The organism is Streptomyces sp. NPDC005925, assembly GCF_040638805.1.
Taxonomy (GTDB): Bacteria; Actinomycetota; Actinomycetes; order Streptomycetales; family Streptomycetaceae; genus Streptomyces.
The window spans coordinates 466,849-644,139 of the sequence record NZ_JBEXVL010000001.1; the positions used below are offsets into that span (position 1 = coordinate 466,849).

At 70.6% G+C, this 177,291-nt stretch carries 162 protein-coding genes and 10 pseudogenes; 95 read left to right on the top strand and 77 right to left on the bottom strand.

What is annotated here, in order from left to right:
- From ABZ354_RS01965 to ABZ354_RS01980, 4 genes and pseudogenes are all read left to right on the top strand, one after another.
- Window positions 1-324, top strand: a pseudogene (locus ABZ354_RS01965) (hypothetical protein); the annotation flags it as partial.
- Window positions 321-512, top strand: a complete 192-nt coding sequence (locus ABZ354_RS01970; protein ID WP_355979956.1) for a hypothetical protein — start codon at window positions 321-323, stop codon at window positions 510-512. The pseudogene ABZ354_RS01965 and the gene ABZ354_RS01970, both read left to right, overlap by 4 nt.
- 85 nt (window positions 513-597) lie before the next feature.
- Window positions 598-834: a hypothetical protein gene (locus ABZ354_RS01975; RefSeq protein WP_358651897.1), complete on the top strand. Its 237-nt coding sequence runs from the start codon at window positions 598-600 to the stop codon at window positions 832-834.
- A complete protein-coding gene (locus ABZ354_RS01980; protein WP_358651899.1) occupies window positions 831-1,457 on the top strand; it encodes a hypothetical protein in 627 nt (208 codons plus the stop codon). The genes ABZ354_RS01975 and ABZ354_RS01980 overlap by 4 nt, the downstream gene beginning before the upstream one ends.
- Here ABZ354_RS01980 and ABZ354_RS01985 read toward each other — a convergent pair.
- The 3 genes from ABZ354_RS01985 to ABZ354_RS01995 form a co-directional block, all read right to left on the bottom strand.
- Window positions 1,367-2,155, bottom strand: coding sequence for a hypothetical protein (locus tag ABZ354_RS01985; protein ID WP_358651901.1), 789 nt, complete (start codon window positions 2,153-2,155; stop codon window positions 1,367-1,369). The two genes, ABZ354_RS01980 and ABZ354_RS01985, sit on opposite strands and share 91 nt — an antisense overlap.
- 364 nt (window positions 2,156-2,519) lie before the next feature.
- Entirely contained in the window at window positions 2,520-3,086 is a 567-nt protein-coding gene (locus ABZ354_RS01990) for a transposase (RefSeq protein WP_358652231.1), read from the bottom strand.
- A complete protein-coding gene (locus ABZ354_RS01995; protein ID WP_358652233.1) occupies window positions 3,002-3,574 on the bottom strand; it encodes a winged helix-turn-helix domain-containing protein in 573 nt (190 codons plus the stop codon). Before ABZ354_RS01995 ends, ABZ354_RS01990 begins: the two co-directional genes overlap by 85 nt.
- A gap of 102 nt (window positions 3,575-3,676) precedes the next feature.
- Here ABZ354_RS01995 and ABZ354_RS02000 point away from each other — a divergent pair.
- A pseudogene (locus tag ABZ354_RS02000) lies at window positions 3,677-3,918 on the top strand (transposase family protein); the annotation flags it as partial.
- 234 nt (window positions 3,919-4,152) lie between these two features.
- Here the strand turns inward: ABZ354_RS02000 and ABZ354_RS02005 are convergent.
- The 18 genes and pseudogenes from ABZ354_RS02005 to ABZ354_RS02090 all read right to left on the bottom strand — a co-directional run bounded on the left by ABZ354_RS02005 (window position 4,153) and on the right by ABZ354_RS02090 (window position 16,958).
- Window positions 4,153-5,175: a SpaA isopeptide-forming pilin-related protein gene (locus ABZ354_RS02005; protein WP_358651903.1), complete on the bottom strand. Its 1,023-nt coding sequence runs from the start codon at window positions 5,173-5,175 to the stop codon at window positions 4,153-4,155.
- Window positions 5,115-6,002, bottom strand: coding sequence for a DUF317 domain-containing protein (locus tag ABZ354_RS02010; protein ID WP_358651905.1), 888 nt, complete (start codon window positions 6,000-6,002; stop codon window positions 5,115-5,117). The genes ABZ354_RS02005 and ABZ354_RS02010 overlap by 61 nt, the downstream gene beginning before the upstream one ends.
- A gap of 52 nt (window positions 6,003-6,054) precedes the next feature.
- Window positions 6,055-6,543: a hypothetical protein gene (locus tag ABZ354_RS02015; RefSeq protein ID WP_358651907.1), complete on the bottom strand. Its 489-nt coding sequence runs from the start codon at window positions 6,541-6,543 to the stop codon at window positions 6,055-6,057.
- 29 nt (window positions 6,544-6,572) lie between these two features.
- Window positions 6,573-7,442, bottom strand: coding sequence for a DUF317 domain-containing protein (locus ABZ354_RS02020; RefSeq protein WP_358651909.1), 870 nt, complete (start codon window positions 7,440-7,442; stop codon window positions 6,573-6,575).
- On the bottom strand, window positions 7,439-8,668 hold the full coding sequence (locus tag ABZ354_RS02025; protein WP_358651911.1) for an ATP-grasp domain-containing protein: 1,230 nt from the start codon (window positions 8,666-8,668) through the stop codon (window positions 7,439-7,441). The genes ABZ354_RS02020 and ABZ354_RS02025 overlap by 4 nt, the downstream gene beginning before the upstream one ends.
- 50 nt (window positions 8,669-8,718) lie before the next feature.
- Window positions 8,719-9,021 carry a hypothetical protein gene (locus tag ABZ354_RS02030; protein ID WP_358651913.1) on the bottom strand — a complete coding sequence of 101 codons (303 nt, stop codon included), beginning with the start codon at window positions 9,019-9,021 and terminating at the stop codon, window positions 8,719-8,721.
- Window positions 9,022-9,052: 31 nt separating this feature from the next.
- Window positions 9,053-10,288, bottom strand: coding sequence for an MFS transporter (locus ABZ354_RS02035; protein ID WP_358651915.1), 1,236 nt, complete (start codon window positions 10,286-10,288; stop codon window positions 9,053-9,055).
- Window positions 10,285-10,764 carry a regulator gene (locus ABZ354_RS02040; protein ID WP_358651917.1) on the bottom strand — a complete coding sequence of 160 codons (480 nt, stop codon included), beginning with the start codon at window positions 10,762-10,764 and terminating at the stop codon, window positions 10,285-10,287. The genes ABZ354_RS02035 and ABZ354_RS02040 overlap by 4 nt, the downstream gene beginning before the upstream one ends.
- Entirely contained in the window at window positions 10,761-11,603 is an 843-nt protein-coding gene (locus ABZ354_RS02045; RefSeq protein ID WP_358651919.1) for a winged helix-turn-helix transcriptional regulator, read from the bottom strand. The genes ABZ354_RS02040 and ABZ354_RS02045 overlap by 4 nt, the downstream gene beginning before the upstream one ends.
- A gap of 43 nt (window positions 11,604-11,646) precedes the next feature.
- Window positions 11,647-12,060 (bottom strand): hypothetical protein, encoded by a 414-nt coding sequence (locus ABZ354_RS02050; RefSeq protein WP_358651921.1) that lies wholly within the window; start codon window positions 12,058-12,060, stop codon window positions 11,647-11,649.
- A 10-nt stretch (window positions 12,061-12,070) separates the two neighbouring features.
- Window positions 12,071-12,514 (bottom strand): hypothetical protein, encoded by a 444-nt coding sequence (locus ABZ354_RS02055; RefSeq protein WP_358651923.1) that lies wholly within the window; start codon window positions 12,512-12,514, stop codon window positions 12,071-12,073.
- The gene (locus ABZ354_RS02060; RefSeq protein WP_358651925.1) at window positions 12,511-12,993 is read right to left on the bottom strand and encodes a hypothetical protein; all 483 of its coding nucleotides are present in this window, start codon (window positions 12,991-12,993) and stop codon (window positions 12,511-12,513) included. The genes ABZ354_RS02055 and ABZ354_RS02060 overlap by 4 nt, the downstream gene beginning before the upstream one ends.
- A gap of 95 nt (window positions 12,994-13,088) precedes the next feature.
- A pseudogene (locus ABZ354_RS02065) lies at window positions 13,089-13,409 on the bottom strand (SH3 domain-containing protein).
- A gap of 181 nt (window positions 13,410-13,590) precedes the next feature.
- A complete protein-coding gene (locus ABZ354_RS02070) occupies window positions 13,591-14,334 on the bottom strand; it encodes a hypothetical protein (RefSeq protein ID WP_358651927.1) in 744 nt (247 codons plus the stop codon).
- Window positions 14,335-14,656: 322 nt separating this feature from the next.
- Complete coding sequence (locus tag ABZ354_RS02075) at window positions 14,657-14,908, bottom strand: hypothetical protein (RefSeq protein ID WP_358651929.1); 252 nt, start codon at window positions 14,906-14,908, stop codon at window positions 14,657-14,659.
- A 19-nt stretch (window positions 14,909-14,927) separates the two neighbouring features.
- Window positions 14,928-15,413, bottom strand: coding sequence for a hypothetical protein (locus ABZ354_RS02080; RefSeq protein WP_020271124.1), 486 nt, complete (start codon window positions 15,411-15,413; stop codon window positions 14,928-14,930).
- Entirely contained in the window at window positions 15,410-15,952 is a 543-nt protein-coding gene (locus ABZ354_RS02085) for a DUF4913 domain-containing protein (RefSeq protein WP_358652235.1), read from the bottom strand. The genes ABZ354_RS02080 and ABZ354_RS02085 overlap by 4 nt, the downstream gene beginning before the upstream one ends.
- 250 nt (window positions 15,953-16,202) lie before the next feature.
- A complete protein-coding gene (locus tag ABZ354_RS02090) occupies window positions 16,203-16,958 on the bottom strand; it encodes a site-specific DNA-methyltransferase (RefSeq protein ID WP_358651931.1) in 756 nt (251 codons plus the stop codon).
- A 513-nt stretch (window positions 16,959-17,471) separates the two neighbouring features.
- On the opposite strand from ABZ354_RS02090, the gene ABZ354_RS02095 reads away from it, so the two are divergent.
- The 8 genes from ABZ354_RS02095 (at window position 17,472) to ABZ354_RS02130 (ending at window position 25,432) form a co-directional block, all read left to right on the top strand.
- The gene (locus ABZ354_RS02095; protein ID WP_358651933.1) at window positions 17,472-18,602 is read left to right on the top strand and encodes an NlpC/P60 family protein; all 1,131 of its coding nucleotides are present in this window, start codon (window positions 17,472-17,474) and stop codon (window positions 18,600-18,602) included.
- A gap of 172 nt (window positions 18,603-18,774) precedes the next feature.
- The gene (locus ABZ354_RS02100; protein WP_358651935.1) at window positions 18,775-19,140 is read left to right on the top strand and encodes a hypothetical protein; all 366 of its coding nucleotides are present in this window, start codon (window positions 18,775-18,777) and stop codon (window positions 19,138-19,140) included.
- 217 nt (window positions 19,141-19,357) lie between these two features.
- Complete coding sequence (locus ABZ354_RS02105; protein ID WP_011031268.1) at window positions 19,358-19,672, top strand: DUF6112 family protein; 315 nt, start codon at window positions 19,358-19,360, stop codon at window positions 19,670-19,672.
- Window positions 19,672-20,364: a hypothetical protein gene (locus ABZ354_RS02110; RefSeq protein WP_358651937.1), complete on the top strand. Its 693-nt coding sequence runs from the start codon at window positions 19,672-19,674 to the stop codon at window positions 20,362-20,364. Before ABZ354_RS02105 ends, ABZ354_RS02110 begins: the two co-directional genes overlap by 1 nt.
- A 36-nt stretch (window positions 20,365-20,400) precedes the next feature.
- The gene (locus tag ABZ354_RS02115) at window positions 20,401-21,774 is read left to right on the top strand and encodes an ATP-binding protein (RefSeq protein WP_358651939.1); all 1,374 of its coding nucleotides are present in this window, start codon (window positions 20,401-20,403) and stop codon (window positions 21,772-21,774) included.
- A gap of 80 nt (window positions 21,775-21,854) precedes the next feature.
- Entirely contained in the window at window positions 21,855-23,327 is a 1,473-nt protein-coding gene (locus tag ABZ354_RS02120; RefSeq protein WP_358651940.1) for an SCO6880 family protein, read from the top strand.
- 100 nt (window positions 23,328-23,427) lie between these two features.
- The gene (locus ABZ354_RS02125; RefSeq protein WP_356918419.1) at window positions 23,428-23,889 is read left to right on the top strand and encodes a DUF6238 family protein; all 462 of its coding nucleotides are present in this window, start codon (window positions 23,428-23,430) and stop codon (window positions 23,887-23,889) included.
- 28 nt (window positions 23,890-23,917) lie between these two features.
- Window positions 23,918-25,432 (top strand): ATP-binding protein, encoded by a 1,515-nt coding sequence (locus ABZ354_RS02130; protein ID WP_358651943.1) that lies wholly within the window; start codon window positions 23,918-23,920, stop codon window positions 25,430-25,432.
- 434 nt (window positions 25,433-25,866) lie between these two features.
- Here the strand turns inward: ABZ354_RS02130 and ABZ354_RS02135 are convergent, their stop codons facing one another.
- Window positions 25,867-26,088 carry a hypothetical protein gene (locus ABZ354_RS02135; protein ID WP_358651945.1) on the bottom strand — a complete coding sequence of 74 codons (222 nt, stop codon included), beginning with the start codon at window positions 26,086-26,088 and terminating at the stop codon, window positions 25,867-25,869.
- Between the two features lie 118 nt (window positions 26,089-26,206).
- Between ABZ354_RS02135 and ABZ354_RS02140 the strand changes: the two genes are divergently transcribed.
- The 25 genes and pseudogenes from ABZ354_RS02140 to ABZ354_RS02260 all read left to right on the top strand — a co-directional run bounded on the left by ABZ354_RS02140 (window position 26,207) and on the right by ABZ354_RS02260 (window position 46,940).
- Window positions 26,207-27,130: a hypothetical protein gene (locus ABZ354_RS02140; protein WP_358651947.1), complete on the top strand. Its 924-nt coding sequence runs from the start codon at window positions 26,207-26,209 to the stop codon at window positions 27,128-27,130.
- A 214-nt stretch (window positions 27,131-27,344) separates the two neighbouring features.
- Window positions 27,345-28,412, top strand: coding sequence for a hypothetical protein (locus tag ABZ354_RS02145; protein ID WP_358651949.1), 1,068 nt, complete (start codon window positions 27,345-27,347; stop codon window positions 28,410-28,412).
- A gap of 163 nt (window positions 28,413-28,575) precedes the next feature.
- A complete protein-coding gene (locus ABZ354_RS02150; RefSeq protein ID WP_358651951.1) occupies window positions 28,576-29,070 on the top strand; it encodes a hypothetical protein in 495 nt (164 codons plus the stop codon).
- A 48-nt stretch (window positions 29,071-29,118) separates the two neighbouring features.
- Window positions 29,119-29,862 carry a glycosyltransferase gene (locus ABZ354_RS02155; protein ID WP_358652237.1) on the top strand — a complete coding sequence of 248 codons (744 nt, stop codon included), beginning with the start codon at window positions 29,119-29,121 and terminating at the stop codon, window positions 29,860-29,862.
- A gap of 304 nt (window positions 29,863-30,166) precedes the next feature.
- A complete protein-coding gene (locus ABZ354_RS02160; RefSeq protein ID WP_358651953.1) occupies window positions 30,167-30,625 on the top strand; it encodes a hypothetical protein in 459 nt (152 codons plus the stop codon).
- Window positions 30,622-31,812 carry a hypothetical protein gene (locus tag ABZ354_RS02165; RefSeq protein ID WP_358651955.1) on the top strand — a complete coding sequence of 397 codons (1,191 nt, stop codon included), beginning with the start codon at window positions 30,622-30,624 and terminating at the stop codon, window positions 31,810-31,812. Before ABZ354_RS02160 ends, ABZ354_RS02165 begins: the two co-directional genes overlap by 4 nt.
- Before the next feature lie 18 nt (window positions 31,813-31,830).
- Window positions 31,831-32,244, top strand: coding sequence for a hypothetical protein (locus ABZ354_RS02170; RefSeq protein WP_358651957.1), 414 nt, complete (start codon window positions 31,831-31,833; stop codon window positions 32,242-32,244).
- 6 nt (window positions 32,245-32,250) lie between these two features.
- A complete protein-coding gene (locus tag ABZ354_RS02175) occupies window positions 32,251-33,060 on the top strand; it encodes a hypothetical protein (protein WP_358651959.1) in 810 nt (269 codons plus the stop codon).
- A gap of 85 nt (window positions 33,061-33,145) precedes the next feature.
- Entirely contained in the window at window positions 33,146-33,643 is a 498-nt protein-coding gene (locus ABZ354_RS02180) for a hypothetical protein (protein WP_358651961.1), read from the top strand.
- A gap of 98 nt (window positions 33,644-33,741) precedes the next feature.
- The gene (locus ABZ354_RS02185) at window positions 33,742-34,167 is read left to right on the top strand and encodes a hypothetical protein (RefSeq protein WP_358651963.1); all 426 of its coding nucleotides are present in this window, start codon (window positions 33,742-33,744) and stop codon (window positions 34,165-34,167) included.
- Window positions 34,164-34,997 carry a relaxase/mobilization nuclease gene (locus ABZ354_RS02190; RefSeq protein ID WP_358651965.1) on the top strand — a complete coding sequence of 278 codons (834 nt, stop codon included), beginning with the start codon at window positions 34,164-34,166 and terminating at the stop codon, window positions 34,995-34,997. Before ABZ354_RS02185 ends, ABZ354_RS02190 begins: the two co-directional genes overlap by 4 nt.
- A 13-nt stretch (window positions 34,998-35,010) precedes the next feature.
- Entirely contained in the window at window positions 35,011-35,706 is a 696-nt protein-coding gene (locus tag ABZ354_RS02195) for a hypothetical protein (protein WP_358651967.1), read from the top strand.
- Between the two features lie 23 nt (window positions 35,707-35,729).
- On the top strand, window positions 35,730-36,488 hold the full coding sequence (locus ABZ354_RS02200) for a hypothetical protein (RefSeq protein WP_358651969.1): 759 nt from the start codon (window positions 35,730-35,732) through the stop codon (window positions 36,486-36,488).
- Complete coding sequence (locus tag ABZ354_RS02205) at window positions 36,485-37,135, top strand: hypothetical protein (RefSeq protein WP_358651970.1); 651 nt, start codon at window positions 36,485-36,487, stop codon at window positions 37,133-37,135. Before ABZ354_RS02200 ends, ABZ354_RS02205 begins: the two co-directional genes overlap by 4 nt.
- A gap of 14 nt (window positions 37,136-37,149) precedes the next feature.
- Window positions 37,150-37,557 (top strand): hypothetical protein, encoded by a 408-nt coding sequence (locus tag ABZ354_RS02210; RefSeq protein ID WP_358651972.1) that lies wholly within the window; start codon window positions 37,150-37,152, stop codon window positions 37,555-37,557.
- A 272-nt stretch (window positions 37,558-37,829) separates the two neighbouring features.
- Window positions 37,830-38,213 carry a hypothetical protein gene (locus ABZ354_RS02215; protein WP_358651974.1) on the top strand — a complete coding sequence of 128 codons (384 nt, stop codon included), beginning with the start codon at window positions 37,830-37,832 and terminating at the stop codon, window positions 38,211-38,213.
- A complete protein-coding gene (locus ABZ354_RS02220; protein WP_358651976.1) occupies window positions 38,210-39,013 on the top strand; it encodes a DUF317 domain-containing protein in 804 nt (267 codons plus the stop codon). Before ABZ354_RS02215 ends, ABZ354_RS02220 begins: the two co-directional genes overlap by 4 nt.
- A 28-nt stretch (window positions 39,014-39,041) precedes the next feature.
- Window positions 39,042-39,398 (top strand): hypothetical protein, encoded by a 357-nt coding sequence (locus tag ABZ354_RS02225; RefSeq protein WP_358651978.1) that lies wholly within the window; start codon window positions 39,042-39,044, stop codon window positions 39,396-39,398.
- Entirely contained in the window at window positions 39,389-40,207 is an 819-nt protein-coding gene (locus ABZ354_RS02230; RefSeq protein ID WP_358651979.1) for a DUF317 domain-containing protein, read from the top strand. The genes ABZ354_RS02225 and ABZ354_RS02230 overlap by 10 nt, the downstream gene beginning before the upstream one ends.
- Before the next feature lie 52 nt (window positions 40,208-40,259).
- Window positions 40,260-40,793, top strand: coding sequence for a hypothetical protein (locus ABZ354_RS02235; protein WP_358651981.1), 534 nt, complete (start codon window positions 40,260-40,262; stop codon window positions 40,791-40,793).
- Window positions 40,790-41,146 (top strand): annotated as a pseudogene (locus tag ABZ354_RS02240) (DUF317 domain-containing protein); the annotation flags it as partial. The gene ABZ354_RS02235 and the pseudogene ABZ354_RS02240, both read left to right, overlap by 4 nt.
- Window positions 41,147-41,256: 110 nt before the next feature.
- A complete protein-coding gene (locus ABZ354_RS02245) occupies window positions 41,257-43,047 on the top strand; it encodes a TraM recognition domain-containing protein (protein ID WP_358651983.1) in 1,791 nt (596 codons plus the stop codon).
- Window positions 43,044-44,315, top strand: coding sequence for a DNA cytosine methyltransferase (locus tag ABZ354_RS02250; RefSeq protein WP_358651985.1), 1,272 nt, complete (start codon window positions 43,044-43,046; stop codon window positions 44,313-44,315). The genes ABZ354_RS02245 and ABZ354_RS02250 overlap by 4 nt, the downstream gene beginning before the upstream one ends.
- A complete protein-coding gene (locus ABZ354_RS02255) occupies window positions 44,315-45,433 on the top strand; it encodes a DnaB-like helicase N-terminal domain-containing protein (RefSeq protein ID WP_358651987.1) in 1,119 nt (372 codons plus the stop codon). The genes ABZ354_RS02250 and ABZ354_RS02255 overlap by 1 nt, the downstream gene beginning before the upstream one ends.
- A gap of 616 nt (window positions 45,434-46,049) precedes the next feature.
- The gene (locus ABZ354_RS02260; RefSeq protein ID WP_358651989.1) at window positions 46,050-46,940 is read left to right on the top strand and encodes a hypothetical protein; all 891 of its coding nucleotides are present in this window, start codon (window positions 46,050-46,052) and stop codon (window positions 46,938-46,940) included.
- A 675-nt stretch (window positions 46,941-47,615) separates the two neighbouring features.
- Here ABZ354_RS02260 and ABZ354_RS02265 read toward each other — a convergent pair.
- Window positions 47,616-47,929 (bottom strand): annotated as a pseudogene (locus ABZ354_RS02265) (transposase); the annotation flags it as partial.
- Here ABZ354_RS02265 and ABZ354_RS02270 point away from each other — a divergent pair.
- The 3 genes and pseudogenes from ABZ354_RS02270 to ABZ354_RS02280 all read left to right on the top strand — a co-directional run bounded on the left by ABZ354_RS02270 (window position 47,853) and on the right by ABZ354_RS02280 (window position 49,080).
- Window positions 47,853-48,302 (top strand): hypothetical protein, encoded by a 450-nt coding sequence (locus tag ABZ354_RS02270; RefSeq protein ID WP_358652253.1) that lies wholly within the window; start codon window positions 47,853-47,855, stop codon window positions 48,300-48,302. The pseudogene ABZ354_RS02265 and the gene ABZ354_RS02270 overlap by 77 nt on opposite strands.
- Before the next feature lie 179 nt (window positions 48,303-48,481).
- A pseudogene (locus ABZ354_RS02275) lies at window positions 48,482-48,616 on the top strand (DUF317 domain-containing protein); the annotation flags it as partial.
- Complete coding sequence (locus ABZ354_RS02280; protein WP_358651991.1) at window positions 48,553-49,080, top strand: DUF317 domain-containing protein; 528 nt, start codon at window positions 48,553-48,555, stop codon at window positions 49,078-49,080. The pseudogene ABZ354_RS02275 and the gene ABZ354_RS02280, both read left to right, overlap by 64 nt.
- A gap of 155 nt (window positions 49,081-49,235) precedes the next feature.
- On the opposite strand, the gene ABZ354_RS02285 is transcribed toward ABZ354_RS02280, so the two are convergent.
- From ABZ354_RS02285 to ABZ354_RS02300, 4 genes are read right to left on the bottom strand one after another with little or no spacing between them, the layout of a single operon-like run.
- Entirely contained in the window at window positions 49,236-50,069 is an 834-nt protein-coding gene (locus tag ABZ354_RS02285) for a phosphoadenosine phosphosulfate reductase family protein (RefSeq protein ID WP_266073740.1), read from the bottom strand.
- Complete coding sequence (locus tag ABZ354_RS02290; protein ID WP_358651993.1) at window positions 50,066-53,644, bottom strand: ATP-binding protein; 3,579 nt, start codon at window positions 53,642-53,644, stop codon at window positions 50,066-50,068. Before ABZ354_RS02290 ends, ABZ354_RS02285 begins: the two co-directional genes overlap by 4 nt.
- Window positions 53,641-54,753, bottom strand: a complete 1,113-nt coding sequence (locus tag ABZ354_RS02295) for a DUF4007 family protein (RefSeq protein ID WP_358651995.1) — start codon at window positions 54,751-54,753, stop codon at window positions 53,641-53,643. The genes ABZ354_RS02290 and ABZ354_RS02295 overlap by 4 nt, the downstream gene beginning before the upstream one ends.
- 59 nt (window positions 54,754-54,812) lie before the next feature.
- Window positions 54,813-56,054, bottom strand: coding sequence for a cysteine desulfurase family protein (locus ABZ354_RS02300; protein ID WP_358651997.1), 1,242 nt, complete (start codon window positions 56,052-56,054; stop codon window positions 54,813-54,815).
- A gap of 415 nt (window positions 56,055-56,469) precedes the next feature.
- Between ABZ354_RS02300 and ABZ354_RS02305 the strand changes: the two genes are divergently transcribed.
- The 5 genes from ABZ354_RS02305 to ABZ354_RS02325 all read left to right on the top strand — a co-directional run bounded on the left by ABZ354_RS02305 (window position 56,470) and on the right by ABZ354_RS02325 (window position 62,584).
- On the top strand, window positions 56,470-58,074 hold the full coding sequence (locus ABZ354_RS02305) for a DEAD/DEAH box helicase family protein (RefSeq protein WP_358651999.1): 1,605 nt from the start codon (window positions 56,470-56,472) through the stop codon (window positions 58,072-58,074).
- Window positions 58,071-59,963, top strand: coding sequence for an ATP-binding protein (locus tag ABZ354_RS02310; protein ID WP_358652001.1), 1,893 nt, complete (start codon window positions 58,071-58,073; stop codon window positions 59,961-59,963). The genes ABZ354_RS02305 and ABZ354_RS02310 overlap by 4 nt, the downstream gene beginning before the upstream one ends.
- Window positions 59,960-60,856, top strand: a complete 897-nt coding sequence (locus tag ABZ354_RS02315; RefSeq protein WP_358652003.1) for a phospholipase D family protein — start codon at window positions 59,960-59,962, stop codon at window positions 60,854-60,856. The genes ABZ354_RS02310 and ABZ354_RS02315 overlap by 4 nt, the downstream gene beginning before the upstream one ends.
- 74 nt (window positions 60,857-60,930) lie before the next feature.
- Window positions 60,931-61,578, top strand: a complete 648-nt coding sequence (locus ABZ354_RS02320) for a hypothetical protein (RefSeq protein WP_358652005.1) — start codon at window positions 60,931-60,933, stop codon at window positions 61,576-61,578.
- Window positions 61,579-61,783: 205 nt separating this feature from the next.
- On the top strand, window positions 61,784-62,584 hold the full coding sequence (locus ABZ354_RS02325) for a phosphoadenosine phosphosulfate reductase (protein WP_358652239.1): 801 nt from the start codon (window positions 61,784-61,786) through the stop codon (window positions 62,582-62,584).
- A gap of 112 nt (window positions 62,585-62,696) precedes the next feature.
- Here ABZ354_RS02325 and ABZ354_RS02330 read toward each other — a convergent pair whose 3' ends face one another.
- The 3 genes from ABZ354_RS02330 to ABZ354_RS02340 form a co-directional block, all read right to left on the bottom strand.
- Window positions 62,697-63,548, bottom strand: coding sequence for a hypothetical protein (locus ABZ354_RS02330; protein WP_358652007.1), 852 nt, complete (start codon window positions 63,546-63,548; stop codon window positions 62,697-62,699).
- Between the two features lie 59 nt (window positions 63,549-63,607).
- The gene (locus ABZ354_RS02335; RefSeq protein ID WP_358652009.1) at window positions 63,608-65,083 is read right to left on the bottom strand and encodes a DNA phosphorothioation-associated putative methyltransferase; all 1,476 of its coding nucleotides are present in this window, start codon (window positions 65,081-65,083) and stop codon (window positions 63,608-63,610) included.
- Between the two features lie 336 nt (window positions 65,084-65,419).
- Entirely contained in the window at window positions 65,420-66,307 is an 888-nt protein-coding gene (locus tag ABZ354_RS02340) for a DUF5655 domain-containing protein (RefSeq protein ID WP_358652011.1), read from the bottom strand.
- Between the two features lie 670 nt (window positions 66,308-66,977).
- Here ABZ354_RS02340 and ABZ354_RS02345 point away from each other — a divergent pair.
- From ABZ354_RS02345 to ABZ354_RS02365, 5 genes are all read left to right on the top strand, one after another.
- A complete protein-coding gene (locus ABZ354_RS02345; protein WP_358652013.1) occupies window positions 66,978-71,750 on the top strand; it encodes a hypothetical protein in 4,773 nt (1,590 codons plus the stop codon).
- A 631-nt stretch (window positions 71,751-72,381) separates the two neighbouring features.
- Window positions 72,382-74,094 carry a recombinase family protein gene (locus ABZ354_RS02350; protein ID WP_358652015.1) on the top strand — a complete coding sequence of 571 codons (1,713 nt, stop codon included), beginning with the start codon at window positions 72,382-72,384 and terminating at the stop codon, window positions 74,092-74,094.
- 472 nt (window positions 74,095-74,566) lie between these two features.
- The gene (locus ABZ354_RS02355; RefSeq protein ID WP_358652017.1) at window positions 74,567-76,060 is read left to right on the top strand and encodes an AAA family ATPase; all 1,494 of its coding nucleotides are present in this window, start codon (window positions 74,567-74,569) and stop codon (window positions 76,058-76,060) included.
- Window positions 76,060-76,935 carry a hypothetical protein gene (locus tag ABZ354_RS02360; RefSeq protein WP_358652019.1) on the top strand — a complete coding sequence of 292 codons (876 nt, stop codon included), beginning with the start codon at window positions 76,060-76,062 and terminating at the stop codon, window positions 76,933-76,935. The genes ABZ354_RS02355 and ABZ354_RS02360 overlap by 1 nt, the downstream gene beginning before the upstream one ends.
- A gap of 140 nt (window positions 76,936-77,075) precedes the next feature.
- The gene (locus ABZ354_RS02365; RefSeq protein ID WP_358652021.1) at window positions 77,076-77,840 is read left to right on the top strand and encodes a transposase family protein; all 765 of its coding nucleotides are present in this window, start codon (window positions 77,076-77,078) and stop codon (window positions 77,838-77,840) included.
- 261 nt (window positions 77,841-78,101) lie between these two features.
- Here ABZ354_RS02365 and ABZ354_RS02370 read toward each other — a convergent pair whose 3' ends face one another.
- The gene (locus ABZ354_RS02370; RefSeq protein WP_358652023.1) at window positions 78,102-78,356 is read right to left on the bottom strand and encodes a hypothetical protein; all 255 of its coding nucleotides are present in this window, start codon (window positions 78,354-78,356) and stop codon (window positions 78,102-78,104) included.
- Window positions 78,357-78,569: 213 nt separating this feature from the next.
- On the opposite strand from ABZ354_RS02370, the gene ABZ354_RS02375 reads away from it, so the two are divergent.
- Window positions 78,570-78,791 carry a hypothetical protein gene (locus tag ABZ354_RS02375; RefSeq protein ID WP_358652025.1) on the top strand — a complete coding sequence of 74 codons (222 nt, stop codon included), beginning with the start codon at window positions 78,570-78,572 and terminating at the stop codon, window positions 78,789-78,791.
- Between the two features lie 74 nt (window positions 78,792-78,865).
- On the opposite strand, the gene ABZ354_RS02380 is transcribed toward ABZ354_RS02375, so the two are convergent.
- Window positions 78,866-79,543, bottom strand: a complete 678-nt coding sequence (locus ABZ354_RS02380) for a hypothetical protein (RefSeq protein ID WP_358652027.1) — start codon at window positions 79,541-79,543, stop codon at window positions 78,866-78,868.
- 622 nt (window positions 79,544-80,165) lie between these two features.
- Here ABZ354_RS02380 and ABZ354_RS02385 point away from each other — a divergent pair.
- On the top strand, window positions 80,166-80,357 hold the full coding sequence (locus ABZ354_RS02385) for a hypothetical protein (protein WP_358652029.1): 192 nt from the start codon (window positions 80,166-80,168) through the stop codon (window positions 80,355-80,357).
- Between the two features lie 50 nt (window positions 80,358-80,407).
- On the opposite strand, the gene ABZ354_RS02390 is transcribed toward ABZ354_RS02385, so the two are convergent.
- Window positions 80,408-83,338 (bottom strand): putative dsRNA-binding protein, encoded by a 2,931-nt coding sequence (locus tag ABZ354_RS02390; protein ID WP_358652030.1) that lies wholly within the window; start codon window positions 83,336-83,338, stop codon window positions 80,408-80,410.
- An 836-nt stretch (window positions 83,339-84,174) separates the two neighbouring features.
- Here ABZ354_RS02390 and ABZ354_RS02395 point away from each other — a divergent pair.
- The 3 genes from ABZ354_RS02395 (at window position 84,175) to ABZ354_RS02405 (ending at window position 86,482) form a co-directional block, all read left to right on the top strand.
- Entirely contained in the window at window positions 84,175-84,483 is a 309-nt protein-coding gene (locus tag ABZ354_RS02395) for a hypothetical protein (RefSeq protein ID WP_358652031.1), read from the top strand.
- A gap of 52 nt (window positions 84,484-84,535) precedes the next feature.
- Complete coding sequence (locus tag ABZ354_RS02400; protein WP_358652032.1) at window positions 84,536-85,795, top strand: nucleotide sugar dehydrogenase; 1,260 nt, start codon at window positions 84,536-84,538, stop codon at window positions 85,793-85,795.
- 153 nt (window positions 85,796-85,948) lie between these two features.
- On the top strand, window positions 85,949-86,482 hold the full coding sequence (locus tag ABZ354_RS02405; RefSeq protein ID WP_358652033.1) for an EF-hand domain-containing protein: 534 nt from the start codon (window positions 85,949-85,951) through the stop codon (window positions 86,480-86,482).
- 134 nt (window positions 86,483-86,616) lie between these two features.
- Here the strand turns inward: ABZ354_RS02405 and ABZ354_RS02410 are convergent, their stop codons facing one another.
- From ABZ354_RS02410 to ABZ354_RS02430, 5 genes are read right to left on the bottom strand one after another with little or no spacing between them, the layout of a single operon-like run.
- Window positions 86,617-87,078: a hypothetical protein gene (locus ABZ354_RS02410; protein ID WP_358652034.1), complete on the bottom strand. Its 462-nt coding sequence runs from the start codon at window positions 87,076-87,078 to the stop codon at window positions 86,617-86,619.
- The gene (locus tag ABZ354_RS02415; RefSeq protein ID WP_358652036.1) at window positions 87,075-88,013 is read right to left on the bottom strand and encodes a Gfo/Idh/MocA family oxidoreductase; all 939 of its coding nucleotides are present in this window, start codon (window positions 88,011-88,013) and stop codon (window positions 87,075-87,077) included. The genes ABZ354_RS02410 and ABZ354_RS02415 overlap by 4 nt, the downstream gene beginning before the upstream one ends.
- Entirely contained in the window at window positions 88,010-89,212 is a 1,203-nt protein-coding gene (locus ABZ354_RS02420) for an Ldh family oxidoreductase (protein ID WP_358652038.1), read from the bottom strand. Before ABZ354_RS02420 ends, ABZ354_RS02415 begins: the two co-directional genes overlap by 4 nt.
- Window positions 89,209-89,604 carry a hypothetical protein gene (locus tag ABZ354_RS02425; RefSeq protein WP_358652040.1) on the bottom strand — a complete coding sequence of 132 codons (396 nt, stop codon included), beginning with the start codon at window positions 89,602-89,604 and terminating at the stop codon, window positions 89,209-89,211. The genes ABZ354_RS02420 and ABZ354_RS02425 overlap by 4 nt, the downstream gene beginning before the upstream one ends.
- Before the next feature lies 1 nt (window position 89,605).
- On the bottom strand, window positions 89,606-90,691 hold the full coding sequence (locus tag ABZ354_RS02430; protein ID WP_358652042.1) for a Gfo/Idh/MocA family oxidoreductase: 1,086 nt from the start codon (window positions 90,689-90,691) through the stop codon (window positions 89,606-89,608).
- 397 nt (window positions 90,692-91,088) lie between these two features.
- On the opposite strand from ABZ354_RS02430, the gene ABZ354_RS02435 reads away from it, so the two are divergent.
- The 8 genes from ABZ354_RS02435 (at window position 91,089) to ABZ354_RS02470 (ending at window position 101,614) form a co-directional block, all read left to right on the top strand.
- On the top strand, window positions 91,089-92,192 hold the full coding sequence (locus ABZ354_RS02435; RefSeq protein ID WP_358652044.1) for a DegT/DnrJ/EryC1/StrS family aminotransferase: 1,104 nt from the start codon (window positions 91,089-91,091) through the stop codon (window positions 92,190-92,192).
- Window positions 92,189-93,331, top strand: coding sequence for a DegT/DnrJ/EryC1/StrS family aminotransferase (locus ABZ354_RS02440; RefSeq protein WP_358652046.1), 1,143 nt, complete (start codon window positions 92,189-92,191; stop codon window positions 93,329-93,331). Before ABZ354_RS02435 ends, ABZ354_RS02440 begins: the two co-directional genes overlap by 4 nt.
- A 106-nt stretch (window positions 93,332-93,437) precedes the next feature.
- Window positions 93,438-94,412: a UbiA family prenyltransferase gene (locus tag ABZ354_RS02445; RefSeq protein ID WP_358652048.1), complete on the top strand. Its 975-nt coding sequence runs from the start codon at window positions 93,438-93,440 to the stop codon at window positions 94,410-94,412.
- Window positions 94,409-95,779: an FAD-dependent oxidoreductase gene (locus ABZ354_RS02450; RefSeq protein WP_358652050.1), complete on the top strand. Its 1,371-nt coding sequence runs from the start codon at window positions 94,409-94,411 to the stop codon at window positions 95,777-95,779. Before ABZ354_RS02445 ends, ABZ354_RS02450 begins: the two co-directional genes overlap by 4 nt.
- Window positions 95,766-97,343, top strand: coding sequence for an AMP-binding protein (locus ABZ354_RS02455; protein ID WP_358652052.1), 1,578 nt, complete (start codon window positions 95,766-95,768; stop codon window positions 97,341-97,343). The genes ABZ354_RS02450 and ABZ354_RS02455 overlap by 14 nt, the downstream gene beginning before the upstream one ends.
- Before the next feature lie 31 nt (window positions 97,344-97,374).
- Window positions 97,375-98,202 carry a class I SAM-dependent methyltransferase gene (locus ABZ354_RS02460; protein ID WP_358652054.1) on the top strand — a complete coding sequence of 276 codons (828 nt, stop codon included), beginning with the start codon at window positions 97,375-97,377 and terminating at the stop codon, window positions 98,200-98,202.
- Window positions 98,199-99,968, top strand: coding sequence for a CoA transferase (locus tag ABZ354_RS02465; protein ID WP_358652056.1), 1,770 nt, complete (start codon window positions 98,199-98,201; stop codon window positions 99,966-99,968). The genes ABZ354_RS02460 and ABZ354_RS02465 overlap by 4 nt, the downstream gene beginning before the upstream one ends.
- Window positions 99,965-101,614, top strand: a complete 1,650-nt coding sequence (locus ABZ354_RS02470; RefSeq protein ID WP_358652058.1) for a class I adenylate-forming enzyme family protein — start codon at window positions 99,965-99,967, stop codon at window positions 101,612-101,614. The genes ABZ354_RS02465 and ABZ354_RS02470 overlap by 4 nt, the downstream gene beginning before the upstream one ends.
- Window positions 101,615-101,739: 125 nt before the next feature.
- On the opposite strand, the gene ABZ354_RS02475 is transcribed toward ABZ354_RS02470, so the two are convergent.
- From ABZ354_RS02475 to ABZ354_RS02485, 3 genes are all read right to left on the bottom strand, one after another.
- Complete coding sequence (locus tag ABZ354_RS02475) at window positions 101,740-102,189, bottom strand: DUF6299 family protein (protein WP_358652060.1); 450 nt, start codon at window positions 102,187-102,189, stop codon at window positions 101,740-101,742.
- 122 nt (window positions 102,190-102,311) lie between these two features.
- Window positions 102,312-102,710, bottom strand: a complete 399-nt coding sequence (locus ABZ354_RS02480; RefSeq protein ID WP_358652062.1) for a RidA family protein — start codon at window positions 102,708-102,710, stop codon at window positions 102,312-102,314.
- On the bottom strand, window positions 102,707-103,942 hold the full coding sequence (locus ABZ354_RS02485) for an acyl-CoA dehydrogenase family protein (protein WP_358652064.1): 1,236 nt from the start codon (window positions 103,940-103,942) through the stop codon (window positions 102,707-102,709). Before ABZ354_RS02485 ends, ABZ354_RS02480 begins: the two co-directional genes overlap by 4 nt.
- 138 nt (window positions 103,943-104,080) lie before the next feature.
- Here ABZ354_RS02485 and ABZ354_RS02490 point away from each other — a divergent pair, with 138 nt between their 5' ends.
- A complete protein-coding gene (locus ABZ354_RS02490) occupies window positions 104,081-105,748 on the top strand; it encodes an AMP-binding protein (protein WP_358652066.1) in 1,668 nt (555 codons plus the stop codon).
- A 15-nt stretch (window positions 105,749-105,763) separates the two neighbouring features.
- The gene (locus ABZ354_RS02495) at window positions 105,764-106,588 is read left to right on the top strand and encodes a PaaX family transcriptional regulator C-terminal domain-containing protein (protein WP_358652068.1); all 825 of its coding nucleotides are present in this window, start codon (window positions 105,764-105,766) and stop codon (window positions 106,586-106,588) included.
- Window positions 106,589-106,611: 23 nt separating this feature from the next.
- On the opposite strand, the gene ABZ354_RS02500 is transcribed toward ABZ354_RS02495, so the two are convergent.
- Window positions 106,612-108,957 carry a bifunctional salicylyl-CoA 5-hydroxylase/oxidoreductase gene (locus ABZ354_RS02500; protein ID WP_358652070.1) on the bottom strand — a complete coding sequence of 782 codons (2,346 nt, stop codon included), beginning with the start codon at window positions 108,955-108,957 and terminating at the stop codon, window positions 106,612-106,614.
- Window positions 108,958-108,959: 2 nt separating this feature from the next.
- Window positions 108,960-109,787, bottom strand: coding sequence for an enoyl-CoA hydratase family protein (locus tag ABZ354_RS02505; RefSeq protein ID WP_358652072.1), 828 nt, complete (start codon window positions 109,785-109,787; stop codon window positions 108,960-108,962).
- Window positions 109,788-110,241: 454 nt separating this feature from the next.
- Between ABZ354_RS02505 and ABZ354_RS02510 the strand changes: the two genes are divergently transcribed.
- A complete protein-coding gene (locus ABZ354_RS02510; RefSeq protein ID WP_358652074.1) occupies window positions 110,242-110,694 on the top strand; it encodes an ATP-binding protein in 453 nt (150 codons plus the stop codon).
- A gap of 190 nt (window positions 110,695-110,884) precedes the next feature.
- Here ABZ354_RS02510 and argF read toward each other — a convergent pair whose 3' ends face one another.
- On the bottom strand, window positions 110,885-111,922 hold the full coding sequence (gene argF, locus ABZ354_RS02515; protein ID WP_358652076.1) for an ornithine carbamoyltransferase: 1,038 nt from the start codon (window positions 111,920-111,922) through the stop codon (window positions 110,885-110,887).
- A 124-nt stretch (window positions 111,923-112,046) separates the two neighbouring features.
- Window positions 112,047-113,288: an arginine deiminase gene (locus ABZ354_RS02520; RefSeq protein ID WP_358652078.1), complete on the bottom strand. Its 1,242-nt coding sequence runs from the start codon at window positions 113,286-113,288 to the stop codon at window positions 112,047-112,049.
- A gap of 195 nt (window positions 113,289-113,483) precedes the next feature.
- Between ABZ354_RS02520 and ABZ354_RS02525 the strand changes: the two genes are divergently transcribed.
- Window positions 113,484-114,575, top strand: coding sequence for an SPFH domain-containing protein (locus tag ABZ354_RS02525; RefSeq protein WP_358652080.1), 1,092 nt, complete (start codon window positions 113,484-113,486; stop codon window positions 114,573-114,575).
- The gene (locus ABZ354_RS02530) at window positions 114,572-115,468 is read left to right on the top strand and encodes a hypothetical protein (protein WP_358652082.1); all 897 of its coding nucleotides are present in this window, start codon (window positions 114,572-114,574) and stop codon (window positions 115,466-115,468) included. The genes ABZ354_RS02525 and ABZ354_RS02530 overlap by 4 nt, the downstream gene beginning before the upstream one ends.
- A 31-nt stretch (window positions 115,469-115,499) precedes the next feature.
- Here ABZ354_RS02530 and ABZ354_RS02535 read toward each other — a convergent pair whose 3' ends face one another.
- From ABZ354_RS02535 to ABZ354_RS02560, 6 genes are all read right to left on the bottom strand, one after another.
- Complete coding sequence (locus ABZ354_RS02535) at window positions 115,500-118,043, bottom strand: polynucleotide kinase-phosphatase (RefSeq protein ID WP_358652084.1); 2,544 nt, start codon at window positions 118,041-118,043, stop codon at window positions 115,500-115,502.
- Entirely contained in the window at window positions 118,040-119,536 is a 1,497-nt protein-coding gene (locus ABZ354_RS02540) for a 3' terminal RNA ribose 2'-O-methyltransferase Hen1 (protein WP_358652086.1), read from the bottom strand. The genes ABZ354_RS02535 and ABZ354_RS02540 overlap by 4 nt, the downstream gene beginning before the upstream one ends.
- A 268-nt stretch (window positions 119,537-119,804) precedes the next feature.
- Complete coding sequence (locus ABZ354_RS02545) at window positions 119,805-122,165, bottom strand: glycoside hydrolase family 3 N-terminal domain-containing protein (protein WP_358652088.1); 2,361 nt, start codon at window positions 122,163-122,165, stop codon at window positions 119,805-119,807.
- The gene (locus ABZ354_RS02550; RefSeq protein ID WP_358652090.1) at window positions 122,162-122,980 is read right to left on the bottom strand and encodes a carbohydrate ABC transporter permease; all 819 of its coding nucleotides are present in this window, start codon (window positions 122,978-122,980) and stop codon (window positions 122,162-122,164) included. The genes ABZ354_RS02545 and ABZ354_RS02550 overlap by 4 nt, the downstream gene beginning before the upstream one ends.
- Complete coding sequence (locus tag ABZ354_RS02555; protein WP_358652092.1) at window positions 122,977-123,933, bottom strand: sugar ABC transporter permease; 957 nt, start codon at window positions 123,931-123,933, stop codon at window positions 122,977-122,979. The genes ABZ354_RS02550 and ABZ354_RS02555 overlap by 4 nt, the downstream gene beginning before the upstream one ends.
- A gap of 7 nt (window positions 123,934-123,940) precedes the next feature.
- On the bottom strand, window positions 123,941-125,245 hold the full coding sequence (locus ABZ354_RS02560) for an extracellular solute-binding protein (RefSeq protein WP_358652094.1): 1,305 nt from the start codon (window positions 125,243-125,245) through the stop codon (window positions 123,941-123,943).
- Between the two features lie 156 nt (window positions 125,246-125,401).
- Between ABZ354_RS02560 and ABZ354_RS02565 the strand changes: the two genes are divergently transcribed.
- A complete protein-coding gene (locus ABZ354_RS02565) occupies window positions 125,402-125,806 on the top strand; it encodes a LacI family DNA-binding transcriptional regulator (protein ID WP_358652241.1) in 405 nt (134 codons plus the stop codon).
- Between the two features lie 53 nt (window positions 125,807-125,859).
- On the opposite strand, the gene ABZ354_RS02570 is transcribed toward ABZ354_RS02565, so the two are convergent.
- The gene (locus ABZ354_RS02570; protein ID WP_358652096.1) at window positions 125,860-126,780 is read right to left on the bottom strand and encodes an LLM class F420-dependent oxidoreductase; all 921 of its coding nucleotides are present in this window, start codon (window positions 126,778-126,780) and stop codon (window positions 125,860-125,862) included.
- 275 nt (window positions 126,781-127,055) lie between these two features.
- Window positions 127,056-127,592, bottom strand: coding sequence for a DUF6099 family protein (locus tag ABZ354_RS02575; protein WP_358652243.1), 537 nt, complete (start codon window positions 127,590-127,592; stop codon window positions 127,056-127,058).
- 364 nt (window positions 127,593-127,956) lie between these two features.
- Between ABZ354_RS02575 and ABZ354_RS02580 the strand changes: the two genes are divergently transcribed.
- Entirely contained in the window at window positions 127,957-128,643 is a 687-nt protein-coding gene (locus ABZ354_RS02580) for an RNA polymerase sigma factor (RefSeq protein WP_358652245.1), read from the top strand.
- The gene (locus ABZ354_RS02585) at window positions 128,640-129,641 is read left to right on the top strand and encodes a CU044_5270 family protein (protein WP_358652098.1); all 1,002 of its coding nucleotides are present in this window, start codon (window positions 128,640-128,642) and stop codon (window positions 129,639-129,641) included. Before ABZ354_RS02580 ends, ABZ354_RS02585 begins: the two co-directional genes overlap by 4 nt.
- 67 nt (window positions 129,642-129,708) lie before the next feature.
- On the opposite strand, the gene ABZ354_RS02590 is transcribed toward ABZ354_RS02585, so the two are convergent.
- The gene (locus ABZ354_RS02590) at window positions 129,709-130,044 is read right to left on the bottom strand and encodes a nucleotide pyrophosphohydrolase (RefSeq protein WP_358652100.1); all 336 of its coding nucleotides are present in this window, start codon (window positions 130,042-130,044) and stop codon (window positions 129,709-129,711) included.
- Between the two features lie 232 nt (window positions 130,045-130,276).
- The gene (locus ABZ354_RS02595; RefSeq protein WP_358652102.1) at window positions 130,277-130,666 is read right to left on the bottom strand and encodes a cell division protein SepF; all 390 of its coding nucleotides are present in this window, start codon (window positions 130,664-130,666) and stop codon (window positions 130,277-130,279) included.
- A gap of 355 nt (window positions 130,667-131,021) precedes the next feature.
- Between ABZ354_RS02595 and ABZ354_RS02600 the strand changes: the two genes are divergently transcribed.
- Window positions 131,022-134,162 carry an FAD-binding and (Fe-S)-binding domain-containing protein gene (locus ABZ354_RS02600; RefSeq protein ID WP_358652104.1) on the top strand — a complete coding sequence of 1,047 codons (3,141 nt, stop codon included), beginning with the start codon at window positions 131,022-131,024 and terminating at the stop codon, window positions 134,160-134,162.
- Between the two features lie 70 nt (window positions 134,163-134,232).
- Here the strand turns inward: ABZ354_RS02600 and ABZ354_RS02605 are convergent, their stop codons facing one another.
- The 4 genes from ABZ354_RS02605 to ABZ354_RS02620 all read right to left on the bottom strand — a co-directional run bounded on the left by ABZ354_RS02605 (window position 134,233) and on the right by ABZ354_RS02620 (window position 137,081).
- Window positions 134,233-134,622, bottom strand: a complete 390-nt coding sequence (locus ABZ354_RS02605; RefSeq protein WP_358652106.1) for a nuclear transport factor 2 family protein — start codon at window positions 134,620-134,622, stop codon at window positions 134,233-134,235.
- Between the two features lie 133 nt (window positions 134,623-134,755).
- On the bottom strand, window positions 134,756-135,841 hold the full coding sequence (locus tag ABZ354_RS02610; protein WP_358652108.1) for a glycoside hydrolase family 43 protein: 1,086 nt from the start codon (window positions 135,839-135,841) through the stop codon (window positions 134,756-134,758).
- Between the two features lie 197 nt (window positions 135,842-136,038).
- Entirely contained in the window at window positions 136,039-136,242 is a 204-nt protein-coding gene (locus ABZ354_RS02615) for a DUF397 domain-containing protein (protein ID WP_358652110.1), read from the bottom strand.
- Window positions 136,239-137,081: a helix-turn-helix transcriptional regulator gene (locus ABZ354_RS02620; RefSeq protein WP_358652112.1), complete on the bottom strand. Its 843-nt coding sequence runs from the start codon at window positions 137,079-137,081 to the stop codon at window positions 136,239-136,241. Before ABZ354_RS02620 ends, ABZ354_RS02615 begins: the two co-directional genes overlap by 4 nt.
- Window positions 137,082-137,262: 181 nt before the next feature.
- On the opposite strand from ABZ354_RS02620, the gene ABZ354_RS02625 reads away from it, so the two are divergent.
- From ABZ354_RS02625 to ABZ354_RS02635, 3 genes are all read left to right on the top strand, one after another.
- On the top strand, window positions 137,263-137,781 hold the full coding sequence (locus tag ABZ354_RS02625; protein ID WP_358652114.1) for an ATP-binding protein: 519 nt from the start codon (window positions 137,263-137,265) through the stop codon (window positions 137,779-137,781).
- Between the two features lie 131 nt (window positions 137,782-137,912).
- Complete coding sequence (locus ABZ354_RS02630) at window positions 137,913-138,272, top strand: hypothetical protein (protein ID WP_358652116.1); 360 nt, start codon at window positions 137,913-137,915, stop codon at window positions 138,270-138,272.
- Between the two features lie 315 nt (window positions 138,273-138,587).
- Window positions 138,588-139,196, top strand: a complete 609-nt coding sequence (locus tag ABZ354_RS02635; protein ID WP_358652118.1) for a DUF642 domain-containing protein — start codon at window positions 138,588-138,590, stop codon at window positions 139,194-139,196.
- Here the strand turns inward: ABZ354_RS02635 and ABZ354_RS02640 are convergent.
- The 6 genes from ABZ354_RS02640 to ABZ354_RS02665 form a co-directional block, all read right to left on the bottom strand.
- Window positions 139,165-140,373, bottom strand: a complete 1,209-nt coding sequence (locus ABZ354_RS02640; RefSeq protein WP_358652247.1) for an MFS transporter — start codon at window positions 140,371-140,373, stop codon at window positions 139,165-139,167. The genes ABZ354_RS02635 and ABZ354_RS02640 overlap by 32 nt on opposite strands.
- Complete coding sequence (locus tag ABZ354_RS02645; RefSeq protein WP_358652120.1) at window positions 140,358-140,849, bottom strand: cupin domain-containing protein; 492 nt, start codon at window positions 140,847-140,849, stop codon at window positions 140,358-140,360. Before ABZ354_RS02645 ends, ABZ354_RS02640 begins: the two co-directional genes overlap by 16 nt.
- Window positions 140,846-141,838, bottom strand: coding sequence for a cysteine synthase family protein (locus tag ABZ354_RS02650; protein ID WP_358652249.1), 993 nt, complete (start codon window positions 141,836-141,838; stop codon window positions 140,846-140,848). The genes ABZ354_RS02645 and ABZ354_RS02650 overlap by 4 nt, the downstream gene beginning before the upstream one ends.
- A 145-nt stretch (window positions 141,839-141,983) precedes the next feature.
- Window positions 141,984-142,583, bottom strand: a complete 600-nt coding sequence (gene epsC / locus ABZ354_RS02655) for a serine O-acetyltransferase EpsC (RefSeq protein ID WP_358652122.1) — start codon at window positions 142,581-142,583, stop codon at window positions 141,984-141,986.
- Window positions 142,580-143,536: a DMT family transporter gene (locus ABZ354_RS02660; protein ID WP_358652124.1), complete on the bottom strand. Its 957-nt coding sequence runs from the start codon at window positions 143,534-143,536 to the stop codon at window positions 142,580-142,582. The genes epsC and ABZ354_RS02660 overlap by 4 nt, the downstream gene beginning before the upstream one ends.
- Window positions 143,537-143,587: 51 nt before the next feature.
- The gene (locus ABZ354_RS02665) at window positions 143,588-147,775 is read right to left on the bottom strand and encodes an amino acid adenylation domain-containing protein (RefSeq protein ID WP_358652126.1); all 4,188 of its coding nucleotides are present in this window, start codon (window positions 147,773-147,775) and stop codon (window positions 143,588-143,590) included.
- Between the two features lie 474 nt (window positions 147,776-148,249).
- Between ABZ354_RS02665 and ABZ354_RS02670 the strand changes: the two genes are divergently transcribed.
- Window positions 148,250-149,116: a helix-turn-helix transcriptional regulator gene (locus ABZ354_RS02670; protein WP_358652128.1), complete on the top strand. Its 867-nt coding sequence runs from the start codon at window positions 148,250-148,252 to the stop codon at window positions 149,114-149,116.
- Between the two features lie 420 nt (window positions 149,117-149,536).
- On the opposite strand, the gene ABZ354_RS02675 is transcribed toward ABZ354_RS02670, so the two are convergent.
- Complete coding sequence (locus ABZ354_RS02675; RefSeq protein WP_358652130.1) at window positions 149,537-150,553, bottom strand: zinc-dependent alcohol dehydrogenase family protein; 1,017 nt, start codon at window positions 150,551-150,553, stop codon at window positions 149,537-149,539.
- A gap of 251 nt (window positions 150,554-150,804) precedes the next feature.
- Here ABZ354_RS02675 and ABZ354_RS02680 point away from each other — a divergent pair.
- Both ABZ354_RS02680 and ABZ354_RS02685 read left to right on the top strand, forming a co-directional pair.
- Window positions 150,805-150,911: pseudogene (locus ABZ354_RS02680) on the top strand (transcriptional regulator); the annotation flags it as partial.
- A 409-nt stretch (window positions 150,912-151,320) separates the two neighbouring features.
- Entirely contained in the window at window positions 151,321-151,506 is a 186-nt protein-coding gene (locus tag ABZ354_RS02685; protein ID WP_358652132.1) for a DUF2071 domain-containing protein, read from the top strand.
- Window positions 151,507-151,554: 48 nt separating this feature from the next.
- Here ABZ354_RS02685 and ABZ354_RS02690 read toward each other — a convergent pair whose 3' ends face one another.
- From ABZ354_RS02690 to ssuE, 5 genes are all read right to left on the bottom strand, one after another.
- Entirely contained in the window at window positions 151,555-152,109 is a 555-nt protein-coding gene (locus ABZ354_RS02690; RefSeq protein ID WP_358652134.1) for a hypothetical protein, read from the bottom strand.
- A gap of 394 nt (window positions 152,110-152,503) precedes the next feature.
- Window positions 152,504-153,043 carry a DUF1360 domain-containing protein gene (locus ABZ354_RS02695; RefSeq protein WP_358652136.1) on the bottom strand — a complete coding sequence of 180 codons (540 nt, stop codon included), beginning with the start codon at window positions 153,041-153,043 and terminating at the stop codon, window positions 152,504-152,506.
- Window positions 153,027-153,965 carry a Rieske 2Fe-2S domain-containing protein gene (locus ABZ354_RS02700; protein ID WP_358652251.1) on the bottom strand — a complete coding sequence of 313 codons (939 nt, stop codon included), beginning with the start codon at window positions 153,963-153,965 and terminating at the stop codon, window positions 153,027-153,029. The genes ABZ354_RS02695 and ABZ354_RS02700 overlap by 17 nt, the downstream gene beginning before the upstream one ends.
- A gap of 224 nt (window positions 153,966-154,189) precedes the next feature.
- Window positions 154,190-154,708 (bottom strand): hypothetical protein, encoded by a 519-nt coding sequence (locus ABZ354_RS02705; RefSeq protein ID WP_358652138.1) that lies wholly within the window; start codon window positions 154,706-154,708, stop codon window positions 154,190-154,192.
- Between the two features lie 163 nt (window positions 154,709-154,871).
- Window positions 154,872-155,438 (bottom strand): NADPH-dependent FMN reductase, encoded by a 567-nt coding sequence (gene ssuE, locus ABZ354_RS02710; RefSeq protein WP_358652140.1) that lies wholly within the window; start codon window positions 155,436-155,438, stop codon window positions 154,872-154,874.
- A 729-nt stretch (window positions 155,439-156,167) separates the two neighbouring features.
- Here ssuE and ABZ354_RS02715 point away from each other — a divergent pair.
- From ABZ354_RS02715 to ABZ354_RS02780, 14 genes and pseudogenes are all read left to right on the top strand, one after another.
- Window positions 156,168-156,592: pseudogene (locus ABZ354_RS02715) on the top strand (hypothetical protein); the annotation flags it as partial.
- Between the two features lie 291 nt (window positions 156,593-156,883).
- Window positions 156,884-157,465 (top strand): winged helix-turn-helix domain-containing protein, encoded by a 582-nt coding sequence (locus ABZ354_RS02720; RefSeq protein WP_358652142.1) that lies wholly within the window; start codon window positions 156,884-156,886, stop codon window positions 157,463-157,465.
- A gap of 13 nt (window positions 157,466-157,478) precedes the next feature.
- A complete protein-coding gene (locus tag ABZ354_RS02725; protein ID WP_358652144.1) occupies window positions 157,479-158,714 on the top strand; it encodes an acyl-CoA dehydrogenase family protein in 1,236 nt (411 codons plus the stop codon).
- Between the two features lie 153 nt (window positions 158,715-158,867).
- Window positions 158,868-159,029: a putative leader peptide gene (locus tag ABZ354_RS02730; protein WP_358652146.1), complete on the top strand. Its 162-nt coding sequence runs from the start codon at window positions 158,868-158,870 to the stop codon at window positions 159,027-159,029.
- A 275-nt stretch (window positions 159,030-159,304) separates the two neighbouring features.
- Window positions 159,305-160,348, top strand: a complete 1,044-nt coding sequence (locus tag ABZ354_RS02735; protein WP_358652148.1) for an ABC transporter substrate-binding protein — start codon at window positions 159,305-159,307, stop codon at window positions 160,346-160,348.
- Between the two features lie 4 nt (window positions 160,349-160,352).
- Window positions 160,353-161,201: an ABC transporter ATP-binding protein gene (locus ABZ354_RS02740; RefSeq protein WP_358652150.1), complete on the top strand. Its 849-nt coding sequence runs from the start codon at window positions 160,353-160,355 to the stop codon at window positions 161,199-161,201.
- On the top strand, window positions 161,198-162,154 hold the full coding sequence (locus ABZ354_RS02745) for an ABC transporter permease (protein WP_358652152.1): 957 nt from the start codon (window positions 161,198-161,200) through the stop codon (window positions 162,152-162,154). Before ABZ354_RS02740 ends, ABZ354_RS02745 begins: the two co-directional genes overlap by 4 nt.
- Window positions 162,155-162,236: 82 nt before the next feature.
- A complete protein-coding gene (locus tag ABZ354_RS02750) occupies window positions 162,237-163,592 on the top strand; it encodes an LLM class flavin-dependent oxidoreductase (protein ID WP_358652154.1) in 1,356 nt (451 codons plus the stop codon).
- A complete protein-coding gene (locus tag ABZ354_RS02755) occupies window positions 163,589-163,846 on the top strand; it encodes a hypothetical protein (RefSeq protein WP_358652156.1) in 258 nt (85 codons plus the stop codon). The genes ABZ354_RS02750 and ABZ354_RS02755 overlap by 4 nt, the downstream gene beginning before the upstream one ends.
- 53 nt (window positions 163,847-163,899) lie before the next feature.
- Entirely contained in the window at window positions 163,900-164,799 is a 900-nt protein-coding gene (locus tag ABZ354_RS02760) for a TauD/TfdA family dioxygenase (protein ID WP_358652158.1), read from the top strand.
- A gap of 91 nt (window positions 164,800-164,890) precedes the next feature.
- Complete coding sequence (locus tag ABZ354_RS02765) at window positions 164,891-165,349, top strand: Rrf2 family transcriptional regulator (protein WP_358652160.1); 459 nt, start codon at window positions 164,891-164,893, stop codon at window positions 165,347-165,349.
- A 138-nt stretch (window positions 165,350-165,487) separates the two neighbouring features.
- Window positions 165,488-165,589: a putative leader peptide gene (locus ABZ354_RS02770; protein ID WP_358652162.1), complete on the top strand. Its 102-nt coding sequence runs from the start codon at window positions 165,488-165,490 to the stop codon at window positions 165,587-165,589.
- Between the two features lie 273 nt (window positions 165,590-165,862).
- Window positions 165,863-166,504 (top strand): annotated as a pseudogene (locus ABZ354_RS02775) (ABC transporter substrate-binding protein); the annotation flags it as partial.
- A 20-nt stretch (window positions 166,505-166,524) separates the two neighbouring features.
- Window positions 166,525-166,986 (top strand): annotated as a pseudogene (locus ABZ354_RS02780) (ATP-binding cassette domain-containing protein); the annotation flags it as partial.
- A 15-nt stretch (window positions 166,987-167,001) separates the two neighbouring features.
- On the opposite strand, the gene ABZ354_RS02785 reads toward ABZ354_RS02780, so the two are convergent.
- Complete coding sequence (locus tag ABZ354_RS02785; RefSeq protein WP_358652164.1) at window positions 167,002-168,351, bottom strand: class I SAM-dependent RNA methyltransferase; 1,350 nt, start codon at window positions 168,349-168,351, stop codon at window positions 167,002-167,004.
- 68 nt (window positions 168,352-168,419) lie between these two features.
- Window positions 168,420-170,468, bottom strand: coding sequence for an APC family permease (locus ABZ354_RS02790; protein ID WP_358652167.1), 2,049 nt, complete (start codon window positions 170,466-170,468; stop codon window positions 168,420-168,422).
- Between the two features lie 398 nt (window positions 170,469-170,866).
- Here ABZ354_RS02790 and ABZ354_RS02795 point away from each other — a divergent pair, with 398 nt between their 5' ends.
- Window positions 170,867-171,538, top strand: coding sequence for a TrkA family potassium uptake protein (locus ABZ354_RS02795; RefSeq protein WP_358652169.1), 672 nt, complete (start codon window positions 170,867-170,869; stop codon window positions 171,536-171,538).
- On the top strand, window positions 171,538-172,215 hold the full coding sequence (locus tag ABZ354_RS02800; RefSeq protein WP_358652171.1) for a TrkA family potassium uptake protein: 678 nt from the start codon (window positions 171,538-171,540) through the stop codon (window positions 172,213-172,215). The genes ABZ354_RS02795 and ABZ354_RS02800 overlap by 1 nt, the downstream gene beginning before the upstream one ends.
- A 115-nt stretch (window positions 172,216-172,330) precedes the next feature.
- Here the strand turns inward: ABZ354_RS02800 and ABZ354_RS02805 are convergent, their stop codons facing one another.
- The 4 genes from ABZ354_RS02805 to ABZ354_RS02820 form a co-directional block, all read right to left on the bottom strand.
- Entirely contained in the window at window positions 172,331-173,080 is a 750-nt protein-coding gene (locus ABZ354_RS02805; RefSeq protein ID WP_358652173.1) for a DUF3159 domain-containing protein, read from the bottom strand.
- A 3-nt stretch (window positions 173,081-173,083) separates the two neighbouring features.
- Window positions 173,084-173,482, bottom strand: a complete 399-nt coding sequence (locus tag ABZ354_RS02810; protein ID WP_358652175.1) for an OB-fold nucleic acid binding domain-containing protein — start codon at window positions 173,480-173,482, stop codon at window positions 173,084-173,086.
- A 90-nt stretch (window positions 173,483-173,572) separates the two neighbouring features.
- Entirely contained in the window at window positions 173,573-174,262 is a 690-nt protein-coding gene (locus ABZ354_RS02815) for a response regulator (RefSeq protein WP_358652177.1), read from the bottom strand.
- Complete coding sequence (locus ABZ354_RS02820) at window positions 174,259-176,811, bottom strand: ATP-binding protein (protein ID WP_358652179.1); 2,553 nt, start codon at window positions 176,809-176,811, stop codon at window positions 174,259-174,261. Before ABZ354_RS02820 ends, ABZ354_RS02815 begins: the two co-directional genes overlap by 4 nt.
- Between the last annotated feature and the right edge of the window lie 480 nt (window positions 176,812-177,291).

A 177,291-nucleotide genomic window follows, 5' to 3' on the forward strand; every position in this document is an offset into this window, starting at 1 on the left:
CGAGGACACAAGGTCCCACTCCGTCGGAAGCCGGCCAGGAAGTCCCGGACGAAGAACAAGGACAACCGTGCCCGGTCCCGCTCTCCGCAGACGGAGCGCCCGGCACGCGAGCTGGGCGAGTCCGAGCGCCAGCTTGTCCGCGAGGTGCGCCCCCATGTTCCCGCCCTGCTCGAACGGGACGGCAACGGCGCGATCACCCGGGTGCAGCTGCGCGAAATCATCCGCCGCCAGGGCCTGACGGGTGTCGGTAACGACCGACTCGGCCTCGTCCTCCAGGAACTGCGGAACGAGGACATCACGACGACGAGGAGCACCGCCCGATGAAGACCTGCCGCAAGTTCAACACCGTCCGCGCGGAGTACGAGCGAGAGATCGGATTCATGCTCGCTCACTCCGAGCGGCACGCGGGCAGGCCGGCGGCGAAGTCCAGCGCGAAGCAAGCTGCCTCCGCGAAACAGCGGATGGCCCGCGCGCTCAACAGCCACGTCGGGCGCTGCCCCGAGTGCGGCTGAACCGGCAAAACCCCAGCTCAAAGCCCGTACCCGCAAACGTGGCCCGGCTCCGTGCCGGGCCACCGTCCCGCTTAGGAGGTACGCCGTGATTCCGCGTCCCCCTCGTTCTTCCGAGCCCACCGTCACCGAGGCCGATGCCTGGGCGGACGTCCTGGTCCGCCAGCAACTCCTACACGCCGTCGTCCTCACGCCGACCGGGCAGTGGCTCGTCCAGGACCGCCCCGACGGACCGGTCGGCGTCCTTGCCGGCCCAGCCGATGTCCTCGCGCTGGCCGCAACCATCCAGCAGCGCAGCCGCTCCACGAGGCCCGAATCCCGATGACGAACGCACGCAAGAACGGCACCACCCCGGAACCTGATCCCGACTCCAACTCGGTCTCGGGGCGAGCAAGTTGGGGCGGAAGCGTAGCTTCCGCCGAACCCGCCCCCTCGGGGGCGGGAGAGGACCTGCACCGGGGTGCGCAGGTCCTTGAGGCTTCGACCGGGGGCGGATCGAAGCCAGGGCAGGAGGAGAAGCAGACTGAACCGCGTGTACGCCGACAGCGCGCTCCTCGCGCCCGCCAGCGTCCGCGCCAGTCGCCCGAGAAGAAGCGCCTCCACCAGCCCAACGCACGTTTCAATGATGATGAGTTCGCCGTCATCAAGTCCGCCGCCGCCCAGTGCAATCTGTCCGTCGCCGGGTTCCTCGCCCGCTCCGCGCTCGCCGCCGCCCGCGACCTCAACCGCACCAGCGCCGAGATCGCCGACGAACGCGAAGTCATCACAGCCCTGTTCGACAGCCGACGTCGGCTCGGCTGGGCCGGCAGCAATCTCAACCAGGCAGTCAAGGCGCTCAACTCCGGTGCAGACGTTCCTCAGCTCGAAGCGGCCGTCGCCGCCGTACGGCGTGCCGCCGACACCGCCCACGAAGCCGCCACACGGCTGATCGAGCACCACGGCTCATGATCCCCAGTGGTGTGTGAGAAATTTCGCACCCCGTCCGTGCCCGTTAGGCTACTCGAAAGAAGCCCTTTGAGTTTCTGTTCGTGTGCGATATCTCCAAGACGAATCAGGATCGGGATCCTCGCGGTTTTGTCCCGCATGTGAGCAAACGCTAAATCGTGAGCCAGTTTTGAAGCCGAAACGCTCTTTCCGATTCCGTAACTGCCCAGAATGGCGATGGGTTGCGAGTCGTCACCATCCAGCCACTCGCGGACCAGGTCTTCGAGCGGTTGACCGGTCTTCGTTGATACCGGAATATAGTAATTGGCGATCCCGTCTTTCCGGTTCCGCCAATTTGAGATCAATGAGCGCAAGTATGGGGTGAAGTCCATCGCGCTCACCAAAAGCTGGGTGTAGGTGATGACCTTAGCGTCATTGGCGCCCAGGGTTTGCTCGATCTCGCTGGCGATCTCCCCCTGTGTGATGACCAGTAGATGGTCAAGTAGGAGATGGTCGCGGTTCTCCGAGTAGATTTTCAGAGCGTTTTGAGCATCAGTGGCATCGAAGCTGTCTGTTGCAGCATGGATCAAGGTCCGGGTGGTGAAGGTGAGACTCCGGGCCGTAAGGATCGTGAGGAGTTCATTGCCGGTATGCGACTCTTCGTAAGTGACCTCGCCCTGCGTTCGAAGGATTTCGTCGAGGAAGTTCTCCGAGCTTTGCATGGCGTGCTTGAACCCCTATCTCTGACAATCTTCCGAGCTGCAACAACTTCTGGCGCATACGGCCAGTGGCCACCATCGGCGTCTGGCTTGTGACAGATTCTGGCATCTGAACGCCCGCCGCGTGGGTGCTTCTCCGGGTTCTGCTGCTGGCAGGGGTGGTGGGCTGTTGGGGAGAGCGGGCCTGTTCAGAGTGGCCACCGGATGGGTGACGAGGCCGGCAGCCGCAACGCACGAGGCTCCCGTGCCGTTGAGAGTTGAGAGAGGTGTTCGACGTCTCAACTCATCAGCACGGGAGCCTCGGTAGTCCCGTATCCTGCCGCACTCGACCTGCCTCACGCTCTGGTCGAGTGGGTAACCATGCCCGTCAGGGTAAAGCTGGGTCGTCGAGGGCCAGGCCGGTTCCGGCTATGAAGCCGTCGAGGGTGTCCGGCCGGTACTGAAGCCGCTTGAGCCGGTTGCGTACCAGTGCTCCGAGCCGGTCCAGGGCGACTACGGCGAGGTTGGCCAGGCTGCGCTTGACGTGCGCCCATACCCACTCGACCGGGTTGAGGTCGGGCGAGTACGCGGGCAGCAGGAACACCGTGAGCCACTCACGCTCGGTGATCAGCTCACGTATGGCGTGGGAGACGTGGGTGTTCAGCCGGTCCCATACCAGCACGATCGGCGCCTTGACGAGCTGGTGGACACCGTCGATCAGCGCGATGAAGTCCCGCTCGCCCATACTGCGGCGCATGCCTTTGCCCGCTCGGTGGGTGCGCAGACGGTGGCACAACCGGGTGCGGGAGCCTGGCCGCATCGCGATCAGCCCCGCCACCGACAGGCGCCCCGAGCGGCGTCCGCTCACGATCACGACCGGGGTGCAGCCGCGCCGGCCCCAGGTGCGTCCTCTGGGCGGCTTTCGGGTGAACCCTGCTTCGTCCTCGAAGCAGATGTAGCCCCCGCAGGCCGCCCGGGCTCTTTTACCTCCACCCAGGTCGCCTCCTTCCAGACGGCGACGGCCTGCTCGTCGCGTTCGGCGACCCGCCGCGCGGGGACCTGCGGGCTGAAGCCGAGCCGGTGCATCAGCCGAGTGGCACCGGAGACGCTGTAGGAGACGTGGAACTTCCTTCCGATCAGCAGGGCCACCCGAGCGGCGGTCCACACCTGGTCCTCCACCCATCCATGCGCGGCCGGCCCCTGCTCGAGATACCCGGCGAGCTTCTCCAGACAGCGCGGCGACAGACGGCATCGCGACCCGCCCGGGCCACGCGAGGCCAGAGCCTCACGACCCCCGTCCCGCCACAACTGGTGCCACTGATACGCCGATTTCAGGCTCACCCGCAGGTGTCTTGCGACCTCCGACGGCTTGATCGCCTGCTCGAACAGCTCGGCTGCCTGCATCCGTACCGTCTCCCGGCGCCGTCGCCCGGCAGCGGTCAGCCCGCCCCCATCCGCATATCTCACACACCACGGAATACAGCTACCACCACAGGCTCTTCAGGGACTTCGCAACAATTCACCCTGACGAGCCGAAGTCAGTAACTCCCGCCGCACCGGCGTGCTCTCGTTGCCTGGTCTACCTCCGGCGGCACGATACGCTCGCGCAGACCGCTGCAGACTTCGGCATATCTGTCGGCACCGCACACTCCTACGTCACCACCATCGTCCGGCACCTGGCGAACAAGGCGCCAGGACTGCTGAAGGCACTGCGCGAGACAGACCCCGACTACGTCCTTGTGAACGGCACCCTCGCCGAGTGCGACCGGCTCGGCGACGGACGGGCCCCGGTCCGAGGATGCCCACCTCAGCCTTGAAGAAGCAGCGGCCCGGCGGCCAGAGGTCCAAATGGAGCGGCGTCATACAGGCACCGAGCGGATCTCACAGAGAGCTACAGCCCATAGATCATCCGTCACACCTTATTGCGTCGATCCTTCACGGAAGCGCGGCCACGACAGAGCCCCGCATTCCAGGCTGTGGAATCCGGGGGCTCGGAGTCGTGGAGAGGTGTGGAGCGCGGGTCAGCTCTCGGTGGAGTCGTCGGTGGGACTGTCCATGCGGCTGCGGCGTGCCAGGAGGAGACCGCCTCCGCCCGCTGCGATTAGCACGGCCGCGCCGCCGATCAGCCACGGTGCGGCGTCGGCTCCGGTGTGGGCGAGGGAGCCCGTCGGCGCCTTCGGCGTGGAGTCCCCGACCGGGGTCGCGGCCACGGGCGAGGAGTCGGCATCCGGTGTGTCGCTGCCCGAGGCGGAGGGCGTGGCCCCTCCGGTACCGCTGCTCGGCTTGCCCGGACTGGACGGGGAGTCGGTGGGCTTGTGCGTCGGCTTGTCTGAGGGGTCGGGCTTCGGGTCGGTGGCTGTCTTGGCGTTGGTGACGGTCACGGTCACCGGGGCGCCGGGGCCCGCAGTGAACGTCTTCGTCGGCTTGTAGAGGTCGTAGCCGGCGGGGGCGTTGATTTCCTTGACCCAGAACTGAGTCCTGCGGCTCGACACGGGCAGTTCTCCGGAGGCCGTGCCCTTGGCGCCCGTGGTCAGGGTGAGCAGCGTCGAGGTGCCGGTGCCGATGTTCACGGTCGCGCCGGGCAGGAGCTTGCCGGTCCTGTCGTCTTTGGCCTGCAGGAGGACCTTGGCAGCCTTGAACGGGTCGGTGATCGTCAGCCGGGTGGCGGTGCCGGGGGTGACGATGACGTCCTGGTCGGCGACGACCTCGTGTAGCGGGCTGCCGGAGGCCGTCTGCTTGAGCCGATAGACGCCCGGCGCGAGGTCGGGGAAGGTCAGCTTTCCTTGGGCATCGGTCTTCCCGCGTCCGTTTTCCTGGCCGGTGGAGTCGAGCAGTAGGAACACGGCGCCGGGCAGGGGATCTCCGGCCGCATCCTTCGCAGTCATCTCGACGCTGCCCGCGTCCGGGGCCGGTGTCTCGGCAGAGGCGGCCGAGGCCGAGGGGGTCGGTTCGGAGGGCTCGGCGCTCGCGGCCGGCGCCCAGGTCAGGGTGCCGGCCGCCATGACGGCGACAGCAGCAGCGGATCGGACCAAACGTGCATGCACGAGGAAGAGGACTCCTTGGGACAGGGGACGGGGAAGGTCATCGGCTGCGGCCAGAGACCGGGGCGGGAGGTGTCGGGGGGGACGAGTGTGCTGCCGTGCTGTTGCTTGCCTGTCGGGGTGGCGACGTAGAGGGCGCGGCGGGTCTGGACGGGGGCGTCTTGGACGGTGCGCTGCAGCGGTTCGGTGGAGATGAGCGAGGCGGTGAAGGCCGCAACGAGCGTGGCGGGCGTACCGAACGAGAGGCGCGCCGTCCAGTGCGGCTCGCTGGGGTACCCACCCCAAGCCCGCCAGGCCAGCTCGCTGGAACCGCCGATGGCGTAGCGGTGGCGTACACCGCCGAGTCCCTCCGGGGTGAGGAAGGTCTGGGTGCCGTCGGTCTCGACGGCGTGGCTCCAGCCGCAGGTGAGTAGCGGCGCGTACGCCTCGTACGGTGCCGTCTCGTCCTGGAACAGCCGGTCCTGGTCGCTGTGCCTGTCTTCGAGATAGAGGTCGAGCAGCTCGCTGTGGACGTCGTGCAGCATTTCGGCGGGGGTGGTGGCGTCGAAGGTGATCCGCCAGGCCGGCGAGGTGAACGGGGCCCGGTGTGCGTTGATGGTCCACGTGCCCTTGCCGGGCTTGTCGGGCTGGGGGTCGAAGGTGGTCTGCAGGCGTAGGCACGGGCTGAACGCGGCGGCCGTGCCTGCTTCGGTCTGGGCGAACGGCCAGCCCTCCTCGAAGGGGAAGGCCCACGCGGCGCGAGGGTCAACGGCGCCGGGGCCAGCGAGGTGACGAGGCAGGACCTGCACGCTCTGGGCCGGGTCGAGGTTCTCAAGGGGGTGGGTGAGCACGGGCAGGGCTCCTGCGGAGAAAGTACGGACTGCCGGGTTGGAAGGGCGCGGCTCAGCGAGTGCGAGCACCGCCGCGCGCGGTCGGCGGGGCGGGAGCCGTGTGCGTGCTCCTGCTGGCGGCGAGGTTCGGCGCGGACGCCGCCCATGCCCCCGGGAACCAGACAGCGGTGTATTGCTCGATGGCGTCGCGAAGCCCGGTGAACTCAGCTCCCTCCCACGGTGGTTGACCGGCGCGGTGGTACTTGTTGAAGGTGCCGTAAGTGGAATTGTTCAGGGGCCTGTTGCTTGCCACGTCGCGGCGGTGGAAGGTGCCGTGGTCCAGGAAGCTGAGGCTGACCGCATCGATCTCGCCGCGGTCCGGGTGGACGACCGCAAGGCGTAGACCGCCGTAAGTGTCCGCGTAGATGGTGCGGGTGAAGTCGATTCGGAACCGAAGGTGCGTGCCTGGAGTCGGCACGGCGAGGTAGGTGTTACCCACGACGGTGCTGTCGTGAAAGGGGAGGCGGAGTTCGGCGAAGAACTCAGGGGCTTGCAGGGACAAGGAGGATCTCCGGTCGGGTCAGGAGCGTGCTACCGGCGGCCTGGCAGGGCCGGTCGGCTGGTGGTGCTCCAGCGCGGGACGCTGGCCACGGGCAGCGCAGCCGGACGGCGGGAGGAGACGGCCCGCTGCACGTCGAGCGGAGTGGGAGCCGGCGGGCCCGGCGGGAGGATCGGGGTGAGCTGGGCCATCCCCTTGATGTAGCTGGAGGTCACCTCGCGCCACCGGGGCAGGGGAGCCGGATCGGCGACGCACTCGGTGACGGCGGTGAGCAGGGCGACCGGGGTGTCGGTGCTGGCCGTGGCGTACCAGACGGGCCGGTCGATGGACTTGCCCGCCCACAGCTGCCAGCGCGCGTCGCGCGTGGTCAGTTCGGTTTCCGGATCGAGGTCGCCGGTGGTGAACTCCATGCCAGCGAGCCCGTCCGGGGCCTGGACCGCGAAGACGCCCCAGCGCGGACGGTCGATCTCCCAGCCCTGCTTCAGAAGCGGCACGACCGCGAGGAAGGGATCGTGCTCGTCGATGCCGGAGATCGGCCGGGCAAGGTAAGCATCCGGCCCCTGCTCGTACGCCGTGGCCAGGATGGTGGTGAACGCCTGGACAAACTCGGTGGGAACGCGGTCGTTGAAGCAGACGCCCCACGCCGGCGGTCCGAAGGAGTCCTTGTAGGCGTTGATGCGCCAGAGCCCGTCGTCCTCGCCTTCGGGCAGGTAGCCCAGGCGCACGCGCCGGTCGGGGGCTGTCACGTACACGTTGGAGTCCTCGTCGTACCGCAGGTCCCAGCCGAGGTCGAGCAACGGGGCGAGGGCGGGGTCGCCGGTTCCGGTGGTGGAGGCGAGGTGGCGCGGGGAGACGTAGACGTCGCCGTCGATCTCGTGGTGCGAATCGGGCTGTGGGTTCATCGGTCTGCCCTCGTGGTAACGGTGATCTCGTCGGCGGCGGTGTCGAGGCGTTCGGTGACCTCGGCGGTGGTGCGGCCGGTGACGATGTAGAACCCGACCCGGGCGGTGAACAGGTCGCCGTCGGGCGGCAGGACGAGCTGGTCGCCGATCTCGCGGATCCACTGCACCTGGCGCAGCCAGGGGGTGTGGACGGCGAAGGGCTGGTTGATGTGCCGGGCGGTCAGGATGCCGGAGGTATCCGGGTAGAGCATGCGGATGCCCGCGGCTCCGCTGCGGGTCGGAGCGAGGTCCGGCGCTCGGCCGCAGGCGAGGTCGGCGGCGGCCCGGGGCAGGTCGATGCCGGTGGCCAGACGGACAAGGTGGCCGATCATGTCGCCGCCGATCCTGGCATTGACCTCGATCAACCGCGGCCGACCGTCCACCAGGCGCAGCTCGACGTGCTGCACACCGTCGGTGATCCCCAGGGCCTTGACCGCAGCAGCGGCGGCCGGGGCGACCTGGGCCAGGAGCGGGTCGGCGGCATCGACGGTGTGCCCGGCCTCGTCGAAGTACGGCGCGGGGCCCAGGTGCTTGCGGGTCACGGCGACCGCCGTGGTCGCTCCGCGGTGGGTGACGCATTCGACCGAGAATTCCGGCCCGTCGAGGTATTCCTCGACCAGGACGCCGGTGTCGTCGCGACTGCGGCTCGCACCGGCCGAGGCGAACGCGAACGCGGCGGGCAGTTCTTCGGGCCGGTCGACGCGGATCACGCCGATGCTGCCCGCGAAGGCCGCGGGCTTGATGACCGCCGGCAGGCCGAGGATCATCGTCGCCAGGCCGGCCTCCAGTAGAGTCCGCGCCCTCATCGAGGCGGCCGAGGGAACGCCATGGCGGGCGAACAGGGTGCGGGCGGTTGCCTTGTTGCGGCAGGCCCGCATCACCTCGACGGACGTCGAGGACAGACCGAGCGCGCGGGCGAGACGGGCGGTGGGGACGAGGTGCCACTCGTCCCAGGTGACCACGCCGGCAAGGTCATTGTGCTCGGCCAGCGCCCGGCCGCCGGCGAGCAGCGCTGCGGGGTCGCTCAGATCGACCACGGTGTGGTCGACGATGAACGGCTTCTCCCACGACGGCTCGGTGCCGGTGAGCAGGACGACGTCGTACGCGGCAGCCACCTGCTCCAGGCAGTAACCGCGGTAGGTCTCGTCGCCGGGAGAAACGACGAGCACGAGAGGACGAGCGGACAAGAAGGGTTCTCCGAATCGGTGGAGGCGGGACGAGGGAAGAGAGGGGTGTCTCAGGCGGCACGGCGGCGGCGCAGCTCGAACGCCGCAGCCCAGTGAGGGTGTTCGCCGATCAGGCGGCGGGCGTAGAGGGCGGTGTAGTTGTTGTTAAGCCCGGCGACCCCATGAGGGAGCTGGCGGCGCAGGTCCTCGAACAGGTCCTTCAAGCTGACCCGGGTTGCGCCGGCGGCCAGTCGGCGAGCGACCATGCGTTCCAGGGCCCGGTAGACGTGCGGGTTGTGGGCGTCGAAGGCGTGGAACTGCTCGGTGATGGAGCGACCAGTCGCACGGTGCGATCCAAGGGCGGCAATGGACATGAAGTTCTCCACAGGCGGGGGCGCAGCAGGGTCAGGTGCGCAGGGCGGGATCGGTTCGCAGGCGGGCGAAGGCGCAGAACAGACCGAGGGCCTGCAGCGCGGCACAGACGGTGATGACATGGCCCAGCGCATCGGGCGGAGTGAGCGCGGTGAGCACGCCGGCGACGGGGAAGGGCAGCAGGAGGATGAGGATGGTCGCCGACAGGGTGCTGCCGAACTTCTCCGGAGGGATCAGGCGGGAGCGCAGCGTGCGCAGGACGACCGTCATGCCGCCTTCGCCCGCCATGAGGACGGCGACCAGGACCAGGTAGGACCGGTAGTCGGGAGCCTGGGCAGCGGAGAGACAGCCGAGCGAGGCGAGGGCGGCGCAGGCGGCGCCGACCGGCCACAGGCCGAGGCGGTCGAGCGCGAACCGGCAGAGCGTGACGCTGAGGAGCGTCGCTGCGGCAGCGGCGGACCAGACGAGGCCGACTGCGGTGGTGGACTGCCCGAAGTGCTTGACGACGATCACGGGACCGGCCGCTTGAAGAAGGCCGGTGGCCAGGTTGGACAGGGTCAGCCCGGTCACGAGCCAGCCGAGCGCGGGAAGCGAGCGGATGGTGCGCCACCCGGTGAGCAGTCCGGCCCCGGACCTCCCCTTCGGCGCACGGGCCGGTGCCACGGGCGAGTGCGGAGTGCGCAGGGCAAGCAGCGCGGCAAACAACGAGAGCACGGTGATCACCGCGAGCATCAACGGCGGACCGGCAAGCAGGAGCACCCCGGCGAGCGCCGGACCGGCCAGGGTCGCCGTCTGGTCGATGCCGAGCAGGACGGCCTGGACACGGTGGGCCCGCCGTCCTGCTCGGCGGCTGGCGGCAGCGCCCGCGGTCTCGGCCGCGATATAGCTGAACTCGGTGAGCACGCCGGTCGTCGCCGCCAGCACCATCACGGTCGCGCTCGCCACGGTGCCGGACGGGTGGAGGTGGAGCAGGACCGCGCCGGCGGCGAGGGCCAGCGCCCGGCCCAGGGAGGCCAGGTGGAAGACCACCGCAGCACCGCGCCGGTCGACAACCGATCCGGCCCACCCGAACGCAGCCAGTCTCGGGATCCACTCCAGGGCGAAGGCTGCGCCCGTCAGCGCGGCGGAGCGCGTCGTGGCCAGGACGAGCAGTGGGATGCCGTAGGTGGACATCGCGAACGCGAACGCGTCCGTCGTGCGCGGCAGGTAGATGCTGCGTATCAGCCCGCCGGTGTGGCGTGCGTGCCGGGGTGTGACCGCTTCGCTCACGCGACCGGCTCAGGTTCGGACACCCTGGCCACCTGGAGGTTGTCAGCCAGCCACTGGATCAGGAGCGTGCGGAGACGGGCCAGGCCCGCCTCCGCTCCGTCGGCGCGCTCGGTGATGAGCGATGGTGCCAACAGGACAAGGACGTGCCGAATGCGGCTGCTGAACTCGCAGACGGGGGCCGGGACGGCGTGACGCCGGGCCCAGCGGGCCATCGCGTCGTACAGGCTGGCCAACTCCATCCCAGCCTCGGTCAGTTCCAGACCGGTGCCGGGCGCGATCCGGATGAGACCGTGGGCGCGGGCCGTGTCGGATGCGCTGCGCAGTTGGTGCGTGGAGAGGTCGGGCAGGGTGCCGGCCAGCCGTCGCGGCGGTATGGCGCCGTTGTCGTCGATCTCGGTGACCAGGCGGACCAAGGGCCGCGAGGCGAGCAGTTCGACAGCGCGCTGCGCTTCGGCAGAGGTAAAGGGGGTGCTCATCGGCGCGGGCCTCCCGCCGGGACGGCTGCCTTCGGGCGGGCGATCGCAGCGTGCGAGAAGAGATCCCCGTTGTGCCAGGCCGGAGGGGAATGGGGTGTCCGAGCGGGTGGGAGCGCCGAGGGGGCCGGCCGAGACTGGCTGCTGATCCACGGCCTCGGCGCGGGTTTCGCCTGCGGGTGCCCCCAGACCGGGTGCCGGGCTGCCTGGTCGAGGGGCTGCCCGGCGGCCCACGCGGACAGGGTGCTGAGCACGGGGCCCAGGCCATCGCCGGCCGCGGACAGCCTGTAGGGCCGGCCCATGCCGTCGGTGTCAACCAGGCCGTCGAAGACGAGCTGCCGCAGAGGCGGATAGATATTGGTCCAGTCGCTGCTGGGCATCACGATTCGGGCCAGAGCCCGGCCGCTGACTTCCTCACGGGACTTCAGCACCCACAGGATGGCGGCGGCATGGCGCCGGGTTAGCAGGGTGAGGCTGTCCTCGATCTGCTCGATCGCGGCCAGCGGGCGGTCCGCCTTCTCCAGGTGTTCCTCGGCCCAGGTAACAATCATCGGTAGGACCGGCAGCAGGGCAACGCCACGTTCGGTGTGGCCGTAGGTCACGTGCCGTGCGGTGTGTTCGGTGCGTTCGACGAGTCCGGCGTCGCACAGCGCCTTGAGTTTGGGGTGGAGCTGGCCGTTCTGCAGCCAGGACACCTTGGCCGCCAGCTCGCTGTAGCGCAGCGGCGGGCCGGAGAGGGCCAAGAGGATCCTCACGCTCCAGCGCGGGGTGATCATGGCGAGAGCCTCGGTGACCCGGGCGATGTCGGCGTCGGTGTCAGGGGGCAGAGCGGTGATGGCCAAGGGAGGAACTCCTGGGTGAATGAAAGGGGGGATCGCCTGCTCGTCAGCGGCTGCGCGCCGGACTCGGCGCCGCAAGAGGCGGAGCCGGAGCAGGCTGCGAGGGAGCTGGCGGGACAGGCGTCGGGGCCGGGACTCGGGCCAGGCTCTGCAGGACGGCGGCGACCGATTTGGCCTGGACCTCGCGGACGGCGACGGCTTCGGCGAGCCGGCGGGTCCCGTCGAGGAGGTGGGAGACCTCGTGCGGGCCGATCTGCCGTTCGGGGTGGATGAGCCGGGCGAGGTGGTCGCGATGGAAGTCGATGCTGCGCTCGGCGAGGGCAAGGTCGTCGTGCATGCCGAGCAGGGCGCAGAGCATGCCGGGCGGCTGGTCCTGGGCGTGAGCTTCGAGGTCGGCAAGCGGTGCGCCGTACAGGACCTCGATCCGTCCAGCTATGTCGGTGGACGTGGGGTGGGGCAATCGAGGGCTTTCACGGTCGGCGGGCCCGGGCCGCCCCGGCACGCTGGGGTGCCGGGGCGGCAGACGGGGGCAGGGTTGCGGTGGCCCTGAGCTGAGCCGTTCGTACAGGCCGGGCCTGCTGTGCGGGCGGGGGCAGGGTGCGCAGCAGCTCGCCGAGGGCGGCGCGGTAGGCGTCGCGGGCCTCCAGTGCCGCGTCCAGCCACTGCGCGTCGAAGCGGAGCTTGTCCGCCGACAGTTCGCCCAGGTTGCGGTCCGGATCCATGTCGGCGTGGACGCGGTCGCGGACGCGGGCGACCTGCTCCTCGGTGAGCGCCAGGAAGGACCGCAGTTCCAGGGCCCGGGCGAGCGCGGGCGAGGCATCGTGGTCGGCAGCCGCCTCGTACAGCTCGAGGACCGGCTTACCGAAGACCTTCTGCAGGTCGGCGTCCATGGTGGTGGCCTTGTCCCGGCTCATCGGGCGGCCCTTGCCGACCGCCACGCCGTCGCCGGTGCGGTTGAACCCGCGGGCCGGTTGGGGGCGCTGGTCTGCACCGCAGGCCCGGTGCGGGGCCGAAGGCGGGCGAGGCGCTCTGCGGCGAGGTCCTTCTTCCCTGGGGCGTTCGGGTCGAGGAGCCATCGCACCACCATGGCCCGGCCGTCGCGGGCAGTGACGGCCGCGTTCACCCTGTGGGCGAGGCCCATCGTCGGGTCGTCGACCTCGCTGGGCTGGGTCTGCAGTGCGGCGAGGAGGTCGTCCTCCGCGCGCTCCAGCACGGACTGAGCCTCGACGAGAAGGTTGTGCCACTTGACGACGTCGGTGGCGTCGGGATTCGCGGTCGGCGCGGCGGCGACCGCGGCCTTCAACTGGTCCATGCCCATGCCGAAGCGCGCTTCGATCCGTTCGGTGAGCACGCCCACGGCATCCGCAGAATCCTCGGACATGCCGTCGGACAATGGGGACCTCCTGTTCTGGATAGGCCGATGCGTAGGGAATATGAGGGGTCCCGTGCTCGGCGATGAGCCGCTTACCGGGACGTGTTGAAGTGCGTTTAGTCCAGGCACATGCGGACGTCGCGGTAGACGTACGTACCAGAGACCCAGCCCTTGACGCCGGTCGTCTTGTCCGTGATGTAGACCCAGTTGCCGCTCTTCTTGTGAACGGTGAACTTGTGGCTCTTGTAGAGCACGCCGAGCGCCGTGGACTTCGAGCTGGCCTTGGACCGGATGGTCACGGCCTTGGCGTGCACCGTTTACGGGAGCGGCGGCAGATTGTGGCAGCTGGCGGCGGGGGCGGCGGTTGCTGCGGTGGGTACGGTCGCGGCGCTGGCGGTGGTGGCGGACAGCACCGGCAGCGCGAGTGCGCCGAGCATCGCCGCGGATATGGCAATTCGGGTGGAGCGCATGCGGAAGAAGCCTCCGTGAAGGCGTGGGGAATGTGTGGAAGGGCGCCGCGGGGATTGTCCCGGCGGCTGTATAAGAGTCCGGAGAATCGCCGGTTTGGCTAACCGGCGATCGTCGGCTATGTTGCGCCGCCCGCGTCGGGCTGAGCGCTTAGCGCGAACGGCCTGGCGGGCGCGGGGCAGGGGCCTTCGCCACACCGGCCGGGCGGCTGGCAGCGGCTGCAGGGCGGACCGGCGGGAGAGGGCCGGCCTCCCCGGTGAACCGGTCGTCGCACCACTGCAGGGCCTCGTCGACCGTATCGAAGCCGCCCTCGCGCAGGGTGTGCGTCCAGGTGTCGGTGTCGACCTCTTCGACCACAACGCGGAACGGCGAGGGGGCGCGTTCGTCCAGGACGCGCAGGGCCACGACGACGACCATGTCGTCCGGGTCGTCGCTGGTGTAGGAGTAGCCCATGGCGCAGTGGTCGCCGTCGCCGGCGAGGCGTCGCTCCAGTGCTCGCGTGGCCTCGTCAGCCGGCGGCGGGCCCAGCTCGGGGTCGAGGCCGATGGCATCGTGCGGGCAGCCGCGGTGGATGAGCCAGGACTGCGCCATCGCGGGCAGCGGCAGCGGGGCCTTCTCGAAGCTGAACGTTCGCTTCTCGTGGTCCCGTTGCAGATGCACGGCGAGCACCTGGGGCATGCCGGGGTGTCCCCAGGTCGCGGTGCGGTCGAACAGGACGTAGTAGCTGTGCGGACCGTCGTGATGTTCGGCGAGGGGGACGAGCATGTCCTCGTGGACGCCGACCTTGCGGTAGAAGTCGAGGTACCTCTCCTCGTCGGCGTCGAGGTCGTCCAGATCGAAGTCGACTTGGAGGATGGACTTCCGGACCGGCGCCGGTTCGGTGGGAGACAACAAGGGGCCTTTCGGTGGAGTTCAGCGCCGCTGCGCCGGAGTGGACGGCGATGTGCCGGGGCAAGCTGGGACCTTCGGCGTCTGTGTCGTGAGGGCCCGGCGGGCGGCGAAAAGCGCGGCTCCTCCGGCGTCGGTGAGCGCGACCGGCTGGCCGGCGTGTACGGGGTGGCCAGTGTCCTGGGCGACCAGGCCGGCGTCCTCCAGCCGCCGTAGCTTGGTGTGGGGGATGCGGGTGCCGGAGGCGGCTGTGACGGACATCCGGCCGGTCAGCAGGTGTTCGTAGAGCTTGGCGCCGCCGGCGATGGCGAGCAGCGCCGCCTGGTCGTCAGTCGAGAGCTGCTGCGCGTCGGGCGCGACGGACGCTGCTGCGGCTTCGGCGCAGGTGGAAGATGACGCCAGTCTGGGTCTTGGCCAGCTTCCGGTGCCGGTCCACCAGTTGGGCGTGCTGCTCGTCGAGGACGCCGCGGTCGCGGTAGGCCCACAGGGTGTCGATGTCGTGCCCGGTGGCGGCTTCGAGGCGATGGTCGAGCGGGGAGGCCGCACGCCGGGAGGGTGCCGGCGCGGGTTCAGGGGGCATAGGGGACGCGTCCGTGCGTTCAGCGGGTGGGATGGTGCGCGGGGTTCGGTGCAGGACGGGGCAGACCCGGTGGCGCAGTGGGCGGCGGACCGGGCCGGGGCACGGGCGCGCGGGCGGCCAGTTGCGGGGAACGGGAGCGTGCCGCGTGGGTGCGGGCGCTCAGCGGCCGGCGAGTCATGCCCAGACGGCGGCCGACCTCGTCGTAGACGTCGTTGCCCGCGCGCGGCCGGATCGCGACGACGTGGATCTCCTTGTGGTGGGCGGACTCCGCGGGCGCCGGCCGGACGGCGTAGACGACGCGCCAGTCCTTGCGGGAGTCCACGAACAGCTTTCGACAGCCCTCCAGGTCACCGTCGAGGCGCAGCCCGAAGCGCTGCGCGTTCACGACTTCCTGCAGGTAGGCAAGGGTGAGGTCACGTATGTCGCTGGGGGCCTGAAGGAGATCGGTCAGCGCGCGCGGATCGAAGCTCAGTCCGAAGGCGGGCTGTCCCTGTCCCGCGGTCATGACGCCGGCTCGTCCTGGTCAGCGTCTTCCGCCGTGGCCTCCGTCTCCGTCCGTACGGACGGCGGCGGACCGGGCAGGAGACGGTGTGCGGGCCGGTCGGGAGAGCTCATGCAGGCCGACAGCGGGCCGCCCGGTGCGCGGATCGCCGCGACGGCGTGGGTGAGGAAGTCTCGGTGCCACACGAACAGGCCGGAGAGCCCGGCTTCGGGGTCCTTGTGCTGCTGGTAGGCGAGCCACAAGGCATGGAGCCAGGCCACGACGTCGTCGTGCTCCTGCCACTGCAGGCACCAGGGCGCCGCGGTGGTGACCTCGGCCCCGTAGACCGGGAGGAAGAAGTCGTCGACCCAGTCGGACAGGGCGTCGAGTTCGTCCTCGCGTTCCTCTCCGTCCAGTTCCAGGATCGGGCGGGGCTCCGGTGGAGCAGCGGCCGGCGGGCCGTCGAGTCCCGGCATGCCGAACGCGGCGAACGGTGATCCACTCGGCGACGGGGCGGACGCTAGGTGGTCGAGCTGCTGTGCCTGTTGCGCCGACTGCTCCATGAGCCGCCGCACGCTCGCCTCGATTCCCTCCAGCTGCGGATCCGGAATACGAATCGGCTCCATCTCTCCATCGTCGGCAGGTTTTGCGGATTCGGGCATTGAGAAGTTCGGCCTCCTACGAGACGCGGAATGAGGGAAGTGCGGGGGCGCACTCGCGCGGGCCGTCGGCGGATTGCACGTTCCTCCGGCGGTATTCCGCCGACGGCTACGCCTGGGAGCTGGTCGCCTTGGCGACGGGCAAGGACGCGGCTCAGGCTGTGAGAACCAGGGCGTCCTGCGTGAGGGTTGCGCGGATCGTCTCGGTGAGCCGGTCGGCCGCGATCGACGCGTAGTGCTCGGTCTTCTCCACGCCTATGAAGTCCCGGCCTTCCAGCAGGGCGGCCACGCCCGTGGAGCCGGAGCCGGCGCAGAAGTCGAGGACCGTGCCGCCCTCGGGGCTGATCTTGACCAGCTCGCGCATCACCTCGACCGGCTTCTGCGTGATGTGCTGGCGCTTCGCGCCAGAGGGCTGCGAAGCCGAGTACATGCCAGGCAGATAGACGGGGTTGCGGGAGCCGTCGATCGGCCCCTTGCTGGCCCAGACGATGAACTCGCAGTTCTGGGTGAACCGGCCCTTCTGGGGCCTGGCCTGCGGCTTGTGCCAGGCCAGGACACCGCGCCACAGCCATCCGGCCGCCTGGATCGCATCCGTCGTCGTCGGGAGCTGGCGCCAGTCGGTGAACAACATGGCCGTCCCGCCGGTCTTGGTGAGGCGGTGAGCCGCGGTCATGATCTGCGTCAGCCAGAACGAGTAGGACCTCTGGTCCATGTTCTCGCCGGTGAAGTCGGCGAGGTCGTTCTTGGCGTCGGCGGAGGTGTACTTCTGCTTCGCGGAGCGCGTGGTGCGCTCCTTCGCGGTCCGCCCTCCGCTGTTGTACGGCGGGTCGGTGATGACGGAGTCGACGCAGCCGTCCGGAAGGCCGGAGAGAACGGCCAGAGCGTCGCCCTGGTGAAGGGAAAAAGGCAAAGGGGAACCCCGATTCGGGTGCGGAAAGGCGGAGGGAAATAGTCGCCTCGCGCAGGAGTCCTCGCGGGCCGGAAGTGGGCATGCAGAAGCCCAGGGCCGCAGACCGAGGAGGGCGAGGGGAATCCAAAAACTGTAGAGGCGAAACCGCCGACGACCAAGAAGTGCCCTGTCGAGGTATCGGTTTCCGGCACCTCACGCCGACTTTTTGGTCAACCGCCGATCCGCGCCTACTGTTTTTGAACCGCCCGGCGCACACCGCCGCTGGCCACTCCCCTGCCACACCTCACGGAGGTACCCCTTGCCCCGGCACACCTAGCTCACGGCCCGGCCACGCGGAGCGAGCGGCAACTCGCCCCGCACCGGCCCGTCCCGATCGCCCACCCCGGCTGCCGCGCCCTTCCGAGACGCCTCGCGCACGCGGTACGCCGGACACCGCACCCCCAAGGACACGCTCATGATGTCTCGCTACCCACCCATGCCCGGAACCGCTGACCGGCGAGCGGTCCGCTCGGATTGAAGGGGCTCGCCGCCGGCATCGGCGTCGTCTTCCTGTCCCCGATCCTGATCGCCGGCACCGGCATGATGCTGGCCTCCTCGGCCGACGCCGTGCAGAGCAGCGGCTCCTTCAGCAGCTGCCTGAGCGATATCGACAGCGACAAGGTCGCCGAACAGGTCACCAAGATCCTCGACGGCGCCTCCGGCAAGGACGTGCACGTCGAGGGCCTGGACCTGCCCGCCGAGCAGGTCCCCAACGCCCAGACGATCGTGGCCGCCGGCCTCTCCCTCGACGTCCCCAAGAAGGGACAGATCATCGCGCTCGCCACGGCGATGCAGGAGAGCCGACTGCGCAACCTCGCCTACGGCGACCGCGACTCCCTCGGCCTCTTCCAGCAGCGCCCTTCCCAAGGCTGGGGCAGCGCCCAGCAGATCCGCGACCCCACCTACGCGAGCGAGCAGTTCTACAAGCACTTGCTCAAAGTGAGCGGGTGGCAGCAGATGACCGTCACCCAGGCCGCCCAAGCCGTACAGAAATCCGGCCTGCCAGACGCGTACGCGCAGTGGGAAGAGCTCGCCACCGCGCTGCAGGCCGCCATCGCCAAGACCTTCCCCGGCGGCGGTGACGCGGACGGCAAGGACACAGACCAGGACAAGAAGCCGTCGACCAGTACGACCGGCTGCGCGCCGGGCCAGGACGGTTCCGGCTTCGGCCGCATCCCCGAGGGGAGCGTCCCGAAGGGCTACTCGATCCCCAAGGACGCTCATCCGAGGGCCCGTAAGGCCATCACGTGGGCGATGCAGCAGCTCGGCACCCTCTACCAGTGGGGCGGCTCCTGCACGAACTCGCACGGCCCCGACCCTATGGGTCGCTGCGACTGCTCCAGCCTGATGCAGCAGGCGTACGCGCATGCCGGCGTCACGCTCACCCGCACCACGTACACGCAGGTCAACGAGGGCAAGGCGGTCTCGCCCTCCCAACTTGAGCCCGGGGACCTGATCTTCAGCCGGGGTACCGCCGCACGGCCCGAGCATGTCGGCATGTACATGGGCGAGGGCCTCGTGATCGAGGCGCCGCGCACCACCAAGCCGGTCCGGATCACCCCGATCAAGGACTGGACGATCCTCGCCGCCCGCCGCGTCATCTGATCCCGGTCAGCCCGCAGGCCCGCGAGCCGCCGTCACCAGGACCTCACCGGCGGTCTGCCCGATAGCTGGGCTCGGTGGCCGACTCCCCATCACTCTCGACCGCTTCGCCGACGGCCGCCCAGCAGCGAGCCGACGGCCCACTCCCTATCCCCCAACACCCCGGAGCATCCACGTGACAATCCACTCCCGCGTCCGGCGCGCCCTCGCGGCCAGCTCGATCGGCATCGCAGTGGCGGCCGGCGGCCTAGCCAGCGCCTCCACAGCCCAGGCGTACGACACCGGCCACACGACGATCTCGTGCAAGGCTGTCAAGGTCCGCAAGGACCCTTCGAAGAATTCCACCGTCGTGGGCATCGCCTACCGGCACGACAACGTCACCTATAACCAGTTCGCGTACAAGCACGCAGAGAAGACCTGGTACACCCGCGGCACGGTGACCCGGAAGTCCGACGGCAAGAAGATCCGCGGATACATGATCTACGACTGCGCCAACCCGTACGAGTCGAACCCGGCGCCGAAGCCGTCGATCCCGAAGTAGAACGCCCCGGCAGCCCTCCCTGGCTCCGAGCCGAAAAGGCGGCTTCGAAGCCGCGCCCCGGCCCGAGGAGTGGCCTCTCCCTGCCTCTGCCCGAGGTAGGTCCGGGCGGGGCGCCGCCACGGCCACTTCCGCGCTCCGAGCGCACCTCCCCCTCCGCTTTCCCCCTTTCCCGCCGGCTCTCGCCTGGCCCGCGTATGCAAGGAGCCCTGCCACACCTATGTCCGTCCCTCTCGCAGACCGCGTCATCCAGCTCGCCTACGACCCAGGAATCTCACCCAAAGGCGGCGGACTGCCCGGGCTGAGTGTGCTGAAGAACGTCGTCAACAGCATCAACATGTTCGGGATCATCGCCGTCGTCGGCGCCCTCGCCGTCTCGCTCGGCGTATGGGCCTGGGGTCACCACACCGGTGGTCACCAGGCCGAAGCCAACGGTAAGAAGGGCGCGGTCGTGGCCGCCGGCGCTGCCCTCGGGTTGGGCGCCGCGAACGGAATCGTGGCCTTCTTCTCCGGCCTGGGGTCGCAGGTCCACTGATGCGGAAACGATCCCCCTCCTTTTCGCTGTCCTCGTACGGCTCGGGCTGGTCGGCCAACCGGCGCATAGCGATCGTCACCTGCGTAGTCGCAGTCCTGCTCGCCACCGCCGGGGTCGTCGCCCTGCTGACCGGCGGCGGGAACGGCCACCAGGCCCCGGGCACCGCCGCGCCCGCCCCAGCTGACAGCCCGTCCTCCACCGAGGCCGCCCCGAAGCCTTCCTCCGGATCCGGATCAGTGCCCAAGCCCCCGCAGATCGCCGAACCGGTCGCCTACGCCAAGGCTGCGGCCCGAATGCTGTGGTCCTACGACACCCGCGACACCAGCCGCGACCAGCAACTCGCCGGCATGCGCGCCTGGATGACCACGGAGACCAAATACGCCGACTGGGCCTCGGTCTCCGGCCAGGTTCCCGACCCAGTGCTGTGGTCGCGGATGGCCGACCAGGACCAGCACGCCACCGCAAGCGTCACCGAGGGCCACTACCCGTCCGTCTTCAAGGCGGCCCTGGCCGACGACCCGTCCGCGATCACCGAGGCGTACATCTACGTCGTCACCGTCAACGGCAAGCAGACGCTCAGCTGGAAGAAGGGCGGCGGAGGGGCCGAGGAACGGGCCGTGACCCTCGCCGTCCAATGCCGCCCGAACCACGACTGCACCCTGGCCGCAATCGCACCGAGCGTCACGCAGTGACCCGCCCCTGAGACAAGAAAGGAGGAGTAACTCCTCGTGGGTTTCTGTGATTTCCCCTTGGCGGACAAGCTGTGCGCCGTCGGCGACGCGGTCGATTTCGCCTCAGATCCCGGCAAGGCCATCGGCGACTGGATGGCGAAGTCCGCCGGTGAACTGGCAGCCGCCGCAGCCGATCTGGCCGCCGAAGCCGTCAACACCACCACGAAGGTCGACCTCAACGCGACGTGGTTCGTCGACAACTACGAGATGCTGCTGCCACTGGGCCTGGTCCTGCTGGTCGCCACATTCTGCGCACAGCTAGTCCGGGCCGCCATCCGACGCGACGGACAAGCACTGACACAAGCGTTCACCGGCACCATGAGCGGCGTCCTGTTCGCCTTCTGCGCCATCGCCTTCACCACCGTCGCCGTCGAAGTCGTCGACGCCGTCAGCGACGGCCTGTTCAAGACCGCGCACCTAGACATCGAGTCGGCCGTGCGCCGCATCGTGAAGGTCAACCAGATCCCGGGCCTGTCCGGGCTGGGCTGGCTCGTTGCGGTCGTCGCCGGCCTAGGCGCAGCCATCGGCGCCTTCCTCTACTGGTGCGTGATGATGGTCCGCAAGGTCGGCATCCTCGTCATGGTCACCTTGGCCGTTTTCGCCTCCGCCGGCGGCGGCTGGGAGGTCGCCCGGCGCTGGCGCAAGGGCTGGATCGAAGCCACCGCCACCCTCGTGGTCTCCAAGCTACTGATGACTGTGATCTTCGTGCTCGGTATCGCCGCCATGGGCAAGACCGAGGCCAAGGACGGCATCGCCGCCCTCGCCGACGTCATGTCCGGCATCGTGATCATGATCCTGGTGCTGCTGTGTCCGTACGCGGTCTTCAAGTTCGTGCACTGGGCGGCCGACGGGACCGACGGGGAGTCCATCCACCGTGCTGGCGGCGCCGGTGCGCAGATCGCGAAGGCGCACGCCGAGAAGGCCGCCCGCAAGGCCGCCGCTGCTGCGGCCACCGCCGGAACCGGTGGCGCTGCCGCCGGCGCGGGTGCCGCACCGCAGGGCCCCGCCGGTGGCGGCGGGTTCCCCGGCGACATCGCCGCCAACCCGACCGGCGGAGGCGGCGAGGGCAAGGAGGGGTCACAGAGCGGCGGAAGGGGTGCCTCGCCCGGCGGCGACGCGGTCAAGTCCGGCTTGGAGAAGGCCGTCCAGCCCGCGCCGACGAGCGTGTCCGACGACACCAGCGGCCAGGTGGGCGGCAGCCCGGGGCCTGGCGGATCCGGTGCGAGTACCGCGTCTGGGCAGAGCGGCGGATGGCAGTCCACTCCACCGACCACAACCCCGCCGCCGCAGGGCGCACCGCCGTCCTCCGGCACGCAGAACACCCCGTCCAGCGGGGCGAGCGGACCCCCGCCGCCTCCGACCGGCCTCTGATTCCCTGACCGACTCCCGGGGGCGGGATGTGCACGCGCCCTCCCGCCCCCGGGTTCCACCCGCGCCCCAGGACCCGCCCCTTGACTGATCTTTCCGTCGCCCCGGTCACGGTGAAGTTCCCGCACCGGAGCCGCCGCGGCATCCTCCTCGGCCTCTCCCTGCCTCAACTCGTACTCGTCTCCTGCATGCTGGCCCTGCTGCTGATGACGGTGATCTCCACCGGGCTTCTCGGCGCCGTCGCCCTGGCACCACTGTGGGCGGCATCCGGGGCACTCGTCGCGATCCGTCGGCACGGCCGCTCCCTGATCGACTGGGCGCCGATCGTCACCCGGTATGCGCACCGTCGCCGCACCGGCCAGACCCTCTGGCTCGCTCGGCCCGTCACCCGGCCCCGGCAGGACGGCGTCCTCCATCTGCCCGGTACCGCCGCATCCCTCAAGGTGGTCACCCCCGGCGACTCCGCCAACGGCGCCGCAGCCGTCCACGACCCGCACCAGCAAACCCTGACCGCCATCGCCCGCGTCACCAGCCGCGCCTTCGCCCTCCTCGACCCCGCCACCCAGAACCACAACGTGAGCAGCTGGGGACGCGCCCTCGCAGGCATCGCCCGCACTGGGCACATCGCCACCGTGCAGGTGCTGGAACGCACCGTCCCCGACTCGGGCGACACCCTCACCCGCCACTGGACCCACAACGGGCAGCCCCAGACCCCCATCGCCGGACAGATCTACTCCGAGCTGGTCTCCTCTGCTGGCCCTGCCGCCGCCCCGCACGAGACCTACCTCGCCATCTCCCTCGACCTCAAGGCCGCCCGGCGCCTGATCAACCAGGCCGGCGGAGGGCTGCCCGGGGCGTTCACCGTCATGGAGCAGACCACCGCGTCCATCGCGCAGGCCGCCCGCAACGCAGGTCTCCAGGTCACCGGCTGGCTGAGCGCACGGGAAATCGCCGCCGTCATTCGCACCGCCTACGACCCGAAGGCCCTCGCCGCGCTCCAGCAGTGGTCCGAGACCGGCCGCGCCGAGGCCGACCCAGCAGCCGCCGGGCCCGTCGTCCAGTTCGAGGAGTACGACCGCCTCGCTACCGACAGCGCACGGCACGCGACGTACTGGGTGGAGAACTGGCCGAGGACCGAGATGGGGGCTGGGTTCCTGCACGGGCTGATGTTCACGGCCGGCGTGCGCCGCAGCCTCTCCCTTATATACGTGCCGCAGGGGCTCGAGTCCGCACTGCGGGACGTCCAGCGCAAGAAGGCCGCGATCATCGCCGACGCCAACGAGCGCGCACGCCGCGGACAGGTCGATTCCGAAGAGGACTCCGTCGAGTACGCCGACGTCAAAACCCGCGAACGCCAGCTCATCGCCGGGCACGCGGATGTAGCACTGACCGGCCTGGTCACCGTCACCGCCGAGACCGACGCCCTCCTGGACGCCGCCTGCGCACAGATTGAGACCCACGCCGTCACCTCTGGCGTCGACCTCCGACGGCTCATCTACCAGCAGCCCGACGCCTTCGCCCTCTCCGCGCTCCCGCTCGCCCGCACCGCCTTGTGAACCAACCTCGCCAGTCCGCGCCCTGGCCCACTGCACTCCGGATCACCCGCGACGGGACGCCCGTCGCCACCCTGCCTACCGGCAGGAAGGACCACCACCTTTGACCTCTCCTACGCGCCCCGACGACGCGCACCCCTACCTCCGCGCCGCGAGCGCCGGCATCCGCCACCACGCACGGACCCTAGCGCCGTCGGACGCGGACCCACCCAGGCCCGTGGACCGGCTGCACCTTGACGTGCTGCACGCCCACCTCACCGCTCTGCTCCAGCTTCTGGACCGGCTCGCCGACAACACTCGGCCCCCTCACCCGGCCGCCGGACGTCACCTGGCCACCGCCCACACCAGGCTCTGGCAGGCCACCACCGAAGTCCACGCCGCCTTCCACCTGCTACCTGGCACAACCGAGGCCAACGCCGGGACGAGCTCCTGTCATCCAGAGCGGCTTCCCGAGGGTCCGCCCCTGCTGACCATCTGCCAACGCCACCTCGCCGCCGGACACGTAGTCCGCCGCAAAACCACCCCCACCGACCTCCGCCCGCGCACCACGGCCTGCGTGCGATGAGCACCACCCGCAGAATCGAGGGCCTCCGATGAGCCACCGGCCCGCCCGTCGCGCCCGTCGCGCCTCCGCCAGCCCGCTGTTCACCCCCCACGGCACCGACCGCGCCAGCCGCAAGGCCGCCCGCCGCCAGCTCGCCGAGGCCACCGCCAAAGCCCGCGCCGAAGCCAGCGCCCACCAGAGCGAAAGCACGCCCGCCGAGCACCAGATGCCCGCCCCGCTCTACCCACCGAACGGACGTCCCGGGCCCGCCTCCTCTCGCGGAAACCGGCTGAAGCTGCCCGCCCACCGCATGACCACAGCGGTCGCGGCCTGCGCCTATCCCTTCCTCGCCGAAGGCGGACTCGGCGCCGAGGGCATCTACATCGGCCGCGACGTCCACGCCGAAGCATCATTCGTCTTCGACCCGTTCGCTCTGTACGGCAAAGTCGAGGGATTCACCAACCCCAACCTGTTGCTCGCCGGCGTGATCGGCCAGGGCAAGAGCGCCCTCGCCAAGTCCTTCGCGCTGCGATCGGTCGCCTTCGGATACCGCGTCTACGTACCGTGCGACCCGAAGGGCGAGTGGACTCCGGTGGCAGAAGCCCTCGGCGGCCGGTCCGTCGCCCTCGGGCCCGGACTGCCGGGTCGCCTGAACCCCTTGGACGCGGCCCCGCGCCCGGAGAGCGTGTCCGAGGCCGACTGGATCGGCGAGATCCGCAAACGACGCCTGCTCCTGCTCGGCTCCCTTGCCCGCACCGTCCTGGGTCGGGACCTGATGCCCATGGAGCACACCGCCCTGGACGTCGCCCTCGACGCCGTCGTCACCCGCGCCGCCGACACGCACCGCACCCCGCTCCTCGGCGACGTCGCCGCCACCCTCAACAACCCAAGCGCGCTCGACGAGGCCGCCGGGATGATGTCGGGCCAACTCGGCGACACAGCGCGAGACCTGGCCCACGCCATGCGGCGCCTGGTCCACGGCGACCTGGCCGGCATGTTCGACGCCCCCTCCACCGTCGCCTTCGATCCGAACGCGCCGATGCTCACCATCGACCTGTCCCGCCTCGGCGGCTCCGGGGACGACACCGCCCTCGTTCTGGCAATGACCTGCGCGAGCGCCTGGATGGAATCCGCCCTCTCCGATCCCAACGGCGGCCGGCGCTGGATCGTGTACGACGAGGCATGGCGCCTGATGCGGCACGTCGGCCTGCTACAGCGGATGCAGGCCCAGTGGAAGCTCAGCCGCGGCCTCGGCATCGCCAACCTCATGGTGATCCACCGGCTGTCCGACCTGCTCACCGCCGGCGACGCCGGATCACAAGGCCGGGCCCTAGCCGAGGGACTCCTCGCCGACTGCAGCACCCGGATCATCTACCGCCAGGAGACCGACCAGCTCCACGCCGCGGCCTCCCTGCTCGGCCTGACCTCCGTCGAGATGGACGCCATCGCGCACCTCAACCGAGGGCGTGGCCTGTGGAAAGTCGCAGGTCGGAGCTTCATTGTTCAGCACCTCCTGCACAGCCACGAACTGGCCCTCTTCGACACCGACGCCCGCATGCACTGAAGACCAAGAGACTCGTGAAGCCCGAATTCCAACGCGCCTTGATACCGAGCGACGAGGTGCTCCAGCTAATCGGCGCGCTCAAAGCGATGAAGGACGAACTCAACGCTGCCCAGCAGTGAGAGCTGCTGGACGAGAACGGACACGTACCGGCCACGCCTTCCTACACCGCGCTGCTCCAGCACGCCACCGATGCACAGGACCTCTCCCGCGATGTCCTCCGGCCCAGTGCTGACTTCGCCCGGAGCCCACACAACCCGCGCCGGCAGCACCGTTCTGAAGCATTTCGGCACGGCGGCGACCACGTCGAGCCACGCACCCCCGCACTTCACCGAGCGCCTCAGCGCGCGCCTTCCTGCGGCGCACCTCGGAATCTCTTCGTGACGCGGCCAAGGAACTCGACGACCACCGCGGCTTTCAGCGCTTCCTCGCGACGCTCACCCGTCAGGAATGCCCGCCGGCGCCTCCGCCACCCAGGCCGGGCGGTCGCCACCGCTGACCGCGCCTGCCCGGAAGCCTGATCCACCCACATCCCAAGGAATGCTCTGAACCGCCCCGCTCATTTCAGCGACGCCGACCGGGCCGAATACCAGCAGTGCCAGGCCGAGCACGACGACCTCATGGCGCAAGTCGCCGATCGTGAAGCCCAGCTGGAACACGACCTGATCGCCGCCGACGACGAGTACGAACTCGACTCCAGTCCGGTTCCGAAGCCAGAAGTCGACCTCGCTCGCCGAACGCCTCTGTCACACCGACCGGCGTCTCGCAGGAGAATCCGTGGCCGCTGACGAGGCGAACGCTACGGACGCCCGCGCGGCTCCGACCGCGCCACTTCCCGACCACCGCGACGTGAACATGTCGTGGTGGCAGGAGCTGTGGCATCGCCACGCGCACATCACCACGCCGCTGCGAGCGCGCGGACTGCCATGCGACATCGAGTTCGGCCTCAGCGCCCACATCGTGCGCGTCTCGCTCCCCGACGACAGTTACCTGATCATCAGTCCACCGCAGGAACCGTCCTCCGACCACCCGCCCGGAGACCCCGAGGGCTGGATCGCGACCCGCGAGCTCCCCGACGACCAGACGCTGTTCGAGGTCCTCTACGACTCCGCCCCCTCCGACAACCCCGGCGCTCGCCGGCGGCCCGAAGCCCGCCACGGCGGCAGCGCCCAACCCCTGATTGAGGCGATCGACCTCCGCCTCGCCCAGCTCGGACTGCTACCGCACCCCGCTCTGCCCCACGAAAGCCCCCACGTGCACCCGGCCCAACCGACGCCCACGCCCCCGTCCCGGGACATCCTCGGCAAACCAGACCGCGACCCCGCCTACGTCTACGGCGACGCGCTGCGCGACCTGACCGACCGGCTCAACGCAGCCGAGTCGCACGCGGATGCCGCTGCCCTTTTGCATCAGATCCTGGAACCCACCGACGGCCTGCTGGCACAGCTCGGCGAGTTCTTCGAAGCAGCCGGCGAGAAAGCCAAGGAAGCCGAGGAGGACGACGGCTTCGACCTGTCCTACGACCTCGCCGACGCCGCTGCCGAGATCCGCAGCCTCGGAGAGGTCCTACACGTGGCCGAGGACCGGATGCGGGCCCTCACCCCGCTCGCGCCCGCACCGCGGCTGCCCTCCACCCCGGCTCGTGCACCGTCCCTTCCGCCGCGAGCCCTCCCGTCAGCTCCGCCGCGGCACATGCGCTGACGCCGCACCGCCGCCTCCCTCCCCTTCCCGCCGCCTACGGGGACAGCGGTCGCGCACTTCGCGTCCACGGCGTGGTCCAGCAGCTCACGGCCAAGTGCATCGGTGTGAACCTCCGCCACTCGGCCCGCCGCCAGCGCGGCCCTTCCGCCGACATCGCCGAAGACAGCACCCACGACCAGTCGTGCTCGCTGATCCCCATCCGCCCAGCAGACCCTTGGAGCCCCCTATCCGCACCGCTCGCCGTACCCTGCCGCTGTTCGTCGGCGCCGCCTGCCTCGCCCTGGCCCTCACCGGCTGCGCCGGCGAAGACGGCCCCGCCCATGCCCGGCAGACGCCCCACGCCAGCACCGCCCCGAAGCCGGTGCCCGCTCTCAGCGCCGCCCAGGCCCGCGACGTCATCACCCGCTATTCGGAACTCAACAACGAGGCCAACACCGACCGCGACCGGCGCCTGCTCGACACGGTCGAGGACGGCCCGCTGTACGCGATGTCCGTCTCGGACTACACCGAGACCGAAGGGCTCCCCGCGGCAGACCGCAAGCCGTACAAGCCGTGGTCCTACGACTCCGCGGACGCCAAGCTGTACATCCCGCGCCTGGGAGCCGGACAGAACCGCTGGTTCGCCGCCGCGCTCTCGGACCAGAAGGGCAAGGCCCCCTCGCGGTTGGCCGTGTTCGCCGAGCGCCCCCAGCACAAGCGCTGGGAGATGGTCTCCGTCGTCGACCTCGACAGCCCGGACCTGCCGGACATCGCCCTCGACCACGACGGATACGCAACGGCCGTCACCGCCGATGGCAACAAGCGCCTCGCTGCTGACGCCAAGCTGCTGCGCACCGCGATCCTCGACAACTTCGCCACCGGAGGCACGAACACGGGGACGAAGGTCTTCGCACCGACCAAGGCGAGCAAGCGGCAGATCGAAGTCCACGACAAGACCGGCACCCGCTTCAAAGCACAGGGCACCACCGTCTTCACCGGCGCCGCCAACCGCTACACGGACGCCTACGCCCTCAAGACCACCGACGGCGGCGCGCTGATCCTCTTCTCCCACACGCACACCCAGACCGACGCCGTGGCGCACTCCGGCCTGCAGATCAATCCCGGCAAGGACGACCGGGCCTGGCTCCACGACGTGCCCCGCACCTCCATCCGCTACACGTTCGTGTGCAACGACGCCGCCACCGTCCCCGCGAGGGCCGAGCCCTCCCGCCTGATCGGCTACACCTGCGCGCGTACCGACGCCTCCGGCCCTCCGGTCCCGTCCTGGTCCGACCGCGCGTAGACGCACCCGCGCGCCACCGTGACGGCCGCCGAACCTCCCCCGCACCCCGCTCGCTCCGGAGAATCCCCTGTCCACACGCTCCTTCATCGCCCGCCCCACCCGCGGTACGGGATACACGGGCATCCACGTCCAGCTCGACGGCGTACCCAGCCACCACCTCCCCTTGCTCCTGGCCGCCTACCAGTACAAGTTCGGACGCAACGTCGAGGCCATGTCCCGGCACCTCATCGACGACGTCGCCGTCGGCTGGGACGAACTCGGCACCGATCTCCTCGACGACGCCCCGCCCGCACTCGTGACCGCGCTGACCGGCGGCGAGCACTGGCCCAGCCGAACCCTCGACCACCTGATCACCCCGGACGGCTCACCCCCGGTACGCATGTCGGTCACCGACACGACCGCCGACGAGCAGGACATGCAGTGGGGGTACGTCCTGCACAAGGAGGGCGTCGAGGTGATCAGCCTCCTGCACGAGGACATCGGCCCAATCGTGAGCTGGTCCACCGACCCGCGCACCGCCTTCAACGACCACCCGGTGGCCTGGTCCTGCCTCGACTCCCCGCCAGCCATGCGGGCATCGCGCGGCAGGCAGCCCCAGAGCGCTCCTGCCGCAACCCCGGCGAAGGCCGGCGCCCCGCGCCCCGCCGCCCGACGCTAGTTCCCTCTCGTCTTCCCGGAGCCCTCTCTGCCCCCGTACACCACGCCCCTGATCACCGTCGTCATCGCAAGCCGCCTGCGCGAAGACCGGCTGGACTACCTGACCGCAATGCACGCCAGCCTCACCCGGCAGTCCGTGCCGTGGGACGCCGTGATCGCGCTCGACGGTGCTTCGCCCGACCGTCTGCCGGCCCCGCTCGCGCAGGACCCGCGCGTTCGCACGCTGGCGCTGCCCCGTCCGGTCGGCGCCGCCTGCGCCAGGAACCTGGCCCTCGCTCACGTACGCACCCCGTACACCAACTGGGCCGACGACGATGACCTGTTCCCCGACGATGCGATGGCCGTACGGCTGAACGCCCTGGAGTCGACGAGAGTCGGCTGGTGCGCCGGCTGGAGCGAGGACCAGCACCCCGACGGCTCGACCACCCTGTGGCGCTGCCCAACGCCGCCCGGCCGGCATGAGGCCGGTGACGTGCGGACGTACTGGAAGTCGCCTGCGGACACCATCCCCATCGGGCCGACCACGATCCTCGCCCGCACCGACCTCGTGCGCGCCGCTCCGATGGGCGGCCTCGTCCAGGGCGAGGACTACTGCGCGGCCCTCGGCGTCACCGCTCTCGCCCCCGGGATCCTGCTGCCAGTACCCGTGTACAGGTACCGCAAGTGGGACGGGCAGATGACGGCCCAGGTCGGATACGACCGGCTGGAGGCGGCTGCCCGGGAGCACGCCTGGGCGTACGGCCGCAGCCTGCGCGCCGTCCTGCGCGGTGGCGAAAACCTGGTCCGTGGCTGAGGCGCAGATCGTCCTGTCGCACAGCCGGGAGTCCGGGATCGTCGCGATCGCCTCAAGCGAGCAGTATCAGTGGGCGCACACCGCCCTTCCGTGCCGGAGCAGGAGCGCCGAGCACGCGCGTGGCCGGCCATCGAGACGTGGCTCGCCGACGGCGAAACGTTCTTTCGTCAGGCCCGCATCAGCGCACCCCATCGTCGCCCGGCCCTGCCCGTCACCGCGCCAGCCCGCCCCCTCACCACGGCCCGGCCCGCGCACCGCGGCCCCTGCCCCTTCCGCCCCGCGCCCCGAGGAGAGCCCCGCCCCCTTGCGACCCGGCACCCACTTCTCCTTCGGCGACCACGAGGAACACGGCTTCGTGGCCTCCTTCACCGCCGCCCTGCCCGCGCACCTCGCCCACTGGTACCTGGAGCGCGAGCAGTTCGAGCCCGTTCCCGGAGAACCCGGCCTGTACCGGCTCAGCGAGCCCGAGCGCGACGGAGTCCGCCGCACTCGCCAAGCCGTCCACGACCTGCGCCGCCACGGCTACACCGTGCAGGCCGACATCCGCCTCGAGCCGTCCCTCTCGGCCAGCCCGCCGCGCCCCGTCCGGCCTTACGGACTGCAGGAGCGCCGCAGCCGCCTCGCCCAGGCCGCAGCCGGCCGGACGACGCAGCGCTCCGCACCGCCCACCACCTCCCCGCCAGAGGCCCGGCCGATCCCGCCGAAGCCCACGTACGCTCCGACCGTCCATTTGACGGCCGCGACCCGCGGGCGGTCCCGATGACACCCGCGAGCAGCCCGGCCCCCGACGGCCCCTTGCCGACAGCTCCCGAACTGGCCAACGGGGCACGCGACTTCCGCTTGCGGATGGTGGTCATCGACAGCGAGACCGAGGCCACGCTCGACATGACACGCGACCGCTACGGCCGTACCGTCCACGTGGGCGCCGCCGCAGCCGCACGAGCCCACCGCGACAAGGCGGCGGTGGAGGCGTACGCCACCCACCTCGCCCCGCACGCCGAGGCTCTCCTCGATGCCGCCCGCCTCGTGCTCGCCGAGCTGCCACCCGCCCGGCACCTGGCCGGGTGGCGAGCCGTCCTGGACGGCCTGGCTGCCTCCGCCGCCGAGATCCGCCGGGCCCTCGACCGGCCGGCCGCCCCTGGCTCCCAGGCCGAACGCACTCAGCACGCGGCCTTGTGGCCGCACCTCACCGCCTGGGCGGACCACAGCTCTATCGCCAGCAACCTCGCCGACCAGCGCGACGGCCAGCACCACAAGGCTCCGCTGGCCGACGAGGAGCAGCAGATGTGGACCGAGAGGGCCCAGGCCGCGCAGCGGCGCGGCGAGCTGGAGCTGACCGAGTCGTGGTATGCCGCCGACGGGCAGCCGATCACCCTCGCTTACCTGGTCGAGGACAACGACTCGACGGTGGTCGCGCTGCGCGGCGATCCGGGGGTACCGGGCTGGCAGGTGATCGGGCACTACGACCACGAGTACGAGGCGGGCAAGGCCCTGCCCGCTCCGGTCCCGCCCGGCATCCTGCGCGCAGACGTCTCCCGCTTCAACCGCCCGGCACCGGCCCCGGAGGTGTCCCTGCAGGAACTCATCCGCGACGTCGTCGAAGGCCACACCGCCGGTGACGCATCGAACGCTCTCCTCGGAGCTGTCCAGCGCGGCTACGCCGCCGGTCCGATGGTCCGCCTGCAGGAACTCCTGGAGACGAGCAGCCAGTTCGCCAGCGCCCTGGAGACCGTGCAGGGCCGCCAGATCGCCACCCGCCTCTCAGCGTTGGGCCGACAGATCGAGTTCCTCACCCGTGAAGTCGAAGAGGTGGCCGAAGACCTCGGCGCGACCGTCGCCGTCCTGCCCCCGCACCGCACCGCCGTACTACGCGCCCGCCCGCGCCCGGCCGTGGACACCACCCCGCCCACGCCGCCACCCCGCGCCAGCACGACCGCCCGCCACCGCTAGACCCCGAGAAAGCACCTGTTGTCCCCGACCGCACCCCCGGCCCCGGCACCGCGCATCACCTACGGCGCGGTGCTGGGCAGCCCGTACGTCGCCCGCCTCCTCGGCGGCACCCTCACCGGCCGACTCCCCAACGGCATGGCGCCCGTCGCCATCCTCCTGTGGGCCACCACGAGCGGCAGCAGCATTGCGTTCGGCGGACTAGTCAGCGCCCTGTACGGGCTGTCCTCCTCGGTGGTGCAGCCCGTCAAGGGACGCCTCATGGACCGCCACGGCCAGACGGCGGTGCATCTTCCAGCCGCCGTGCTCAACTCGGCTCTCCTGGTGACCCTCCCGCTGACGGGACCGTACGGCGGACCGGGCCTCGCCACGGCCCTCGTCGTCGTCGCCGGCCTGACCACCCCGTCCCTGGAGGCCGGGCTGCGGGCCCTGTGACCCAGCGTGCTGCCCGACGCCCGCCTTCGGCACGCCGCGCTCGCCCTCGGCACCGGCACGCAGGGCCTCCTGTACATCGTCGACCCCCTGCTCGTCGCCGCCCTCGCCTCCGCGTACAACCCGAGCGTCGCGCTCACCGTCACCGCCGTCCTCGGCCTGGCTGGCACCACCGTGGTCGTCCTCGCTCCGCCATCGCGGCGCTGGCGATCGACGCCGTCAGTCGGCACCCTGCACGGTGACGTTGGACGGCTGACCAGCCCCGGCCTGCTGCTCCTGTTCGTCTCGCTGACCGGCATCGGGTTCGCGATCGGGGCCATGAATGTGTGGTCGATCGCCATAGCCGAGCACCACGAACAGGACATGCTCCCGGGCATCATCCCCGCCGCGTTCTCCACCGGCAGCTTCCTGGGCGGCCTCGTCTACGGGCGCCGCACCTGGAGTCGGACCACCGCCGACCGGTTGATCATCGCCAGCGCCGCGTTCCTCGCCGGATGGCTCCCGCTCGCAACCCAGCCCGCGCCGTTCGCGGCCACCGCGGCGGTCGCCGTGCCTGGTGCGTTCCTGACCGTCGTGGTCGCCTGCGCCTACGTGACCACCGATGCCCTCGCCCCTGCGGGCCGGACCAGCGAGGCGTACGCATGGCTGATCCTCTCGATCGGCGTCGGACAGTCCGCCGGTACCGCCCTGGCCGGACGCCTCGCCGAGCAGACGCTGGCCAGCGCGGCGCTCCCCACCGCCGGCGCGGCCTTCGCCCTCGCCGTCCTTCTCGCCGCGCGCCGACAGCTCCACCCCGCCGGGCACCGGCCGCGCGGCTGACACCGCCGCCCACTCCGAGGCTGGCACCAGACGTCCTGATCAGGGCGCACCCCCACCTTCCAACCCCTTTTGAGGAGATCGAATTATGGCCGTGCGTACGCACTGGACCGTGGAGCACGCCTGCTCCCACAGCGTGGATCATGACCTGTCCAATCGCCCTGCCGACAAGCGGGCGGGCTTTGCCCGTTGGCTCGCGTCGAAGGACTGCACCGACTGCTGGAAGGCGGCGCGCGACGCCGACTCCGAGTCCAAGGAGGAGTGGCTCGCGACCAAGCGTGCCGAGGAGCAGGAGGCAGCCATCGCGTGGGCCAAGCAGTTCGACATGCCGCAGCTGGAGGGTCCGGAGAAGGCCCTGGACTGGGGCGAGCGCTCCCGCCACCAGCTGATGACGGCCGCTCACACCGCGCTTGTCATCGAGGGCGCGTGGGACGAGGCGGACTGGGCGGAGCTGGAAGAGAAGGCCCGCTCCATCACCCGTGCCGGATGGTGGATCGACCAGCGCGACGCCGAAGGCACTGACCTTCTCGAACTCCTCGACGCGGCCAGTGAGGCGGACCGCGGGACGGAGAACCCGTTCCGCTGACGGCGGGGCAACATAGCCGGGGAACGCCGGTTAGTCAAACCGGCGTTCCTCCGGACTATTGATGCTCCCACCCGCCAGCAATCGCGCGGAAGGAACTCATGTCCCAACCCCCGCCCACCTCAGCGTTCGCACCCACGCCCGACCCGCTCACCCCCGACCGGGACATCACCCACGCCCACTTCCAGGCCGGTGACACCGTCGTCGTCCTGAAGGGAGTGGTCGACGGAGAGCTGTGGGGCGACGCGATGTGCGTCGTGGCCCCTTCCTGGCACACCCCGACCGACGAGGACGGGTGGCGGTTGCGGGATGCGACCGGTGGCGCCCAGTCCTACGTCACCGCCCACCCCCGCTACCTCGTGCACCTCTCACGCCGCTGCCCTGACTGCCTGATCTACCTGCGGGCCATGGAGGACACCCTCCTCGCACGGTTCGCCGACCGCGACGATCTGATCGACTGCGGCTGGTACACCACCACCGCCCTGGGCCAACTCGTGCACATCGCCGACATCCGGAGCGGCCGTTGATCCCCCGCCTGCACGAGCGGACCCACCGGCCCCACCACCCGCTCGAAGAGGCGCTGGGGCGGCCGGTCTCACCGAACGAGGGCCTGACGGAACACACGATCGCCGCCCACTGGCCCGGCCTGGATTACTTCACCCTGGACGACGAGCAGAAGACCTGGACGTCCGTCCAGTGGGCCGAGCACCTCGAAGACCCCTATCTGGAGCACCCGTTCGCCGCCAGCCCCGACGACGACCGGCGGGCGATCCTCCACCTCGACATCCGCCTTCACCCCGACGACCGGGAACTGACCGGACCGGAGTGGGCCGAGGTCGCTCAACGGCTCGCACGAGCCGTCGGCATCGAGATCCCCGGCAAGGAACATGGCTGCCGGTGGATCGCCGTCCAAGCCCAGCCAGGGCGCCTCGACCTGATCCATCTCGACGGCACGTGGCACGCTCCTCCCGCAGACAAACTGCGGCGCCTGGCACAGGAGGCGCGTCGCATCGAACAGGACCTCCACCTGATCCCTGTCCGATCCGACCCCCCTTCGCGGCCTGCCGTCCGCGCGGCGCTCACGGCGTCGGCCCAGCTCGCGACCATCCTCACGCAGCTCGCCGACGAACAGGCCGGCCCTCTGGCAGCGGTACGCGGACTCGTCGAGCACGCCTCGCACCGGATCGCCCGCCAGCCGGGAGCAGCCGGCACCGATACGGCACACCGCCTGGAGCTGATCGCCCGCCGCCTCCACGCCATCCAGCAGGACCTGGACACCACCGCAACCCGCCTGGTCCAGCCCCGTGCCGTCCCGGCCCCGGACGCCGTCCGGCACAACGCCCACCGATCACCGTAGGAGAAGCGTCTCCTTGCCCCGCACCGAACGCTTCCTGGACATCCGCCGCGACCCGCACTCCGACGAACTCTTTGCCCGCGGCGGCGACTCCGAGGCACATAGCATCCTCCAGCGCGCGGGCTTCGTCGCCGTCGTCCGCGTCCATGAGACGTACCACCGCGCCCCGACCGGCCTAGCGGAGGACGACGAGTCCCGTCTGGCCACCGACGCCGTGGCCCGCCTGCGGGCAGCCGGATACCACGTCGACTGCGACGCGGACTTCGACACCGAGTCGCGTCCGGCCAGCTACCTGCCGCTGGGATCCTCCGTTGCCCACGTCACCGAGCGCCTTCGCGAGGCCGCCACTACGGACGAGGCGGCCGATGCGCTGACTGAGCTGACCGCCGCCCACGACGGCGTCCTCGCCGCGCTGGAGGAAGTCCTCACCGCCACCGCCGACTTCCACGACGGGCCCGGCCAGGCGGCCGACCCCTACATCGCGCGGCGGCTGCGCTACCTCGCCGACGAGCACCTTCGCGTCATCCGTACCGACCTCTCCGAGACCCGCAACCAGCTCGCCGACCGGCATGCCCCGCACCCCGGCCGCAGCAGCTGCACCGGGGAAGTCCCGTCAACCGAGCAAGAGCGCTCTGCCGTGTGCGCCTGCCCGCCACCGCCGCGCACCCTCCCTGTCCCGCCGCCCCCGATGGCCGCCGGACTGCGCCGCTGACTCCCACCTCGCCCAAGGACACCATGCACGACCACGACACCTCCGAGCGTCTCGCCTCGTACGCCGACGTTCTCGCCGGCGAACTCCCCGACAGTTGGACCAGCTCCCACCTGCCGGCCGACGCCAAGGACGACCTCGCCGAACTCGCCGACCGCATCTGGGACCTGGACCTGGTCGCCGCCTCTCTCGCCGAGCACCCCCTGCAGCAGGCCGCCGTCCTGAGCCGACAGGACGGTGCGCAGCTCGTCCTTCTGGACCGGCACGACGAGCGCGACGGCTTCCTCATCGCCGCCGTCGCCCCGCACGCCCTGCCCGACGAGGCGTTCCGCGGCGTTCCCGAGCCCAACGGCATCGCCCTGGCCGATGACCCGTTCCTGAGCGCCGAGCAGGTCACCGGCGACCTGCTCGCCCGATACGACAGCGCCCTCACCCAGGTCCGCCACAACGCCCTGGACGGCGGCATCCAGCCCTCCCAGCCGGACCGGGTCGTCCTGACTTGGCAGCCGGACGGCAGCGTCGCCGCCGCCCCCGCCGACGACCGCGCCACCGCTGTCCTCATGGCCCACGGCTTCGTCCAGGACCCGCAGAGTGGCATCTACCGCCTGAGTGGTGACGACACCCGGGCCCAGGCCCGCGCCCTGCGCAAGATCGGCCCGCGCCTCGACGCGCTCGGCATCGGCACCGCTCTGCAGCATCCCCCAGGCCGGACCGCGCCCACCGCCGCCGCTTCCGTGCCGCCCGTCCCTGCCGGTCCTCGTACGCCGACCACCCGGTCTCGGTGAAGCAGACGGAGTCCGACTTCTGGGTGCTGGAGCACGTCACCATCACCAAGGACCCCCGAACCGACCTGGTCGTGGCCATCGGCGGTACCGGAAAGGCCGCGGACATCCTCCAGCGAACCGGCGGCTTCCTCTCCGCTCCCGGACCGCGCGGGGACTATCACCGGCTTCCACACGGCCTGCCCGTGGAGCAGCAGCGTCGGAAGGCGACCGCAGCCTCGAACGCCCTGCTCGCCGCCGGTCACAGCGTCCACCTCGACCCCACGCTGAACATGCTGGTCGCACCGGACGGTGAACGTGAGGCCGCCCTGCGCTCCCTGGCCAGCCTCGCTGAACGAGCCGCAGCCGCCACAACCAGCAGCGAGGTGGCCGAGGTCCTGACCGAGATCGCTGCCCCCGTCCACGGGCTGCTGCCCCTCGCCAGAGAGGTCGTCGTCCGCGCCTGGATCGCCGCCAGCGACTTCCAAGGGGCCGCGCCCGCCGGGGAAGCCGATCCCATCGCACGGCTCGGAAGCACCGCCACCTCCATGAGCGAGGCCGCGCGCGCCATCCTCCACGCCCGCAACCACGCCGCGCGCCCTGCGCAGCGGCCGGCCACTACCTCACCACCTCCGAGCCGCGCCCAGCCCGCGGTATCCCGCCGCCGCTGACTCCGGAGAACCACATGGCCAACCTGGCCGACGAATACGGCACGGACGTCGAGATCTACATCAAGACCCTGACGACCACCATCCACGCCGACACCCCAACGGGTGCCCCCGCCCAGCTCCACGACCTGCTGGAACACCTCGGCCTGGAACGCCACGCATACCCCACGGGCGCGCCGCTCTACATCTGGCACACCGTGCCCGAACACCTCGACGCCGGCGAGCAGAAGCGGCTGGCAACCCGCGCCATCTTCGTCCTGCTCCTGGCCGGGTACGAGGTCAACTGCACGCCCGACGTCTTCGACGAATCCGCCTACCGACAGGCCGTGCAGGACCTGCGCACCCGAGCGGGCCGCCCTGCCGTGCGGCAACAGGCACCGATCGGCTCCCCCTCGCCTGCAACCCCGGCCCGCCGCACCCCGTAAGGCGCCTGGGCGGTCCCGACACCGCGCCGGGACCGCCCGCCTCACCACACGAGACCCGGAGAAACCCGTAACAACCCGCACACCCCCACCGATCAGCAACCGGCTCAAGCCCCGACTCGCCACGGCCCTCTTCCGCCGCTATCTGCGCTCCTGTATTCCGACCGGCCCCGACCGCACCTCCCCGCTGGCCGGCGCCCGCCCTGAGGTCGCCCTCGCAGAGACACAGCGCGTCGTGCACCACCACCACTGACCGTCCACCGACCCGGAGGAGCATGTCCCACCCCGCCCCCTACCCGGTGAGACTGGCCGACGAGATCACCCGCCAGCTCGGCCAGCTCGCCGACCACCTATCTCAGCTTCCCCCGCCCCAGGCCGCTCAGGTCATCGCCCGCGTGCTCAACCCGGACACCGGAGTCCTCAGCGGCATCACCCACCTCGTCGCCACCGGCAGCGTGTTCGCCAAGGACCAGGCAGAGCGAGGCGCGCTCCCCGCGGAGGTGTGGCTCGCCCTGGGCCGTGCCTCGAACGAACTCGGCGACATCACCCGCGACCTGGACGAACACAAAGACGCTCTTCAGCGCGTCGGCGCCCCGCCCGCCACTACGGCGGCGAAGCCCCCAGCACCCGCACCGCTCGTCGTCCGGCGCCGCCGGTGAAGAAGAAGCAGTGGCAGGGCTGGGGACCCGACGAGCAGGCCGAGCAGCACTACCTCGTCCAGCCCCGCGCCCTGGCCGGCGGCGGCGACGTCCGGCACGTCTCGGAGTTCCTGCGCGCCTCCGGCTGGAGGGACAAGTCCAAGACGGGCGGCCCCCTGCGCATGGAGAGCCCGGACCGCACCGTCCGCATCGCCTACGACCCCTACGTCCTCCCCGGCGGATGGACCATCCACGGCCACACAGACGGAGCGAACGGCGAGTGGTCTGCCCACCTGGGCCGGCAAACGCCGGTGGAGATCGTCGCCGGCCTGACCGACGCCCTCACCCGCCCCCGCTCCGCCCACGCCCCCAACGTCTGGGCCCCTCTGCAGGAGCAGAACTGGCACACGCGCTTCGAGGGCCAGGACTACATGGCGACGAGCGCCGACGGCACCGCGTGGATGCAGTACCGGCAAAGCCCCGACGGGGCGGTGATGTGGTGGACCGGAGCGCAGGACAAGCAGGGCAACGGCTGGACGGCCAACTTCACGCCGAACACCCCGATGCACCTGGTGCAAGCCTTCTCCACCGAACTCGCCAGCCCGGACCCCGTGATGCGCCCGCGCGGACGCGTGCCGCACAGCGCGCAGATCCGTACCTGGTCGATGTCCGTGAAGCCCTCCCAGCTCAGTGCGTGGCAGCAGGCCCGCATCACGGCCGCCCGCGCCGCCACCTGGGCCCGCAACAGCGCCCGTAGCACCAGGCCGCGCACCAGCGCCCGTCCCTACACCCCGACCGGCGGCGCACGCACCCGCCGCTGACCGCAATAGCCCCGCCCCGAGGAACCCGATGCCCGCACTCACCCCGGACACCATCCGCACCCTGACCGAAACGCTCGCGGACCTCACCGACTACCTGCGCGAGAACCCCGACCCCGCAGAAGCCCTCGCCCTCGTCGAGCCCCTCCTCGACGAGTACACGGGCCTGCCCGTCCAGTTCGCCGACACGCTGCGCGCCCTCGCCCGCGCCGTTCAGGAGAACCCTGACGCGCCGCGCACGGCGCAGGGCGACCTGCTGATCACCGAGCTGCGCACGGCCGCGTGGGAACTGGCCGACCAGCACACCCTCCACTACGTGCTGGACGATCTCCGTGACCTGTACGGCAGTTCGCCGACGAGCGAGCAGGGGTGCTGCTGGTGCCGCTGAGCGAACGGCAGCTCGCCGCCTTCGCCGACAAGCACGCCGTGCAGATCCCGTACGACACCAGCCCCCGCCACCTCGCCGGCCCCGGAGACGCCCGCCACGTCACCCACGGCCTGGCCGCCGCCGGATGGAACGCCGTCTCCGACCCCCTGAGCGCCGAGATCATCCTGGCAAGCCCTGACCTTCGCCACCGGCTCCAGTTCGACCCGCAGTCCCGCACCTCGGCGTGGTGGCGGCTACGGGCGGAACCCGTCGGAACCGAGCCCGGCTGGTACGCCGAGTTCGGCGAACTCGTGCCCGCCGAGGTCCTCGCCGCCTTCACCGACGCCCTCACCGCCCCGCCGCCAAAGCAGCCGGACCCGTGGCAGCAGGTGACCTCAGCAGGATGGCACCACGAGCCAGACGGCGCGCGCTCGCCGGACTCCATGTGCCACATCGAACTGCGGCCGTTGAGCGAATTCCACGACCGGTCGTCCTGGCACATCGAGATCCGCGAGCCCGGCCAAGGGGAGTTTCCCGGCCCGCACATCTGGCACGCCTACCTCGACGAGCACACCCCCGCTCACCTGGTCAGCGCGTTCCTCACCGCGCTGACCGACCGCAACCCGCTCCAGCGCGGCATGTTCGAACGCACCGGCCACTACAGCGCCGTACAGGAGCCCAGCACGCTGCGCCCGCAGCAGGTGGTCGACGCCCACGCCACGCGCATCAAGCATCTACGCGCCCAGGCACGCTCAGGCCGCCGCCAGCAGACGAAACCCGCGACGATCCCGGCGCACGCCAATACCGCGCAGCCGGCCGCTCGCCGCTGACCTGACAGGACCCCTCACCATCTCCCGAGACCACCACACACACCGCGACTTCTTGCGCCACCTCGACCACTACGTGCGGGACAGCCAGAAGATCCTCGACGCCTGGGACGCCTACTCCGACGAGCACACCGGCCTCGACGGCTGGCCCTACGACGACCACGCCTACGGCATGCGCAAGAGCCAGCGCGATGCCGACACCGCCGAGGCGTTCGAGCCGCTCCGCTACGGCGCCCGGCACCTGCTGGCGACCGCCGAGACACAGCTGGCCCAGCTGCCGGAGAACACGGTGCAGAGCCGCTGGGTATACCAGCTGGGCGTCCTGCACACGGCCCTCGACCGTCTCGACGAACTGCACGAGCAATGGCTGCTCACTCGCGATGCCCTGCCCGCCACCGCCAAGCCCGGCACCGCCGAATTCGACGACGCCCTCGCCGAACATCACGCCGAATCCTGGAGCTACCTCGACGACTGGGCCACCCACGGCAAAGCGCTCCGGGAGATCAACACCGCAGCCCGCAAGGCCCCCTCATCCCTGCTTCCCATGCCGGCCCTCTCACCCGTGCGACGAACCGCGGCACGGAAGTGACTAGGGCCCCGACTCCCGAGACCGTCGAGGTCGACTTCATCACCCCGCGCCACCTCGCCGGCGGCGGTGACCCCGCCTGGATCACCGTTCCCCTCCACCGTGCCTGCGGATGGAGCCACGGCAACGACCCCTGATGCCACGCGTCCTGCTCTCCAGCCCCGGCCAGAAGGCCCTCTGCACGTGGAGCCCGACCCCGACGACCAGTGGTGGACCCTGCACCACGCGCCGAGTCGGACCGGCCCGTCTGGTACGCCAGCCTCGGCGCCCGCACACCCATCGAAGTGATCGCCGCCTTCACCGACCCGGCCACAGCCGCTGACGCGCCTTGCGACCCGTACGGAGCGCTCCGGCAGGGCGGCTGGTCACCGTACGGCGACAACGGCCTCGATCCCCTCACGGCCAGCGCCGCCCAGGCACGACCGCAGCCGCTACCCCTCCCTCCCCGCCCGGAAGCACATAGCTCTTGCCCCCTTCCTCCTCCAGCAGCAACACCGACGGATACGACCTCGTCCTGCGCCTCCTCCTCGGCGTGCTCGCCGTCGTCGTTCCCCTGTCCCACCTGGCCTGGCTGTCCGGCAACATCACCGGCTACCTCACCGGCACCAGCTGGGCCCCCTACCAGCCGACCAACGCCCTGCTCCACCCCGAGCAGTTCTGGCCCGACGCAGGAGAAACGTCCCTGCTGATCGGTGCCCGCATCGTCCCCGTTCTCCTGCTCCTCGCTCTCGGGGCGGGGGCTGGCGTCCTGTGGGCCCGGCACAAGAACCGAAGCGGTGGCCGGAAGAAGATCACCGACATGGCCAAGGCCCGGGACATCGAGCCGCTGATGGCCAAGGCGATCAGCGACAAAGCCCGCTCCCTGCGCCCCAGCCTGAAGGACAGCAAGCACATCGACGCGAAGGACACTGGCATTCTTCTCGGCAACCTGCAGGGCAGCCGCCACGAGGTACGGATGGGGTTCGAGGACGTCGCCGTCGCGATCATGGCGCCCCGGTCCGGCAAGACCACCTCGCTCGCCATCCCGTCCATGCTCGGCGCACCCGGCCCGGTCCTGCTGACGTCGAACAAGGCCGCCGGCGACGCCTTCACCACCGCCTACGAGGCAAGGGCCCGGGCGGGCACGGTGTGGACCATGGATCCACAGCAGATCGCGCATGCCGCCCGCGAGATGTGGTGGAACCCTCTCGCCAGCGCGACCACCTTGGACGGGGCGAACCGTCTGGCCGGACACTTCCTCGCGGCCTCGGTGGACGCCTCCCAGCAGGGCGACTTCTGGTCGAAGGCCGGCAGCAACATCTTGTCCCAGCTGCTCTTGGCCGCGGCGCTCGACGAGCGGCCCATCACCGACATCATGCAGTGGCTCGCCTTCCCCGCCGACCGCACTCCGCTGGACATCCTGCGCGACCACGACTTCGCCGCCGTCGCCGCTCAGCTCAAGGGCACCGTCGAAGGCCCCCCGGAAACGAGGGACGGCATCTACGAGACCGCCCGGCAGTACGCCTCCGCGCTCCTGAACGCGGAAATCGCCGCGTGGGTGACGCCGCAGAAGGACGTCCCGGAATTCCGGCCGGAGCAGTTCGTCACGTCCACCGACACGCTGTTCCTGCTCAGCAAGGACGGTGGCGGCGGAGCCTCGGCGCTGATCGCCGCGTGCGCGGACTCGGTGATGCGGGCCGCGACCGCGCAGGCCGAACGTGCCGGCGGGCGCCTGGATCCGCCCATGCTGGCGATCCTCGACGAGGCCGCCAACGTGTGCAAGATCAGCGACTTGCCGGACCTGTACTCCCATCTCGGCAGCCGCGGGATCATCCCGATCACGATCCTGCAGTCCTACCGCCAGGGCCAGAAGGTCTGGGGAGACGCGGGCATGGACGCCATGTGGTCCGCCTCGACGGTCAAGGTGATCGGCAGCGGTATTGACGACCCGGACTTCGCGGACAAGCTCAGCCGCCTGATCGGTGACCACGACGTGGAGACCACGTCCACCTCGCACTCAGAGTCCGGAAAGAGCACGTCGGTGTCGATGCGGCAGGAGCGGATCTTGCCCGCCGACGCGATCCGCGCCCTGCCCAAGGGAACCGCGCTCTGCTTCGCCACCGGCATGCGCGCCGCCATGCTCGACCTTCGGCCGTGGTACCGGGAGCCCGGCGCGGAGGAGCTGTCCGCGGCGTCCGCCCGCGCGTCGCAGGCAATCACCGCCCGCGCCGTGGCGAAGCACGCGCCGACACAGTCCGACTTCGGGCTGGCCACGTGATCCTCGACCTCTTCGCGGGGCCGGGCGGCTGGAGCAGGGCACTGCACGTCCTCGGCGTGCGCGACATCGGGCTGGAATGGGACGAGTGGGCGTGCAAGACCCGGGCTGCGGCTGGGCAGTTGACGATCCGCACCGACGTGGCAATGTATCCGACCTGGCCCTTCATCGGCCGCACCCGCGGAATGATCGCTTCCCCTCCGTGCCAGGCGTGGAGCATGGCCGGCAAACGCCTCGGCCTGCTCGACCAGCCGCTGGTGCACGCGGCGGTCGAGGACCTGGCCGCCGGACGCGACACCCGCGAACGCCTCCTCGCCGCGTGTCGCGACGAGCGCTCCCTGCTCGCCGCCGAGCCGATGCGCTATCTGCACGCCCTGAACACGGTCGGCGAGCCCGACTGGGTCACCATGGAGGAAGTGCCGCACGTCCTGCCCTTGTGGAAGCAGTACGCGGCCGTCCTGCGCGAGTGGGGGTTCTCCGTCTGGTACGGGATCCTCAACGCGGCCGACTTCGGCGTCCCGCAGACCAGGAAGCGGGCGATCCTCCTGGCCTCCCGCGTCCGTACGGCGCAGCCTCCTACCCCCACGCACTCCCAACTCGCCAAACCGGCATCGCTGTTCGGTCCGGGCCGCGCCCGCTGGGTCAGCATGGCCGAAGCCCTGGGATGGGGCGCGACCGACCGGCCCGTCCCCACCGTCTGCGCAGGCGGCGGGCCCGGCGGCGGCCCCGAACCATTCCCTTCTGGCTCCCGCAAGACGCTGTCCGACGCCCGGGAGCGCGGCACCTGGATGCCCCGGCCGGACGGGGTGGTCCTCAAGTCCCGCCGCGAAGGCGCGGGATGGGCGGCCCGGCACGGCACCTGCGACAGCCGTGCCGCCGACGCCCCGGCGCCCACGTTCACCGCCGAGGCCCACCGCTGGTCCTGGTCCCTACGCAGCAACAACCAGACCAACGCCACCGTCCGTCCGCTGTCCGAGCCGGCCGGCACGCTGTTCTTCGGGCACCGCGCGAACGAGTGCACCTGGGTCGCCGAACCCGCCTCACCGTCGGCCGAAGAAGCCGATGCGCCCACCGTTCCCGAGCCGATCCGGATTACCGCCCGCGAGGCCGGCCTCCTGCAGACCTTCCCCGCCGACTACCCCTGGGCTGGCAACAAGGGCCAGCAGTTCTCCCAGATCGGCAACGCCGTTCCCCCGCTGCTCGCCGGCCACCTCCTCGCCCCGCACCTCAGCGTCACCCTCGACCCCGACGACTTCACCCTCGCCGCCTGATGCCTCACGCCCCCGAACCCGACGAAGACGACCTCGACGCCATCCCACCGCCCCAGCCGGTGTTCCACGTCGAGCAGGCCCTCCTGGGGGCCCTCCTCCTCGACCCGCACCGCCTGGACGACGTGAGCGGCATCGCCGCAGATTCGTTCTCCACCGCCGCGCACGCTGCCTTGTACGCCGCGATCAGCACCGTGCCGCGGCCCGACCCCGCCGAGCACGCGAAGAACACCAAGTGGCTCGACTGCGTGCTCGCCGCGGGCCGGGAGCAGGCGCGCGAGCTGACCGCCTCCTACCTGCACGCCCTCGTCCAGGTCTGCCCCTGGCCCAGCCACGCCCCCGCCTACGCCCGGATGGTCGAGGCGGAGCACGCCCGCCGCCGCCTGCAGACGGCCGCCGAACGCCTCATCCACACCGTCCACGACGTTTCCCTCCCGCACCCCGTCCAGACGGTGCTCGCGGAGGCCGATGCACTCGCCGCGGTCGTGGACGACATCGCCAACCGCTTCCCGCCACGCGCAGGCGTGCTGCCCCGCACCACGGCACCGCCGCCGCCCGCCGCGCCCGACCCCGCAGAGGCCGTCGAGGAGGAGCAGATGCTGCTCGCCACCGCAACGGCCTACCCCTCCGACATCGAAGCCGTCCGGTGGCTGCTCCCCGACGACCTCACCCTGCCGCTGCACGCCGGCCTGTGGCAGTGCCTGACCGGCCTTGCCCGCCGCCGCGAGCCCGTCGACCCCGTCACCGTCCTGTGGGAAGCCCAGCAGCGCGGCCTGCTGGACGACGGCAGTGAACCAGGCGAGGTCCTCCGCATGCTGGCCGAACCGGCCGGATCCGTCGAGCACTGGGGCGAGCGCACCCTGCAGCGCTCCCTCCTGGCCACGGCCGAGCACACCGGCCGACGCATCGAGGCATACGCCGGCGACCCGGCGAACACCCCCTTCCAACTCGTCGTCGGCGCCCGCCGCGCCCTCGCCGACATCGCCGCCGCCCGCACCCGCTGGCAGCACGCCACCGAAGCCACCCCGCCACAGCAGCGGCGGCTGTCGCCCACCACCCGCGCCGGCCCGCCGACCACCACGGCCGCACACGCCGGCCGGTCCACACCGGCAACCCGATAGCCCCCGCGTACGCCGGTGGCCGGACCCCAAGGCCCGGCCACCGGCACAAGAGACGAGACCACCACGTGACTCCCGCCATCGACGCCCATGTCCGCCTCGACACCCACCCGAGCGCCGTGAGGCCGTACTAACCGGCAGCCAGGCCCACGTCGCTCTCATGGCTCTGGAGGCTGCCGACTGGAGCGCCGCCGCCACCAACGTCCTGGTCCTGGCCCGCATCGATCACGAGGAGTCTCAATGGGCGAGTCAAGGAGAGACCGATGCTTCCCATGGAGGAGCTTCCTCGCGGTCGTTCCGGAGTAGGTCCGTAGCTCCATGACGCAATAGCACAGCCGCTGATTGCCCTCGAGACCCCAGGAAGACCGGGATGCCGATCGTCAGCGCGCCGCCCCTTCTGCTGGGATCACCACCCCGGTGGCGGGCGTGCAGCGGCCGGCGCACCACACAGTGGTCTGCGACGTTGCACCATTCCGCCCAATGCCATGGTGAAACCAGGCTAGCCGGGCTGCCGGAATCTGCCGCTCCCAAGCCGTCAAGCTGCGCTTTGGCCTCCCATGGCGCAAGCTGTATATGTGCAGGCGAGGGCTACAAGACGATCTGCAGAGCAACAGCGGCAGTGACCAACACGTCTCCTCATTCAGTGGAAACCGTGATGTCTAATTCTCTCGAGCCCGTCTCGGACGAATCATCCGACCGAGTAGTATTGGGACGACTTAATATTCGTTCGCACCCTCAGAAATATCTGCACACCATCGAAGAGAAAATAGAGACACACAGACATCGAACGATATTCGATGGACTGATCAAATTGCTTGAGCAGTGGCGCCTAGACTGCCCCTACTCAGCGGAAGATACTGACGCACAAGAGGCACTGAAAGACGCCAAACACGCCCGGGATTCATACAATATTCACACATACAGGCTCGACACGGGAGAGATGTTTGCTCTCGATCACCAAGGTCGATGGATTGCACTTTTCGTGTCGAGTTCGACGTCTCCCATGGCGACAGCGAGTTCAGTTTCGCGAGCTATGCAGCAAGCTGCGGAAGAAGGGCTTGGCGCCAGAGAGACAACAATTGACGTCACCCTGGTCCCTCCCCCAGGCTTGACCGCTCAACGCCTGGAAGAGCTAACGGTCGTCGTCCACCTAGCAATGACGTTTCGACTACCGAATTCTTGGCTTCGAAAGCGCAAAGGGCAAGGAGATCTACGTCCCCTGATTGAGAAGTTGGCACAATTTCATGGCGAGGAGGGTGAATTCGCGGTTAGCGGCGCGCAAGTGAACCTTCCGCATGAAGTAATCGAAACTCTAGATGAAGGTGCAAGCGGCGGACACATTGGCATAACGGCAACCGCATCGACAGGCGAATCATACGACTCAAGAGCGCATGTGGCCCAGTTCCAAAGCAGGCTCCTCGCGCTCTACGGGGACCTAACACCCGTAGTCTTGATTTTGGCCGTCGCATGGCTGATTGAGGAGTGGGTTTCGCGGGGCGGTTCGGCATGAACCAGGAAAAGTCACCACCAAAAGCTAGCCCCAAGCCCTATAACCTCTCTACACCAACTTGGGAATTTCTAAGGCGCGTACGCCCCGGCCCTTGGAGCTTCTTCATATCGCTCGCTGGAGCGGCCGGAGGGGCTTGGCTGGGGCACAGCGAACCCACCCAGATGGACTCTGCGACTAGAGTCGCCGCTTCGCTGATAGCAATCATCATCGGGGCCGTAATTGCTGCCCTAGCGATGATTACACGGGCATGCGACAGCACGTTCCTAAAAACAGCCAAGGCTGCAGACAAAGCGAACCCCAGTCACCCAATCCTGCCCATAGCTCGACACTTGTCGCCCTTTTTCACCGTAACATTTCTAGGAATTCTCTCAGGGGCCTCACTACTCGCATTGTCGGCCATACCCTCATGCGCACCAGAGGAAACCCGCATGGCTTTTTGCGCTACGGCCGGCTTCTTTACCGTTTGGACACTTACGGGGCTTCCGCGAGCTATGGGCACCCTCATTCACTTTACATATCTTGTGGAAGAGAGTATTCCGCCACCCGCCCCAACGCCCAATCCCCCTAGACGAGATCGGTAAGTAAGGGGTGGGCCGCCGATATAACGAGCCGCTAACCGAGCTGTGTCACTCCGCGACCTGGGATCCGACATCTCACACACTGGATGCCCCAAGCCTATTGACGCTCTGGCGGTGCCAACGTAAACGCCCGGTTATCGCGCAAGAGTGCCCACAGAACGCTAGCCCGGCGCCGAGCGAGTGCGATGACGGCTTGCACGTGCGTACAGCCCTCACCACGTTTCTTCAGGTAAAAGTCTCTGTTTGGGCCTTGGTAACGATACTGGTCTGTGCGGATAGGTAGAACACCCTGCCCAGGCGTCGACTGTAGCGCTTAGGGCGATGCAGGTTGCCAGTGCGCCGGCCTGAGTCCCTTGGCACCGGCACCAACCCTGCCGCGGAGGCTAAGTGGCCAGCGTCCGGGGCCGCCGACGCCGCCAAGCACCTGATCGGCGAAGGCATCACCGTCGAGATCACCCCTCGGCTCCAGGAGGCCATCGACGAGGAATGGACCTGGGCGAACTACCCGATGCCCTGGTGCACCCGTAGCGAAATTCGCGAGGTCTCCAACCAGGTGCAGAAGATCCACGACGACATCCGCCACGGCCAGCTCCTCATCCACGCCCACGACGGCCACACCACCATCGCGGTCGGCACATACCTCCACCCAGTCGGCAAGTCCGTCTACCTGCACGGCGAGGACCACCTGCGCCAGGTCGCCGACACCTTCGACTCACCCGCCCAGGCCCTGCTCACCTTCGAGAAGGCCCACGCAGCCGAGATGCGCCCCGGTCCGGCACCCTGACCGACACCAAACGCGCCGCCATCGAAGCCCGCTCCGTCTTCGACGTCACCACAGCCGAGCCTGAACCCTCCCGCCCGGAGCCGGAGACCGTCCCCGTCTACCTGGCCGATGCCGGCGACCACGACGCCCTCCTCGACACGCACGGCGAGTTCGAGAAGTGGCGGACCTGGTCGGATGACATGCACGCCATCCACGAGTCGCAGACCCTGCGTATCGAGCGCGTCCACGAAACCCCCGCCCACGAGACCGCATGGACCGTAGCCGCCTACGAGAAACCCGTTTCCGACCGCATGTGGGTCCTCACCGCGACCGGCGCCACCCCCGCCCCGGTGCTGCAGGATCTGCTGATCCACCTCGCCGAGGGCGACGGCTGGGACACGGTCATCGGCGCCCCGGTGGACGAGAGAATGGTCGCCTCGGCCACCCAGCGCTCTTCGACGCCGGATGGAAGCACACCGTGGGCGGGCGATGGATCCGCTGGACGTCCCCCGACGGGGACGCGGGCGTCCAGTTCGACGCCTTCGCCGCACAACATGCGAGTCAGAACCTGGCCACCTGGACCATCTGGGCCGGCCCTGGTCCGGACCGGGCCACCTGGGCCATCACCGCGTCCCCGTACACTCCGAGTTCACTGCTGGCGGGTCTCTCTGAGTCCCTCGCCCAGGAGACCGGCACGCGCCAGGCCCAGCTGGGCCGCGAGCACAGGACCCGCCTCGCCGCCAGTGCGCCAGCGGCTCCGGCGGTCACGGCCGGCCGACCCGCCAGCCGTTCGCGTTGATAAGCATCGGGCTGCCCGCTGGCAGCTCCAGCTGCATGCGTCGAGACACAGTCTGGGCGCGATCACAACCGCTAGTGGGACAAGCCTGATTGGAACTCGGAAACGCCACAGCAGCCCCAGCTCGGGTTGCTGGGGCCGCTGCGTATGGTTGCGCGTCAGAGGTGGCAGACGGAGCAGCCAGCCTCGTCGTCGTCTGAGTCGAGTGCGTCGGAAAGAACCTCTAGCAAGGGGCGGTTGGGCTTGATGCGCTTAGCTGCGCGCTCAAGGGCCGCCTCATGCTTGGCCTCGATCTCGTCCTTTCGCTCTATCAGCTCCGGCAGCGACTCGCCCTGTGACCAGGTGTAGTTGCGGCCCTTCATGGCGGTGTGCCGGTAGCGGACCTTCTCTTCGTACTGGACAGCGCGGTCGAAGAGGTCGGGGTGGCGTTCCTTGAGGCCAACCCATTCGTGCTTGCGCTGGAAGAAGCAGAAGTAGCAGCCGGAGCGTGTACGCCACTCGTAGTAGTCGGGGAGGCCGATGCCAGCCTCGTCCAGGATGCGCATGACGCCGTCCTTGTCGATGCCGTCTTCACGGAAGGGAAAGACGGCATCGATGTTCGGCTTGGTGCTGACGTAGCCGATGCGGTTCTCGTCGGCCCGGATGGCGACGTAGGAGATGACCTTGTCGTCGCCGACCCAGTCTTCCAGGGGCTTGATCTTGAGGTTCTTGGTGCACCAGCGCATCTGCGGACTGGGCAGCGTGCCCTGGTAGACCTCCATCCAGTGGTCGAAGTCCCGGTCAGCGTTGAGCCGCACAATGGACTTGCCGAGGGCGGCCTCCAGGCGGTTGAGGTACTCGTAGGTCTCGGGCAGTTCGGCGCCCGTGTCGCAGAAGAAGTACTCCATCTCCGGGACTCGGTTGCGCATGTAGACGGCGAGCGCCGAGGAGTCCTTTCCGCCGGAGATACCGAGCACGTGCCGGACCTTCTGGGTGTCGGCTCCGTCGGTCATCCCTGTGCCTTCCTTTCACTCGCTGCTGCCGCGGCATCGGTCACACGCTGGGCGAGGGCCGCGAGCAGGATCCTCGCTCCGTCCGGCCCGAGTGCCTTTTCGGCCTGCTTCAGGACGTCGGCGGCAAGGCTGTTGGCCTCACCGCGGGCCTGTTCCGGCACGTAGATCAGGGTGCGTTGCTCCACGCCGGCGCTGTCTGTCAAGGTCAACAACTGGGCGTCGAGTTTCTCTTCCCGGCCACGGACCTCGTTCCCGGCGTGATGCAGGTGCCCGACGCGGTCGAGAGCGGAGGCCATCGACCGGGCCTTCTGCGGGAAGACCTTTGCCTCGTGGTCGTCCCAGTCGCCGAGGGCGGAGTTGGTCAGCCGGACGACGATGGGTTCCAGCCAGTCGTCATCCTCAAGGTCCTCGCTGAGAACGAAGTCGACGAAGCCGCGCAGTTCCGGGGTCAGCACCGCATCAGCGAAGCCGCGCAGCCGGGCCGCGAGCTGTGCCCGCAGCTCCGGCAGTTCGGGCGGCAGGCGGAACTCTTTGGCGAGAACGCGCACGACCTGGGCACGCAGTTTGCTGTCAATGGCAACGAGTTCGTCCGCCGCCGCGGTGAGCCGCTCGACGTAGGTGTTCGCCGCTTCCGCATTGGCGCGCGTGCGGGCCGGGATCTCCGGCAGCCCGAGGGCCTTCGGCAGCGCGTGGAAGATCAAGTCGTCGGGGTCCAGGGACCGGGCGATCGTGGTCCGCACCGTGCGGGCGTCGGCAGAGATGTTCTTGGTGGTGCGGGCGTACTTGTGCAGGTCGGCCACGCGCATGATCAAGGCGCTGGCCACGGAAAGGAGGTCAGGGTTACGCAGGGCCCTGGAGCGCGGTGCCTCCACGCCGAGCGAGACCATCAACTTCTTGATGATGCTGCCACGCTGGCCGTCTCCGGCCGGCGTGTACTTCGCTGAGAAGCGTCCCGGACCCTTGACGAGGCGCTCAACGACGTCGATGGTCAGCCGGGGAAGGTAGGTGCCTTCCTCGAACAGGGCGACATCGTGGCGACGGATGATCAGGGCCGGGATCAGGAAGACCGGCACCACGCCGGCCTTGAGCCCGAACGGCGGGCTCATAAGGACCCGGATGACCTCTTCCATGCTGACCCGCTCGGTGGCCCCTGTCAGTACCTCGTTGAGGGCGTTCCAGGCGGGCTGGGCGTGCTCATGGCCCTCGCCAGGCGGGGAGAAACCGTACGGGAGCAGGCTCTCCTGCTGGCTCTCCGCCTGTACCACCCCGTTCTCGCGGTGCAGGCCGAGGTAGGCCAGGACACCGTGGTAGATAGCCCGTTCGGCCTTGTACCCGGTGAGGCCGAGGCTCTCCTCGCCTGAGGCGGAGAGCATGGCCGTCAGCAGTATGCCGCGGGCCTGGGCGGCCTGGCTGGTCAGGACGTGCCGGCCGAGCATCTCGTTGCGGATGTGCGGGGTGTGCGGGTACACCGATTTGCAGGCGAGGGAGACCAAGCCGCTCAGGCTGCGGGCCGTCAGGCCGGAAGCGGCGGGTTCTTCGCCCGGCGCGATCCCGGTGTGCCACAGGCTCCAGGACGCGTCAGAGGACGGCGGATAGAAGGCGTCCTGCAGCAGCTCCAGCAGCTCGGCCTCGGCCTGCACGAGCCGCTCCATGACTTCCCGCCGGGCGACGTGGTCGATGTCCTGCTGGACGCTGAGTTCCTTCAGCGCAACGAGGTAGGTGGCCGTGGCCAGCACCACGTCGGGGGCGGGGGTGGTGCCCACGAGTACCGGCAGAGGCGAGTGGACGTTGGGCCGGTCTGCGTCAGTGCCGAAGTGGAAGACGACGAGGCCGTCGGCGGGCTCCCTCAACTCATCCGGGGCGGCGACGGTCTTGGTCTCCGGGCCGCTGACCGCGGTATAGAACACGCGCATCATGCCGGTGACCTGGCTGTGGCGGCTGGCCACGAATGCCTGCGGGACGAGACTGCCGAGCCGGTTGATGACCGCAGCGTCATTCAAGTGGCTGATGATTTCCTTGAGCCGGCCGTCGATGTCGACGTCCGTGCCCTGCCAGACCCGGTATTCCCCGCTGAACTCACGGTGGACCACAAAGCCCCGGCGCACGAGGTCGGCGAGCCGCTCTTCGAGTGCCGCGAAGGCGTCGGAGTCGGCGACGTCGGTGGGGTCGTGGAGGGCGAAGTGGATCATCGGCGCGGTGGCGCTGAGGGCCCCGTCGGAGTCGATCAGATTGAGGACGCCGATGGTCTTCAGTACGTCCTGGTCGGCATCGGGGAGGCCATTGGCGTCCCGGATGCGTGAGTCGACCTCGATCCACTTGCTCGCGTTGGCGGAGGCGAGCAGGGTGGTGCGCCCGGAGTTGAGGAAGTAGTCGTACAGCTGCGGCAGCCGCACCGTGCTGGCATGCTCCGCCTTCGCATTGCTGTGCTGGGCCAGCGAGTGGCGGACGGTGTTGGGCTCCCCGCTGTTGAGGAAGCCCGACAGGCTGCGGTCGTGCTGGCCGATCTGGGCGGCAAGGATCGGCGCGGCCAGGGCCGTGATGGGGTGCAGCGGGTAGAGGTCGGCGAAGTGGTCGGGGCCGAGTTCGGCGAGGACGCCGAGACCGTGTTGGGTCCAGATGTCCGCGGATGCCTCGGCGCAGGCGTTGATCAGGGCCTGCCCGGCAGAGTTGACGGCCGAGCGGTCGAGGCGGCGGCGCAGCAGGTGCAGGGAGTCGCCATGGTGGGGGACGAAGGTGATGTCTTCGAAGCGCCCCTGGATCTTGGCCCATTCGCGGGTCTTGAGTTCGCTGGACCGTGAGGCGTAGTCCATGAACGACAGGTGCTGCAAGGTCATCAGGTAGACGGGCAGCCCGTTGGGGCCGGCCGCCTTCTCGGCGAGTTCCTGCAGCAGGAACAGATCATGCTGGGCGTCGGCGAACTCGTTGTGGCCGGCCAGATGTTCCAGCGTCTTGCCGAACTCGTCGATGACGAGGAGCAGAGGCTGCCGCCCGTCCGCCGTCAGAGCCGTGACGGCGCCGAGAATCTCCTTGGCTCCGGCCCGGTCCGGGTCGGCGCACGCCTCCAGGGCGGCGGCGATGGCCTTCGGGACGCGCTTGCCCCAGCGTCGCGCCGCCGCCGTGTGCAGGGCGCGGGAGAGGGTTGCGACGACGGATTCGCGGCGCGCGGTGGCCACGCCGCCGAGGAACCCCTCGGGGGCGATGGCATCGCGGGCTGCGGCAAGGCGCTGAGCCAGGGCTGGGCTGGCCTCTTCGAGGATGCGCTCGGCCTCGCCGCGCCGCTTTGCATCGCGCCCGAGCAGAGCGTCGATGATGTTGGACAGGGTGGACTTGCCGGAGCCGTAGGGGCCGGTGAACGACCAGGCGCGGGTGCGGCGTTGATCGGCCAGAGCACTCGCGATGCGTTCCAGGACGTCGACGGCCCGAGCGCCGACGTAGGGGTCGTGCAGCGCGTCCTCGACGTCTCGCTCAAGGTTGGTCGAGCGCATCTGGGAGCCGACGAGTTCGATGCCGGCGGGGAACTGCAGGGCGGAACTCGACGGGCTACCCGGGGTCCGCGTGGGGGTTGCGGTGGTCACGCGGTCTCCTCAGCAAAGAGTGTCTCGGTGGTGTCGGCCGCGTCTGTGGCGTCCGTGGCCTTCGCGGCGAGTTCCTTCTGCTCGGCCTCGGCGAGCTTGGGGAACTTGGCGGCCCACTCCTGGCGGGTGGGGAAGCCGGGGCGGCGGGTGACGAAGTCGTACTGCTCGTCGAGCACTTCCCAGGCCAGACCGAAGGGGTCGGCCGTGAAGGCGAGGCTGCGCTGTCCCACGGCCTCGGTCAGGTCGAGCTGCGGGTGGTCCGCGGCAACCTTCTGCAGCGCCATGACGATCTCGTTCTCCCGGACGCGGAAGGCGCGCCCCGGGGAGCCCGGCTCGTTGGCGAGCCGGGCCACAGAGATCGAGTTGGCCTGGCGGGAGAACTTGGCGGCGTAGTCGAGGCAGGCATAGGCCAGGACCCGGGCGGGCAGCGAGGTGCGGTGCCCGCTGGTGAACTGCCACTCGGCATTTCCGCGTGTCCCGACAAAGGTGAGCAGGTCAAGGTCACGGAAGGGGCATGCGAGCAGGTCCTCGTAACTGCCCGGCGAGCCCGCCTTCTCCGGGGCGCTGCGCGCATACATCTTGGTGAGGCACTCGATGTCCTTGACGATCGACGCCTCCTCCGGGCTCTTGTCGTAGGAGAAGTTCACATGCCGGGTGACCACCTGCGTCATGTCCGCGACCGTGAACCGGGAGAACGGCGCGAGATGGAAGGCCGTGTACCAGGCCGGCGCCCAGCTCTTGGCCCCGGGACGGGACGAGACCAGCCACCAGTGCAGCAGCCACAGGCTGCCGTTCTCCTCCAGATACGGATCCGCACCGTCCTCATCGAGGAGCCAGCGGGCCTCCCAGGTGGGATAGGAGAACTTGGCTTGTGTGCCCTTCGTGGGCGAGTGCTCACGGGTGAGCTTGAACGCCCGCGACCAATAGCGCATGGAGTAGACCATGTTCTTGCCCACACCGAACCGCACCGGCGCGTCGACCGCAAGGAACGCACCCTGATCGCGTTTGACCTGCATGTACGCCTTGTGCAGCCAGCCGAAGCGGGGCGCGAACGTTTCGTGTCGCGCGAAGGAAAAAAGGGCGGCTTCCCCAAGCCGGCTGTCTGACATCCGGGACCTCTCTGTGTCCAATGCGATTGCTCTAACGAGATTGGTAAACGGGGTAACGGTCAGCGGGCACCGTCGGCTTCGGCCAGCGCGGCCCGAACCTGCGTCACGGCGCGTTTGACGGCCTGCGCGGCGTGCTCGATCTCGGCATCCGTGGTGGCGTAACCCAGCGAGAAGCGGATCGTGCTGTCGGCATCCGCCCGGGACAGCCCCATCGCCAGGAGCACGTGGCTCGGTGTCGGAGCGCCGGACGCGCACGCGCTGCCCTCCGAGGCGGCGACGTCGGGCATGGCGGCCAGGACCGCGTCCGCAGGCACCCCAGGAAAAGTAATGCTCGTCACACCGGGCAGGCGCTGATCGCGCCGGCCGTTGATACGACAGTCGGGCAGGTTGCCGACGACCAGGCGTTCGAGGCGGTCACGCAGGGCTGCGACCCGCTCGGCCTCCTCGCCGAGGCCGCGCGCCGCAGCCTCGGCCGCTGCTCCCATGCCGATGATCCCTGCCACGTTCAGCGTGCCCGCGCGCCAGCCCCGCTCCTGTCCGCCGCCCACGAGGAGCGGCCGGTGCGGAAGTGGGGACCCACGCCGCACATACAAGGCACCGACTCCCTGCGGCCCGCCGAACTTGTGGGCCGACAGCGACAAAAGGTCGACGTCGAGTTCAGCGACGTCCATGGGGAGGCGACCGATGAGCTGCGTGGCGTCCGTGTGGACGAGTGCACCGGCTTCACGGGCCGCCTTGGCCACGACGCGGAGATCGGTGAGGACACCGGTCTCGTTGTTCGCCGCCATCAGGGAGACCACTCCCCCACGACGCACGGCGAAGACCTGATCGAGGGCGTCGAGCTCCACGAGGCCGTCGCCACCGACCGGCAGGAGCACAAGATCCTCGGGACTCCCGGCGGTGACCGCGCGGGCCGTCTCCAGCACAGCCGGATGCTCAACAGAGCTTGTGACCAGGGGACTTCCGGCGGTGAACGCGGCCCGCAGGGCCAGATTGTTCGCTTCGGTCGCCCCGGAGGTAAAGATGATCTCGCCGGGCGAGCAGCCGAGGAGGTCGGCTAGCTGCCGGCGGGCGGCGTCGACCCGATGAGCCGCCTGCCGTCCGGGGTGGTGCGTGCTTGAGGCGTTGCCGACCGATTGCATGGCCTCGACGACAGCCGCGAGGGCCTCAGGCCGGATCGGAGCGGTGGCGTTGTAGTCAAAATAGGACGTATCCAGCCCATTCGGCTCGCTCATCTTCTGCCACCCCGCCTCGCTCGTGTCGCACACCAATGTACTGCTGGTGGAAACCTCGTCCCGCATCCGGGGTTCCACCAGTAGCCCGCCGTGATCCTAGCCGCGAGCCTAGATCCACTCTTTGAATCACTCGAACGCGTGGTGTCGCAAGCCATTTACCGAATGAATGTTCTATATTGCGCACCTCACGCGCAAGACGCATGCTGCAAAATCCGTTTCGGTGGCCGGGAAGTCGGGCAGCTGCGTGGCCAATTACCGCCCCTGGCTGGGCTTTTAGTCTGATGGTGCTCCTGATGTCAGTGGTCCCGTTTAGGGTGGTCCGCACGCTGCAACGCCGCAGTATCTGCACGTTGAAGCGCTGCTTGGTGTGCGTCGAGCTGGGGGAGGAACTTCACGATGATGGTCGGTCCTGTGCGAGCGGCTCACGGCTTGCCGTCAGCCGCATCGGTCAGGTGAGGCTGTGACGACGTGGTCACCGGGAATGCCCTTCGAGGCAGTCCTGGCAAACGCCCCCATGGATTACATCCGCCGGCACCTCGGCAAGGAGCTGTGCGGCCTCCTGGACCTCGTCGAAGGAGGCACGGCGGGTGATGAGCGGTTGCGAGCCGTCGCTGCGATCGCGATCGACGCCGAGCTCCTGGTCGCGGACGAGGACGAGCGTGCCGTACTGCTCGGCCTCGTTCCCGGGCCCAAGCAGGCGGAACTGGCGCAACGGCTCGGGTCGCTGGGTGACGGGCAGCCGCTTGAGTACCTGCAGACGCTGAAGTGGACGCCTGACGAGCGCAGGGAGCTTCTGGAGTTCTTCGGCTTCACGGTCGAGCGCGCACAGCCTCAACTGCCCTCCTTCAAGCGGGAGACAGCACCCGACTACGCTCTGTTCCCCCATCAGCTCCGCGCGGCGCGCCGGGTCAAGGAGCTGCTGTACGACGGCCCTCGCCGGGCCGTGCTCCATCTGCCGACGGGCGTGGGCAAGACGCGGACCGGCATGAGCATGATCTGCGACCACCTGCGACAGCACGGGCCCGCCCTGGTGGTGTGGCTGGCTCACGGGCAGGAACTGCTGGAGCAGGCCGCGGGCGAGTTCGAGCGCGCCTGGAGCAAGGTCGGCGACCGCCCCCTGCCGGTCCTGCGCGTGTGGGGCAGCGCTTCCCCGGACCTCGCGGACGTGACCGACGGACTGGTCGTCCTCGGGCTGGAGAAGGCCGTCGCAACCGCCAAATCCGACCCACAGTTCCTGCGTACCCTGGCCGCCCGCAGCACTCTGACCGTGTTCGACGAGGCACATCAGATCATCGCCCCCACGTTTCAGGGCGTAGTGGACGACCTGACGGTACGTCACGACTCCAGCCTTCTGGGCCTCACCGCGACCCCGGGCCGCACGTGGGCGGACATCGCCAAGGACGAAGAACTCGCCGACTTCTTCTCCCGCCAGAAGGTCATGCTGGAGATCGAGGGCTACACGAACCCCGTGACAGCCCTCATCGACCAGGGCTACCTGGCCAAACCGATCATGCGCACGGTGGCCGCGGAAGCCGGCATGCATCTGTCGGCCCGGGATCAGCAGAACCTGGCGCGAGCGTTCGAGATCCCGGACAGCATCATCGCCGAGCTCGCGAAGGACGAACAGTGGAACCTCAAAGTTGTCCAGACAATCATGGAGCTGCTTGAAAAGCAGCACCGCCGCATCCTCGTGTTCGCGGCATCGGTGCAGCACTGCCGACTCATCGCCTCCGTGCTGTCCGCGGCCGGCCTCGACGCGGTATTCGTGACCGGCGAGTCCTCTCCGCGGCACCGAAGCGACGCCATCCGTCGCTTCAAGAGCGCGGCGCGGCGCCCCATGATCCTGTGCAACTTCGGCGTCCTGACCACGGGCTTCGACGCGCCCGCGGCCAGCGCCGCCGTCATCGCCCGGCCAACCAAGTCCCTGGTGCTCTACAGCCAAATGGTCGGCCGGGTCATCCGCGGCCCCAAGGCCGGCGGAACCGAAACCTGCGAGATCGTCACCGTCGTCGACCCGGAACTCCCCGGGTTCGGCGACGTCGCCGAAGCATTCACCAACTGGGAAGACGTATGGGAGACAGCGTGACCGGCGAAGGAAACAACTACCGGATCGTCAGCCCTTCGCTGACCGTCAAGGCCATGCGCGACAGCGGCTACAAGAACACCGCCTACGCGCTCGCCGAGCTGATCGACAACAGCATCGACGCCGAAGCCACGCTGGTACAGGTCTTCGCCTGCGAGAGCCCCATCGAGGGCGCCACCCAGACCAGGTACCGGGTGGACAAAATCGCCGTCCTCGACAACGGCAAGGGCATGGACAGCGAACTCCTGCGCCGCGCCCTGAAATACGGAGACGGTCTCGGCGACGACCGCAACCGAATCGGCCGCTTCGGCATGGGCCTGCCCAACTCCAGCATGTCCCAGTGCACCAAGGTCGAGGTCTGGTCGTGGAAGAACAGCCCTGCGAACGCTCTGTACACCTACCTCGACCTGGACGAGATCACCAACGGGCAGGATGAGGTTCCCGACCCCGTCCCTCGCCGTGTGCCGGAATACTGGGACGACCTCAGCGAGGTACCCCTGGGCACCAGCGGCACCCTCGTTGTCTGGACGAACCTGGACCGCGTCAAGTGGCACAGTGCCGGCGCCACCCTGCGCAACACCGCCGAGCTGATCGGCCGTGTGTACCGGCACTACCTGAACGACGGCTCCGTGGACATCAAGATGGCTCCCGTTCGCGACGGGAAGGTCATCGAGAAGGTCAACGAAGGGGACAACGGCGCGTACTACGCCGAACCCAATGACCCTCTGTACCTCATGGCGAAAACCGGAACGCCCGCGCCGTTCAGCAGCAGCCCCATGTTCGAGCCCTTCCACATGGGCAACGAGGCGGAGCCCGGGGTCTACCGCTATCCCATCACGGTCGACGGCACACAGCACACCGTAACGGTGCGCGCATCCATCGCCCGGCCTGAAGCCCGCCGTTCCGATGTCTCCGGCCATCCGTGGCCCGACACGGCCAACCCGAACCGGGACGCTGGTGCTCAGAAGTGGGGACAGCACGCCCGTCGGAACATCGGCGTCTCCCTGGTCCGCAAGGGCCGCGAACTCGACCTCGATACCTCGTGGGCGATCGGCTACGACCCCGTGGAGCGGTGGTGGGGCGTCGAGGTGGACTTCCCGCCCGAGCTCGACGAGGTGTTCGGCGTCACCAACAACAAGCAGACCGCCGTCGTGTTCTCGTCACTCGCCGACTTCGACTGGTCGGCTGAACAGGACCCCGACGAGACACCCAAGCAGTTCAAGGACCGCCTGCGGGAACTTGGCGACCCCCGGCTGCCGCTGATCGACCTCGCCCAGTACCTCAAGGGTCTCCTGGGCAAAATGCGCAAGAAGCTGAAGCAGCAGACGCTGGGCGGCCGGAAGGGCAAGAAGCGGTACGACCAGGACGTCACCTCCAAGGCCACGGACGCCGTCAAGCGCCGGCAGGAGGACGGGTACACCGGTACGACCGACCTCCTCGCCGAGGAGGCGACGGAAGCCGACAAGCGCCAGGAGCAGCTGACCGCGCTGACCGAGCGACACCACGTCGACGAGGACACCGCCCAGACCCTGGTCGACGAGGCCATGGAGAACGACTGGCGCGTCCGCTGGATCTCCAGCCCCCAGGACTCATCCGCCTTCTTCAACATCGACCTGCTCGCCGGCATGCTCCAGGTGTCCTTCAACACGGAACACCCCCTGCACAGCAAGCTCATGGCCGTTCTTGAGGACGTGCCCGAGGACGCCAACGACGCAGAGCTCCGCCAGCGGCTCGCCCGTGCGACCGAGACCTTCAAGCTGCTCATCTTCTCCTGGGCACGGATGGAGGACGAGATCCCCAACAAGAAGGCGCGCCGGGTCATCGCCGATGCCCGAAGCGACTGGGGCCGGTACGCCCGTGACTTCATCGAGGACGGGAGCGAAGAGGAGTGACGCAGCCGGACCATGTCTGGCAGCAGATCGCGGACATGATGGAGGACGCCGCCGAGGAGGTGGTCATCATCGCCCCCTTCATCAAGAAGGCGATCTTCGAGGAGACCATCGCCGCGGTGCCCTCCTCCGTCCAGAAGATCACGTGTGTGACGCGCTGGACCCCGGCGGAGGTCGCCGCCGGGGTCTCCGACCCGGAGATCATCGAAGCTGCCCAGAGTGACGAACGCATTTCCATTGCCTTGTGTCCGTCCCTCCACGCCAAGCTCTACCGTGCCGACGGCCGCTGTCTGGTCGGCTCCGCCAACCTGACCGGCAAAGCCACTGGACGCGCACCGAACGCCAACGTGGAACTTTTGTTGGAGGTGCCGATCGACCACCCCGAAGTACAGCGCGTCCTCGGCCAGATCAACGCTCGCTCGACCATAGCCACACCCCACACGGCAGCCCTCGTACGGGAGCAGGCTGAACTCTTGAGAAGCGAGCGCGTCACTCCGCCGTCCGAGGACGAAGCAGCGCCGTACTGGTTCCCGGAGACAAGGAGACCGGAGAACGTCTACGCCCTCTACAGCGGGCGGCAGCGGTTCACCTCGCTGGTCGAGGCCGGCATCGTGCGGGACCTGGCCATGCTCGACGTTCCAGCCGGCCTCTCGGAAAACGCCTTCAACGCTGAGGTCGAGGCCCGCCTGCATGCGATCCCGGAACTCGGTCAGCTGACCGCAGAACAGCGTCTCAGCAACGTCGAGCTGCAGCGGGCCATCGCCGAGCGGACAGGAGACACAGAGGAGCAGGCGCGCAGAACAACCGAGACGCTCGCGGTCTGGCTCCAGCACTTCGGCCGGTACTACACCGAAGTGGGATCGTGGGAGCTGCGACCGGGGGTAGAGCACGCCTAAGATCACAGCCACGGCGTGGCCTGCCAGCACACTGCCGACGAACACGAGCACAGGGTGATGGGGAAGGCCGTCTCATGGCAGAGGTACGCGTCCCGTTCTTCCTCGGGCACGCCGAGATTGCCTTCCTCTTCCACGTGGAGCGACAGACATCCCAACGATGGCGGACAGCGGGCACGCTCGACGAGCCCGATCTGATCGCATCGGGCAACCCCTACTGGCTGCTGAGCACAGCCATGCGACTCGACGGCGAAGGCGACCGCAAAGCCGACCGAGAACGGCTAGCGACCTACAAGGCTGGTATCCATCTCGGCTACGACCCAGAGGACAGGGAGAACCTCCCGGTCGTCGTCGGTATCCAGGAGGCAGCACGCGTGCTCGGCCAGAACGCGCAGACCATCTCTCGGTGGCGGAACCGGCACAAGATCGCCGAGGCCGACCTGCTCGTCTCCGGCTCGCCGCTCTGGCTCCTTGAAACGATCCTGGACGACGCGCGACAGCGGCAACGAACCATCGTGGCCTCCGAAGTCGCCGCGCTCCGTGCAGGACAGCGCGCTCCTCAGAAGCCCCGTGGCCGAAGGCCGAGCACCCCCGAGGCAAGCCCGCCTCGACAGCCACCACCTGCCGCACAGACGTTCACCAGCGCTGACCACGGCGCCGCGGCGGAGTTTCTGGCGTCCGTCCTGGCCCAGGGATATTCCGTCACCATCAAGCCCCGGCCGTAGCTCATCACCACATCCGGCCCGTGCCGACCCACGCCCCCTTGACCTCTATGTTCACCAACAGCAGTGAGAGGAACACTTGCTTTGATCAAATCCCATACATACTGTCTCTCATATGTCGATCTTGCAGCACACCCCCGGAGACCATCACGTCGATCCCACATACCTCCTCCCCCAAGCCGCATCCAGCGAGCCCAACCGCCCTCCCATGAAGGTCATTTCCTACGGAGGCGGAGTTCAGAGCACGGCCCTGCTCGTGCTGGCCGCTCGCGGAGAGATCGACTTCCGCACCTTCCTGTTCGCCAACGTCGGGGACGACAGCGAGCATCCAGCAACCCTCGCGTACGTCCGTGAGATCGCCATCCCGTACGCCATGCGTGCGGGACTGGACATCCACGAGCTCAAGCGCTGGCGACGCGACGGGGCCAGCGAAACGCTCATGCAGCGGCTGAACCGGCCGGACACCCGGTCGATCCCCATTCCGGTCCGCATGGCCAACGGCGCTCCTGGCCGCCGCAACTGCACTGCCGACTTCAAGATCAAGGTGGTCGGGCGGTGGCTTCGGGAGCATGGCGCCACCGCGGAGGACCCGGCGGCGGTCGGTATCGGCATATCGGTCGACGAAATCCATCGCGCCAACCGTCGGCGGAGGGAAGCTCACGAGGTCATCGAGTACCCCCTCCTCGACCTCGGGCTGCGCCGGGACGACTGCGAGCGCATCATCACCGAGGCCGGCCTGCCGGTACCGCCCAAGAGCTCCTGCTTCTTCTGCCCCTTCCGCACCGTCGGCGCCTGGCGCCACCAGCGTCGGCACGAGCCGGAGTTGTTCGCTCAGTCGGTCCGGCTGGAGGAGACAATCAACCGACGGCGAGCCGCACTCGGGCGGGATGCCGTGTATCTCACGAGGTACGGGATCCCGCTCACACAAGCCATCCCCGACGAGAGCCCAGGGGAAGGCGACGCCGATGAGGATGAAGGTGCATGCGACTCCGGCTGGTGCATGACCTGATACGTGGCGAGCAGGCCACGACGGGTCGGCCCGGAGCCATGGCTTAGGGCCCACCCGTCGTTTGCCCCTGGGCTGCCGACGTGATCGGCGCGGGGCACTGCACGTGGCGGAATCAGAGCTCGGGCGGCTCGCCCGGCTGAAGGTGGAGAACGGCGAGGTACTCGCCGTAGGGCATCTCTTCGTCCACCCAGCGGCTGCCGCCCGAGGCGTCGGGAATCCACATGCCGTCGAGAAGGTACTTGTCGTCGAAGACGGCAACGCGGTCCTCCTGCACCGCCGCCGCCATAAGCATCTGGATTCCCAGCAGCAGCACCGTGGAGGCTTCCTTGACCGCGCAGACCTCGCCGTGCCCGGTGGGAAAGACATTCCCGTCCGCGTCGCTGTCCGGCTCGGGGATGGCGGCACGGCCCTGGACGGCCATCTGGTGCAGGGCAATCGCCTGGGTCACTGCTGCCGCCACCGGCGTGCCTGCGCCTGGCACCCCGTCCGGGGCATGCGTCCGCAGATGGTCGGCGACCGGGCGTGCGTGCACCGGCCATGCGTCGGAGTGGTGGTGCAGCCGCTGTTCCGCGGCCTCGACGGCCAGTCCAGGCTCCATGGTGTCCGGGTGCAGCAGCCGGACGAATCCTTCAAGTGCTGCGCGCAGGTAGCCGAGACGGACCTGGTGCTGCTGCCACTCCTCCATCATCTCGGTCCAGACGGCGTCGAAGTCGAGGCCGGCCGAGCACATGCCGCCGTCGTCGTACGACATGTCGAACGTCACCGTGCGCAGGCCCTGCGCGAGGCGCAGCCACTTGTAGGCCGTGTCCCAGCTGTTCTGCGCCCCGGGAAGGGCAGTGACGGCGGAGGCATGCTCCACCCAGTCGGTGAGTTCACGGACGTGGTCCTCGGGCTCGGACAGCGCGAGGGTGGACAGCGTGCGGTATGAGGGCAGGCAGGGGCCCTCCATCCGGCTTGTGGTCATGGGTGGAGCGTGGCACACGGCACTGACACTCGCCCCGGTGCCGAGAACCGGTGCGATGCTCAGGTACTGGTTTTGCGGCGTACGAGCCGGTGGCCTCGCAACTCCCGCTCGCAGCGTACAAGTTCGCGCTCCCAGCCCTCTTCCGTGCCGATCAGGTGCGGACTCTCGTAAAGGCCGGCGCGAACCTCGGCCTCCGTGAGCCTCCGGTACTTGGGTGCGTCGGGATCGTCCTCAGCAAGGAACTCGTGCTTACGGTGCAGCAGGGGACGGTTGGTGGAGTCCGCGTACGAGGTGAACGAGGACTTGAGTGTCTTCAGGTCGACCGCGTACGACGCCGCGAGCCGCGGATGGGGGTCCGTGTCGAACTCGGGGTAGTCGAGCCAGCTGACGCCGCGGCCCTGATGGCGGAGCTTGACGACGGACCACTCGCCAGGGCGGCCGGCAGCGATGCTCGCGCACTGCTCGTACAGACGCAGCACGGCCGGGATCCTGTGAAGTGCCCGACGATGCACGTACAGGGCGGTCGCGGTGAACTTGCCGGCGATCGATCCGTTCATCGCGCGACGGACGTATGCGTCATCGCGCAGCTTGAACAGCAGGCGATCGGCTCGCTGGCACGCCTCGGTGTACGAGGGAAAGAACGCGCGGATGTCCAGTTGGACGGGCAGGGGCAGACTGCTCACGGGGCCTCGGCCATGGAACAGCTCCAGAGCAAGGAACAGCAGCGTATCGAGGGCTCCTCGTTCGGCACTTCTTTCTACCTTCACAGGGTCGGCTTCCTGCTCGGCAAGGCGCCTCAGTTCAGCAGGGCGAAGGTGGCCGAGGAGGCTGATGATGGGCTGCGGCATCTCCTCAAGCTGGGGCATCCGGCCCCGCTGTTCGAGGTGAGCAACGACCGAGGTAATCGCCGAGGCGGTGTCCTCGGACGCCAGCCAGCCCCCGTCAGGGGCGACCTGGCGGGCGAGGTAGCTCAGGCGGGCCGCATCGTCCTTGAAGGCATAGACAATGCCCGGCGCCGCCGACACACAGCGGACGCCAGTAGCCTCTTCAACGTAGTCGCGAAGCTCTCCGGCGGCGTAGAGGTGCTGGAAGGTACGGCGCTGAGTGAGGATGCCGTCGCCGTACTCCGCACCTTTGATCTGGTTGCGCTCCCACCTCAACCGTGCGGATACAACGAGCACGGATTTGGTGAGTTCCCAGGCGTGGAGGAGCGTGTCTCGTCGTTCGACGGGATTCTCGATGACGTTCAGGACATAGGTGAGGAGGACCACCTCGGCAGCCTCACGCCGCCCATCGGGGAAATGCACCGGGTCCCAGCCCACGGCATCAAGACCGAGGTTCTGCAATGCCCGTACATCCCCACCGCGTCCACACCCGTAGTCCAGTACTCCTGTGTCTGGTTTCAACTGGAGGTCGCCAACTGCACGACGGGCCGGTAGCGAGAGGCCGACACGGCCGATGGCGGTCCGATGCCTCTGGCTGCCCCAAAGTTGCTGCGTCATCGGCGTCCCCTGATTCCACGGACGGGCCAGCATGCGACAGCACCAAACCTTACGTGAGACCCGCTCTGGAGGACCGGCTCACGGTGAGCTGTACCACCCAGCTGCCCACGGACGACACAGCGTCAAAGATCCGCTTGGTGGTAGCAGGGATTGCTCGCTGTTCGAATCACCCTCAAGGGAGCATGTCAGGAACATGCCAGCCCCCGGCTAGACGCGCAGAGCGATACATAGCGCACGATCCCCGGTTAGCGGGGATCGTCCGGACTATGGGTGCTCCACCGCCATTCCCTGTCCGCCGCGTCGAAGGGCACCATCAAGATGAACCCACAACTACAGATGCGTGTGGCATGCCTCCGACAGAAGAGGTCTCTACGCCGCGGCGTAGCCGAGGCGGAACAGGTCCTGGGCGCGATCCAGGTCCCGCTCCGTACGCAACTGCAGCTCCAGGTCACCCGTGCCGTGGTGACCGACCTCCGTCACGTCCCGGGTGAAGCCGGGCACCAGGTCGACCGACTTCGGGTCGGCCTTGAGGTAGACGAGGAGCTTGGTCTGCTGCGGCGGGCAGACGCAGGCGAAGTTCCGCAGCCGCTGGTATGCCGCGTACTGCTTGCGCTGGACCCGGGTGACGCCGTCCCCCAGGCCGAGCAGCGCCTCGTCGACCGCCTCCGCCAGCTCCGGCAGGGCCCCGCCCCTATTCCGGGCAGGCGACGTTCCGGCCGCACGCCGGCGCAGCCGCCTGGTGGACGTGTGCCCCGTGACGGAGGCCACGGTCTCAAGGCCGATCAGGTCGCTGCCGAAGTACCGGTAGCGGACCAGGTCGATCGAGCGCCGGTGCTCGCGTACGGCGTGCGCGTCGTAGCGGGTGAAGTCGCCGGCGACACAGATCAGCCTGGGTGCGCTCCATAGGATCTGGGACGCGGCCGGTGCCCCGAGCCGGTCGCGGACCAGGCTCCGGAAGGCGTTCTTGTGGGCCATCAGCCACGCCATGTAGTAGAGGCCCTGGTTGATCACGCCGGCGTCAGTGCCCCGCTTGTACTCCACGATCACCGGTGCGTTGTTCTCATCGAGGCCCAGCGAGTCGATCCGTCCACCGTCGACACAGTCAATCGCGTACTCGCTCGCCAGGAACCTGACGCCCAGCATCGTCTCCATGTGCGCCTCGATGAGGTCCTGCACATCCGCCTCAGCCTCAGCAAGACGCGGCATGACCTCGGTCACGCCGCTGTTCGTCGTGTGGAACAACTTCAGGCTCGACACCTTCCCCTCCTCGGCTCGAAGATCGAGAACGTCAGGGAGGGCAAGATTGTTTCCGTGAGGTCCTGCGGCGAGTGAAGGTGGTGCGACAAGCTACGTCCGGGCCACATGGGTGTCCCAAGGACCCCGATCCCACATACGTCCCGCAGGTACCCGGGCCGAGCGGTCGGAAGCCTGCGTTTACGCAGGTCAGTCGCCGTAGCTCAGCGGATGGAGCGGGGTCGCCAGTACCATAGGGCCGACAATTGCGCCCCGCCGCCACCTCCCACCGATACCACGCCCCTCCACCTACCGCAGTTACCGCCTATTCCAGCGGTTGACGTAGATCACACTCTTGCAGCGGAACGTGCTCCTTCGCTGCCCTATGGGCGCACGCCGGCGAAGGGGTCGAATCGCCGGATTACGCGAAGGGTTGGGTACTCCCGAAGCCTGAAGCCCTCAAGACGAACGAAAACTCAGCGACCGTGTCCTACCTCGGCACGTCGGCGAACAAGTAGCCGGCCTCTACCAGGGGCGAGATCCCGCTCGGATTGACGCCGTCTGCCGAAGTCTTCGGTCCGGAGACAGGTCAAAGCGCCAGCCTCGGCTTGTTCTGAACAACAGCTCCGGTACGTCTGCCCGGAGGAGAGAATCGATGGCCGGGGCAGGAGCGACAACGGGTGGGGCAAGAGTCATGGCACGGTGGACGGCCAACGAGAAGGAAGCCGCCGAGTGGGCGGAGCGGCTGTTCAAGAAGACGTGCGCGCCTGGGCCGAACGTGCCCGAGCCAACGACGCCGGAAGCGGTCCATGCAGCCATCAAGCGCTTGGCTGAGCTGCCCACCGAAACAGGTGTGATGCAGGACTTGGCGATCGGGGCCCGACGCGCGGCGAAAGGGGTATCCACGGATCGTCTGCAGGGGCTGTCGGAGGTCGTGCAGAATGCGGAGGACCTCGGAGCGACCGAGGTACGGATCCAGGTACGTGAGGCGACCCTGCTGGTGGCCCACAATGGCAAACCGGTCGTGTTGACAGACGTCATTCCGCTGTCGATGCCGTGGCTGACGAGCAAAGCCGAGGACGCGGAGGCCATCGGGCGTTTCGGCATCGGTCTCATGACTCTTTTCCACCTCTCGTCGACAATCGAGGTGCACAGCGGCCACTACCGTCTACGGATCGGCGAATCTGGTCTGAGCCTGGCTCCAGCGTGTCTTCTTCCCCCTGAGCTGGGCGGCGACGAATGGACGGTCTTCCGTGTCCCGCTCACCGAGGAGCCGCTCACCGCATCCGACGTGGACGACTGGCTGGCCTCCTGGGGAAACGAGGCACTGCTCTTCCTGCGTCATGTCGCCGCGGTGATCCACCTCGATACCCACGGCCGGACTGTGCGGCGTCTTGCGCTGCGACGAGAGGCCGCCAAGCAGTTCACCGCCGAAGTCGCGGGGCAATGCGTATCGGTCGAGGTGGAGGATGTGCGCGATCCCGTCGGCGTGCGCTGGCGGGTCTGCCATGCTGTCGTGGTGTCACCGCCGGGCCTCGAACCTGCGGCGAAGGCTTTCGGAGACACCACTCCCCTGGCCGTGGCCCTTCCGTTGGAACCTGTGGCCACCGCCGCGCCCGTCAGCGAAGCCCGATCTGGGCACGTCCACGTCCGGCTCCCCGTGACCCCTCTCGCTCTACCCGTCCGTGTACACGCCGCGTTCGATCCCACCCCGAGCCGGCAAGGGCTCCAAGCGACCGCCTGGAACAAGGCGCTCGTACCACGCTTGGCAGATCTGTGGACGGCAGCGGTAACCGAACAGTTCCGGCTCGTCCCAGCGTCGTCCTGGCAGATGGTCCCTCTCCCACAGAAGACAAGCCGGCAAGAGCAAGCCGAGGTCGTCGACGCGCTGGAAGCGGCACTGCTGGAGCGGGCCCGTCTGCAGGTCTCTGCGCGTCTACGGGTCGACGTTTCCTGTCAGGAACCCCAGGCGCTTGAGGACCTAGCCCTTGAAGCCGCTGAACTCACCAGTCTTCTGACCGAAGCTGAGATCGAGCGGCTCACCGAGCACCCGGCCCTCCCTTACGCCGCGCGGGACTCGGCAGGCCGCTACCGCCAAGTCCTCAAGGACTGGGCGGACCACGGTGCAGTCAAGCCGGTGTCCGTCGACGTGTGGGACGCCCTGGAGCTCCTGGGGGACGAGGGCCGCTCCCTGGAAAGCACCATCGAGCTGGCCGCCGTGGGGGTGGCATCCGGGTGGGCAGACCACCGGCTGTCCTCCTTCGCCTGGCTGGCGGACGAGAGTGGCGCCCGGCACCGGCCCCCGGAATCCAGTGAACTGCGGATCTTCGCCGACCGCCCCGGCAACCTCGCGGAGAGCCTCGGCTTCGCCCACGTCCTGCATTCGGCCTTCCTTGCCGACTCCCCTTCCCCCACCCGCGTACGAGAGTGGTTGGCCAAACGCGATGCTGTGCTGACGGACGGGGACGAACTCACCGCCCTGCGGCGTCTGGCGAGTTACGGCAAGGCCCGTAAGGACGCACCAGCCTTGCAGCTCACCGACGAGCAACTGCGCAACCTCCAGGACGCCTTCGCCCGGCTCGACGCTCCCGACCGCTCCCGGCTCGGCGGCGACGTGGGTATGGCCGTCGCGTTCCAAGCCTTCAGATATGACTCCGACGGCGGCCGACGCAACGTGTGGGAGTCTCCGGCGAAGTCGTACCTGCCAGCAGGCATCGACCGCGTCGACCGCACTGAGAGCTTCGCCTACGCCGCGGGGAACACCCCGAGCCTCACCTGGCTGCGCCGGCGCTACAGCGACGTTCTGCGCGGGACCGGCGCCGGTTTGAGCCCCCTCAGCTTTCTCCGGCTGCTGGGAGCCGATTCGGCACCCCGAATCCAGCTGCACCGCCACCGTGAGAAACGGCTCAACCGCCGGGAAGTGCCCGTTCACGCGCCGGGTTCACCGAAGAGCCGCATCGCGAAGATGAATGCGCTCGGCGCTGAGTACACCCTGAACGATCGGGAAACGCCCGATCTGGACGCCGTTGCACACGCGATCGCCGACGAGGCGGACGGAACGGTGCGACGTCAGCGGGCCATCGCCCTCATCCATGTGCTCGGCAGGACCTGGGCCAAGCGGTACGCGGAACATGAGTCGGTCACGGCCGCCTACGCCTACCGCTCCTGGTATTCCGTGGATACTACTCCCGGGTTCTGGCTCTGGCGCCTGAAGGAGATCCCGTGGCTCGACAGTGAGAGCGGGAACCCTATGGCGCCTTCGGTCCTGCGCCGACGGACCGAGGCGACTGCCGTGGTGTATGGCGCGGAGGCGGACGGGCTCCTGCACCCGGAGATCCAGTCCGCTGTCGGCCGTCGCGTAGACGTGCTGAAGGCCCTCGGCGTCGGCGGTGAACCCACCACCGCCGACATCGTGGGTCGGCTGCGCCGACTGCGAGACACAGAACGGGAAGGCGGAGGTCGCGACGCATCTGGTGCCCTGCTGCTCTACCGCGCCTTGGCCGCCAAGACGGTTCCCTCCCGTGCCCCTGCAGGCAACCTGTCCCGCGACGACCTCCGACGTGCCTTCACTCAAGGGGACGGACTCGTCCTCACCGACGCGGGATGGAAGACTCCGAACGCGTGCCTGCGCGGCACACCGCTGTTCGGCCGACTCCGTCCCTTCGCTCCCCACTTCACCGGCGGGGAGGCACTGTGGCAAATGCTAGGCGTGCCGGAGCCCGGCGCAGACGATGCCATCGCCGTCATCCGGGAACTCGTGCCATCCAGTCCCGAGGCTAAGCGGATGGAACCGGACGCGGAGACGCAGACGGTCCTGCTTCAGAGCCTGCAGTTCCTCGAGAGCCTGGCATCCAGCAATCCGGAAGCGCTGAAGGGCAGGCCGCTTCGGCGGCTGCCGCTATGGACGAGCCGCGGCTGGACGAGCCGTCGTCCTGTGTACGCCGTGGCGGACGAGGCGGTCGCCGCCTTGCTGGGCGCCGCCCTTGCCGAAAGCGGGAGCGACGCCGCAGTGTGGCGCCCCGGGGCGGAGATGGAGCACTTCCGCGGGCTCATCGACCGGCTCGGCGTCACCGTCGTCGGCCCCGACGACACCGCCCCGCACGTTACTGGGCGCCCCCTCCCTGACCCACACGCCACGGCCCGCCTCGCGGCAGCTGTGGCCCACCTCCGTGAGGATCTCCAACGCAACGATCCCGGCACGGCGCGCGAACTCACCTGCACCTGGGAAGAGCTGGCCAGTCTCCTCGTCTGTGTCGAACCCGGCCTGACGTGCACGGTCACCCTGCCCGGACCGGCCCCTCTGGTCCACTTCCCCATCGAAACAGCAATCGACACGGGACAGGGCGTCATGTATGTCCGATCTACCTCGGCGCTCGCACGCTTCTCCCATGCCGGCCGGACTCTCGCAGGCCGCTTCCGCGCCCGACGACGTGAAGTGGCCTACGCATGGGTGGCAGCCTGGGAACGCGCCGAGGCCGGCCTGTCCGCGATCGACATCACCCGGGCGGAGGACCGCATCAGCGCCCTCAACGAAGCAGCCGACGCGGAAGAGCAACAACGGCTGGCCGCCTTCCACGGTGAGATCCACGAACGCCACAAAAAAGCGCGCGCCAGAACGCCCGGCGACGCCGGGCCCGGAAAACGCCCCGCAGACGCCCAAGTCCCCCGGCCTGTGCACGCCCCGGGGCAGTTCAAAGAACGGCACCTCGTCGACCCCACCGAGCTACGCCCGGTGTTCACGGACTCCTCTATCGTCCCTCAGAACGACCGGTCGCGATCCGATGCCTCAGGCTCTAGAACCTCCAGCAGCTCAGGCCGTCCCTCGCTCTCCCGCCCAAGCTCAAGTTCAGCAGTTCCTCAGCAGCGGAGCGGAGTGAAGATGTTCACCCCGCAAGAGCAGGAAGGCGCCGCCCTCGCCCTGGTACGGGCGGCTCTGGCACGGGACTCCGAGGAATTGCGGGACCTGCGGGCCCAGCGCGGCGTCGGGGCGGACTCGGTGGACGAGTTGAATCGCTTCTACGAAGTGAAGTCATTCCTGGGGGCGGAGGAGGATTCCGTCTCCTTGACCCCGCACGAGTTCGAACGGGCCGCCACCGAGAGCAACTTCTTTCTCGTCGTAGTGTCCGGGCTGCAGCGGGGGCAGGCATACCGACAACAGTGCGGATCATTCTGGACCCGCTGCGGAAGCTGTCGGTCCGCACCAGTGAATCCGTCATGCTCACCGGTGTCCGGGGATGCGGGAGCCTTCAGATTCCTTTCGAACAGGCGGAATGACGGCAACGCCGGCCCAGAGAGAGGCGAGGCCGGCGCCTGGCATGCGGCCGAGGGATCGCATCATCGGCTTGTCTACCTACGTCGACGGCAACCACGTGGTGGCCAACGCCCCCTACGACGGCAGAGGTTGAGGCAAACCCGTTCTGGTGGTCTCCCCGCCCTTCGTGTGACTTTTTTCGGTCAATTCGTGTGATCTTCTTCGGCGTGTCGAGTTGGCCCGGGAGTGTCCTGGAGAGCTTGCGTGAGACGACACATTCGAGATTCCGGGATTATCTGCGACTTGGGCGCGGAATTGTCTTCAGGGGAGTTCTTGCGCGCCGTTGAGACCGTGACAATGTGCCGCGTGGAATTTCTACTATCTGCTCACAATCAGAGTAGGGCCTGGCCCCCGTATTCACCGGAGCGACCGTGAATCACCTCTCGCGTCTTCTAGCCGACACGTCGGACGGCATCCTTGACGACACAACCGAGGCTGAGCCTCCATCGACGGCAACCGTCAGCGTCGCCCCGGAAAGGCCCTGCCCCGCCGGAGGTCCGCGAGTGTTCGTGGAATACGTCGTTGTCGACGGCGAGGACGCTCAGGCGCTGACCCAACGGCAAGATGCCGCGATCCGCGAGGTACTGAAGTGGTTCTACGCCTGCCACAGCGCCCCAGCGGAAGGCGGACAGGCCGAAACGGCCAGCCGTACGCCTTCCCGCGCGGAGAGGGACACCACATGACCGTCACCCCACCTGCCCCCCGGTCGTCCTGGGCACCTCCGGTACCCGGCCGCCCCTGGGCCACCGACGTCCCGGACGCTGCGGCGCCTCCAGTGACTGTCCCGGTGGCCTGGCTCGGTCGAACCTCCACGGAGGACGCCCAGGACCCCACGTTGTCGCTGCCCCGACAGCTGCGCAACGCCAGAGCCGCTCTGCCAGCCGGCTGGCTGATCGTCGCCCACTTCTACGACGTCGAGTCCGGCCGCAAGGAACTGCACGAGCGAGGCAACTCCCTGGCCCACCAGGACTTCAAGATCCCCATCCCACGCGACGGCAGCCTCACCGATCTCCTCGAGGAGGCCCAGCGCCCTGACCGTCGCTTCGCTGCCGTCATCTGCGAGTCGATCGAGCGCGTCGCACGGCGCACATACTTCGGCACAAAGATCGAGTACGAGCTGGAGCAGGCCGGAGTCGCCCTGTGCGCGGCTGATGAGCCGATCGTCACCGGCTCAAAGGCGAAACGGGCTACGCCCACGCTCACCCGCCGCGTGAAGCAGGCTGTCTCAGAGTGGTACGTGCTCCAGATGCTGGAGCTGTCCTGGGACGGATTCATCGAACACGTCTCCCAGGGCTGGAACGTCGGCAAGCCTCCCTACGGATACCTGGCAGAGAAGGTGCCCCACCCCGTCCCGGCTCGCCGATCCGAGGGCCGTACCAAACACCGGCTCGTCCCCGACCCACCCCGAGCTTCGACAGTCACGCACATCTTCCAGCTTCGTGGGCTGGACAAGCTCGGCTACGACGCGATCGCCGACCGCCTAAACCTGGACCTCGTCACCTACCCGCCTCCGGAGCCGACCCGCCCCAATGCAGCCCTGGGCCGCTGGAGCGGATCCGCTGTACGAGAGATTCTGCGCAACCCCAAATACACGGGCTATCAGGTTTGGAACCGCCGGGCGACGAAGAAGGGCGGCCGTAACAACGACCCCAGGGACTGGGTTTGGTCGTTGCGACCCACTCACGAACCTCTTGTCACCAAGGAGCTGTTCGACACGGTCTCCATGGTGGGCCGCAGCCGCCAGGGATCACGCACCACGAGCGGAGCCAGCGCTCACCCGGCCACCAAACGCTCCTACGTCCTACGGTCGTACGTAACCTGCGACATCTGTGACCGCCGTATGTTCGGCAAGACCCGCCATGAGATCTCGTACTACGCGTGCCAGCCAGACCCGAATGAACATCGTGACACGCCGTGGTTTCTCGACCACCCCAAGAGTATCTGGATCCGCGAAGAGATCTTGATCGTGTCAATTTCAGGCTTCTTCTCTAAGGCTATTTTCGGCCCTGAACTACGCCACCGCAGAGTCACGCTTGAGGCCACTCGGTCCCCCAACAACATTGGGAACCGCGTCGCCATGGAGCGAGCGGTACCGGAGTGTGCCATCACAGACACCAACCAGCGCCAGGCCGCCCGTCTCACTCGCTCACTAGCCGACGACTCCGGCCACAGTGACGAGGAAGGGGATATCAATCCGGACGAGGAGAGGCAGTTCCGTCACGCGATCCGTCGGGAGCATGCCGCGCTCTGCCGACAGTGCAAACAGCTCACCGAGGAGCTGGCTCATCCGCGCGTGCAGAAGTTAGTGGCACGTCCCGCAGAAGACACTCTGCCGGATCCGTTGTCGCCCCTCGACGTCGACCTTGCGCTGGTTCCAGAGGATGTCCAACGGCGGCTCTACAACGCATTCGGGTTAGAGGTCCGCTACAGCCGGCCGCGCAATGAACTGACCCTTCGGGTGATAGTGAGCGCTTTCCAACCTCACGCTGATGCGTGGTGAAGGACGACTACGTTCTGTCTTGCCGATCTTGGGCTGTGGGAGAATGTCATCCATGACTTGCATCCGAAGGGGCCGTGCCTCGTAGAACACCAGCTTCGCTTCGGCCGCGGGAACTCGGCTGGGGTAGAGCGTGGGTGCGGTATCAAGATGTCCCAGGTCTGGGACCATCCACGCGGGTGCGGGTGCGGGTGCGGGTGCGGCGACGACGTTCCGCGCCTGCCCGACGGTGGTGCGCCAGGTCGCAAAGGGTCAGGGCGGCCTGAACCACTACCAGGTCCGCAGCTGGATCGCCGGGCACAAGCACGTCACTCTGGCTATGTTCGCCCTGCCGTTCCTGGCCGTGGCCGCTGACGACGCGAGGGTGACCAGACCCTCCCGCGATGCGCCGAGTATCGAGGCGATTCGGTGATTGCTCCGGGCGAGGAGAAGTATCGGGCGGACGTGGTGCGACCGGTCCGGGTAGCGTGCGTGGGTGCTCTTCACGCAGATACCGCCGCGCCGTGTGCCTCCGAGGGAGGCACCGGGTGCGTTCCTTGTTCAGGACATGTGGGACGACTTCGGGTTCAAGACCAGTTTCACACTGTGGTGTTTCAACGGCTCACGGCAGATCGAGATCGGTATCTGCAAGGTTGCCTGCTACGGGATGGAACCGGGCAGGGTCGACCTCCCGCAGACGTTCGAGCGTCTCTCCGACCGGTACTTCTCGCTGGGGGTCGACGAAAGCTACTACACCCAGTTGCGTGACGAGTTCGACTCCAGCACGCGCGAGTCCATCCTCAGGACGTTGAAGGACGCCGCGTTCGATCCCCACCTCTTCGAGGTCGCTTCCGAAGAGGCGGCGATGACAACTTCGCTCTTGCGAGGCACGGAACCCGAGACGGTGACCGGCCAGTTCCACCGCATCGCGACCGGAGGGCCGACACGCTCCAAATTCGACATCGACTACCGGCAGCGCGTCTCGGAGCCCGATCGGTCGTGGATCCGCCTGGGCCTTGAAGTCGACCCCGATGCCATGCCGCCGACCAACGTGCACGCACTGATCGGCAGCAACGGTGTCGGCAAGACCCACGTCTTGGACACGCTCGCCCGCACAGTGCTTGGCGCGCGTCTTCAGCCGATTGATGGAAGTCGGCTCACCGACCGTGCGGGGAACTATGCCCATCCGTTCGCGAACCTGGTTTCTGTCGGGTTCAGCGCCTTCGACGCCCTTGAGCCGCTCGCCCCGACCCGGCATGTCGGCTACCAGTACGTCGGCCTGAAGAAACGCGGGGAAAGCAGCCTGAAAGGGCCATCCGAGCTCGGGCAGGAGTTCGCCGACAGCGCGAGCGCCTGCGTGTCCCAAGGCCCCGTACGCGAACAGCGCTGGCGTGAGGCCCTGGAGCGTTTGGAGGAGACCGACCCAATCTTCCAGGACCAGCGAATCGCTCTCCTCGCAGCCCCCGACGGCGAACGGCCCGACGCGAAGAGCGTCTTCGCCCCGTTGAGCTCGGGGCACAAGATTGTCCTTCTCACCCTGGCCAGACTGGTCGAGCACTGCACCGAGCGGACCCTGGTCCTGGTCGACGAGCCCGAGGCACACCTGCATCCGCCACTGCTGTCGACTTTCATCCGGGTGCTGTCCACACTGCTCCTGGACACCAACGGGGTCGCGCTCATCGCTACGCACTCGCCGGTGGTCCTCCAGGAGACACCGCGCCGCGCGGTGTGGGCGCTGCGCCGGGCGGGAAGCGACGTGGCGGTGGATCACCCCGAGATCGAGACGTTCGGGGAGAACGTGGGGGTCATCACCCGGGAGATTTTTGGTCTGGAAGTCACCCGCACCGGATTCCACGCCATGATCGAGCAGTTCGCGAGGGAGGGGTACACCTACGAGGACATTCTGGACGCCTTCGACGACGCGCTGGGGGCAGAGGGCCGTGGGCTGGCCCGTGTGGCCGCTCGCCGCCACCGGGACGGGACGCGCTGATGCTGCACATCGACCGCCCGGTGCAGGAATCCGCCCGTGAAGTCTTCCAGCTCTGCACCAGCACCAAGGTCGGCAAAGTGCAGGGAAAGATTCTGTCGGGATACGAGGAGTCCATAGTCAAGGCGGCAGAGACCTTCGACGCGGCGTGCACCGCGTCTGCGCTGCACTCACTGGACCGCGGGGCGTTCGGCCCGAACCCGCCCGATAAGAATCACACCAAGGCGCTGATAAGGCTTTACGACCGGCGGCTGCGGGACAAGGAATACCCCGGGCGCCCGCTCTACGACCGGATCAGGAACGCTCCGGGCAAGTGCCCGTTGTGCGGGATCGGCCGCATCAAGCAGGTGGACCATCACCTGCCGAAAGCCCACTACCCCTTCCTGGCGGTAGCGCCCGACAATCTCATCCCTGTCTGCGCCGACTGCAATACCGTCAAGCTCGATCGCTTCCCGGCCACAGGGGGAGAGCAGAGCCTCCACCCCTATTACGACGACATCGAAGACCAGCTCTGGCTGCGCGCCGAACTCCTCGTCCAACCTGTCCCGGGGCCGCTCGATTGGCGGGTCCGCTACTTCGTGGACCCGCACCCCGCCTGGGGTGAGGACCTCGCCGACCGCGTGCGGTTCCACTTCGATGCCTTCGAGCTCGACACGCTCTTCGCGAAGCAGTGCGCCGACGAACTCGTCACTGTCGGCGCGGCTCTGGAGGAGGTGTTCCTTGCTGGTGGGGCGGGGGACGTCCGGGCCGAGCTCGCAAGCTTGATGCGCTTTCGCAGCAAGCCCCGGCAGAACAACTGGATGGCGGCCCTGTACCGCGCGCTCGCCGACAGCCCCTGGTACTGCGAGGGCGGGTTCCGGGACATCGCTGCGGGGTGAAGACCGGTGCGGCACGGGCGCTCCGCGATGAACGAGCCTGTTCCACTGCCGGACTGGCTTACTCGTTGGGCTGACAGCGCCAAGAAGCCCCTGGTAGATGGGTTTTCGACCAAGAGAACCAGATCCACCAAAGGCTTCGCGTGCTTATCTACCGCTCCGGCATCGACCTGTCCAGCTTCACCTTGCGCTTCCTGGCCGGCCAACTGCGCTCGCAGCATCGACGGCAGGGCACGCGGTGGCGGCGCCTGCCGCCGGGCCACCAGGCACTGCTGGTCCTGGCCCACCTGCGCAAGGGCGATACCTACGCCCAGCTCGCCGCAGGGTTCGGCATCGGCACCGCCACGGCCTACCGCTACATACGCGAGGCGATCGAAGTCCTGTCCGTCCTCGCCCCGACGCTCCAGCAGGCCATGGACGAGGCCCGACGCAAGGCGTTCCTGATCCTGGACGGCACGCTCCTGCCGATCGACCGGATCGCTGCCGACCGCCCGTACTACTCCGGGAAACACAAACGCCATGGAGTGAACGTGCAGCTCATCGCCGATCCGCACGGCAAACTGCTGTGGGCCTCGCCTGCGTTGCCCGGTGCCACCCACGACCTGACCGCCGCCCGCACCCACGGGATCGTGGAGGCCCTGAGCACCACCGGGCTGACGACCTGGGCCGACCGCGCATACCAGGCGGCGGGGCGACACATCCGGGTGCCGATCCGCGGCCGGAAACTCAAGCGGTGGCAGCGCCACCACAACACAACCCACGCCAAGATCCGCTGCGTCGGCGAACAAGCCGTCGCCACGCTGAAGGGCTGGCGAGTCCTCCGCAAGATCCGATGCAGCACCAACCGGATCACCGACCTTGTCCGAGCCGTCCTCACCCTTCATCTGGCCAGGTCAACGCCAAGATGAAATGCGCTCAGTCCCAGGGCTTTTTGGTTGACGAGCTGACCGACCAGTCGCCGGGCTTTCGTACCTCAAGCCTGCTGCCGGGTGGTCCAGTACGGAACCGCGTCCATGACCTCCATGAACCGGTGGCGGGAACAAGCTCCAGAGCCTGCCACACGACCACGTCGGTACCCGTGGGCTGAGAAAGCCATACCGGCCTCGTGCCCGGTCGCCTCCAGCTTCTTCACCACCTGCGCTCCGATTTGGTACTGCCGACTCGTACCCTCATACGACGTCGGCGAGAAGGTCTGGAACCCGCCCATGCCCTTGCTCTTCCAGTGGCGCACGGGCGGCCAGAACCGGCCGATCTCCGAAACCACGATCCGCCGGGCCCTCAACGCGACCCTCGACTTCGCTGGCCTGACCGACAACGCCGGCCAGCCGCTCGACTACCAGCCGCATGACTTCCGAAGGATCTTCATCACTGACGCCATCATGAATGGTCTGCCTCCACACATCGCGCAAATCATCGCAGGTCACGATGACATTCGACCACCATGCGCTACAAGGCGATCTACCCGACGGAGGCCATCGAAGCCCACCGCACGTTCATCGCCCGCCGCCGAGCGACCCGCCCGGGTGAGGAATATCGCACCCCGACCGACGAAGAATGGAACGAGTTCCTGGGTCACTTCGAGCTCCGGAATCTCTCCCTCGGCACCTGCGGAAGGGCCTTTGGAACCGCATGCATCCATGAACACGCCTGCATCCGCTGCCATGCTCCGGCCTGATCCAGGCGAGCGGAACCGCCTGGTCAAGCTCCGGGACAACCTCATCGGCCGCATCGCCAAGGCCGAACGTGAAGGCTGGCTCGGCGACGTCAAGGGCCTCACGACCAACCTCGACAGCGCCAAGGACAAACTGGCGCAAATGGACGCTCAGGCGGCCAGAACTCAACAAGCTATCTCCATCTAGGAATGCCATCGTTCGAGAAATCATTGCGCGAGGTACTTGATTTCCGTTCAGGACTATTCGAGACGGAGCTATATTCAGTCATCGTCCCCCGGCACCTCAAGCCACCGAGCATAACGACCCCAGTCATGTCGAATCATCGCGACCGAGTTTCGCTGCTTACTTGATGGGATCTCATCCTCCATACGCGCCCAAGAAACAAGGAGGTTCTTCATCAGTCGCGAAGATCTCTCATCTCCATTCTCCATGACATGGAGAATGGAGGACCCCATGGGGTGCTCTGTGTTCACGATCACCTGAAGCGTCCCGGCCATCAAATCGATCGAGAACATGCTAGGACCCGCCAATGGTTGGGCTATGAATCTGACGAACAGCTCCTCATACTGGGACGCGTCGTGACCTTCTTCGTCGCCGGCGGCATTCTCCGCCTTTTGTGCTTCAACGGTTTCGGCGTCGAAGCTCGAGGTGAGCGGGTAAAGGTCCGTCTCGAGCAGGGAGCCAAAGTCATCCCGGCTGCTAACGCTGCTGGTAGGACCACTGAGGAAGCTGACGGACGGCGCCGCTCCCTGCTCCTCATAGTGCGCGGCGAGCCACAGTTCGCGGATTGCTGCGATCTCTTGGTTCGTAACTTCGACGTTGGCGAAGTGCAGGAGGGCGGCGGTCATCACCTCCACTTTGGACCAGGCTGGAAAGCTCTTCCCGTGGAGGATATTGGCCACCGCCTGATGGGAAATGATGTCCTTTGCGGAGTCCATCCTGTCGACCGTCGAACTGATCCTGCGAGTGCTCGGGCATCCGGCATTTCGGTAGTGCACATGCACGGCGGCCAGAAATGTGCGATGAGGGCCCTCGGGAAGTTGCTCCTCCGAGGGCATCACAATTCGCCTAACCCTTCCACCCGTCATTCCATCAGCCCCTAGTCAGATTAGGCGCCCATGATTCTCTCCGTCACGGCCTGAGCTACCCCGCCAGCGATGGCGGAGAGGACCGTGATCGCCACTACCGCGGCCACTTTCCTGAGCGGCCTCTCAGGCTCAGGGCGAGGTTCTTTGTCATGGGCTTCTTCAGTGCTCATGAATCAAGTCTTCCGGCGCCTCTGGGTCGTGTTACGACAGTGGACGCTACTTGACAGAAGTTTACACACCGTCATCATCCGCCGCGGTCGGCTTAGTTCAGAGAACGCCAGGTCAACGCCACCTCGGCCCAGATCGACCAGCGCCATCCGGCATTCGCCGGCGTTCCGACCGCCGTCCACGCCGGGCACTGATCGTCGCCCTTGAACCATTCCCCGTCGGCAACGCCAACCTGCCCCACCTCGACCTGCCCACCGCCGACATCCCGACAACAGTCGTCGCAGCCCACGAAGTCGAACGCCTGGTGCTCCTCACCGACACCACACCCAGCTCTCTGCTCCTGGACCGGGCGGCCGACCCCGAGCGCTCCACCTGGGCGCTCAACGAATGCCTGAACGGACACGAGAACTCCCTCAACCCGATCCTCGTCCAGGGATGGGTGTCCTACCCCTGGGCCAGCGGCCGACTGGAACCGGGGCCACGGACCGTCCTCTGAGCGGTGGCGACGGGGCAGTTGGGGCCGGTGGCCCGGCTCGCGGAGCGGGCTCACGAGTACGGCTGCACGTCCTGTGCTCCTATTGGCCCGTCGGCGACTTCCCTGGTGAGCCTCCGCCCATCAAGCGGCACGGAGACGTAGGCATCCATGCCCGCTGTGGCCAGGGGATGGAGGGGAGCCGTCTCAAGATCGCCATGCAAGCGCAGCAGTACATGGTCGTCACCGACCAGGCAGTCGGTGAACGGAAGGGTGCGGGACAGCAGGCGGGCGAAATCGTCGCAGGCCGCCCGGACGTCCACCTTGTCGAGGCCGAGCCAGACGTGCAGCGTGCCGTCCTGAACCGTCAGCTCGACGTCGATTCGGGTGCCGGCCGCCTCGGCGGCTTCGCCGCACCACGTCAGGGTCTCGTCCAGCGCGCCGAGGTGGACGGGAAGCGGACGGAAGACGTCCTGACGCATGTCATCGCGGACCGCGACGCCGGTGGCCGGGGCCTGGTCGCGCCACCAGTCCTGCACGATGTCTCGGACCGAGGCGGCCTGCGGCCCGTTGCTCATCGCTCGCCGTACGGCGTCCGTCGCGTTTCGCCGGACCACGCTCGCGGCGTCGGGTCCGGGGGCTGCGGCCATGCGGCGCAGGAGCGAGCCGGGCCCGATTCGCGTGTCGTCGAGGACCTTCCGGTAAAGCTCGCACAGCGCGTCCGGTACGGCCGAGCCGTCCGGCCCAAGCAGGAGGCGGACGCGTTCTGCCCAGGCAAGAAACGCCTCGGTATCGCCGGTGGTGAGGAGATCGGTGCCGAGGTCGCCGCGGGCGAGCATCCGGGCGCGCTGCCGTTCCGTCGGCCGGCCCAGGCCATCGAGCTGGGCCCGCAGGAGGAAGACGAGCAGGTCCCGTTCCGGGGCGGGAAGATCGTCGGCGGCACCGTTGACGGGAGCGGCGAGGATGTCGAGGACGGCCTCGGCGGTCGCCTTCTTCGCCTCCGGCTTTCCGGGGGTTCCGGGCAGACGCTCGGTCCACTGGTGGACCCGGCCCTGAGCGTCCTGGAGCCTGATCTTGGCGGTGAAGCTCTTCAGGTGGTCTGGCCCCGAGACGTCGTAGGTGTACTCGTGGTCGATGCCGTATGTGGTGGCCATGGCGGCAAGGATGGTCACCGGGTCGTGCTGGTGTTCCAGGCCGGTGAGCCAGTCGTCGAGGATGGCGGGCCGACGCCTAAGCAGCCGAGGCCCGTGGATGCGCCAGGCCGCGGCGACGACCGCCTGGGTGGCGTCCGACACCGCTGTGCGGCTCTGTCCGCTCTCACCGCGGCTCGTTAGCAGCCCTTCCGCGAGCTGGAGGGTCGCACCGAGCCGGGCTGTGTCGTCGTCAGAAGTGGTGAGGATGCGTGCCTCGTCCTCGTCGGGGGTGAGGCTGTGTGCGAGGGCCTGGCGGACGCGGATGTGGGCGGCGAGGTGGTTCACCACGTGCGAGCCGTGGTGGGCGAGGAGGTGGTTGTCGCGCTGGCGGGCGGCGGTAACCGCCGACTGGTTCTCGTGGACCCAGGAGGCATGGGTGAGGGCCTGGGCAAGGAGCCCGTCCGCGCGATGGCCGAGTTCGAACATGGCCGCCAGGTCGCTCACGGCGTCTCTGTGCCGGTTGCCCGGCTGCGCGTACGGCAGCGGCGACGCTGCTGGCAGGGTCGCGGGTGCCGCCTTCCGCTCGGCGCCCGCCGCCCTGGCCACCTGCGGGTATGCGTCGAGCAGTGCTCGTGCCGCCGCTGCCCGCGCCGCCTTCTTGGACTGACCGGTGCCTTCCGCCGTGCGGCCGGTTCCGGTGCGGACGGTGGCGCGGAAGACCTTGCGGTGGTCCGGGCCCTCCTCGTTGTAGTCGTAGGTCAGTCCTTCCTTGTGGAAGGCCGTTTGCGCCAGGGTGACGGGATCGGCTCCCGTCTCCACGGACGGGCGGTCGAGGTCGGCCCACACGGAGGAGACCAACCTCCGGGCGATCTCGTGCTCACCACAGAGGCTGAGCACGCCGAGGATCTGCCGGGCCACTCCTTCGAAGACGGATCTGGCGGGTTGCTGCGCCTCCCCCGCGCCCATGCGCACCAGGCCCTGCTTGGTCGCCCAGGCGCCGAGCGCGAGGTCGGCGGCGGCGCGTCGACGGGCGTGTTCGCTCGACTGCTCGCCCGCCTTCCGAGGGGTCGCCCGTCTCACGTAAGCGTCGAGCAGGATCACGTCGAGCGCGGTGCCGCCGAGCCGGTCGAGCAGGCCGAGCACGTGCGGTGAGACCTGGTCGGCGTAGTGGCTCTCGTAGAGGTGACTGCGGTGTTCGGCGGCCAGGCCGAGCCAGGCGGTGACCTCGGCGTCGGCGTCCCATCCGCGCACGGCCTTCCCCACGGCCTCGCAGACCTCTTGCCCGTAAGTGTCCACCAGCGACACGGGCGGCTCGCACAGCGCCGGGTACGTGACGTCGTGGACGTCGAGTCGCCGTTCGGCGCGGGAGTAAGGCCGGACCAGCTCGGGCGACGGACGCTGCCCGGCCGCGGGCGGGGCTGACCGCGCGGGCCGGGCCGGGCGGGTGACTTCGGGCGGTGTGGTCCGGCCCCGGCGGGTGGACGTCGGGCGCTGGTGGGCAGGACGCGAGACGGTGCGCCGAGGGGCCTCTTGCACCCTCCGCCCGCCGGTCGGCGGTGTGCCGGACCTGCCGTCCAGGAGGTTCTGGAGTTCGTTGGTGAGCCAGGAGGGCAGGCCCGTTGGGGGGTGGCCGCCGTCGAAGAAGTCGCCGGCCAGGTCGATGCAGTACGCGTACCGCTCCCACTCATGGTGGCGCGCATGCTCCTGACCGAGCGTGCGCAGCACCGACCGCATCCGCGCGTACGGCACCGTCTGGTCGGCCAGTTGGTACGACGTCCGGTTCCGCGCGGCGTCGATGGCGAGCGCGATGCGGTGCACGGGTGTCGGCGGCGCGGTCTCGCGCAGTGACACGATGCCGACCCAGCGGTTCATGGCCCTCCCCCTGCCGGGCGACGCGGCCCTGCCCGGCCACAGCACGCACTCCCAGACGGCGTCGGTACAGTGCCCCGGGCTTGCGTACGGGCGGCGGCCTGCCCCCGGTCCTGCTGTCCTTCCTCCCGCCGCGTCTCCCGGGGCTCCCGGTGATCACGGCGGCACTGGCTGGCCAGCGTATGCCGCCGGGCGCGGGTTCGGGGAGGGTTCACTCGACACGGATCGTTCCGTGTGACTCGCAACATGAGGTGGCGGGCCGCGCGGACCGCCAGGGGCAGGAGAGCGGCCCGTGGGCGCGCGGGAGAACCGAAGGAGAGCTCCGGCTGTGGTGATTACGGCTGATCGGCATCTCGTGGCGCCTGCACAAGCTGCATAGAGCCGAAAGAGTGGCCGCGGACCGTGGGAGTCCCCTGGGACTTTTCTGGGACTTCCGGCTGCATCAACGGGCACGGGCGTGAAACAACCGAAAGACCATTTCTGCAGGTCAGCGACCCGTGGTGGGCAATCGCTGCAGGTCACAGCGCTGGCTGGTCTCTTCCGCGACATCTGACAGCCCCGAGAAGCCGACTTCGGTCAAGCCCTCTCCCGGTCCGCAACTGCGCGGACCGGGAGAGGGCTTGGCTGTTTCTGTACACCGTGTCGTGCCCGTGCGTCTGTTCTCGACCGAAAATGCATTTTCTTCTTGAACGAGATTCGCCACACGTGGACATCCTCGAAAAGTCAACCTTATGGGAGGGCTTCACTGGTTCGGGCGCATGCGCATCAGTCGGCGCTTAACCCTGCCTCGCGTTGAAAAGAATGCTCCCAACAAGAAACGAATGTCAGAGGAGTCACTTGTGGGTCGTACCCGGAAAATCATGTTCGCCGCGGCCGGTGCGCTGCTCGTGGGGACCGCGGTCTCCGGCACGGCCTCCGCGGCGGCATCCGGCGACGTCGTGGTGTTCCGGACCGAGTTGTCGCCGCTGAGCGTCTACGAGGACCCGCACGGCTGTCACAAACTCCCGGCGGACGCGCACGTGCTGACGAATCGCACCGACCGTCCGGTCACGGTGTACGGCGACCCGTTCTGCCTCACGCCCGGCTTCGTCGTGCAGCCGGGCCACGGGGCGCACGTCGCGCCGGGCAGCGGCAGTTTCTCGGCCTGAACCACCCGCTGCCGCACCTCGGCCACCTCAACCCCCAGGAGAACCGCCGCACATGACCATCGACCTCGTCGTCATGGGACTGGGCCACGTCGGACTGCCCCTCGCCCGGGCCGCGCTCTCGGCAGGCCTGTCCACCGCCGGATACGACGTGTCGGCCCCGGTGGTGGACGGTCTCGCCCAGGGGCTTTCCCACGTCGGCGGTGTCTCCCACGCGCAGGTCGCGGACATGCTGGACGCCGGTTTCCACGCCACGGCCGACCCCGCGGTCCTGGACGGTGCGCAGACCGTCGTGATCTGCGTGCCGACCGGGCTCACCCCCGAGGGACTGCCCGACCTGTCGGCGGTGGAGAACGCCGCGAGCGTCGTCGCCCGGCGGCTGCGCTCCGGGATGCTCGTCGTCCTGGAGTCCACCAGCTACCCCGGCACCACCGAGGACGTCGTCAAGCCGCTGCTGGAGCGCGGCAGCGGCCTGCGCGCGGGTGAGGACTTCCACCTCGCGTACTCGCCGCAGCGCATCGACCCCGGCAACCGGACCCGTGACGTCGGCAACACCCCGAAAGTCGTCAGCGGCTGCACCGCGCTGTGCGCGAAGTACGCCACCGCGTTCTACGGACGGTTCGTGGATCACCTCGTCGTCGCCCGCGGCACCCGCGAGGCCGAGATGGCCAAGCTCCTGGAGAACACCTACCGCTACGTCAACATCGCGCTGGTCGACGAGATCGCGCTGTTCTGCCACCAGACCGGCATCGACGTGTGGGACGTACTGCACTGCGCGGCCACGAAGCCGTTCGGCTACGCCCCGTTCAGCCCGGGCCCGGGCGTCGGCGGGCACTGCATCCCCGTCGACCCCCGCTATCTGGCCGCGCGGGCGGAGTCGCAGGGTTTCTCCTTCCGCATGCTGGCGGCCGCCCACCAGGTCCTCACCGGCATGCCCCGGCATGTCGTCGACCGGACCCTGTCCCTGCTCGGCGACACCCGCGGCCGGGTCGAGGGCGCGCGCGCACTCCTGCTGGGCGTGACCTACAAGGCCGACGTGGCCGACCTGCGGGAGACACCGGCCCGCCCGGTGGCCGCGGGACTGCTCGCCGCCGGCGTCGAGGTGTCCTACCACGACCCCTACGCGGACCACTTCACCGTGGACGACAGGCCTCTGCCACGCGTCACGGAACTGCGGGACGGCCTGGAGCAGGCCGATGTGGCGATCCTGCTGCAGGACCACGCCTGCTACGAGAGACACGCGCTGGGCAGAGCCCGATGCGCCGTGCTGGACACCCGCGGCAAGGTCGTGGGCAGCAGCGTCACGCTGCTCTGACGCCCTGTCACCACCTGGTCCCGACCACACCGACTCACACCTTCCACGCCGGCCCCCGCCGGCCCCAGACCCCGCGCGGCATGCCCGCACGCGCGGTTTCGCGGCCCTGTCCGAGCGCCGCAATCCATCATCCCCCAAATGAAGGAGAAGCACATGAGCACCGCTGTTGCCAACGACCGTCTGGTCAAGCGTTTCGACAAGTGGGACACCGACGGCAACGGTGTCCTCGAGGCCGACGACTTCCTCGGTGAGGCCCTGCGGATCGCCGAGAATCTCGGCAAGGACACCGCCTCGCCGGAGGTCCAGGAGCTCGTGAGCGCGTTCCGCGGGCTCTACGAGAACCTGGCCGAGAAAGCGGGAGTCTCGGCGGGCGGCGGCATCGGCCGGGAGCAGTTCCTCGCCGCCACGGGGGACATGCTGTTCCAGGAGGGCGAGGCGAGCTTCAACCGTGCCCTCGGCCCCGTCGTGAAGGCCCTGGTCAGCCTGTGCGACGACAATCACGACGGGGAGATCGACGACCGTGAGTTCCGGGCCTGGCTGACCGGAGTCGGCGTACCGGCCTCCGAGGCCGGCGACATGTTCCGGAAGGTCGACGTGGACGGCAGCGGCCGCCTGTCCGAGGAGGAACTGCTGCGCGTGGTGCGCGAGTTCCACTTCGGCCGGCTGGACGTCGAGCTTCTCGGCTGATCCTCCCGGCTGCCCCGGGACACGCGCGCGTGACACCCGGGGCAGCCGGAGGGCCTGGGTCCGCAAGACTGCCGTCTTGCGGACCCAGGCCCTTTCCGTTGTCTCGGCCCCGGGCCGTCGGCTCACCGAAGGCGTCAGCCGTACGGCGGCGGGCCCGCCTCCGCTTCCTCGTCCCTGCTCTCCGGGGCCCGGCTGCCCTGGACGAAGGTGACGCGGGCCTCCGGCCTCAGCCGCAGGTCACCGCCGCTGACCGGGCGGGGGGTGTGGATCAGGATGTTGTAGTGGTTCGGAAGGTGGCAGGCGTCGAAGCCGAGCACCGTCCCGACCCGCATGTCCCCGATGCTCACCAGGTCACCGCGGTCGATCACGCCGCCGCACTCCAGTTCCGCGAAGCCGAGAAAGCCCACCCGGTCGATGCGGGCGCCGGGACGCGGGTCCCACTGGTCGGTGCTGACCAGTTCGTGCACCTCGCGGCGGCGTACGCACCGGGCCGCGTGTTCCTCCAGCCGCATGCCGCGGTCCGTACGGTGGTGGGTCAGTACCTTGACCAGGGCACCGCGCACCGTGCGCTTCGGGCCGTCCTCCGCCGGGTTCACCGGTTCGCCACCTCTCCCGCCGGCTGCGCGCAGCCGTACGCCGCCTCCACCAGTTCCGCGGCTGCCAGGCCACCGTGCGCGCCCGGTCCGGCGGGGACGCAGCGGCCGACGACGGCGGCGAACTCCCTGAGGACCGCCTCGTACTCGTGCCACAGCGACGCCTTGAAGCCGAAGTGCCCGGCCAGCATGTCGGCGCGCAGGACTTTCCCGTCGGCCAGTTCCACCTCGACGTCCTTGCGCTCCCCCGGGTACGACCAGTCGAGGTCCACGGTCGCCGTGGCGCCCGTGAGGCTGTGCAGGCGGATCGCCGCCCGGCGGTCGAGGCCCGTGTCGTCGATGTGCGTCGCGCAGTCGGTGACGGTGACGTCGCCGAGCAGCAGCCGTACCAGATCGAGGGCGTTCGGGCCGTTGTCGGCGACGCAGCCGCCGCCGCAGCGGGCGGGGTCGAGGTACCAGTCCTCGCCGCCGAGGTGCTCCTCGATGCGCTCCAGGTAGCGCACGCGGACCGTGCGGATCTCCCGGCCCGCCGTCCGGAGCGCCAGCGCGCGGACCGCCATGTTGTAGCGCCGGTGGAACGCGGTCATCAGCGGGACGTCGTGGCGCCGCGCCTCATCCACCAGCAGGCGTCCCTCGGCGGCGGTGAGGGCGAGGGGTTTTTCCACGCAGACGGCGACGCCGGCGGCCAGTGCGTCCCGGCAGACCGGCAGGTGCGCGTGGTTGGGTACGGCCACGACGACGGCGTCCGGCCGCGCCCGCTCCAGCAGCGCCCGGTGGTCTCGGAAGCGGGCCGCCCGGCCCTCGTACCGCTGGAGTGCCGGGAGGCGGGTGTCGCAGACGGCGGACAGTTCCCAGCGGGGCAGGCGTTCGACGGCGGCCAGGTAGTACGGGGAGATCGCGCCGAGGCCGATGACGCCGAGGCGCAGCGGCTGGTTCATCGCCGGCCTCCGGCGTTGGGCGCCGTGCCGTTGCCGGTGCCGGGCCCGGTGCCGGGGGTGCCGAGGAGGCCCAGGTCGGCCAGTTCCCGGTACAGGTGCTCGGGCAGCGGGATGCCGTGGCGGCGGCGCCGGGCGGCACGTTCGGCCTCCCACCAGCCCGGGTAGCGCACCGGTTCGCCGCCGGGCACCGGTGGGCAGTCGGTGAGCGCGCCGAACAGGGACCGGGTGGTGGCGGCGACGTCGGCGTCCGGGCGCAGCACCTCCGGGGCGATGGCGAGGAGGAAGAAGCCGATGTCGTCGTCCCGTCCGTGCGGCCGCCCGTCCCCTTCCAGGGCGGCGGGGGCGGGGCCGACGGCGGACCCGGACACCACCGCGGCCAGCAGTTCCACCGCGATGCCGAGTCCGTAGCCCTTGTGGACGCCGTTCTCGGACGTTCCGCCGAGCCAGCGCAGGAAGGCCTCGCCGCGGTCGAAGGCGTTCGGGTCGGTCACCGGTTCGCCGGCCGCGTCCTCCAGCCAGCCCTCGGGGACCGGCGTACCGCGGCGGGCGGCGACGCGTACCCGGCCGGTCGGTGCGACGGTGGTGCTCATGTCGAGCAGGAAGGGGTGGCCGTCGAGGGCGGGTGCGGCGACGCTCAGCGGGTTGGTGCCCAGCATGGTGACCGCGCCGCCCGGGGGTCGTGCGATGCGCTGGCCGCCGCAGTTGCTCGCCACGACGCCGATCATCCCGGTGTGCGCGGCGCGCGCGGCGTGGAAGCCGGCGCACCCCAGGTGAGTGGCGCCGCGTACGGACACCAGGCCGATGCCGTGCCGGCGGGCGCGTGCGACGGCGTCGTCCATGGCCTCCGCCGCGGCCCACAGGCCCAGGGCGCGCCGGGCGTCGACGGTCGCGCAGGCGCCCAGGTCGGTGAGGGTGCGCGGTTCGGCCCGGGGGTCGCAGCGGCCCGACTCCAGCAGCGGCAGGTAGAGCCGGGTCAGGTTGAAGACGCCGTGCGAGTCGAGGCCGGTGAGGTCGCCGTGGCAGAGGGCGTCGGCCGCGAGCCGGGCCCGGGCGGCCGGGATGCCGTGGCCGGTGAAGAGACCGGTCACCGCGGCGTGCAGTTCGGCGTGGCCGACCAGGACGGTGGGGTGACCGGGGGTGGCGTCGGGTGTGGTGCGGTGGTTGGCGGTGGTGTGGTCGGGGGCGGTGGGTGCCGTCATCCGGTGGTTCCTTGCGTAAGGGTGGGGCGGTCTTCGGCGAAGCGGGTGACGAGTCGGTGGACGAGGTCCGCGAGTTCCTCGAGGCCGGTCAGGCCGACGGATTCCCCGGTCGCGTGGGCGGGGGCGGCGGCGGGGCCGCCGGTGACGGGGCGGGGCCGGTTGCCGGTCCGGGAGGCCACGGCGACGGTGGCGTCGGCGTCCTCGCGGCGGCGGGTGGGCGTGTCGAAGGCGGCGGGCGGGAGACCGGCGGAGGCGGTGCCGTCGACGGTGCGCCGTCCGGCGGCGTCCCGGCCGAGGCGGTGCACAGCGGCCGGTTGGCCGTCGGTGCCGGTCGCGGCCTCGTCGCCGGTGCCGGCCGGCGGTCCGTGCCCCGCGGCGGTGCTGCGGGGCACGTCAGGACCTCCCGGCGGGTGCGGCGGTGGTGGCTTCCCGCGCCGCGCACAGCAGGCGGGCGGTCGCGCAGGCGAGCGCGAAGTCGGCGGTGTCCACCGGTCCGGGGCGGACCGGCGCGGGCAGGAGGACCGGTTCGGAGAGGAAGTCCCGGTAGGCACCCGTCATGAACCCGGTCAGGGCGTCGTCCCGGAAGACGTGCCGGCCGGTCCAGGGCCCGCCGCTGTCGGGGGGATTCATCCGACCGGCGGGCTCGGCGGGGTGGATGACGAGCTGGGCGTGGTCGTCGTCCTCGCCGAGGGGGAAGTGGCCCGTGGCCGTCCCGCCGTCGAACTCGCAGACGACGCTGCGCTGTCGCACGGCCGCGCCGAGGTCGGAACGCAGCAGCGTCACCACTCCCGACCGGTGTTCCAGTTCCACGTGGGCGCCGCCCATGCGGGGCAGCTCCCGGTCTTCGCAGCGCAGGTCCCAGCAGTGCGCGGTCCGCAGTTCGGCGGGGCCGGCCAGGTCGAGCGCGAGGGCCAGGGAGTGCGGGATCTCCACGTCGAGGGCGCTCCGGTGCCCGTCGGTGGTCAGGGACCTGAGGAACCGGGGTTTGTGCTGGTCCACGGTGATGCGGCGGAGCCGGCCGAGCCCTCCGCCGCGCACGAGCCGTCGCAACCGGCCGGCGAGCCGGGAGGCGTTCCAGTGGGCGACGGTCATGAGGCGGAGGCCGGCCTCGTCGCGCAGCCGGACGAGGGCGTCGAGCTCGTCCAGGGACCCGGCCGACGGTTTCTCCAGGATCATCCTGCGGAATCCGTGCCCCGCGAGTTCCTCGACCAGGGCGTACCGCAGCGGGGGCGGCGTGCAGACATGGGCCACCGCGGTGGCCGGGTCCACGTACTCCAGGGCCTCGTCCAGGGTGCCGGCCACGGTCACCTCGGGGGTGGCCGGGACGCGCGGACGGGAGGCGCGCGGATCGCAGCCGACGACGGGCAGGACGACGAGGGGGTCGTCCGTGCTCCCGGTCCGCCCGGCCAGCCGGGCGAGTGTCCTCACGTGCAGTCCGGATCCGGACCGGCCGAGCCCGACGACGAGGGGCTGCAGCACAGGGCCTCCTGGAAGGGAAAAAGAGGGACGGCGGACGAGGGACCGACGGGCCGGGCAGCGGGCGGCGCGGCCCGTGCGCCAACTCCGTTGTGGAGCAGGACTATTGCCGTCGCGGAAGGAATGGGTCAAGCGAATCGGAAGGCCATTAGCCACAACGTGTGAAGATGATCCTTTCCTTTCTCCGTGGCACGCGAAATCCGCCTAGCGTGGCCATTCGACACGACTCCACGGGCGGGTGAAGAAAGTGGCTCCGAACGAAGATCTCCGGGCGACGGTCAGGGGCGGATTATCAGCCACAGGGGCCACAGAAGCCTCTGAAGGAGGGGAACGCGCCGAAACGGTGCGCGCGATTCCCTTTTTCTCCCAGGCCGAAACCTTCGAACAATTGTGGCCCCTCGTGGAAAAGAGACTGGGGGAGGTTTTCGACAGCGGCAAGTTCTCCCACGGGAAACAGGTCGGGCAACTGGAGGCCGCGCTCGCGGAGTACACCGGCGCCCGGCGCGTGATCTGCGTCAACAGCGGCACCGACGCGCTCGTGCTGCTGCTGCGGGCCTGCGGGCTGCGGCCCGGCGACGGTGTGCTGGTGCCCGCGTACTCGTTCGTCGCCACCGCGTCGGCCGTCGTACTGGCGGGCGGACAGCCCCAGTTCGTCGACATCGACCCGGAGACGTACGCGATGGACCCGGCGGCGCTCGAGGCGGCCGTCACCGCGCGCAGCCGCTTCGTGATGCCGGCGCACCTGTTCCACACCATGGCCGACCTGGAGGGCATCGCGTCGGTCGCGCACCGGCACGGTCTGACGGTGGTCGAGGACAGCGCCGAGGCGATCGGCATGCGCCGGGGCGGTGTACACGCCGGCCTGCACGGCGCGGGGGGTGTGCTGTCCTTCTTCCCGTCCAAGACGCTCGGCGCGCTGGGCGACGCGGGCGCCGTACTCACCGACGACCCGGAGGTCGCCGACACCGTCGCGGCCCTGCGCCACCACGGCAGGGCGGGCCGCACGCTGAACGACTTCCCGGCCATCTCGACCGAGAGCGCCCTGCCGGGCGTGAACAGCAAGATGGACGACATCCAGGCGGCCGTCCTGCTGGCCAAACTGACGGTCCTGGAGGAGCAGATCGCGCGCCGCGCCGAACTCGCCGCCGCCTACACCGCCCGCCTGCGGGACGTGCCGGGCGTGCTCCGCCTGCCACGGCCCACCGCCGGGAAGCCGGGCGACCGCGACGTGTACTACGTGTACCTGATCGAGACCGAGGACCGGGACGCCCTGGTCGGCCATCTCGGCCGGCACGGCATCGGCACCGAGGTCTACTACCCGGTGTCGCTGCCCCACCAGCCCGTCTTCGCCGGTCTGGGCCACGGGCCGGGCGACTTCCCGCACGCCGAGGCGGCGGCCCGGCACGCCGTGGCCCTGCCGTTCCACCCCGATCTGCACCCCGAAGACCTGGAGCGCGTGTGCGACACCGTCCGCTCGTTCCTCACCGCGAGGCGGGCCGCATGACCACATCGATGCCTCCCGCCGTGCCCTTCTTCCCGCCCGGCCTGTTCGAGGCCGACCGCGCCACGCTCCTCGACGTCGTCCGGGAGGTGGGCCTCGACCCGGAGCAGGAGTTCATCCTGGGCCGGCGCACGGCGGCCTTCGAGGAGGTGCTCCGCGAGGATCTGGACGCCGCCGACGTGGTGGCGTGTTCCAGCGGTACGTCCGCGCTGTCGCTGGTGCTGCGGGCCATGGGCGTCGGGCCCGGTGACGAGGTCATCGTGCCCGCGTTCGGGTGCGCGCCGCTGGCCTCGTCGGTGGTCGACACGGGAGCCACTCCCGTCTTCGCCGACATCCGGCCGGACACCATGACCATGGACCCGGACCACGCCGAGCACCTCGTCACCGCGCGGACCAGGGCGGTGATGCCGGCCCACATGTTCTCCGTGATGGCCGACATGCCGCGCTTCGTGGAGCTGGCCGGACGGCACGGTCTGCGGCTGCTGGAGGACTCGGCGGTCGCCCAGGGCGGCGTACTGCGCGGCGTGCCGGCCGGACTGTGGGGCGAGGCGGGCGTCTACTCCTTCGTACAGGTCAAGACGTGCGGCATGCCCGGCGAGGGCGGGGCGGTGGTGACCCGGGACGCGGAACTGGGCGCGCGGGTGCGGATGCTGCGCCGGCACGGCCAGGTCCCCGGGCGGCGTTTCGTCCACCACGCCATCGGGCTCAACAGCCGCTTCGACGAGATCCAGGCCGCGTTCCAGACGTACCGCTACCGCGGCTTCCCCGCACGTCTGGCGCGGCGGGCGGAGATCGCCGCCTACTACACCGAGCGTTTCACTCCACTCGCCGACCGCGGTGTCCTGCCGCCGCCGGCCGACCCGGACGGCCGGTGCTTCTACGTGTACACCGTGCTCGCCGACGCCCGGGACGCGCTCGGTGCCCGGCTGGCCGAGTCGGGTGTGGCCACGCACGTCTACTACCCGCTCCCGCTGCCCGCGCAGCGCGCCTTCGCTCCCTACGCGCCGCCCGGTGTCCGCTGGCCGCGCGCCGAGGAGGCCGCCCGGCGCCATCTGGCGCTTCCGGTGCACCACATGCTGACCGACGCGCAGGTCGAACACGTCGCCGACCTGGTGTGCGGCTTCGCCGACGCACATCGCTGACACCCCGTCACGCGCCGCTCTCCCCACCCCCCACTGCGCGGTGAGTGGGCCCACCCCGCCCCTGAGCCCTCGCACCCCGCGTCCGACGAAACCCAAGAGGTCACCCATGACGGACAGCATCGCGGCGGAGCGTCCCGCGCCCGCCGCGCAACTCGTGAGCAGGCTGCGCGTCTACGCGCGGCTCGGCAAGCTGGACGTGTACGACTACTACCTCGGCATCTTCCTCGCCCTGTCCGCCGCGCTGTTCCCCCTCGCCGACTTCACCGGACGGCAGGGGCTGGCGCTGGCGGTGTTCCTGGCCGGGGAGATCGCGGTCCTCATGGCGATGGTCGCCCTGGACGACGTCACCGGCTTCCGGGACGGCAGCGACCTCGCCAACTACGGTCCGGACAACCCGCTGCGCAGCAAGGCCCGCAAGCCGCTCGTCGCCGGGACGCTGACGGTGCCGCAGGCGCTGCGTTTCGCCTGGGGCTGCGCCGGGTCGGGCGCGGTGCTGTGGGCGGGCGCCGCGCTGCTGGCACCGCACCGACCGCTGTGGGCGCTGGTCGCGGCGGGCGCGCTGTTCGCCGTGTCGCTGCAGTACTCGTACGGGCTGAAGATCAGTTACCACGGTTTCCAGGAGGCCTTCCTCGTCGCGCTCGGCGCCGTGCTCGTGGTGGTGCCGTACGGGCTGGTGACGGGGGGCTGGTCGGGGTTCCTGATGGTGCAGGCGGTGCTGTTCGGGTTCGGGCCGCTGATGTTCGGGGTGTACTCCAACACCCATGACGTCGCCGGTGACCGGGCCGTGGGCCGGCCGACCGTGGCCGCGCTGGTGTCCGAGCGGGGCAACGCCGTGTTCATCGGGGCGCTGTCCGGCACGGAGTTCCTGATCGGCGCGGTCGCCTCGGTGACCGGGACGGCACCGTGGTGGTTCGTGCTGCTGATGCTGCCCGCGTCCGCGCTGCGGGCCCGCCAGTACCTGACCGGGTTCGTGCGGGGCGACATCATGACGGCCCGCCGGACGGGTTTCGCGGTGCACCGGCTGTCCGTGCTGCTGATGACCGCGGCCAACGTGCTCGTCGCCGTGGAGGTGGCCGCATGACACCCGAGATCGACGTCGCGGTCGTCGGCGCCGGCATCGCCGGTCTGACCACCGCCCACGAACTGCGGCGCGCCGGGCTGTCCGTCCGGGTCTACGAGCACCTGCCGCAGGTCGGCGGACGGATGCGCAGCGTCCGCCACGAGGGCTGGACCGTGGACACCGGGGCCGAGCAGGTTTCCTCGCGGGGCTACCGCGCCACCTGGGAGCTGCTGCGCCGCGTCGGCGCGACCCGGATGGACGTGCCCCGGGTGGGCGGCGGGGTGGCCGTCTGGCGCGACGGGCGTGCCCGGCTCGGCGTGGGCGAGAACACGGCCGTGTTCACCGGGGCCGGGCTGTCCGGTCGGGCCCGGCTCGACCTGGCCGCGTTCTCGGCCTGGGCCGGGCGCCGCCGCGCCCGTTTCGACGGGGACCGTCCGGAAAACACCCCGCTCGGAGCCGCCACGGTGCGGGAGACGGCCGCCCCCTACCACGCCGACCTGCACGACTACCTCTTCCAGCCGGTCGCGGGCTGCTTCTTCGGCTGGGACACCGCCCGCTCCGCCGCCGCCCCGCTGGTGAGCCTGCTGCTGGAGTCCGGTGCGCCGTCCGACTGGCGCACGTACCGGGACGGCATGGACTTCCTGGCCCGCCGGCTGGCCGACGGCACCGACGTCGAGACGGGCCGTGCCGTGCGGGAGGTCACCGACGGGGGCGGGCACGCCGTGCTGCGTTTCGAGGAGGGTGAGGTGCGGGCGCGGGCCGCCGTGCTGGCCGTACCGGCTCCCGTCGCGGCGGCGCTCCGCCCGGACGCCCCCGCCGACGAACGACCGTTCCTCGACGCCTGCGCCTTCACCCCGATGCTGAAGGTGAGCTGTCTGCTGGACCGTCCGCTGACTCCGTCCGCCCGGCGTCCGGTGCACATCCTGCTCACGCCGGCCGTCGAGGAGGACGTGCTCTCCGGTGTGGTCGTCGACCACGTCAAGGACCCGGGGCGGGTTCCGGGGGGGCGCGGGCTGATCACTCTCGTGGCCGGTCCGCGCAGGGTCCGTCAGCTGCTGGACGCCTCCCCGGACGAGGCCGCCGACGTACTCGTCGGCGCGGCGGAGCGTTACGTACCGGGTATCGGGGCCGCCCGTCTGCACCACCTCGTGCACGCCTTCCGTCACGGCCTTCCGGAGGCCGGGCCGCAGGCGCTGCGGGAACGGCCCGGTTTCCTGTCCCGCCCGGTGCGCGCCGTGGAGTACGCCGGTGACTGGGTGACGCTGCGTCCCGCGTCCGAGGGTGCCGTCCGGGCGGGTGCCCTGGCGGCGTCCCGTGTCCTCAGCAGGCTGGGGCGGCGTACGCCGTCCGGCCCGAACCCGACGGAGGAGATCCGTGCGACCGCGTGACATGGGCACCCTGTTCGACGACGCCGCGGCAGCCGGCGCCCGGACCGTGGTACGCCTGGACCGGCCCTTCGACCTCGCCCCGCGGGCCGGCACCCGGTGGACCGTGCCGGAGCTCGCCGCCCTGGTGCGCGCCACCGCCGCCCGGCTCGCCGACGCCGGGGTCCGGCCCGGGGACCGGGTGGCCGTCGTGAAGGACAACCACTGGGACTACGACCTGCTGGCCTGCGCCGTGGTCCGCCTCGGCGCCGTGCCCGCGCCGTTGTCCGCCCGCCTCGCCACCCCGGACCTCGTCGCCCTGCTGCGGCGGCTGGACCCGGCCGCGCTGGTCACCACCTCGGCGGTGCTGGCACGCTGCGGCGACGCTCCGGCGCGGATCCGCGTCACGCTCGACGCCGCCGTGCCGGGCGCGGTCCACTTCGCCGCGCTGGACGACTCCGGCCCCGCCGGGCCGGTGGCGCGCCGCGACGACGAGCCGCTGGCCGTCCACCACACCTCCGGCACGACCGGTCTGCCCAAACTGGTCGTCCACTCCACACGGACCCTCGTGCACGAGCTGGCCCGCTTCGAGGCGGTGCGTTACCCGGTCATCGGCATCCGCGGCGACGACGTCCTGTGCAACGCCAGCGCGTTCGGCCACGGCCGCACCTTCTGCTGGACGGCCGTGGTGATGGCGCTCGCGCCCGCCGGGATCACGATCCTCACCGGTGACGACCCGGACGCCGCCGACCCGCTGCTGCGCGCGCATCCGCCCACCGTGATGGAGGCGCTGCCCGCCGCCTACACCCGGCTGCGCCCGCTCACCGCGCGGCTGGACAACCCGTTCCGGCGGACCCGTCTGTTCATCAGCACCTACGACGCGATGCACCCGCCCGCGCTGCGCGCGTATCTGACGGCCAGTCGCCACGCCCGTCCGCTGTGGATGCAGGGCTGGGGCCAGACCGAGACCGGGCCGCTGACGTTCCGCTTCCACACCCGCAGGTCCGTGCTCGCGCCGGACGCCGCGTCGGCCGCGCGCCGGCTGGGCCGTCCGGTTCCGGGCCGGACCCGGGTGCGTGTGGTGGACCCGGAGACGCTGCGGCCGGTGCCGCGCGGCCGTACGGGCCTGCTGCTGGTCCGCACCGCCGCCCTTGCCCTCGGCTACCTCGGCGAGCGGGAGCGCTGGGAGGCCAAACGGGTCGGCGACTGGTGGTCGACGGGGGATGTGGGGGTGTACCACCGCGACGGCAGTGTCAGCGTGCTGGACCGCGAGGCCGACCGGCTGCCCGGGATGAGCTGCCTGCGGACCGAGGACCTGCTGGAGCAGCGGCTGCCGCAGGCCCTGGAATGCGTGATCGTCGGCGGCGGGGACGGCATACCCCTGCCGGTCGTGATCACGCCCGACGGCCGGCTGGACCCGGACGTCTGGAAAAAGGCCGCCGGAGGACTGCCGGCGATGGCCGGGCCCACCGTCCTGACCTGGGACGAGGTGCCGCGCACGAGTACCGGCAAGGTCCGCCGCGCCGCACTGGCCCACCAGCTCACCGGCACCGCGTCCACCGGCGACAACACGGGCCGCTGGACCTGACAGGTCCTCGCCCGAGGAGAGGAGTCCCCCCGTGCCCCAGCCTCAGCCGTCCCCCGCCCCGCGGGCCGCCCGCGCGGTCTTCGGCAACGGCACCGCGCACAGCCGCGACCAGCACCGCTGCCTGGCCGCCGCGTACGACCCGGTGACACTGCCCCGGCTGGCCGCCGCGGGTGTCGGTCCCGGCTGGCGCTGCCTGGAGATCGGTGCGGGCGGCGGCAGCATCGCGCGCTGGCTGGCCGAGCGGGTCGCACCGGGCGGCTCCGTGCTCGCCACCGACCGCGACCCCCGCGACCTGGTGCCCGGTCCGGGCCTGGAGGTCGCCGCGCTCGACGTGGCCCGCGACCCGCTCCCGGAGGCGGCCTACGACCTGGTGGTGGCCCGTCTGGTGCTGCAGCACGTGCCGTCCCGTGACGCCGTACTGGCCAAGCTGGTGCGCGCGCTCGCACCCGGCGGTCTGCTGCAGATCGACGAGATCGACGCCTCGTACGAGCCGCCGCTGCTCACCCCGGACCCACGGTCCGAGGCCCTCTATGTCCGGTTCCTTCAGGCCAAGTCGGCGGCCATGCGCGCCGCGGGCGGCGACCCGTGCTGGGCGCGCAAGGCACCGGCGGCCCTGCGGGCGGCGGGGCTGACCGACGTCGACGTGCACCTCCACATCGGCGTGCGGCACGCGCGGGATCCCGGCCTGGGCCTGCAGCTGAACCACACCCGAAACCTGCGGGACCGGCTCAGGGAGCAGGGCATGACGGACGACGAGCTGAACCGGGTGGGGCGGTTGATGCGGGACCCGTCCTTCCGTGCCGCCTCCAGCGTCTTCTACTCGGTGCAGGGCCGTCGGCCCGCCGGGGTACGCCCGTGACGGCGGGGCTGCGGGCCGGGACCCGCCCGGCCGTCGCCACCGCGGTCGCGGACCGTCTGCTGCGGCACACCGCGCGGGCCCTGCCGGAGAGGGGGGCGGGTCCTGACCCGGGGCGGCTCCACCTCGACTGGGCGGGGCCGGTCGGCTCGCCCCTGTCCCTTTCCCTGTCCGACGAGCGTGCCGTGCAGGCCGCCTGCGGTCTGATGCACGTCCACGGCCGGGCCACGGGCGGCCCCGCCCCGCTGGCCGTCGACTACGCCTCGGCCGTGACGGGGGTGCTCGCCGCCCTGGGCGTCACCGCCCTGCACGTCGGGCGGGCCGGCGGCCTCGACCTGCGCGAGGTACGGACGTCGGTGTCCCAGGGCGCCCTGCTGGCGGTCGGTCAGTACCTCGCCGCGGCGACGGCCCAGGGGGGCCACGGCCCGTCCGAACCGGAACTCCCCGCGGGGGAAGCGGACAGCGGCCTGGCGACCCTGGTCACGTCCGACGGTGCCCGGGTGGAGATCGAGACGCTCGACCCCGGCGCCTGGCGGGAGTTCTGGGCGGGGCTGGGGGTACCGCCCGCGGTGGCGGGGCGGGGCTGGCTGCCGTTCCAGCAGCGGTTCGCCACCGCCGTCTGCCCGCTGCCCGGCGCACTGCGCCGGACCGTCCGCCGTCGCACGCTGGCCGATCTGCGCGCCGCCGCACACCACGCCGGGGTCAGTCTCCTCACCGTCCGCTCCGACCCGGCCCCGGCCGCCTGCCCCGAGCCCTGGCAGCTGATCCCGGGGCCGGGCACGGACGGCGACACCCGGGTTGTCAGCGGGAGCCGCCGCGACGCCGCACTGCCCCTCGCCGGGCTGCGCGTGGTGGAGTCCACCCGCAGAGTGCAGGGCCCGCTCGCCGGGCACGTCCTGCGGATGCTGGGCGCCGACGTCGTACGGATCGAGCCGCCCGGCGGGGACCCGATGCGCGGGCTCGCACCGCTGGCGGGCGACTGCTCGGCCCGGTTCCTGGCGCTCAACGCGGGCAAGCCCGTGGTCGAGGCCGACCTCACCACCGCGCGGGGCCGCGCCGCCGTCCGCGCCCTGATCGCCGGGGCCGACGTTTTCCTGCACAACTGGGCCCCCGGCAGGGCCACCCGCTTCGGGCTGTCCGCCGCCGACCTGCTGCCCGCCCACCCCCGCCTCGTCCACGCCGGGGCATCCGGTTTCGGCGACGCCTTCGGCGACCGGCCCCCGGCGGGCACCGACTACCTCGCCCAGGTGCACAGCGGACTGGCCGCCGCCGTACGACCGGCCGACGAGCCCCCGGCTCCCTCCCTGATGACCCTCACGGACGTGCTCGGCGGGCTGGTGTGCGCGCAGGGAGTGCTGACCGCGCTGGCGGCCCGCCGGGCGACGGGCCGGGGCGGCCGGGTCCACTCCAGTCTGCTCTCCGCCGGTGCGCTGGTCCCCCGCCCCGCGCACCGGGCCCACTGGACCCCACTGGACCGGCCGCTGCGCACGGCGGACGGCCATCTGTACCTCGGCCCCCGGGCGCGGCGGCACCCCGAGGCGGTGTGCCGGGTGCTGGATGCCGCTTCGGTGGAGGACGCGCCGGCCCGTACGGCCCGCCGTACGACGGACGACTGGCGGGCACGGCTGGCGGAGGCGGGCCTGACGGCGACTCCCGTGCTGACCGACCTCGCGGACCTGCCGCGCGATGCCGCCTTCCGGGCGGCCGTCGCACCCCCGGACCCGGCCGCCGCGTACGCCCGCCCGCGTACCCCCTGGGAGTTCGCATGACCACCGCCTCCGCCACCCCGCCCCCGGTGGAGGACACCGGGCAGCCGGTGTGGACGTCACGCGCCGGGGTTCCCTTCCCCGACCTCGTGCCCCGCGCCCTGCGGCGGGCCTGGGTGACCGCCGGGCTGTGCCCGGACGCCGACCTGTACGCCCTGTTCGGCGCCCGGGTCCGGGAACACCCGGACCGTACGGCGCTGGTGGACGGGGCAGGGGCGCTGTCCTACGCGGCCCTCGACGCCGAAGTGCGCCGGGTCGCCGCCCTGTTCGACGCGGCGGGGCTAGGTGCCGGGGACGTGGTCGCGCTGCGGCTGCCCGACGGGCGCGACGCCGTCGCCGCGGAACTCGCCGTCTACGCGATCGGCGCGGTGGCCCTCCCTCTCCCCCCGGGCGGCGACGACCGTGACCTGCGGGCCCTCCTCGCCCGCTGCCGTGCCCGCGGCGCCGTCCTCGCCGCGCCGCCCCCGGCGCAGGTCCTCGACGGCCTTCCCCACCTGAACACGGTGCTCCTCCCGGGTGCACGGGGACTGCACGGCACGGCCCGGCGGGACTGGCGGCCCCGGCCGGTGGACCCCTACGGCCCCGCCCGCATCCTGGTGTCCTCGGGCACCGAGGCCGAGCCGAAGATGGTCGCCTACAGCCATCACGCCCTGGCCGGGGGCCGCGCCCGCTACGTCCGGGCGCTCCACCCGGATCTCTCGGTACCGCCCCGCCACCTCGTTCTCGTCCCGCTGGCCTCCTCCTTCGGCTCCCTCGGCACGCCCGTCACCCTCACCGCGCTCGGCGGCACGCTGATCGTGCGGCCGGAGTTCGACGCGGAGCGCGCGCTGCGGATGGTCGCCGAGCACCGGCCCACACACCTCTTCGCGGTGCCCACGATGCTGCGCCGGATCGCCGACCTGCCGTGCCTGCCCGGCGAGGACACGTCGTCGCTGCGCGTCGTCGTCTCCAGCGGCGCGGACCTGCCGCAGACCACCGCGGAGGCCTGCCGGCGACGGTTCGACCGGCCGGTGGTGACCGTCTACGGCTCCTCCGACGGCGTGAACTGCCACACCGCCGGCGAGAGCCGCCCGCCCGGCGACAGCGCCGGCACGCCCGACCCGACCGTCGCCCGTATCCGGATCACCGGCCCCGACGGCGCCCCCGCCGTGCGCACCGGATACGCCGGCCAGATCGAGGCCAGGGGCCCCATGACGCCGATGTGTTACGTCAACGCGCCCGACCTGGACGCCCGGTACCGCACGCCCGGCGGCTGGGTGCGGACCGGCGACCTGGGCCGGCTGGACGCGTACGGCCGGCTGCACGTCCTGGGGCGGCTCAAGCGCGTCGTGATCCGCGGCGGCCTCAACATCAGCCTCGCCGAGGTCGAACGCGAACTCGCCGGGCATCCCGCGACGGCCGAGGCGGTCTGCGTCCCGGTCCCCGACCCGGACCTCGGGGAACGCCTCTGCGCCTGCGTCCGCCCCTCCCCCGGCGCCACCGCGCCCACCCTGCCCGACCTCACGGCCCACCTCCTGGCCCGCGGCCTGTCCCGGCGCAAACTCCCCGAACACCTCCTGCTGGTGGACGAGATGCCGCTCGGCCCGACGGGCAAGGTCTGCCATCGCACCCTGGCGGCGTGGGCGGCGCGGGCCGCGCGGCGCCGGTAGACGGCTCCCGGGCGTCTCGGTCCGGCCGGGTCGGGCCGGACCGAGGCGTACGAACTGCCCTCCCCTCCGCGTGACGGGCCGGCGGCCGGGGCCCCGGCCGCCCGCCCGTCACGCGGCGGAGGCGCTCAGGCCTCCTGGGTCAGCGTGATGTCCTGGTTCTGGGCGGCGTGGAAGAAGGGCAGGGGGAGGCCGCCGGTGAGGCGCAGTTCCATGAGGGTCGCCTCGACGTGGGCCGGGCCGGTCTCCAGGGGGTCGGAGTACACCCTGCCGGTGTTCTCCCAGCGGTGCAGCGCACCGTCGCACACCGCGTGGGTGCCACCGATGCCGTACCGCACGTACGAGGAGTCCTGGCCGAGGGAGGAGCTGACGAAGACCGGTCCGGTGCTGCCGGTGCACCGGTAGGTGCCGGAGAGGGTGACGGTGCCGTCGGCGGCGACGAGGCCGGCCGGGTCGACGGTCACGGTCTCGGTGACGGCGACGGGCCCGGGCGCGGCGACGGCCGCCGGTGCCGCGGGCGCGGCCAGCAGGAGCGCGGCGGCACCGGCAGCGGTGCCGAGGGCGGGGCGGAAGGACATGGGGGGTACCTCCTGGGTCGACCCGGATGTGGGGCTCCCACAGGTACCGGGCGCCCACCCCCTGCGGTGTGATCGTCACTCTTCCGGTGGCGAGTCCGTGCCGGGATGTTCCGGGCGAGGGCCTAAGGCAGCAGCGCGAAGCCGTCCAGTTCGATCAGTGCCTGCTCGTCCCAGAGGCGTACGACCTGCACGACCGCCATGGCCGGGTAGTCGCGGCCCGCCAGGTCCCGCCAGACGCGGCCGAGTTCGCGGGCGTGGGTGCGGTAGGCGGCGACGTCGGTGGTGTAGACGGTGACGCGTGCGAGGTCGGCGGGGGTGCCGCCCGCGGCGCGCAGCGCGGTCAGGAGGTTGGTGAGCGCGTGGGTGAACTGTCCGGGGAGCGTCGCGCCGACCACGTTGCCGTCGCCGTCGAGTGCGGTCTGGCCGGCGAGGAAGACGACGCGGGTGCCGGTGGCGACGACGGCGTGGGAGAAACCGGTGGGCGGGGAGAGAGCGGGCGGGTTGATGCGCTCGGCGGTCACGGCGTGTCCTCTCCCTGGGCTGCTGCCCCGTACGAGTCCTCGGACGGCTCCCTGTGCGGCGCTTCGCGCGGTGCCTCGCGCGACTCCTTGTACAGCTCCTTGGCGATGATGCCGCGCTGGACCTCGCTCGCGCCCTCGTAGATGCGCGGGGCGCGGACCTCGCGGTAGAGGTGTTCGAGGAGGTGGCCGCGGCGCAGGGCGCGGGCGCCGTGCAGCTGGACGGCGGTGTCGACGACGTGCTGCGCCGTCTCGGTGGCCAGCAGCTTCGCCATGGCGGCCCGTTTCGGGACGTCGGCCGCGCCCGCGTCGTACGCCGCGGCCGCCGCGTACACCATGAGGCGGGCCGCGTCGGTGCGCAGCGCCAGCTCGGCGACCTGGTGGGCGACGGCCTGCAGCTCGCTCAGCTTGCCGCCGAACGCGTCGCGGTGGGCGGTGTGGGCGAGGGTGGCGTCGAGGGCGGCCTGCGCCATGCCGACGGCGAAGGCGCCGACGCTGGGACGGAACAGGTTGAGGGTGCCCATGGCGACGCGGAAACCCCGGTCGGGCTCGCCGAGCACGTCGTCGGCGGTGACCGGTACGGCGTCGAAGTGCAGCGCGCCGATGGGGTGCGGGGAGAGCATGTCGAGGGGGGTGCCGGTGAGGCCGGGGCGGTCGGCCGGCACGAGGAAGGCCGTGATCCCGCGGGCGCCGGCGCCGGGCGTGGTGCGCGCGAAGACGGTGTAGAAGTCGGCCTCCGGGGCGTTGGAGATCCAGCACTTCTCGCCGGTGAGCCGCCAGCGGGCGCGGCCGTCGGACTCGGCCGGGAGCAGCGGTCCCCGGGTGGTGTCCTCGTCCGCCCGCAGTTCCAGTGCCGCCGCGTCCGAGCCGGCGCCCGGCTCGCTCAGTGCGAACGCCGCCACCGCGGTGCCGTCGCTCACCCGGGGGAGCCAGCGCGCGCGTTGGGCATCGGTGCCGTGGGCGTGGACGGGGTGGGCGCCGAGGCCCTGGAGGGCGAGGGCGGTCTCGGCCTCCGTGCAGGCGTGGGCGAGGGACTCCCGCATCAGGCACAGGTCGAGGGCGCCGGAGGTGAAGAGGCGGGCGAGCAGTCCGAGCGCGCCGAGTTCGGCGACCAGGGGGCGGTTGACGTGGCCCGGTTCGCCCTTGTCGGCGAGTGGGCGGAGCCGTTCGGCGGCCAGGGTGCGCAGCTCGGCGCACCAGGCGGTCTGTTCCGGTTCGAGCGAGAATGCTGTCATTCCCGGGCCTTCCGGTCGCTTCTCCCCCGCCGCGTCGTCGCCGCCGGGCACCTCCCAGGTTATCGCGCACCGTTGACTGTCGTCACCAACACGATACGCTCCTTGTGCGAGCCCACCACCACAAAGGGGGCGATCGTCATGAACCACGGGGACACTTCCCGGGAACGGGGACGGCGCGGGGCCACCGCCCACGTCGACACCTTCGCGCGGGACCATCTCCCCCCGCCCGACCAGTGGCCCGGGCTCGACCTCGACATACCGACACCGCCAGGGCAGCCGGGGCCGCCGGGGCTCCGCCACCCGGACCGTCTGAACTGCGCCGACGAACTCCTGTCGGGCCCGCCCGCCGACCGGCCGGTGTTCCTCACCCCCGCCGGCCCCGCCTGGACGTACGGCGAACTGCGCGCCCGCGTCGACCGCATCGCCCATCTGCTGACCGGCGACCTCGGCGTGGTCCCCGGCAACCGGGTGCTGCTGCGCGGCCCGACCACGCCCTGGCTCGCGGCCTGCTGGCTGGCGGTGCTGAAGGCGGGCGCGATCGCCGTGACCGTGCTGGCCCAGCAGCGCCCGCACGAACTGGCCACCCTGTGCGACATCGCGCGCGTGCGGCACGCGCTGTGCGACGTCCGCGCGGTCGACGACCTCGTCAGGGCCGAGGTCCCGGGCCTGCGCATCACGACGTACGGCGGTGACGCCCCCGACGACCTGCTCAACCGTCCGGCGCCCGAGGGGCCGTACCCGGCTGTGGACACCGCCGCCGACGACGTGGCGCTGATCGCCTTCACCTCGGGGACCACCGGACGCCCCAAGGGCTGCATGCACTTCCACCGGGACGTGCTGGCGATCGCCGACACCTTCTCCCGGCACGTCCTGCGCCCGCGCCCGGACGACGTGTTCGCGGGCAGCCCGCCCCTCGGCTTCACCTTCGGCCTCGGCGGGCTGGTGATCTTCCCGCTGCGGGCCGGGGCCAGCGCCCTGCTGCTCGAACAGGCCACGCCCCGGCAGTTGCTGCCCGCGATCGCCGAGCACCGGGTCTCGGTGCTGTTCACCGCGCCGACCGCGTACCGCACGATGCTCGACGCCCTCGACGGGCACGACGTCACGTCGCTGCGCCGCTGCGTGTCGGCCGGCGAGAACCTGCCCGCGGCGACCTGGCACGCCTGGCACGAGCGGACCGGGCTGCGCGTCATCAACGGCATCGGCGCCACCGAACTCCTGCACATCTTCATCTCCGCCGCCGACGAGGACATCCGGCCCGGTACGACGGGAGTTCCCGTGCCGGGCTGGCACGCGCGGGTGCAGGACGAGCACGGCGACCCCGTGCCCGACGGCGAGCCCGGTCTGCTCGCGGTGCGCGGCCCGGTGGGCTGCCGCTACCTCGCCGACCCGCGCCAGCGGGTCTACGTGCGCGACGGCTGGAACATCACCGGCGACACGTACGTCCGCGAACCCGACGGGTACTTCCGGTACGTGGCCCGCGCCGACGACATGATCATCTCGGCCGGGTACAACATCGCCGGACCGGAGGTCGAGGACGCGTTGCTGCGTCACCCGGACGTCGTGGAGGCGGCGGTCGTGGGCCGGGCCGACCGGGCGCGCGGTCAGGTCGTCGTGGCGTACGCGGTGCTGAAGGAGGGCGCCGCGCGGGACGCCGAGGCGCTGCGGGTCTTCATGAAGACGGAACTGGCGCCGTACAAGTGCCCCCGCGAGATCGTCTTCCTGGACGCCCTGCCGCGCACGGCGACCGGCAAACTCCAGCGGTTCCGGCTGCGCGGGCCCGCCTACCCCGGGGGTGACCAGCAGTGATGCCGACGACCTAAGATGATCAACGTGTCCGACCAGCATGCACCACGGTCTCTCATCGTCACGCTCTACGGCGCGTACGGCCGCTTCGCCCCGGGTCCCGTACCCGTCGCCGAACTCATCCGGCTGCTTGCCGCCGTCGGCGTGGACGCGCCCTCCGTGCGCTCCTCCGTCTCGCGGCTCAAGCGACGCGGACTGCTCGTCCCGGGGAGAACGGCGACGGGCGCGGCCGGGTACGGGCTGTCGCCGGACGCGCGGCAACTGCTGGAGGACGGCGACCGGCGCGTCTACGCCGGTGCGGTGCCGGACGACGAGGGCTGGGTGCTCGCCGTGTTCTCCGTGCCCGAGTCCGAGCGGCAGAAGCGGCACGTGCTGCGCTCCCGGCTGGCCGGCCTGGGCTTCGGCACGGCCGCGCCGGGCGTGTGGATCGCCCCGGCACGGCTGTACGAGGAGACCCGGCACACCCTTCAGCGACTGCGCCTGGAGGGGTACGTCGACTTCTTCCGCGGCGAGCACCTCGGGTTCGCGCCGACCGTGGAGGCCGTGGCCCGCTGGTGGGACCTGTCGGCCATCGCCAAGGAGCACGAGGCGTTCCTCGACCGTCATGCGCGCGTGCTGGACTCCTGGTCGGGCCGCGCGGACACCCCGCCGGAGGCGGCCTACCGCGACTACCTCCTCGCCCTCGACTCCTGGCGCCACCTGCCGTACGCCGACCCCGGACTGCCCGCGCGGCTGCTGCCCGCCGACTGGCCGGGCGTCCGGTCGGCCGCCGTCTTCCGCGCGCTGCACGAGCGGCTGCGGGACGCGGGAGCGGTGTACGCCGGGCTCGGCCCCGCCGGCTGATCGTCCGGGCCCGGCCGGAAGCCTCAGCCCGACAGGCCGAGGCGGGGTTTGGGCGCGTCCGTGCGCCCGGTGCGCGGGGGCCTGCTGCCCGCCCGGTACGGCGCGGGCCAGGCGGCGCCGGGGCCGGTGTAGCCCTGGTCGGCCGCCGCGTGCAGCGTCCAGTGCGGGTCGTACAGGTGCGGGCGGGCGAGCGCGCACAGGTCGGTGCGGCCCGCCAGGATGAGGGAGTTGACGTCGTCCCAGGAGGAGATCGCGCCGACCGCGATCACCGGGACACCCGCCTCGTGCCGGATGCGTTCCGCGAACGGCGTCTGGTACGACCGCCCGAACTCGGGCCGTTCCTCCGCGACGACCTGCCCGGTCGACACGTCGATCGCGTCGGCGCCGTGCGCGGCGAAGGCACGGGCGATCCCGACGGCGTCCTCGGCCGTGGTCCCGCCGTCGGCCCAGTCGGTCGCGGAGATCCGTACGGTCATCGGGCGTTCCGCCGGCCAGACCGCCCGTACGGCGTCGAACACCTCCAGCGGGAAACGCAGCCGGTTGGCGAGCGGGCCGCCGTAGGCGTCGGTGCGCCGGTTGGTCAGCGGGGACAGGAAGCCGGACAGCAGATAGCCGTGCGCGCAGTGCAGTTCGAGCAGGTCGAAGCCGGCCCGCGCGGCCCGGACCGCTGCGTTCGTGAACTGCTCCCGCAGGTCGGTCAGCTGGGCGCGGCCGATCGCACGCGGGATCTGGCTGCGCGGCGTGTACGGCAGCGGGGACGCGGCGACCAGCGGCCAGTTGCCGTCGTCCAGCGGCTCGTCCATGCCCTCCCACATCAGCTTGGTCGAGCCCTTGCGTCCGCTGTGCCCGAGCTGCACGCCGATCGCGGTGCCCGGCGCCCGCTCGTGCACGAAGTCGGTGATCCGACGCCACGCCTCGCCCTGCCGGCCGGTGTACAGGCCGGCGCAGCCGGGCGTGATGCGGCCCTCGGCGCTGACGCACACCATCTCCGTCATCACCAGCCCGGCGCCGCCGAGGGCCCGGGCTCCCAGGTGGACGAGGTGGAAGTCGCCGGGGACGCCGTCCTCGGCCGAGTACATGTCCATGGGGGACACGACGACGCGGTTGCGCAGGGTCAGCCCGCGCAGCCGGAACGGCGTGAACATCGGCGGTGTGCCGGGCGGGCAGCCGAACTCGCGCTCCACGGACTCGGTGAACCGGGCGTCACGCAGCCGCAGGTTGTCGTGGGTGACGCGGCGGCTGCGGGTGAGCAGATCGAACGCGAACCGGCGGGGCGGCTCGCCGAGGTACCGGGCGAGGTTCTCGAACCACTCCAGGCTGGCCCGCGCCGCGCGCTGCGTGGAGGCGACGACGGGCTTGCGTTCCTCCTCGTACGCCGTCAGCGCCCGCTCCAGGGACGGCTGTTCGGCCAGGCAGGCGGCGAGGGCGAGGGCGTCCTCGACGGCGAGCTTGGTTCCGGAGCCGATGGAGAAGTGGGCGGTGTGGGCGGCGTCGCCGAGCAGGACGACGTTGCCGTGCGACCAGTGCTCGGTGACGACCGTGCGGAAGGTGGTCCACGCCGAGTTGTTGGACCGCAGCGGGCGTCCGCCGAGCGCCTCGGTGAAGATCTTGCCGCAGCGCTCGACGGACTCCCGCTCGTCCAGCTCGTCGAACCCGGCCGCGCGCCACACCTCCTCGCGCATCTCGACGATGACGGTGGAGGCGTCCGCCGCGTACGGGTAGCCGTGCAGCTGCATCACGCCGTGTTCGGTCTCGGCGATCTCGAAGCGGAACGCGTCGAAGGCGAAGTCGGCGGCGAGCCAGATGTAGCGGCAGCGGTGGTGCGTGAGGTGCGGGCGGAACACGTCCGCGTACGTGTCGCGGGTCGTGCTGTGCACGCCGTCGGCCGCGACGACGAGGTCGTACTCCGCGGCGAGCCGGTCCGGGTGCGGGGCGGGTGTACGGAAGCGAAGGTCCACGCCGAGGCCGCGGCAACGGTCGTGCAGGATCCGCAGCAGTCGGTGCCTGCCGAGGGCGGCGAAGCCGTGTCCGCCGGAGGTCTGGCGGGTGCCGCGGTGAACGATGTCGATGTCGTCCCAGCGGACGAAGTCCTGCTGGAGGGCGGCGTAGACCTCGGGGTCGGCGTGTTCGATGCCGCCGAGGGTCTCGTCGGAGAGGACCACGCCGAAGCCGAAGGTGTCGTCCGGGGCGTTGCGCTCGAAGACGGTGATGTCGCGGGTGGGGTCGAGGCGTTTGAGGAGAGCGGCGGCGTAGAGACCCCCGGGGCCGCCGCCGACGACGGCGATGCGGTGGGGGCCGCCCGTCCCGGCTCGGGGCTGCCGGTCGTACGTGGCCTCTCGCGCACCGTTCCGCGCAGCCGAGCCCGGCATCGTCACCGCCCCTTCCACTTCGGGGGCCGCTTCTCGGTGAACGCGGCGTGGAACTCGCGGTAGTCCTCGCCCGTCATCAGGAAGGCCTGCGTCGCGGCGTCGAGTTCGACGGCTGCCGACATCGGCATGTCGAGTTCGGCCGTGAGCAGGGCCTTCGTCTGGGCGTGGGCCAGGGCGGGGCCGTCGGCGAGGCGGCGGGCCAGGGCCTGGGCGGCCCGGTCGGCGCGGCCCTCGTCGGTGAGTTCGCTGATCAGTCCGATGCGCTCGGCCTCGGGGGCGCGGACCGGTTCGCCGAGCAACAGCAGGCGGGTGGCGTGTCCCAGGCCGACGACACGCGGCAGCAGGTACGCGGCGCCCATGTCGCCGCCGGACAGGCCGACCTTCGTGAAGAGGAAGGCGAAGCGGGCGGTGGGGTCGGCGACCCGGAAGTCGGCGGCCAGCGCGAGGACCGCTCCCGCTCCCGCGGCGACACCGTGCACGGCGGCGATCACCGGGAACGGGCATTCCCGCACCGCCCGCACGACCTGGCCGGTCATCCGGTTGAAGTCGAGCAGCTCGGCGGCGTCCATGGCGAGGGTGGCGCCGATGATCTCGTCGACGTCGCCGCCGGAGCAGAAGCCGCGTCCCTCACCGGCCAGCACCAGGGCGCGCACGGCCCGCGCGCGGGAGAGCTCGGCGAGCAGATCGCGCAGGTCGGCGTAGGCGCCGAAGGTGAGGGCGTTGAGTTTGTCGGGCCGGGCGAGGGTGACGGTGGCGACTCCGTCGGTGAGGTCGACGCGCAGGTGCCGCCAGTCGGCGGTGGGCGCGGCGGAGCCGGTGAAGGGACTCATGACGTGCGGCCTCCTCGGGCGGGCACTGCCTCACTGAGCTCTTTCCCCCGAAGCTATCACTCTTTCGTGACTGTCGTCATGGGGACGCGATAGAGCGTGTCGCGCGCGAACCGGGCGTGCCGCGGACGCGGTGGTGGCACTCCGGGCCGGTGACGCCCGTCACGGCAGCCGCCCCGTCCGGCACCGCGCCCGCCCGACCGGGTGTGCCGCAGGGACAGTGAGGCACTCCGGGCCGGTGACATCCGTCACGACGGCCGCCCCGTCCGGCACCGCGTCGGCGCGCCGTCACGGCTCCTCGACGGGCCCGTAACTGGCGGGATTCTGCGGGCGCGTGACGGCATGGCCGTGGGTAGGCGCAGGGCGACGGGGTCGAAGGTCCCGGACGGTGCCCGCCGGACGCCTCTGCCGGGCGGCCCCGTACCATTCTTACGGTGGAAAGCAGGACAGCCTGCTCATGAACGGACCCGTTGTGCACGACTCCCCCGCCCCCGCCTCCTGGCGCGTTGCTCTGCCCCACGCCGCCTCCGCGGTGCCGGTCGCGCGTGCCCTGGTCCGCACGGCGCTGGCGGAGCTGGAGCACTCCGCGGACTGCGACACCGCCGAGCTGCTCACGGCGGAGCTGGTGGCGAACGCCGTCGAGCACACCACCGGGGAGACCCCGATAGAGCTGGTCGTGGAGCTGCTGCCGACCGGCTGCCAGGTCGAGGTGCACGACCCCGACCCGATGCCGCCGTTCGATCTGACCCGTCCCGTGCTGGACGCGCCCGACCCGTGGCAGGAGCACGGGCGCGGTCTGCTGCTGATCCGCGCCCTGAGCTCCTCGTGCGGGCACCGTTCCACCGAGTCCGGCAAGGCGGTGTGGTTCAGGCTGCCCGTGATTCCCGCTCAGCGGCGTCACGCGGGATGACCTGCGCGAGCCGCGGGTCACGGGTCGCCCGTGACCGGCGTGGAGCGCGGGGCCGGCCGCCGGGAGCGGCGCGGGGGACGCGGGGGCCGACGCCCGTCTCGCACTTCGCGCAAGGGCAGCGGCGGAAGGCGATGGCGAGGACGGTGTGACCGGGTGGGACGGCACGCGGAAGGTGCGTGCCGGTCCGTGACTAGAAGTGGTCGGGCGTGATCGGGCCGGGTCCGGTCATGGTCGCGACCAGCACGGCCTTGATGGTGTGCAGCCGGTTCTCCGCCTCGTCGAAGACGACCGAGTGTGCCGATTCGAACACCTCGTCCGTGACCTCGAGGGAGTCGAGACCGTGCCGCTCGTGGATCCAGCGCCCGACCTCGGTGTCGAGGTCGTGGAAGGCCGGCAGGCAGTGCAGGAACCTCACGTCCGGGTTGCCGGTGGCGCGCAGCACGTCCATGGTCACGGCGTACGGGGCGAGGCTCGCGATCCGCTCGTCCCAGACGTCCTTGGGCTCGCCCATGGACACCCACACGTCGGTCGCGACGAAGTCGACGCCGCGCACGCCCTCGGTGACGGACTCGGTGAGGGTGAGGCGGGCGCCGGAGATCTCGGCGAGCGCGCGGGCGCGGTCGACGACGCCCTTGGCGGGCCAGTAGGACCGGGGGGCGACGATCCGCACGTCCATGCCGAGCAGCGCGGCCGTGACCAGGTGGGAGTTGCCCATGTTGAAGCGGGCGTCGCCGAGGTAGGCGAAGGCGATCTCGTCGACCGGCCCGGCGCTGTGCTCGGTCATGGTGAGTACGTCGGCGAGCATCTGCGTGGGGTGCCAGTCGTCGGTGAGGCCGTTGTAGACGGGTACGCCCGCGTGGGCGGCGAGCTCCTCGACCCTGGCCTGGCTGTCGCCGCGGTACTGGATCGCGTCGTACATGCGGCCCAGGACGCGCGCGGTGTCCTTCACGGACTCCTTGTGGCCGATCTGTGCCCCCGACGGGTCGAGGTACGTGGTGACGGCACCCTGGTCGGCGGCGGCGACCTCGAACGCGCAGCGGGTGCGCGTCGAGGTCTTCTCGAAGATCAGCGCGACGTTCTTGCCGCGCAGGTGCCGCGTCTCCGTCCCGGCCTTCTTGGCGGCCTTCAGCTCGGCGGCCAGCTCGACCAGACCCAGGAACTCCCTCGCGGTGAAGTCGAGCTCCTTGAGGAAGTGGCGGCCGGCGAGGGCGGTCGGGACTGTCGCCATGGTGGGCGCTCCTCGGAGTACGGGGCGGGCAAGGACGGGGAGGGACGGGGACCTTTGGAAGTCTATACGACGAGTGGAATTTCTATACAGCCGCGTCGCCCGCCCTCACCCCGCCCCGCCACGGCTATCCGCCCACGGCCTCCCGCTCCACCGGGCAGCTCATGCAGCGCGGCCCGCCCCGGCCCCGGCCCAGCTCACTGCCCGGGATCTCGATGACCTCGATGCCCTGCTTGCGCAGATGCGTGTTGGTGGTGGCGTTGCGCTCGTAGGCGACGACCACGCCCGGCTCGACGGCGAGGACGTTGCAGCCGTCGTCCCACTGCTCGCGCTCGGCGGCGTGGACGTCCTGCGTCGCGGTCAGGACGCGGATCTCGCTGAGCCCGAGGGCGGCGGCGATCGCGCGGTGCATGTGCTCCGGCGGATGGTCGGTGACCTTGAGCTCCTTCTCGCCGGCGCCCGGTTCGATGGTGTATGAGCGGAGCATGCCGAGCCCGGCGTACTGCGTGAAGGTGTCGCCGTCGACCATGGTCATCACCGTGTCGAGGTGCATGAACGCGCGCCGCTTCGGCATGTCGAGCGCCACGATCGTGGTCGCGGAGCCGGCGGCGAACAGCTTGTGCGCGAGCATCTCGACGGCCTGGGGCGTGGTGCGTTCGCTCATGCCGATGAGGACGGCGCCGTTGCCGATGACGAGGACGTCGCCGCCCTCGATGGTCGACGGATAGTCGGCCTGCCCCTCGGACCAGACGCGGAAGCCCTTGCCGTAGCCCTCGTCGCGGAACAGGGGGTGGTGCCGGTAGATCGCCTCGAAGTGGACGGTCTCGCGCTGCCGTGCCGGCCAGCGCATCGCGTTGATGGAGACGCCGTCGTATATCCAGGCGGAGGTGTCCCTGGTGAAGAGGTGGTTGGGCAGCGGGCCGAGCAGGAAGTCGTCCAGGTCCATGGCGTGGAAGCGCACGGACGTCGGTTCGGGGTGCCCGTCCAGGAACTCCCGCTTGGTCATGCCGCCGACCAGCGCCTGGGCCAGCTCCTCGGCCGGCAGCGACGCGAAGGCGGCGCGCAGATGGCCGGTGGCCAGCGGGCCGTACTCCTTCTCGTCGAAGACGCGGTCCAGGACCAGCGTCCTGGCCTCCGGCACGTGGAGCGTCTCGGAGAGCAGGTCGCCGAAGAGGTGGACGATGACCCCTCGGTCACGCAGGACGTCCGCGAATCCGTCGTGCTCGGCGCGCGCCCGGCGCACCCAGAGCACGTCGTCGAAGAGCAGGGCGTCCTTGTTGCTGGGGGTGAGCCTTTTGAGCTCGAGATCCGGCCGGTGCAGGATGACGCGGCGGAGCCGCCCGGCTTCGGAGTCGACGTGGAATCCCATGCCCCCATCCTGACCATCATGGACCGTCTTCACCCGCTGTTCTGCCTATTCCGCCCGCTTCTGTTGCGTATTCCGACCGCTTCTGTGTGCGATTTCCTCCGGTTCTTCGCACCGGTCCGACCGGCCCGATTCTCGTCCCCTTGACGATAATCACTCCCTCCTCTTATCGTCGGCATGACGAAATGAGGGGGTCCCATGGCCGACATCACCCGGCGCCTCGGCTGGCGCCATCTGCGCGGCGCTCCGACGGCGCACGTCCGGCACCACCGGTCCGGCACGCTCGTGCACGACGGTCCGGGCCTCAGCTTCTGGTACCGGGCGCTGACCGCCGCGCTCTCCGAGGTGCCGGTCGACGACCGGGAACTGGCGATGACCTTTCACGCCCGTACCTCGGACTTCCAGGACGTCACGGTGCAGGCCACCGTCACCTACCGCGTCGGCGACCCCGCGCTCGCCGCCGAGCGGCTGGACTTCTCCATCGACCCGGACACCGGCGCCTGGCGCGGCGCCCCGCTGGAGCAGCTGGGCACGCTGCTCACGGAGACGGCCCAGCAGCACGCGCTCGACGTACTGGCCCGCACACCGCTCGCGACGGCGCTGGTCGACGGCGTGGCGGCGGTCCGCGAACGCGTCTCGGCCGGTCTCGCGGCCGAGCCCCGGCTGCCCGCCACCGGCATCGAGGTGGTCGCCGTACGGGTCGTGGCGCTGCGTCCCGAACCGGAGGTGGAGCGGGCGCTGCGCACCCCGGCCCGCGAGCTGATCCAGCAGGACGCCGACCGCGCCACGTACGAGCGGCGGGCCGTGGCCGTGGAGCGGGAGCGGGCCATCGCCGAGAACGAACTCGCCAGCAGGATCGAGCTCGCCCGCCGCGAGGAGCGGCTGGTCGACCAGCAGGGCACCAACGCCCGCCGCAAGGCCGAGGAACAGGCCGCCGCCGACGCGGTACGCGCCGAGGCGGAGGCCGCCCGGACGGTACGGCTGGCCGACGCCGAGGCCGCCCGGTCCGTGCGGCTCGCCAAGGCCGAGGCGGAGGGGGCGCGCGAGGTCGGCGAGGCGCGGGCGCAGGCCCAGGCCGCGTGGCTGCGCGTCCACGGGGACGTCGACGTGGCGACGCTGCACGCGCTCACCGGGACGCGGCTCGCGGAGAACCTGCCGCGCATCGACAGCGTGACCGTGTCCCCGGACGTCCTGACCGGACTGCTGGTCCGGCTGGGCCACGGGAACGGGGACGGGCGGGGGCACGGACAGGCGGACGGAGCCGGGGACGGCCACGGGGACCGGGCGTGAGCCTCGCCCCGCGGGTCGTGCTGGTCCATCGCACCACCGAGTACGAGGAACTGGTGGCCCGGCACGGCACGCACGGGCAGGCCGCGTTCTTCCTCGCCTCCCGGGGCCGCGGCATCGAGGAGATCGCCGCGCGGCACCACCGGACGCGGCGGGCCCTGGCCGGGGTCGCGTCGGCCGTGCCGCTGACCTGGCGGCAGGCGCGCGTGGAACGGGCCGACCTGGACCGGTTCCTGTTCGCGCCGGAGGACGTGGTGGTCGTGGTCGGGCAGGACGGGCTGGTGGCGAACGTCGCCAAGTACCTCGCGGGCCAGCCGGTGATCGGCGTCGACACCGACCCCGGGCGCAATCCGGGGGTACTGGTGCGGCACGCGGTGGGCGACGCGGGGGCACTGCTGCGGTCGGTGCACACGGGGGCGGCGACGGACGACCTGACGATGGTCGAGGCCGTCGCCGACGACACGCAGCGGGTCGTCGCCCTCAACGAGATCTACCTGGGCGCCGCGGGCCACGCGACGGCCAGGTACCGCCTGGACGTGGACGGCGACGGGGGTGCCGTCGAGGCCCAGGCCTCCTCCGGAGTGCTGGTCGGCACGGGGACCGGGGCGACGGGCTGGATCCGTTCGGTGTGGCAGGAGCGGGGCGCGGGGCTGCGGCTGCCGGGCCCCGCGGAGACCCGGCTGCTGTGGTTCGTCCGGGAGGCCTGGCCCTCCCCCGCCACCGGTACGTCCCTGGTGGCGGGCGAGCTGACGGCCTCCGCCGCGCTGCGCCTCACCGTCGAGTCCGAGCGGCTGGTCGCCTTCGGCGACGGCATGGAGAGCGACGCCCTGGAACTGACCTGGGGTCAGTCCGTACGGGTGGGAGTGTGCGGGGACCGGCTGCGGCTGGTGGTCTGAGACCCCCGGCCCCGGCCGGCCCCCCCCTCGGTCACAGCCTGGGGTCGACCGGCTCCGACTCCAGTGCCAGCACCCCGAACACCGCCTCGTGGACCCGCCACAGCGGCTCGCCGTCCGCGAGGCGGTCCAGGGCCTCGAGGCCCAGCGCGTACTCGCGGATCGCCAGGGACCGTTTGTGCCCCAGGGAGCGGTGGCGCAGGCGCTCGAGGTGGTCCGGGCGCGTGTACTCGGGGCCGTAGACGATCCGCAGGTACTCGCGGCCCCGGCACTTGATGCCCGGCTGCACCAGCCGGCCCCTGCCGTCGCGCACGAGCGCGCCGAGCGGCTTGACGACCATGCCCTCTCCGCCGCGACCGGTCATCTCCAGCCACCAGTCGACGCCGGCGCGCACCGACCCGGGGTCGCCGGTGTCGACGTACAGCCGTCGGGTGGTGCCCAGCAGGCCGCTGCCGTCGTGCTCCACGAGCCGGTCGATCAGCGCGAGCTGCTCGTCGTGCGGGAGCGCGGCCAGGCTGCGGCCCCGGGCCGCGAGGATCTGGAACGGCGCGAGGCGCACACCGTCCAGGCCGTCGGTGGTCCAGCAGTAGCGCCGGTACGCCGCCGTGAACGCCGCCGCGTCCGCGGAACGGTCGCGCTGGCGTGCCAGCAGGCCGGACACGTCGACGCCGCGCGCCGCCGCGCCCTCCAGCGCGGCCAGCACGCCCGGGAACACCGCTCCCGACGCGGCGCCCACCGCCGCGTACTGCGAGCGCAGCAGCCCGGAGGCCTTCAGCGACCACGGCATCAGCTCGGCGTCCAGCAGCAGCCAGTCGGTGTCGAGTCCGGTCCACAGGCCGGCCTCGTCGGCGGCCGTGCGGAGCCGGGCGAGGATGTCCTCGGTGACGGACGGGTCGTCGAAGAAGGGGCGTCCGGTGCGGGTGTACAGGGACCCGGTCGGGCCGTCCGCGCCGAAGCGCTTCGCGGCCGTCTCCGCGTCCCGGCACACCAGGGCCACGGCCCGCGACCCCATGTGCTTCTCCTCGCACACGACGCGCGCGACCCCGTCGGCGGCGTACTGCGCGAAGGCCTCCGCCGGGTGCTCCAGATAGCCCTCCACCTGCGACGTCGCCGTCGGCGCCATGGTCGGCGGAAGGTAGGGCAGCAGCGCCGGTTCGACCGCGAAGCGGCTCATGACCTCCAGCGCGGCGGCGGCGTTCTCCTCGCGGACGGTGACCCGCCCCGCGTGCCGGGTCTGCACCGCGCGCCGGCCCCGCACGTCCGCCAGGTCGAGCGGCCGGCCGTCCTGCCCGCCGGGCGCCTCCGACCGCAGCGGCTTCACCGGCTCGTACCAGACGCGCTGGGCCGGTACGTCGACCAGTTCGCGCTCCGGCCAGCGCAGCGCGGTGAGCCTGCCGCCGAAGACGGCCCCGGTGTCCAGGCAGATCGTGTTGTTGAGCCATCTGGCCTCGGGGACCGGCGTGTGGCCGTACACCACCGCCGCGCGGCCCCGGTAGTCCTCCGCCCACGGGTAGCGCACCGGCAGCCCGAACTCGTCGGTCTCGCCGGTCGTCTCGCCGTACAGGGCGTGGCTGCGGACCCGGCCCGAGGTGCGGCCGTGGTACTTCTCGGGCAGCCCGGCGTGGCAGACGACCAGGCGGCCGCCGTCCAGGACGTAGTGGCTGACGAGCCCGTCGATGAACTCCCGGACTTCCTGCCGGAACTCCTCGCTCTCGCCCTCCATCTGCGCGACGGTCTCGGCGAGGCCGTGGGTGTGCTGCACCGTGCGGCCCCTGAGGTGGCGGCCGAACTTGTTCTCGTGGTTGCCCGGCACGCACAGCGCGTGACCCGACTTCACCATCGCCATCACGCGGCGCAGCACGCCGGGGCTGTCCGGGCCGCGGTCCACGAGGTCGCCGACGAAGACGGCCGTGCGGCCCTCGGGGTGGGCGCCGTCGGTGTAGCCCAGTCCGGCGAGCAACGCCTCCAGTTCCGCGGAGCAGCCGTGGATGTCGCCGATGATGTCGAACGGGCCGGTCAGGTGGGTCAGGTCGTTGAACCGCTTCTCGGTGACGACGGTGGCGTTCTCGATCTCCTCGACGCCGCGCAGTACGTGCACCTTGCGGAAGCCCTCGCGCTCCAGGTGGCGCAGGGAGCGGCGCAGTTCGCGGATGTGGCGCCGGATCACCCGGCGCGGCATGTCGGCGCGGTCGGTGCGGGCCGCGTTGCGTTCGGCGCACACCTCCTCGGGTACGTCGAGTACGACGGCCACGGGCAGCACGTCGTACTCCCTGGCGAGCGCGATCAGAGCGCGCCGGGAGTCCTGCTGCACGCTGGTGGCGTCGACGACGGTGCGGCGGCCCGCGGCGAGGCGCTTGCCGGCGATGTAGTGCAGCACGTCGAAGGCGTCGCGGGTCGCGCCCTGGTCGTTCTCGTCGTCGCAGACCAGGCCGCGGCAGAAGTCGGAGGACAGCACCTCGGTCGGTGTGAAGTGCCGGCGGGCGAAGGTCGACTTGCCGGAGCCGGAGGCGCCGACGAGCACGACGAGGGAGAGGTCGGTGACGGGCAGCACGCGCCCGCCCGGTGCCTGCGTACTCATGCGGCCTCCGCCTCCTTCTTCCCGCCCGTGCCGGTCTTCCTGTCGTGCGCGTCGGTGCTGTTCCTGAACATGGCCATCTGGGTGGGCGGGCCCACCTCCGGGTCGTCGGGGCCGATCGGCGTGAACTCCACGGCGTATCCGTGCCGTTCGGCGACCGTCTGCGCCCACGCGCGGAATTCGGCGCGGGTCCACTCGAAGCGGTGGTCGCCGTGCCGGACGTGCCCGGCCGGGAGGCTCTCCCAGCGGACGTTGTACTCGACGTTCGGCGTGGTCACGAGGACGGTGCGGGGGCGGGCCGCGCCGAACACCGCGTACTCCAGGGCGGGCAGCCGCGGCGGGTCGACGTGCTCGACGACCTCGCTGAGCACGGCGGCGTCGTAGCCCCTGAGCCGGTTGTCGGTGTAGGCGAGGGAGCCCTGGAGCAGTTTCACGCGGGACGCCTGCCGCTCCCCCATGCGGTCCAGTCCGAGGCGGCGCCCGGCGATGGTGAGCGCCCGCATCGACACGTCGACGCCGACGATCTCCGTGAACCGCGGGTCCTTCAGCAGCGTCTGCACCAACTGGCCCTGGCCGCAGCCGAGGTCGAGGACGCGGGCGGCGCCGGACTCCTGGAGCGCTGCCACGATCGCGGCGCGGCGCTGCACGGCGAGCGGGGCGGGCCGTTCCTCGGTCTCCGTCTCGGCCGCCACCGCGTTGTCGATGTCCTCGACCTCGCTGTCGTCGGCTTCGGCGAGCCGGACCAGCTCCAGCCGCTCCATGGCCTCACGCGTCAGCGACCAGCGGCGCGACAGGTAGCGGCTGGTGATCAGCTTCTGCTCCGGGTGGCCGGCCAGCCAGCCGTCACCGGCCCGCAGCAGCTTGTCGACCTCGTCGGAGGACACCCAGTAGTGCTTGGCGTCGTCCAGGACGGGCAGCAGCACGTACAGGTGGCGCAGGGCCTCCGACACGGTCAGCGCGTCCGACTCCAGGACGAGCCGCACGTACCGCGAGTCGCCCCACGCGGGGAACGCGGTGTCCAGCGGCACGGGCTCCACGGTGACCGCCCAGCCCGGCGGCCCGAAGAGACGCCGTACGAGGTCGGCGCCGCCGCGGGCGGGCAGCGCCGGCACCTCCACGCGCAGCGGCCGGGGCTGCTCCGGGAGGTCGGGGCGGGCGTGGCAGACGCCGCGCATGGCGCTGGAGAAGACACCGCTCAGCGCCACGGCGAGCAGGGAGGACGCGGCGTAGGGGCGGTCGTTGACGTAGTGCGCGAGGGCCGCGTCGGGGGCACCGCCGTGGCCCTTGCCCCGGCCGCGCCGGGCCAGTGCCACCGCGTCCACCTCCAGCAGCAGCGCCGCCGTGCAGCGATCGGTGCCCGCCTCGGGGTAGAGGACGTGCGCCGTGCCGTGGGCGGTGGAGAACGCCTGCGCCTTGTCGGGGTGCTTGTGCAGCAGGAAACCGAGGTCGGTGGCGGGGGACGTGGGCGTGCCGGTGGTGGTGAGGGTCAGGAACACGGGTGCCTCTGTGGTGGCGGGGAAAGGGGCGCGCGACGGCGCGTGCCGCCCACCGTACAGAGCGGGGACCTGCGGTGCCGCTGGATTTCGCGGCCCGCGGCGACGCCGTCCGCCCGTGTCGGGGCGCGCGTGCACGCGTACGGCCCGCTGCCTTTCCGGGCCTCGGGGGAGGGCGGCCGTGCCGCGGCGGCGGCACGGCCGCCCGGCTGTCAGTCCCGGCCGTCGTTCCCGGGCCTCCGGGCCCCCGCCCCGGCGGTCCCGCCCGGTGTCACGCGAACTCCGCGTGCAGCCGGCGCGTGTGGTCCACCCGGCGTGCCCCGCCCGTCAGCCGGACCCGGGCCGTCAGGCGGGGCTCGGCGCTGGACGCCGACAGGCGCAGTTCCAGCTCGCCCGGCTCGATCACCCGGTGCCCGTCGCGGCCGGTGAAGGAGGCCAGGTCGGCGGGGACCGTCACGTGGACGCGGCGGGACTCGCCGGGGGCGAGCGCGAGGCGGGTGTAGCCGATGAGGCGCTGGACGGGCTGGACGACGGAGGCGACCGGGTCGTGCAGGTACAGCTGGACGACCTCGGTGCCGGGCCGCTCCCCGGTGTTGCGGACGGTGAGGGAGAGCCCGAACGCCCCGTCCGTGGCGGCCTCTTCGGCGTCCACGGTCAGCTCGCCCCAGTCGAACGTCGTGTACGACAGGCCGTGGCCGAAGCCGAAGGCCGGGGTCGGGTCGACGTTGGACACCTCGCTGGCGTGCGCGAGCCGCGCCCCGAGGTAGGTCGTCGGCTGGGAGCCCGGCCCGCGCGGCACGCTGACCGGCAGCCGTCCGCACGGCTCGGTCCGGCCGGCGAGCACTCCGGCGACGGCGGCGGTGCCCTCGACGCCGGGGAAGAAGGACTGCACGATCGCGGCGGCCCCGTCCACGGCGCGGCCGAGCGCGTAGGGCCGGCCGGCGAGCAGCACGGTGACGACCGGGCTGCCCGCGTCCAGCAGCGCGTCGAGGAGTTCCTGCTGGGCGCCGGGCAGGGCGAGCGACTCGGCGTCGCAGCCCTCGCCGCTGGTGCCGCGCCCGAACAGGCCGGCACGGTCGCCGAGCACGGCCACGACGACGTCGGCGTCCCGCGCGGCCCGTACGGCCGCGGCGATGCCCGAGGTGTCGCCGTCGTCGACGCCGGTGCCGCGTACGACGGTGAACCGGGCGTCGGGGAACTCGGCGGCGAGCGCGTCGTGCAGGGTGGGCAGCGCGATGCCGGCCGGGGTGCCGGGGTGGTGCACGCCGACGTGCAGCGGGAACGAGTAGCAGCCGAGTACGGCGGTGGGCTCGGCGGCGTTCGGGCCGACGAGCGCGATGCGGCGCGGCCGGTCCAGGGGCAGCGTGCCGTCGTTGCTGAGCAGGACGACGGCCTGCTCGGCGACCTCTCGGGCCAGGGCGCGGTTCTCGGCGCTGTCCAGGTCGATGCTGCCGCGCAGCGCCTCCGGGTCGTCCGGGTTCGCGGCGGCGAGCGCGGCCGGGACCGGGTCCCAGTCGTGGTCGAGGAGGCCGAGGGCGGCCTTCTGGGTGAGCACGCGCCGCAGTGCCCGGTCGACGGCCTCCTGGGGGACGCGGCCGTCGGTGACGGCCTCCGCGAGGGGGGTGCCGAAGGTCTTCACGGTGGGCAGTTCGATGTCGACGCCGGCCCGCAGCGCGGCGCCGGCGGCCTCGGCCCAGTCACCGGCGACGCCGTGCAGGGTCTTGAGGAAGGCGATGCCGAAGTAGTCGGCGACGACGGTGCCCCCGAAGCCCCACGTGTCGCGCAGCAGCCCGGTCAGCAGGGCTTCGTCGGCGGCGGCGGGCAGGCCGTCGGTGTCCGTGTAGGAGGACATGACGGAGCGGGCGCCGCCCTCGCGGATCGCCATCTCGAACGGCGGCAGCAGCACGTCGGCGCGTTCGCGCAGGCCCATGGGCGCGGGCGCGAGGTTGCGTCCGGCGCGGGAGGCGGAGTAGCCGGCGAAGTGCTTGAGGGTGGCGATGAGTCCGGTGGACTGCAGGCCCTGGACGTAGGCGGTGCCGATGGTGCCGACGAGGTACGGGTCCTCGCCGATGGTCTCCTCCACGCGGCCCCAGCGGGCGTCGCGCACCACGTCGAGGACGGGTGCGAGGCCCTGGTGGACGCCGACGGCGCGCATGTCGCGGCCGATGGCGGCGGCCATGCGGCGGATCAGCGCCGGGTCGAAGGTGGCGCCCCAGGACAGCGGCACGGGGTACGCGGTGGCGCCCCAGGTCGCGAAGCCGGCGAGGCACTCCTCGTGGGCGACGGCGGGGATGCCGAAGCGGTTCGCCGCCGCCACCCGGCGCTGGGTGCGCAGCAGGGACAGCGCGCCGAGGGCCGGGTCGACGGGGGCGGTGCCGAACGGGCGGGTCAGCTGGCCGAGGCCGGCCGGCAGGAGGGCGTCGAGGTCGACGGCGTCCTCCATGTCGTGCTGGTGGGGGGCCACTTCGCCGCCCTCGTCGGAGGCGCCGACCCAGACCCCGTAGAGCTGGGCGATCTTCTCCTCGGGGGTCATGGCGTCGATCAGGGCGCTCACCCTGGTGTCGATGTCGTGGGCGGGGTCGTTCCAGAGGGGGACTTCGGGGGTGGTCTCAACGGCCACGTCGGCCATCACTTTCCTCCGACGCCCATCAGGCCCTGTACCAGGGCGCGACGGGCGAACAGGTAGACGAGCAGGACGGGCACCATGGACAGCACCACGGCTCCCAGCAGACCGGGGATGTCGATGCCGTGTTCGGTCTGGAAGTTGTAGAGGCCCAGGGTGACGACCTTGGTGGAGTCGGACTGGGTCAGGACGAGCGGGAACAGGAAGCCGTTCCACGCCTGCAGCGCGGAGAACACCACGATCGTGGACAGGCCGCCCCGGGACAGCGGCAGCACGAGCTGGAAGAACACCCGCCGGGGCGTGGCGCCGTCCATGGTCATCGCCTCGAACAGTTCCGGGGAGATGTCGCGCATGGCGCCGCTGAGGATGAGCGCCGACATCGGCAGGCAGAACGCCGCGGTGGGCAGGATGACGCCGAGGAGGTTGTCGTACAGGCCCGCCTCGGTGATCAGGTAGAACATCGGCACGATGACGGCCTGCGCCGGGATCGCGAGGCCCAGCAGGAACAGCCGGAAGACGTGCGAGGTGACCCGGCTGCGGCTGCGGACGATGGCGTAGGCGAGCGGCGGCACCAGCAGCAGGACCACGGCGACGACGCTCGCGGTGACGAGGAGCGTGTTGACGAAGTACTGGCCGAAGCCGCTGTCGAAGGCGCTCGTGTAGTTGTCGAGGGTGAAGGTGTCCGGGACGGACACCGGCCCGTTCGCGGCGTAGTCGGCGCGGGTGCGCAGCGTCGCGGCGAGCATGACGTACAGCGGCAGGCCGACGAGGAACAGCCACAGGAGCGAGCCGGCGCCGGCGAGGTAGTGGGGGCGGCGCCTCATGACACCCCCTCCATGGAGCTGCGCATCTTGTCGTACCCGGAGACCCGGACGACGATCAGCGAGATGACGGTGGCCGCCACGACCAGGGCGAGGGCGACGGCGGAGCCGGCGCCGAAGTCGAAGCCCTTGAAGGCCTTTTGATACATGTAGTAGGCGCTGATGGTGGTGTCGCTGCCGGGTCCGCCCTGGGTGAGGATGAGGACCGTCTCGAACGTGGTGAGACCGCCGACGATCATCAGGATCATCGAGGTGATCATGGAGTTCCGCAGCTGCGGCAGCGTGATGTGGAGGAACTGGCGGTAGCGGCCGGCTCCGTCGATCTCCGCGGCCTGGTACAGCACCTCGGGGACGGCGCGGGCGGCGCCCTGGTAGATCAGGGTGTGGAACGGCGTGAACTGCCAGGTGCTCACGAACGCCAGCACCCCGATGGCGGTGGCCTGTTCGCCGAACAGGTTGCCGTCGCCGAACAGCCAGGTGGCGCGCGCCGGGATACCGAAGTTCGGGTCGAGCAGCGCCCGCCACAGCACGGAGACGGCCGTGGCGGACAGCAGCAGCGGCACGAAGTAGATGACGGACAGCACGGCGCGGTTGCGCTGGTGGCCGGCCGCCCAGACGCCGAGCAGGATGCTCAGCGGCGTCTGGATGATCACGCCGAGGGCCGTGAGCAGCAGGGTCAGCCAGATGCTGTTGATCATCACCGGGTCGTCGACGATGCGGGACCAGTTGTCGAACCCGGCGAACTCGGGGGAGCCGAGGCCGTTCCAGGTCATGAAGGACAGCACCGCGACCATGATCAGCGGGACGATCGCGAAGAAGGCGAAGAACACCGTGGCGGGCAGGGCCCAGGAGAAGCCCGGCCGGGCCGCGTCGGCGACGGAGGAGCCGTCCGGCCGCCGCCGGGCCCGGGGGCGGGACCTGACGGCGGGGGGAGGACTCTTGATCTCAGTGGTCATGAGCCGTTCATTCGGTCGGGAGGGCCTGCATGGCCTTGATGAATCCGTCCGCGTCGATCTGGCCGTTGGTGAACTGCTGGATGGCCTGGTGCATCGGGGTGGCCGCGGACGGCGGGTACGCCTGGTCCCACGACAGCTGGAACGAGGGGGCCTTGGCGACCAGGTCGTACTGGAAGCGGGAGTAGGCGGGGCTGGCCGCGGTGTCCAGGAAGTTCTCGGTGTTGGTGGTGGTCGGCAGGTTGCCGATGGCCAGCTGCGCCTTGACGAACGTGTCGGAGTACATGAGTTTCAGGAACTCGGCGGCGGCCTCGGGGTGCTTGGTCTTCTTCAGCACCGAGTAGAAGTTGTTCGTGTTGCCGGCCACGTTGCCCGCGTCGCCCTTGCCGCCCGCGACGGCCGGGAAGGCGGTGTAGCCGAGGCCGTCCTCGGCGAACTCCGGGGCGTCCGTCTGCTGCTGGGCGTAGTACCAGGAGCCCATCAGCTCGAAGCCCGCCTTGCCCGAGGCGAGCAGCGCGGGCGAGGCGCCGTTGGTGTACTTCACGGAGTCGTAGTTCTTGCCGAAGGCGCCGGCGTCGACGAGGTCCCGGAGCATGCCCAGGGCCTTCTTGCCGGCGGCGCTGTTCCAGGCGTCCTTGTCGCCGTCCAGGGCCTTCTGGAAGAGGCCGGGGCCGGCGACCCGGTCGTAGAGGTACTGGAACCACATCTGCGTCGGCCACTGGTCGCCGCCGCCGAGCGCGATCGGCGTCCTGACGCCCGCGGCCTTGAGCTTGTCGACCGCGCCGAGCAGTTCGTCCCAGGTCCTGGGCGGCTGGACGCCCGCCTCGTCGAGGACCGTCCTGTTGTGGAAGAGCAGGACCGGCTGGGTGCCGCGCATGGGCACGCCGTAGGGCTTGCCGTCCACGACCGCGCTGTGGAAGACGGACGGCAGGAACGCGTTCTCCAGCTTCGGGTCCTTCTCGATGAAGTCGTCCAGCGGCATGAGCAGGCCGGCCTTGACGAACGGCTTGATGCTGCCGCCGCCCCAGTTGAAGAAGATGTCCGGGGCCTGCGGCGTGCCGATGATGGTCTGGAGCTTCTGCTGGTAGTCGGCACCGGGGATGGTGTCGAGGACCGCCTTCACGTCGGACGTCCTGTTGAACTCCTCGACGATCCGCTTCTCGACCTTGTTGCTCGCGTCGCCGTACACCAGGACATGGATCTTCCCGTCGTCCGACGAGCCCCCGCCGTTGCCGTCACCGCAGGCGGACAGGCTCAGCCCGAGGGCGAGCGTCGCGGTGGCGGCGACCAGTCGGGGCAGCGCACGTGTCTTCATCGTTCGCCCTTCGAAAGTTTCGGCACCTTCGCCGAAAGTCCATGCTCCGGGACAGTAGGTGGAGACCCGAGTTTCGGTCAACGGTCCTGCACGGAGTCACTCAAACCGTTACCGGTGGGCGTGGTCCACCCTGCGGGCATGCGCGACGAAGAGGAGATGAGCAGCAGGGTCACCCTGGCCGCGGGGGCGAAAGAAGCCGGGGATTCCCTCGCGACAGTTTCGAAAGTCCTCGCCGGTCGTTCGGATGTCCCGGACGCCACCCGGGCCCGTGTCGAGGGCCTGCTCGACACCTGCGGCTACCGCCGCCGCGCCCGGGGTGCGCCCCGGCCACCGCTCCTCGAACGCGTCTTCCACGAGCCGCAGGCCCAGCACATGACGGTCCGCGGCCACACCCTGTGCGGGCTTCCAGTCCCACTTCCGCCGGTACGACCCCCGCGCCACGGCCCTCCGCGCGACGTTCCCCCCGCCCGGTACGGTCCCGCGCCTACCGTGCCGTACGCCTTCGGACCGGGCGCCCGGAGCCACGGCCCGCGCCCCGGGCATCCGCCCCGGCACCCGTGAAACGGCCCGCCGGCCTCCGCGAGGAGACCGGCGGGCCGCGGTGTCCGTGCCGGTTACGACAGTTGCGACTGGACCTGGGAGGAGATCAGCTCCAGGTGGTCGAGGTCGTCCAGGTCGAGGATCTGCAGGTAGACGCGCCGGCTGCCGATCTCCGCGTACCGGCCGATCTTGTCGACGACCTCGGCCGGGGAACCCGCTAGGCCGTTCAGCTTCAGCTCGTCGGCCTCCCGGCCGATGGCGGCGGCACGCCGGGCCACTTCCCGGTCGTCCCGGCCGACGCAGACGACGAGGGCGTTGGAGTACATCAGCTCGCCGGTACGCCCGGCGGCCTCGGCGGCGGCGCGGACCCGGCCGAACTGGCGTGCGCTGTCCTCGACGGAGGCGAACGGGATGTTGAACTCGTCGGCGTAGCGCGCGGCGAGCCTCGGCGTGCGGACGGCGCCGTGCCCGCCGATGAGCACCGGGATCTTCTTCTGCGCCGGCTTGGGCAGCGCGGGCGATCCCGTGAGGTCGTAGTGCGTGCCGTGGAAGTCGAAGGTCTTGCCCGGCTCGGTCTGCCACAGCCCGGTGACGATCTCCAGCTGTTCTTCCAGCCGGGCGAACTTCTCCTTCGGGAAGGGAATGCCGTACGCCCTGTGCTCCTCCTCGAACCAGCCCGCACCCAGGCCCAGTTCGATCCGCCCGCCCGACATCTGGTCGACCTGCGCGACCTGGATGGCGAGCACGCCGGGCAGCCGGAAGGTGCCGGCGGTCATGAGGGTGCCGAGGCGGATGCGCTGCGTCTCGCGGGCGAGTCCGGCCAGGGTGATCCACGCGTCGGTGGGACCGGGCAGACCGTCGGACGATCCCATGCGCAGGTAATGGTCGGAACGGAAAAAGGCGTCGAAGCCGAGATCCTCGGTTGCTTTGGCGACAGCGAGCAAGGTGTCGTAGGTGGCCCCCTGCTGGGGCTCGGTGAAGATGCGAAGATCCATGTCCCCATCCTGCCCGCTGCCGGCGCGGGCCGGTCCGGCGGTCAGACGCCGCGCGGAACCCCGGTCGGGTGAACTTCGGCGCGACGGTCGCCCTGTCGGAGAGCTGATGCCGGGCCGCCCCGCCCCGGGTCGACGGGGCCCGGCTCAGCCGAGTCTCCGCTGGACCGGCCGGTCGCTCGGCGGCCCGGCGGCTCCGCGCGCGTCGGAGCGGCTGCGGCCCGCTCCCGCCGGGACCGGCCACGCGCTCGCGGAAGTCCCCGGCCGCAAGGAGCACTTCAGCCCGCTTCCCGCGTGGGCAGCATCGGCTCGCGGAAGACCTCCGGCAGGAGGCCGTCCCTCGGTCCGGCCGGTAACTCCTCCGCCGGGGTCTCCTCCCGGTCCGCCAGTCTCCGCAGCATCTCCCGCACCCGGTCCCGCGACTCGTCGGCCGCGTCGATGGCCTCCATGCACTGCCAGTACGTGCTCTCGTCGGCCGCGGAGCAGGCGATGCCGACGAGGGCGATGCCCACCTCCCCCAGCAGACCACCGAGCCGGATCAACGCCGGTCGGGCCTCGCCCAGTTCCGTGAGCTGGGACGCCAGCAGCTCGCCCGGGCCCAGCTCGGGCCGGGTGAGCACACCGCAGCCGCGGCCCGCCAGTTCCGTCAGCCCCCGTGCCTCGCCGCGCAGTTCGGGCGGGCCCGCGGCCGCCAGGCGACTCCCTATGGCCTGCGCGAGGGCCTGCGCCTGCCACACCTCCGCCAGGATCTGCGGCACGTCCCCGCTCACGGCCAGGGCGCGTCTGCTCTTCACGATGAGCCGCATCGCGTCCATGCGCTGCCCCCGTCTCTCCTGACGCGCTGTCACGCGTCCACCCGAACTTCGCCGTCCACTACCCAGAGTGAGTGAAAGGCAGACCAAAAGCCAGAGGAAGACGGAAATCTCTGGACAACAAGCCGCCATTGGCCAACAAGCGACTCCGGAGCGTAATACCGGAGCCCGGCACTCCGTCCTGCGGGCGACGGCGCCCGGTGCCACGGACCGGGACGCACGGCCCCCGGGCCGCCTGCCGTACGCGGCAGCGACACTGGGGGACGGTGTCGCCCGCGCGCTGTGACGCAGGCCACGGCAACGGCGTACGGGGTGCGGAGAGGCAAGGGGTGTGGAATCACTCGAACCCGAAAGGGACCCTGACGCGTTGCGGCTCCGGCTACGGGCCGGTGACCGCGACGCGTTCGGGGACCTGTACGAAGCACATGTCAAGGCCGTTCACCGCCACGCGTTGCGGCTGACCGGCGACTGGTCCACGGCCGAGGAGGTCGTCTCCGAGACCTTCTTCGCGGCCTGGCGGCAACGCGGCCGGCTGGAGGAGGAGGGCGGGTCGGTCAAGCCGTGGCTGCTGGGCATCGCCACGCACAAGGCCCACAACGCCAACCGGGGCCTGCGGCGACGGCTCGCCTTCCTCGCCCGGCGGCCCGCCACCACCCCCGTCGACGACATCGCCGACGCGGTCGCGGCCCGGGTGGACGGCGCCCGGTCGCTGGCGGCCGTGCACGAGGCCCTCGCCCGGCTGCCCCGCCGGGACCGCGAGGTACTGGCGCTGTGCGTGGGCGAGCACCTCGACCACGGCCAGGTCGCCGAGGCCCTCGGCGTACCCGTCGGCACCGTGCGCTCACGGCTGTCCCGCGCCCGGACCCGGCTGCGCCGCCTGAGCGAAAGGGCCGCCACCGAGCAGGCAGCCGCCGAACGGGCGCACACCGAGCGGGCAGCCCCTGGGCGAGCCTCCGCCGAGCGGGGCCCCACGGGGCAACGCCCGCGCCGCCCGGAAAAGGACGACATCGCCACCCTCACGGTGGCCCTGCGACTGGCCGAGGAGCCCCGATGACCCCACGCACCCGCACCCCGTACGGCACCGAGCCCGGCCTCGGCGACTGGGACCTGCCCGACGACCGGCGCTCGGCCCTCAAGCGCGACCTGCTGCGCCGTATCGACGCGGACCTGGCCACCGCACCCCGGACGGCCGCGCGCCGCTTCCTCGTCCGGCCTCTGGTCGTCCTGCCGGCCGTCGCCCTGGCCGTGACCACGCTCCTCCTGACGGCCGTGCCGGGCGACCCGCACGACACACCCCCGCACCGCACCGCCGCACCAGTGGCGGACGCCGACGCGGGGGTGTGGCTCGACCGGGCCGCCACCGTCGCGTCCCGGCGTGACGCACCGGCGGTCGGCGACGACCAGTTGGTCTACGTCCGGAGCCTGGTGCGTGACAACACGGCCGCGTTCGGCGCCCCCGCCCGCCTCGGCCCGCCGCACCGGCGTGAGATCTGGACGGTCCAGACTCCCGGTCCGGTGTCCAGGACGGGCACCCTCCGGGAGACCGGGCCGGGTGCCGTCATGCCAGGGCGGTTCGTACCCATCGAGCAGGGCGGGAGCGGAGCCGCGCCGGGGATGTCCCGGCCCACCCACGCCTGGCTCGCCGGCCTGCCCACCGACACCGGGGCCCTGCTCGCGCTGCTGCGCGACCAGGTCAGTCCGGCGGACGGCCGGAGCGTCGACCACGCCGTCTTCGACGTGATCGGGGAGCTGCTGCACGAGACGGTCGTGCCGCCGCCCGTCGCGTCGGCGCTGTACCGCGTGGCCGCCGGTCTGCCGGGCGTCACCGTCAGCGGCGGCGCGGTCGACGCGGCCGGGCGGCCCGGGATCGGCATCACGTTGGACGACGGGCACGCCGCCACCCGCAGCGAGTGGATCTTCGACCGGGACACGCTGGCCTTCCTGGGCGACCGTTCCTACTTCACCGGCCACGGCGGCACACCCGACGTCCTCTTCCACACCAGTGCCGTCCTGCGGCGCACCGTCGTGGACCGGCTCGGCCAGACGGGCTGAACGGCGTGATCACGCGCCTTGCCCACGGGCGGGCGCGCGCAACGCTCGTGAGCAGTGGCGGGGACTCCTAGCGTTCCTCGCCGGGCACGGGGAACCGCTGCTCGTTCCGGTCGATCTTCGCGTCGAGCGCCGCGAGCAGGTCGATGCCCAGCGTGTCGCACAGTTGCAGGAGATACGCGAGCACGTCGGCGACCTCGTCCGTGACGCGGTGCGCGGTGTCCGGATCGGTCATCACGCGCGCCGACTGCTCGGGCGTCAGCCACTGGAAGATCTCGAGGAGTTCGGAGGCCTCCACGCTGAGCGCGGCGGCGAGGTTCTTGGGGGTGTGGTACGGCTGCCAGTTCCGCTGTGCCGCGAACCGCACGAGTCGTGCCTGGAGTTGGGTCAGTCGGTGATCGGTCACGGCGTCAGGTGTACCACCGCCGCGTCGTCCCTCCCGGCGGCCCACGAGGCGTGGTTCACCGCGCCGGCCGGCCGGGACCGGGCCGCCCGCCCGCCCGGTCGGGCCGCGGCCGCGGGCCGCAGGGGCTCGGAGCAGGCGGGCGGCTCGGCCATGGCCCGGCCCGTAGGACCGCACCGCCGGGCGGACCGTCCTGCCCTCCGGGCCCGTCGTCCGGTCGGGGACGTCCCGGCGCTCAGGCCCCGGGCACCGCCGCGCCCTCCATCAGGCCCGTCACCTCGGTCCCGGCCGGGGTCAGCAGGAACACGTTCCGGTCGACGCGGTGCATCCCGCTGGCGAGGCCGAAGACGACGCCCGTGCTGAAGTCGAGGACCCGTTTGGCGACGTCCGACTCGGCGCCGGACAGGTCGAGCAGCACCGGGATGCCCGACATCAGCGTCTCGGCGACCTCGCGGGCGTCCGCGAAGATGTTGACCCGCAGGACGACGAACCGGCGGCGCGGCTCCCTTTCCGCGCCGGGCATCGCACGGTGGTCCACCGCCGACGGCCAGGAGTCCCGGCCGCGCAACGGAACGACCTGGGCGAGTCCTTCCCACTGTTCATCGGTGACGTCGTGACGGCTCACCGCTTCCCCCCGTTCCGGCTCGCCTTGATTCCCTGCACGGTCAATTCTTACGCGAGGTCACCCGATCGGCCGAACTGCGACACGGTGCGCGACCGTCGCCTCCGTCACTTTCACGCCTGCGGGGCGCTCCCGGTGTCGCCGGACGGCGGCCGGGTACTCGGCGCCCACGCGTCCGCGCACATCCGCACGCTCCCCGTGGCACCCCCCGTGACCTGGCCGTTCGACCTCATCTCGCTCTCATCACCCGGCCTCATCACCCCAGCTTCATCGCGTGATCGGGTCACCTGATCACGACTCCTCATCACGACTTTTGATCAGGGGTCCTCATCACCTCATTTCGGCGAAGGAGAGCCCCATGGCCGCTCTGGACCTGCCCGACCCCGTCGTACGCCGTGGCCCCGCTCCGGCGGTCGACGTGGAAACGCTTCAGGCGGCGCTGCGCGAGCGGGTGGACGGGGAGGTGCGATTCGACGCGGGGAGCCGGGCGGCGTACTCCACCGACGCGTCGAACTTCCGGCAGACCCCGATCGGCGTGGTCGTGCCGCGCACCCCGGAGGCCGCCGCCGACGCGGTCGCGGTGGCCCGCGAGCACGGCGCGCCGGTGCTGTCCCGGGGCGGCGGCACGAGCCTCGCGGGGCAGTGCACGAACACGGCCGTGGTGCTCGACTGGTCCAAGTATGCGAACCGTCTGGAGTCCGTGGACACCGGCGCCCGTACCTGCGTGGTGCAGCCCGGCATCGTGCTGGACGACCTGAACCGGCGGCTCGCGCCGACCGGCCTGCGGTTCGGCCCGGAACCCGCCACGCACGCGAACTGCACGATCGGCGGCATGATCGGCAACAACTCCTGCGGTGCCACCGCGCAGGCGTACGGCAAGGTCGTCGACAACGTCGCCCGCCTGGAGGTGCTGCTCTACGACGGCACCCGCTTCTGGTGCGGCCCGACGAGCGACGAGGAGTACGCCGCGATCGAACAGCACGGGGACCTCAGGGCGGCCCTGTACCGGCGGCTGCGCACGCTGCGCGACACGTACGCCGACGAAATCCGGCGCCGCTTCCCCGACATTCCGCGCCGTGTCTCCGGCTACAACCTCGACTCGCTGCTCCCCGAGCACGGCTTCGACGTCGCCGGGCTGCTGGTGGGCAGCGAGTCCACGCTCGTCACCGTGGTGCGGGCGGAGCTGAAGCTCGTGCCGGTGGTGCGGGAGCGCACCCTCGTGGTGCTGGGCTTCGACAGCATCGACAGGGCGGCCGACGCCGTGCCGGACGTCCTGCCGTACGAGCCGATCGCGCTGGAGGGTGTCGACGCGAAGCTGATCCGCGACGAGCGGCTGAAGCATCTCCATCCGCGGGCCATCGGCGAGCTCCCCGAGGGCCGTGCGTTCCTGATGGTGCAGTTCGGCGCGGACACCCTCGAGGAGTCCGACGCGCGGGCGCACCGGATGCTGCGGGGCCTGCGCGGCAGCGAGCACGCGCCGGACGTCGGATTCCTGGACGACCCGGCCCGCGAGGCGGAGTTGTGGCAGGTCCGGGAGGCCGGGCTGGCCGCGACCGCGCACGTGCCGCACCGCCCGGACACGTTCGAGGGCTGGGAGGACGCGGCGGTGCCGCCCGAGCGGCTCGGCGGTTATCTGCGCCGGCTGCGGGAGCTGTTCGAGGAGTTCGGGTACGCGAGTGACACGGGTCCGAGTCTGTACGGGCACTTCGGGCAGGGCTGTGTGCACACCCGTATCCCGTTCGGCCTGTACAGCGCGGACGGGGTGGCGGCGTACCGGCGCTTCATGGAGCGGGCGGCGGATCTGGTCGCCGGCTTCGGCGGGTCGTTCTCCGGTGAGCACGGGGACGGGCAGAGCCGGGGCGAGCTGCTGCCGCGGATGTTCGGGGCGGAGCTGGCGGAGGCGTTCGGCCGTCTGAAGGCCGTCTTCGACCCGCTCAACCGGATGAACCCGGGCAAGGTGGTGGCGCCGTACGGGCTGGACGAGAACCTGCGGCTGGGCGGCGACTGGGCGCCGCGGGACACGAAGGGCCTGCACTTCCGGTTCCCGCACGACGGGGGGTCGTTCGGCGAGGCGGCCAACCGCTGCGTGGGCGTCGGCAAGTGCAGGCAGCTCACCACCGAGGGCGGCGCGGTGATGTGCCCGTCGTACCAGGTCACGGCCGAGGAGGAGCACTCCACGCGCGGCCGTGCTCGGCTGCTGTTCGAGATGCTCGACGGGCACGGCGACAGCGCGATCGGGGACGGCTGGCGCTCGGAGGCGGTGCGGGACGCGCTGGATCTGTGTCTGGCCTGCAAGGGGTGCAAGCGGGACTGCCCGGCCGATGTCGACATGGCGACGTACAAGGCGGAGTTCCTGGCGCACCACTACGCGGGCCGGCCCTGGCGCAGGCCGCGTTCCGACTGGTCGATGGGCGGGCTGCCGACCCTCGCGCGGGCCGTGGGCCGGGCCCGGCTCGGCCCGTTCGTCAACGCCCTCACGCACACGCCGCCGCTGTCCCGCGCGGCCGTCGCGCTCGCCGGGACCGAGGACCGCGAGGTACCGCTGTTCGCGGCCCGGACGTTCCGGCAGTGGTTCGCGGCCCACGAGCCGTACGGGGGCGGATCGCGCGGACTCGGGTGGCGCGGCACGGTCGTGCTGTGGCCGGACACCTTCACGGACCACTTCCACCCGCACGTCGGCCGGTCGGCCGTCCGTCTGCTGGAGCACGCGGGCTGGCGGGTCGAGCTGCCCGACCGGCCGCTGTGCTGTGGCCTGACCTGGATCTCGACGGGCCGGCTCGGCACGGCCGAACGTGTCCTGGGCCGCACGGTCCGCCACCTGGCCGGGCATCTGCGCGCGGGCGGCCCGGTCGTCGGCCTGGAGCCGAGTTGCACGGCCGTCTTCCGTTCCGACGCGGCGGAGCTCTTCCCCGGCGACCGCGACGTCCGCAGGCTGCGCGACCAGACGGTGACCCTGAGCGAGCTGCTCACGGACCACTCACCGGGCTACGAGCCGCCGCGGGTGCCGGATCACGCGGCGCGGGCCCTGGCCCAGGTGCACTGCCACCAGCACGCGGTGCTCGGCTGGGACGCCGACAGGGAGTTGCTGCGCGGCGCCGGGGTCGATGTGGAGCGGCTGGACTCGGGCTGCTGCGGCCTGGCAGGCAACTTCGGCTTCGAGCGCGGGCACCTGGACGTCAGCCGGGCGTGCGCGGAGCGCGTGCTGCTGCCCCGGCTGCGGGCGGCGGACGCGGAGACGGTCGTCCTCGCGGACGGTTTCAGCTGCCGTACGCAGATCCACGAACTCGACGGCGGCGGTCACGAGGCGGTCCACCTGGCGGAACTCCTGGCCACGGCTCTGCCCGGCACCGGGGGAAGCGCCCACGCCACGGCCCCGGGCGCCCGCCCCGCGCCCCCCTCCCGCCGCACCCGCGCGCTCACCCTGGCGGGTACGGGCCTGGCGGCGGGGACCGCCGTGGGGGCCGGGGTGGCCGGGGCTCTGCGCGGCCTACGGCGCTGAGCCCGAGGACCTCAGGACCTCAGGACCTTGGGACCTTGGGACCTTGGGGCCTTGGGGCCTCAGGACGGATTCACCAGGCGCGGGCGGCGGACCGCAGGGCGATCCAGTCGCCGCCCACGCGCGCGTAGTCCATGGTCAGCTGGAGCCGCCAGTCCGCGTGGGTGCCGTACAGGGTCGCGTCCGTGACGATGCGTCCGACGAGCCGCGCGGTGCCCGCGTCGGCGTCCGCGTCGACCATCACGGTCTTCTCCTCGACCCCGTGCCAGCGGAACTCCCCCACCCGCACCTGCTCCAGCCACGCGGCCTTGGGCTGCTCGTCCCCGGTGAGGTGAGTGAGGGTGAACCCGTCGTCGAGGAGCGCGTCGAGCGCGTCCGTGTCGGCGTCCATCGTCGCCCGCAGGTGAGCCCGGTAGGCGTCGATGATCTCCTGGCGGGTCTTCAGTTCGGGTGGGGCGTTCATGTCGGCTCCGGCTCCCCGCGGTCGTGCGGTCGTGGGACCGCGCCGGGGCACGTGCCCCGGCGCATGTCTCTCCACGATCATGCGGGATACGGCGGCGTCCTCGCCGTACGCCGCGCCGCGCGGGCGGCGGCGTCTACTCGAAGAACTTCAGGCTCCAACCGGTGTTGGTGTTGTCCCCGGGAACGTTGGCCCGGCTGTAGGTGGTGTTGCCCCACCAGCAGAACGAGCCCGTGTACCAGTACCGGTTCTCCCAGGAGTACGGCGTGCCCTTCGGAACCGCGTGGAACATCAGCGGGAAGCGCGGCCCGGCCGGCGGGCTCGTGTTGATGTCGCCGTCGAGCAGGACGAAGGTGTGGTGGCCGGGCCCGTTGACGTACAGGGTCGGGTCCCAGCCGGACATCATCGTCGAACGGTTGGAGCCGAAGAGGCAGCCGTTGGACTTGTACCAGTCCCACACGTACATCGGGTCGCCGCCGGCCCGCAGCCGCAGGTCGGCGAGGCAGTACTGGTCGCTCCAGCTTCCGTTGGCCGAGTAGACGATGTGCAGCTGGCCGTTCGGGTCCTTGATCGCCTCGGGGGCCTCGTTGATGAACGGGTTGCCGACGACGCGCTCCCAGCTCTCACGGGGCTGCGAAATGACGGCCCGCCCACCGGTCGGGGTGGTGGGGCTGCTCATCCGGGCGATGTACAGGTTCTGCTCGACGTTGGTGTCGCCGGCCCAGCCGGACCAGACGAACCAGCGCTGCCCGCTGAAGTTGAACATCGTGCCGTCGATGGCCCACTTGTCGTCGGGCAGGGCGAGCTTCGTCTCGGAGCCGTATCCGGTGTCGGGCGAGGCGGAGCTGATGACGTACATCCGGTGGGCGGCGGCGCGCCCGGCCGAGAAGTAGATGTAGTAGCGCCCGCCGTCGCGCACGACCTCCGGGGCCCACACCTCACCGAGGTTGCGGGTGTCGGACCAGACCTGCCGGCCGGGGGCGGAGGCCAGCCCGTCCGTCGAGGAGGCCTGCCGTACGACGATGCCGACGCCGGTCGACTGCACCGAGATGTAGGTTCCGCCGACGCGCAGGACACTCGGGTCGGCCGCCCGCATCGACGTCTGCCCCGTCGGCCCCGCCTGCGCGGGCTCGGCGGACGTCAGCGACATCCCGGCGGCCAGCGCACCGGCCAGCACGAGCGCCGCCGCACCGCTCAGACAGCGGGAAAGTCTCAGTCCCATGGCAAGCACCTGCACTTTCACGCCGGGCGGATCGATTCGACAGAGCGCGTTCCAGCTTGGGTACTTGTGACGAGCATGTCAATGGATGGGCTGTGGAGGGACATGAACGTTCATCGATCTCCGACGGGGCCCGGGCACGACGCCCCACGCCCGGTACGGAACCGGACGCGGGGCGCCGTACGGATACGCGCCGTACGTCAGTGGTCTGCGGCGTACGAGACGAAGGCGGCCCACGGCTGGGGGCCGACGGCGAACTGGGGACCTCGGTCGTTTTTCGAGTCACGTATACGGACGGCGCCGGAGGTGACGGCGACTTCGACGCAGGCTGCTCCGTCGGGGGTGCTGTAGCTGCTCTTGACCCACTTCCACGGGATGCTGCCAGTCACGGGCTTCAGGCTCATGTCTCTCCAAGCAGTTTCTCGATGAAGGCCAGCGACTTACGGGGCGCGAGGGCCTGAGCGCGGACGATCCCGTAGCGCAGTTCGAGAATCTGGACCTCTCTGCGGCCCGAGATCAGTCGGCTGGTGAGCTGGGCGTCGCTGTGCCCCACTGTGATGCCCTCCTTCAGTCGCAGCAGATGGAAAGGACCGTCGAGTCCGGAGTTGTCCTCGCTGTCCAGAGGCAGCACCTGGATCTCCACGTTCTCCATGTGCCCGACTTCCAACAACCGTTCGAGCTGTCGGCGCAGGACCATTTTGCCTCCGACGGGCCGACGCAGGGCAGCCTCATCATGAACGAAGTTGAAGGCCGGAACCATTCCGTTTCCGCCGACGATCCCCTGCCGGGCAAGCCGGGCAGCAACAAGCTGCTCCACCTCGTCCTTGGAGAAGGCCGGTCGCCGTGAACCGAACACGGCCCGCACGTACTCCTCGGTCTGCACGAGCCCGTTGACGACGGAGTTGTCGTACGCGCAGATCTCCACGGCCTCCGCCTCCAGCTTCGCCAGATCCCGCACCTTCTTCGGATACCGGGCCTGCTCCACGTCCTTCTGCAGGGCGACGAGCAACCCACCGGCTGCCAGGATCGCGTCCGCCGCCTCCAGGAACGTCGGGCTCGGCGCCCGTCGCCCCCGCTCCACCGAGGACACCTGTTCCTCGCTGTACCTGATGGCCGTGCCCAACTCGGCCTGCGTCAGGCCCTTCTGTTCCCGGCAGGCCTTGACGACCCTGCCGACCGTGCGCAGCACGGCCGCCGACTCCTCGTCGTCCGCGCCGTACGGTTCCATCCCGTCACCGTTCATCGGCCTCTCCCCCCTCGCGCTCATGTCCGGACATCTCCATACGCCGTCCGTGTTCAACTGCCGACCGGCGCACCGCGTAACGCCACGCGGCCCGGACAGGCCCGGACAACACCCGGACAGTGACCTCGCGTACCGACGTTTCCGCTGGTCAGAGACGTGCGAGCGCATCACGCTGAGCGGCATGAACGCCGACATCGCCGGGCCGCCGACGGCACCGCGCCACCCCGAGACCGCACATCGCACCGCTCCCGGCGGCCACTTCGCGCTCCGTCTTTCGGCCACCCCCAGGGGCGCCCGCCTCGCCCGTCACCTCGCGGCCGGACAACTCGACGCGTGGGGCCTGCCGTACGACACCGAGGCACATCGCACCGTGGCGCTCGTCGTCGCCGAACTCGCCGGCAACGCGGTCCGGCACGGCCGGGTGCGCGGCCGTGACTTCCGTCTGCGGCTGATCCTCCGCCCGGAGGGACCGGAGAACCCCGGGAACCCGGGAGACCCGGGGAGGGCGACCGTGCGGATCGAGGTGACCGACGCCCGTACCGACCGTCTCCCGCCCACTCCCGGCACGCTCCGGCCGCCGCCCCCCGACGGGGAGAGCGGCCGGGGTCTCCTCCTCGTCGAGAGCCTGGCCACCCGCTGGGGGACGATCCGCGACGACCCGTACACCAAAACCGTCTGGTGCGAAGTCGCCCTGGCCTGACCGGCCGCGCCGCGCCACCGAGGGCCGTTGCGCATATGCGGTCATGCGTTCCCGGGGTGATGTCGGGCGTTTCCGGCAGCGGTTGCGGGGATCCTGATCTTGCTTTGACACCTGTCCGAGGAGCTCAGATCATGCGTCATTCCCTCACTGCCGCGGCGTTCGTCGCGGCGCTGGCCCTGGCCGTACCGCTTGCGGCGGTGTCACCGGCGCGGGCCGGGACCGGAGAGGTCTGCTTCTACACGGAGCCCGGGTACCGGGGCGCCTCCTGGTGCTACCGGCCGTCGGGCTACGCCGACGTACCGGACTACCTGCACGACCGGGCCAGGTCCTTCGAGTCCAACTCGGACGTGATCGTGTACGGGATCGACCACGGGCCCGGCGGGCACTGCTTCTACCGGAAGATCTGGGTCGGCGACCGGTCCGCCGACTGGGCCTGGGGCGGCAGGATCGACGGCGTCGCCACGGACAGTCGGGGCTGCGAGATCAGCTGAGGCACGAGGGCCGGGGCGGGCCCGGCGTCGGCGCGGTCGCGGACGTTCTCCAGGGCTTCCCGGGTTCGCCGGTGGCGCCGGTGCCGTCCGCCGCCGTCGGGGCGACTCCCGACCGTGGACGATCGGCTTCTCTTCACGCAACGTGACGACATGGAGCACGGTCGTCGCTGTACGTCACCCACATGAGTGCGTTCGCGTGTCGTACGGCAGCACTCGGACATGCGGCTCCCGCGCGTGCGGGAAAGCAACCGCACAGTTCATCGCACGGCCGGCAACCGCACCGTCGCCGTCGGCCGTCGACGCAAGCGAAAGCGAGTGACCGACTTGAAGGCCAACCGTTCGATCAGAGCCGCGGTCGTGGCCGCGCTGTCCCTGCCTCTTCTCATCACCGCCGCCGTACCCGCCCAGGCCCAGACGCGCGTGCACGTCGAGAACCCGAACTTCAACCTGCCGAGCGTCGAGCAGCTCGGGGTGGCATTCCACACCGTGACGGTCGGGAGCCCCGAGATGCCCGGCTGGTCGGTCACCCACGGCAACGTCGACGTCTACGGCCGGGGCGCCGCCCAGGCACCGACAGGCACCCAGGCGCTCAGTCTCAACGGCACCGTCCCGGGGACCGTCATCCAGTCCCTGGAAACCACACCCGGCTCCACGGTGACCGTCACCTGGCTCCAGTCACCCGACACCTGGACCGGATGCCCCGTGGGCGCCGGCCAGATCTACAGCGCCGGCGTGACGGACACCAACGGCCCCATGCCGGAGCTCTTCAACCCGGGCGCGCCCACGGCGGCCGGGAAGTGGACGTACGCGTCCATGACGTTCACCGCCCGGCGCTATCTGACGACGCTGGAGTTCGCCTCGCTGAACAACGGCGGCGCCTGCGGACCCCTGATCACGCAGATCGTCGCCTACGAAAATACGTGAGGAAGGACGTGGAGCGGCCGGCCAGCGCCGGGACCAGGGCGCAGAGCACCACCAGCGCGGTGACGACGAAGCCCGTCGCGTGCCCCCAGTCCCCCACCGCGAAACCGAACGCCACGGCGCCGACGCCCATGCCCGCGTCGAAGGCGAGGTTCCACAGGGCGCTGACCCGGTCGTAGGCGGCGCGGGGTGCCCGCTCGAACATCACGGCGAGGGTCGCGTTCTGCCCGAGTCCGTAGCCGACGCCGAACAGGCCCGCCCCGGCGAGCAGCAGCGCGGGCACGTCGGGGCGGGCCAGGGCGGCCGTGCCCAGTGCTGCCGCCAGCAGCGCGGGGACCAGCAGCCGACCGGAGCCGTACCGGTCGCCGAACCAGCCCGCCGCCACGCGCGCGAGCGGGGCCGTGGCCGCCTGCACGAGGAGCGCCGTGGCTGCGAGCCCCTTTTCCCCCTCCGGCACGGTGAGCGGCAGGAAGGTGGAGATGACCCCGGCCGCCAGGGTCATCGCGCCCAGCACGAGCGCGGGGGCCGTCTGCCCGGACATCCGTCCGGACCCCGGTACGGCCGACGGGTCGGGGGACGGGCGGGCAGGACGCGTGACGCGGCCCGGCAGGGCCAGCGCCGCGGCCGTCGCCGGCAGGCCGAGCGCCGCCGCGGCGAGGAACACGGGGGTGAAGCCGGCCCGTTCGCCGGCCCAGACGCCGAGGGGCAGCCCCACCACGGCGGGCACGCCGAGCGCGAGACCGTAGCCGCCGAGGCTTCTGGCGCGGCGGCCGGGCGGGGCGAGAGCGGCGGCGAGGCCGGTTCCGGCGACGACGACGGCACCGAGTCCGGCACCCCGGGCGGCGCAGACCGTGAGGACGAGCCACAGTGGGGGGCCCGCCGCCAGCAGGACGGCGGGCAGACCGAGGAGCAGGACACCCGCGGCGAGCACGGCCCTGCTGCCGTACGCCGCGAGCAGGCGGGGCGCGGCCAGCTCCATGAGCACCGTGGCCAGCATCGTGACGCCGGTGGTGACTCCGGCACCCGCGCCGCCCGCGCCGCCGTGGGCGACGTACGAGGGCAGCGCGGCGAGCAGCAGGTGGAAGCTGCTCAGGGCTCCGGCGGACGCGACGAGCAGCGCCGCCCGGGAGCGGGCGGCGCTGCTGTTCAGCGGTGCGGCGAGAGTCAGTGCCGGCCCCAGCCGGGGACGGTGCCGTCGACGTCGACCTCGAACTGGTCGTACTTCGACATCAGGGTGAGGAGCTCGTCCTCGGTGGGCCGGTTGCCGTCCGCGTACAGCTCGGCCAGGCCGCGGAAGTACTCCTCCCGGTTCTTCGCCGGAGTGAAGATGATCAGCATGGTGGCCTGGTCCTTGAACGGGTTGCGGAACCCGTGGGACATGTTCTCCGGCACGTTGACGAAGGTCCCGGGCGGGGCGTCGAACGTCTTGCCGTCCAGGTGGAGTTCGACCGTGCCGTGGAGGACGTAGAAGGCCTCCAGCTGCTCCTTGTGTATGTGCGGGGAGGCGCCGGGCGCGCCCGGGTCCATCTCGTGGTGGAACAGTCCGAGGCGGTTGTCGGTGTCGCCCCCGACTGCCTTGAACCCGGTTCGGGTGGTGGTGCCGATCTGCACCGTCTCGCCTTCGCCGGGGAGCAGAATGCGCGGAAGCATCGTCATCGGGACGTCTCACTCCTGTTGTCGTCGGTGGTGATGGCAGTGCTCGGGTCGTCCAGCCAGGACAGATAGCGCTCGCCGGTGTCGGGGAAGATCGTGACCAGAGTCCGGCCGGCGAAGTCGGGGCGGGCAGCGAGCACCCGCACGGCGTGGGCGGCGGCGCCGGAGGAGACGCCGACGAGGAGACCGGCGCTGCGGGCGAGATCGCGGGCAGCCGCGTACGCCTCGGCGTCGGAGACGGTGAGCACCTCGTCGATGACATCGACGTCGGTGGTGGGGGCGACGAAGCCGCCGTTGAGGCCCGGGATGCGGTGCAGCCCGCCCCAGCCCTCGCTGAGCACCGGGGAGCGCTCGGGCTCCACGGCGACGACAGTGATCTCGGGGTTCTGCTCCTTGAGGTAGCGCGCGGCGCCGGTGAGCGTGCCGCCGGTGCCGACACCGGCGACGAGGACGTCGACGCGTCCCTCGGTGTCGCGCCAGATCTCGGGGCCGGTGGTGGCGTAGTGCGCCTGGACGTTGTCGGGGTTCTCGTGCTGGCAGGCGAACCAGGAACCGGGTATCTCCCGGTGCAGCTCCTCCGCCCTCTCGATGGCGGCGACGTACCCCTTCTCGTGCGGGGTCTGGATGATCTCGGCGCCGAAGGAGCGCAGCAGACCGACCCGTTCCGGGGTGGCGTTGTCGGGGAGCACGATCACGCACCGGTAGCCCCGGGAGGCGCTGAGGGCGGCCAGGGAGATGCCGGTGTTGCCGGAGGTCGCCTCGACGATGGTGCCCTCGCCGGGCCGCAGGTCGCCGCGCCTCTCGGCGGCCTCGATCATGTAGAGGCTGGTGCGGTCCTTGACACTGGAGAGGGGGTTGGCCGCCTCCAGCTTGGCGTAGGCGGTGACGGGCGGCGCGTCGGGGTCGGGGGCCGGGCCCGGATCGAGACGCACCAGGGGGGTGTTCCCGATCAGGTCCTGGAGCGATTCGGCGGGTGGCCGGGCAGCCTGCATCGGCACGTAGGTCTCCTTCTGACGGTGGGTCGGTGGGAGGTGCGCACCGGCCGGGGACGTGGCTCACCGGCCGGGGAAGGTGGCCAGCAGCGGGGAAGGGCACTCACCGGCTGGAAAAAAGGTGCTCAGCAGCGGGGGGAGGCGCTCACCAGCTGGGGAAGGCGGCCAGTTCGCGGACCGCCTCGGTACGGGTGCGCCGGGGCTGGTGCTGATCGGCCTGCGGGGCCAGCATGCGGGCCCCGGCCGGTACGTCGCTCATGACGAGGGCCTTGGCGCCGATCACGGCGCCGTCCCCGACGGTGATCGGGCCGAGCAGAGTGGCCCCGGCGCCGATCACGACCCGGTCGCCGACGGCCGGGTGGCGGCGGCTGCCGCGCGGGCGCCGCCGGTCGTGCCACCAGCCGACCGAGCCGAGCGTCACCTGGTGGAACAGGGTGACGTCCTCGCCGATGACGGCGGTCTCGCCGATCACGACGCCCGAGCCGTGGTCGATGAAGAAGCCTCGGCCGATCCTCGCCCCGGGGTGGATCTCGATCCCGCCGGACAGTACCCGGACGACGACCGAGAGGAGCCGGGCGGTGCGGCGCAGACCGCGGCGGTGCAGCGAGTGCGCCGCCCGGTGGCCCCAGAGGGCGAGGAGACCGGGGTGCAGCAGGGCCTCCGTGCGGGACGCGAGCGAGGGGTCGCGGTCGCGGACGGTGTCGATGTCGGCGAGTGCCGCCCGCACCAAGGCCCGGGGGGTCACCGGGTGTCCCCGGTCCGCGCGGCCTCGCTCTCGCCTCCGGTGCCGGCGGCCGGGACTGCGGCCGGCGGCTCCTTCTTCAGGCCCTTGACCCGGTTCTCCGCGTACCCCATGCCGATCAGGACGACGAGGCCGCCCACGATGAGGTTCCAGGTGACCGGTTCGTCGAGCACGATCACACCGACGATGACCGCGGCGACCGGCACGACGTAGTTGACGGCGGAGGCGGTGACGGCGCCGACGTCACCGATGAGGCGGAAGTACAGGATGTACGCGAGGCCGGTGCTCAGCACGCCGAGGGTGATGATGGCGGCCGTCACGCGGCCGGTGAAGTCCGGGGTGTCCCAGTCCAGGAACGGGGTGACGGCGGCCTGGATCACGGCGGCGGCGATGAGCTGGGAGGCGGCGCCGGCCAGCGGCGGGATGCCGCGCGGGGAGAGGAACTTGCGGACGTAGACGAAGCCGACGGCGTAGCTCAGCGCGGCACCCAGGCAGGCGAACTGACCGCCGAGCGTGCCGAGTTTGTCGCCCCACGGGCCGATGACGATGACCACGCCGGCGAAACCGGCGACCAGGCCGACGATCTTGCGCGGGGTGGCCCGCTCACCGGGCAGCGCGAGGGCGGCGACGGTGAGGGTCAGCAGCGGGGTGCCACCGATGAGGACGCCCGCGATGCCGGCGCCGGTCGACTTCTCACCGTAGGACAGGAGCAGGAAGGGGATGACGTTGCCGAAGAGGGCGGCGCCGCCGTAGTGCCCCCACACCTCGGCCGTACGGGGCAGGGCGACCTTGCTGACCAGGGCGATGCCGATCAGCAGCAGGGCGCCCAGGACCAGCCGGCTCAGCACGAGCTGACTGGGGGTGAGCCCTTCGAGGGACACCTTGATGAGGGTGAAGCTGCTTCCCCACAGGGTGGCAAGGAGCAGGAAGCGGACCAGTGTTGCGTTGTTTTTCATCTCTCGCTTCTCTCAGCGGCTGGTGGGACGGAACCGGCGCGGCGGGCCGGCTCAGTAGTCGGGGGTCTTCAGGAGAAGCTCCTTGCGGTTCACTATCTCCGGTATGTAGACCTGCTCGTTCCACGCCTCCTGTTCGACGGGTTCGAGCGCGATGGAGATGACCTTCTCCTCGCAGGCGAACGCTTCGCGAACGGCGCTGGTCAGCGCGGTGAGCAGCTCGGACTGGCGCTCCTCGCTGAGCGCGACGGGGAAATGCTTGATGTTGATGTGCGGCACGACAGACTCCTTGTGGGGGCGTCGCCTGAGCCGGTTCCTGATGGCCCGCACCAGTTCGCCGACTCCGGACTCCTTGAGCATGCTGTAGTGATCGGCCGTCAGGTCGACGACGGCGGGCGGACGGGCCGCGTAGCCGGTGCTGTTCTCGATGAACGCGTAGTCGTCGCCGGTGGCCTTGAAGATGGTGACGGGCGCCCGGACGCGGCGCTCCGCCAGCTCGTGGAAGGTGTAGGTGAAGTCGAAGGTCAGGGTGACGATCCGGATGATGCGCCGGATCGACTCCAGGTCCAGGTGCGGGTGCTCGCCGTGGGTGAAGGCGGCGAAGGTCTCGTCGTCCACGGCGGACCGCAGGCACTTCTCCACGGTCGGCCCCTCGACGGTGCCGGAGAAGACGGAGTAGAGGATGCGGACGAACGCCTCGTTGCTGTAGCTCGCCCGCGTGCCGTGCACCTCAGCCTGGCGGGCGCGGACCCGGGGCGCTCCCGGGGCGAGGAGGAAGAGGTGGTCGACCCGCTCACCGGCCTGCTCCAGCTGGTGCGCGGCCTCGAAGGCGACACGGGCACCGAAGGAGTAGCCCCACAGGGTGTAGGGGCCCTCGGGCTGGTGGCGGCGGATCTCCTCGATGTCACGGGCGGCCATCTCCCGGATGGTGGCGTACGGGGTCTCCCCCGCGTTGATGCCGTGAGCCTGTACGCCGTGGAAGGGACGGCCGAGGTCGAGGTCGCGGGCGAGGGTGCGCAGGTTCATGGGGTAGCCGCCGAGGCCCGGCCAGCAGTAGACGGGGCGGGCCGCGTCCCCCCGGCCGGACTTCCCGCCGCCGGTCTTCCCCCGGCCCGCTGCCCCGTGGCCGGGCTCGCCGTGCAGCAGGACGAGCCGGCTCGCGGGGGCGGCGTGGTCGGCGTCGATGCGCTGCGCGAGCCGTTCGACGGTGGGCGCCTCGAAGAGCGCCTGGAGCGGCAGCCCGGTGCCCAGTTCACGGTTGATCCGGTGCACCAGGGAGACCGCGATGAGCGAGTTGCCGCCCGATCCGAAGAAGTCGTCGAGGACGGAGACGCTGTCGCACTTCATCGCGGTCTGCCACAGGGCCGCGATCCGCTTCTCGGTGGCGGTGCGCGGGGCGACGAACGGAGCCTGGTCGGCGTCGAGAGCGGTCTCCTCGGCGAGCGCGAGGGCCTTGGCGTCGATCTTGCCGTTGGCGGTGAGCGGAAGCCGGTCCAGGACGACGACCCGGGACGGCACCATGTAGTCGGGGAGCAGCCCGGCGAGATCCTGCCGGATCATCTCCGCCGGACCCTGCATGTGGACGACGTCCTCCTTCATGTCCTCGCCGTGCCACTGCTCCTCGCTGACCCGGCCGCCGACGAAGAAGTACACGGGACCCGGTGTCGTCCCGCGCGTGGTGCGCAGCAGGTCGGCGAAGCGCCGGGCGGCGGGCAGGTCGTTGCCGGACTGGGAGCTGTAGCCTGCGGACATGAGGCCGACGCGTTCCTCGTTGAGCTGCAGGCGCTGGAGGTGGCGGCCGAGGTCGATGTACTGGAGCCAGGGCTCGCGGGCACCGGTGGTGACGGTGATGCCGAAGGAGGAGCGCTCGTAGACGCGCTGGTTGATGGCGATGACGTGGCGGCGCTCGATCAGTTCGTCGGTCAGGTGCTCCAGACGGCCGTCCCGGAAGTGGTACTGGCCGGCCGGCAGACCGGGTACGGCGCCGGGGTGGGCCTGGACGTAGAGCTGCGCACCGTCGTCGGGCGGCGGCAGGTCGCCGGGGGTGAGCGCGAACGTGCCGAGGTAGTAGTCCTCGTCGTCGGCCCCGAGGCGGGCGGCGGCCCCCGGGACGAAGGCCAGGTCACGGATGCCGAGCCCGTGGGCGGGCAGCACCTCCTCGAACAGGCCGACCATGTGGCCGGTCTCGATCTCCAGGACTTCCTTGATGTTGTTCCGGTAGACCGGCTCGATGGCTTGCCGGATACCGAGGAAGTGCAGGTGGAGATACGGCTCGCGGGCGTCGGCGGGGGCGGACTCGGCGGAGGCGGGACCGACCTGCACCAGGCTGTGGTCGACCGGGTGGTGGTAGTACACGCCGGGGGCGAGTCCGGCGATCCCGTTGGTCTCCAAGTACATCTGGGTGGCGTACAGGGCGCCGGGTGAGGCGTAGCCGTACTTCGGCAGCAGCCGGTCCTCGCTGTGGTACTGGCCGAACCAGCGGAGTATCTCGCCGAGTTCGGCGCGGCTGAGGCCGGCGGGAGTGCGCGGGGCGGCGGCGGCGGGGCGGCGGTCGAGGAGGCGCAGCAGGTCGTCGCCGGTGACTTCCCGCTCGCCCTCGTAGAAGCGGTAGGTCTTGCGGGTGAAGACGCGGCGGCGCTGCTCGGGCGTGGGCGTGCGGCCCGGCAGGTCGACGGCGGGGCGGCCGGCGAGGTCGTCGGCGGAGCGCAGACCGGGGTTGGACAGCTGGGCCTTGACCTGGAGCTTGCTGCGCTTGGACTGGTGGTGCGCGCCGGCCCGGCCCTGGTCCATCAGCGCGGCTTCGCGGGGGCTGAGTTCGACGCAGGCGACCAGTCCCGGCAGGCCGGTGCGCGGGTTGTCGCGGACGGCGACGGCCGCGTTCCTGACCCAGTCGTGGGACTCGATGGCGAGCCGGATCTCGTCCAGCTCCACGCGGAAACCGCGGAGTTTGACCTGGTTGTCGGCGCGGCCCGAGAAGTGGACGACGCCGTCGCTGTCGGCGTGCACGACATCGCCGGTGCGGTAGAGCCGTACGGGGGCGCCGTCCGGGCCGAGGGGCCGCTCCACGAAACGCTCGGCGGTCAGGTCCGGGCGGTGCAGATAGCCGCGGGCGAGCTGGACGCCGGAGATGTACAGCTCGCCGCTCTCCCCGGTCGCCACCGGTTCACCGGCGTCGTCGAGGATGTGGAAGGCGGTGCCGGCGGTGGGTGTGCCGATCGCGATGCCGAGCGGGCCGCCGTCGAGGTCTTCTTCCCGCACGGTGAACGAGGAGGCGTTGATGGTGCACTCGGTCGGCCCGTACAGGTTGACCAGGGTGTGACCGGGCAGGGTGTCGAGCAGGCGCCGGGCCAGGCCCCGGGAGAGCGCCTCGCCGCCGCTGAAGATCTGCCGCAGCGAGGTGCAGCGGTCCAGTTCCTCGGTGTCGAGGAGCGCCTGGAGGAGGGTGGGCACGCCCTGCAGGGCGGTGACCTCGTGCCGGGCGATGATCCGGATCAGTTCCTCGGGGTCGCGGTAGGAGCCGGGAGTGCTCATGACGACGGTGGCGCCGAGGGCGGGGGCGAGGATCTCCCACTGGGCGGCGTCGAAGCTCATCGGTGTCTTCTGCAGCACGCGGACGCCGGGTCCGATGCCGTGGGTTTCGCGCAGCCACCCCAACTGGCTGACGATCGACTGGTGTTCGATCATCACGCCCTTGGGCTTGCCGGTGCTGCCCGAGGTGTGGATGACGTACGCCAGGTGGTGAGGGAGCGTTTTTTGGCCGTCCTCGGACAGGGTCCGGCCGTCCTCGGCCGGGGCTGGTGCCGGCTCACCGTCGGCGGTCAGGCCGACGACCCTGGTGCCGGGCGGGAGCAGCCGGGCGAGGCGGGATTCCAGACCCTTTTGGCAGACCACGACGTCGGCGCGGGCGTCCTCGAGCATGTAGCGAAGCCGGTCGGCGGGATAGTCGGGGGAGAGCGGCAGATAGGCTCCGCCCGCGCTCAGAATCCCCCAGACACCGACCATGAGTTCCAGGGAGGATTCCGCGAACAGGCCGACGCAGGTGTCGCCGCGGACGCCGAGGTTCCATAATCGGGCGGCCAGTTCCTCGGAGCGTTCGACGAGTTCACGGTTGGTGTGGACGGTGTCCCGGAATATGACGGCTGCGGCGTCCGGCCTTTCCTGGGCCTGCTGACGCAGAAGATCGGGCAGCGTGCTGTCGCCTGGAAAAGTGAATGCGCTGGGATCGATGTTGTCTACGACCACGACTCTTCTATCTCCCATGCCCAAGGACCAGTAAATTCCCGGGAAAATGCGCACAGCGGCGCGTTCCCGGCGTCACGGGCGTCTCCCGGCTCGGGATCCGTCCATCGTCAGGTGCAGTCAAGTGGGGCCTACACGTGTCGACTCGGGGGTTCGAGGTGGTTCAGGTCGTTCCCGCTCGCTACATGTCCCTTTCCCCCTGACTCGATATCCGGGCACCGCACACCGGCGGCCGTCGATCATGTTGGCCGGATAGGGCCGTTGCGTTCAATCCACTCCCGCCAGCATCATGCTGCAAACAGCAAACTGCACGGGGGTAAAGTGGACAATACCGCCTACTTGGGCGACCCGATCTCCGGACGGATACTCAACGCGACACACCTAGACATTTACACCTGGGCAATATCCGAGGGATTCGTTTCAGTCGCACGAACGGCGCGTGTGCTTGGTTTGACAACCGATACGGTACGGGAAGCATTGGAATCGCTTGCCGCCGTACACCTCATGGAGTGCGAGCGTACCGACGAGTCCGGCGACGTGCCCGGCGAACGCTGGCGCGCGCTCAACCCGCAGGCGGCAGCCGCCCGGCTGACGGCCACCGAGACCCGGCTGCGTCAGCTGATGGTGGCACTGCGGGACTCCCGGCAGAGCCTCGACGACCTCTTCGACGTATACGCGGCGCGCACCTCGGGCCCGGCCGCGGCGATCCCGGTCGAGGTCGTCGACTCCCCCGCCGAGACCGCCCCGCTGATCAACAAGGCGTTTGCGTCCTGCCGTTCCGAGGTGCTCGCCGCGCGCCCCGGCGGACCCGACGGCGAACTCGTCCCGCACAACGAGCAGCTGCACGACCTCGAACTCCTTGACCGCGGGGTTCGATTAAAGGTCCTGTACCGCAACTCGGCCCCCAACCGCGTCACCACCCGCGTCCACGCGGAACGCCTCACCGCGGCCGGCGGCGAGGTCCGCACCAGTACCGAACTCTTCGGCGGGCTGCTGGTCTTCGACCGCTCCCTCGCCTTCGTCCCCCACCGCACGATCCCCGGCGCGGCCACGCTGGTGCACGACCCGTCCCTGGTCACCTACATGTGCGCCGCCTTCGACCACGCGTGGGGCCTGGCCCGGCGGTTCGGCGGGGCACCCCAGACCACCAGGGAGTTCACCGAAGTCCAGCTCCAGGTCATGCGGCTGCTGAGCGAGGGGGCGCGTGACGAGACGATGGCCCGACGCCTGGGCGTGTCCCTGCGCACCTGCCGCAAGTACGTCGCGGACATCTTCGAACGCCTCGGCGCGGAGAGCCGCTTCCAGGCGGGATTCCTGATCGGCAGACGGGGAGTGATCAAGTAGCAGCCCGACGCCGCCACGACGGGGCGAGGGCTCCCCACCTGCCCCGGCACAGCCACACGGCCCATGGCAGGGCACGGCACGACACGGCACAGCACGATGGCACGGCAGGGCGTGGCGTGGCACGGCACGATGGCACGGCATGGCATGGCACGGCATGGCACGACGACACGGCGTCGACGGGGAGTCCGGCGGACCGGCGCACCGGTCCGCCGCTCCCCACCGCCGCTCCCCAGCGCCGGGCACAGACCGGCCGAGCACAGCGGTCAGTGCGGGGCACCCCGGGCCCCGGCACCCCGGGCGGTCACTCCGCCGGGCAGCGGGTTCGTACGGGTTCGTACATCGCCACGGCGCATGCCGCGTACCGCTCCCCCGGTCGCCGTGTCCGCCGCGGCCAGGACCAGGTCGGGGCGCGGCACGGAGTCAGGGCTTGAGGAGTGCCTTGACGGCGCGGCGTTCGTCCATCGCCCTGTAGCCCTCGGCGACCTGCTCGAGGGGCAGGCTGAGGTCGAAGACCCTGCCCGGCTCGATGCGGCCGCTCAGGACGCGGTCGATCAGGTCGGGCAGGTAGCGGCGCACGGGGGCGGGGCCGCCGCGCAGGCCCACGTGGGAGAAGAACAGTTCCTGGCCGTCGACGGCGACCTCGTGGGGGACGCCGACGAAGCCGACGGAGCCGCCCGGCCGCGCCGAGTGCAGGGCCTGGCGCATCGCCTGGGCGGTGCCGACGCACTCCAGGACGCTGTCGGCGCCGATCCCGCCGGTCATCTCCTTGACCCGGGCGACGCCCTCGTCGCCGCGCTCGGTGACGATGTCGGTGGCGCCGAACGTCCGGGCGAGCTCCTGGCGGGACGCGTGGCGGCTCATCGCGATGATCCGCTCCGCGCCCAGTTCCCTCGCCGCGATCACCGCGCACAGGCCGACCGCTCCGTCACCGACCACCACGGCGGTGGAGCCGGGCTCGACCTCGGCGGCGTCGGCGGCCCACCAGCCGGTGCCCATGACGTCGGAGACGGCCAGCAGACCGGGCCAGAGCTCCTCGCCCGGCACCTCGTCGGTGGCGACCAGGGTGCCCTGGGCGTTGGGGATACGGACGTACTCGGCCTGGCAGGTGCTCATGAACTCGCGGTTCAGGCAGTTGGACTGGAAGCCGTTGCGGCAGTTCGCACAGATGTTGTCCGAGGTCGCGAACGACCCGACCACGAACTGACCGGGCTTGACCGAGGTGACCTCGCTGCCGACCTCCTCGACGAATCCGACGTACTCGTGACCCATCGGGTGGGCCTCGTCGGTCGCGTCCAGGCCGCGCCAGGGCCACAGGTCGGACCCGCACACACAGGTCACGGCCGTGCGGATGACGGCATCCGTCGGCTTCACGATCCTGGGGTCGTCCACGGTCTCGAAGCGCACGTCGCCGGGGGCGTGAATCACTGCTCCGCGCATGGGGGGAAGTCCTTACGTTTCGCTGGAGGGGCGGGGCCGGGGGCGGCCCGTGGGGCCGCCGTGGCCGTGCGGTACGCATCGGGGAGGCGTCAAGGGCGCCGTCGTCCTTCGCGCGCTGCCCCGCCGGGTACCCGCCTGGGCCGGCCGCCGTCGTTCGAGGGGCGTCTGTTCTCCAGGCAACCGCTCATACCGGCGGCCGGGGGAGTCACCGGTGAAAGGTGTAGTGGCAGTACGTCCCTCCCCCACGGGCCCTGGCCGCCGAACCCGGCCTCAGCATGACCGTCTACACCGCCGAACCCGGTTCCCCTACCGAAGAGGGCTCCGCCTACTCGCCTCCCTGGCCGCGACCGAAGACGCGAGCCCGGCGTCCAGCGCCCCACCGGTGAGACCCGGCGGGCCGCGCTGCCGGTTCCACGGTGCGTGCGACCGAGGTTGCGGCTTGCCCCGGCGCCGGCCTTCCTGCGATGGCCGAGCGGCCGATGCGGGGCTCATGGTCGGGGGCGAACCCGATGCCGTCGCGGGCGCGCGTCCCGGCCATGGAGGCACAGCGCCAGCACACCCGGGCGAAGCGGCCGGTCGGCGGCCGAAGCGTCAAGCACCCGTCGCGTGTCCGACCGGCCGGCTGACGCAGACGTTCGTCCACTGGCCCTTCCGGCCGGAGGCGGTACAGGCGCTGCTGCCCGAGGAACTGATCGTGCACGAGTATGACGGCGCCGCACGGGTGGGACTGACCTCGCGCCGGCGGGCGTACACCCGGCCGGCTCGGCATGATCTGGGAGACGCCCGTCGAGCACGAGCCGTGGCCGCCGGCACACGCCACCGTCGACGTACTGGAGGAGTCGCCGACGACCGCGGCGGGCCTGGGACAAGCTCCTCTCGGCGAGCCCGTGGTGCACTTCTCGGAAGGCGTCAGGCAGGTACGGCTCGGGCTTCCCATGCCCCGCGTCCTGTGACGTGTCCGTCAGCCTTCCCGGCCGCCCAGAGGCGTCCTGGGCCGCAGGTCAGCCGGACGGTCTTCCTCCCCCTGCCCCATGGGCGTACCTGCGGTGCAGGGGGCCGGAGCGGGCGTGGCGACCTGGGCGGACGGCGGCATGGCGCTGTCCGGGGCCGGGTCCACCGCGGGAGGCGAGGGCGTCGGCGACGGCACCGGTGGTGAAGGCGTAGACGGCCTTGTGGAGGAGGTCCACGACGAGTTCCCGGCGGGGCCAGGTGGTGGGTGGGGCGCCGACGCCGGTCGCGTTTTCCAGGATCTGGTCGTTGGTGAGGCGGACGATGGTGAACTGGGTGGAGGCGATCGGTCCACGCAGCCCGCTCTGGGCCATGATCGACCTCAGTATTCCCAGGATGGCGGCCTGGCCGTGATGCATGGCCCAGTTGACCGGCAGCGGCTGTGTGCCGGGACGTTCGGGCAGGCCGGTCAGCCGCTGGAGAACCCGCGCGGGCACATGGGAATCGGGCCGGCCGGTGACGGCCTGCTCGACCTTCTCACTGAGGGTCATCACCACTCCTCCGGCGGTGCCGGCGAGCAGTCCCTGCCACAGCGCGCGCGTGAGCATGCTGCGGCGAGTACCCGCTACCGCCGTCTTCACCCACGCGGTCGGTACCTCCGCACCACAGCGGAACGCGGACGCCCATGCGGCAATCGCCCGGGGCGAAAACCGCCGCGGGCACCACATCCATGAGCAAGGAACTCGATGACCTTGTGCGTGCTGACCGGGGCGGAGTGATGGTGGCGGCAGACGAGATCGCCTTCCGGGCCATTCGTCTACGGGGCGTCATGGTGGCCGCGACCAGACGGAACCGCCGTGCTCCGGCCTGTCCCTCGTCGGCGTGGTCCTGGCCGTCCGCGCGGCCCGCCTCGGCGGGGCGGGGCGTCCTGACACCCCCGCGCGTCCGTCCCGGCCCGGCTCCCGGCCGAGTACTCCGGACGCCTCGCGCTCCACCGCCGGGTCACTCGCCGGTTGTCTTCTCGATCAGCGCGCCGTACGCCAGTTGCAGCGTGTCCGCCCCGGCCAGCGCGGTGAGCGCGCCCATGGCGGTGCGCGTCGCGCGCGGCCAGAGCAGCTGGCCGGCGGTCAGGGTGGAGGCCACCCAGACGCTCATGCAGAAGGGGCATGTCGCCAGTTCCCCGGCGGTGTGCCTGCCCTCCGGCTGTGCCTCCTCGTACAGCTCGGCCGGCCCCTGCGGGGCGACGTATCGGGTGAAGGGGGCGCGCAGCGGGCTGGTCACCGATGCCTTGGTCAGCAGCCGGCTGAGCCGGAACGTCGCGACCGAGGTCAGCACCAGATCCCACGGCTCGGGCCGGTCGGGCAGCGGGCGCCCTCGGAGGCGTACGGCGGCGGCCCAGGCCGTCGTGTACGTGGCAAAGCCCGCCATGGCCGCGAGGTAACCGCCCAGCGGCCGGTCGTGCCCCGCCCCATACTCCCTTCCGGTCCGCCGGAGCAGCCCGTGCAGACGTCGTGCGGGGCGGCCGTCAGCTGCCGTGTTCATGTGCTCCCGTTTTCGTGCGTCGCTGCCCCGCTTCAGCCTCGTCCCGCACCTGCCCGTTCCGGTCATGCTGGCGCAGGCGTATCTCGACGTGGCCCTCGCTGATCCGGGTGTCGAAGGACGGCTGGGGTGCGGTGGCCGGCCCGCGAACGTTCCAGCCGTCCGAGAGCCGGAAGACGCTGCCGTGCCAGGGGCACTGGACGCATCCATCGCGGACCGTGCCTGCGGAGAGCGGTCCGGCGAGGTGGCTGCACCGCTCCGCCAGGGCGTGGATCGCCCCTCCGGTTTCCCGGACGACCAGGACCGGGACGTCGTCCACGCTGCGCCGCACCGGCCGGTCGACCGGGAAGTCCGTCACGGCTCCGATCCGGTGCCAGCCCTCGGTGACGATGTGCGGGACCTCCTCGGCGTGGTTGGCGCCGGATGCCTGGCGGTAGGCCAGGTGGCCGCCCAGCATGCCGCCGAGTGCGACCGCCGTCATCCCCAGGAAGCCGTAGGCCCGGCCTGCTGCGTGCCGTCCCTTGACGCGGCAGGTGAGCGAGGCTGCGTACAGGCCGACGGCCGTCGAGGTGGCCAGGGCGTGCACCAGTCCGACACGCTGCTGCTGGCGGTGCAGCTCCGCCCAGTCGACCCAGCCCGCCAGGGCCGCGGGAGCGGCGGAGACCAGGCCGACGCCGACCAGCAGACCCGCCTCGCGGGAGCGTCCTGGGTACAGGTCCAGTACCGCCGCCGACAGCCAGCTTCCGATCGGTACCTGCACCATCAGCGGATGCAGCGGGTGCCCCAGCCACCTGCCGTGCAGGAAGTCCCTCCCGTCGCCGAGCGGCAGGGCCTGCACCTCCTTGCGGACCGCGTTGATCACCGCGTCGGCCCTGGGCTCCCGCTCCAGCAGGTCCAGCAGCCACAGAACCCGGCTCTGCCGCATCTGTGAGCGGCGTGGCGTATCTCTCATGGTCGGCCGGGTCCCCACCCTCGCGGACGGCAAACGAAGCAGGGGCGCCTGCGGCGGAGCGCGGTCAGCCGGCGGCCGGATCACCGCACGCACGCAGCCGTCCGCCTTCCCCTTTTGGCGCACCGCATACAGCAGACGGCCCCTCCTCCCGGCAGGGACAGTCCTCTGATCATGGTCGTTTCCGCGCACGTCAGCGGCTAGGCGGGGTCCAGGACGGGCCGTTCGGCGAGCCCGCCGTTCTTCTCGCAGCGCAGTTCCTTGGCCATGGCCAGTGCGACGGAGTGGGCCACGGTCGCGTAGGCGTCCTTCAACGCCTCGATGTCGCCCTCGGGCTCCGTCGGGAACATCCAGCGCCTTACGTTGATGGCGATGTGGGCCAACCCCAACGAGTCGGGCAACCTGGTGCCGCGGCACGCGAAACAGACGTATGCACTGGTCGCCGCAGCGCCGGCCTCCTCCCCCATCTTGAGAGCGGTGAACTGCGGGGCCGCGGCGCCCTTCGGAGGGCTGTCGTCCAGCCTCCAGGTGATTCGGAGGTCGAAATCCGGCGCGTCGGCGGCCGTGTAGACACGGCAGACGTCCTCCCTCACCGTAGGGGTCGGGTAGGCATCGACAAGGGCCGCCGCGGCCTGCGCGATGGTGGACAGCTCTGCCGACGCCTCGAATCGCGACGAGCCCGTGATCGCTTTGAGCGCCTTGGACGCGTCGGCGGACATGGCTTTGCCACCACACAGTTGTGTCCCCGGAACGGCCTTGTCAGCCGCCTCCGGAGCTTCGTGCTCGTCTCCTCCACACCCGGCGGCCCCGAGAAACAACGAGCCGGCCATGGTCGCGGCGAGGAGTCCCCCGCGTACTGACCTACGACTGATCACTGTCCGGTCAAGCGGCCCTGCCGACGGCCGTCGGCAGGGCCGTACGGCTGCCGAGGGCTTCGGAGAACTGGTCGACGACCTGTGCGAGGGCCTCGGCGGGGCCCGGCGCGACGGTCAGGGTGCCGTCGACGCCCACCGCGAGGTCCTTGTCGAGCGTGAACCAGCCCTGGACGATGTGCGCGGCGCCCATGGAACTGAGCACCGGGCGCAGCGCGTAGTCGATCGCCAGGACGTGCGCCGTACTCCCGCCGGTCGCCAGCGGGAGGACCGTCTTGCCGACCAGGCCGTACTGCGGCAGCAGGTCCAGCAGGGACTTCAGCAGCCCGGAATAGGCGGCCTTGTAGACGGGCGTGCCGATCACGACCCCGTCGGCGCGGGCGAACAGTTCGGTCGCCTCGACGATCGCCGGGTGCCGGAAGTCGGCGCCGAGCAGGGCCTCGGCGGGGATGGTGCGGACGTCCAGGGGGATCACCTGGTGTCCCTGTGCCGTGAGCCGCGCATCCAGGTGGCGCAGCAGGCGGGCGGTACGGGAGGTGGCGGAGGGGCTTCCGGAGACGGACAGGACGGTGGCCATTGCGGATCCTTCGGGAGCGAGAGGTATGCGTGGGACTGGTGCTGGGCCGCGTACCGCGGCGTACTGCGGCCCCGCGCCCTCGGCGGCTACTTGTTGGTCTTGGGCAGTCCGGGCGTGTTGATCTCGGCCTCTGGGGCCGTGCCGTGGGCAGCACGCGGGCACGGTGGAGCAGCCCTCGGAGCGGCCGGGTGTGACGGCACTTCAGGATGCTGGGACTTAAGTGGTGAGGAGGTGTGATGACGCCGGGACATGAGCCCCGGGCGTGGTCGGGCGGCGGCAGCGCGTGCCAGTTCTCGCAAAACCGTTCGTACGCGGATTCAGCGTGTGTTCAGCGCATGCGTACGACGGTGCTTCGGAGGGAGGAACTCGGCCCGCGACGGGATCACCGAGGGAGGGAACGGCCGGTCAGACGGCCCGCTGCCGCGTCAGGCGCAACACGCTGCGGACCACACCCGACCGAAGTCGATGTGGTCACGGGTGACCAGGCGCTGCTCGGCATTCATGCGATTAATTGAGCAGTACATCTCGCTTCTCGTCAACTACGGCCCGGATACCGGACCGGCGTCCAGCAGTTCCTGTGCGTGAGTGACACATGCGCGAGGTGCGCCCATACGATCGAGGACGGACCGGCTCCGCCGCGCGCGGCAGCCGTACCGGCCGCGTTGAGGGACACGGCGCGCGATGACGCCTAACCGAACCCCGTCCACACCGCCCCTTGCCCGCACCGTGTGGGACGTGGTCGGCCGGTACTTCACCACCGCCGCCGTGCTCGACGGGCTGCTGCTCACCCTGTGGCTGACCGGCGTGGTGATGGTCCTCGGCTTTCTGCTCGGCATCCCCTTGGCCGTGATGCGTGTTTCTGCTGACCCTGTTCTGCGCACGCCGAGTTGGGGGTACGTGGAGCGCATCGCGTGCGGCAACCAGACGTACCAGGTCATCCCGCTGCTGATGGTGGCCACCCTCCGGTACATCGCCGTCACGGCCGTGCTCAGCGCGGGCAGTTCTACGTCGAGCGCTACTACGCGCGTGGCTCCGCCCTCGCGCTGCCGCCCACGCCTCTGGAAAAGCTCAGGGTCCATCCGGCCACGCTGCGCGCCCGGCTGTACAGGGCGGCGGCGCCCGATGCCCGCCCGGCAGTCGACGGTGGCCGGTGAGTCCACCCGCGGCGTTGCGTTCCCTACATTTCCCACCGATTTACTAGGAAAGTATTGACGGCCCGCCCAGCGGGTGCGCAGGATGATGCACATGGCCCACACGCAGCAGCGACTCGTTCGTCGTCGGCATGTCGACTTTGGTCACGTCGTCAGCGCCGCCTGCTGTCGCGCGTAGAGGGCACGCCGCTCACACGTTGCGCGTGCCACTCCGCTCCTTCTCTCTCATCCCAGGTGATCAGGCAAAGCCACCGGTGCGCCTGATGACCCGACGCACCCTGAAGGACGACCGCCATGACCACGGCACTTCCGGCCCAGGCCACTCCATTGAATGCGCCACTCCCCGACATGCGCCACCTCCGCCTCGTGGGCGACACCGTGCAGTTCGGCGACGAGGGAGGCGACGGGGGAAAAGGTTCCGCTCCCCTCGTCGGCTACCTCGTGCTCGTCCCCGAGGGCACCGATCCCGCCCAGCTCTTCGCGAAGGACGTGACACGACCGGAGATCCGGCCGGTCACCTACACGGACGCACCCGCCGTGCGGCAGACGGGAGGCGGCGGCGTACGCGTCGATCCCGCGCGGCATGTCGCAGAGCTGGACGGACGCGAACTCGACCTCACCTACCTGGAGTTCGGGCTGCTGGCCCATCTCGTTCTCCATCCCCACCAGGTGCATTCGCGCGAGCAGTTGATGACCGGCATCTGGGGCTACGACCACATCGGCGACGGCCGCACCGTGGATGTCCACATCGCGCGGCTGCGCCGCAAGCTGGGCAGAGCCCACCGGCACCGGATCGTCACCGTACGGCGCGTGGGCTACAAGTACGTGGCCGACCGGCAGGAGTACCCCAACACCGCACCTTGCCGCCGACCTTGAGGAGACCACCGCCATGGGCGTTGCCACTGCGCCGTCCGGACCCGCCTCGGATTCCGACCGGACCGGGCCCGGCCGTGCGCACTGGCTGCGCGTGGCCCATGAGACGGCGGACGACCTGGCCACGGACGCGGTGGCCAGGGAGCAGGCAGGCAAGGCCCCGTTCGACGAGGTGTCCGGGCTTCGTGAGGCGGGACTGCTGACGCTCCTCCTACCGGCTGGGCTCGGGGGAGGCGGCGCGGACTGGCCCACGGCCTACGCCGTCGTCCGGGACATCGCCGCCGCCGACGGCGCGATCGGCCAAGTGCTCGGCTGTCACTACTTCCTGTCGTGGAGCGCCCGGTTGTTCGCCATGCCTGCCCTCGCCGCTCAGGTCGAGCGGAAGTCCGCGGCGGGGCAGTGGTGCTGGGGTGGTGGTCTCGCCCGTCAGGAACTGCCTCTGACGCTGACCAGGAAAGGCAGTGGCCATGTGCTCGACGGTCGGCAGAGCTACGCCACGGGGGTTCTGGTCGCCGACCGCCTCGCCGTGCGGGCCGAGCGGGCCGACACCGGCGAACCACTCGCGGTCGTCGTCGATTCCGCCCGCCACGGCGTGCGGATCGACGGCGACACCGACCCCTTCGGCCAGCGGCTCGCGGCCGGCGGGAGCGTGGAGTTCGACGCCGTACCGGTCGCCGCCCACGACGTACTCGGCTCCCTGTCCGCGGACGAGGACGTTCTGTCACCCCTGGCTGCTCTGGCATCGCCGGTCGGGCGCCTTCTCTCGGTCCAGCTCCTTCTCGGCATGGCTGAGGGGGTGCTCGCCGAAGCCCGTGAGTACAGCAGGGCGGGCCACTCACCCTGGCACCCGGACCGGCCGGCCGGCTCTCCCCAGGGCCTACAGGTGCTGACCGCCTACGGAGAACTCACAGTCCTCGCCCGCTCCGCGTCCGCGCTCGCCGATCAGGCAGTGGATGCCGTGAACGGCGGGCTGGCACGCGGCGAAGACCTCACCTACGACGAGTACGCGGAGATCTCCGTCCTCGTGACCATGGCCGAAGCCGCCGCTTCCAGGGCAGCGCAGGAGTCCACCGCCCGAGCCCTCGACATCATCGGCGCCCGCTCCGCGTCCTCGCAGCTGGGCCTCGACCGCTTCTGGCGCAACGCCCGGACTCACACCGTGTACGAGCCCGTCGCCCACCGGCTCCGCGACGTCGGGGACTACTTCCTCAACGGTGCACACCCACCGTTCGTCCTGCCTGTCCGACCTTGAGGACCCGGAGCTCCGGTTCTGTGACAAGGCGTCCGCTCCGGAAAACCGCTACGAGAACGAATTGGCTCGGTATATCGCGGCCGAACTCGGCGTGATCGGGATTCGCCATGCAGCCTGACATCAAGGCAATTGTGAACGGCGCACTTCACTTGCATGTCGGGCAGTTCAGAATATGAGACATACACGCACGCGACGTTGACTCGGCCGGATATTGCTGCAACTCTCCTACTTGTGAGCAACTTCGAGAATCTCACCGCGCGCCTGCACGTCGATCTACGACGTCAGGCCAGCGCCATCTGTGCCGTCGGCCACTGAACCCGCTGACGAGCACTGCTCTCTCCCGCTCCTTCTCGGATTCGGCTGCTACGACCATGCCACTGCCGTCGTAGATCACTGATTTCCCGCAGGCATTCCTGACGAGGTCTCCTTACTCAGTCGGTTTCCGCCCTGTCGCGCTCAACTTCCGAGCGCTCCTTCCGGCTGGGGATTCTGCATGTCGAAGAACCCCTGCAGGCGTCACTTCTCGCTATTTCGGGTAGCGCGCCCGCCGATCCCACGTCAGTCCCCATTCGTTTGAACAGGACCTTTCCATGGCCACTACGGCATCGACCCGACGCCAGTTCCTCTCTCTGCTCGGTCTTTCGGCGGTGGCCGTGAGCTGCGGCACCACCGCAACCGGAGCCACCTCCGGCAAGGGACAGACCAGAACGCTCCGGTACCAAGGCTGGGCGGGTCAGGTCACGTTGCCGGAACTGGCCGAGGATCTCGGCTATCTGGAGGACGTGAAGCTGAAGTGGGTCGGCAACACCATCAGCGGGCCACAGGACATCCAGTCCGCGGCCACGGGCCAAATCGACTTCGGCGGCGCGTTCAACGGCGCAGTTGTCAAACTGGCCGCGAACAACGCTCCCATCAAGGCCGTCATCAGCTACTACGGCGCCGACAAGTACGCCTACAACGGCTTCTACGTCCTCAAGGACAGCCCCATCCGTTCCGCCCGCGACCTGATCGGCAAGAAGGTCGGGATGAACACCCTCGGAGCCCACTCCGAGGCCATGCTCGACATCTATCTGCAGCGAGGCGGTCTCTCCCGGGCGGAGATCGGCAAGGTCGAGCCGCTCGTGGTGCCTCCGGTCAACACGGAGCAGTCGCTGCGTCAGAAGCAGATCGACGTGGCCGTGCTCGGCGGCATTCTGCGCGACAAGGCCCTGGCGACCGGCGGCGTCCGCCCACTGTTCACGGACTACCAGCTGCTCGGCTCGTTCAGCGCCGGCACGTACGTGATGACGGACCGCTTCCTGCAGCAGAACCCCGACACGGCCCGGATCTTCGTCACCGCCGTGGGGCGGGCCGTCGAGTGGTCCCGTTCCACTCCGCACGAGGAAGTCGTCGACCGGATGACGGAGATCGTGAAGAAGCGCGGCCGCAACGAGGGCACCGCACCGCTGAAGTTCTGGCGGTCCTACGGCGTCGCCGAGACGGCGGGCCGAATCACCGGCAAGGAACTCCAGTTGTGGGTCGACTGGCTGGCCCAGCGGGGCGACGTCAAGAAGGGCCGGGTCACGCTGTCGGACCTCTACACCAATGAGTTCAACGACTACAAGAAGTCCTCCGCCGCGAAGAGCGGGAGCTGATCCCATGCCGGATGCCACCACGCATTCCACGACGCCCAAGATCGTGTTCGAGGACGTACGGAAGGAATTCACCGTCAAGGACCGGACGGGGACCGGGCAGGCCACCCGGTTCACCGCCCTCGACGGTATCGACCTGGAGATAGCGGACGGCGAGTTCGTCGTCCTGGTCGGTCCCAGCGGCTGCGGAAAGTCGACGCTGCTGGATCTGCTCGGCGGCCTCACCCACCCCACTGGCGGTCGGATCCTGCTGGACGGAGAACCCGTCACCGGCCCCGGCCTGGACCGGGGCATCGTGTTCCAGCAGTACGCGCTGCTGCCGTGGCGCACGGCGCAGGGCAACGTCGAGTTCGGCCTGGAGGCCACCGGCGTCCCGCGGCGCCAACGAGCCGCACGCGCCCGGGAGTTCCTCGACCTGGTCGGACTGATCGGGTTCGAGGAGCGCCATCCGCACGAGCTGTCGGGCGGAATGCGGCAGCGGGTGGCGATCGCCCGCAGCCTCGCCTACGACCCCGATGTGCTTCTGATGGACGAGCCGTTCGCCGCGCTGGACGCCCAGACCAGGGAGTCGCTCCAGGACGAACTGCTGCGCATCTGGCAGCGCACCGGCAAGACCGTCGTCTTCATCACCCACGGCATCGACGAGGCCGTCTACCTGGGACAGCGCGTCGCGGTCATGACGTCCAGGCCCGGCCGGATCAAGCAGATCGTGCCGGTCGCCCTCGGCTCCCGTACGGCGACGGCCGACCTCCGCTCCAGTCCCGAGTTCGCCCGGCACCGGCACGAGATCTGGTCGCTGCTGCACGACGAGGTGGCCAGGGCCCAGCAGTTGGAGAAGGAGGAGGCTTCCGTATGAGCCCCATAACCGGCACGGCCACCGAGAAGACCACGGCGCCGGACTCGGTGAGCGCCACCGAACCCGTGCCCGTCCCCGGCCCTTCCTCCGCCGAGTCCGCAGCGTCCGCGCCACATGACGCACCGCCGTCGAGAGCGCGCCAAGTCCCTTCCACGGCGGCCCGGGTCCGCCGGGCCGGGCGCCGGCTGCCGCACCTGCTGGTCAAGGGGGCGACCAAGTCCGCGGCGATCGTGGCGCTGCTGCTGCTGTGGGAGACCGCACCGCGACTCGGCCTGGTCGACCGGATCTTCCTGCCACCGTTCAGCGAGGTCGCCCGTGCCTGGTGGGGGCTGGCCATCGACGGTCAGCTCGCCGACAACGCACGCGCCAGCCTGGTCCGCTCGTTCAGCGGATTCGGACTCGCGGTGGCCGTCGCCGTGCCACTCGGCCTGCTGATCGGCTGGTACCGGCCGGTCGCCGACCTCCTCGGACCGCTCCTCGAGGTGTTCCGCAACACCGCCGCCCTGGCCCTGCTGCCGGTGTTCGTACTCCTGCTGGGCATCGGCGAGACCTCGAAGATCTCCATCGTGGTGTACGCGTGCACCTGGCCGATCCTGCTCAACACCATCAGCGCGGTCCGCAACGTCGACCCGACCCTGCTGAAGCTGGCGAAGTCGATGGACCTGTCCGCACCCCGGCTGTTCCAGAAGGTCATCCTGCCCTCCTCGGTGCCGGTGATGTTCACCGGCATCCGGCTGGCGGGAGCGGTGTCCATCCTGGTGCTGGTCGCCGCAGAGATGATCGGCGCCAAGGCGGGCCTCGGCTATCTGATCAACGCCTCGCAGTACAACTTCGCGATCCCGCAGATGTACGCGGGCATCATCACGCTCTCCGCCATCGGCGTGGCCTTCAACCAGTTGCTGGTGGCCGCGGAGCGGCGGCTCAGCTCCTGGCGCGTGCCGGTCGGCGGCTGACTCGGCCGCCTTCTGGTCCCGCTGTCCTCCCCGATCTCCTCCTTCTCCCCATCGTCCCGCTGCCCCTGATCCGAGGAACCTCATGACCACGACCAGACCCCGTCGGCTCCACCTCAACGCCTTCCTGATGAACGCCGGCCACCACGACGCCGCCTGGCGCCACCCCCGTACCCAGCCCGAGCGGGTCACCGATCTGCGCTACTTCCAGCAGCTCGCGCAGACCGCCGAGCGCGGCCTGCTCGACTCGGTCTTCCTCGCCGACGGCCTCGCCCTGTGGGGAAAGGTCCGGCACAACGCCCTCGGCGGCTTCGAACCCCTCACCCTGCTGTCCGCCCTCGCAGCCGTCACCGAACACGTCGGCCTGATCGCCACCGTCTCCACCACCTTCAACGAGCCCTTCCACACCGCCCGCAAGTTCGCCTCCCTGGACCACATCAGCGGCGGCCGGGCCGGCTGGAACATCGTCACCTCCGGCACCGTGAACGAGGCCCGCAACTTCGGGCAGGAAGAGCACCTGGAGCACCGGCTGCGCTACGAGCGGGCTCGGGAGTTCGTCGAGGTCGCCACCAAGCTGTGGGACAGCTGGGAGGACGACGCGATCCTGCTCGACCGTGAACGCGGCGTCTACGCCGACACCGACAAGGTTCGGGAGATCAACCACCGCGGGGAGCACTTCGGGGTGCAAGGCCCCCTGAACGTACCGCGCACCCCCCAGGGATACCCACTGCTGGTGCAGGCCGGTTCGTCGGAGGACGGCAAGGAGTTCGCCGCCCAGTACGCCGAGGCCGTCTTCACCGCCCAGCAGACCCTCGCCGACGGCCAAGCCTTCTACAAGGACCTCACGTCCCGGCTCGCCCGCTACGGCCGCGCCGAGGACGAGCTGCTGGTACTGCCCGGCATCGCCCCCGTCATCGGCTCGACCGAGGCCGAAGCCCGCGCGCTGGAACAGCAGTTGACGGACCTCCAGGTACCCGAGTACGGGCTCGCCCAGCTCTCCGGGATGCTCGGCACCGACCTGACCGGGCTGCCGCTGGACGGACCGCTGCCCGAGCTGCCCGAGGAGCGGGACATCAACGGCAACAAGAGCCGCTTCACGCTCGTCGCCGAACTCGCCCGCCGCGACGGCCTCACCCTGCGCGAGCTCATCGCCCGCCTCGGCGCCGGACGCGGCCACCGCGTCTTCGCCGGCACCCCCGAGCAGATAGCCGACCAGCTCGAGGAGTGGTTCACCCAGGGTGCCGCCGACGGCTTCAACATCATGCCGCCCCATCTGCCGGGCGGCCTGGAGGACTTCGTCGACCACGTCGTCCCGATCCTGCAGCGGCGCGGACTCTTCCGCACCGAGTACACCGGCCGCACCCTGCGCGAGAACTACGGTTTGGCCCGCCCCGCCAACCGGCTGGCCACGGCTGCAGCAGCAGAAAGCCGGCCCGCATGACCGGGCTGGACCCCACCACGGACGTCCTGGTGGTCGGCGGCGGCCCCGCCGCCACCCGGGCCGCGCTCAAAGCGGCCCAGGACGACGGCCCCGCCACCCGGGACGAGGAGCACCTCGACCTCACCGGCCTGCTCGGCAGCCACCGCCGGCACACCGGCTGGGGACGAGGCCGCACGCCTGGCGCACTGCGGGGCGTCGGCCCTCCCCCCGGACCGCCGGGGTCCAAGAGAACCTCTCTGCCCATCACCTCCTGATAACCCGACTGATCACCTCTCCGCTGATCTCATCCTGAAGGGAACACCCGCACATGACCACCAGCACCGGCTTCGACCTCCGCAGGATCGGCGGCCGCATCGGCGCCGAGATCCTCGGCGTGGACCTCTCCACCGACCTCGACCCCGCCGTCGTCACCGAGATCGACTCCGCGCTCCTGGAACACAAGGCGCTCGTCTTCCGCGACCAGAACCTCGACGACGCGGGCCAGCTCCGCTTCGCCTCCCTCTTCGGCGACCTCACCACCGCGCACCCGACCGTCCCCTCTGTCGACGGCCGGCCCCAGATCCTGCCCGTCGACGGCGACGAGGGCATCCGCGCCAACCAGTGGCACACGGACGTCACCTTCGTCCGTACTCCCCCGAAGGCGTCCACGCTGCGCAGCCTGGTGGTCCCGCCCTACGGCGGAAACACCCTCATCGCCAACTCGGCCGCCGCGTACCGGGACCTGCCCGAGCCGCTGCGCGAGCTGGCCGACAGGCTGTGGGCGGTGCACACCAACGACTACGACTACGCCGCCCCGAAGAGCGAGAAGGCCGCCGAGCACCGCAGGCGGTTCATCTCGCGGAAGTACCGCACGGCCCATCCGGTCGTCCGCGTCCACCCCGAGACCGGGGAGCGCGGGCTGTTCATCGGCGGCTTCGCCCAGAGCATCGTCGGGCTCGGCCCCGCCGACTCCCGGGACCTGCTGCGCATCTTCCAGTCGTACGTCACCCGCCCGGAGAACATCCTGCGGGTGGCCTGGACACCGGGTGACCTCGTCCTCTTCGACAACCGCATCACCCAGCACTACGCACCCGACGACTACGGCGACCTGCCGCGCCTGCTGCACCGGGTGACCGTCGCCGGCGATGTCCCCGCCGGTGTCGACGGCACCCTCAGCCACGTCATAGAGGGTGACGACGCCGCCCACTACACGCCCGCTGCGGCCTGAGCACCCGGGCCGCCGGGCAGGGGCTGCCCGCCCCTGCCCGGCGGCCCGCAAGCAGCGGGCACCGACGGAAGCCGTACGGGATAATGCGCGCATGAGGATCTCAGCCAGGGCGGACTACGCGGTACGTGCCGCGCTGCAGCTCGCCGCGTCACGGGACGACGGGCCCCTGAAGGCCGAGGCCATCGCCGACGCCCAGGACATCCCGCACAAGTTTCTCGAAAGCATCCTGAACGACATGCGCCGAGGCGGTCTCGTGCTCAGCCAACGCGGCGGCAACGGCGGCTACCGGCTGGCCAAGCCCGCCGAGTCCATCAGCATCGCCGACGTCATCCGCGTCGTGGACGGGCCGCTGGTCTCGGTACGCGGGGTACGCCCCCCGGAGCTGTCCTACACCGGTCCTGCCGAGTCGCTGCTCCCCCTGTGGATCGCCCTGCGGTCGAACGTGCGCGAGATCCTGGACGGCGTGTCGCTCGCCGACGTCGCGTCGGCCCAACTACCCGCCGCCGTATCCGCGTTGGCTGACACCCCGGGCGCCTGGGTAAACCCCTGACACATTGCGTCACGCACAGTCGATCTCATAAAACGAGATGAGGGCGTCCGTCTCACGAACGCCCTCTTGGGATGGGCGCCACCTTCTGCCACGATCCCTAGCAACCAGGTAGGAAAACTAGGAATATGGGGGGTGGCCATGAGTACGCTCGACCGCACTGGCCGGTTGCTGCCCCTTCTGACCTCGCGTCGTCACATCGACCTCGGCCGTACGTCCAGTGCCATCTGTCGGCCTTTCTGACGCCGCAGAACCTGACTGTGTCCGAACCAGCACCGGCCTCCTCGCCCGCTCCGCCTCCGTCGGCCGGCTGAGGGACTGTCGGACCCTCCGCTGACGACTCCCCCCACGTCCCACTTCTCTCTCGGCCCGCGACGGCATGTGTGCCGCCGAGGCCGAGGAGTGGAGTGCTGGCGCGTGCCGCCAAGCAGTACGCCTCGCAGTTTCGTACCTCCCCGATCGCCCATCCCTGAGAGGACACCGCCGTGTCTGCCGCAAGACCGCTCACCACCCTTCAAGGGCAAGAAGATCGCCACGCCGCAACTCGGCAATACCCAGGACGTCGCATTCCTCAACTGGCTCGCGGACAAGGGCTGGAAGGTCGACGCGGAAAGCGGCGCGGGCGATGTCTCCGTCGTCCGTACGGACAACAAGATCACCCCGGACGCCTACAAGTCCGGCTCCATCGACGGCGCCTGGGTACCGGAGCCGACCGCCTCCAAGCTGGTCGCGGAGGGCGGCAGGGTGCTGCTGGACGAGGCCGATCTGTGGCCGGACAAGAAGTTCGTGATCACCAACATCATCGTGTCGCAGTCGTTCCTGAAGGATCACCCGGACGTCGTCGAGGCCGTGCTGCGCGGCTCGGTGAAGACCAACGAGTGGATCAACGCCAACCCGGAGAAGGCCAAGGCGTCCGCCAACGAGGCGCTGAAGAAGGAGTCCGGCAAGGCTCTGCCCGCCGAGGTCATCGACCCGGCCTGGACGTCGATCACCTTCCTCGACGACCCGCTGGCCGCCACCCTCAACACGGAGGCGGAGCACGCGGTGAAGGCCGGTCTGCTGGAGGAGCCCGACCTGAAGGGCATCTACGACCTCGCACCACTCAACAAGGTCCTCGAGGCCGAGGGCAAGGACGAGGTCAACAACCGGACACGATGAGTTCCCAGGAGGTGACGACCATGGCCATCACGGTCGCCAAGGCTGCCGAGGACGCCCCGGCGGTGACGCACGCCGCCCGTATCGAGCATGTCTCGAAGTCCTTCCCCGCGCCGGGCACGCCCGGCGGACAGCAGCTCGTTCTGGACGACATCACACTCGATGTCGCGCCGGCTGAGTTCGTCACCCTCCTGGGCGCCTCGGGCTGCGGCAAGTCCACCCTGCTCAACCTGGTCGCGGGCCTGGATCTGCCGTCCGCCGGCTCGATCCACACGGACGGCCGGCCCGTCCTGATGTTCCAGGAGCACGCGCTGTTCCCGTGGCTGACCCGGGCAAGAACATCGAACTCGCGCTGAGGCTGCGCGGGGTCGCGGGGCCGGAGCGCCGTCCGGAGGCAGAACGGCTGCTGGAACTCGTACGGCTGCGGGATCGCATACGGCAAGCGGGTGCACGAACTGTCCGGCGGTATGCGCCAGCGCGTCGCCGCACAAAACCGCAGGTCAGGACAGCTTGGCGACCGGTTCAAGGATCGCGACGCACTCCACGTGATGCGTCATCGGAAACAGATCGAACGCCCGCAGCGTCCGCACCCGGTACCCCCCGTCCCGGAAATACGCGATGTCCCGGGCCAGCGCGGCCGGATCGCAGGCCACGTAGGCGATCTTCCGCGCCCCCAGTGATGCCAGGTGCGCCACCGTCTTGCGGCCCGCGCCCGCGCGGGGCGGGTCGAGGACGATCAGGTCGACCTCGGTGATGCCGGTGCGGGGCAGGACGGACTCGACCTTGCCCTGCTCGATGCGCACCCTCGGGAAGTCCGCGAGGTTGTGGCGGGCGTCCTCCACCGCGCGCTTGCCGGACTCGATGCCGAGGACCGCGCCGTCCTCACCGACGCGGTCCGCGAGGGCTCCGGCGAAAAGGCCGACGCCGCAGTACAGGTCGAGCCCCATGTCGCCCTTGCGCGGCAGCAGGCCCTGCATGACCGCCGTGACCAGGGTGTCCGCGGCCTTCGGGTGCACCTGCCAGAAGCCGCTGCCCCCGACCCGGTAGGTGCGGCCGTCGGCACGCTCGCGCACGAAGGGGCGGCCGTGGACGCGGTGCACGCCGCCGGACCTCTCGTCGATGCGCAGGACGGAGACGGGCCGGTCCAGTTCGACCAGCGGGAGACGGGCGCCCGGCTTGGGAGTGAGGACCACCTGGCGGTCCTGGGAGCCGCTCGCCGCGATGGCCTCGACCGAGTCCATGCCGGTCCAGTCGCGCTTCTCGATGCCCAGCTCGCTGACGCCCTCGGCGGCGATCATGCAGTGGCTGATCGGCTCGACCTCGTGCGAGCGGTGCCGGCGCAGGCCCGCGCGCCCGTCGGGGGTCACCGCGTACTGCACGCGTGTGCGCCACGCGGGAACCTCACCGGCGGGCACCTTGTCGCCCTCGGCGGGCACGACCGTGCCGTCCCAGCCGGCCTCCTCGGGGGTGAGCCCGGCGAGCCGCTGGAGCTGCTCGGCGATCACCTCGCCCTTGAGGCGGCGCTGCGCGCCCGGCCGGGCGTGCTGCCAGTCGCAGCCGCCGCAGCGGCCGGGGCCGGCGAACGGGCAGGGCGCGTCGATGCGGTCCTTGGAGGCCTGCAGGATCTCGACCGCGTCGGCGCGCAGGAAGCGGGCGCCCTCCTCGCCGTCCGTGACCCGGGCGAGGACCCGCTCGCCGGGCAGCGCGTGCCGGACGAACAGCACCTGTCCCTCGGACGTACGGGCGATGCAGTGGCCGCCGTGGGCGACGGGGCCGATCTCGACCTCGTACTCCTCCCCCACCAGTGATGTGTTCTCTGCTGACTGCATGGCGGGGTGACTCCACAACATCGAGGGGGTGCGACGGACGACGGTCCCGGCCGGCCGGTGAGGGCCGGCCCGGACACCAGCCCGTCAGTCTACGTGGACGAGGACGACTCCTTCGCCCGCTCCTGGGCCGGACCGCGCCGCACCGAGCCGGGCGCGTTCCACTCCTGCCGCTTGCGGGCGCGGTTCTTGGCCGCCTCGGACGACTGGAGCTGGTACGGCACCGAGGTCACCATGACGCCCGGCGTGAACAGCAGCCGGCCCTTGAGCCGCAGCGCGCTCTGGTTGTGCAGCAGGTGCTCGTACCAGTGGCCGACGACGTACTCGGGAATGATCACGGACACCGCGTCGCGCGGCGACTCCTTGCGCAGGCTCTTGACGTACTCGATCACGGGCCGGGTGATCTCGCGGTAGGGCGAGTCCAGCACCTTCAGGGGTACGTCGATGCCGCGGCGTTCCCACTCCGCGCGCAGGGCCCTGGTCTCCTCGGGGTCGACGTTGACGCTGAGGGCCTCCAGGGAGTCGGAGCGCATCAGCTTGGCGTAGGCGAGGGCGCGCAGCGTCGGGCGGTGGATCTTGGAGATCAGGACCACGGAGTGGACGCGGGAGGGACGGACGATGTCGTCGCTCGGGCCGTCGGGCGCGGCGATCTCCTCGGCGACCCGGTCGTAGTGCTTACGGATCGCCGTCATCGTCGCGTAGAAGATGACCATGCCGAGCAGGGCGACCCAGGCGCCGTGGGTGAACTTGGTGACGAGGACGACGACCAGGACGAGGCCGGTGAAGAAGGCGCCGAAGGTGTTGATCGCACGTGAGCGGACCATGAGGCGGCGTTTGTTCTGGTCCCTCTCGCCGGCCAGCTCGCGGTTCCAGTGCCGGACCATGCCGATCTGGCTGAGCGTGAAGGACACGAACACGCCGACGATGTACAGCTGGATCAGGCGGGTGGAGTCGGCGCCGTAGATCCACACGAGGAGTCCCGCGGCGCCCGCGAGGAGCACGATGCCGTTGGAGAAGGCGAGGCGGTCGCCGCGGGTGTGCAGCTGGCGCGGCAGGTAGCGGTCCTGGGCGAGGATGGAGCCGAGCAGCGGGAAGCCGTTGTAGGCGGTGTTCGCGGCGAGGAACAGCACCAGCGCGGTGGCCGCGGCCAGCACGATGAAGAGGATGCTGCCCGAGCCGAAGACGGCCTCGGCGACCTGGGAGATGACCGGGTGCTGCACATAGCCGGGGCCGACCGGCACGCCGTCGCGGAGCAGGTCGGCGGCCGGGTGCTCGGCCATCCGGACGTTGGTGGCCATGGCGAGGGCGATGATGCCGCAGAACATGGTGACGGCGAGCAGGCCCATCATCGCGAGCGTGGTGGCCGCGTTCTTCGACTTGGGCTTGCGGAAGGCGGGCACGCCGTTGGAGATCGCTTCGACGCCGGTGAGGGCGGCGCAGCCGGAGGAGAAGGCCCGCAGCAGCAGGAACAGCAGCGCGAACCCGGCCAGCCCCTCGTGCTCGGGATGGATCTGGTACGAGGCCGTCGGCGCCCGCATGTCGTCGCCGAGGACCACGCCGCGGAAGGCGCCCCACGCGATCATCGTGAAGACACCGGCGACGAACACGTACGTCGGGATCGCGAAGATCGCGCCGGACTCCTTCACGCCGCGCAGGTTCATCAGCGTCAGCAGCACGAGCACGCCGATCGCGCAGGCGACCTTGTTCTCGACGACGAACGGGACGGCGGAGCCGAGGTTCTCGATGCCGGAGGAGATCGACACGGCCACGGTGAGCACGTAGTCCACGAGCAGGGCGCTCGCGACGGTGAGGCCGGCCTTGGGGCCGAGGTTGGTGTTGGCGACCTCGTAGTCGCCGCCGCCGCTGGGGTAGGCGTGCACGTTCTGCCGGTAGGAGGCGACCACGGTGAACATCAGCACGACGACCGCGACGGCGATCCAGGGGCTGAAGTGGTAGGCCGACACACCCGCGATGGACAGGACCAGCAGTACCTCTCCGGGGGCGTACGCGACGGAGGACAGCGGGTCGGAGGCGAAGACCGGGAGGGCGATGCGCTTCGGCAGGAGCGTTTCCCCGAGCCGGTCACTGCGCAGTGCGCGCCCGATCAGAATCCGTTTGGGCACGTCGGTCAGTTTGGACACAACAGTGGATCGTAAGCGTTCGAACATCGGCGTGCCCACCCGCCACCCCCGCCGGACGGCCCTCTGCCCTCCGGGTGAAATCCGCCTGTTCCGCGGCGGTGGATTCCGCAGGTCGCGGCGCTGGTATGGCTATATGACCACACACCGTCTTTTCCCTGTCGTTGCCGCCTTCGGAGGTTTCATGTATTCGACCGCTGAGCTGATCGGCGCCGCGGCCGGCCTCGCCTTCCTGGGACTCCTGGCCCTCGCCAGTGTCCGCAGCATCGGCCGCCGCTGAGCGGGTGCGCCGGGCATCCCTGCACGGGGGTGCCCTCCGTCGACCGCACGTGTGTAGCTTGGGCGACTGTCTGAGACCCTGATGGGGCTGAGCAGTACTTCTTGACACCGGAAGGACGGTCGTGCACATCGTCATCATGGGCTGCGGAAGAGTGGGTTCCGCTCTTGCCCAGACCCTGGAGCAACAGGGGCACACGGTCGCCGTGGTGGACCAGGACCCCACCGCCTTCCGCCGCCTGGGATCCTCGTTCGGCGGGCGCCGGGTCACCGGAGTGGGCTTCGACCAGGACACCCTGCGCGAGGCGGGCATCGAGGAGGCGGGCGCCTTCGCCGCCGTCTCCAGCGGTGACAACTCGAACATCATCGCCGCCCGGGTGGCCCGCGAGATGTTCGGCGTCGAGAACGTCGCCGCGCGCATCTACGACCCCCGCCGCGCCGAGGTCTACCAGCGCCTCGGCATCCCGACCGTCGCCACCGTCCGCTGGACGGCCGACCAGATGCTGCGCCGGCTGCTGCCCTCGGGCGCCGAGCCGCTGTGGCGGGACCCGACCGGCGGCGTCCAGCTCGCCGAGGTGCACACCGCCCCGTCCTGGGTGGGGCACCGGATCAGCCGTCTCCAGGAGGAGACGGGCGTGCGCGTCGCGTTCCTGACGCGGCTCGGCGAGGCGATCCTGCCCTCCTCGCAGACGGTGTTGCAGGAGGGAGACCTGGTGCACGTGATGATGCGCACCGACGAGGTCGACAAGGTCGAGGCGGCGTTCGCCAAGGGGCCCGAAGAGGAGGCCGGTCACTGATGAGGGTCGCCATTGCCGGAGCCGGCGCCGTCGGCCGCTCGATCGCGGGCGAGCTGCTGGAGAACGGCCACGAGGTCCTGCTGATCGACAAGGCGCCGACCGCCATCTCGGTGGAACGCGTCCCGATGGCGGAGTGGCTGCTCGCCGACGCCTGCGAGATCACCTCCCTGGACGAGGCGGCGCTCCAGCGCTGCAACGTCGTCATCGCCGCGACGGGAGACGACAAGGTGAACCTCGTCGTCTCCCTGCTCGCCAAGACGGAGTACGGCGTTCCGCGCGTCGTCGCCCGGGTGAACAACCCGAAGAACGAGTGGCTGTTCAACGAGTCCTGGGGCGTGGACGTCGCCGTGTCCACACCGCGGCTGATGTCGGCCCTGGTCGAGGAGGCGGTGAGCGTCGGCGACCTGGTCCGGCTGCTGCGCTTCAGCCACGGCGACGCCAACCTCGTGGAGCTGACCCTCCCGGAGGAGTCGGCCCTGGCCGGCACACAGGTCGGGGACGTCGAGTGGCCCGAGGACACCTCCCTGGTCACCATCATCCGCGGCACCCGGGTGCTCACGCCGACCCGGGAGGACTCCCTGGAGGCGGGCGACGAGCTCCTCTTCGTGGCCGCGCAGGCCCGCGAGGAGCAGCTGGAGGACCTGCTGTCGGTGCGCCGCGAGGACGCGGCCGGCTGATCCCGCAGGGACGACGAGCCCGGAGAGGGGCGCCCCGGACCCCGGGGCGCCCCTCTCCGTCGTGCCCAGGCTCTGTCCATGACGCACAGGACTGCCGGTCACGGTCGCGCACAGGTCACTGCTCGACGGACCGGGCTTCCTCGGCCTCCGCGGCCTTGGCGGCCGCCTTGCGCTCCTCCTCGGCCCGCTCCTCCGCCTCCATCTCCGCGAACACGTCGATGGGGGCGGGCGCCTTCGCCAGGAACACCCACGTCAGCCACACGGCCAGCAGGAACGGCGGGATCTTCAGCGCGATCAGCACCCAGCCGAGCTCCGTGGTGTCCGCCCACCAGTACAGCGGGAAGAGGATCGCGCACTTGGCGAGCAGGATCAGACCCCAGGCGTAGCTGGCCTTGGCGTAGGCCCGCTTGCGGCCCGGGTTGCGGGTGCGCCAGGAGAGGTTCTCCTTGAAGACCGGCCCGAGGATCAGCCCGATCAGCGGGACCCCGCACAGCGTGGTGATGATGTACGCGAGGGCCAGGCCCAGCGTGTAGAGCATGCCGGGCAGGTAGAAGTCCTTGGCGTTGCCCGTCATCATCGCGAAGACGACGCCGAAGGCGACACCGAAGACACCGCTGAAGGCGTGCTTGACGGTGCCCTTCATGGCCAGCCGGACCACGACCAGCACGACCGACAGGGCCAGCGCGGCGATCGCCGACATGTGCAGGTCTTTGTTGATCGTGTAGATGGTGACGAAGAGCAGGCCGGGCAGCACCGTCTCGACCATGCCCCGCACTCCGCCGAACGCCTCGAACAGGGCGGCCTCGGTGGCCGCCCGGGTGTCCTGCGCGGATGTGTCTTCGTTCGGCTTGTCGAGTGACGTCACCGGCTACTCCCGTCCGAGGGGTCTCAGTTCGTACTTGGGATTGAACAGCACCCGGCGGCCCCGGCTCATCGAGATCCGGCCCGATGCGATCAGCTTGCGCCCCGGTTCGATCCCCACGATGGAGCGCCTGCCGAGCCACACCACGTCCAGGGCGCCGGAGCCGTCGAACAGCTCGGCCTCCAGGGCCGGGACACCGGCGCGCGGCCGCAGGGTGACCGTGCGCAAGGTACCAGTAACCGTGACGACCTGGCGGTCCTTGCTGTCGCCGATGCGCGTACAGCCGGCCGTCTCCGTGTCTTCCCGCAGCTCCTCTGACTCCAGGTCCTCCTGCGAGGAGGAGAGCCGGTCGAGCAGCCGCCGGAACCTGCCCGTCGGCTTTTCGGAACGAGGAACAGCACTCATGTCTGAAGCGTACCGGGGGTCACCGACAGTCTCGTACCCCCCGGTAGTGTCGCCGACGCCCGACGCGACCGGGCCCACCGGCAGGGCGGCTCAGGTCTCGAAGCGGTAGCCCATGCCCGGCTCGGTGATGAAGTGGCGGGGGTGCGAGGGGTCCGCCTCCAGCTTGCGGCGCAGCTGCGCCATGTAGACCCGCAGATAGTTCGTCTCCGTCCCGTACGAGGGTCCCCACACCTCCTGGAGCAGCTGCTTCTGGCCGACCAGACGGCCGGTGTTGCGCACCAGCACCTCCAGCAGATGCCACTCCGTGGGCGTCAGCCGTATGTCCTTGCCGCCGCGGTGCACCTTCTTCGCGGCGAGGTCGACCGTGAAGCCCCCGGTGTGGACGAGCACGCCGTCCTCGCCGCCGGCGGGCTCGACCGGCTCGGCGCGGCGTACGGCGGCGCGCAGCCGGGCCAGCAGTTCGTCCATGCCGAACGGCTTGGTGACGTAGTCGTCGGCGCCCGCGTCCAGCGCCTGGACCTTCTCGTCGGAGGAGTGCCGGGCCGACAGCACCAGGACCGGCACCCGGGTCCAGCCGCGCAGGGCCCTGAGCACCTCGACGCCGTCCATGTCGGGCAGGCCCAGGTCGAGGATCACCACGTCGGGCGGTCCGGCCGCGGCGAGCCGGAGGGCGCCGGCGCCGTCGTGGGCCGAGTCGACGTCGTACCCCCGCGCCTTGAGGTTGATCACGAGGGCACGCACGATCTGCGGCTCGTCGTCGATCACGAGCACCCGGGTCATGTGGCCTGCCTTTCGGTTCGTACGGGTCCGGCGGCGCGGGCCGGGCCGGAGGGGGGTGACACCGCGCGGAGGGTGAGGACCATGGTGAGGCCGCCGCCGGGGGTGTCCTCGGCGTCGAGGGTGCCGCCGACGGCCTCGGCGAAGCCGCGCGCCACCGCCAGGCCGAGGCCCACGCCGGCGCCGCGCGGTGCGTCGCCGTAGCGCTGGAAGGGCTCGAAGATACGGTCCTTGGCGTCGTCGGGCACACCGGGCCCCCGGTCCACGACGCGCACCTCGACCCGGTCGGCGATGGCGCTGGCGGTGACCAGCACGGGCCGGCCGGGCGGGCTGTACTTGACGGCGTTCTCCACCAGGTTGGCCACCGACCGCTCCAGCAGCCCGGGGTCGGCGGCGACCATGGGCAGGGTCTCGCGGACGTCGAGTTCGACGCTGCCCTCGGGGACACCGCCCAGGGCCATCGGCACCACCTCGTCCAGGTCGATCTCCCGGATCAGCGGCGTGACCGTGCCGGTCTGCAGCCGGGACATGTCGAGCAGGTTCCCGACCAGGTGGTCGAGCCGGTCGGCGCCCTCCTCGATGCCGGCCAGCAGCTCCGCCCGGTCCTCCTGCGACCAGTCGACGTCCTCCGCGCGCAGCGAACTCACCGACGCCTTGATGCCGGCCAGCGGGGTGCGCAGGTCGTGGCTGACGGCGGCGAGCAGCGCGGTGCGGATGCGGTTGCCCTCGGCGAGCTCCTTGGCCTGGTCGGCCTCCTTCTGGAGCCGCTGGCGGTCCAGGACGACGGCGGCCTGCGCGGCGAACGCGGCCAGCACCCGGCGGTCCTCGGCGGGCAGCACCCTGCCGGTCAGCGCCAGCGCCATGTGGTCGCCGACGGGTACGTCCACGTCCGCGTCCTCGGGCCGCTCCAGCACGTCGGCCAGTCCCACCCGCCCGGCGCAGGTCCACGGGTCCACGTCGCTCGCCCGCTCCAGCAGGGCCGCGGATTCCATGCCGAAGGTCTCCCGGACCCGCGCCAGCAGCTCCTCCAGGCCTGTCTCGCCGCGCAGCACGTTCCCGGCGAGGTAGGACAGGATCTCCGACTCGGCGCGCAGCCTGGCCGCCTGGTGGGTACGGCGGGCAGCCAGGTCCACGACCGAGGCCACCGACACGCCCACACCCACGAAGGTCACGATGGCCACCGCGTCCGCGGGGTCGGCGATCACGATGGCGTGCAGCGGCGGGGTGACGTACCAGTTCAGCAGGAGGGAGCCGAGGGCGGCCGACACCAGGGCGGGCAGCAGACCGCCGAGCAGCGCGGCGGTCACGGTCAGCGCCAGGTGGAGCAGCATGTTGTTGGCGAGCCCGAGCTGCCCGTCGCGGAGCAGCGCCGCGAGGAGGAACGGGCCGGCCAGGCCGACCAGCCGGCCCCACACGAGCCGGGACCGGCCGAGCCGCGCGTCGCGGGCCTGCGGCAGCCCGCGGCCCTTGGCGACCTCCTCGTGCGTGACGATGTGCACGTCCAGGTCGGGGCCGGAGTCGCGGGCGACGGTCGCGCCGACGCCGGGTCCGAAGACGTACTGCCAGGTCTTGCGGCGCGAGGAGCCGAGCACGAGCTGGGTGGCGTTCACCCCGCGCGCGAAGTCGAGCAGTGCCGCCGGTATGTCCTCGCCGACGACGTGGTGGAAGGTGCCGCCCAGGTCTTCCACGAGGGCGCGCTGCACGGCGAGTTCCTTCGGGGAGCCGGAGGTCAGCCCGTCGCTGCGGGCGATGTAGACGGCCATGACCTCGCCGCCCGCGCCCTTCTCGGCCAGCCGGGCACCGCGCCGGATCAGGGTGCGGCCCTCGGGTCCGCCGGTCAGGCCGACGACGATGCGCTCGCGGGCCTGCCAGGTGGAGCGGATGTTGTGCTCGACGCGGTACCGCTGGAGGTGCTCGTCCACATGGTCCGCGACCCACAGCAGCGCGAGCTCGCGCAGCGCGGTGAGGTTGCCGGGCCGGAAGTAGTTGGACAGGGCCGCGTCGATGCGGTCCGGGCGGTAGATGTTGCCGTGCGCCATGCGGCGGCGCAGCGCCTGGGGCGACATGTCGACCAGTTCGATCTGGTCCGCGCGCCGCACCACCTCGTCGGGCACCGTCTCCAGCTGCCGTACGCCCGTGATCGACTCCACGACGTCGCCGAGCGACTCCAGGTGCTGGATGTTGACGGTGGACACCACGTCGATGCCGGCGGCGAGCAGTTCCGCGACGTCCTGCCACCGCTTGGCGTTGCGGGAGCCGGGGGCGTTGGTGTGGGCGATCTCGTCCACCAGCGCGACCTCGGGCCCGCGCTCCAGGACGGCGTCGACGTCCATCTCCGTGACCGCCGTGCCGCGGTACTCCAGCGTGCGGCCGGGCACCGCCTCGAGCCCGTCCAGCAGGCCCTGCGTGCGCGGCCGGTCGTGGTGTTCGACGTACGCCACGACGCAGTCGACTCCCCGCTCGACGCGACGCCGCGCCTCGGCCAGCATCGCGTAGGTCTTGCCCACGCCGGGTGCCGCCCCGAGGTAGATCCGTAGCTTGCCGCGCCCCATGGCCCTTCGTCCTCCGGTGGCATCCGCCCCACACGCAGCGTCGACCTTACGGCCGTCGGCGCCGGTCCGGGGCCGCCCGGCCACGGAGCGAGGGCCGCACCCCACGGGGGTACGGCCCTCGGCTGCACGTCCGTGTGCCGGGTCCCGCCGTTCGATCAGTCCGGCCGTATGGCGCTGTTCCCTCCGCCCCGGGCCCGAGCGGGGCCCGGTGCGCGCGGCTGCGGGCGGAGGACGGAGTCGGCGCGACGGGGTCACTCCCGCGCGAGCGAACTCGGGCGGGATGGCCGACGGCCGACGACACCGCCGCGGATGCGCCGGCCGGGCCCCGCTCGATCCGGAATGGTCCGAACGAGGCGCCTAGAGGGTCTGTCGTTTGGATCAGGCCGGCTGTAAGACGCGGTGCTTCGCAGCCGACCCGAGCGGGGTCTGGTGCGTGCGGCTGCAAGGCGGAGGAGGGCGTCAACGCGGAGCGTTGGCAAC

Bases quoted from the DNA above. Each gene is read 5' to 3' on its own strand.
- ABZ354_RS01970 (WP_355979956.1), top strand. From the start codon at position 321: ATGAAGACCTGCCGCAAGTTCAACACCGTCCGCGCGGAGTACGAGCGA.
- ABZ354_RS01980 (WP_358651899.1), top strand. From the start codon at position 831: ATGACGAACGCACGCAAGAACGGCACCACCCCGGAACCTGATCCCGAC.
- ABZ354_RS01985 (WP_358651901.1), bottom strand. From the start codon at position 2,155: ATGCAAAGCTCGGAGAACTTCCTCGACGAAATCCTTCGAACGCAGGGC.
- ABZ354_RS02020 (WP_358651909.1), bottom strand. From the start codon at position 7,442: ATGAACCCACAGCCCGATTCGCACCACGAGATCGACGGCGACGTCTAC.
- ABZ354_RS02030 (WP_358651913.1), bottom strand. From the start codon at position 9,021: ATGTCCATTGCCGCCCTTGGATCGCACCGTGCGACTGGTCGCTCCATC.
- ABZ354_RS02040 (WP_358651917.1), bottom strand. From the start codon at position 10,764: ATGAGCACCCCCTTTACCTCTGCCGAAGCGCAGCGCGCTGTCGAACTG.
- ABZ354_RS02055 (WP_358651923.1), bottom strand. From the start codon at position 12,514: ATGAGCCGGGACAAGGCCACCACCATGGACGCCGACCTGCAGAAGGTC.
- ABZ354_RS02075 (WP_358651929.1), bottom strand. From the start codon at position 14,908: ATGCCCCCTGAACCCGCGCCGGCACCCTCCCGGCGTGCGGCCTCCCCG.
- ABZ354_RS02080 (WP_020271124.1), bottom strand. From the start codon at position 15,413: ATGACCGCGGGACAGGGACAGCCCGCCTTCGGACTGAGCTTCGATCCG.
- ABZ354_RS02085 (WP_358652235.1), bottom strand. From the start codon at position 15,952: ATGGAGCAGTCGGCGCAACAGGCACAGCAGCTCGACCACCTAGCGTCC.
- ABZ354_RS02105 (WP_011031268.1), top strand. From the start codon at position 19,358: ATGTCCGTCCCTCTCGCAGACCGCGTCATCCAGCTCGCCTACGACCCA.
- ABZ354_RS02110 (WP_358651937.1), top strand. From the start codon at position 19,672: ATGCGGAAACGATCCCCCTCCTTTTCGCTGTCCTCGTACGGCTCGGGC.
- ABZ354_RS02130 (WP_358651943.1), top strand. From the start codon at position 23,918: ATGAGCCACCGGCCCGCCCGTCGCGCCCGTCGCGCCTCCGCCAGCCCG.
- ABZ354_RS02165 (WP_358651955.1), top strand. From the start codon at position 30,622: ATGACACCCGCGAGCAGCCCGGCCCCCGACGGCCCCTTGCCGACAGCT.
- ABZ354_RS02180 (WP_358651961.1), top strand. From the start codon at position 33,146: ATGGCCGTGCGTACGCACTGGACCGTGGAGCACGCCTGCTCCCACAGC.
- ABZ354_RS02185 (WP_358651963.1), top strand. From the start codon at position 33,742: ATGTCCCAACCCCCGCCCACCTCAGCGTTCGCACCCACGCCCGACCCG.
- ABZ354_RS02200 (WP_358651969.1), top strand. From the start codon at position 35,730: ATGCACGACCACGACACCTCCGAGCGTCTCGCCTCGTACGCCGACGTT.
- ABZ354_RS02210 (WP_358651972.1), top strand. From the start codon at position 37,150: ATGGCCAACCTGGCCGACGAATACGGCACGGACGTCGAGATCTACATC.
- ABZ354_RS02215 (WP_358651974.1), top strand. From the start codon at position 37,830: ATGTCCCACCCCGCCCCCTACCCGGTGAGACTGGCCGACGAGATCACC.
- ABZ354_RS02225 (WP_358651978.1), top strand. From the start codon at position 39,042: ATGCCCGCACTCACCCCGGACACCATCCGCACCCTGACCGAAACGCTC.
- ABZ354_RS02255 (WP_358651987.1), top strand. From the start codon at position 44,315: ATGCCTCACGCCCCCGAACCCGACGAAGACGACCTCGACGCCATCCCA.
- ABZ354_RS02280 (WP_358651991.1), top strand. From the start codon at position 48,553: ATGGACCGTAGCCGCCTACGAGAAACCCGTTTCCGACCGCATGTGGGT.
- ABZ354_RS02285 (WP_266073740.1), bottom strand. From the start codon at position 50,069: ATGACCGACGGAGCCGACACCCAGAAGGTCCGGCACGTGCTCGGTATC.
- ABZ354_RS02295 (WP_358651995.1), bottom strand. From the start codon at position 54,753: ATGTCAGACAGCCGGCTTGGGGAAGCCGCCCTTTTTTCCTTCGCGCGA.
- ABZ354_RS02300 (WP_358651997.1), bottom strand. From the start codon at position 56,054: ATGCGGGACGAGGTTTCCACCAGCAGTACATTGGTGTGCGACACGAGC.
- ABZ354_RS02305 (WP_358651999.1), top strand. From the start codon at position 56,470: ATGCCCTTCGAGGCAGTCCTGGCAAACGCCCCCATGGATTACATCCGC.
- ABZ354_RS02320 (WP_358652005.1), top strand. From the start codon at position 60,931: ATGGCAGAGGTACGCGTCCCGTTCTTCCTCGGGCACGCCGAGATTGCC.
- ABZ354_RS02325 (WP_358652239.1), top strand. From the start codon at position 61,784: ATGAAGGTCATTTCCTACGGAGGCGGAGTTCAGAGCACGGCCCTGCTC.
- ABZ354_RS02330 (WP_358652007.1), bottom strand. From the start codon at position 63,548: ATGACCACAAGCCGGATGGAGGGCCCCTGCCTGCCCTCATACCGCACG.
- ABZ354_RS02335 (WP_358652009.1), bottom strand. From the start codon at position 65,083: ATGCTGGCCCGTCCGTGGAATCAGGGGACGCCGATGACGCAGCAACTT.
- ABZ354_RS02345 (WP_358652013.1), top strand. From the start codon at position 66,978: ATGGCACGGTGGACGGCCAACGAGAAGGAAGCCGCCGAGTGGGCGGAG.
- ABZ354_RS02360 (WP_358652019.1), top strand. From the start codon at position 76,060: ATGCTGCACATCGACCGCCCGGTGCAGGAATCCGCCCGTGAAGTCTTC.
- ABZ354_RS02375 (WP_358652025.1), top strand. From the start codon at position 78,570: ATGAACACGCCTGCATCCGCTGCCATGCTCCGGCCTGATCCAGGCGAG.
- ABZ354_RS02380 (WP_358652027.1), bottom strand. From the start codon at position 79,543: ATGGACTCCGCAAAGGACATCATTTCCCATCAGGCGGTGGCCAATATC.
- ABZ354_RS02390 (WP_358652030.1), bottom strand. From the start codon at position 83,338: ATGAACCGCTGGGTCGGCATCGTGTCACTGCGCGAGACCGCGCCGCCG.
- ABZ354_RS02400 (WP_358652032.1), top strand. From the start codon at position 84,536: ATGACCATCGACCTCGTCGTCATGGGACTGGGCCACGTCGGACTGCCC.
- ABZ354_RS02405 (WP_358652033.1), top strand. From the start codon at position 85,949: ATGAGCACCGCTGTTGCCAACGACCGTCTGGTCAAGCGTTTCGACAAG.
- ABZ354_RS02415 (WP_358652036.1), bottom strand. From the start codon at position 88,013: ATGAACCAGCCGCTGCGCCTCGGCGTCATCGGCCTCGGCGCGATCTCC.
- ABZ354_RS02420 (WP_358652038.1), bottom strand. From the start codon at position 89,212: ATGACGGCACCCACCGCCCCCGACCACACCACCGCCAACCACCGCACC.
- ABZ354_RS02440 (WP_358652046.1), top strand. From the start codon at position 92,189: ATGACCACATCGATGCCTCCCGCCGTGCCCTTCTTCCCGCCCGGCCTG.
- ABZ354_RS02445 (WP_358652048.1), top strand. From the start codon at position 93,438: ATGACGGACAGCATCGCGGCGGAGCGTCCCGCGCCCGCCGCGCAACTC.
- ABZ354_RS02450 (WP_358652050.1), top strand. From the start codon at position 94,409: ATGACACCCGAGATCGACGTCGCGGTCGTCGGCGCCGGCATCGCCGGT.
- ABZ354_RS02470 (WP_358652058.1), top strand. From the start codon at position 99,965: ATGACCACCGCCTCCGCCACCCCGCCCCCGGTGGAGGACACCGGGCAG.
- ABZ354_RS02475 (WP_358652060.1), bottom strand. From the start codon at position 102,189: ATGTCCTTCCGCCCCGCCCTCGGCACCGCTGCCGGTGCCGCCGCGCTC.
- ABZ354_RS02485 (WP_358652064.1), bottom strand. From the start codon at position 103,942: ATGACAGCATTCTCGCTCGAACCGGAACAGACCGCCTGGTGCGCCGAG.
- ABZ354_RS02490 (WP_358652066.1), top strand. From the start codon at position 104,081: ATGAACCACGGGGACACTTCCCGGGAACGGGGACGGCGCGGGGCCACC.
- ABZ354_RS02495 (WP_358652068.1), top strand. From the start codon at position 105,764: ATGATCAACGTGTCCGACCAGCATGCACCACGGTCTCTCATCGTCACG.
- ABZ354_RS02500 (WP_358652070.1), bottom strand. From the start codon at position 108,957: ATGCCGGGCTCGGCTGCGCGGAACGGTGCGCGAGAGGCCACGTACGAC.
- ABZ354_RS02505 (WP_358652072.1), bottom strand. From the start codon at position 109,787: ATGAGTCCCTTCACCGGCTCCGCCGCGCCCACCGCCGACTGGCGGCAC.
- ABZ354_RS02510 (WP_358652074.1), top strand. From the start codon at position 110,242: ATGAACGGACCCGTTGTGCACGACTCCCCCGCCCCCGCCTCCTGGCGC.
- argF (WP_358652076.1), bottom strand. From the start codon at position 111,922: ATGGCGACAGTCCCGACCGCCCTCGCCGGCCGCCACTTCCTCAAGGAG.
- ABZ354_RS02520 (WP_358652078.1), bottom strand. From the start codon at position 113,288: ATGGGATTCCACGTCGACTCCGAAGCCGGGCGGCTCCGCCGCGTCATC.
- ABZ354_RS02525 (WP_358652080.1), top strand. From the start codon at position 113,484: ATGGCCGACATCACCCGGCGCCTCGGCTGGCGCCATCTGCGCGGCGCT.
- ABZ354_RS02535 (WP_358652084.1), bottom strand. From the start codon at position 118,043: ATGAGTACGCAGGCACCGGGCGGGCGCGTGCTGCCCGTCACCGACCTC.
- ABZ354_RS02550 (WP_358652090.1), bottom strand. From the start codon at position 122,980: ATGAGGCGCCGCCCCCACTACCTCGCCGGCGCCGGCTCGCTCCTGTGG.
- ABZ354_RS02555 (WP_358652092.1), bottom strand. From the start codon at position 123,933: ATGACCACTGAGATCAAGAGTCCTCCCCCCGCCGTCAGGTCCCGCCCC.
- ABZ354_RS02560 (WP_358652094.1), bottom strand. From the start codon at position 125,245: ATGAAGACACGTGCGCTGCCCCGACTGGTCGCCGCCACCGCGACGCTC.
- ABZ354_RS02565 (WP_358652241.1), top strand. From the start codon at position 125,402: ATGAGCAGCAGGGTCACCCTGGCCGCGGGGGCGAAAGAAGCCGGGGAT.
- ABZ354_RS02570 (WP_358652096.1), bottom strand. From the start codon at position 126,780: ATGGATCTTCGCATCTTCACCGAGCCCCAGCAGGGGGCCACCTACGAC.
- ABZ354_RS02575 (WP_358652243.1), bottom strand. From the start codon at position 127,592: ATGGACGCGATGCGGCTCATCGTGAAGAGCAGACGCGCCCTGGCCGTG.
- ABZ354_RS02585 (WP_358652098.1), top strand. From the start codon at position 128,640: ATGACCCCACGCACCCGCACCCCGTACGGCACCGAGCCCGGCCTCGGC.
- ABZ354_RS02600 (WP_358652104.1), top strand. From the start codon at position 131,022: ATGGCCGCTCTGGACCTGCCCGACCCCGTCGTACGCCGTGGCCCCGCT.
- ABZ354_RS02605 (WP_358652106.1), bottom strand. From the start codon at position 134,622: ATGAACGCCCCACCCGAACTGAAGACCCGCCAGGAGATCATCGACGCC.
- ABZ354_RS02610 (WP_358652108.1), bottom strand. From the start codon at position 135,841: ATGGGACTGAGACTTTCCCGCTGTCTGAGCGGTGCGGCGGCGCTCGTG.
- ABZ354_RS02615 (WP_358652110.1), bottom strand. From the start codon at position 136,242: ATGAGCCTGAAGCCCGTGACTGGCAGCATCCCGTGGAAGTGGGTCAAG.
- ABZ354_RS02620 (WP_358652112.1), bottom strand. From the start codon at position 137,081: ATGAACGGTGACGGGATGGAACCGTACGGCGCGGACGACGAGGAGTCG.
- ABZ354_RS02625 (WP_358652114.1), top strand. From the start codon at position 137,263: ATGAACGCCGACATCGCCGGGCCGCCGACGGCACCGCGCCACCCCGAG.
- ABZ354_RS02630 (WP_358652116.1), top strand. From the start codon at position 137,913: ATGCGTCATTCCCTCACTGCCGCGGCGTTCGTCGCGGCGCTGGCCCTG.
- ABZ354_RS02645 (WP_358652120.1), bottom strand. From the start codon at position 140,849: ATGACGATGCTTCCGCGCATTCTGCTCCCCGGCGAAGGCGAGACGGTG.
- ABZ354_RS02650 (WP_358652249.1), bottom strand. From the start codon at position 141,838: ATGCAGGCTGCCCGGCCACCCGCCGAATCGCTCCAGGACCTGATCGGG.
- ABZ354_RS02660 (WP_358652124.1), bottom strand. From the start codon at position 143,536: ATGAAAAACAACGCAACACTGGTCCGCTTCCTGCTCCTTGCCACCCTG.
- ABZ354_RS02675 (WP_358652130.1), bottom strand. From the start codon at position 150,553: ATGCGCGGAGCAGTGATTCACGCCCCCGGCGACGTGCGCTTCGAGACC.
- ABZ354_RS02685 (WP_358652132.1), top strand. From the start codon at position 151,321: ATGATCTGGGAGACGCCCGTCGAGCACGAGCCGTGGCCGCCGGCACAC.
- ABZ354_RS02690 (WP_358652134.1), bottom strand. From the start codon at position 152,109: ATGCTCACGCGCGCGCTGTGGCAGGGACTGCTCGCCGGCACCGCCGGA.
- ABZ354_RS02695 (WP_358652136.1), bottom strand. From the start codon at position 153,043: ATGAACACGGCAGCTGACGGCCGCCCCGCACGACGTCTGCACGGGCTG.
- ABZ354_RS02700 (WP_358652251.1), bottom strand. From the start codon at position 153,965: ATGCGGCAGAGCCGGGTTCTGTGGCTGCTGGACCTGCTGGAGCGGGAG.
- ABZ354_RS02705 (WP_358652138.1), bottom strand. From the start codon at position 154,708: ATGTCCGCCGACGCGTCCAAGGCGCTCAAAGCGATCACGGGCTCGTCG.
- ssuE (WP_358652140.1), bottom strand. From the start codon at position 155,438: ATGGCCACCGTCCTGTCCGTCTCCGGAAGCCCCTCCGCCACCTCCCGT.
- ABZ354_RS02720 (WP_358652142.1), top strand. From the start codon at position 156,884: ATGACCACGGCACTTCCGGCCCAGGCCACTCCATTGAATGCGCCACTC.
- ABZ354_RS02725 (WP_358652144.1), top strand. From the start codon at position 157,479: ATGGGCGTTGCCACTGCGCCGTCCGGACCCGCCTCGGATTCCGACCGG.
- ABZ354_RS02730 (WP_358652146.1), top strand. From the start codon at position 158,868: ATGTCGGGCAGTTCAGAATATGAGACATACACGCACGCGACGTTGACT.
- ABZ354_RS02735 (WP_358652148.1), top strand. From the start codon at position 159,305: ATGGCCACTACGGCATCGACCCGACGCCAGTTCCTCTCTCTGCTCGGT.
- ABZ354_RS02740 (WP_358652150.1), top strand. From the start codon at position 160,353: ATGCCGGATGCCACCACGCATTCCACGACGCCCAAGATCGTGTTCGAG.
- ABZ354_RS02745 (WP_358652152.1), top strand. From the start codon at position 161,198: ATGAGCCCCATAACCGGCACGGCCACCGAGAAGACCACGGCGCCGGAC.
- ABZ354_RS02750 (WP_358652154.1), top strand. From the start codon at position 162,237: ATGACCACGACCAGACCCCGTCGGCTCCACCTCAACGCCTTCCTGATG.
- ABZ354_RS02755 (WP_358652156.1), top strand. From the start codon at position 163,589: ATGACCGGGCTGGACCCCACCACGGACGTCCTGGTGGTCGGCGGCGGC.
- ABZ354_RS02760 (WP_358652158.1), top strand. From the start codon at position 163,900: ATGACCACCAGCACCGGCTTCGACCTCCGCAGGATCGGCGGCCGCATC.
- ABZ354_RS02765 (WP_358652160.1), top strand. From the start codon at position 164,891: ATGAGGATCTCAGCCAGGGCGGACTACGCGGTACGTGCCGCGCTGCAG.
- ABZ354_RS02770 (WP_358652162.1), top strand. From the start codon at position 165,488: ATGAGTACGCTCGACCGCACTGGCCGGTTGCTGCCCCTTCTGACCTCG.
- ABZ354_RS02785 (WP_358652164.1), bottom strand. From the start codon at position 168,351: ATGTTGTGGAGTCACCCCGCCATGCAGTCAGCAGAGAACACATCACTG.
- ABZ354_RS02800 (WP_358652171.1), top strand. From the start codon at position 171,538: ATGAGGGTCGCCATTGCCGGAGCCGGCGCCGTCGGCCGCTCGATCGCG.
- ABZ354_RS02810 (WP_358652175.1), bottom strand. From the start codon at position 173,482: ATGAGTGCTGTTCCTCGTTCCGAAAAGCCGACGGGCAGGTTCCGGCGG.
- ABZ354_RS02815 (WP_358652177.1), bottom strand. From the start codon at position 174,262: ATGACCCGGGTGCTCGTGATCGACGACGAGCCGCAGATCGTGCGTGCC.
- ABZ354_RS02820 (WP_358652179.1), bottom strand. From the start codon at position 176,811: ATGGGGCGCGGCAAGCTACGGATCTACCTCGGGGCGGCACCCGGCGTG.